We start from the raw sequence: 230,686 nt of genomic DNA, 5'->3' as shown, positions 1-230,686 counted from the left end.
GGCAATAATCCAAGCGCTAAGATAGGCCGAAGATAAGCAGCCTCCTGCAGTAGCCACATTCTCTTTTGCAAAAAACGGCTGATTAAGGACTTCAATACCAGCATCTTGCACCCAAGGCTTGGTAATGGAATCAGTACAAGCAGGAACATCTCCAAGTATTCCAAGCTTCGCAAGCATCAATGTCCCGGAACACTGGGCTCCAATGATTTGACGACTTGGATTAAGATTGATGCGATTCATAATAGACTCATTCTTAATGATATCTCTAGTCATAGCACCACTACCCACAATAACTGCATCAGCACTATTAGCCTCTTCAAGCATCCCTTGCGCCTGAATAGCTAAACCTCCCATTGATATTACTTCAACCTCCGGACAGCAGATTTTGATATTCCAATCATCTTTATTGAGCCATTTCAGCATTCGAAAAGCCACAAGGGAATCAATTTCATCAAATCCCTGAAAAGTAAGGATCATAATATTCATTCATTTATTCCCAAATCTTGCTTAATCTTTCCAAAGGCTTGCCCGTAGCAAATGCTCTGACCGGCCGCGAGGTTGTCGAGCCATTGAACTTTATCGCCCTCAGAGAATAATAAGATAACGGTTGACCCCAACTTAAAATAGCCCATTTCTTCGCCTTGCTTCATCTCACGTTTTAAGTGTGCAAGTTCAATATGACTAAAAATTTGTTTTTTACGTGAGCGCTTTAAATCGCCATGCCATTGGGTCCCTATTGCACCAACAATTGTTGCACCAACTAACACCATTGCCATAGGTCCAACCCTGGTATCAAAGAAACAAATTAATCGCTCATTACGAGCAAATAAATGTGGTATGACGCGCGCTGTAGTTGGTTGAACGGAAAATAATTTTCCTGGAACATAAATCATTTCTTTTAAGATTGCATCGATGGGCATATGAATACGATGATAATCTTTAGGTGACAAATAAAGCGTTGCGAAGCGACCATGAATAAATTGCTGCGTCGTGGCTTGTTCACAAGCTAATAATTGCTCCACCGTGTAATAACGTCCTTTAGCTTGTAAAATTTGTCCCTGCTCGATAGTTCCTATCTCACTTATAAAACCATCCACCGGGGAAACGATGTCGGCCGCGGCCAAGGGTCGGCATTCTGGTTTTAAAGGGCGAATGAAAAACTCATTAAATGAATTATATTTTTCAAAATTCTCTTCCTGAGCCTCTTGCATATTGACACGATATTGTTGAATAAAATTACGAATCAATAAATTTTTAACGGCCGGGGAGCGCACATTTGCTAATAAGCCAGCGAAGTGGGTTAGCAGATGTTTCGGTAAAATAAATTGTGGCAATGTTTTTATATAATCATTAAGCATAGGAATAAAACAAATTAAAGATAAACGTCTTTATGCGGCAGTGTATCATATTCAAATCATATTTCAGCTTATGGTAACTATGAGCTTAAGCGATTTATTTTGCAAGCATTGTAAGTCATTGTCGTTTTATGGCACATTAAAAATAGGATGGAAATTAAATTACTTTGTGCTTCTTATTCGCAAAAAATTCAGCTCAATTTTTATAACAACTGAGACTGTCTAAGTTTTGCAGAACCTTACATTTTGAAATGATAGCCAGGATGGTAATCAATACAAGAATACAAGGAGAGTGCACCATGCGTAGTCAATATCATCGCGTTCATTATCGAGCCATGCCGACACGATCACGTTATGGCTATCTAAGCATCTTTTCTAAAGAGTCTTGCTATACTGCCGAAGAATTACAATTCAGAACGAGTATTTTAGCAGCAAGAGAGAGTTCACACTTAGACCCTGAATTATTACAAACCAGCCATTCCTGGTTTGCCAAAGACCAAGGAACGGCTTTTATAAATGTTAATGAAAATTCCTGGTTTTTTAGCCCTGCCTATCTCCCAAGGCAAGAGCTCTCTACAGACGACTTTCATATTGGACTTATTGATAGCCAGCGCGTAAGTTGGCAAGAATTGGGGACAATGACGCGCACTATTGGTGATTATTTACTGTTGCGAAACGAAAATTTGATTGCAGATTATCTGAATCAACCAATGAATTATATCTTACTTGATATCGTACAAATACTTCGCCGCCTTGCCATGACCAATAATCCTGAATATGTAGCAAAACAATTGCCACTGTTACAAAACTATCTACGAACTATAGAAATCCATACCTCTCCCACAATGGGCAGTGATCGACTTTTTCTGGCAGATTGCAGACGTACAATTGAACTTCAACAGACAGAGATCGAAAACAAAATTAACTCGCAACAATTAAGAATTCGTATTCACCAAGTTCAACAACAATTAAATCATGTGGCGGAATTAAGACATACCGTGCTCCATTTTGCTCTTGCTGAAGACCCTGTGAATCCTCATCCTTATTGGGAGCATTTTAAAAAAAATTCATTATTAGAGTCGAAAAAAGAATTCCCTACTCTGGCGGCAAAAGCTTGTGCAACCTCTCATGCTGATGAACTGACCAAGGCAAACGACAAGACTTCAGGACAAACCAGCATCCTTACATTATCAGAGGAAGATCTGACGCATTGCCAAGATTTTAAATTTGTGAGCTCCCTACCGGATACTGCAAAAATTGCCTATAGCAATAGTGTCGTTGAACTTCAGGAAATCCTTCGCTTTCAAAGCATTTTAGATCAATTATTGCAACTTTTTGATCAAGCAGGCGAAGTATTTACGGTCATTCAATTTCGTGAGCAAATGTTGGGCCTTCTAAAAAACATTGAGCAATTTATGCAATATTCGCAACAAAATATCATGAAAGTTATCGAAACGAATACTGACCTCTACCATGAATACATTCAGGCCAAACAGGACCTGACTTGGTGGCAAAAATTAGTTACCAATAAACAAGTGCAAATTGATAATTTCATTTACAATCAGGACAATTTAGCACGTTTTGATACAACGCCCTCTGATTTAAACTTATCCAGCAAGGAATTAATTCTACATATTAATCAAATTATTACTCAGTTAACGGAACAAGCCAGTGAGATCAAACAACTCGAATTAGTTAATTCCACTCGAGAACTAGCACAACAACTAATGAACTCCATGCATGCGTGGGTGGGCCGACAGCATGAATTAAAAGGATTACCTATTCCAGAGAAACCAAAACTTGTCGATTCATCCAAACCTCTTGGCAAACCAGAAGGTGGTAGATGTGGACAAGCAATTCCTTGTATTGTATCCGAAGAATCTTATGAAAATGAACCAGTTATTTCTTCTGCTAACCAATTAGCACCCCTTTTCCAATTTTGGTCTTCCTCATCGACCATCAGACAGCCTGCACTAATCTGTGCTTCAAACTCCGATCATTGTGGCAGCAGTACGACTCCTGTCCTACCTGCCTCAGAAACAGGAGATCAAGACATCCCCTCTTCTCAATCCAGCTTGAATACCCATCTGGCACTTGGATTTTTAGTATTACTGCCGTTAGGTATTCTTGCATTGAAATTACTTTATGATGCTTGGCAAAAACCGGCCGTAGTTATCTCAGAAGTTTCTCAAACAGAATTTGAAGAAATAGCTATAAAAGTAGCTGACCTGCTTAGTATAAATAATGGATTAGTCGCCGAATATAAGGACATTTTTTATCAAACCAGTCTAACTCACCTTAATGACGATTATGATGAGTTACTAGGAGATGCAAGAGAGGGGAAGTATGATCTTAGCGGCATGAAAGCTCTTTATGAAGAACTCGAAGAACTTTATAAAGAGCTGGGGGGGACAAAGATGAAACTTAACTAAAAAAGGTTGATGTCTCAGAAGTTTCACTCTTTGGTGACAAAGAATAGGTCTTTGGTTTTACATATTGTTTAAGTTGCTCACCATAATAAGGTAGATGATCTTCGGTTACCTCAGTCACCATATCCCAATCAGGAATATCAAGCTTCTTTTTTGTAGAACAAAGATCTTGTTTCATGAGATTTAATATTCTTTTCAATAACGTCGTATTGTAGGAATTTTTTTCATTGCCACCGTCTGCCAGAATTAAAGCAAGTAATTGTTCATTGGAGCGAGGTTCTTTAAGAAACTCTCTTACTTGTGGACCTCTTGATGTGGCTCTAAAAAGATAACTTAAACCGGTAGGTTCGTAATCAATCAAGGCATTTTTTATAATAGCATGCATTCTTTTTTGCGTTTGCTTTGCTGCCCAAGTAAACATCACCTCATTAAATTGGGCAATCTTAAGCTTCGAAATCGGAATGGTGAATTGTTTATCCTGTTTAACAAACTCTTGCGCCTTTTTAGCATAAAAAGCTACTTGGAAATCATTATGCTCTATTGCGTTGCGAACGCTAAGCAAATTGATTTCGACCTGCGCTTGAGTCGCATCGAGCATGATGGGCACCAGGTTTTTCATGAGGTGCGTATTTAAAGATGTGCTTTCTGTTCCACCCTCACTCAAAATAGTTGCCAAGCGATTTGCGCAATCATCAGTCGTTGTTTTTAAATAGGTTTCTACGGTTGGAGCACGGTATCGTTGTGCAGTAATATTATAAAAGCTAGGCTGATAACAGGAAATCGTTTGTAAAATGATTTCGTTAAAGGTGTCTTTTTCAAGCGTGTTTACCCATTGAAATAAGGTATTTAAACAAGTTCTTACAACTTCTTCATCCGTGTGTTTGCCTGTTAACAAGGCTACATAATCATGGGTTGCATTTTCGTTAATCGCCACGTCCTTAGCAATAAGATGACGTTGAAAATGCAAGCCATTATAGAATTGTTGCAGATTCTTAATACAATCCCCCAAGGCACTTGCCCACTTACTACCTAATAAATGAGGCAGGACTTCCGTCTCTGATTTAATAATTAATTTTGAGACAGCCTTACAGAATGCTTGATTATGTTCGGCACTAAGTTTATCCCGCGGTACTGCATAATAGTCGCTGACACACTGATGAAGCTCATAAATAAATGTTTCAAGTGCTTGCAATCCTTTTTTTAAATCATTCGTCGTATCGCAATCGACGGTTTCAGATTCTTTCATTAATTTAGGTGTACCAATCAGTTGGAATGATTCGGTAAGATCCTTTAATTCCTGCTCCTCTTCTTTAGCTAACGGTAATGGTTTTATACGCAAATCATTTGCAAGTTGACCAATTAACGTATAACCATCGTTGAGAATCGCTTTAATTGTAAGGCTGTGAGCATCACGCCAAATTTGATGATAGCGCTGAGTCATCTTTTTTAAATCATAACGGCCCTCTGGTGGCGTGGTATAAGCGTCTAAGGCACCATACACCTCTTTTTCACTTTTTTGGGTGGTGTAGTGTTTCCATTGCGCTTCCATTTTTTCATTCTGGGAGGCGGCCCATTCCGTTGTTTTATGAAAAGCACTTGGCTTATTACGTAAAAAACGACTAAACCCAACAACAGGAACACCACTATTATTTTGCATGCAACCAGCATAAAGTACTACCGCTTCATAAAACTGGTTATATTCAATCTGCAATACTTTCATGAAATGTTCGATAACGGGTTCTTTATCGGTTTTTTCATTGAACAAATCAGGGTAAAGGCTTGTTAATGCCTCATGCTTTTCTTTGGGTAGCGAGAGAAAGTCCAGCGTTAACTCTTCACCAAAGTATTCTTTTAAACGAGCCCGCAACATATCGGGATCAAAGGTGAGAAGTTCCTTTAACAAAGCACTAAAAAACTGCTCTTGCCAAGAGATAATTTCCCCTGATAGCATTTTTATTGTTGGGTTAGCAGCTAATTTTTGGAATTCTGCATAGGAAGAAAAACGTTTCGCAGCATTCAAATTCCCAGGAAGTTGATTCGGCGGGAAATAGGTAGGCCCTTCAATATTAGGAAAATTATCTATCTCTTTCGAGCGAAATCTCATCCGTTTTTCAGGAAGATCTTTCATTAGACCATCTGACTTACGCTTTCCTTTCATGATGTAAGTGTAAGGGTAAAGCGCCATATCCCAATCAATCAAACCAAAGCGACTAAAATTTCCAGGATGAAAATCATCGTTTTTGCTTCTCCAAGCACTAACTAGAAGCTCGGCAATATTATATTTTAATAATGTTTCTACCGAGGGACAGACAATTTCTGCTTCCTGAGGATCTTTAGGCACTCCCTCTAGCAGCACGTTCTTGGACGTATACATTGGTCTAAAGTTAGGAAGATTGATAGAAACAGTTCCTTTGATTTGTCCATTTTCATCAAAGACTAACCGTTCTTCCGCGCCAAGTTCACCTATAGCAAGACGAACCAGTATACTTGCAGCGACTGAGTATTTCGCTAGTACAGCAGGGTAACTTCCATCTCCTGTCCCATCCGGGATTAACTCTTTATAAAATCCAGTTTTAGTTTGACCATCGGTATCTACAAACTCAACTTTGTAAACTTCATGTCCTGATGTTGGTACCGCAGAACCGGCGGTTTTTCTTCTTAACTGGCCATAACGTAACGCCTTCTCTGGCAGTGGCATGGCTCATTCCTTATTTTTCTTTCCCTCGTAGAATATTCATATTAAGCAGAAAAGCTTCTTCAGTTCAATAGTATTTTTAAAAGCAATAATGCATTCCCATCAAATACATTGTAGATTCAATGACCAATTCATTAGGGATTTTCGCAAAAACTGAACAAAAAAAGACAAGTGAAATTTTCAAATGCGTGATGAAAATGAAGCAAAAATATTATCGATTTTGAATTTCTTTTCTCTGGAGAAGTGCAGTAATACAAGACAAGCAATTGCCGTAGCACTTACAAACAAGCCAGGCCCCAAAAGAGCTCCTGCCATTTTAGCTTGCTCCGCTAAGGGCAAACTGAGTGCACCAATGCTCGCCGCCAGAGCCCACACGGTTGATACCCCGCGACAACGATACTGCGAAGGAAGTTGTAAATACAGAAAATAATAGAGTGCAGCACATAACAACCCATCTGCCAAGACATAACCCAGGAGTGAAAATAGAACGCCTGCTTTACTTTGTTGAGCAGTAAAATAAAATAACAGTGGTGCCGTTATCATCAATATCAACATACTGCTTTGCACCAAACGATAGCAATGTTTCGGCTGACTGTAATAGGCAATAGGTAAGGCTATAAAAGCAGCAGCAAATTGGGCAATCGAACCAGCCCATGCACATTGTACTTTCGACATTAATTGGCTATCAATAGCAAAAGAAACCCAAAAAACATTACATATGTAAACCATTACACTAACAAAAGTTCCCATAGCAGCAATATTTAAGAGCCCACGCCAATGGTTTCGCCATTGATACTGCGTATGAGGTTGTTTTTTTTGAAACTCAGGAGATTCCGCTAATTGCTTGCGTAAACGACAAACCCATAAGGATAATCCACCAACAATGGCAAAGACTAACCGCCAGGCATCATGAAAATTTGTTACTTGTAAAACACTGGCAATGGCACCTCCCATGAACATCCCCAATGCGCCACTTGCGGCCACCATTCCCCCTGCCAATAATGGCTTGGTTGGATGATGCTCTACTAAAAACATTGCCGATGTATTAATTTCGCCACCAATAGCCAAGGCTTGCGCGATACGTAAAAGCAGCAATCCCCAGGTTGCCCATAAACCCACCTGTGCATAACCAGGTAGAAGACAAATTCCCAAAGTCGCCATTCCCATCAATGCCGCAGACAAAACCATGGGAAGCCGGCGGCCATTTAAATCCGCCTCCCTGCCAAACAACCAGCCTCCCACAGGGCGAGCAAAGTAGGCACCAGCAAAAAGGGCAAAGGATAGCAAGAGACTATAATCGGAAGCAGGAAAAAACTCTTTGGCAAAAACAGACTTCGCTAAATAAAGATAAAGCGTAAAATCTAACCATTCTAAAAAAACCAGGGCTAACACAAGGAGTAAGGCGCTTCGTCTCATATTTATTACTGGGCTAAATTATGTTGCACGTATAGCGTGCACGATGAACAATTTCGTCTCAGCATAAAAGCTGATAAAATCAAATTATACCATTTTCAGCATTGCGTTGTAATTGCCAACTCTCTTTTATTATTTTTGTGGTAATTTATAGCAATTTATCGGAATAACCATGCACTTTAATCTGGTTGGAGCAGGCCGCTTAGGCAAAAATATTGCTTTCGCCTTAACGGCTAAGCAGCAAGGGCAATTAGGGGCCATCTGTAATCGTAGTCCACTTAGTGCAGCCTTGGCATCCCAACAGATTGGTTCCGGTACTGTGGTGAGTAACTTAAAAGAATTACCCCCCGTGGAATTAACGTTTATTACTACGCCAGATGATACTATTCGCCGGATTGCAGATGAGCTTGCCAAAGAAAAAATTATGCTACCTGGTAGCATTGTGGTGCATTGTAGTGGTGCGTTGAACTCCAATGAATTACTGGTACTCAAAAAACAAGGCTGTCACATTGCCAGTATTCATCCACTAAAAGCATTTAGAGATAACTATATTGATAGTAATGCCTTTCAAAACTGTCCTTGCGTCGTTGAAGGAGATGACAAGGCCGTCGCTTTACTTATTGCACTTTTCAACTCATTAGGAGCAACTCTCGTCCCCATTAAAGCAGAAAAGAAAGCCTGTTATCATGCGGCAGCTGTTTTTTCCTCAAACTACTTGGTTACTCTGATTGCGACTTCCATCGAATTGTTGACTGAAGCAGGCATTTCTCATGATTTGGCCAAAAATATAAGCATGAAGTTAATGCACAGCAGCTTCACGAATATTGAACAAACAACGGACCCCAAACAGGCGCTTACAGGGCCCTTGGCTCGAGGTGATGTCCAAACTATTGAAAAACATTTAGTTGCTTTACTAAATCCTACCCTAAAGGCTTTGTATCGCGCCGCAGCTCTTGCCACCTTGCCTTTAACAGAATTAGAAATAGAAAAAAAATTAGCGCTGCAACAGCTATTAACTGTCGATAAAATAAGCTAATGTTTCACGGGAAACGATACCATTAACTCTCGGGATTTCCGCGAATACGTTTGACGTACACCGTTTTTTTAACCTTAGCAATGACTTGTTTTGAACTATCATAAATTTCTGTATGAAACACAGGGAGATATTTTTTATTGTCTTTTGTTGACTCTTTGATAGCAAAAAGTTCGCTATCAGTAATTGAAAAATCTGCATACACACGACTTGTGCCCGGTTTAATATAATCAATTTCACCGTGTTTATCCCAAACCACATAATCAGATCCCAATCGCTGAATTAACATTAAGGCAAAAAAAGGATCCGTCATTGAATAAAGACTGCCACCATACTGCGTGCGCATGTAATTTTTGTTATACCAGCGAAATGCCATAGAAACTCGCGCAAAGGAAAAATCCTCGCTAATGGTATCGACCTTAATTCCTGCCCCCCAGAATGGAGGGTAACAATTTAAAATAAAGCGTAAGGCTTTTGCCGATAGTTTCATGCTATTTTTCAGTAGCCGACGCCGTTACCTGTAATGCAGTGACATTCTGCAATCCACGTGGCAAACGATTGCCACGGCGGCCGCGCTCACCCTGATAATGCTCAAGATCAACGGTCTTTAAAGTAAAGTGTCGCTTACCCGCATGAATCGTTAAGGCATCTTCGATAAACAATACTTGAATATCAACAATAAACTCTTCACGCTGCTCGGATTTTGCAGAAGGAATGCTAATTAATTTATTCCCTTTGCCACGACTAAGTTCGGGAAGTTCACTTACGGGGAAAATTAGCAAACGACCAATATTGGTAACACAAGCAATATATTGCGCATCTTTAGCGGTGATTAGACGAGGTGGCAGTACTCGACTATTGGCTGGTAATTTAATACAGGCTTTACCGTTACGATTTTTAACGTACAAATCTTTTAATTGACTAACAAAACCATAACCTGCATCACTTGCTAAAAGGACCCAATCCTCTGCATCACCACCAACAAGTGCTTCAAATAACATCCCATCGGAAGGATTTAATCTCCCAGTGAGCGGTTCCCCTTGTCCACGCGCTGAAGGTAAGGTATATCCCGGTAAGGTATATACCTTGCCCTCATTATCGAAAAATACCACTTGTTGATTACTCCTGGCATTGGTTTGGGCTTTGAAATCATCCCCAGCTTTATAACTTAATTCGCGGCCATCGATGTCATAGCCTTTTGCTGCACGAACCCATCCTTTTTGTGATAGCACGACCGTAATGGGCTCATTGGGAAGAATATCTTCTTCTTTTAGAGCTTGGGAATCTTGCCGTTCTACTAATGGGGAGCGACGAACATCGCCAAATTGTTTTTTATCAGCAGCAATTTCATTTTTTACTAGTGTTCTTAGTCGTTTTTCACTGGCTAAAATTGCTTGTAACGAGTCACGCTCGGCACTTAATTCATCCAACTCAGCACGCAATCTTATTTCTTCAAGTTTGGCCAGATGCCGCAACTTCATTTCTAAAATAGCTTCAGCTTGTCTTTCACTTAATTTAAAGCGGGCAATTAATCCTTCTTTAGGATTGTCATGTTCACGAATAATAGCAATGACTTCATCGATATTGAGAAAAGCAGTAATTAATCCTTCCAGAACATGAATACGATCAAGAACTTTTTCCAAACGATACTGCAAGCGTCTTTTTACTGTCAGTAACCGATAACTTAGCCATTCTTGCAGAATAGTGACCAAGCCTTTTACCCGGGGCTTGCCATCAAGACCTATCATATTGAAATTAACTCGATAACTGCGTTCCAAATCGGTTGTCGCAAACAGATGAGACATTAAGCCTTCAACATCCACTCGATTTGATTTAGGCACAATCACTAAGCGAGTTGGATGTTCATGGTCAGATTCATCACGCAGATCATCGATCATTGGCAACTTTTTTTGTTGCATTTGTAAAGCTATCTGCTCAATAATTTTGGCACCAGAAACCTGATAAGGAAGAGCCGTAATAACAATATCATGCTTTTCCTGGCTGTAAACAGCTCGCATTTTTACCGAACCATTACCTGTTTCATATAGACTGCGTATAACATTGCGGGGAGTAATAATTTCTGCGGCGGTGGGGAAATCGGGGCCTTTTACATAGGCTAAAATATCGTTCAAGTTAGCATTGGGATTATCTAATAGATGTATACAGGCATCAGCCACCTCCGTTAAATTATGAGGTAGAATGTCAGATGCCATCCCTACGGCAATTCCTGTTGCTCCATTTAGGAGTACATTGGGTAACCGGGCAGGTAATAAAGAAGGTTCTTGTAACGTGCCGTCAAAATTATCGACCCAATCCACCGTTCCTTGCTGTAGCTCTGATAAAAGCAATTCTGCATAAGCTGATAAGCGTGCTTCGGTATAGCGCATTGCAGCAAAGGATTTTGGATCATCGGGAGAACCCCAGTTTCCTTGGCCGTCCACAAAGGGGTAGCGATAAGAGAATGGTTGTGCCATAAGAACCATGGCCTCATAACAGGCTGAATCGCCGTGAGGATGAAATTTACCCAGCACATCCCCGACTGTTCGTGCTGATTTCTTATGTTTGGCCGTTACCTTGAGTCCCAACTCGGACATCGCATAAACGATACGCCGCTGCACAGGTTTTAAGCCATCAGCAATATGAGGCAACGCTCTATCAAGAATTACATACATGGAATAATCAAGATAGGCTTTTTCAGTAAACTCTGTTAGTGGTTTACGTTCGATGAGATCGTTCATAAGTCTTATGATTCATACTGGATTTGCAATACTATGGCCTCATGCAAATCTGGGTTAATAGGCAAATTTTTAAATGCCATTACGAATGCTTACCATAGAATGAATAATCGTTAATTTAGCATAAAGCATTTAAAGAAGCGAATCAGTCGGGTTAATCAAGTTTAACGTATTAAAGGCTTAGAAATCACTTAATTAGAAAAGAATTACCATTAAATTCACAAAGTTATCCACAGCCTTCTAAGAATCCAACGCTGCATTATTTTAAAAATACATTGTAAATCAATGGGTTAATTAACTAACTTTTCTTGCGATCAAAGTGACTCAAAGTTATTCACAGATTGCATAAATCAATCTTTTATTCTCGCCCACTCTTTATCAATAACATCATTGTTTTATCCAAATTGCCCGGTCCCAAATAATTATTTAATTACTTGATAATTTTCGGATTAACACCTTTCTAGAACATTCTCTAAGGCTTAATAACCACTTAATACTCGCGATGTATAATTAATATACGAAACTCAGGGCGCGCAACAACATGTTTAGAGTAATCAAGAAAGAAATTAAAACTAGAAACCTTGAAGGCTTTTATCTAAAAAAGAGTGAGAAAACCAAATTTGGTGGTGCTGGAGAAGGTGGTGTCTATCGAGATAAGCGCTCGGGAAAAGATTATCTTCTTAAGCGCGTGTCTCTACCTGGCGTTACCGATCCAGCTGAGAAAAAAACCATTAACTGGCGCTCTTGGGATGAAATTTTAGCAGCACGCTTTCTTAAAGCCGCCGGTGTTTTAGTTCCTAATATGTTTGCTGTTGTGGATAAGGACGGCGTCGTTTATGTTGCTTCAGCAATGTTGCCCGGTGTTAAAAATTGTACCCACGATAAATTGCAAACCCTTCCACAGGCAAGCAGAGACGCCATTCTTGCCAGCCAACTCTTACATTGTTGGCTTGGGAACAGAGATATCGTTAATGGAGCAGGAGAAAATTTTGTTGTAGATGCTGATGCTCGTATATTTAACGTTGATTTAGGTGCCGCCTTATTTTCTGGATTTCGCAGTATTGTACCGGGTAAAGATAATGTTAATTTTAATAAAGACAATATTCGACCCTTTCTTATAGATAGGCAAAATGATCAATTTGGAATATTAAAAACCAAGACTGGAAGTTCAGTAGAGACCAAGAATATCAAACAAACAAAAGCGTTTTTTTCAGAACTCACTTCGTCTCCAGAGAATGAGCGTAAATATCAATTACAGGGTGCGCTGATGCTAGCCCAATTCAGCGATAAGGATATCGAAGACTTGGTCAATAGTACTGGTCATAGTCCAGAGGACAAAGAACAACGTATAGAAATTTTAAAGGCACGTAAGACCGCAATTTTAGAACATATTCAAAAGAAATATGGTGAGCATGCACTTAAAGAAGAGCAAATCTCTCTTGAATTACAACATATTTTTCACAAGTATGGGCTTTACAATAAATACGTAGGGACTGGTGGTTCTGATGCGATTGTGAGTTATCGCGCTCAGTACACTAATGCCATCAAGCCTCATGTCAAAATTAATCCTGATGGTACGATTGCAATTCAAATACCCAATGGACATCATGACAAAGCATTACCCATTATTGCGCGTCTTGCTGGGACAAAGATAATAGATAACAAAGGGTCCATCACTGTTACCTTACCATGTGATGATTTCACTCATGAAATACACAAAGAGTTAATTCAAAATTCATTGCAGGTTTTTTTCTCATCGTTTGGTTATTTATCCAACATCCAAGATGAATTTCATCGTTACGTTTACAAGGGAGATGGCTGTTATGGATTTAGACCTGCGGTAACAGCCAATGGAGAAACCATCACCATAACACTTCCTGATGAGAACGCCGATAAACACCAGGCAATGCTAACGCTTTTTAGTGAGCAATTAAACCTTGATCCTCTTGCCATGCGAATCGAAAATGGCGCTTTGTCAATAACTGGCATCAATTTGGAACAGCTGGCTTCTTATTTCATGCAGAATAAAGGCGCGCGAAAAACAGCGGTTGTTTCAGAGAATCAAGAAGGAAAAATTTTGGCAGGAAAGCTTGATCCTAAAAAGAAAGCTGTTTCAGGATTTGCCACTGCTGGAGGAGGTTCTGATCACCCCTATAATCCTGTTCGAGCAGCACGCGAAGAAGGTACAGATGAATTCGGGCACTCCATAATGATGGAGGCTCCATTAATTCCCATTGGCTCAACGCTACCAAATAAAAAGAAAAATATTTTTTTAGTACAGCCAGGTGGTACTGCAGATAAGGCTGATACGCAGATTGACTATAAGGAATTTCAAGACAACAGTATCAAATATTATAGTTTCCGTGAATTTAGAGAAGCTTATGAAAAGGATCAGTCAAAATTTGATCGCTCCAGTGTTGATTTATATCTTCGTCATTATCAACGTGAAATTCAAAAAGCACTCACTGAGCTGGGATTGAATAATGTTCTAGTGCAAATTTCTAAAAAGCCAGCAACCCTTGGGAAGATTTCTCTAAAACCAAGTATTGAAAATTATAATTACGGCTCTAATACACCAAGGAAACTTAATGATGAATGTATTAAACTAATGAAGGAACTAGTAGGAGAAGGACAGTTCAAGTTAATTCGCAAAACAAGCGAACAAGGCAACTCTAAAAAAAGCATGAAGGTTGAAAGGATATATTTTGCACTCGCTGATGACATGAACCCTGCTACCTTCCACGCTTTGCTACTTAAAAAGATTCAAAGAGTAAATAGCGAAACCAGTACCCCCCTTGAGGATTCCCAGCAAATACATCCCATGGAATCACTGCGCAAAACGTTAATTGACAAGGTTGATAATTACCTAACATGGCGTAATGACAAAGATAGTGATGATGGCCGCGGTTACCAATTGGGTCTTTTCACTAGATTGCGGCATTATACTAAATTTGGCCAAGAGCGCGCAGAAAAATTAAGAGCACAACTTGTAAATGAAGAACCCGACAAACTTATTCCCATTTTACAAAAACATTTTGCTAACCATTCAACGCTTCACAATCATTCATTGGATACCTATTTGCTTGAGGGTGTGATGAAACATCATGAGTTGCTCCATCTATCTGATGACTTTGATTTGCAAAATAGCAGTGAACGAGTGGTGCTTCGTGAAGTAATTAAAAACTATGAGGTTATAGAAGATAGCCGCTTAACCGGCGGTTTGACTACAGGAAAATAAAAAGGGCGTCAACTTAAAGAACGCCCTTTTCAGAATGCATGTAACCATTATTTAATGTGTTTACGAATTTTTTGGATTGCACGGATTTGCGCAACAGCACGTGCTAACTCTGCTGCAGCTTTTGAGTAATCCATATCAGCATGTTTGCTTGAAATTGCTTCTTCTGCTCGAGCCTTTGCAGCAAGAGCAGCAGCTTCATCGATTTCTTCCGCGCGCTCAACAGCATCTGCTAAAACAGTCACATAATAAGGCTGAACTTCAAGCATCCCCCCAGAAACATAGTAAATCTCTTGGACACCACCTGGTAATGTAACGCGAATTTCACCAGGTTTTAAAAGTGTTAGCAAAGGAGCATGTCCTGGCACGATACCAATTTCACCAAGTTCCCCGGTGGCGACGACCATTTCGACGACACCGGAAAAAATTTCCTGTTCAGCACTAACGATATCTAAGTGCGTTGTTATTGCCATGTCTGTTTGCCTCATAGAGTTTTAGCTTTAGCAACAGCTTCCTCGATGCTACCTACCATGTAAAATGCTTGTTCAGGTAAATCATCATACTCACCAGCAAGAATTCCCTGGAACCCTTTAATGGTATCTTTTAATGAAACGTATTTACCAGGTGAACCCGTGAATACTTCAGCAACGAAGAATGGCTGAGAAAGAAAACGTTGGATCTTACGTGCACGAGAGACAACACGCTTATCTTCCTCAGACAACTCGTCCATACCAAGAATTGCAATAATATCTTTCAACTCTTTGTATCGTTGTAGCGTTTGCTGAACGCGACGAGCCGTATCATAATGTTCTTGACCAACGATAAGTGGGTCTAACTGACGAGATGTTGAATCCAGTGGATCCACCGCAGGATAAATACCTAACTCAGCAATTTGACGAGACAATACAACAGTCGCATCCAAGTGAGCAAAGGTAGTTGCAGGTGATGGGTCAGTCAAGTCGTCTGCAGGTACGTAGACTGCTTGAATAGAAGTAATAGAACCTGTCTTGGTTGAAGTAATACGCTCTTGTAACATCCCCATTTCTTCAGCTAATGTCGGTTGATAACCTACTGCAGAAGGCATACGGCCTAACAGTGCAGACACTTCTACCCCTGCCAGCGTATAACGGTATATATTATCGATAAATAGCAATACATCACGACCTTCATCACGGAATTTTTCTGCCATGGTAAGGCCAGTCAAGGCTACTCGTAAACGGTTTCCTGGTGGCTCATTCATTTGTCCGTAAACCAGAGATACTTTATCAAGTACGTTAGAGTCCTTCATTTCATGATAGAAGTCATTACCTTCACGAGTACGCTCACCCACACCGGCAAATACGGAGTAACCGCTATGTTCAATAGCAATGTTACGAATAAGTTCCATCATGTTAACGGTTTTACCTACACCAGCACCACCAAAGAGACCTACTTTACCGCCCTTCGCAAATGGACAAAGTAAATCAATAACCTTAATGCCAGTCTCCAACAGTTCTTGACTACCTGCTTGATCTTCGTAACTTGGTGCCTGGCGATGGATAGCCCAATATTCATCGGCATCAATAGGGCCTGCATCATCAACTGGACGTCCTAGAACATCCATGATACGTCCTAATGTTTTCTTACCGACTGGTACTTGAATAGCCTCACCAGTATTTTCAGCCTTGACGCCACGCTTCAAACCGTCGGTAGTACCCATTGCAATCGTACGAACAACGCCATCACCTAATTGTTGTTGCACTTCAAATACTAAATCCCCTTCAACGAGCTTTAAGGCATCGTTTACTTTGGGAACATTATCGCGGGGAAACTCCACGTCTACAACCGCACCAATAACTTCAACTACTGTTCCTAGACTCATCATATACCCTCTTATAAAGCGGCTGCACCACCGACAATTTCCGCCAACTCTTGCGTAATAGCGGCTTGTCGGGCTTTGTTATAAGCCAATTGAAATTCTTTAATTAACTCACCTGCATTATCAGTTGCGCTCTTCATTGCAATCATCTTCGCAGCTTGCTCACATGCAATGTTCTCTACAACGCCTTGATAGGTTTGCAGTTCAATGTATCGCTCCAATAAACCATCCAGCAATTCTTTAGCATCAGGTTCATAAATATAATCCCAGTGATGCCCTAATGATTTGCTATCATCTTCAGATACAGGCAATGGCAATAATTGTTTTACAGTTGGCTTTTGTGTCATTGTGTTAATGAATTCATTGTACACAATGTGTAAAGCGTCAATAGTGCCATTGTAAAACGCATCCAACATTACTTTGACAACACCAATCAGATCTTTGATACCAGGTTTGTCACCGAGTTGGTCGACAGAAGCAAGCACACGACCACCAACGCGTCTAAAGAAAGCTTGCCCTTTGCGACCAATTACACAAAGATCAATTTCCTTGCCTTCATGTTGCCATTGGCGCATGACACGAACGGTTTCTCGTAATAAGTTGGCATTCAAACCGCCGCATAATCCACGATCGGAAGTTACTACAATAACACCAACCCTTTTGATTTCGCGTTGTGTCATAAAGGGATGATGATATTCAGAGGTAGCTCGAGCAATATGTTTAACAACATTATAAATTTTGGTTGCATAAGGTTTGGATGCACGCATTCTGTCTTGCGTCTTACGCATTTTACTTGCGGCAACCATTTCCATTGCTCGAGTTATTTTTTGCGTGTTTTTAATACTCGCAATTTTTGAACGGATCTCTTTCGCTCCAGCCATATCTTGCTTCGCCTTTAATTTACCAGATTGCAACAGGCTGCAACCTGTCTATAAATCATTGCCGCCCTTAAATTTGGGGCGGCTATTAATTTACCAACTACCAGTACGTTTAAACTCTTCTACTGCGCTCTTTAATTGTGCTTCGATATCATTATCATAAGCACCTGTTTCATTGATTTTGTTCAGCAGAGCTGCATGAGTAGCTTTCATATAACCATGTAGCGCAGCTTCAAAGGAACCTACCTCAGCAACTGGAATATCATCGAGGTAACCCTTTTCAACAACAAACAGTGAGACAGCCATATCAGCCACAGACAGAGGCGAATATTGTTTCTGTTTCATTAATTCAGTAATACGTTGTCCACGCTCTAATTGCTTACGAGTTGCATCATCAAGATCAGAAGCAAATTGTGAAAACGCTTCAAGTTCACGATACTGAGCAAGAGCTAAACGAGTACCACCACCTAGTTTTTTCATAATCTTGGTTTGAGCTGCACCGCCCACACGAGATACCGATAAACCAGAGTTAATTGCAGGACGCACACCGGAGTTGAATAAATCAACATCTAGGAAAATCTGACCGTCGGTAATAGAAATAACGTTGGTAGGTACGAATGCAGAAACGTCCCCTGCTTGTGTTTCAATAATCGGCAACGCGGTTAGTGAGCCTGTCTTACCAGTAACTTCACCATTCGTTAACTTTTCAACTTCTTTTGCGTTAATTCTTGCAGCACGCTCAAGTAGACGTGAATGCAAATAGAAAATATCCCCTGGATAAGCTTCACGCCCTGGTGGACGGCGCAATAACAAGGAAATTTGACGATAAGCCCAGGCTTGTTTAGTTAAATCGTCATAAACAATCAATGCATCTTCACCTCGCTCCATGAAGTACTCGCCCATTGCACAGCCAGCATAGGGAGCGATGAATTGTAATGCTGCAGAGTCAGAAGCACCGGCCACAACAACAATGGTATGTTCCATTGCGCCATGTTCTTCCAGTTTACGTACGATCGCGGCAACAGAAGAGGCTTTTTGGCCAATTGCAACATAAATACATTTAACCCCTGTCCCTTTCTGATTGATGATCGCATCAATCGCAATCGCTGATTTTCCAGTTTGGCGGTCACCAATAATCAATTCCCGCTGACCACGTCCTACTGGAATCATTGCATCAACTGCTTTTAATCCTGTTTGTACAGGTTGATCCACCGATTGGCGAGCGATAACGCCTGGAGCCACTTTTTCGATAGGAGACATTCTTTCTGCATTGATAGGGCCTTTACCATCGATGGGGTTACCCAACGCATCAACAACGCGTCCCAAAAGATTTTTGCCAACTGGAACTTCAAGAATACGGCCGGTACATTTACCTTTTTGCCCCTCAGAAAGGCCAGCGTAGTCACCAAGAATTACTGCACCAACTGAATCGCGTTCGAGGTTCAATGCCAAACCGTAAATACCGCCTGGAAATTCGATCATTTCACCTTGCATGGCATCGGCCAAACCATGAAGACGAACGATACCATCTTTTAAACTAACAATAGTTCCTTCATTTCTTGCTTCAGAAACGACACCAAATTGTTCGATTTTTTTTCTGATTAATTCACTGATTTCAGATGGGTTTAATGCTATTTGTTCTGACATGAAATCTATCCTCTCTATTATGCGGCTAACTCGGTACTTAGTTTATTTAACTGTCCCCGCACCGAACCATCAATTACTAAATCACCAGCTTGAATAACCGCACCGCCCAGCAGTGATGGATCGATAACTACCTTAAGTGTTACCTCACGTTTTAGGCGCTGGCTTAGTGACGTTTTAAGTTGCTCTGTTTGCGCGGCGGAAAACTCTGAGAAACTGCGAACGTTTACAACGAGAGTTTTCTCTTGTTCAGCGCGTAAGGCCTCGAACAACACCTTAATATCAGGCAAAAGTATAAGGCGCTTATTTGCAGCCAACGTAGAAATTAGATTTTCAATAGCTTGTAATTCATTCTTGCCTGTTTTAGCAAAAGGAGCCATTAATAATTCACTTTGCTGCGCCTCTGTTGTTGCAGGATTCATAATGAATTCTGCAACTTCCTCAGTCAGTACTGACACAGCTAAAGTCTGTAATATCTCAGACCATTGGCTAAGCTTATTAACAGCCAGAGCATATTCAAATATTGCTTTTGCATAAGGTCTGGCAATGGTTGTTGTATCCGGCATATCAAATCTCTTTAATTAGATTATCCAGTATCGCACTGTTTGCCTTCTCATCGATTTCCCGCATAAGAATTTTTTGCGCGCCAGCAACAGCTAACTGTGCAGCTTCTTTACGCAAACTATCTCGCGCACGATTAAACTCTTGCTGTAATTGCTCATGAGCAATTTTAGCTTGTTTTTGTGCTTCTAATTTAGCATCTTCTTTTGCTTCTTCGATCATTTGTGCAGCGCGACGAGTGGCTTTCTCGATAATATCTGAAGCCTGCGCTTTGGCTTGCTTCAACTCATCTTTTACGCGATGTTGAGCTAACTCCAACTCTTTACGCCCGCGTTCAGCTGAAGCCAAACCATCAGCTATTTTATCTTGACGTTCTTCCATTGCTCTAGCCAAAGGAGGCCAAACAAACTTCATGGTAAACCAAACAAATGCAGCGAAAACGAGCATTTGTACTACCAGTGTTAAATTAATTTCCAAGGTAATTTCTCCTGTAACATTTGGGGGCGTGCATACGCCCCATTAGGTGTTATCAAGAACCCAAGTTGCTCAGGAAGGGGTTAGCGAAAGTAAAGAATAACGCAATACCCACACCAATCATTGTTACCGCATCAAGAAGACCAGCAACGATAAACATTTTAACTTGAAGCATAGGAACCATTTCTGGTTGACGTGCAGAACCTTCAAGGAATTTTCCACCTAATAAACCAAAGCCGATTGCAGTACCTAATGCGCCTAAGCCAATCAATAATGCGACTGCGATAACAGTCATACCTTGAACTTGTGCTATTAAATTTGCAGCTTGCATATAAATCCCCTTAATGGACAATGTTTAAATTAAAAAATATTAGTGGTCTTCATGAGCCAAACTGAGATAAACAATAGTCAGTACCATGAAAATAAATGCCTGTAGCGTGATCACCAGAATATGGAAAATTGACCATGCCAACGCCAATAAAAATTGAGCAATTCCTAAAGTTGCAGTGCCTGCTACAGAAGATGTCGTTGCATTTAAGGTTAGCAAGGCTATCAGAATAAAAATCAATTCGCCAGCATATAAATTTCCAAACAAACGAAGTGCGAGAGAGATTGGCTTGGCAATTAAACCGACTAACTCCAACAATAAGTTAAAAGGTATAAAAGCCCAATGATTAAATGGCTGCAAAGTCAATTCTTTAATAAAGCCTTTTGGACCCTTAATTTTAAGGCTGTAGAAAATAATCAGCATAAATACCGATAAAGACAGTGCAAAGGTTAGGTTTAAATCATTGGTTGGCACAACCTTCAAATAATGAACACCCAGCGCTCGAGCAGCCAAAGGCAGAACATCCACTGGCAGTATATCCATGAAGTTCATTAAAAAAACCCAAACAAAAATAGTTAGAGCCAAGGGGCCTATTAATTTATTTTTGCCGTGAAAACAGTCTTTTACCTGATTATCTGCAAACTCCAGCATAATTTCGGCAAAATTTTGTAATTTACCAGGTACACCCGTTGTGACTCGACGAGCGCCAAAATATAGAAGCGCGAGAATAACAATACCTGAAACTATCGAGAAAAAAAGTGTATCTAAATTTAATGTCCAAAACCCACCGGAACCAAAACTCATCGTTTTGATATCGTAGGTTAGGTAAGTTAGGTGATGCTTGATATAGTCTGTGCTTGATACCATTTCAGTCACTTTTTGGCCTATTCTGTTTGTTAGCAAAAAACAAGGGTGCGAACCAATGACTCATTAGCACCACAATGTAGGTTAAAAAAAACGCAAGAGGGGCTATTTTGAATGACATGAACACGAATGTAAATAAGGCAATGGTTGATACAATTTTTAAAGCCTCCCCCAAGTAGAAGCTTTTGACGATTTGCCTTGCCGCTCTAGCTCCTTGATGACGAAAAAGTTTTTTGGCAAAAAGAGCTGATGGTATAATTGCTACCAATCCACCCAACAATGCCGATATTGCTTCTTTTTCACCCCAAATTAGCAGTAATCCTAGCGTTATCAATAAACTAGCAGCTAATTGTGCTAGTAAAAAACGCTTGATGCCACCAATGCTACGCCTGTCTTTCACAAATTTCACCCATCTTTCAACGCGCGGATTATAAAGTAATCAATATGGATAAGCAACGTTAGTGCAGAGAAAATGACTTTTATTGGCAACAGAAAGGTAGAAAACACCTCTTTACAAAACGTTATCTCGCAGTTGTGTAGTAGATCCCCTTTGATTAATTTCATGCAGGTCGATAATTCTATCGGCAGTCTGGATGGTTTCTATTCTATGCGCAACTACAATTTGCGTAATTGCTAAAGAGCGCAACATTTTATTAATGTTTTTTTCATTATTCACATCTAGATGACTGGTTGCTTCATCCATAAATAATATTTTAGGCTTTTTATATAACGCCCTGGCCAATAAAATTCTCTGCTTTTGGCCACCGGATAAGGTTGATCCCATATCGCCAACCAACGTTTCATATCCCATGGGTAATCTGATTATTTCTTCATGGACACAAGCTAATTTTGCTGCATGATAAACATTAGCCATATCAATTTCTTCATTAAAAAAACAAATATTATCCATAATAGAACCTGTTAATAAGGAATCTTCCTGCATAACTGCTGCGGTTAATTCCCGATAGTTTTTTAGGCCGAAATCATTGATTGCAACGTCATCAATGTAAATATCACCACTGCTAATACTAAGTAATCCCATCATGACTTTAAGTAAGGTCGATTTTCCACAGCCGGAAGACCCAATAATCGCTACTTTTTCTCCCGCATTTATAGTTAAATTAATGCGATGCAAAATATCATGATCCTTGGCGTGATATCTAAAACAGACATCTTTTAAAACTAAGGCGCCCTTCATTCGTTTAGCGGTCCCACAACCCCTCCTAATTGTCTCAGGCTCTTGAAACAGAATATCACTTAAGCGATTAAGCTGGATTGAAATCAATTTATAATCCACTAAATTTTGCATTAATGTTGTGGCTTTATTAACTAATAAATGTCGGTATGAAAGAAATGCAATTAACATCCCCGCAGAAAACTTGTTATCTAACACTAATGAAGAACCAATACATAGCACCACAATAGGCTCTAAATGAAACAATAATTGATTTACACAGTGATAAATTGTATTAATTCTGGATATCTTAATATCTGCATTTAATGAATTGACATAGCTATTTCGCCAGGTATTAAATCTTATTTTTTCTTTAGCAAAAGTCTTTATTGGCATAATTCCTTGTAATGTTTCCAGAAAGACAGAGGCCGATTTTGCATGCTGCATAATGGATGATTCTGTCTCTTTCTTTAAAGAATAATAAAACAAATACCTCACCATTAAGCTAATGGTCAATGATAGAATAACTAAAGAAGTAAGTAGGCGACTATATAGGAACATGACAAAAAGATTGATAATTATCATTAAGCCATCCAGAACTGTATTTACGAAATCCGTACTTATTTTTTTCTGTATTTGATCGATAGAATGAAACTTCGATTGAATATCGCCCTTATGCCTTTTTTCAAAAAAGTCTAATGGTAATCTTAAAAGATGCTCAACGACATTCGCCGAAAATTTTTCGGTCATAGTATTTGTCAAATAAATTATAAAATTACTGCGAATATATTCGATAAAAACTTGAAATGTTATCAAAATAATGAAGGCTGCAGCCATAATATAAAGGTTATTCATATCGCTGGAGCCTATTACATCATCGGTAACGTATTGCATGAATAAAGGATTTAGCAAATTAAACATCTCAATACAAAAAGAAAGAAGCATCAATAAAACAATACTTTTATTAATCCCTTGCACGGCTTTCACTAAATCATACAAACTCAACTTATGTTGGTCTTTGATTTTTGTAAAATCAGCATTTCTTTCAACTTCCAGAACAATACCAGTAAAGGATTTTGAAACCTCTTCTATTTTGCAATGTTTAAGACCCACGGCAGGATCATGTATGGTAATACTATTTCTGCCGACTTTTTTTAACACAACAAAATGATTCATATTCCAATGAATAATTGCCGGCGTTTTAACCTGACTTAACTCCTCGAGAGAACTCCGTATCGCTCTGGTAGTAAATCCTAAATTCTCCAATATTTCCTTTAACGTTAATAATGTCGTCCCACGCTGCGAAGGTTTACTTATTTGTCTAATAGCACGTAAATCAAGCTGGTGACCCCAAAAATTACTTATCATGGCTACACAGGCATGACCACATTCTCCCATCTCGTCTTGAAGGATGATGGGTAATTTTGTGCTTTTTTTAAATTGAAGGCTTGCCTTATGACTCATGAAAATAACTTCCCGTAGTAGCTATACAACGGATCTAATATCCATTGCCATAGTTTTCTTCTAGAACCAACTATCACCGCTGAAAATGTCATACCGTGCTGTATTTTTTGTATTTCGCCATAGACCATGACTGTTTGCTTATCCAGTTTGGCAATAACCTTGTAATAGGGTTCACCGATGCGAAAGGGCTTTTCCTCCTCGTCATCAGCCATAATGTTCTGGCTAATTTCTTTAATACTTGCTTGATAAGTACCAAAGCGTTGATAAGGATAGGCATCGTAGCGAATCACAACCTTGCTATCTTTACGTAAAAAACCGGCTTTTCTTGCAGGAATGAATAACTCTGCTATTAACTCCGCTTTATCAGGAATAATAGTTATTAATGATTTCGTCGTATTGACATATTGGCCTTCTTTGTAAAGGATACTTGAAACAATGCCATCAATCGGAGAGCGGATGCGATATGATCTGCTCTGGTTATATCTGATCATATCCATCTCAATAAGACTTTGTTTATTTTTAAGCTCCAACAGCTCTTCTTTTTTCTGATTATATTCAGCCAATGACACATATTTTTTCTCTAATAATTGTGCAAGCGCATGCAAATTTCTGGATTTATAAACTACCTCTTTTTCAATGATTTTTTTCCTTTTTTGTAATTGCGCCACAATATCATTATCACTATTTTTAGAGGCTCCTACATAAGACGTATCCACAAGAAATAAATTCTTTCCTTTTTTTACCTTCATACCCTGATAAATATTACCTTCAGAAATAATGCCATTTGTTCTTGGATAAACACGGACAATTGCCCTGGTAGAATTTACATAACCAGAAACAATAAATTTTTCTGAAAATTCAGCAAAAGACAAAAATAAAATTATGGAAACGATAATGATTGAAAATCCTATTGCTGAAACCGTGTATTGAGGTGGCACATTAATACAGACAGAACCATAAATCCGTTCTTTCGTTTGCTGGAGCGCTTCCTTGCGGAATAAATCCGATTCTTTCATAAATTAAAAACTTGCTGATGTTTTAATTGGACTGCGGTAAATGTGATTATCCATATTCTCATCAATTTTTTTAATAGCTGATGGCTCATAGTTTTTTAAACTGATTAGCTCAGAATCACGCTTCCAATTAAAAGAGGTCGTTTTTTGAATGAGGAAATTGGTAAACATATCAAGCATTTTGATTTGCGGAATTAAATCTTCTATCCATAAAAACTGCCCCTGTTGATTAACTTCAAGGAAGTAGAGCTCATCATCTGGTGTTACAACAAAATCAAAACAGCCAAAAACAATACCCAGTCTTTTCATAAAACCACGAATTTTATTTCCAATGCTGGTAGATAGCTGGTACGGCTCAATTCCCAATTCTCCTGGAGGAATCACTCGCCAGTCATTTAAGCCTTTTGCATGCTCTTGTGAATTAATTTTTACAGCAACAAGATAATCGCCAAAACAAGTCACACGTAATTCATATTTCTTTTTTAATTTTTCTTGATATATACCAGGCGTCAACTGCAAGGTCGAATCAGAAGGCAGTTGTTCATGGGCAACCGTTTTTGTATAAGATAATTTTAAGCGATTATTTTCGCACCAATGGTGGCAAGAAAAACCCTTATAGATAACCTGGCTGTTTTTATTATTAGCAATAAATTCTTTAATTTTCTCAGGGGCATTGGATATTAACGTAGCAGGGATTTTAAAATCTAAGCTAGCGGCCAACTTTAACTGATAAACTTTAGAGCTTGCATATTTGATAGAATCAAAAGGATTAATCCACCAGGGTCCTTGCACAAGGGTTAACGGAATGGAATCACAAAATATAACGTTCTCTTTTCTTATGAAATCAAAATCATTTTCATGCCCGGTCTTAGGGATAAATGGATTTCTGGTCCGTCTCCACCACACAACATCAATTTCATTTTCTGTGATGGTTTTGGCACCAATGGCATTTTCCATCATCCAGGAATAATGCCCATTTTCACAATAAATACTATTTTTCTGTTTTGTCGGCATATCACCCATGTACCATAAAATACAACGATGGCCTTTATCTTCCAGTGCTAATTTTACGAGTTGTGCATGCAAATCGTCTGGTGCTGTCGCTATTAAAATATTCATGTTATTACTCAACTATTTATTCCATGTTTGGTCTTTTGATTCTGAGGAGGAATCAGAATCAAAAGATTTACCATCTATTTCTTAGATATCCCAATCATCATCATGTTCAACATCACCTCCAGGTTTTTTAGAGGTGTAATATTTCGTGCCATGATGAGTATATGTACTTCTGCCACCTGACACTTCTTGCAGATCTTGTTCGGCAATTTCTGTTGCCAACCCATAGGCGAGGACTCGCTCGTTTTTATTTTCCATGTTTATTTCCATTTTTGATCACTCTAAAATCCATTTTATCTGCGACCGATTATTGTTATTTCTTCATCCTGAATTCTAAGTGAATTAATCTAAGCAGCATTGGTGTCAACCCATTTTTTCCACGCAATTAGATTATCTTCACTATAATTTTTACCACTTACTCTCTTTAAAATTTGATATGCAATATCATGATTATTCAGTTGTTTTAGCTTTAAAATAGCTAAAAGATTTTTTCCACCTTGATTAATAATCTGTTGTTTCGCGCTTTTTGAATTCGTGGTATTGAGCAATACAAATAGAGCTTTATTCCTATCCGTTATTTGCGGAGAATCCAGTAATTCCAGGAAAGGGCGGAGATTTATCTGTGTTATCTTTGCATTCTCCATTGTTTCTGCAATAACGCGTATGACATTGTTGCGAACCCCAGTATCTTTATCCTGCACATGAGGTAATAATCGTTGGATGATTTCTCGCGGATTAGTAAAATGCCCCATCAAAAAAGCTGCCGCTGCACGACGCTCAGGATTGGGATCACTATTCATGGTATCTAGAATAAGTTTTTTTTGTTTAATCGCCCCCTCATTGAAAATTTTTAAATAGGGTTTTAACTGGGGATGTTCAAATTGGCGGATACAATGATAAACCGGACAAGGTATTTCAGTAGTCTTTAATTGACCATTCATCCATAAATTTGTTGCAGTATTTTGAAAAACGATCATGTCATTTATTAAATCGTTTTTTGCTGCAAAATTTCCTTTCATTCTCGCAGATGCAGCAAATCGCATTCTTTCAGGTTGAGATTTGGTAACCACGTCGATAGTGGTATATTTGTTTTTATTGTTAGAATAAAAAATCGTATTTAAATCCACATATAGATAATCACCTTCTTTTTTAATGTCATTGGTCAAATGATTTTTCAACAAAGAAATTTTGTCCCATTCTTTAGTACTGTTTTCTTTGAATTGTTTCTCTAGCCTATTTTCAAGATCACTAATTCTCTTGGAATATTTACTAACTATTTTTTGCGATTTGTTAGATTCATCACCATATAAATCAATAATATTTCCTGCCATTAGTTTGATTGGCAAGGTTAAACTTACTATTACGCATAAATTTTTAATCATGGTTGTTCCATTTCGTTATGTATTTTTGCACGGTTTAAATCAACATGACGCTGCATATTTTGTAAAATAATTCCCTCCATTTGTCGTCTATAGCGCTCAATTGTATGTACAGCCTTCCCAGAGTCCCACATGAAATCTCTTGCTCTACTTACAAGAAAATTGACGAAGATATCCAGCATTTTTAATTCTGAATTGTATTCTTCTATCCACAAAAATTGTCCTTGCTCGTTAACCTCAAGAAAGATGTACTCATTACCCGGTGTTACAATAAAATCAAAAGCGCCAAAAACAAGCCCCATTTTTTGCATGAACAAGCGTATTTTTCGTGCCAACTCTGACGGCAAATGATAAGGCTCTATTGCCATGATACCTCGTGGAATTGCTCGCCAATCGATATAGCCATCCTTGTGCTCTTGTGAATTTAATTTCACCGCGACAAGGTAATCACCAAAACAAGTAACTCTTAATTCATATTTTTTCTTAATTTCTTTTTGAAAAATTCCTGGAACCAGTTGCAATAGCTGATTGTTAGGTAAATCCATAAATTTAATTTTTGTGGTATAGGAGATTTTTGTCTGTTTTTCTTCAAACCAAAAATTAGCACAAAGCGGTTTATAGATAACACCAGCCGCTTCATTTTTTAAGAGAAAATGGCGAATATCTTTCGGATTATTGGAACAAAGTGTCGTGGGAACTTTCATGCCGCAAAGGCCTGCAATTCGCAATTGCAGTAATTTGGAATTTGTTCTGGTAGCGACTTCTTTGTCATTAATCCACCAAGCGTTGGGTGCCATATTATAGATGAGTGATTCATAAAATAAGCTATTTTCTCTTACTGCAAATCGATAATCTTTAGGATGAATCATCGCTTTTGGCACATAGGGTTTTCGCACTCGACGCCACCAAACAACATCATAATCATTATCTTTCGTGAGGTAGTATTTATCGGAACTTTGCCATTCAAAATCATTATCATTAATATAAACTGAATTTTTTTGCTTGGTTGGTTGATCAGCGATAAATAGAAGCTTTACATGATGATCTATTTTTTCTAAGGCTATTTTTACCAACACAGCATGCATATCATCAGGTTCAGTAACAATTAGTACTTTCATTTTCTCAAAATTAAATTATATAAATTATTTATTTTTGCAGGTTCTAGATTGACTAGAACCTCTCGTATAAGACTTACCAATCAAAAGTAACATCCACGCATCCATCAATGTCTTGTCCGCTTCCGCCAGTGGGCTGTACGGTTTGTTTCGTGGTCATTTGCGCAGAACCACCTGACACGTTATCCAAGTCACTATTGTCTATAACTTTAGCGAGGTTATAGGCAAAAACACGTTCGTTTTTATTTTCCATTTTCTTCTCCATTCGCTAGTTTTCAATTGCTATTAAATTTCAATTATTAGTTAAATTTACTAACTAATCTTGTCTTCTAATGGACGCGCCATTATTGTAATTTTTAAATTTGGAAACGCCTCCCAAACCAAGGGGTTGCATTTTTTTAATGCTCATGTTAGTGATGAAAAGCATGTGAAGCCAGCTAGATAATTAGCTTGTTTTTGATAGGATTTTTCCTAATATTCCTTCAATTTTAGCCGTTAATTTAAAGTGAATTCGATGTTGTTAATCAGCGAGATAACAGCCTGATGCATATATTTTTTCTAGTAAAGTCGATTAAGAACGGTAAGAAAAGAGAGGGATATCGTCGTAACACTTTTTTAATCTGCAGCAAATCTATCAATCACTGCTTGATTCCACTGCTGTGGCTGTTCCAAATTGGATAAATGCCCAGCCTTGACAAGAACGACTAATTGACTGTTTTGTGCCAAAGCATGCATATCTTCGCTTTGCTTAGGGGCAATTGCTCTATCTTGGTCACTGGTTATTACCAGTATCGGGCACGTTGTTTTCACCAATAACTGTGAATGATCATTCCGCTGCGCCATTCCTCGTAGAGCTGAGGCTATAGCTGTCGATTTTTGCATCGTTAAAATATGATGAAGAAACGCTTTATTTTGCTCAGCAGCCTCAAAAGATAGCGCTTTGGTCATAAAGTTTTGAATAAAATTGTCTGGCCCCTGCGCAAGAACTTCCATTGCAGTTTTTTCGCGCAATACTTTGGTTTCAGGGTTATCGGCAATGGCTTGAGTATTAGAGAGAACAAGACCATCTACCTGTTGCGAATATTTTTCAAGGAAAGCCAGAGCAATGTACCCTCCCATTGATTCACCCGCGATGATCACTTTTTGCAATTGTAGATGCTCTAATAATAATTTAATTTCATCTGCGTAATCATCCATAGTAACTGCATTACCATCGACAGACGAAGACTCGCCAAATCCCCACAAGTCTAAAGTGATTACTCGAAAATGCTTTTTTAGTTCCTCTTGCTGTGGAGCCCACAATCGCTTATCTGTAGGAAAAGCATGAACTAAAAGCAAGGGTTTCCCGTGACCAACATCGGTATAGGCAATAAATTTATCATGAGTATGAATGGTCGTTGCAGGAGAGTAGGTCATATGACAAAAAAAACAAAATCCTAAAACTAAAAATCTGACTAGAAGTTTTCTTCTATTCATTCAACCATCTCCCTATGAGTCGCTGCCTTATTTCAGTTCTAGATGAAAATCTTTTGCCATATCACCCGGCGCATAACCTTGGCGGTAAGCGAAGGTTTCACAGATATGCACAACGATAAGCAAAGCGCCGTCACTCTTTTTTTCTAATTCCCAAGTATGTGTTAAGTCAGCAATAAGTTGCTGACTATAGGCCGCAGGTGATTGCCAAGTTTTAGCATACCAGACACCCTTGGTCGCCACAGTAATTTTATTTGCTTTCTGTTGGCTACTTTGTAACTCACAATCAAAAGATTGATCGAAATAAATAAGCTTTCCAATTTGGTGATCGGCAAATCCGGCAATACCTTTGAAAAAAATATTACTGCCACGTAAACTAAGTTCAAAATTTTCCAGGTCAATAATGCCTACAAAATCGGATATAGGCGCACGAGATGCATTTAAACTATTAAATTTTTTTATAACTTGAAGTGCTTCATTCTCATGTATCACCATCTTGGTCATGATTACCTCATTCTGTTTATGAGAAATAAACCAATCACACGATAAGCCTTTTTTAAACAAGCTAATCTTCGCTTAAGACTGATTCGTTATAATACACTTAATTGTTAAAAGACCACAATTTCAAAATTTTGGATTATTATGCCCAAATACCCCGCAGCGAATGAAAAAATAAATCTAAAAGACTATAAGAAAATTAAAGATTTAACTGGAGGAAAAACCAACGAGGTGGCCCTTTGGCAACATCGTAACTATCCGGAATTAAAAATTGTGGTTAAAACCCCAATCACAGATAGTGATGAGATTGTTAATCACAATATTAAATCTATTAATGCTTTTTTAGGCGAGGGTAATGCTTGGTTAATTAAAGGGAAGCCGTCCTTTGCGATGAAATATTTTGAAGGGAAGCCTCTTACCGACGAGGACATCAAGACCTTACCCCATACTATGTTAAAAAGCGGTTCACTGTTTACAATTTTAGATCCTAATAAAGAGAATTATTTAAGACTGCCATCAGGACAAATTATTCCTGTTGATTATGATTACATGATTGTTCATGACGACACGGAACTTCTAAGTTATCAAATAACTTATTTAGAGCATAGGAAAGGCTTTGCAGAAAGGGTTGGAGATGCCTCTCCAGAGGAAGCAGTCCAATATGTATTAGATTCTTATCCTCATGCATACCACTATCTATTTCAACGATGGGGAAAACAATATCTAAAAGAGTCTCAGCCACCCAAGGAGCTTGAGAACCTCGTGGAAAGTCCATCAATCGACGCCAGCACTGCTATTAATGCAGAGGCAATCACAACGTTCACAAAACAATTAGCTGAGCTTGCAGAGAAGGCAGCGATACTAGCAGCTGATAATCATATAAATGCGGCAAAAAGAGCATTTGCACTTTACGAGTTACTTGATACCAGTTTTGAAAAATATCAAAAGGGCAACATGACAAAAGAGGTATTTCGTGAAACTTGCGCGACCGAAATGCGTATTGCTCATAAGGAGCTAGAAAATCATCGTGGATGGAAACAAGTCTTATTAAATCTTGGGCTTGCTCTTGCGAGCCTTGGTATCGGTTATATTGCAGCATGTACGGCCAATTTGGTAAGAACAAATGGCAAGCACTTCTTTTTTCGTTGCAATACGGATTCGATTAATAAACTTATTGAGCTTGATAAAACAATTAACCAAGTTGCCCCTGCAGCCTGATTTTTAGACAAATAGAGAGCTCTCTATTTATCTTCCTTTGATTGCAACTGATTGCTTTTTCTATTCTTATTTTTCCATTCTACATCAATGGTACCGACTTCCAGGCCATCTAAATTATTATCTACAGCAACTCGGTTATCGAATACAAAACAGGTGCCTTCCCAAAGGGAATCTTGTTCGGGCATTTTTTCTAAATAGTTAAGAATACCACCATTGAGCTGAAATACTTGCTTGAAACCCATTTTTTTTAAGTAGGCAGTAGATTTCTCGCAACGAATGCCGCCAGTACAAAACATTGCGACTTTCTTATCTTTATGTTCACTTAGATTTTTTTCTACATAGTCGGGAAAATCACGGAAATTTTCAGTTTCAGGATTAATTGCTCCCTTGAAGGTACCTAATTTCACCTCATAATCGTTTCTGGTATCAATAACTAGCACCTCGGGATCAGAAATAAGGGCATTCCATTCTTGTGGATCAACGTGAGTACCATGAATTGCATTAGGATCAATGCCTTCGACACCGAGCGTAACAATTTCCTTACGGATTTTGACCTTGGATTTTTCAAAAGGATTGTAATCGCTATAACTAATTTTAAAGGTTAAATCACTTAAACCTTCGTATTGTTGTAGATGATTTGTAAAAAACGATAAATTTGCCTGCTCACCACAAATTGTGCCATTGATACCTTCAGAAGCAAGAATAATTGTTCCCTTGATTTCTTTTTCCTTCATCAATGCCAATAACGGTTCTTTCATTAATTGATAATCAGGAAAAAGGGTAAATTTGTAAAAAGCGGCGACTACATATCTCATTTTTTTACCTAAACAAATTTATTGTATTGATAAGTAAGGATTTTTAATTATGGAAATTAAAATGTTGCTTGATATTCCAGACTAAAAATATACCTCTATTAAAACATTCAGATGAATTTTATCACATTTGCTCCACAGCTGCGAATAAATTGCTTGTCCCCATCTCTCCATTCATGCGCTTATCAGTATAGTTGAGCTAAGAAGTAATTAATTAACTTTTTTGCCTTTACTCAATTTGCATCATGCAACCTTAAAACAAATATTCTCTGTAATCTGCTTGTTTTAAAAATAATTTTTTTATGCCACCGTCTAAATTGTCACTACGATTATATTTCTTCCGTGTTATTTCCCTGGAATATTAATTGGCAATTGTATATATTTTGATCATGGGGGTTTATTTTTGTTTCCCTTGTCTTAAACCTTGCAATTAAGGAAGGTCATTATGTCTGAAAAGCAACAACGCACCGCTGCTAGCATGCGGGAAAAAATGCTTAATCGCTATGGCGATGGTCCTCACCACAAACATGATAAAAATCACCAGCTCTACCGAAAACACTACCGATCTCACCCCGCTAAAATTAATGGAAAGCTAGATGAAGAGAGCGAAAATACGTCCACAGGGCTTATTCGTGCTTTTAAATTAAGAAAAATGCGTAAACGACTGGATAAAGGTCGCATCCATTGATAAAGTAATGGGACCTCCAGGTTAGCCACTTCCTGGGTTGGAGCAGCACGCAGTGGTCTGAGTGCTTTTCTCAGACCACGACCTAACTGGTTGTATGCTATTTGTTTTTCAAATTAGATGCTAATTAACTTATTTTTACTTCTACCGAGTCAGTATCTTCAACTAAAAAATTAATGTTCAATGTGTGGTTGAGAACGAGTGGTTCTGCAATAATTTTTTCTTTCTCCTGCCGTGATAATTTTTTAATGTAACGTTCTAATCTCATCGCTTGTGCTTTATCTCCACTAATCTTCCAACATCGTGCAATGGCAATGGGTTTGAAGCTACGCGTATATTTGCATTTTCCTGTACCACTCACATGTGATTGATAGCGTTTAACCAGATTATTCGTATAACCGGTATAATAACTATTGTTTTGACAAAGTAATATGTAAACCCAATAACATTGTTCGTTCAAATCATTTTCTCCTTCCCTAGACTCCATAGGAGTGGTTAGTGTCTTTTATGTAAGTCGCATTCGGTATTGCCTTGCAACCTCTAGACACCTCCTCACCAACAAAATCAATAAAATGACGCACTGCTGGGATTAAACCACGCCGCGAAGGATAAAGTAGATATAAATTAGCCATTGACAAAGACCAATCCGACAATATGCGCACGAGCCTACCTTCATTGATTTCCTGCTGGCAAATCTCTTTAGGTAATAATGCAACCCCCAAATCACTCAGTGCCGCTTGTTTTAATATAGTCCAGTCATTACTTTCAATACGGGGAGATAATGGGATGTTAACTTGCTGGCCATTGCTATGACTAAGTAGTAGTTGATACGCACCCTCTAGCCGGACTTTTCCTAACCAGGAACGATTAGCTAATTCTGTAGGAGACTGAATTTGCCGATATTGTTGCAGATAATTAGGACTAGCCACCAAATAGTGAATACTTTCACCTAATTTTCTCACTACTAAATTAGAGTCACTCAAGTTTGCTATTTGAAATCGCAAAGCCACATCAAATCCTTCTTCTATTAAATCTACTTTGCGATCAGTGGCTTCGAGATAAACGCGAACCTCGGGGTACAGATGCATAAAATTAATAATTACTTTATTGAATTCTGATTGGGTAAATAAAGCAGGACAGGTTACGCGGATACGACCTTTGGGCTTTGCTTGCGCCTGTACAGCTACTTCCTGCGCAAAACTTGCTTCATTTACCATTGCCTTACTATGCTCGTAAACCAATTGTCCTATATCGGTAAGACTTAATTTACGTGTAGAACGGTTCAGTAGACAAACTCCCAAATGATTTTCCAACTCCCTAATCCGACGACTTAATTTTGATTTGGTTATTTCTAATCCTTGGCTGGCTCGGGTAAAACTGCCTTTTTCTACAACAAGACAAAAAAAGTATAAATCATTTAAATCAGGCAACGTATCAATAAAGCGCATAAAATATCCATCACTAATTTATTATATCCAATTATAGGACAATATTTCTCAAAAAACCTAATTTATCATAGATTGTTTTATTACTATTCTTAATAAAAGTATTTATTAAGGAGATTTCAATGAAATTGTTAGCGATTGACGCAAGTATTTTAGGCAATCACTCCATTTCACGTCATTTAATGAGTTATTTTTTGCAAAATTGGCAGAAGAGGCATCCTGAAGCGGAAATAGCTTATCGTGATTTTGCTGCTCAACCAATTAATCATTTGTCACAAGAAATAATAGCGGCGAAACAAAAACCAGATGCAGAACTATCTTCGACATTAAAACAGGAACTTGAACTATCCGAAACTTTAATTACCGAATTTTTAACTGCTGATGAAGTTATTATTGGCGCGCCAATGTATAATTTCAGCATTGCAACACAATTGAAAGCCTGGATTGATCGCATCCTTGTTGCTGGAAGAACCTTTAAATATGAGAAACATGGCGTCACTGGCCTTGCCACAGGCAAAAAAATAAGCATTATCTCTACTCGTGGCAATCACTATACAAATAATGCCTCCATGCAAGCCATGGATCATCAAGAAAATTATTTAAAAACCATTTTTTCTTTTATTGGGATAACCGATTTAACAATAATTCGCGCAGAAGGCTTGCATTTAGGAGAGTCTTTAAAAGAAAAAGCCATCGCGATGGCTGAGCAAAAAATTAGAGAATTATTTTTTAAAGCCGCTTAAACTTTCAGCTAAAAGATTAGCCAGAACTATTGTTCAAAAATTAAGTATATACTCTAAATACAGTCCCCAAAATAAGGATAGGCTATGTTGTATAAACTTATTGATATCGAAGGGATTGGCGAACGGTATGCGACGATGCTCCTTGAAAAAGCCGGGATTGAAAATCAGAAGCAATTGTTGGAAGCTTGTGGACACCGTCATGATCGTGAGTCCTTAGCAGCCGAAACAGGTATTAGTTACTATTTGCTTTTGAAATGGGCTAATCGCGCCGATCTGGGACGCATCAAAGGGATCGGTGAGGAATATGCTGACTTATTAGAACGTTGCGGAGTTAATTCCGTATCTGAGCTAGCACAGCGAAATGCAACTCATCTACATCAAGCTTTAAAAGACAATAATGAACAGCGCCATTTAGTCCACAAACAACCAAGTTTGTCTCAAGTCGAATCCTGGGTAAAAGAGGCAAAAAAATTACCAAGAGCGGTATTTCATTGATAGAGTGGAGTAACGCCAGGGACTTGTAATAACTTTTAATAAGAATGAGTCTCTCCGTTACTTTGGCATGTGCAAATCTGGCAATAAAAGCAATTAGTTAACAGAAAGAAGGAAACTTATTCTTAATTTTCTGACTAACTATTAAGTGTAGCCTTATCTGTTAAGTGATAATATTTAAGTAATTTCACCACGCGAATAACGCCATTTGTCTTTCGGGCAATATTAATCACTTTCTCTGCCTGTTCTGCAGGGACATCCCCCATTAAATAGACAATACGATCGGAGGTAACTACTTTAAACACATTCGGATCAATAGAGGAATCGGCAAAGATTTTGCCGCGTATTTTGGTAGTAATCCAACTATCTTGCACCGAGTTACCAGGATAGTTATTAATGTCCATTTGATTAAATAATCGACGGTAATCATCAGAAAGTTTAGAAACACGTGCTATCGCCGCGTCTCGTAGTTCTACCGTTGGCACATGACCTGCAAGCAAAACATCCCCATTAAACACAGCAACATCAATAACACAACCTTTTTGTTCAAGTAATCTATCTTCAAAGTAAAGTTCATGATGAACTTTAGCAGCCAATTCATAATCGCTTATTTTTTTATAAACATTATGCCTGTCATAAACGAGCATAGCGCCCGTCCATACATTACTGATGCATCCGGTAAGCAAGCAACTACTTAACAGTAGGATGAAGACAACATTCCCTTGCTTTTTCATGCTGATTTATGCCATTACACGATATATTGGAAGACCTTTACAACTTTTTGCACACCATTAATTTGTCTTGCTACGCTAACTGCCAAATTGGCTTGTTCATGGGTTGCAATACCTATTAAATAGACAACGCCATTTTCAGTAACCACACGAATTGAACCCGATTCTAACCCTTTTTTCGTTAACATAAGGCTTCTCACTTGGCTGGTTATCCACGAGTCTTTTGTGCGTTGAGAAAGTGGAATAGGGTAATTAACGGTTATCTCATCATACACACGACGAACATTTGGTGTGTTTTGAGCAATTTTTTGAGCCATGGCTCGTAAAGAGGCAGATGGAGTTTGTCCTACAAGTAAAACCACTTGATTAAAACTACTAACAAGAATACGCGAATCTTGAAAACGTGGGTCAGTCACAATTTCTTTATGTATGAGATGAAATATTCGTGTATCACTCTCAATCATAGAGAAACTTCGTCGATCATAAACAACGAGACCTGCGGCAGCACCTGCAACAACAGCAGCAACACAACCGGTTAATAAGGCACTGACAAGCAAAAAAATAATAGCACGAATTTTCATGATTACCCCAACATCTGGCCAAATAAAGATTGATCTATTAAATCGCAAAAGCAATGCAAAATGAATAAATGTGTTTCGCGGATACGTGCGGCACTATCGGCCTGCACTCTTAATTCAATATCCTCAGGTCCAAGATGATTAGCCAGCAAGCCGCCATCTCGACCACTAAGGGCAATCGTATCCATTCCTCTATCATTTGCTGCATTGACAGCATGTAAAATATTATCCGCATTACCTGAGGTTGACAAAATAATTAATACATCGCCCTCTTGTCCCAAAGCCTGAATCTGGCGAGCAAATACCTGGTCATAATGACTGTCATTAGCAACAGACGTTAAGCAAGAAACATCCGTAGTTAAAGCGATTACTGGTAATGAAGGACGCTCAACCTCATAATGATTAATCATTGCTGCAGAGAAATGCAAACAATTGGCAGCAGACCCTCCATTTCCACATAAAAGAATTTTGCCATCATTAAGCAAGCAGTTAACTAAACGAGCTCCTGCTTTAGCAATCAATCCAGACAATCCATCAGCAACTGCTATCTGTGCCTCAATGCTGATACCAAAAAGTTGTCTGACTCTATCTTCCATCTGTGTCATTTTTTTTCCAACCTAATTTAACATTTCCACTACGAGATAATGGCTTGTTATTTAAAAATCCAGCCCAAAAGCATTTTTAATCCAATTAATGTGTAATGCCTTACCCTCAAAACTTAATACATCAAAGCGAGTTGGCAGTTTATTGGTGAGTTTGTTGACTAACAAATAATGTGACGCCGCCTTGAGTATTTTCTGTCGTTTACCATAAGTTATACTGGCTGCAGCGCCACCATATGCGAAAGACGAACGCGCCCGCACCTCAACAAAGATAACGTAGTTATCTTCCTGCATAATCAAATCAATTTCACCAAAGCGACAGTGGTAATTACTTGTTATCCACCGTAATCCTTGAGCAACCAGATAGGCTTTAGCCTGCTGTTCAACAGCAAATCCTATGCGTTTGGACATCTTTTTTCCTTAAGTGCGAGTACTTGCCAACTGCTAATTTTTAATCATTCATTTTACGAATTCGCTGTCATGGTTATCGCCACCCCACCCTTAAATTGAGCCCAGGCAGGAATTCGCGCAACCTGCTGTGTTTGATTGAGATAAAGAACACCACTTTTATCATGGATTCCCATAGCAGGAAAAAGCAGCAATTGATTTAATTGCGTCGCTAAAGCATAACTATCCAAACCCAAAGCATAGAGGCGATTATAACTATTTAACTGTTCAGGCCAGTTCCTACTTCCCATTTGATGAGCGAAAACCCAAGGCATATCGCAGAAAATAATGCCATCCAAATCTTTATCTTTCATTGCATTAGTGCTGCCACTATACACTGTTGATGTGGCATAGACTGGCACATTACCGGCAAAATAATACTTAAGCAAGGGCATAATTTGCCGCGCTTTGGAAGGATAGGCCAACAAAAATATCATATCAAAATCTTGCCGACGACTAGGTGTTACCTGGATGTTTTGTCCTAATAGCTGCTTAATTTGCTTTTCTCGTCCCTGGCTTTCGGTAACACGTAGTAAAGCACGAATAGCTATATTGAGATCACTATTGTTGGCATAGCTAAGTTTATCTGCGATAGTACCGCCTGCTTTATGCCATTGCGCAGTAAATGCAGAAACAATTTCATCTCCCCAGGCACCCGCTGGTGCAATGATAAGAGCACGTTTGTGGCCATTTTTAGTTGCTTTTGCTGCAACTTGTCTAGCTTCATTGCTAGGAGATAAACCAAAGCGATAAGCATTAGTATTTAGTTCTGTTTCCATATCATTAAGAAGTAAAGTCGGCACAGGATGATCCAAGGCTGCGACACTGGCAACGTCTGCTTTACTTAGTGGACCAACAACATAGTCAGCACCGTCACTTAAAGCTTGTTGGTATAATTCGGTAACGTTGCCTTTTGCAGTATCATAAAGACGAATATTGGCGTTACCCCCCGCTGTATTGGCCGCTGCCATAAAACCATCACGAATCGCTCCACCAGGCCCCGCTAAAGGTCCACTTAATGGCAATAATAAAGCCATTTGTCGCGGTGTACGATTTAAATAAGGTTTCACAGAAGAGAGAGGTGAGGGTAGAATACCGTTGGCAGGATGAGCCGGATACTGGTCTTGCCAATCTTCAACCTGTGCTAAAGTTGCGGCGCTATTACCAGAGCTTTGTCTGGCAATCAGAGCTAGCTTCATCCATCCTTGCATATCAGAGCCTTCTTTAGCCTCTACCGCAAGCGTGTTAAGCTCTGCTAATGGCAACTTGGTCAATGTAAGCCACAAGATACGGCTATTATTAGCTCGAGCAGTCTCATCAGGGAGTAAATGCTCTAATTTGATACGTTCAGTAATGGAGTCTGTAGCATTTCCTACAGCCTCATAAGCAGTGGCTAAAACCTCATGATATTGAGCTTGATAAAATGCAGGTAAGCTGTTAATGTCACCCACCCCGGAAAGTTTAGCAATTGCCGCTTTCGGCTGCTCGCGAATGACATCGGTTTTTGCAAGCAAAATGTTTTTTTCCGAGGCTTGTACAGGTGACAAGCTGCTGCTAGTTTGAGATAAAGTAGAAATACCATCTCGCCATTGCCCATCATAAATTTGGCGTCCAGCAGCCATGATTAACAAATTTTGCTGCTCATCACCGCCTTGATTTTTTGCCAACGCAAGATAGGCAGATGCTGGCATACTGTAAGGCGTGGTGACTTGTTGATTCACCCGTGGAGTTTGTGCTTGATTTTCAGCAACTTTCGTACACTGTGAAAGCAATGTGACTGCAGCAAGCAATGAAATTATTTTTAGTGACTTTGCTAACATGAGGATAGGTCCTAAACGCAGGAACGCAATAGAATAAACCATGGTAAAAACTTCAGCAACCTTTCCAGGTACTCTTTATATTGTTGCGACCCCTATTGGTAATCGCGAAGATATTAGCCAACGAGCACTCAACGTATTAAATGACGTCGATACCATCCTAGCGGAAGATACCCGTCATTCCTTACAATTATTGACTGCTCTAGGAATTCAAAAACCCTTGGTTTCTTTGCATGCCCACAATGAAGCGGAAAAAAGTCAAACCATCATTACTAATTTACAAGAAGGTCGCTCCTTTGCTCTAATCAGCGATGCGGGCACACCATTAATTAGTGACCCAGGTTTCCCTTTAGTCAAACTGGCACGTGAACGAGGAATTCCCGTTATCCCCATTCCAGGTCCTTGTGCTCTTATCACAGCGCTTAGCGCAGCAGGAGTTCCCTGCGATAGTTTTACCTTTGTTGGATTTTTACCAGCCAAACAGGCAGCAAGGCAAAATAAGCTTGTCACCCTTTCTCAAAGTGAACATACGGTAGTTTTTTATGAATCTACTCACAGAATTCAAGAGTGCATTGCCGATATCATTGCGATTTATGGGGCAGATTATGAATTCGTCCTTGCTAAAGAATTAACAAAAGCTTTCGAGCGTTTTGTCAGTGGTTCAGGCTTAACGATAACAGCGTGGTTGCAAGAAGACAGTAACCATTGCAGAGGGGAGTTTGTACTTATTCTTCCTCCTCGACCGCTAGAGAGCACGCAACCACAAGACAAAGCGATTTTAACGCTTTTACTAGCAGAACTTCCTCTCAAACAAGCTGTAAAATTGGCAACCTTGTTGACCAAGGGTAATAAAAATGAGTTATATAAACTGGCTTTGGAATTACAAAAACAAAAAAACGATTGAGTCCTAAAACCATTCTATTTATAGGTATTCAAGCATCGCTTTTCTTTAGTTCCTGTAAGCGAATTTCTTTCTTCACTTCTCGATAAAAAAGCAGAGTATGGGTAAAACTACCCATACACTTATCAATCCTTTTGTATTAAAATTCAACAAATTTATCAAATAACAACCCACTAGGATTATAAAAATGCAGTATACTATCGAAGTATCACCAACTCAATTCTTATTTACTCAGATAGAAAAACTTCCAGAAGATGCAACCTCTGTGGTATTCAAAGCCACATGGACGAATGAGCGTAAATATTCCCTCCAAGATAAATCAGCTGCCGAAGTGCATGAAGCCTTTAAAAATTTGCCTAAAACGGTAAGAAAAATAGATTGTCGCAATAATGGTCTGGGACATTTTCATCCCTTTCATCTAAAATTATTTTTTCTGCACTGAGCGGACCAATTACCGAGCTTGATTTAAGCTTGAATGATCTTAATGTTATTTTTGCTAAAGATAAAACACTATTAGAAAATCTGCCTATATCAATTAATACGCTTAATTTAAACTGGAATAACCTTACGGCTGAATCTTTGCAGGGTGCTCTCATTTATCTTAACAGAAATGTGATTAACCTGAATTTATCTTATAATGAACTTGGGTATGTTGGAGTAATTCAAGCACTTGATTGGCTTAAACCAAAATCAGTAAAGCACCTTAATCTTACTTACAACCAACTGATAATTGATACTGACAGCGAGTGGATTAATTTATGGAACAAGCTGCCCCCAAGTATTGAAAGGCTGCTATTGGGTCACGAACCTCTAAAAAGTATCACTTCTACAGTTGGCGATAATAATAAACCTAACTTATCCACTCTTAAATATCTAGAGGTGATTAACGTTAATCCGTTTAACCAACTCAACCTTACAGTGTGGATTTCTTGTCTGCCACAAAATCTAATTGGTTTGAACTTAGACCGTAATCTGACTCATCTTGATGCAGTATCACTGCAAAAATTATTCGAAAGGCTACCACAAAGCTTGCGTCTATTAAGTTTGGAAAATAATATGATGCTAGGAGATTATTCCGCAAATGAATTAGAGATGGCCTTTTCCAAGCTTCCTCAAAATATTATTGAGCTCAATCTAAGAAACACGGGCATTTATAAAAAACCCGGTCAAGAACTCAAAAAAATATTTTCGCCCCTTAATCGATTACAAGTACTTCATTTAAATGATCTTGAAAGATTATCCGCGGAAGATATCAAGCAATTAAACGGCTCTTTTCCTAACCTGCAAACGCTTTATATTGATCACCCAACATTACAAAAGCTTAATAGCGAAAAACTTAAAGAATTGCAGCAAGTATTCTCCCATGTTCCTAATGTTATTATAAAAACTTTCCCAAACCTGGGTATCAATTCCAATGACAAACATGCCATGGTGAATTTGGCAATAACCTTTGGATTTAAAAAGCCAGTTCCAACGCTAGTTGATCTTACCTCTTTTTTTATTGCCTCTCGACCAAAAATAAAAACGATGGATTCACATGGCAAGAAACTCCTGCCATCACACATGGATGAATTAGTTGAAGGTATTAAAAATAGCTTGTAACTTTATTTAAAATGCAGGTTGGCGCAAATGCAACCTGCTACTTTAATTCAAAATACTTTCTTACCTCAAAACAGCATTTAACAAGGCGAGATAATTTTCATCACGGGAGGGCTTATTTTCCAGGTATTTCTGTATAAATAAGCTCAAAGAAGCTTTTTTTGCTTCAGGTGGATTAGCCATTTTAATTTCAAGAGCCAAGGTTAGTGCTGCATTTAAACAAGCCATATGCTCAATAACTTCTTGAATCTGCAAGCTTTGCTCATCCATCGTCAGCGTTTTCAAGGTTTTAATTTTTTCAGTCAAGATTTCAAGGCTATTTTTTAAAATAGTTTTATAATGACTGGTTTCGGGAATGCCTTTATATAATTGCCATAAATAACTAATAAAAATTTCATCCACCTTAAATTTGTGCATATCTCGTAAAGTCTGCATCCATAATGTGAAATGAGTACCCTCCCAGTTCTCGCAAACAATACAATCTCGCAGCAGACGTGGTAAGGAGGAAAAACTTTCTATCGTTCCATTTCCAGCAAGAATATCCAGACAGTGATGGATATTTTCCACACTGCGTTTGGCGGTGAAGTATTTATTTAAATTTGCCAAAGTGCGTAATAAAAGCTGTTCTTCCTTTGTTTGCTCTGCTGGTGGCTGCCTATCTAATTCATCCTGACGATAAACCATGTTAAAAATGCTGGCGAGCATTGCTGTATTTTCTGCTTTAATATGCGCTAACGTTTCTTTTACCAACGGGTAATCAAAAATAGCATGCTGGAATGCCTGGCGATGACGAGCATAATAATAGGCAATTTGCTGAGCCCGTCTTGCCATTCCAAGTACAGAAAAAGCATTAAATACTCGTGACAGATGCAACACATTTTCCATGACGAGATGAATTCCATCTCCAAGCTCACCCATTGGATAAGCAAGAGCACCGTCAAAATCAATTTCTCCAGTCGCCATGGAGCGTGTACCAATTTTTTGTTTTAGGCGTCGTAATCTATAACTATTTTGTTGACCATCGGCTAAATGGCTTGGCACTAAGAATAAACCCAAACCTTTTGTTCCGGGAATTTGCTTATCGTAACGAGCTGTTAATAAGATCAAATCGGCATTGGCATTTGAACAGAACCATTTTTCACCAACAATTCGCCACTGCTGATATTCATCTTGATAGGCAAAGGTAGCATTAGCTCCCACATCAGAGCCACCTTGTATTTCAGTTAAAAACTGCGCACCAGTGTAGTTGTTGCTAAAAGAAGGCTCCGTCAATTTTTTTAGATAAAACGTTGTTTCTTTGAGTTGTGAATAATGACTTAAAATACGAATAACTCCTGCCGAACAAGCAATTGGACAATTATGACCGGCTTCACCAGCATGAGAAGAAAGCAAAAACAAGCTTAATGTTTTACGCATTTGCCCTGGTTTAAGTAGATAATCCATCAAACCCGAACCGTAAATAATGTCACCTGCCTTAACATAGGAAGGATGGTGAGTAACAAGGTCATGGCGTTGCCCTATTGCGTCATATTGTTCTACTTTTGGTAGATTAGCATCGAGATTGTTTTCCATGACTACGGGCTCTAAATGCAAGGCTACCTGCTCCGAAAAATCACGTAAATGAAGTAGAAACTCTGGTTCTGCAGAAAAATAGCTTTGATAGGTATGCATTAAACAGGAATCTTGTAATAAAATGTTCTTTTTAAGTGCATTTTGCCATGCAGAAAATTGTTCTCTAGTTTGTTGGTAGGGATTTGACGCTTTCATCCGGGTCTCCTGACTTCGATGGAATTCACTATCCTTTTTAATTTTTATGATACAAAATACTTGTTTAAAAGTGTTAGTTTTATTTGCCCACCATCCACGACTAGTAAAAATAAATTTTCTGCCCCTTTTAAAAAAAAATTTTATTCAGATAGAATAGTTTTGAACCGTTTATCAAAAGGATAGACCATGTATAAAACCCTTTGTTTTTCTTTTTTGACCTTATTATTTGCAAATAGTATGGGAGCAACGCTGGGAAAAGTGATGATTAATGATCCTCGCTTAGGGCCCCGCCCTGTTGTTTATGAGGAAAACAATGGTTTTGCGGTTAGTGAAGGCGATATTATTTTAGCAAGAATGACAGATTTATCACGTAAAGGGGCGATTATTACTTTAATGATGGGTGGTAGCCGCTGGCCTAATGGCGTGATGCCTTTTGAAATATCAGAAAATCTTCCTTTCAAAAATAAACTTGCGATAATGCAAGCTATCGCACATTGGCAAGAAAAAACGCATATTAAATTTGTCGAGCTAACGAGTGAGAATCGTAATCAATATCGGGATTATGTGTATTTTATTCCAGCACCTGGAACCACTTGTTCTTCGTTCGTTGGGAAACAGGGTGGTCGTCAGGAAATTAATTTATCCCCTCGCTGTACTGCAATGAATACCGTTCATGAAATTGGGCATGCCTTAGGTTTATGGCATGAACAATCACGAGCTGATAGAGCAAATTTTATCCGTATTGATTGGGAAAATATTGAAGAAGAACACAAATATAATTTTAATCAACACCTAACTGATGGTAATGATTTCGGCGAGTACGATTATCAATCCATCATGCATTATGGACCCTATGCTTTTTCAAAAAATGGTAAAAAAACCATAATTCCTTTATCAGACGAAATAGAAATTGGTCAACGAGAGCATCTCAGCGATAAGGACATTGCCGCTATCGATGCGATGTATCCTGAAAATTAAATACTAAAGATAAAACAGGGAGGTTTTATGACTAAACAAGCATGTTATCGTTATTCATTCTTATCCATATTGACCGTTTTGCTATTAACTTTCGTTTGCATCACGACGGCAAATGCTGCGTCAAAAACAGTTATCATGAAAGATGACTATTTCTCACCAAAAGTACTTACCATCAACAGAGGTGATAAAGTTATCTGGGTCAATAAAGGGCGAGATGAGCACAATGTAAAAAGTAGAAACGCTGGATTTCTTTCTGGCGATATAGCACCAGGCTCAAGCTTTAGTTACACTTTTAGTAAGCCTGGCAGATACAAATACATTTGTACTCACCACACGTTATTTGGATTTGGGATGCGAGGAGAGATTATTGTTAGGTAATTTATCCTGGAATTAACATGACCAAACGCTCTCAAGCAAAAGAACTTATTGATCTTGGCCCTGATTTTTATGACATGGAAGAGTATAAAGATTGCCTAAAAAAGCTATTTCAAATTAACAAATGGCTAGGTATTTTCCGCAGTACAAAGAAGTTACTTAGCTATTATCCTCAAAATACAACTTTGCTCGATATTGGTTGTGGTAATGGTTTATTTTTATTAAATTTAAGCCATTATTTTCCTAATATGCAGATGCATGGGATTGATCTTAACAAGGAAGCAATTAGTGAGGCGCAAAAATCCTTAGAAGAATGGCAAAAAAAATCCCTGGCCCATCACCTGTCGTTTCAAATACAAAACCTGGATACATTGGAAAATGACTTTGATATTATTCTTGCCACTTTACTTTGTCATCATTTAAATGACCAAGAGTTAATTCTTTTTTTAAAGAGCGTCTATGATCATGCCCGCAAAAAGGTCATTATTCACGATCTACACCGTCATGGTTTAGCTTACTGGTTTTATGCATTTATAAGTCCGTGGTTATTTCGTAATCGTTTAATCACGCATGACGGATTGCTTTCTATAAAACGGGGTTTTACTCGTAAAGAATGGCGTCAGTTACTAACCAAAGCGCAAATTCCTAATTATCAAATCAAATGGTGTTGGCCTTTTCGTTGGCAAATCATTTTATGGAAAGAGTAGTTTTATAGTTTTACAAGAATTTATATGCCAAGTTTTTTTACCTTTCCGCTTAAACTGGCACCAAACGTCAGTAATTCAGGAAACTGTTGAACTACGGGTAATAAAAAGGCCATTCCTTTGGGGCGAGTGGTTATTTGCGCAAAGCATGCCGCCGCATAAATTCGACGGGCGAATTGTCTATGCCATCGCTTGCTATAATGATAGCCAAGCGCGGTTAAATCATCTCTATTCAATACGGGTGATGGTCCCAATGAAGTTGCCAATAACCAACCTGATTGCATTGCCATACTAATTCCTTCAGCGATAATAGGATGCGCTTCTCCTGCCATGTTACCCACATAAAACACGCCATTTTCATAACATTTTCTAATTCCAGGACGCAACGGACCTACTGAAAGCCAAACGTCCTCTCGTTTTGCTGAAGACAGTACTTTTCGAGCCCCGCCACAAGTCGACATAATATAATTTAAGACGATATCACCAGCTTGTTGGCCAGGATTTTGTAATCTTATTTTTTGCAAAACATCACGCCTGATGCAGCATGAGAGAGTTATTTGATTATTCTTGCTGTGAACAAGACCACCATAACCACCGGCAAATGAAATCAAAGACATCAAATCACTATCTAAACCACCTGCACTAAAATGTGCTTTAAAAGCTAATAAATCAGAATTTTTATGCGGAAAATCCTGAGTTCTTATAATAGGTTTTTCCCAGGATCCCTGCGCCACAATTACTGTACGGGCTGTGATATCAACTATATTTTCCTTGTTTTCTATAGAGCAGATGAAATAATTTTTTTTATCTATTAAATGACGCGCTGTCCAAGGTTGCCAAACGTTCACACCAGAAGCCTTGGCTTCATCTAACAATTTTGTATCAAGCTGGTCACGTCCAAGCGCTCTTCCCCATTTACTCAACGCGTTATCAGCCGCGGGCATGGTTGCCATCAACATTTTTTCTTGAGCAAACCACCCTACGCGCGAAACAGGAGGACCTGCATTTTTTTGGTAAAATTCCATAATGCCAAGCTCACTCATTAGCGGCAAGCTAGACGCAGAAATAAATTCACCACAAACTTTTACCCGGGGAAAATTCTTTTTTTCGATAAGGGCTACAGACCAACCCGCACGAGCTAACAGCAAAGCCGTCGTTGCGCCAGCAGGACCTGCGCCGATAACAATTGCATCAACATCATAGTTCATAGTGAGCTTGAAACAAGAATAGATTCTTCTAGCATACTCGCCGAAAAGAATGAATTAAAGCTGTTTAATTTTGTGGAGTGGAATCCTTTGCTACGTTCCGCGCTTTGTGCGCGGAATTCATAGAACCGCGCATAAAGCACGGCAAGGGGAGATGTAGCTATGTGAACTTACATAGACAGAACCAGATTTTCAGGCTCTTCAACAGGAACAGGAGCATTGGCTTCATTCTGTTTGCTATAGGTACGATAGAGCTCATAACCCGCATAAGCCAAAGCTAAGACTAAAGCGGCCTGCCAACAAATGGCAAACGTGGTGATAAGCAAAGTCGGCATAAGAGCATTTTTAGTCAATGTAAAAATAAAGTCATTTCGTGCAGTGCTGTATTGTTTTAACGCCGTTTTTTCACCTTGATTGATGAGTTGAGCGTGCTCCAGCAATAAACTTTTTGCTTTGTATTCTTTGTAAGCACCATCAGAAAAATACATAGCAACAGCAAAGGTACAAACCATGTAACAACCAAGCACCATTACTGGTGAGCCGACTAACATTGAAGCAGAAAAGCCTGCCATTAATAAGAAGGCAGCACTTGCGTTAAACAAATGCGTCGCATTGTTTGTTTTCCAGGTTAATTCAAGCTGCTCTAACTGCTCATTTACAGTAACATAATACTTATCAAGCTCTTCTCTTTTTTGTAGCGGCAACTGCAATGCTAATTTGCTTCTAATTTCTTGTAATTCTGTTCGGTACTGAGAGCGTTTTGTAAGGTATTCTTTTTCTTCTAAATGGCGACGCCATAAGATAAGACAAACATCAAAGAACATAAATCCAGCGACGACCCAACCTGCTACAGGAGCAGAAATACCAAATGCTTCATTATAATTGGTTAAACAGTTAACGGTTCCCCAAACCATATCATTCAAAAAAGTAGCATGCCGCTTGTAAATTTCATTGGTAAAACGCTTTTTCCAGTTCAATGTTTTCTCTTTTTCGGAGGGAAATAGCGTATGCTTTAAAAGCATTGCGGCATTCATAATAAAGCGAACCGCAAAAAAACCAACGCTTAGAAATCGCAAAATACCATTGGGGGTTTCCAAGATGTGAATGATATCGTCAACATTCACCTCTTTACCTAAAACATGCCCTAATTTTTCCAGCAACTTCAAGTCACGTGCGAGTAATAGAGAGTTTTTTATTGTAGTACGACAGAAGAACCAATAAATTCGATTTAGATTAGAGATTGCTACTCTATCCCTTAACTTTGATAATTTTCTTGGCGTTTCAATTAAATCCGTCATATCAGCAGCTATTTTCTTGCGTATGACAGTAAAAAAAGGTTCTTTTTTGATAACAGCTGGAGGAAGTTTTCCTTTAAGACATAAGGTATTTAATTTGTCTAAAAGCGCGTTATATTCTGCTACTTTAACTTCATGGTCATAGATTTCATAATAATGCTTTAACATCAAACAACAATAGTAGCAATAGAAAAGAAACTCATCACGATGACTGCCTTGCCGTTGAAGAGAAGTAAAGAGTTGATTAAATTCTTGTTCTATTTGTAGGCTATTTGTAGCCAAAAAGCCATAATCATGCTCTTTAGCCATTTCTTGAACCAAGGTAACTTTTTGAAGGTTTAATGTTTCAGGATCTAAGTGGGATTCCTCGCTCGCTAAACTCGTATTTTCTGTCTTTTCTTGCAGGGCAGCAAAGAAAGCATGCTTATCCTTTAAAAAGCCTTCATATCGTTTTCGGTATATCGATTCAACCATGTTTATTCCATCAAAAAAATGCGCAAAAAGACAAAAGGGTAAACTTACCACTCTCTTTTCAAGCAAACAAGAGCTTTTGTATTTATTTTTTTCATTTTGCAATTAGTAATAACAATTAATCTCTTGTTAATCTTGATAGATTACAATTAAGTTAGATAAATTATGTGGTAGAAGAACCTCTATGCCTGGATTTGAAGTTCTCGGCAATCATGAAACGGAATACTTGTTTGCCAAACATTTAACACCGTTAACTACCGTTACAACGAAGGATTTTTTTGCAGTAGTAAAAAAACATGTTCTTGGCAATCCTTTTCGCTATTATGTTGATGAGGAAAATAAATTAATCATTATTACTACTCCACTAGCTGCTAACAATTTCGCCGATCTTCTTCCTCATTTAGAGAATTTTTTTGCAGCAAAAGGATTGCCACCTTGCCAGTTATTACTTGGGCTTGATGGTCAAGGGGCAACGGAAAAGCATATTGTCACTACTTATGTCAGTGCAGATAAAAAAACCATAGAAATTTTTGATCCTAAGGCTAGTAATGCGGAGCGTTTTTTTTCAGGAGAAGGGGGTATAGGAACGATAATTTTAGGTTTATTGCGCTCTTTAAATCCTTTCCCTAAAACAAAACTTCCTCTTGCGGGCACCACTGCTAACTACCATTCATTGGGTACCCAATCTTTCTTTGACGGTATTTCCTGCGGTTATCACAATGTTGCCAATATTCTTGCTTGTAAAGATTTAATTGAAAGAGGTAAACCAATTAACCCTGAAAATTTATGGAAAAAAACAGTCAATCCAGTAACTGAAAGCGCAGCACCTCTTGCCAAGGAAAAAAAATACGCCCAAATAGTAGACAGTAGTTTTTCAAGTTTCATCAAAAAGGCATGGTTAGATACCGTTATGCCTCTGGAAAACGATAAACAACGAAATGAGCTGCAATTTCAGCATTATTTTCTCGGTTGGCCCAAAGAAGACAGTCTCGCTAAAAGAATCTTTTATTTTGCAAGTTTAAGTTTTATTACCGTCCCCATCATTAATTTAGTAAGACGACCCATTGAATTTCTTTTTAATGCCACTTCAGAAATTGCTAATTATGCTAAAAACCGCTTAATCAATTGGGCACCTACTAATGTACTAGCACAATATCTTCGTAGTGGTTTGATGTTATTAGCCTATGGAGTACAAGGTTTATCTAAAGGAGTTTATTTAGCTTTACGAACGCTAACCTCGCCTATTACCAGCTTCCAAGCAGCACAAACTATTAAAAACCCTGTTTTGAGAGTAGTCATGAGTACTCTATCAGTTTTAAGTAGCGTTGTGGGACTAGCTATACTGGCGTTTTTTGCTGCTCCTGCTGTCCTTGGGGCTATTCCGGGTGCTGTTCCTGCTCTACAACCGCTTTTAGCACCATTAGCTTATCCTTTTGTCAAATTATTGGGTTTGGTTGGATTTAACCTATCGCCAATTACTGCAGCTATGGCAACCATAATTACCAGTACCGCCTTTTACACAGCTCTAAAAGCGGGGGGAGAAAAGATCATTACGCCTTCCAACAATCCCTCGGCGATCATTACAAAGCCTAAACCTGGTGAGGAGTTAAGTGCAGAAAATTTTGAAGATATTTTTGAGCCCATTCCTCAGACCAGTAACGTCAGTGATTTGCTTCAACAAAAAGTAGCTAAACAGTCCCGGGCTATAGAAGTTGAGGGTGCAAATGAAGATCCAGATGGTTTTACTTTTATTGATAAGGAAACACCACCAGACACTGTTTCTTTAGGAGCCAACCATAATACAAAATTTGGTAAATCACCATCTAAAGAAAAACCCCCTACTGATTTAGAGAAGGATTTCAAGATAATTTAGTTGGTAACGGGTAAATCTTTGCGTTCTCACTTTCCAATACAAAAACTGGAAAAAATTCTTCCTAATAAATCATCTGAAGTAAATTCACCCGTAATTTCACACAAGGATTGATGCGCAAGGCGTAAATCTTCGGCTAAAAGTTCACCGGCTCGATGACTAGTCAATTGTCTTTGTCCTGTTAATAGTAATTCCTTTGCCTTATCTAAGGCTTGTAAATGACGTCTTCTTGCCAAAAACTGACCTTCTGTTGGCTGATAGCCGACTACTTCTTTAATTTTCCCTTTTAGCAAATCAAGCCCTTCTCCAGATTTTGCACAAAGATACACACTGTGTTCTTCTTTTTTGGGCGACAAATTTGCACAGTCAATTTTGTTGTAGACTTGAATAACTGGAACACCTTGAGGAAGTGCATTACGAATTGCATCACTTAAATCATTACTTTCTTCTTTTTGGTTAACATCAATAACCATCAAAACACAATCAGCACGACTTACCTCCTGCCATGCTCTCTTAATCCCCTCTTTTTCAACCAAATCGTCGCTCTCACGCAAACCAGCAGTATCTACTAAGTGCAAAGGAATATCATCAAGTAAGATGTTTTCGCGCATCACATCGCGGGTGGTACCAGCTACATCAGTCACAATGGCTACATCACGGCCCGCTAAACGATTGATAAGTGTTGATTTCCCTGCATTTGGTCTACCAGCAATAACAATAGCCAATCCTTCTCGTAAGATAGCTCCTTGACAAGCATTACTGCGGATAGCTGTGAGTTGTTTTAAAATTGCAGCCAACATAGCCGCAACTTTTCCATCACTTAGAAAATCAATTTCCTCTTCAGGAAAATCAATCGCTGCTTCAACAAATAAACGTAAATGAATAATTTGTTCGTTGAGTTCATGAATTTTTTGTGAAAAATCACCTTGTAATGAGCGTACAGCCAAACGAGCAGCTGTTTGTGAACTTGCATGAATTAAATCTGCAATAGCCTCAGCCTGTGTTAAGTCAATCTTATCGTTGAGAAAAGCACGCTCAGAAAACTCACCAGGACGAGCTAGTCTTGCTCCCGCAGCAACACATTCACTGAGAAGGCTATCCAAAACCAAAGGAGAGCCATGGACCTGAAATTCGATTATATCTTCACCGGTAAATGAATGTGGTGCTTTAAAAAAAATAGCTAAACCCGTATCAATTATTTCATTATTGCTATTTTTAAATGCGCAATAAGTGGCAAGACGTGGGGCCAAAACCCTATTGCCGTTTAACATTAAAGCAATAGCGTAAGAAAGAGGACCTGAAAGACGGACAATCCCTACTCCTCCTCTCCCTGGTGGAGTAGCGATGGCCACGATAGTATCACTGTGCATTACTTTGCAGGAATAAGCGTTGATTTAGAATTATCATCACTATACTTACGTGTGATATACCATTGTTGCAAAATAGATAAGGTATTGTTCACAATCCAATATAACACCAAGCCTGCCGGGAAATTCCAAAATAACGCTGTGAAAAGTATCGGCAAAAACATCATGAGCTTAGCCTGCATTGGATCTGGAGGCGCAGGATTTAATCGTTGCTGAACCAGCATCGTAGCACCCATGATTATAGGCAATACATGGTAGGGATCAGCTGCTGCCAAGTCTTTTATCCAGAAGATAAAAGGGGCTTGTCTTAACTCAACACTTTCCAACAATACCCAGTACAAGGCAATAAAGACTGGAATTTGAATAATAATCGGTAAGCAACCACCAAGAGGATTTACTTTTTCTTGGCGATACAACTCCATCGTTGCTTGACTTATTTTAGCCTTATCATCACCGTAGCGTTCACGCAAAGCTTGAAGCTTTGGCTGCAATTTACGCATTCCAGCCATCGATTTATAACTACTTGCTGACAAGCGATAAAAGGCCAATTTAATGAGAACAGTCACTAAAACAATAGACCAACCCCAATTTCCTACTACGGAATAAATAGCCTTCATAATGGTGAATAATAGCGATGAAAGGAACCATAACCAGCCATAATCCACTGTTAAATCAAGTGAGGGGGCAATATTTTTTAAGATACTTGTTATTTCCGGCCCTACATAAAGCCTAGAACCAATTTCTTTCTGCGTACCAGGGTCAACTATAATTGGTTGACTCACAGCGCCAATCGTATAGTCTGTGTTTGCTACTCGAGTATAAAACATATTCAAACTATCAGGGTTCGGCACCCAGGCACTCAGAAAATAGTGTTGCTGCATAGCAATCCAACCACCCTTAGCCTTTACCTCCAGGTTGGCCTTGGTCATATTAGGAAATGTCACTTTTTGATAACGATGTTGGCCGGGATTAGAATAAGAGGCACCAGTATAAGAACCGACATGAAATATACTGGACTTATCCTCTTGAGGGTCTCTTCGTAAAAGCTGGGTATTCATGTACCCTTTCCAGGCACTTGTGCCTTGGTTATTAATGAAATATTTAACGTCTATCAGATAACTACCGCGTGTAAACGTAAATTGTTTCTTAACTTCTAATCCATCTGGTGATTTCCCATCCAAAGTCACCGTAAGAGTTTTTGCATCTGGAGCCAACTCGTATTTTGGTTGCTCACTACGAAAGTTAAAATCAATATTTTTCACTTCCTGACCAGTGGTTACAAACAAGCTACTATTAGCAACATAGCGTTGTGTTGCATGATCTTGCAAAATAGTTATAGGTTTATTTCTTTCTTCAACGCTAACAGGATAATCAAGTAGTTGCGTGGTAATAATGTCCCCTTGCGCTAAATCTATGCGCAGATTTAAGACATCAGTTGTGACTTGAATTGCCTGTGCTGCTTTATCTGGTGCTTCAGTACTAGTGGTCAGTTCTTTTGGTTGAGCAGCAGCATCCCCTTGCATATTCGGGAGCAAACTATCGTTTTTACCAGGAAAAGGAGTAATTTTACTGGTCGTTTTTAATTGTGACGGTGGTGGATAGTCTCGTTGCCAATTAATCCACAGAGAGTAAGTAACCAGCGCTAAGGCTGCGTATAGAATTACACGTCGTATATCCATCAAGGCTTCTCTTCGTTAGGTAATACTGGGTCATAGCCACCAGCAGCCCAGGGATGGCAGCGTAGTAATCGACGACAAGCTAACCATCCTCCCTTTAACACACCAAACTGTTTAATGGCTAAAAGGGCGTACTGGGAACAACTAGGGTAATAGCGACAACAGGGGTTCATGATTGGGCGCAATAACAATTGATACAAAATAATAGGTAAGCAAATCAAGTTGCGTATGATGCGATTAATTTGTCCCATGTTTTACCTAATTTGGTATTAATTGTTTTATTTTCTACTGCTGCAACACCAGATCTTGCTAAAATTACCAGGTCGATAGCAGGCAATTGCTTCACACGGAACGTTTCGCGCAATAAACGTTTCAAGCGATTTCGATCGTGTGCTTTGGGTATCATTTTTTTTGATAATGCTAAACCCAGCCTGGCATACCCCAGAGAATTTGCGCGATATAAAATTATAAACTCCGAGGTAACCACTTTCTTTGCTTGAGCAAACACGTGATCATAATCAGTTTTTTTTAGTAATCGCCGTGTTTTATCAAAACAATACACTTAAGCAGATAAACGCTTGCGTCCTTTAGCACGACGACGTTTTAAAACCAAACGACCGCCCCTTGTTGACATGCGTTGACGAAAACCATGATCGCGTTTGCGCTTTAAATTACTGGGTTGGAATGTGCGTTTCATGATGTACCTGTTGTTAATTAAATTTTTAAGGTTGGCAATGATAGAAAACTTTACACCGACTGTCAAACATGTTGAGTTACGACAAGCTTGTTAAAGTTTTGTCGACAATAAAAATAAAATTGAAATTTATATTTTGTGTTTTGTTATTAGCTTATAAATTTCTGTGGATATTTTATATAAAACGATATTTATCAATAGGTTATATTGTTTTTATCTTGTTATAAACTTAGAAGGTTTCCTTGTATAGCTTAGTATGGATTTTTAAATTTAGTCCTTTTTATAAAGTAATCCTCTATTTATCTTCATTTGTATATACGGTTTTTCCACAAACCCAAAAGTGTTAAATCAGAAAACCCTTTTATCTACTTTTAATGGAACATTAATAAAAATAAAAATTTAATATATATTCTTATTCTTATTATATAGTAGGAAAAATCTGTGCTTTACTTTAAAAAAATTTTAATAAACAATTAGTTATGTTAAATATTTCTTGTTAATAAGCTTTGTTTTCATGTTCGATAAATAGCTGATATCTTTGGATGAATAGTTCTTTTTAATTGTTTTAGCGTTAATTATCCCCGGTATTTTTTAGTGATATCCCAAGTTTTTCATGAGAAAAATTGATTGTTTTTGCTCCTCTCTATTTATTCCTTGCTTAATATTTGTTTGCTTTTATGGTTTAATACCTTTCTTCAATTGTGGATAACTCTGTTTTTTTATTTAAGGCTGAGTATAATCACTATTATTTATCTGCATTGCTTTCTAAAGGCTATATCGCCCTATTCTGCTTTGCTGGTTTAGGCTGGCTTATCAGAACTTAATATTGATGAATTTTTCCAGAGCATATTCTCTTGCTCCCTTGGTCTATTCAATGGCAATATTTACTGTGGTGCTTGTTCTTTCTATTATGTTTTAGCCTTATAGAACATGAGGAGTGTTTGTGTCTGCGAATGTTTGGCAGAAATGTCTGGGTTTTTTAAAAGAGGAATATCCTCCCCAACAATTCAATACATGGTTGCGTCCTTTACAGGCTGAATTCCAGGATGCTAATTTAGTTTTACTCGCCCCGAACCGATTTGTCGTCGATTGGGTTAAAAAGAATTTTTATACGCGAATAAAAGAATTAGTAAATCAGTTTGGTGGTGAGGCCGTTGCTTCCGTAAGTATTGAAATTGGTTCTAAAACTGTTTCTCCTGTTGCGCCTATTGAGCAACCATCCCAGGTACAAACGCCAGTTAGTAAGGCAATACCTAAGAAGACTGCCGATTATAAAAATAGTTATCTTAATAAGAAATTTCTTTTTGATAGTTTCGTTGAAGGAAATTCTAACCAGCTCGCTCGTGCTGCTTCACTGCAAGTCGCCGAACGACCCGGCGAAGCGTATAATCCATTATTTATTTATGGTGGGGTTGGTTTAGGCAAAACGCATTTAATGCATGCTATAGGGAATACCATTCTAAGAAATAACCCTGAAGCTAAGGTTCTTTATCTTCATTCAGAGCGTTTTGTGGCTGATATGGTAAAGGCTCTTCAGACAAACTCAATTAATGAGTTTAAGCGCTTTTATCGTTCTTTAAATGCGCTCCTTATTGATGATATTCAATTCTTTGCTGGTAAAGATCGCTCTCAAGAAGAATTTTTCCATACGTTTAACGCCTTGCTCGAGGGACAGCAACAAATTATCTTGACAAGTGATCGTTATCCTAAAGAAATCGAAGGCATGGAAGAGCGTTTAAAATCTCGTTTTGGTTGGGGATTAACGGTTGCTGTTGAACCCCCTGAATTAGAAACTCGCGTTGCGATTTTAATGAGTAAAGCAGAGCAGTCCAATATTGAATTACCTTATGAAGTTGCCTTCTTCATAGCCAAGCGAATTCGATCGAATGTTCGTGAATTAGAAGGTGCTCTAAGACGTGTTATAGCAAATGCTCATTTTACTGGCAAACCTATTACTATTGATTTTGTTCATGAAGCGTTGCGTGATTTATTAGCTTTACAAGACAAGCTAGTGACAATAGAAAATATTCAAAAGACTGTTGCTGAGTATTATAAGGTCAAAGTGGCTGATTTGTTGTCAAAAAGACGTAGTCGCTCCATTGCCCGTCCTCGTCAAATGGCGATGGCTCTAGCAAAAGAGCTTACCAATCATAGCTTGCCTGAAATTGGTGATCATTTTGGTGGACGCGATCATACCACGGTGATTCATGCTTGCCGCAAAGTAAAGGAATTAATTCAGGATGAAAATGATTTTGCCGAAGATTATAAAAATTTAATGCGTACTTTAACATCTTAGCCTGGATGATTTTATGTTTGATTTAACGCTTGCTAAAGATCAATTACTAACCCCCTTATTAACGGTGGCTGGAGCTGTTGATAAAAAACAATCCCTGGCTATCTTAGCTAACATTTTGCTTTGTTTAGACAATAATAAATTATTGTTAACTGCAACTGATCTAGAGATGGAAATTACAGCTTGTGTTAATTGTAGCGAAAGTCATTCAGCAGGAAAAATAACTGTTCCAGCTAAAAAATTTATTGATATTATTCGTTCTCTTGATGATGACGCCGCACCTACGATTACTTTGAAGGCTGGAACGGTTGTAATTGGTGCTGGTCGAAGTCAGTTTAAATTAGCAACTTTGGCAGCTGATGATTTTCCTGCTAGCGAAGATGAATTAAGCGAAATAGAATTATCTGTAGCTAAATCTTCTTTGATTCACTTATTGCAATCCACTCACTTTGCAATGTCGCAGCATGATGTTCGGGTTTTTTTGAATGGCTTGTTGCTGGAATTTGATGCTCAGACCATTACTGCTGTCGCTACCGATGGCCATCGTATGGCTGTTTGTAAGTTAGCTTGTGAAGTAATTAACTCTCATCATCGTTTTTTGTTGCCAAAAAAAGGTGTGCAAGAAATGTTAAGATTGTTGCAAAATATTGATGATGAGCAAATTGTAATTTCCGCCGGTAAAGGCCATTTTAAGTTAACCACTCAGCAATATACTTTTCAATCAAAACTAATTGAAGCGCGTTTTCCTCCCTATGCTAAAGCTATTCCTAAACAACAAGATAAATTCGTTCTTCTTGATAGGGATTTACTTAAACGTGCGCTTGCCCGTATCGTTATACTTGCCCATGAGAAGTCTAGAGCGGTGGTTCTGCATATGCAACCGGGCGCCCTTACTTTAATAGCTAATAATCAGGAACAAGAGGAAGCTGTCGAGACGCTGGAAGCTCATACGGATGGTAATGAAATCAAAATAGGTATTAATGCCAGTTACCTTTTAGACGTATTAAATTTTTTTAGTGAAGGTTTAGTCCGTATATCCATGTCTGCTACGGATAGTAGTATTTTGGTTGAATCCCTCCAAGATGAACAGTATCAATATATAATAATGCCCATGAAATTATGAGCCTAGCGCAATTAAAGATTCATAATTTACGCAATATAAAGTCAGCCCATTTAGAGCTTCATCCACAAATTAATCTTATTTCTGGGAGTAATGGTAGTGGTAAAACGTCACTTTTAGAAGCTATTTACTTATTAGGTAGTGGGCATTCTTTTCGTACACGCGAAATTTTACCTCTTGTTAGCCAGGGAGAAGATGCATTAACAGTATTTGCTCGAACTAATGATGAACAAAGCATTAGCATTCAAAAATCCTTAAACCTTCCTACACAGGTTCGTTTGAATACTTTGGCGTGTCATAGTAGTAGCGAGTTGGCGCGTTTTCTTCCTTGTCAGGTATTTTATCAAGATATTTTTCAAATTATTGATGCCGGTCCTTCTGTTCGACGCAATGTCATGGATTGGGGATTGTTCCACGTGAAACAAGATTACCATGCGTTATGGAAGAATTTTAAACGCGCTCTAAAACAAAGAAATGCGTTACTGAAGCAGAAAGCATTGCCCAGGGATTTAAGTCCCTGGAATCACTTGCTTGCTGACTTGTCTATACAATTGCATGAGGCACGAGAAAGCTATTTTTTAAAACTTGGCCCCGAGTTTGAAAAAACATTGCAGGAGTTAACGAATTTTCATTGTTCATTAAGTTATTATAAAGGCTGGGACAAGCGCAATAGCGGGAAATCATTGATAACTATTTTGGAAGAAAGTTATCAGGCAGACGTTACACGTCAATTTACTCACTATGGTGCTCATCAAGCAGATTTATATGTAATAAGTAGCGATTTTAATGCTAAACAATATTTATCTAGAGGACAGCAGAAAATATTGTTGTTTGCCTTAAAAATTGCACAAGCTAAATTAGTAACTACTCCCTGCGTGTACTTATGTGATGATCTAACTTCTGAACTGGATAAAGAACACATCGGTCGCCTGCTAAATGTAATTTGCAGGCTGGAAGGACAGTTTTTTATTACCTCCACGTTATCTATGCAGGCAATACACAATTTTAACAATACAAGCCATTCATTTTCCCTAGAGGATGGGAATGTCAAGGTTTTGCCTGGAATTTAAAAAACAAAATTGTATAATGAACTCTTTCGTTTTAAGGATGTTCATTGTGAGTATAGATTTGGCAACCGTTAGGCGTTTATTTGAGTTTCTTCATAAACATATGAAAAAAGATGATCTTGCTGCCCGGGCCAAATGCTTTGCAAACTACAAATCTTTGGCTGCGATTATTCAGAAAAGGATTGTTGATAACCTTGCAAAAGTTCAGAGCGCGGAAGTAGAGCGCATTAGAGCTGTTATAAAAAAAGATAAAACGGGTAAGTTGGTAGAGGAAATGGAACAACTGACTCTAAATACAAGTAATGCAATAAATAGAATTGCCTCTTTTCAAGCACTTGTCATGTGTACGTTACAATCATTTAAGCAACAATTGAATGGTTGTCAAGAACACGCAACGCTCATCGTTTTAGCTTTCATGAAGCTTTATGGAATAAATCAAGGGCCGCTTGTTGAATGTATAAAACTGGATGTTATTGGCACAGGAGATAATCACGGGTTGGTTGTCATGGGACGTGATGAGCAAAGTACTTTAAGTGATGTATCAAGATGGGGGAATAATTGCTTAGCAATTGATTCATGGGGAAATTGGATTGCAACTCTTGATAAATTGCCTGAGGAAACAGCACTTAAAAATCTGTTGCAATTTCGTGAGTTTAGCGGGCTTGCAATAGAAGTGCCTTTTGATAATCGAATGGGTTTAAATCATCTTTCTAATTATAAAACTAATCCATCAAGCCTGTTTCATCAGTTTGAGCAATGTGCTTTACAGAATTTATCTGAGGAATTGATTAAATTTGTTGACACTTCTTTTGCTGCCTTTAACATGCCCCCACTTGGTTTATTACCCTCTACAAAGGATGCTGGTATATTTGCTGTGGTGAATTTAGCACCGTCATCTACTGATAGTCCTAATGTCTTAGCAGCAACTCCAATAGAAGATCTGCAACCACAGCATAGTGCCCGGGTCTAATGTAACATTGAACAGAAGTCTTTAGTAAATAAAGATGTTTCACGTGAAACATCTTTATCCCTCACAGAGCACCTTAAAACCGCTGCTAATCATGTAAAAGAGACTCGTTTAGTGATACAATATACTATTTGATACACTACATAGGCAAAGAGGACTCTTATGAGCGTTGACGCCAGTTACGATTCGTCGAACATCAAGGTTTTAAAAGGCTTGGATGCTGTTAGAAAGCGTCCGGGCATGTATATAGGTGATACTGACGATGGCACTGGATTGCATCATATGGTCTTTGAGGTTGTAGATAATTCGATTGACGAAGCTTTGGCCGGTTACTGTCACGAAATACATGTAACTATTCACGCTGATGAATCGATTAGTGTGAAGGATGATGGTCGTGGTATCCCTGTTGATATTCATAAGGAAGAAGGTCGTTCTGCCGCAGAAGTAATTATGACTGTTTTACATGCCGGTGGAAAATTTGATGATAATTCCTATAAAGTTTCTGGTGGTTTACACGGTGTAGGGGTTTCTGTTGTTAATGCACTTTCCGAAGAATTGCATCTATCAATTCGGCGTAATGGAAAAGTACATGAGCAGCATTACCGTAATGGTGTGCCAGATGCACCGCTCGCTGTAACGGGAGATGCAACAAGTACGGGCACACAAGTTTGGTTTAAACCCAGTGCAAGTACATTTACCAACATCGAGTTTCATTACGATATTTTGGCAAAGCGATTAAGAGAGCTTTCCTTCCTAAATTCAGGCGTCTGCATTCATTTATATGACGAAAGGACGCAAAAGCGGGATACATTCCGTTACGAAGGTGGAATCCAAGCTTTCGTAGAGCATTTAAATCGTAATAAAACACCCATTATGCCGATAGTTTTCACTTTATCTGGCGAAAGAGATAACATGAGTGTTGAACTCTCCATGCAGTGGAATGACTCTTTTCAGGAAACCATTTTCTGCTTTACTAACAATATTCCACAAAGAGATGGTGGTACGCATTTAGCTGGATTTCGTGCAGCTCTTACACGTACCTTAAATACTTATATTGAAAACGAAGGCTTTGCAAAAAAGGCCAAAATCGTCACCACAGGTGATGATGCGCGTGAAGGTTTAACTGCTGTATTATCAGTCAAAGTTCCTGATCCCAAGTTTTCATCACAGACGAAAGATAAGCTAGTTTCATCCGAAGTGAAGGCTGTTGTTGAATCATTAGTGGCAGAAAAATTAAATGATTTTCTTTTAGAGAATCCCGCTATAGCAAAATCGATTGTCGGCAAAATTATTGATGCTGCTAGAGCTCGAGAAGCCGCTCGACGAGCGCGTGAAATGACGCGACGAAAAGGGGCACTGGATATTGCTGGTTTACCTGGAAAATTAGCGGACTGTCAGGAAAAAGATCCGGCCCTTTCAGAATTATACATCGTCGAGGGAGACTCAGCAGGGGGCTCCGCAAAACAAGGTCGTGATAGAAAATTTCAAGCCATTCTACCGCTTAAGGGTAAAATTCTTAACGTTGAAAAAGCACGTTTTGACAAAATGCTTTCATCGCAAGAAGTCGCAACATTAATTACTGCTCTAGGTTGTGGCATAGGGCCAGATGAATATGATCCAGATAAAATTCGTTATCATCGCATTATTATTATGACGGATGCTGACGTTGACGGTTCGCACATACGTACTTTATTGTTAACCTTTTTCTACAGACAAGCACCGGAGCTTATCGAGCGTGGATATATTTATATTGCTCAACCACCTTTATATAAGGTTAAACGTGGTAAACAAGAGCAATATGTTAAAGACGATGAAGCACTCTATGATTACTTGACGCAAAGTGCTTTGGATGAGGCTCATTTCTTCCCCGGTAAGGATCTGCCTGCTATTTCTTCAGCGGCTTTAGAAGATTTGGTGCTGAAATACAGACGTGTTGAAAAAATAATTAAGCGACATACAAGACGTTACAATGCCGAAGTTTTAAGAAGAATGATTTATCTTCCTACGTTACATAATGATGATTTTACCCATCATGAAAAAATAAATGCTTGGGCAAATCAGCTTCATCTCAGTTTACAACAAGTGGGCAGCAAAACTCATCAATATAAAGTAACCGTTGTTCAGCAAAAGGACAGTGATTATTACCTACCTCAGGTAACAATTACTCAGCACGGCATGGACATGAATATTCTTCTCAATGCCGAGTTTTTCTTTGCAAAAGATTATAAAGAGCTGGCTACTTTGGGAGCAAAATTAGCGACACTTGTTGAAGAAGGTGCGGTGATAAAACGCGGTGATAAGACGCAAGAAGTTGAATCTTTCGAGCAAGCACTTGGCTGGCTAATGGATGAGGCTAAACGTGGACAAAGCATCCAACGTTATAAAGGTCTTGGGGAAATGAACCCAGAACAATTGTGGGAAACCACAATGGATCCTGAAGTCAGACGTATGCTTCAAGTTAGTATTGAAGATGCAGTGGCTGCTGATGAGATCTTTACAACGTTAATGGGTGACCAAGTTGAACCTAGAAGAGAGTTTATCGAAAGTAATGCACTTGAGGCGGAGAATATTGACGTTTAATGTTTATATATACTCTATAAGTCACTAAGAATTTGCATAAATCATTTTTACAACTGATGCTCATTAAATCCAAAGTGAGTTAAGTGATAAGTTACAGGTGCGTTCTCAATTACTTGTTGCTACAAGTAATCTAAATTTTTTGCTTCAGAAAAGTAATTGAGGATACATCCTGACGCACTTAAATAATGGAAATTATAAAGTGCAATGGGTATTCAATATGAACTTAGATAGTTAGAATAAATCCCTATAAGAAAAAAGGCCGCATCCTTGCGGCGAAGCACATCCATTGTGCTGGTCCCTTTGTTTGACGTCCTGTCAGACAATCCTTGTCATCCCTCATGTATTTGAGTATATATCTTCTTGGCAAACTGTCATGAAGGAATTCGCTGCGTGCCTTGTAAGAAATTTCTCAAATATATGAGAGCTTTATCTTCATAAAGCGATAAATATGATGCAAAGAACAATAAAATTAGCAATTTGCTTATATTAGGAAATATTATTTTATATTGAAAAAATATTAAGTTGCATCTTCAAATTCTATTGATATTGATGTTTCAATATTTTTTTCAATTAACTCTAACTCTTTAGCCGATCGCAATATCCATACCTTAAACCTTGACGATTAATGATATTCCCGCATAGTTAGCATAAGATTTTGTATTAAATTGCAATGAATATAAACGCCAGTAAGAACTCCAAGTGGGATGGTAAGTGTAAAAATAGTCTACACTCGCTGCGAAGTTGGGACTTAATGCATAAGAGAAACCTAATCCGAATCTGCCACCCACAGAATTTCCTGAATTAAAAAAACTAACAGATGTATTGGTTGGATTTTGATTGATGCTAAGATCACGAAATGAAAGTCCTGCTCGTCCATAGAATAAAAGAAGAGAATTGAGACGATAGCCTGATAATAAATCAAGTCCTAAGTAATCATCAAAAGCAATTTGATTCTCATAAAAGAGATTATCATCAGGAGGTAGAGCCGGTGAAATCACTGTAGTGGTGCGTCTTGGAAAGTAGGTATTTGCTTCAACACTTAAAAATAATGCATTAGCAAAGGTATGCCCGTAGCCAAGGGATATATTTCCATTTACATCGCTATGGTTTATGGATTTACTGATGCGAGAATTATCTGACAGTGTGTCCAAAGTATCTTTATTAAATGTGCCTCCCACACCTATACCAAAATAAAGATTTTCTTTAGGCATATTGAGTATGTTTTTATTCATGCTTCCGGAGATTGCTTGGCCATTAATTAATACTGCTATGATAAAAGTTATTCTTCTTATTATTTGCATAAATAATTCCTAAAAACACGCAAGTAAAATGTGTCATCCCTAATCTGCATAAAAATAAACAGAATAGAGTTTCTGCCGTGAGTGCTAACATTGTTGTGAAAAAAGTTTAGATTATTACTATTGAGATGGATAGAGCTGCTGAATTTTAAAAAATGTTATAAATTATAAAGGGATAGGAGTGTTATTTGATAAACGCCCCGGTAAAGTCAAAGACGTTTATCAGAGAAGTTAGATTAAATCAAAGATGATTCCACTCTGGTTTCTTTTTCACAGGAGGAACTCACCTGGTCTTTTTGACGCTCATCAGTAGCAAATACACTATCACGACTATTACCAAGAGAAACGTAAGTTTCCTTTGTTTGTGCTCTTCTTTCTTCAGCTATTTGAGTGAACTGAGTACATTTTTGCTCAAGTGTTTGTTTGCCACAAGTCATAGAGCGTAGCAAAGTCATTTGTCTTGAGATAGCAGAAAGTTTCTCTTGGGGTGCAGTTTGAGCTAATTTTTCGCTGATACTATCCATATCAGGAATAACTGCTGCAACTAAATAAGAAAATTTATGAAACAGCGATACATCAAAGTCGCGTTGAAAGGCTTGATGAGGTGTTTCTCCATTTAGGGTCTCCAGTAAGCGACTTAAAACACAGGCTTGACCGACAGTTTGTGAAAATTTAGTACCAACAAGTGTGCGACTAACTTTTTTATTTAATTCACTAAATTTTTCACTAGGGCATCCTAACATGATTTTGGAGACCAAATCGGCTAATTCTTTAGGAGAAAGTGCATCAATGGCTTCTTTACTCTCTCTTAATGAGTCACCTTCCTCTATGAGTTTCTCATAAGGGTTTTCCATAGATAGTAATTCACTTATTACATATTTAGTCATACTAATCTCCTTATTTTTGCCTGTTAAATGAATGAATAGCCAATAATTGGCTGGTCCTAATCCCAAAACGATGCATTCAGCTGTTTAAAACACTATTGCTTTATGAACAGCTAGAAAAAAGAATCTGGGATTTTATTCCAGTGCATTGACGATAGACCAGAGTGGTCGAATAGTTTTTTACAGGCACCCCTATAGTAACGAAATCAAAAGAGGATGCAATGGTAATTACATTTTAGACTCTGAGAAAAATTGTTCTGATTCTAATTTGGTGCATCAGTTCTAACTATAATTAAAAAATGAAAGAAATTGCTCAAGGCAATAAATTTTCTCGAAGTCTTAAAGTTTTATTTTGTGCGGACGACTATACTAGTGAAGTAGTAGTTGCCTGAATAAAATAATAATAAGGAGTAGGCAATGTCTAAAAATCATCTATTACAAGATCCTTTCTTGAATGAACTACGAAAGGAAAAGATTCCTGTTTCCGTTTTTTTAGTCAATGGGATTAAATTACACGGTATTGTTGACTCATTTGATCAATATGTCGTTATGTTGAAAAACTCAGTAACGCAGATGGTCTATAAACATGCCATTTCCACTGTAGTGCCCTCACGCATGGTAAAAGTACCTACTGGTGACGAAGAAGGAAATGTGGCAGACTAAGTGTTTTTATTTTAATCGGAAATACAGCCTTGTTTGAACGACCACAAGGAGGGGAGCGTGCGGTTCTAGTACAAATGGCATTGCCAGGAATCGATGCAGAAAAAGCATTAGCCGAATTTAAAGAATTGGCAGTATCTGCACAAGCGCAAGTGATGGATTGTGTATTAGGCGCACGCTCTACCCCTGAAGCTAAATATTATGTGGGCTTAGGAAAGGCCGAAGAAATTAAACAGCAAGTCATGAACCATAATGCCGAGCTGGTATTGGTTAATCATGAGCTTTCACCCTCCCAGGAACGCAATCTTGAGCGTCTGTTAGAATGTCGAGTTGTTGATCGCAGTGGTTTAATTCTCGATATTTTCGCGCAACGCGCGCGGACGTTTGAAGGGAAATTGCAGGTAGAATTAGCCCAATTACAGCATTTATCTACCCGTCTGGTTCGCGGATGGACTCACCTTGAGCGACAAAAAGGGGGAATTGGGCTTAGAGGCCCTGGAGAAACCCAGTTAGAAACCGACCGTCGTTTGCTTCGTGAGCGGATTAAATCCATTAATAAACGCTTGGAAAAAGTAAGACGTAGTCGTGATCAAAATCGCCGTGCACGAAAAAAAGCGGCTTTGCCAACAGTTTCTTTAGTTGGTTACACTAATGCAGGTAAATCGACATTATTTAATGCCTTAACTGGCGAACATATTTATGCTGCAAATCAATTGTTTGCCACACTTGACCCAACGATGCGCAAATTAGAGTTAGCAGGAGCTACAGCGGTAATTTTGACCGACACAGTGGGTTTTATTCGTGATCTTCCCCATCACTTAATAGAGGCTTTTCGCGCAACGCTTGAAGAAACAGAAGAAGCTGATTTATTACTGCACGTGATTGATATTTCTGATCCTCACTGGCGAGATAGGGTATTTGCTGTAGAACAAGTGTTAAATGAGCTCGGAGTAAAAGATATTCCGATGATCCAGGTTTTTAACAAAATTGATCAGCAGGAAGGATGGGAAGCGAAGGTGGAGCAGCAAGAAGAAGGTTGTAAAGTATGGGTTTCAGCCAAAACCGGAGCTGGTCTCAACTTACTCTGTGAAGCGATAGCCACGCAATTACAGGGTGTCAGTATTGAGGAAGAAATTTCATTAACACCAAAAGAAGCTAAACTGCGAGCCAAGCTTTATGAAATGGATGCTGTGCTTAGCGAGGAAATTGAAGAGGAAGGTGGCTGGCGCTTGAAAATTAAATTAACACAAGAACAGAAGCGCCGTCTATTTTACTAAAGTTAGCCCGAGTTATTCTTTCTAATCTGCATTAATTTTCCTGCTTAGATCCCAGAGAAAAGTAAGGAAGATTTTATTTTTTTCTCTATAAGAAATGAGCGCTCCACGACGAGCCTCAGCTCAAAATTCATTAACTATTTCAAAAACTTAATTTACATCAGAAATTTTCTCACAGGATTAGTTACCAAATTTTAAAAAATTTCTCAATAAATTTTCTTAATATTTACTTAATAAATAAACATTAAAATTGTTGAGTTTATATTTTTGGATTATTTAAAAATGAGTGCTGAACAGGGTGCCAAAAAATTCCTCGAACGAGTAGAGAAATATATCGTTAAATTTTCAGATCCAAAGCTAATTAAGCAAATTTTATCTGAGCTTAATCTTGATAAAATGATTACGGATAATAAAGAATTTAATGAGTTTATTCTTAAAATTTCAACTCAAAAAATAGATCTTAGCACCCTAATAAAGCATGTTGAGTTAGCTATTGTAAATAACAAACCACTTTGTTCTTTACTTGCATTTATCCAAGAAAATGAATTAATCAGTGATATTGAACTTGAAAGAGCGGCAAAAACATTACAACTGCAAATTAATCTGCTTTGTGTTTTTGAAGCAATAACAATTACCATGGTCAATGGCGACGGTTTTGCTGAGGAGGTTTATACCCATTTAACAAAACGCAGTGGCTCTCGTTTCCCTGGCAATCCTATTGCCGATTTTTTCCTTGGTACTCCTTATCATGCTTCGCTATTTGAAAGATTAAAATTCATTTCTATCAAACCTGGCATGCTTAATATTTTATTTCATAAAGCAATGGGTGTAGGAGCAGAAACAAAGGCAGATGTAGATGCTTTTGTGCAAACCAAAAATTTATCTGGTTGGAATGCCGATATTGAATTAGCAATCCCAGATACAGTATACACTACAACTGCTCCATCAATGGGCTTAAATATTTTTGAAGCCATGTGGGAAGACTCAACCGGTCACAATAAAAATAAAGGCGGTATGGAAAACGCTGCCGCCGGCGGTGGTCTTATCGGTGTCATGGAGGAATGCCAATATACGAATCAATTTAAAGTCGTTTCTCATATTCTTCCTGAAGCTGTGGTTTGGAATGAAACAGACGAGTATATGCTTTTGCCTGAGTTGAAATTAGAAAAAAGCGCAAAAAAAATATCGCAATTTAATATTCATTCACAATGGCGTGATTTGTATAGTAGCTGGAATTTATTTTTTGTTATTTCAAATATTGATACCGTGTTTCTTCCTATTAAACTTTTACTACCTACTGTATTTTCAGCTGAGCCACCGAATTATAAAGAAGTGAGAGTCATATCTTTATTTTTATTTGGTAGTATTTTGCTTGCAGAAGACACGAGGAGCAACCCATTTTTTTCAGGGGAATATAATTTTAAAAATGCAGCAATTATCTTAAAAAATTGGGGTAAAATTAATAAAGATTATGCCAACGAATTATTACTAAATTTTTGTCCCACCTCTGAAAAGGAAGCTGGGTCTGTTTATCAACATATGTTTGGCAATTATCCTCATTTAAATTTTATGTGGAATTTATTATCTTTTAGCTACAATTCACAGCAATATAGCTTTAGCAAAGCTTATTCTTCGCAAAAAAATGGTCAGTCCACTTCTCATTTCTTTGCTCCTGCAAATGATAAGAAAAAAGGAAAAGAAGAGGTGGTTGAGAGTGTCAGTATGGGGTCAAATTTAAACTAAGAGCTGCTTAAATGAGTCGCTCTGAACATTAAGAAAAAAACTCTGCCAAGCATTTGTAGTCCTGGCAGAGGAGATTTAATTTAGTTTGATGTCATGTGAGCTCATGAACGTTGGAGGAAGCTGTATCAAGCGTTGGCGTTTTTTCTGCTAAAGCAAGTAATTTTTTGACATTAACATTTTTACATTGAACTACCGATTGAACTTGACCATCTCCAGTTTTAATATCCAGGATCGTTACTGTTCCAAGATCCAATGATTCTAACGTTTTAAAGGTTTGCTCTGCCTGCTCAGCCGTTGCTTGTTTAATCCAGGCAGCTAGTCCAGTCCCATTACTAATTGCCCAGCCAGTCTGGCCCGTTAGTTTTTCCAAAGCCTGTAGTAAGTTTTGTTTTTCTTCTATGTTCATAACAGGTGGTAGAAGAGGTTTAATTTTTGTAGCATCTAGCCGTTTCTCTTCTTCATCAGCAATTGCTAAAAGGGATGTTAAAAGCAGAAGTGATGTGGCATTCATATCTTCGGAGAAGTTGGCTGCCAAAAGTATAGATGGACTAATTTTGTCGCGGAGTGATTCCAGATCAAAACTGGGATGCTTTTTATGAATACGCTGAAGCACCGTGCTTAAGGCTACGCGCAAGCTAATAATCTGTTTTAATTGCTCATCGGCAAAGGTTTCCTTTTGAGCCACCAAGATACGATGCAAAATTAATTCGTTAAGAGGTTGGAGAGAATGATCAAGCTCGGCAATGGCTTTTGCGTAATTACTGTTTGCATTTTCTTTTTCCCCTGGATGGCGTAATAAAATACTGGGTAGGTCAAAACTACGTAAGAAAATATTGATTAAACAAGTCCCTGTGCGACCATTGGCATTGCCAAATGGATGAATGTCTGTAAAGTTATAAAAGGCACGACCAAGAAAGGCGGCAACTTCCGCTAAATCTCTTTCCTGGCGATCGCCAAGCTCCCGAAGTCCTTGCAAGGTTTCTTTGGCGAAAGAGTCCATGGCTGCAGGCAGTTCAATAGGCATGCGGCAAATTTTAACAACACGATCGACGCATGCTTTTTCCTTCGCTTTTAATTGGTTCCCATGATAAGCCACCGCTAATTTCTGTAGAGTAAGAATACCAGAAATAAAAGGGCTTTGTGGATCGATAAAAGGGAGCTGTGAAGGATGTGGTTTGAGAGATTTATTGGTTTTTATCGCTAGCAGCAAATTAAGAAAGCTCGATGCATCGTCTTTATCAAGCCCTAACTCTACTAGATGAAGTATAAATTTATTTTTGTTTTTTATCGTATGACTATCCGATAAAAATAGAATAAATTCCGTAGAAAGTTGCGAACCTTTATGCCAGCGTAAAACAAGTTCTTCTGTGTATTGACCGGCTTTTCTGCCATGGGTTGATAATAGCGTATTACCTATGAAACCATGAAGCGTATTTATCCACTCGAGAAAAAGTTTTTCATCAACTTTTTTCCAACCATTTTCCCGAATAAAGGGTAAGATGGTATTTTGGGCGTAGAGATAAGCTGCAAGCATATCCTCATGCTGTCCTGCTTCAGGAAGAAGTGCATCGATAAACGTTTCAGAACCCATTAAACGTCGCGGAGAAGATTCTGGTTCAAAAGCATAGATTAAAGCGTGGTTAAATTCCGTCAAATCGGATAAAACATACATATTTTGTCTCTAAATAAGGCAAGGGGCTGTGTAATATACATGAAGCTCAAAAATAAAACAATTCTTGCCTTGTAGGATTTACTGTCAACTACTCTAGCTAAGACATGGGTTTTTGGAGGACGATTTTATTTAAGCCAAATACAGTTTGCGGGCCAAAAAGTGTCTGACTTAATTTGCCTTGCGGGTTAAATACAAAGGTAGCGGGAACACCGGGAATACTTCCTAATTGCAATAAAGCTGCTGGATCTTCTTGTAAACTAGGGTAGCTGATACGGTATTTTTTGATAAGTTGTAATTGCTCTTCAACAGGAAGCATATCGTAATTTATTGCAAATAAAGCAACGCGATCTTTTTGCTGATTATAAAATCGGTTTAATTCCTGAATTTCATCAAGACAAGGTTGACACCAGCTGGCCCAATAATTAATAAAGATCCATTTTCCTTTTAAACTGCTGAATGTGATTTGTTGCCCATCTAATGTTGTTAGAGTGGCATTAGAAGCGTGAGCAGTAGTGCAAAGAATTAAAAAAAGAATGGAAGTCAGCATTAATTTTAGACGAAGCATCCTCTTCCCTTGTTTTAAAGTAAACACTTATTATTCTATTCGCAAAGATTTAGATCAAGACCCAAATTAATTTGTTGGCATTAAACAACTCTCGACAAGCACATCGACTTGTCGAGATTAACAGTGTTAGATAGTCAGAGTCGTTTCTATTGTTTGTTCTTTAGGTTGTATCGTAACCGGCTTGGGGATTAAACCATATCTGTTTAAAGCAGCATGAATTTTCTCTTCTTGTACTGGTGAACGCCAGTTTGATGCTTCGATAGCTGGGGTTTCTTCCGGAGTACAAGGAGGAGTGGGAATGGGATCTCTTCCTGGATTTAACTCATGTTCTTCCTCTTCAATACGCAGTAAGTCGGCCGCTGATAACGGTTGCACCTCTCCTGAGTAAATAAAAGGCAATACCCGTAATTTAACTACAAGCCAGAATGCATCCCACTTCCCTTTTAACTCCTGATAGCCATGTTGCGCTGGAGAAAGAAGTAGTTTTGCATAATCTGAGGGTGAAAGCGTTTTAATTTGGCTTAAATTGGCGCGATAGTAAATTTTGGTATCTTCACCAATGAGCAGCAACGGTTGAAGTTGACGATAGCTATAATCCACATCAGGCAAATGCTCAAGACCGCCATATTGTTTTTGTTCTGGGGCAGTTTCTCCAATCAAGACACGGTTTAAGTCTGCTAATGAGCATTGCATGCCGGCGATGCAGGCGTCTTTATTAAAATGATTGATGCAACTATTAAAATCACCATCGCCGCGTGCTGAAGTTGGGGGTTCGAGCGGTGTGGGTGTGGGGTCATAGGGGCGTTTAGTGTAAACACCAACGCGATTTAATTCATTGTGAAGATTATTGGCAAGAATACTTCCCCACGTTCCGAAGCGTTCTGTTAGTAAAACGCGCAAGTCACCGACCATAGACATGTGTCCTGCGGCAAAATGATCGGAATAGTAATGAAATACAAATAATTCCACACAAAATGTCAGTGCTTGATAGCGATAGAAAAGCTCCTTAAGATTTTCCGTGGATAATCCATCTGGTTTCGTTTGTAATGTCGTTACTAAATTACGGAAATCCTCATTAGAGGACTGATAGTCAGAATCAGCAATTAACCGCTGTATCTCATGAGTAACTTGTGCATATTTAAGGGCGAGATGGTGGCCTAAGGTATATACACGCACAGACCAGGGTGTAAAATGAGTTTGGTTGCGATTTAACATTTCCCCATAATCCTTGACGCGAAAATAAAACATCACTTGTTTGATGTATTCATTTAAGGTGTTTGAAAAAGGGATATAGGTACTGCCATCAATTTTATAAATTAAGTCAATGTTGTCACGATTAACTTCTGGTGAGGCAAGATTATTATAGGCTTTAAGCAACGCATTTTCTTCATCGATAGTTACCGGTTGTTCGATAAGGTAATCACCGAGACTAGAACTTGCTACCTGGCTAAACCGCTCTGCGGTTTTAAAGCTATGGCAACTGGGGAGGTCTAATTTCATATTCCAATCGCGATCCGTAAAATAGTCAGCCGCCATCGCTATAATTTCACCGGCCGTCATTTCAAGGAGCATCGGCTCTGGAATACCATCGCCATGAAAATGTTGTAACCTTAAATGAAGCGTTCCTTCTTCATCGATGCGCAAATAAGGATTACCTTCAACACCTGTAAATCGTAATGCATTTCCTAATTCAGTGTGCTCTTTAGTATCCACAAGGAAGCTCCTTTTCCTAATATTAGATTTTTCAGCATAGTGCAAGAATTTTAATTTGTCAGGTTAGCAAAGATGTTTTTCCCAAGATTACATTGTTATGGTTTTTAAGGGATAACTTAAAAAAAGTTATTGATTTAACAAGTGCTTCATTTTGAAGTATGCTATTTTTTATTGTAATAAAAAAAATCCTCATGAAAACCATAGCGATTGAGAAACTACTTACTGGTACGATGATGCGAGAAGGCGCTGGAGTAAAACTGTATCGCTATATAGGTACCACTAGACAAAATGAGTTTGATCCCATCTTACTTGTTGATTTTTTTGATAGTGATGAAGCGATGGATTATTTGGGAGGATTTCCAGAGCATCCTCATCGCGGCTTTGAAACAGTCACCTATTTATTAAATGGCCAAATGGAACATCGAGATAACCATGATCATTGTGGGATTATTGGTCCTGGCGATGTGCAATGGATGACCGCTGGACGCGGCATCATTCATTCCGAAATGCCTAAACAGGCACAGGGTCGATTAACTGGACTACAGCTTTGGTTTAATTTGCCCGCTGCCAATAAGTGGGTTGAGCCTCGTTATCAAGAGTTTCCAGCGAGTCAACTGCCTGTTGAATCCTATGATTCAGGTTTAACAATTAAAGTTATTGCCGGTAAAACCGATCAGGGTACGCAATCACCGATTCATGGTATCGCAACACAACCGATTTTCTTTGACATCCATTTACCATGCCATGAGAAATGGCAACAGAGCATTCCATTAAATCATCAAGCGCTTCTTTTTGTTTTGGCGGGTGAAGTAAATATTCAAGGGAAAGTAGTTGGTGAGCGAAATTTGGCGGTTTTAAGTCAAGGAACATCTTTAATTGCTGAAGGTATAAAAGATGCTCATTGTTTATTAATTGCTGCAGAAAAAATAAAAGAACCCATTGCTTGGCTTGGACCTTTTGTAATGAATACCCAAGAAGAGGTAATGCAGGCTTTGGATGATTACCGAAATAACCGATTTTGACCCGGGAGGAGAGAATGGCAAAAGTACTCGTTCTATATTATTCCAGTTATGGTCATATTGAAACGATGGCCGAAGAAGTTGCTAAAGGGGTTCGCGAAGTGGATGGTGTTGAGGCCACAATTAAGCGTGTACCCGAAACGATGCCTGAAGATGTGGCTAAAAAAGCTGGGGTTAAGTTGGATCAAAAAGCGGAAATTGCAAAGCCGCATGAGCTTGAAGACTACGATGCCATTATTTTTGGCACGCCTACTCGTTTTGGAAATATGGCGGCACAAATGCGAAATTTTCTCGATCAAACCGGTGGTATGTGGCTTAAGGGTAGTTTGATAGGCAAAATAGGAAGCGTTTTCGTGTCTACTGGCACCGGTGGAGGTAATGAATCAACCATTTTATCTTTTTGGAATACATTAATGCATCACGGAATGATTTTAGTTGGTACGCCTTATTCAGAAAAAGGGTTAACCGATTTAAGCGCGATGCGTGGTGGTTCTCCTTATGGTGCGGGCACCATTGCAGGCGCCGATGGCAGTCGTTCCCCCAGTCCTGTTGAACTGCAAATTGCCCGCTTTCAAGGTAAACACGTAGCGGGCATTGCCAAGCGCCTATTTGGTTAATAAATATCTGATTTGCCAGGTTTTTTTTCTTCTTCTTTAGGTAACATTGAAAGTTCTTCTTTCTTGGAAGCCTTGAAGAAGAGTCCCCATTTTTTTGTTTTTTTCGGTGGATTGGGCGTAGGCTCGTTCTTAGCAATTTTGATGGTGTTGGTGTTAAAGGGCATGCTGTCTTCATCTGCTGATACGTTGATAATAGCGTTTGTTGTGGATTTCGGAAATTGTAAATTTTGCGCGGTATGAAATTTAGTCAATGCCCCTTTAAGATCTAATCTATTTTTAGGGTTAAAAGCAGTCATGCCTTCAATGATCTCTTGAATGATGAGTGCCACTTCAGGTTCAAGTGTACTTTTAATTCCTACAAATAAATTCGAATAATTATTCTTTTTTGCGTTAGTATAGAGTTGTGAGGCTGTTAAATTGGTATCATAACTCGTCAGATCAACACGCCATAATAATGCAAGAATACGCCCCAATCCATAAACATCACTTAATTGCGTGGTGCCACTTCCTTGAAAAACTTCTGGTGAAACGTAAAGAGGAGAACCCACAGCATCATTATTAACATAACCTTCACCTATTTTGGCTAAACCAAAGTCAATAGTACCGACAAGGCCTTCATCCATATCAACAATGATATTTTCAGGTTTTAAGTCACGATGTACCAACCCTGCGTCAAAAACTTGGGTTTGCAGAGCCTCAATTAACCGAATGCTTAATTCAAAACGTTGTTTAAGGGTAAGTTCTTGCTTGTGCAAAAAATCATCATTAATAATGTCAAATAATTCACGTCCCTCCATTCGTCTTGAAACACTATAGATATGGTGACCATAGACGACTGGATATTTGGGGTGAGAGTGAGGAGTCATATGGGTGATGATGTATTCATTAACTGCCTCATCCATGGTTTTAGTTGAATGCAGCCGTTGTTTGACTACCCTACGTTTACCATGAGCTTTATGCTTGACAACCAGGGTTTCCTCAGCGATTTTAATTGTCGCCTTAATGGGGTAAACGACACCATAAGAGCCCTTTCCCAGTGGTGTGGAATCAATAACCTCGTAACGATTACCTCCTTTTTTACTCTGGCGTTTAATAATGGTATGGGTTAAGGCGACTTTGATTTTTTTATTTTTATAGTTGACATAGTAAAATTTGGATTCTCCAAAGCCTTGTCGGGAATCATCTGCCTGCTGAAAAAGAGCTTGAAGAAGAGGAAGGTGTTTTTTCTTAGGATTTGTGGAATTAATGAGCTTCATGATGCGTCCTTGTATCTATGTATTCGCAATAATAAGTATAGGGCAATAAAAAATATAGTCACAAAGATCGATATTTGAGCATTTTGCCATTTGCTGGACAGAGTAAATAATGTATAATCGGGGGTCATTTTCTTGCTTTATTAGATGCAAAGAACATAAACGATTAGCCAATAAAGTGTTAATTGGTTTTTAGTTAACTTTATGAAACGAGAGCGTGATGGCATTTCCGTTGATAATTTTTACAATATTAGTTTTGACTGTAATTTGTGTAGTTGCTATGTTTTATGCATTGATGAAGCAACCTACTGTCAAACTGTCATCGCTTGACTATCTAAAATTAACTTTCAGTGGCATTACTGCTTTTATTGCTGATACTTTAGGTATCGGTAGTTTTGCAGTAAACGTAGCCTTGGCTAAATTGCTAGGCACTTTTCCTGATGATGAGTTACCCGCTGTTAATAATGGTGCCCAAGTTATTCCGGGAACTATCGAATCATTGTTTTTTATGCGCCTGGTAGACGTCGATCTTACAACCTTGTTAACGCTGGTGTTAGGGACTTGTGTTGGTGGTTTAATTGGCGGAAGTGTTGTTAGCCGTTTAAGTAAACAAGCCATTCGTTTGGCTATGATGTGTTGTTTTGTTGCTATTATTGGATTACTTGTAAGTCATCAATTTCGCTTGATGCCTAATGGTGGCGATATCGTTGAACTTCACTCATGGAAATTGGTGATTGGTTTTTTGGCGATGGTTATTTGTGGCGCATTAACTTCTGTGGGTATTGGTTTGTTTGTTATGGTTCAAGCTGTTTTATTTTTATTAAATGTTTCTCCTGTAGTTGCATTTCCCATTATGACAACGGCAGGTGCTATGCAGCAACCTTTAACTACCCTGGTTTTCGTGCAACAAAATAAAATTCCATTAAAGAAAACGTTAATTTTAAGTTTAGCCGGTTGCATTGGGGTTTTCATTACCTTACCCCTGTTTACCAAACTTACGGTAACCTGGTTACATTCGCTGTTATTGGTAATTTTAATTTATAATCTCTATGCCATAAGTCGCACTTATCTAAAAAATGCCAGATCACAAAAAATGTATCATACTACAGATGTTTCGTTTGCTTCCGTTGAGTAAATCCATTTTCAAGACCAGTGTTAACAATGATAAAATAAAAAACCGACTATTATTTGTAAAAATACAAATACCATTCCCCAAAAGGTCTATTGATGGAAGAGCAGAAAAGTAAATCCCAAAAAAAGCGTGATGCTGAAGCTTTGCAAAAGGTAGGGGTAAAATTAATTGCTTTAAACGCTACCAAGCTTGATGAATTACCATTGCCTGCCAATTTGCGCCAAGCCATCATAGAAGCGAAAAATATTAAAAGCCATGGCGCTATGAGACGACAAGCGCAATTGATAGGAAAACTGATGCGAGCATCAGACAGTGAAGCTATCTTGGCCGCTTATGAATCGATTGTTGCCGAAGATAGTGCGCAAACAGCCGCTTTTCATGAATTGGAACAGTGGCGTGAGCGGTTAATTGATGACGGGAAAGAGGCTTTAACAGCGTTTATTGATCAGTATAATCCCACGGATGTCCAACAATTACGGCAGTTGGTAAAAAAAGCTATCGATGAAAAAACTAATAACAAACAGGGTGGTGCTTCGAAGGCACTCTTTCGTTTTCTAAGGTCATGCTTATCATGAAATACTCATTATTTATAAGCTGCCCGAAAGGATTGGAATATCTTCTTGAAGAAGAACTCAAAGCACTAGGCCTGCATGTTACACGTGTTAGCCCTCAAGGCGTTTACGGCGAAGGGGATATTGCCATTATCTATCAGCTTTGTTTATGGTCTCGCCTGGCTAATCGCGTGCAGCTTATATTGTTTAGTGGGCAAGCGCATAATGAACAAAGTCTTTATCAGCTTTGTAATCAATTTCCCTGGCAAACCGTGTTTACTGCCGAAAAAACATTAGCAATTGAGTTTCATGGCTCTTCTACCCATATACGTAACTCCATGTTTGGTGCACAAGTTGTCAAAGATGGAATTGTTGATCATTTTCGCCAATTTAAAGGTCTGCGCCCTTCAATTGAGCGTGAGCGTCCACAAATACGTCTGCATGCCCATTTAAAAAATGATATTGTGACTGTGAGTTTTGATTTAACAGGTTATAGTCTTCATCAGCGAGGCTATCGTACTCAAGCTGGGGAAGCACCCATAAAGGAAAACATTGCAGCGGCAATGCTTATTCGAGCGAAATGGCCGCAATTAGCCGCAAAAGGTTATAGTTTACAAGACCCCTTCTGTGGGTCAGGAACAATCATCATTGAGGCGGCCATGATGGCAAGTCATATTGCTCCAGGCTTATTACGGCAAGATCAATCACTTGTTCATTGGGCGCAACATCAACCTTCTTTATGGGAAAAGGTACGAACCTTGGCTTTGCAACAGGTTAAACCGTTGTACGTAAAATTAAAAGGTACAGACAGTAACCCAAAACTTATTAAAATAGCTCAGGCAAATGCTGAGCGTGCAGGCGTGCTTCCTTTAGTTGAATTTGCGGTTGCATCGATTAATGATAGTCGTCCTAATTATGAGAAGGGGTTGATGGTTACTAATCCTCCTTACGGGCAGCGATTAAGTGAAGCAACCAAACTCATACCGTTATATCAACAATTGGGAACCACCCTCCATACTTATTATCAAGGATGGCACGCTGCTATCCTGACTTCAAATACCATGCTAGCAAAAGCGTTAGGATTGCGTGCAGGCAAACAATATACCTTGTTCAATGGGCCTTTAGAGTGCAAATTGTATTGCGTTGCCTTGGATAGTGAAAATCGCTTAAAAACAGGCAAAAGTGATGAGTTATCCTCAGGTGCTCAGATGTTGGCAAATCGCTTACGAAAAAATTACCAGCATCTACAAAAATGGGTTAAACGAAATCAAATAAGTTGTTACCGTGTTTACGATGCGGATTTACCTGAATATGCTTATGCGATTGATCTTTATAATGATTACGCCGTTTTACAAGAATATACCGCGCCTTCAGACATCCCGGCTCATAAAGTGGAAAAGCGCAGTCTTGAAGTAATTCAAGTTGTGCCACAAGTATTGAATATTTCTCCTGACAAACTTATTGTCAAACAGCGGAAACAGCAAAAGGGCAGTAATCAGTATCAAAAAATGAATCAGACAAAGCATGTCATGACTGTCATTGAGGGACAGGCGAAATTAAAAGTAAATTTGTATGATTATTTGGATACGGGATTATTTTTAGATCACCGTCCCTTGCGTATGCGTTTTGCCCAGTTAAAACCTGGCACACGCTTTTTAAATTGCTTTTGTTATACTGCTAGCGCCAGTGTGCATGCGGCATTAGCTGGCGCATTGACAACAAATGTTGACTTATCGAAGACTTATTTGCAGTGGGCTGAGGACAATTTTCGTCTCAATCATATTAGTTTATCAAAACATCAATTTATTCATTTTGATTGTTTGGAATGGTTAAAGCTAACTCGCGATCGCTTTGATGTTATCTTTTTAGATCCGCCTAGTTTTTCAAATTCAAAGCGAATGCAGCATACCCTTGATGTGCAACGCGATCAGGAAAGATTAATTGATACTGCCATGCGCTTGTTAAATCCTGAAGGAATTTTATATTTCTCAACCAATTTAAGACAATTTAAATTACTGCCAATCATTCAGGAAAAATACAACGTCCAGAATATTACTGCCGAGACGATAGATTTAGATTTCAAGCGCAGCAAACGCATCCATCATTGCTTTATGATTACGAAGTAAATTAATTTCAAAATTTGGCCCTAAAGCTCCCTTGATGAAATGCTGTTTCATCAAGGGAAGGGTTTTTGGCTTACGGGATGAAATTACATGATATCGTCGGCTGAAGGTTTCTCAGAGACGGGTGTTACTGTTTTAGCAGGGGGCACGACGTCCTCCCCATGAATTTGATTTTTTAATGTTTGCATGCGACCGCCCTTAAAAAAGAGCTCAGCAGTAATGTATAAAGGTGCAATCAAGGCTTGCCAAAAATTATCCATTAATGCGGGCCGCTTTCCTTCGATATAATGTCCTGCCAGTTGTAAGGCCCATCCTAGAATAAAGGTGATGATAAAGGTCCACAATGCTCCTCTGGTAGGTCCTGCCCAACTAATAGCCTCGGCTATCCATAACAAGCAAATGAGAATTGGTGTTAGTACTAAAGCCAGGCGCCAGTTTAAAAGAAAATAGTAAATAAGTAAGACGACAGTAGCGATGCTCGCAAAGGTTGTATCAAGAAGTCCAGGAACGATTAAATGAAAAAAACCTAAAAAAATCATTAAAGAAAAAATAATTAAAGGCACGCCTGCAAGATGAGTGTAGAGAGTTATCGGCTTTTGATGGTATTTAGCATAAAACTGAGCTTGCTCAACAAATGATTTCATTTGATCATCCTGAAAAGTTTACATGAAAAAATAGCACAGTCTTGCTGAAAGACCAAGTTGCTTCAATCATTTTAGTTTAGACATAGAACTGATCATTGGAAAGCTGGAAATGCGAAGAATAATTCATTCTTGATCCTTTTTGGTCAAATTGTTATCATGTTTGGCCTTAAACGAAGCAGAAGCCACCATGAAATATGCCAGAATTTTGTTTCCTTTGCTCTTGTTGTGCGCAGGGGTCGCCAATGCTGAAGAGCCAAGTTTGCGTGAAAAGATAGGCCAAATGCTTATTGTTGGCTTTGATGGCAAGGAAGTTAATGAGCAATCACCTATCGTCCAGGCAATAGAAAAGAGCAATATTGGGGGAGTGATTTTATTTGATTATAATTATCGCACACAAACCTTCGATAAAAATATTGCTAGTCCAGAACAAGTAAAAAAACTTAATGAGCAATTGCAGCAGGCTAACAAAATTGCTAACCAAACTCATCACCGTCCACAACTGCCATTACTGATTTCTGTCGATTATGAAGGAGGCGCTGTTGATAGACTTAGCGCTAAATATGGTTTTCCTCAAACCCTATCGGCTGCGGATATTGGACAAATGACTCCAGAGGCTGCTCATCAAGAAGCAGATAAAATGGGAAAAACTTTAGAAGATGAAGGATTTAATTTAGATTTTGCTCCAGATATTGACGTGAATGTGAACCAAAATAACCCAATCATTGGTTTGTTAGGGCGAAGCTTTTCTGATGATCCTGTCAACGTAGCGCTGTATGGTGGCATTTTTTCTCAAGACTTTTTACAACATAATGTGCAATGCGTTTATAAGCATTTTCCTGGACATGGGAGCTCAACCAGTGATTCTCATTTAGGATTTGTTGATGTTACTGATTCCTGGCAAGAATTTGAGTTAGACCCTTATCGATTATTGTTAAATAGCGAGAGTCCTTGTGGGATGATAATGACGGCGCATATTATTAATCGCAAGCTTGATGCGTCTGGAATGCCGGCTACTCTCTCTCATAAAGTTTTAACAGAACTTTTGCGTGAGCAATTGCAATTTAAAGGTGTCATTGTGACTGATGACATGCAAATGAAGGCTATCAGTGAGAATTTTGGCCTGGAACAAGCAGTAACGCTCGCTGTAAATGCTGGTGCAGACATGTTGCTATTTGGTAATCAGTTATCAGAAAACCCACAAGATCCTCAGGAAATTATTGACATAATTGAAGCAAAGGTAAGCTCAGGCGAAATAAGTGAAAATCGCATTAATGAAGCTTATCAGCATATCCTTGCCTTTAAGGGTTTGAAATCTTAAATGGACGGTCAAAAATTTTTGCTGCTGTACTTAAAAATTCTGAGGTAAATGGGAAAAGTGTGCCTAGCGTATATTTTAACTATTAGGTATAGTATTGCTCTATTTGTTCAGAGTCTGTAGTTGTCGAACAGAGATTTCAAGGATGAGGAAGGCAATGAAAAATCAAGCACAAACAAATGATAAGAAAGTTAATATTTCAAATAACTTAGTTGCTACAAGAAGAGAGGAATTAATTCGAGCTGGCTTTCACGGATTAGGGCCTAAGCTTATCAGTGAAAAGCAACTAACCAATAAAGAACAACTTGTTTCCGCTCCTCAAGTATTCCCAAAAACAGTTACTCCAGAAAAAGGTCTTAAAGAAAAAGAAGTTGCGTCAGAAGAAAGACTTGTGCATCTTACGCGGTCGCGTGCCTCAATGCCCAAGCGCAGGTTGCCTACTCGTAAAGCTCGTTCTTCTTTAAGCAGTAATTCATTTTTTAATACACCACAAGAGTTACAGAGCCCCCAGAGTATCGATAATTTATTAAAAAATGCCATTATTAGCGCCGAGGAAAAATATCGTGATCACTATTTGCATGGAACAAACGCGCGAGAAGAAAATGGCTGGTTTAGTTGGTTGCGGCATAGAATGACTGGGCAAACGCGGGCAGAAACATTGCGGTTGGAAATACAAGCAGATACAGCCAGTGTTATTTTAGCCAAATTTGATGATTTCTTTAGTCATCCCAATACCAGGTATAATAACCATTCTTTTGCAACCTATTTATTAGATGAACTCAATGCACTGCTTAAAAAATCTAATCTCAAAACCTATGCTCATAAGGCAGGGGAGCACTATGATCTTCGTTCATGGTATCAACTGAAAGAAGCGTTGGATTCATTAATTGTTGAGCAAACAGTAAAAACGGGATTAGGAGGCAATTAAAGAGTAATGGTATTAGCTATTCTTCAAATCCAAATACGCTTCGGCCACCGTAAAGGAATGAAATATCCTTTTCATGGGCAATAATTTCTTCGACGGAGGGACCACTGACAATGTGACGCTCAAGTTTGCGTGCTTGTTTATCGAGTTGCTTAATCGCGTCCAATTTTTCGCTTTGGCCAAGCTTGGCCTTTTGCACTGCGGTTTTCAAAACACGGATAGTTTCATCGTATACCCTTACAGGAACAGGGAAGGGATGACGATCTTTGCCTCCATGCGCCAATGAAAAACGAGCAGGATCGGAAAACCTATAGGGAGCTCCATGTATGACTTCAGCCACCATGGCCAGTGCAAGAATTGTTCTGGCACCTACACCCGGCGTTAGAAGAAGGTCGGAGAAATCTTCAGGCCCGCGATCGATGGCAGCAGCAATATTGCCATGTAAACGTCGTAAAGAAATATTTTCAGCCCTTACATGATGATGCGCTGGCATCTCCAGATGGGGTAAGGGAATCTGCCTGGTTTTTATTGCGGAATTTAAGATAATATCTTTATGTTTTGCTGCTTCTGCAAGAATGCGTTCAGGTGATAGGGTTTTCAAAAGTTCAATTTGCATGGAGCGCGATATTTGGGCACGCTGATCAGTAAGATTGATAATATTACCTTGGGAATGTCCTTCAATGGCGGCATGAGGTGCATCAATAAAACTATTTAACCCTTCGGATAGCCAATGGTATCGCCTTGCCTGTTTATTGCTGGTATTCATACCCTGTTGAATGACAGTCCATTTTCCCTCGTCGGTAACGATAAAACTGTGCAAGTAAAGGTCAAATCCATCTTGGACTGCCGCACTATCTACCTTGGCTACGAGACGGCTGGATTGCGCCAATTGCTGGCCGTCAAAACCCACTTTCGAACCAATCGTTATAAGTTCCTGTGGTGTTTGGCGAGAATATTTGCCTCTGCCGCCACATACATGAAGACCTAGCTCTTTTGATAGGGGGTTTAAACCACGCTTAAGCGCACCAATAACACTCGTGGTAATGCCTGAGGAATGCCAATCCATTCCCATGACTGCACCAAAGGATTGAAACCAGAAAGGATTAGCCAGGCGCCGCAGAAACTCATCTCGTCCATAATGATGTATAATCGCTTGGCTCATAACTGCCCCTAATTTTGTCATGCGATCGGCTAGCCATAAAGGCACATGACCATAGTGTAAAGGTAGATTGGCGCTACCTGTTTTTTGAACCATAGGCGTTTTTCAAAAGATTTTTGGAGTTAGAGAATTATAGCGGTCCATACTGACCAATTCCATCACAGGAAGCGTCAAAATCTTTCATTTGAGCAAAAATATCACTAGATGATGCCAATAATTGCAAAATTATCCGCTGAAAATATTCCGTGGCTCCTAGTCTGCCCAGGAAAAGTTCTCTGCTTTTAACGTTAAATTGGGGTTATAGCAGGGATCGTAAGCAAGTTCTTTCTTCCAAGTGTTCTTCATGTAATCGATTTCTTTTTGAAAGCGCGTGACTTTTTCTGGCGTATCATCAATGCCTCTGGAAAGCGATTCGTGATGATAAAGTCTGGCATAAGGTGTCCATAAATTTTTATATCCCAAGCGTCTTACTTTTAGACAGAAATCAACATCATTGAAAGCTACCTTTAAAGAATCTTCATTCAAGCCATTAACTTCCAGAAAAATAGATTTTTTTACCAATAAACAAGCAGCCGTGACAGCAGATAAATTCTGAGTAAGTACTAAGCGGCCAAAATAACCTGATGAGTGGTCGGAGAAATGCTTATGAGCATGTCCGGCAACGCCGCCAAGACCTAAAATAACACCACCATGCTGAATGGTATTATTGGGATAATAGAGTTTTGCGCCAACACAACCAATCTCTTCTCTAAGCGCCTGGGAAACCATTTCCGATAACCAGTCTGAATTAATTACTTCGATGTCATTGTTAATCAAACCAATAATATCGCCCTGACAATGATGATTTACGATGTAATTATTCATGGCAGAATAATTAAATGGATGATCGTAATCGACAATTTTGATGTTAGTTTTTAGTGTTTTAAGATGATCAAAAAGTTCGAAGGTTTCTTCGTTCACACTTTGATTATTTGTAATAATAATTTCGTAATGATTGTAGGTTGTTTTTTCAATAATAGATTGTACACACTTTTTGAGGACCTCTGCCTGATCTTTTGTAGGAATAATCAAACTGACTAAAGGAGGATTTTCAGGAAGCTGGTATTTAATACGATAAGTAGTATTTATAATTCCCTCATCCACAATGGCATTGATATGATTCTGCTTTAGGTATTCCTGCAGCGCCCTAAATCCAGACTGGGCAACATTCATCTTGGTTATGGAACTTTTGTCCATCCGTCTGTGATACAAAATTTGGGGGACATGGACGATTTCCTCTTCCTTAACAAGAGACAGGCAGCGCAGCAGTAAATCGTAATCCTGACTGCCTTCAAAGCCGACCCGAAATCCTCCAAGCTTATCTACTATTTCTTTTTTAATGACACAAAGATGACAGATATAATTTGTGCTAAGGAGTAAGTCATAGTTGAAATCTGGCTTGAAATGCGGTTCATGTCTAAAGCCAAAAGCGCTTATTTTGTCTTCATCACTATAGATTAATTTGGTAAGCGGTTTGTTATTAATGGCCTGTACTATTTCGGAAAGTGCATTAGGAGCCAGGAGAGCGGTATGCTCTAAGAAAGCAATAAATTCCCCGCTCGCTAACTGTATTGCCTCATTGGTTGTTTTTGATATGCCTTGGCTTGTTTTGCAAAAGTTAATTTTAATTTTAGGGTGATTGGTATAGCGTTTAAGAACTTTTATCGTTGCTGATGAAGTTGACGCGTCATCCGCAATGCATAATTCCCAATTAGTGTAATCTTGCTTTCGTACCGACTTAATCGTTTTTCTTAAAAAGGCAGGGGAAGTATTGTCAGTTGCTATGACTATCGACATTAATGGCTTAAAAGCAAAGTCGTATGGTATCTTTTTAGCCGTGTTTTTTTTAATCCATCGTTGATACTTTCTGTATTTCTTTAAAGTCTTTAGTCCTTTCACACGAACTTCCTACGGAGGTAAAAAATTATGCGTCAATTCTATAGCACAACGTTTTGATTTTGAATTCATTTGGTAGTTAGCAAATAAAAAGGAACACTAGCTAAAAAGAGAATCAAAAATCCAGCTCAAAGAATCCTGGATGATAAGCGTAACAATACCACCAAAATTTTTTCTCACCCAATTCGATGCGTATCTTCAGCAGATCAAGATCTGCAAGAAACGGTTGTGGGGCAAGATGACAGACACGATAAACCCCGCCAACAAATACAAAATGGTAACTTGCGCCACTTTCCTGGTAACTATCTGGAAAACTATAATAATCACCGTGAGGTTCCAGCATAATAGCTTTGTCATTAATAAGGATTCTGGCAAAACTTGTCGAAGCGATTAGAAGAAGCGAGAGCAATATCAGCAGTTTCTTCATTATGCCATCTCCATTTGGCGTTATTAACTCGCATGATGGTTTAATTATAGTTCTTTTATTAAATGAATAAACAGTAATAAAAGGGCAGTTAATTGATAAATCGTGCTTCTGGCATTATTTGCCTCATCCATGTCTTGACGTGGTTTATTCATGGAAACCATGAAAGGTCATTCAACTTGGCCTTACCGTTGTCATCGGAGTTCAAATTTTCATAAACAACTTCAATCCAGTGAATCGTATTTATTTAGTAAAACCTGAATAATGCTGATGTTCACTATGACTTTGATCATGGCCATGGTGACGGCTGTGAGGATCACCTGAACGGCTGTCATGGTGGTGCTCATGAGCTGGTCCAGCATGATGGTGAGTATTTGTATGGTCGTCATGCCCGTGCTGCGTTCCTGATGGCCTAAGGTTCACGCCAGACCCAAAAACAGTGCCGGGATAACCGTGATAAGTATTTGAGTGACCAGTTTTTTTACGATCCATATTTTCTATCCTCCATGTTAATTTAAAGTTTTAGTAATTCCTGCGAATACTCACCAATGAGCATTCGCGCATGATTGATGCTAGATGTTTCCAATCCATTTCAAACCCGCATAGGGTCCTTGAATAGCAAAATTGGATTCGGTGTTATTGCCACTGAGACTGATAAAATGATTCGCATTGAGATAGCTAATCCATGTCCAACCAGCATCAAGCACTAGATTCGCCTGTTGTCCTATAAGCCAGGTGTATTTAGCACCAAGTTTTGCTTCTAATTCAGGAGCAATCGCGGTTTTTGATCCTCTGGGGCCCAGCGCTAACAAATCAGGCACATTGACTGCGGTATTAAATTTGAAGTCGCCGACTAAAATGGCTGTAGCAGCAGAGCCGTAAATAGCCAGGCCATTGCCGAAATTATACGCCATATCGGTGCCAACCCGTGGACCAAAACCATTAAAATCACTCTCAGCAAAAAAATCAAAAGGCGTGTTGACGATCAGTGGTGTGTAGCCTGTCCCTCTAATTTTATGTTTGATACGCGCATACTGCACACCGGCATGGAAACGAATATCTTTGAATTCACCGAAATCAACATGCTGGCCGAATTCTAAGTTAACGGCATCCCATTGGGGTTCAAAACGAGTGCTACCAAATAAAGGGTTAGGAAATCCGGCAACAAAAGCACCTGCATAACTGTAGTGGGTGGTATGCTTCCAATGATACCAGTTCAGATTCAAATCATTGCCAGTATTAAAATGGTAAGAGCCTTCTATCATAAATCCCCATTCCCAGTCTGGATCGACATCAATAAAGTGCTGGCTCACACCACTGGGAATATAGGGACCGTAGCCGTAATCGACATCATAGGAAGGTTTAAAATAAAGTGCTTTAGCACCGATGTTCCAACCATTCCTCTGGCAGGGGACGGTTGCATTGCCCGGAGTGCATAGAGAGCCCATGGTGCCGGCAGATATTGTACAGCTGCTTAAAACCAGTATGGCTAGCGCTGCTCTTTTAAGTCTCGACATGAAGAAAGCTCCATCTCTATTAATCCCTATATGCGCGGTAATTGAAAGAAAATTTCCTATAAATAGCTAGTTAAGACTCTTTCATCTTACTTAAGTGGATTTAATATAGCTGAGAATACTTAAGAGATAAACTACCTAAAATAAAGCTTAAGAGGGTAATGAACAGCTAAGTTTGTAAAAAATACCAAGCCGCTTAAATCAGATAGTCAAGTTAAATAAACTATACTATAACTAGTCGCTGTCGATTCGCTGGTATGAGTCTCAATTTTTTTGAGGTAAGACCGATATAATAACCGTGCATTTAGAATTGGTGACATTATGACAGAAAAGCATTTTGCCTATAAAGTGACTAGTCAGGCCTCAGGGTTAGTTTGTACACAAGCTGAATTTGAAGAAACCAAGATGCTTGATTTACTCAAAGAGATAATTCAAAAAGATCACCCCGATGGGATTTATTGGATTTTAAAGCAGCGGGATGACGAGGCTCAAGAGCCGCTTTGCATTATCGACTGTTATCGAAACAGGATTTATTATCACTATTCAGGTGAAGTTGATGATATTGCTTCTACTATTCAGAAACTAAGTAAGTAAACTAAATGGTGAAGAAGGGAGATTTTGTGTCAGTATCATGTTTGGGATTGTACTTGCTGCCAGCGAAAACAACATTTAAGGTGGTCATTAACCATGCCGACTGATTGCATGAATGCATAGCAGGTTGTAGGCCCCATAAAAGAAAAACCATCTTTTTTTAATTGTTTGGCCATTGCTTTCGATTCGTTAGTTACGGCTGGAATATCGACCAACTTCTGCCATTCATTTTGAATGACTTTTCCCTGGGTAAACTGCCAAAAATAATCAATAATATTTTCCCTTTTAGCAATAGCTAAAAAGCATTTGGCGTTAGTACGCACGGAGGCTATTTTTAATTTATTACGGATGATTTGTTCATTTTGTAACAATTTGTCAATCTCGTTGTCTGTCAATAATGCCAACTGTTCTGGCGAGAAATTCAAAAAAGCCTGACGCATCGCTTCGCGTTTTTTTAAAATAGTAAACCAACTTAACCCTGCTTGCATGCTCTCAAGAATAAGCATTTCAAACAATTTATCGGGTGTTTTTACCGGAACTCCCCATTCTTCATCATGATAAGCTACATATAGTGGATCATTCGTTGACCAAGCACATCGTAATAAAGACATCAGTTTTCCTCGGCGATAGTAAATGGGCCCAATTACCTGGTAATTAAGCCCGTAACTCCAGGATAAATACATCTAATTTTTGTCACAAAATCTCCATTTTAGCCTACTTGCCCTGCTTTACGCATGGTCTCTAGATAAGAACCAGATTTCGCGCATACAGCGCGGAACGTAGACATTTTGGATATCTCATCATTAGATGCGTTTACTCTGGCCTAAGTAATTCGATTAGTGTTTCTTACTTAAGAAGCGACGAATTTTATAAGGAGAGGGGATAAGATCAGATTGTATTGCAATAGCAAAATGTTCTGCATCCATTTCATAAAGACAGAGCCAGCTATCATCGTCGGGTTCAGCAATGGGATTGCCTGATAAATAGCGTAACCCTTTGTTTGCCTCTTCTAATGCTTCTTCCTCATCAGCAGCTTCATAAGGACCAGTCGCGAAAACCCAGTTGTTATCTGTATCATATTTGCTTACTTCATAAGCAAAATAAAAGTTTGTCATTAATTCTTCAGCATTTGATAAGCCTGCAATTTTAATAGCACTTACACTTGGACAAGTTGGAGGAGCTTTGAAAGCTGCAAAGGAAGATCCAGCAATTGCTAAAGCGCCGGCAAAGGCAAGAAGCTTGGATTTAAACGTCATGTTTTACTCCCTGGTTAGGATAGTGATAATCCACGCCAGCCTAACAAGGGTATTCGTTTCTTGCAAGTAATTTTCATGGAAGGAATCAGAGTAAGTTAAAGGTCCATTTTCCTAAAATAAACAATACATTTCCTGCTCTGCTTGACCCTGGTATATAGGTGGCTGACAAAGTTAGGTTGCGATGATTTAATGAAACCCAGGGAAGAATTCCCGGAAAAGGAATATTGTTATAAATATCAGGTCTTGCGGTGACCAAAACAGTATAACCGGCACCAACACGCGTATTTATTCCTAAATTAGCAATCTTTTGAAAAGCGTAACCGAGTGCTGGTTCAACATTTTTATGAGAATCGAGAAAAGCGAGCGCATAAAGACCATGCCAGTCACCATCTTCATCATAGAGTCCCTTGCCTAATCCTCCTCCCCAAGCGAGCTCATTGTAGGTTTTAATTTTTTCTTTGGGATAGGTATAACGATTATGCCAGGCATAACCTGTTACATAGAGCTCATTACTGCCTTCATGCCAAATTTGATGCATACGACGACAAAGAGGTTGAAATAAGGACAACCAATTTGCACAATCCTCTGCATACTGGGCAGAAACTGCTGAATTTAAATAAAGCAATAAAAATAAACTAATAAGAGTTTTCTTCATTTTTCAATCTGGATTTAGGCTGCGCCTGGCATGCTTAATGCTAAAATGAAAATACATCCATTTAAGATGGGTTTAAGAATTTATCCATATAACCCATGTCTAAAGAGCATACTATCATGGACTTGTTTCGCAAAAAAGCGGTTAATGAAGTGAATAAAACTGAATTAAATCAATGTTTATCAGCAATTGATTTAATTTTTCTTGGGGTGGGTGCAATTATTGGGGCTGGTATTTTTGTCCTCACAGGTATTGTGGCTGCGACCCAAGCAGGGCCGGCTATTATCATTTCCTATGTTGTTGCGGGTTTTGCTTGTGCTTTTGCTGCCTTGTCTTATGCTGAGTTAGCAGCGGCTGTGGGAGGATGCGGCAGTGCCTATGGTTACGCTTATGCAGGATTTGGTGAATTTATAGCATGGATTGTTGGTTGGGATTTATTACTGGAATATGCCATTTCTGTTTCTGCAGTTTCTGTTGGTTGGAGTGGCTACTTTAATGATTTTTTGCGTTCAATAAAATTACAATTACCCGTCGATTTATTGCATGGTCCAGCAGCTGGTGGCTTATTTAATTTCTCTGCATTTGCAATTATAGTCATTTTGGGAGCGCTCTTATCTTGGGGAGTTAAATCAAGTGCACGCTTTAATAATACCATGGTACTAGTTAAATTATTGGTTATTTTCCTCTTCATTGTCGTCGCCACAACTGAAATTAAGACACAAAATTGGTCACCTTTTATGCCCTTTGGTTGGAAAGGAGTGATGGAAGGGGCTTCACTGATCTTCTTTGCTTATATTGGCTTTGATGCGGTATCGACTGCAGCCGAAGAAGCAATAAACCCCCAGCGTGATTTACCTATTGGCATTATTGGTTCCTTAACCATTTGTACCATTTTATACATCGTTGTTTCTGGACTGCTAACTGGTATGACTCACTATTCCACACTCAATGTCGCTTCTCCAATTAGTCATGCACTTTTATTGTTGGGACATCGGCTCGTGGCTGGCTTAGTGGGTGTGGGTGCAATAGCAGGTTTAACCACGGTTATGTTGGTACTCTATTATGGTTTGACTCGTGTATTTTTGGCGATGTCTCGCGATGGATTATTACCAGGATTTTTTGCAAAAACAAATTCTCATACAAAAACGCCAATAAGAATTATTGCTCTATGTGGAATTATTATGTCTCTCATTGCTGCTCTCGTTCCTATTGATGATTTGGCTGAGTTAGTGAATGTAGGAACCTTATTTGCATTTATTATTGTTTGCACAGGCGTGATTTTTTTACGTTACTCCCATCCTGATTTGCCTCGGTCTTTCAAAACGCCCTTTATGCCTGTTATCCCCATTTTAGGTATCATTAGTTGTACTTATCTGATTATTAATTTACCGTGGATAACATTGCTGCGATTTACAATCTGGATGATAGTGGGACTGGTGATTTATTGGTTATATAGTCGCTTCCATAGTGCACTTAATGTTGAGGATGTGAGGAAATAATTGAATAGAGCGAAAAGTAAAAAATCTACCAGTATATGTCACTTACTAACCAAAATGGTTGAAGAAAATAAATCTGCAACCTCTATTAGCTATGGGGAACTCGTGAAACTGTTTGGAGATCAAGCCTTTGGTTTAATCATTATTCTCTTTGCGTTGCCAAGTGCTTTACCTATTTCAATTATTCCGGGATTTTCTTTTATTTTTGGTTTGCCAATCGTTTTTATCGCTATTCATATTATTATTGCCAGGCGTGCTCTATGGTTACCTGAAAAGCTCGCTAATCGCCGTTTGGAATTTTCTAAGTTTGCGGAGGTAGTTCGTAAAACTATCCCCTATTTAAGATTCATTGAACAAATGCTAAAACCGCGGTTGCTTTTTTTTACTCGCCCTGTTATGGAGCGTCTACACGGGGTAGTGATGCTTATGCTAAGTTTCTTATTACTCCTTCCTATTCCTTTTAGTAATTTTATTTTTGCCTCGCTTATTATCTTATTTGGTTTAGGGTTAGCAGAAAAAGATGGAGTCGTGCTTGTGCTAGCTTATTTGGGTGTATTTTTTTATGGGCTTTTTTTAGCAACCATGACAGAGGGACTAATTCATTATCTAATGAAGCATTAACATAACGCCTGCTGCAACAAGAGCTGCAGCGGGTATGGTTAATAACCAAGATAAAAAGATACGTCTTAAAACCACCCAATGTGTGCCGGTAATGCCATTGAAAATACCAACGCCGGCAATTGCCCCAGTTACTGTATGTGTTGTGGAGACGGGAATTCCATATTGAGTTGCTGTAAAAATCATGATGGCAGCACCTGTTTCGGCGGCGCAACCTCGCATGGGATTAAGTTCAGTAATTTTTGTTCCCATAGTGTGCACAATACGCCAGCCGCCAACTAAAGTTCCTAAACTGATTACAAAATGACAGGAGATAACAACCCAAAAAGGGACGTAAAAAGTATTTCCTAGCCAGTTAGCTGAAAATAATAATACGGCAATAATCCCCATTGTCTTTTGTGCGTCATTTCCACCATGAGTTAAACTTAACAGTGCTGAAGAAGCGAGCTGGAACCCTTTAAATACTTTATTAAGCTTTTCAGGATTTACACGTTGTGAAAAATAACTAAAAACAAAAGTAAGAAAAAAACCAATGATTAAACCCACTGTAGGTGAAACAAAAATCCCGACTATTACCTTTGTAAAACCTGAAAATTTAAGTGAAGCAATCCCTGCTTTTGCTACAGCAGCTCCAGCAAGCCCACCAATTAATGCATGGGAAGAGCTTGAAGGAAGTCCGTAATACCAGGTGACCATATTCCAAAAAATTGCTCCTGCGAGAGCGGCAAGTATCAATTGGGTATCAACAATTGTAGCGTCAATTAGGCCGCTGCCGATAGTTTTGGCCACCATTAAGTTAAAAATTAGAAAAGCAATAAAATTAAAGAACGCTGCCCAAAGAACAGCTTGGCGAGGAGTTAAGACTCCAGTTGTAACGATAGTTGCTATTGAATTTGCTGCATCATGAAAGCCATTGATAAAATCAAATAAAAAGGCTACCAAAATAACAGATAAGATAAACAAAGTGCCTGACGTCATTATAATCCTTAATGTGTTAGCATTTGCTTGAGCTGAACTTCATCTTAGGGCTAGATCATACCAATTTGATCGATTGAATTGTAATATCTTGATAGATTCCCCGGCTGCGCGAGCATGACGCAAATTTTGCATTATGCAAATATGAATCGCCCTCTATTTCATTTCTGATAGTTTGAACCGAATCTTATAGAAATGATACTTTTTTATAAACTACATTTTATTTCTAGTCGCCGGTGTAATTCTTACTTGCCTTATCCGAGCACCTTGGACGCGTTCAATGGTTGCAAAGAAATCTTGAAAGGCAATTGTTTCTCCTTGCTGTGGTGCTCTTCCCAGTTTATGAATGATTAAACCAGCAATGGTAGCCATCTCTTCCTCTTCTTCAGCATCGAGATCTAGCTCACGTTGTAATGCTCTTTCAATCGTATAAAGAGGGCAATCGCCTTTGACAGTGATACTGCCGTCATCGTGAGTTATCCATTCATCTTGAGTCTTGTGAAACTCATCTTTGATAACACCAATGACTAAATGTAACAAGTTATCTAATGTTAGAAAACCAACAATCGCCCCGCGTCTGCCATAGACCAGGGCAAAATGTGGCATTCCTGCCTGAAATTGCCGCAATAGAGCTAAAGCTGGGAGTCGATATGAAATTTTAGGTACTGGTCTGGTAATTTCTTTAAGTGATAATTCAGAATCGGGTGTTGCTTCATGCAATAACGGCTGGAGATCCTTTACATGCAAAATGCCAATAATTTGCTTTTTAGCTTTTTCATAGACTGGATAACGGCTATAGCGATAATGATTTAACGTTTCAATGAGTTCTGCACTGCTAATGGGCGTTTCTAACATGACCATGTCATCGTATGAGCGCATGACATCGATAGCACGCAAATCACCTAACTCCAAAGTATGAGCCAATATGCTGCTTTCTTGCTGGGTTAATTCGCCATGAATTTCACTGGAGCGTAAAATTAACTTAATTTCCTCACTCGAATGGAATTGTTCGCCAGCATGCATCACATCTAAGCCCAACTGCTTTAAGAGGAAATTAGAGCAAGAATTAAGAAGCCAAATGATGGGATACATTAGCCAATAGAACAAATACAAAGGGGTCGCAGTCCATAGTGAAATTTGCTCACTTTGGCGAATAGCTAATGATTTAGGCATTAGCTCACCAACAACAATATGTAAAAAAGATAACAGTGAAAAAGCAACGATGAAACTAATAAATTCATTGAACGTTGGATTAGTCAAGCCTAAGGTATGAAAAGCCGGCGATAACAGACGCGTAAAGGCGGGTTCCCCTATCCAACCCAGGCCCAGAGAGGCTAAGGTAATACCTAATTGGCAGGCTGATAAATAGGCATCAAGCTTTTGATGTACTTTGGCTAAAATTCTTCCTCGCCAAGGATATTCTTCCTCGATAAGCGCAACACGAGTGTGCCTTAACTTGACCATGCCGAATTCGGCTGCAACAAAAAAAGCATTTAACAAGACTAGTGCAAATCCGGCGAGAATAAGTAACAAGTTAATCATGGCTAGATATAGTAACTAGAGCGAGTCATCAATTTAGAAGTTACTCGCATTATATTTCTTATAATAGGAGGCAACTCTGCTCCTCCTGCTTCCATAGCAACATCAGCATGATGAGTTTCATCTTCGTCCATTTGCTCCAAAATGAGTTTTGTCTTGTTATCTTGCAGGGGTAATCTTTGTAAATGTTTCTGTAGATGTTGTGACACCTGTCGTTCCGTTTCAGCGACAAACCCGAGGCTCCACCGGTCACCGGCTAATCCCGCAAGCATACCCAGTGTTAAAGACCCAAAATACCACAACGGATTGAGTAAACTCGTATGGCTATTTAATTCATGTAAACGCTGTTCGCACCAGGCTAAATGATCAATTTCTTCTTCTGCAGCAAGTTCCATTTGTGCCCTTACTGTTAAAAGTTGAGCGGTTAATGCTTGCCCTCGGTAAAGCGCTTGAGCACAGACTTCTCCCGAATGATTAACACGCATAAGACCAGCAATATTCTTTTTTTCTGCTGCATTTAAACGATTTTCAGGCGTATTAGCTGCTGGCGTTTCGCGTTTGCTAAGGCGTGATTTAGGCGGTGCCAGGGTACGCAAAGCGGCATCGATTTCGCTGAGTAGACTATCTAATAGGCTTAGTCTGCGCATCAAATTTCTCAAGGATTTAATTATTTAATGCCTAATGGTAGCCTGAATAGCGCTGGGATTAAAGCGCTGCAATCATTTAAAGTGCTATGCTTTTAGGATAAAGCTGAACAAGGAGAGATAGATGACTATTTTATCTAAAGAGGCCTTAGAAAAAGTAAGACAGGAAAAAGCTGAAAATCAGGAAGAAAATGCGGACGATATTGATGCGCTGTTTCGCGAACTTGATGAAAAGATCGAAGAAAATAAAGAAAAAAAAGAATACAACCCCTTTGCTGGCGGCGATTTTGGTAACTTCCCCCCTGAGAAAAAGAAATAAATTAATGTTCTTAGGGCATTGGTCCCAGCCACTATCAAAGAAAATTTGGTGATAAAGAGGATGCTCACTAGTCGCCATAAACCAGGCCTATGAGATCTAGTACCCCATATTAGCGCAAGCGTAATACGGAAGTTCGCCAGTTCCCCCAACTCGCATCAATTACCTCCTGTTTAATTAACCCGATGAATACTCGAGTGACACCAATCGGCCCATTTAGCACATAATCATCTTTGACAGGATTGCAATGAATATTTGAATCGTCAGCGGGTTATTTTCTATAAAAATGAAAAGGGCCTGATAAGACAACGATCGTCTTGGTCGTAAAATTTGATTTACCGATATAGTTGTTAAATAAGTTGCTTTGCTTATCTTTAATTGAGATTAGAAATGGAATGCTGATAAATCCCGCATTACACATAAAGCTTGACTATGACGTTGCGTCATAGCCTAACTTTGGAAACAAGGAGGAAAAAACGATGAAACAATGGTATGCAAAAGAGCTAAGCCAACTTACTCAAGTATCGGTGCGTACGTTGCATCATTACGACAAGATTGGCCTGCTGAAACCTAGTATGCGCTTAGCCAATGGTTATCGTTTGTACTCTGAAAAGGATTTATTAAAGCTACAACAAATTATCGCGCTTAAATTTTTTGGCTTTGAGCTATCTCAAATCAAATTATTACTTGCTAAACAGGATGATGCCATTGAGAGTTTCGCAATGCAGGCCAAATTTTTGCAAGAAAAAGCAGAAGCTCTTTGGGAGGCCAGTACGATATTGAAGCGTGTAACAGATAATTGTAGCAATAAAAAATCCATTCCTTGGGAGAAAATCATACAATTAATAGAGGTATATCATATGACGCAACAATTAGAACATGCTTGGGTTAAGGAAATATTCACGCCTGATGAATTGAAACAGTATGTAGAATTTGAAAAAGAAATGAAAACGACACATCAAAAAGCAATTTTTAAAAAAAATTGGCAGCAATTAGTGGCTGAATTAGAAAGTAATCTCAAAAACGATCCTTACTCCAAAGCTGGTATTGATTTAGGCAAGAAATATATGGATTGGGTGAATAGCATTTACGGTAAAAAATACGCGCATCTCAGGACTAAAAAATGGGAGCAGGGGTTTGGGGAAGGAAAAGGTCTTGACGAGATTGGTTTAACACCGGAACTTATGTCGTGGATAGAAAAAGCTACGGATGCTTATTGGAGAGACCGAATTTACGGATTTCTTAACACCGTTGAGACCTTATCTTCGTCTACTGCTATAAAGCTTTGGCATGAAATACTCGATGATATGTATGGTAATGAAGAAGCTCGAAAAATTGTTATCTACGACATGGTTTTGCAAGATGAGAAAGTAAGCGAAGTGGCGAAAGCCTGGCTAAGAGGTCTCTCTAAATTCTAAATTATTGAATCTATGGCTTATGCCATAGATTTTTAGTAGTTGCTATTAGTACTTACAAAACCTGCCAAACATTACCTAATGAAGATCAAGAATTAGCAGATGATTTGCTGATTACTAAATAGCTTCCTAAAATAGCTTGTGGGCTTATATAGGTGTGTCTAGGTTCTTGCTCAAGCCTTTCTAAGCTAAAACGTCCCAATCGTCCACGTGCGATTGACGACTATTGTTAAGAGAGAATAGTGAACATCTTATTAATTTTTATCAATGAGATAGACGTTACAAATGCAATATCAAACTATTCAGGAAATAAAAAGTAGAGTGCTGAGTTTGTTAATTCGAGGCCAAATTACCTTGGGAATTATATAACTTTTGTGCTAACCATTTTGACAAAGCCCTGTGACCTTCCTCATTATAATGTGATAAGTTAGAAAAGTATGACTCTGAAAATTGGATTCCCGGGCTTAAACAATTCACATCACTTATTTGCTGACATATCTGATTAAGATCTTGTAGTTCTTTTTCTATATCTTCTAACTTAAATTGTGTTTTTCTTATGCCATCACCATAAATGGGTGAAATAAAAAAATAAACATGATTAGAGATAGCTTTAGATGTGGCTAATACAGTGGTAATAAATTTTTTATATCTTGGAAGAGCCTGTCTGAATTCAGCATATTTTTGAGAATAATTATCAGGGAGTGGTGCAAACGAAAATTGAGACTCATATTTAGGACCAAGAATATATAAACGATTCAGATCCAAATTAGAGATGGAATTAAACCCATGGGAATGAAGAAAATAAAATAAAAAATAGGAGTTAGTTTGTGGATCTATAAAACTATTCACTTTTTTCTGAACTTTATTATAAATTGAATCTTGGTTATTCTTTGCTGTACTTGATGTTAGATTAAAAAGATTTATTTCAATAAACAGACTATCAACAGTAAGCTTTTTACTTTTTAAGTAAGTTAGCTTTTCTAGTATGCCTTTACCAGGATCACCAACAACAGAGGCATTCATAATAAAATAATTAGGAAATTTACGAGCTAATAAGTTGCTATAGGTATCTCTGGCATTTAAACCATATCCATAAGAAAAAGATGTACCAAGCAAAAGCAGTATTGGCTGTTTAGAAGATTTAATATTGGTTATTAAATAAGCCTGTGACATGCTTTTATCTTCATTATCACTTAGATTCCGGACATTGATCATAAAATCACGATAAAAATAAGAGGTCAAAAAACTCATCAAATAACTAAAAGAAAGGTGAGTTATAATAATCCCCATTAAAATTGAAAAAATATATTTATAATAAATGGCCTTAAACAAAAGCTTCAAAAATTAAAATACAAAAAACTGCTTGGGGTATTTGCAATTCCCGTTAGAGCAAAATATATTATCGCACCAATTAGCAGTCCATAGCCTAAGCGCGGTGCCCACGTTAGATGGTTGACAGACATCGTTCCAAAATAAGCAGGATTCAAAGATTTGGTATCAAGTGCTGCACCTGTTGATTTCATCAATTCAATATTATTAGGCAATCCAAAAGCAATAATTGCGCAACCAAAGAGAAATAGCCCAAAAAACACATAATTTAATAAGGTTAGCAACCCTAAGCTACCATAATAGTAGTGATGGTAATGAAACATCCCTGCATAGAAGCTTTTTGCTGTAGCAAGATCATTGGCTCTAAACATTACCCAGCCTATAACAACGCAAAAAAAAGTGGTGGTACGGGAGATAAAGTTCAACGTGAGCATCATCGGCTTTGACGGAGTGAATTTGTATTTTAAGGGTACAATTGATTTCAATGCATGCCATCCATGATTTAATATCAGCAACGAACCGTGATAAATACCCCACAAAATAAATGTCCATCCGGCTCCATGCCAAAATCCAACAATAACCATAACGATGAAAAGATTCACATATTTACGAACAGCGCCGCGCCGACTGCCACCTAAGGGAATATACAGGTAATCACGAAAAAACCGAGACAATGTCATATGCCAACGTCGCCAAAAATCAATGATGTTTATAGCTTTATAGGGAGAGAAAAAATTTATGGGTAACTTTATACCCAACATATAACTCAGACCAATAGCCATATCTGAGTAGCCTGAAAAATCAAAATATAACTGGAAAGTATAACCTAAGGCTCCTGTCCAGGCATCGAGCATTGAAATTTCATAGCCTTTTCCTGGTATTTGAAAAAGGATATCAACTTTAGGGGCAAGAATGTCTGCTATACAGACTTTTTTGAATAAACCAATAGCAAAGATTGATAGTCCGATAATAAAATATCGCAGCAAAGGTGAGTTTTTTGATTGCAGCATCTTTTTAAATTGAGGCATGACATCGCTGTGATGGATAATAGGGCCGGCAATCAAATGTGGGAAATAAGTTACAAATAGTGAATAATTAAACAAGTTAACTTTATCTACTTTTTTATGATAGGCATCGATTAAAAATGCTATTTGAGTAAATGTAAAAAATGATATTCCAAGCGGCAGAATAATATTGTAAAAATTAAAATTTGAATGGAATAAAGCATTGGCGTTCTGAAGGAAAAAGTTAGTGTATTTAAAATAAAACAGAGCAGATAAATTTCCAGTAATACCAACCATTAAGGCAATTTTTTTTCTTAAGATTAAGTGCGTATGAACGATATATTTGGCAATTAAGAAATTAAATAATATTGATAAAAGCAGAAGGCTAAGATAAGAAGGGTCCCACCATCCATAAAATACAAGTGAAGCAAGTAGTAGCCAGGGAACGACAGCTACAGAATAGAAGCGCATTAAAAAATAGGCAATCAGGATAGTTAGAGGCAAATAGGCGAACAAGAACACATAAGAGTTGAATAGCATCCCTGGAAATCCCTTCTGTTCATTTAGGCTCTTAATAAATTACACCCTAAACGTCTTGCTTTTTTAAGATATTCAAAAGTGTCGAAATTTTTTAAGATATGATTAGAATAAAGCACTAAATCCTTGCAGTTATTGGCTCCCCGGACAGGACTCGAACCTGTGACCTAATGATTAACAGTCATCCGCTCTACCGACTGAGCTACCGGGGAATGAGGTGGCATCTTAAAGCTATTTTGTGAAAGGATCAAGAGTATCGTTGATATTTTTTTATATTAACCGCACTTAACTTAGTCGTATATCCCATGCAATGCTTGATAGGTTGTTAAGCCATCAGGAATGAGTGACTTAACAACGATAAAATGCTGCCCCTAACTACAAAAACGCTGTAGTCTATCCATTGCATCTTGCAAAGTTTCCATGCTTGTAGCGAAGGAAAGGCGAATGCAACCTTCGCTGCCAAAGGCTGAGCCAGGAACGAGGGCTAATCCTTCTTGTTGTAATAATTTATCGGCAAATTCAATATCATTCGCAAAGCCACGATTCTCAATAATCTTTTGCACGCTAGGGAAACTATAAAAAGTCCCATCAGCAGGAATGACATCAATGCCTGGAATATCACCTAAGCGTTGTACAATATAGTCATGACGCTGTTGGAATGCTTTTACCATTTCTTTGACAGTTTCATCGCCACCATTTAATGCTGCAACGGACGCCTTTTGCGCAATAGAACAAGGGTTAGATGTTGATTGTGATTGAATCGTGGTCATTGCATTAATAAGTGGTGCAGGGCCGCCGGCATAACCGATACGCCAACCAGTCATGGCATAAGCTTTCGAAACACCATTTAATACGATAGTACGAGGATATAAGGCAGGACAAGCATTAAGAATATTGGCAAAAGGTTGTGTCCAGAGAATGTGCTCATACATATCATCCGTAGCAATAAATACCTGTGGGTGTTTTACTAAGACCTCTGCCAATGCTTTTAATTCTTCCAGAGTATAAGCGACACCTGAAGGATTGGATGGGCTATTTAAAAAAACCAATTTGGTTTTGGCGGTAATGGCTTTTTCCAACTGGGCTGCATTAATTTTAAAACGTTGAGCTGGTGTTGAGGGAATAATCACGGGTTTACCGCCAGCTAATAAAACGATATCCGGGTAGGATACCCAATAAGGTGCTGGAATAACGACTTCATCACCCTCATTGATTAACGCCTGGCATAAATTGTAAACGCTTTGTTTGCCACCCACAGAAACTAAAATTTGGTTAGGCTGGTAATCCAAACCATTATCACGTTTGAATTTGTTGATAATTGCCTGTTTTAATTCAGGAATTCCGTCTACGGCAGTATACTTGGTAAACCCTGCTTCGATGGCAGCAATTGCTGCATTTTTTATATGTTGGGGGGTATCAAAATCAGGTTCACCAGTGCCTAAGCTAATGATGTTCAGACCTTGTGCACGCATAACGGCTGCTTTAGCAGCAACCGAAAGCGTAGGTGACGGTTTTACTGATTGCACGCGTTCTGCCAATGCGATATCCATCTTTAAACTCCTGTGGTATATTTCTGACCAATGATTCACGAATGCTAACAAAATCGAATTGATCGGTTATAGTTTATATTATGAAGAATGTATTCAAAATTTACGCAGATTACCAGCCTGCCGGCGATCAACCTACAGCAATTGCCTCGTTAATCGACGGTGTAGAATCCGGATTAGCCCGTCAAATTCTTTTGGGGGTAACTGGCTCGGGTAAAACCTATACAATCGCTCATGTTATCCAGGCAATGAAAAGGCCTACACTTATCATGGCGCCGAATAAAACGTTGGCCGCGCAACTTTATGGTGAGTTCAAAACATTCTTTCCTGATAATGCCGTGGAATATTTTGTGTCTTACTATGACTATTATCAACCTGAGGCCTATGTCCCGGCTTCAGATACCTTCATAGAAAAAGACGCCTCCATTAACGAACACATTGAACAAATGCGCTTATCTGCTACCAAGGCTCTAATCGAACGCAAGGACGCCATTATTGTTGCAACAGTCTCTGCTATATATGGATTGGGAGATCCCGACTCATACCTGCGTATGTTATTACATCTTTCTAGAGGAGAACAATGCGATCAGCGTAAAATTTTAAAACGACTTGCAGAAATGCAGTACATTCGTAGTCAGCAATCGTTAGATAGAGGACAATTTCGTGTGCACGGTGATGTCATTGACATTTTCCCTGCTGATTCGGAAAAAGAAGCTATCCGTATCGAACTCTTTGATGATGAAGTTGAGAATATAGCGCGCTTTGATCCCTTAACCGGTGAAGTCTTGCAGCGTCTACCTCGCGTGACTATTTTTCCCAAAACACACTATGTCACTCCGCGCGAACGTATCTTGCAAACAATTGATTGGGTTAAAGAAGAATTACAAGAGCGTTTGGCTGAGTTTAACGCACAAAATAAATTATTGGAGGCTCAACGGTTGCAACAGCGAACTTGCTTCGATATCGAGATGATGTTGGAGTTAGGTTATTGTTCGGGCATTGAAAATTATTCCCGCTATTTATCAGGTCGTCAGGCAGGGGAACCACCACCTACGTTATTTGATTATTTGCCTCCCGATGCTTTATTAGTCATCGATGAGTCCCATGTGACAGTTCCGCAAATTGGTGGTATGTATCGTGGTGATAGAGCACGAAAAGAAACGCTCGTAGAATACGGTTTTCGTCTTCCCTCTGCACTTGATAATCGTCCCTTGCGTTTTGAAGAGTTTGAGGGGCGTGCGCCTCAAACCATTTATGTGTCAGCAACTCCTGGTCCCTATGAGCGCGAGCATACCGATAATATTGCTGAACAAGTGGTACGACCCACGGGATTAGTTGACCCGCAAGTTTTTGTGCGGCCCGTTAAAAACCAAATTGATGATTTGCTGTCAGAAATCCATGAGGTTATTGCACAAAAAGAGAGGGTGTTGGTTACAACGCTAACCAAACGTATGGCGGAAGATCTAACGGATTATCTGCACGAACATGGCATTCGGGTTCGTTATCTTCACGCCGACATTGATACGGTCGAACGGGTGGAAATCATTCGTGATTTACGGTTAGGTGAATTTGATGTGCTAGTGGGTATTAATCTTTTGCGTGAGGGATTGGACATGCCAGAAGTGGCTTTAGTTGCCATCCTTGATGCCGATAAAGAAGGTTTTTTACGTTCTGATCGCTCGTTAATTCAAACAATTGGTCGTGCTGCTCGTAATGTGAATGGTCGAGCCATTCTGTATGCTGACCGTGTAACGGGTTCTATGCAGCGTGCTCTTGATGAAACCGAGCGTCGTCGCAATAAACAAATTGAATTTAATCAACAACACGGCATTACTCCCCAAGGGATTCGCAAATCAATAGAAGATATTATGGAGGGGGCATATAGCACCAAACGGAAAACGCAAGTTCAAGAACGCAAAGCATTTTATATTCCTCTTTCTCCTGAAGAGTTGGCGAAAGAAATTAAAGCATTGGAAAAACAAATGCATGTGCATGCTAAAAATATGGAATTTGAACAGGCTGCGAAAGTTCGCGATCAATTATTGGCTTTAAAGGAACAATTAAAAACTATTTAACTAGAGGCGTGTTCTCAATTTTATTATTTTTCTGGCTGCAGAATTGCTTCATAAGAGCAATTGAAGACACGCCAGGGTCCCAACAGGTATTGTGCTCGCACTGAAATTACTGCTAAGTTAGAGTCTCTTGATTTATTCTAAAACTTTTATGACAAAGTTTGATCGATAAGTAGAGAAATTTTCAGGGAGTGAGCAATGAAAGTTAAAGAATTAACGAAAGCAATTGATGAACTAAGTAAAACCATCGAGATACAAGATAGTTTTCGCATTCAGCAGCTGCGTGACTTAGTCAAAGAACTTGATGCCGAAGCGACGGTTTACCTGCATACCTTACTAGGAGTCGCTCGTATTCTGGATGAATTTTGGCAGACTTTTTATTCGACAAACTCATCAACACCGGTAGAGTCATTGAACATAGCCATAACCCCTTGGATTGCATTTCAACAAAATTTAATGATTTTGGGATTTGAAAATGTAGATCATCCTCAACGATATCAGCAATTAGCAGCAGAATTTACCGCCAGCAATAGTGATATTGAGTTAACAAAGCTGATGCCATTACTAACCCGTATAGCACGTCTCTTAGGTTATGCAGAACAAAAAAGCCTTGGTGGATATCCTTTTGACAAGATAAGTAGAGAAATTCTCGATAGAGAATTTCTTGCTCACGAACAAAGTAAATATAGAACGATTATCACCATGTTAGGAGCCCTTTTTATCGTGCTGCATTCTCACTGCACAGCAGAGCAGCTTAAACTACTACCTCAATTATGTGAATTTCGTTTTATGACAACAGATGAGGAGCGATGTTCTGAAAAGGCTATTCTTGATTGCCTGACCGAACGCGTTTTGCAGTGTAGAATATTTTTTAATAAATATCAGGAATACATTGACGCACGAGCTTTAAAAATAACTGAAGAAATTAAGCCTTTCAAGCAATTATTACCTGACAAACTGAACCTTGTTATACAAAACTTAAACAAGCTTCCTTGGGAAAAGATTTTAGTTAAACAAATTAAAGACAATGACCACGAGACAATGGCAAAAAGACTTCTTGATGATTTCAGTGCCTTAGCTGATCATTCGCATGAGGCTGCAATGGCTTTATCTGGGGAAATTAAAAAACAGATAGCCTTTTTACCTAAAGAAAAAATAATTTTTATCCATACAATGTTATATTGTTTTTGCTTAAATGCTTATAGCCAAGATCGCGATGAAAAATTAATTGCTTCCAGTTTCTTTGCTTTTTCCAAAGATACAAAATGCAATGCAGCCACTAAGAAAGCGAAGTGTGTAAATGGCGAAGTGAGTAGCTTTAATTGGTTTGAATTTTTTGCATTAAAGCAAGGGCGTTTAGGAAAATTAATCGATAACTTTGAAGCAGAAAAAAGTTGCTTAACTAATTAGAAAAGAGAGCCCGACAGTCTAAGATTTTGAACCCTGAGGTTCAAGTGGGGGGCAGATGAGTCGGTTCAGGCTTCCCACTCGAGGTGGGCTTGCTCAACGCCGGCAACAGGACGCTCCCCTGGATGCGAGTATTGGTTCATAAATCACTCGCTGTCGGGTTAATTGCATTATAACATCATGTTCACAGAGATCACTAGTCTCAATGAGGATTTACAATTTTTTTTCATTTAACCTGAATTAGAAAGCAAGAGGATAAAAAACATGTTATTGACTGATAAAAATTATCAATCAATAACATTGTCGTAGAAGCTCATTTTTTAATTACTTTCTTTTCTCATTGAATTTTTTTTGCATGGTTTCCCAATTTTGTTTGTTCGCTTCCGTTTGTTCTTTAACGTCTCTTGAAATAGACATTAAGCTTTTTTCAAAAATAGCAAAGGTCTTTTGCATATAATCAAGAGCCTTATGACCATTTTCTACAAAAACATTAATTTGTCTTTCCATTAATTCTTCTGGTTTTCGTATTTTGGATAAATCTTCGGGTTTTAAGTAACTGATGTTTTGTAGAGTTCGTGTATTTAGTTCCATCATTTCTTGCAAGGGTTTTTGCATATTGCTCATGATGGCACTCCAATTAGACATATAATTCTGTTGCATGGCTATCTCCTTATATGGTGCAGTGCACAATAGAAACATTAGTTCTTTCTTTTCTACTTGTCAATGTTTGATGAATTAAAATGGTTTTTTGCTTATTAATATAATTATAGTAAATAAAGAAGCCCATCTCGGCGAAGATGTAGCCTGAATGTTAGTTGATTATGAAAGATATAGGCTATGACATCGCTCGTTTGGTGAAACGAAACGATGTCAGACTTGAAGAGAGAGTCTAATCGGTTTGCGGATCTTGCGTAAGATTACCGTGAACGACCTGATGGATTTTATTTTCCAAAGAACTAATGAACTGCGTCACTTGCAAACGTTGCTGTTCTTGTTGTCGTTGACATGCAATAAGTTCATGGCTGACGTTAAGCGCGGCAAGTAACAAGGTTTGAAATTCATCAAGTTGTTTGAATTTCTTTTTATTGTACAGTAATTGCTCATTTAATTTTTCTGCTGCCTGCTGGAGATTTTCCATCTCGCTGTCAGGGCATTTAATTTCATAAGTTTTATTCATTAACTTAATAGAGCACGATTTTGAAATAGTCATTTTTCCCAGCCTATACAGTATGACAGTGCTTCTCAAATGGTAACAATTTTGGCTTGCTCGGGCAAATCAGTTATCATTAATTATTTGCTACAAAGAGTTTATTATGTCTACCGAAAATAGTGCCCTACATCTTCCAGCGTATCAAACCTTTGTGGATACGATTTCAGTCTTGGCCTTACCCATTTCTGGAAGCGAGTTACATGGCATTATGTGTGGCTATCTTGCAGCCGGTGCTAATAATGAAGGTGAAGCCTATTTACGCGCATTGATGGTAAAAAATAAAAAAGATGACGCGGTGCGTGCCGCAGCATTAGCCATTTTTGACGTATTTTTAATAAGCCAACAACAGCTGGTGAACTTTGATTTTGAGTTTCAATTGTTGTTACCGGATGAACAAGAGTCCCTGATTGCGCGAGCCCAGGCTTTCGGTGAATGGTGTGAAGGCTTTACACAAGGTATCACTATGGCTGGTATCAGTTATGAGCAACTGCAGGAAGACGAGTCGCAAGAAGCATTACAACACATTCTGGAATTTGCGCAATTGGATTATGAATCTCTGGAAGTTGATGAAGAAGATGAAAAAGCCTTGGTAGAGGTTAGTGAGTACGCGCGCATGGCAGTTCTTAGAATTTACGGGGATTTACTGGAAGATAGTCATCATCGCGGTGGTTCTACCAGCACAGCGCATTAATGTGAATACCAGGAAGGATTTTAAATGATTACAAAGCAAGAGTATCAGTCACGACGTCAACAGTTAGCGGCAAAATTACCGCAGGGAGCTATCGCCGTTATTCCTGCTGCTGATGAAATCTTACGTAATGGGGATGCTCATTATCGCTTTCGTCAGGACAGTGATTTTTATTATTTAACTGGATTTAATGAGCCAGAGGCCTTGCTAATAATTTTGGCTGGTGAAACGGGCGATAGTTATTTATTCAATCGCCCACATAACCCTGCTCAAGAGCAGTGGACAGGCAAGCGCCTGGGACAAGAGAAAGCTCAGGATGTGCTTGGAGTGAGTGAGGCTTATGCTATTGAAGAGCTTGATGCTCGACTCCCTGAAATGTTAATAAATAAAACTATTGTCTATTATTCGTTAGGGCGTCACCCCGTTTATGAAAACAAAATTTTGCAAGCCCTACAGCATGTTAAAGGGCAGATAAGACGTGGGGTAAAAGCTCCTGAAGCTGTATTTGACTTAGAACCTCTTTTGAGTGAAATGCGTTTGTATAAAAGTGATGCTGAAATTACTTTGATGCGACAGGCGGCAGCGGTCTCTGTTGCTGCTCATAAACGGGCTATGAAATTTTGCCACCAGGCAAAAAATGAATATGAGCTTGAGGCGGAACTTCTTCATCAATTTGCACGTGGTGGCTGTCGCAGTGTGGCGTATGATCCCATTGTTGGCAGTGGCGCTAATACCTGCATCCTGCATTATACCGAAAATAATCAGCCCTTACGTGACGGCGACTTAATTTTAATTGATGCAGGCGGTGAATATCAAAATTATGCAGCGGATATTACGCGAACTTTTCCGGTAAATGGGACCTTTACTCAAGAGCAACGGGCTATTTATGAATTGGTCCTTAAAGCACAAAAAGCTGGAATAGCGGCGATTAAGCCAGGGTTAGCCTGGAATGAAGTTCAGACCCTAATGGTTCGTATTTTAACAGCTGGTTTATGTGAATTAGGCTTGTTAACAGGGGATGTTGATACACTTATCATGCAAGAGGCTTACAAGCCTTTTTATATGCATAATTCTGGACATTGGTTAGGTCTTGATGTTCATGATGCAGGTCGCTACAAGCTCAATGGTGAATGGCGCTTACTTGAGCCTGGGATGGTACTGACTGTGGAGCCTGGATTATATGTTACTCCCAATATAAAAGGCGTGGACAAACGGTGGTGGAATATTGGTGTTCGCATTGAAGACGATATTTTAGTAACTCAAGATGGACATGAAAATTTAACTGCTGCATTACCCGTAGAAATAACAGAGATTGAGGCATTAATGCGTGGCTGATAAACAAGTAGATATTCTCATTGTAGGCGGCGGCCTCACGGGTGCCTCATTATCGCTAGCCTTGGCAGGACAAGGCTATAGTACTTTATTAATAGATGCTCATCGTTTAAGCGATAAAATTACTGCAGATTTTGATGCTCGTACGCTTGCTTTATCTCCAGCCAGTGTGCGAATTTTGGAGATGCTTAAGATCTGGCCTTTACTGCAAGAGAATGCCACGGCTATTGAAACCATTCATGTTTCTGATCAACATCATTTTGGTGCTGCTCGCCTAAAGGGACAACCCGATAATCCATTGGGTTATGTTGTGGAAATGCAGTACATTAATCGCGCACTCCATCATCTCTTAGCGCACGAGCCAATATTAGCGCCAGCACAATTACTTTCCTTAGATAAACAAAGTAGTTTAGCAACGGTTGCAACCGCAAATGGCAATATGACTATACAGGCTCGACTTATTGTTGCAGCTGACGGTGCTGAGTCTGCTGTCCGTCGTTTATTAGGTTTATCTGCCAGGAACAAGGATTATCAGCAACACGCTATTGTTGCTAATATTGGTTTAGCAAGATCACATTATAATCGTGCCTACGAACGATTTACTGCAAGTGGACCATTAGCCCTTTTACCAATGACTGAAAATCGTGCTTCTCTAGTGTGGGCTTTGCAGCCAGACGAGGCAAAGCAGTTGCAAGCCGTCAGCGAAAAAGAGTTTTTAGTGATTTTACAAAAGGCTTTTGGTTATCGCTTGGGTCGCTTTGTTCGCGTTGGACAGCGAGTGGTTTTTCCTTTGCGGCAAGTGGTAATGACTCAACAAATAGACTGGCCATTTGTGTTTGTTGGTAATGCAATGCATACCCTGCATCCTGTGGCAGGCCAAGGTTTTAATCTGGGCTTGCGTGATGTTGCCACCCTTGCCCAATGCATTATTCAATTGGGATTAAATCCAGCTATGCTTAAGCAGTATGCGACAATGAGACAGCATGATCAGCGTAGCATTGCGGGTTTGACCGATGGTTTGATTAAGATTTTTACCAGTCATCTACCAGGACTGGCATTTGCACGCAATGTAGGGCTTATTGCGGTGGATAATTTAGCTTTCTTAAAAAAAACTTTGGCTTACTATACCAGAGGCTTTGCGGGTATTACTCCTGATTTAGTGTGTGGTATTGCACTTAATACTGAGGAATCAATATGAGTTCATCCTTTGATGTGCTGATTGTCGGTGGTGGTATCGTTGGTTTGACAGCCGCTTTAGCGATGGCTCAACGTGGATTTACTACAGCGGTAGTTGATGCAACCTCTATGACAGTTAGTACAACTGACTTTGATGCGCGTGTTTATGCCATCAATCTTGCTTCGCAAAAGCTGTTAGAACAATTGGGAATTTGGCAATTAATTGATGAAAGGCGTCTGTCTCCTTATCAGCACATGCATGTTTGGGATGCTGCTAATAATGCGGCCATTGATTTTGATTCGCGCATGGCTATTGCCAAAGAGCTAGGCCATATTCTGGAAGAATCCATATTAAAAGAAGCATTGCTAAAAAAAATAAATAAAGAAAAAGCAATCACCATTTTTCCCACCAGTAAAGTGACTTTTATTAAGCAAGGGGAAAGCGAAATTACCATTGGCAATGAAAAGATGCGATGGCAGGCTAAATTATTAATGGCCGCTGATGGTGCAATGTCACCTTGTCGACAATTACTAAAAGTACCCCTTTCTACGTGGTCCTATCATCAGCAAGCGATTGTTGCTTTGATTCATACTGAAAAATCTCATCAGCAAACAGCCTATCAAGTCTTTAATGCAGATGGTCCACTGGCATTCTTACCCCTCTGCAATAAGCAACTTTGCTCCATTGTCTGGTCAACCACACCAGCGCGTGCAAAGCGCTTAATGGAGCTTGAAGAGGGTGTTTTTAATGAGGAATTAGCGACAGCATTTTCTCATAAACTGGGCGAGGTAAAGTTACAGGGTAAACGCTACAGTTTTCCTCTGACCATGCGCCATGTGAAACAGTACAGTGGGTCGCAGTGGCTCTTGTTGGGTGATGCTGCCCATACTATTCATCCTTTAGCGGGTCTTGGTCTTAATGTTGGTTTAGCTGATGTTGCTGCCTGGTTACAATGCCTTGAAAAATCAAAGAATGCGATCACTAAACAAGCGTTAGCAGCCTATCAGCGTCAACGAAAATCTGCCGTTTGGCAAATGATTGCATTACTGGAAGGATTAAAAGCATTATTTGCTAATCCCCTGCCTCCGGTGGTGGCTGCTCGTAAGTTTGGCTTACAAATATGCAATCGTTTAACGCCTTTAAAAAAGTTATTTATTGCGCATGCGGCAGGTAAAACGATTGAACCCTGAGAGCAGAGCAGTCTGTACGCTATCAATGCTTGAGATCCCTCGCGATGCTCGGGGTGACTAGAAGGGTACTCGGTCGCTCCTGAATTTTTCATGGGACGTAGAAGGCACCATTTTCCTGCCTAGGTCTTGCAAAAAGGATGCTCTGCATAGATAGATAATTTTTTTTAAATAGGGTATAACCCCATGAAATTTATACGGTGTTTAACAAGCAGGATGTGAATGATGAGCAAAACGAAATTGCAAATAGTTGTATTGGGTTGCTTACTCTCCATGAAGGTATTCGCGGGTAACATGGGATGGGATGAGGGAGGCGGCTCTTTAGTTGTCACATTAAGTGCAGGTCCAGCATGGGTAACTGGCTTGGAAAATGAAACAGTATTTTTGCAACCTGGTTTTGCAAATACTTATACTATGGATGACGGTGACAGCACCTTGGGTATCGCTGAATTATTTGTGGGTTGGAATAGTGTTTCTAATTCGAGTTTCCAAGGACAATTAGGCGTCGCTGTTGCTGGGACTTCCCAACTTGAATTAGAAGGTAGTGTTTGGCAAAACGCAAACCCTAATCTCAATAATTTTAATTACAGTTTCAATGTTCGTCATCTGAGTCTTGCTGCAAAGGCAAAAATCTTAGGCGATTTTGGTTATAGTTTCTACCCGTATGTGAGTGGTAGTCTGGGTTATGGTTATAATCGTGCTACGGATTTCTCTTTATCGCCAGTAACCTCTACGACAGCACCTGCTTTCGTATTTTCAAATAACAGTACCGGTACCTTTACTTATACTGCAGGTGCTGGGATTGATATAAGTATTAATGAAGGGTGGCGTATAGGACTTGGTTACGAATTTGCTGATTGGGGTGCTGTTGAACTGGGTCTTGCACCGATACAAATTTCGCCTTTAGCTTCGGCATTAGAGATCAACCATATTTATACACAACAATTTCTAGTCAGTATAAGTTATTTGTCTTAAAGGATGAATTGTCGTTAAAAATCTGGAGAGTGAGCCAATATTGGATAAGGTTACAGTCAAAGTTGTCCTTATTCATATTGAGAAAATCACCAAAACCCTTCTGTCTTGGGCAAATATGTGGTTTAATTTTAAACACGAATATTTACAAGGTTTGGGTTTGGTGTCACCTCTGATAAAGTCTATTCTGCTACTCGCTGCTATATTCAGCACGCCAATAGTGTTTGCAGAGACAGCCAAGCCTGTTAAGCCGCAGCCGACGATTCCTCTTTTGGCTGGTGTGGGTGCTGCCCATGATGAGGCGATAAAAGTGATGGAGGCTGAAGAGCGTTTAGAGCAGGCAATTATCAATCCAGAATACCTCCTTGATCATTGGGTCTCTCTCCCTACTGCACCCGATTCACGTCATAAGAAGCCACAACAATTAACATTACGTGAAGCGATCCTTCTGGCCTTGCGTTATAACCCTAACATTCAAAATGCAGAATTAGACCGTATTATCCAACGTTATCAATTGCGGCTGGCTCATAATGAATTTGAACTGCAGTATGCCCTTGCGGGTTCTGCCGTTGCACAGAGAACGCGTTACAGTGGTGTAGGTAATACCAATAATAGCAGTGCTTTGGCAACACCTGAATTTAATCTAAAGACGAAATTAGGTGGACAATTGGGCTTAAATTTAGATAACAATGTTGCAAATTATAATAGTTACACGCCAGTATTAAATTTTTCCTTTACTCAACCACTTTTACGTGGTTTTGGGAGAGATGTTAATGAAGCTGGTCTTTTGGATGCGATTGATAATGAATGGCTAAATAAACTAAATTTACAACAATCAGTCAGTGACCAAATTACCCAGGTAATAATCGCTTATCGAGCCTTAATTTTAAGTGGCAATAATTTAGAAAATCAGCGTTTACAGCTTAAGGAAGCACGTAAAACTTTCGAGATTAATGAAAAAAAAATTGAAGCTGGCCAACTTGAGCCAACAGGAAATATTCAACAATCTTATCAAATTGAATCGTTAAGTTTGTTAGTAGAGCAAGCAGAGAATGATTTTAATACCGCGGCTCAGGATCTATTACAAGCCATTGGTCTTGATCCTAAAATGCGTCTATCGGTACCTAGTGATGTCGCTTTAGATAAAATCATTATTCCCAATTTAAAAGAATCCATTGAAATTGCTCTTAATCATAATGCGCAATTTTTAGCACAAAAGATGCTGATACGTGCTGACGAGCGAGCTTATAAAGTGGCGAAAAATCAACAGCTTTGGCAGCTTGATGTGGGTGCAAATGTTCAAAGTGGTCAGGTTAGCGATGTCGATGGCAATAATGGCATTCGCAATATTTATAATGGCCAGAATTTAACAGAATCAGCGCGTATAACCTTAACTGTTCCTATTAATGATATCAGTCGGCGTAACCAATTGATTAGTGCCAAAGTGCGATTAGAGAAAGATAGGCTCAATCTCATTGCGGCGAAGCGCGCCTTGGAAACGAACATTACCAATATCATCAATAATATTAAAAGTCTGGCTAAGCGTTATCAATTAGCCCAGAAACAAGTTAAGTTGGCGGCGCAATCCTATGCTTTGGAAAAAAAGAAATTGGCTGCAGGTATTTCTACAGCTCTAGACGTGAATAATACGCAAAATCAACTTATTCAAGCTCAAGCTGGGTTAATTAGCGCGAAAATAGCTTATCTTAATCAATTATCCGCGCTCCAGCGTCTTTTAGGAACGACACTTGATCATTGGCAAATTAAACTCAGGTATGGCAAATGAAATTGAAATTTTTAATTAATCTATTATTAGTAAGTCTTTTAGTTGCTTGTGGTCATGAGGAATCACAAAAAAAAGTATTACAAACCTATGTTGTGAAACCAGAACCTGTACATAAAACCCTTTTTTTTACAGGGACCATTTCACCTTTACATGAAAGTGCAGTTACCAGTCCCATGGATGCTGTCGTGGAAACAATGCATTATCACTACGGACAGCTGGTAAAAAAAGGGGACATTGTCATGACACTCAATTCCAACGAACTACAAAAACAATATAATGAAACGTTGACTGAATATTTAAAATCCAAAGATAACTACACCATTGCGAAGGCTAAATTTACCGGCACCCAAGAACTTTGGGATGCGGGACTACTATCGAAAAATAATTATCTGAGTGAAAAATCCAGTCTGGCAACTGCTCAAATGACATTGATGCAGGCTACTCGTAAATTAACAGAGATGTTAGAAAAGATGGATGATGGTTCCGCTCAAAAGCTGTCCTCGTTAAGCATTGCGGAGTTCGACAAAGTTAGACAAGCATTAACTACGAATCATCATTTAATTCATCTTAAAGCACCAACAGACGGCGTGTTGCTCTATCCGCCAAAATCCAATGATGATAAATCTGGAAAATTAAATGTGGGTGCTGCAGTTAAATCTAACCAAGTTATTGCGCTTGTGGGTGATTTGACAGGGGTTAGCGTAGAAATTGATATTCCTGAAGTGGATATTGACAAAGTGCACTCCGGGATGCCGGCGATTGTGACCGGGGTGGCTCTTGGTCGACAAGAACTTAAAGGAGAGGTTGTCGCTGTAAATGCACAGGCTACTAACGCTGGGGGTGGTGCTTTGCCTTCGTTTAGTGCAGTTGTTGAAGTCAAAAATTTAACGGCTGAACAGCGCGCCTGGATTAAAGTGGGGATGAGTGCTTCCATTGCTATCAATATTGATTCGCAAAATCAATTGCTTGTGCCTATTGCTGCTGTCAAACAGGACAAAGGCAACAGTGTGGTCAGACTACAAACTAAAGATGGTGCTATCAGTACGCGCGTTGTGTCTACCGGAGCAGCTCTTGCAGATAAAGTTATTATTGCGTCTGGTTTAAAGGCAGGCGATGTGGTGGCTTATGACTGACAAGTCATTAATTAACTTACGAAACATTGCCAAGACTTATCAAATTGGTGGTGTTCATTCCAAAGTTTTAAAAGAAGTGTCACTGTCGGTGAGTGAGGGTGAACTTCTTGCTATTGTAGGCGCTTCAGGTTCTGGTAAATCCACTTTGATGAACATTATTGGTTTATTGGATAAGGCCGATAGTGGTGACTACCTTTTAAAAGCGCGTAATATTGCTGGTTTGAACGATGATGAATTAGCGAAATTGCGCAACCAGAGCATTGGCTTTGTATTTCAGCAATTTAATTTGTTACCACGTTTTAATGCGGAGCAAAATGTAGCGTTACCTTTGACTTATCGTAATATCGCCGCGACAGAACTCAAAGAACGAGTGATGGATGCTTTAGGACGCGTCGGAATGGCGGCTTTTGCCAAGCACCGGCCAACACAATTATCAGGTGGACAACAACAACGTGTGGCTATCGCAAGAGCGTTGGTCGGTGAGCCAGGTGTAATTTTGGCTGATGAACCGACAGGTGCTCTCGATTCGCGTACCGGGACAGAAGTAATGAATTTGTTTCATACCCTACATAATGAGGGTCGCACCCTTATTATGGTAACGCATGATGAACAAATTGCTGCGCAATGTTCACGACGGATCATGCTGGCAGATGGTGAAATTATTGCGGAGCATCGTCAATGAATCTCTTAGGTCATCTGCAACAAGCTTTGGTTAATTTAACCGCCGCAAAATTGCGTTCTCTTTTGGCTGTATTGGGAATCCTTGTTGGCACTGCTGCAGTGGTGGCTTTAATCAGTTGTGGTCAGTTAGCAACAGAAAAGGCGTTAGAAGAATTTAAAGCTTTGGGCACCGATTTATTAGCCGTGTCTATTTTTCAGCAAGTTCCTGGCAAAACAAGTAGTGGCGAAGATAGATTGTCTCTTGATTTGTGGCGCAACATTCCTGAACGGATTCCAGCCGTAAAAGAAATAGCACCTTACGCGACGGCTTATCAGACAATGAGCTTTTCTGGTAAGACGCTGCAAGGCGCGGTAATTGGTGCTGATGAATCATTAGCAAATATTATCAATATCCAGCTTGCTCGCGGACATTTTGTTTCTTTTGTCGATTCCTTTGAGCATTTTTGTGTGATTGGTGATGGTTTGGCTCGACAGTTTAGAGAGATTAGTTTTGATGATCCTATTGGCAAGCAACTGCGAATCGGACAAACACTCTATACCATTATCGGCATTGCCAAGCCATGGAAGGAAAATGGTTTTTTCAATGAAGATATTAATCAGGCGGCGATTGTTCCGCTTGCAGGTATTAGCATGGTTAGTAAGGATAGCAAAATAAATAATGCTGTTTTGCAATTACAGGAAGACAGTCCAATTGATAGTGTTATTGCCCAAATTAAACAAATTATCCAGACACAGTGTCCGAAGTTAAGTGTGTTTTCACGTAGCGCCAAACAAATTATTGCCAGCATGGAAAGTCAGGGCCGAATCTTTACTCTGCTTCTTGCTGTAATTGGTGGCATCTCTTTATTGGTTGGCGGGATTGGTGTTATGAATGTAATGTTGGTTTCCGTCAGTGAGCGTAAGAAGGAGATTGGTATTCGTAAAGCGGTGGGGGCCAGAAATAATGAAATTCAAACCCTTTTTCTTGCCGAATCAGTATTACTTTCTTTTTTAGGTGGTTTACTGGGGGTTTTACTAGGACTAATTTTTACCTGGGTAGTTGCCTATTTTAGCCATTGGCCATTTACATTGTTATTGATGCCTCCTCTTGCAGGTTTTGCTGTTTCGGTCGCGACAGGAATCTTTTTTGGCTTTTATCCCGCGAGACGAGCGGCAAAATTAGAACCCATGGTTTCATTACGAAGCGAATAATGAGATAAAACTACCGCAGCGAGCCTTGGGTTGCAAAGTTACAGTAAGAAATAGAAGAAAATTCATTATATAATTTTCATAGGGTAATAGGACCTGGTCAGGAAGGACAAATAAAAATTTGGTTACTATGATAATTTTTTCAAAGAGCCGGGTCTTTGGGCGATAAATAGAAGTGCCGCGGCTAATATTGCAATTAATGCCAGGACAATTAGTGACAATTTAACCATAATTGCTGCTAATAGACCGCCTATAATCCCTGATAATGCTTCTGCCAATACTTGTAATGATTGATTATTCCCCATTACTTTCCCTTGATCAGTTGTTGATGTTGATACAGATAGCAACGTTGCACATGCAGGGAGACAAATAGCTAAAGCCAGAGAAGTTAAAAATAATGTAATCCACAAGGCGTTAACGTGATGAGGAATAATGATAATAAGCATAAAAATTCCGGTAAGGACGGCTGAAACAACCGTCATAATGTACGGCGAATACCTATTGGCCAAAAATCCTGTAAGCCATACATTTCCTACTATAATTGGCACAGCAACCCAAGCAATAAATTGCGAAAGTTGTCCTACTTGCATATGAAACTCATCTACCAAATACATTGGGTAACAACGGAAAAAGCCAAAGATTGCCAGATATAATAAAAAGTTAATAAAAAATAAAAATCGCAAATTTTTTGCCGTAAAAATAATTGAAAAATTAGTAATTAACTTTTTATAAGCAATTTTTTCTTGAAGAATGTTGCTCGATAACGTTTCCCTAAAATTAAAAAATATCCAAATTAAAACGGCGAATAAACATACACAGACTATTGCAAACGGTGTTACATCATTAAACCAGGAAATAATATTAGGATTTGCCAAGCTACCGCCTAATAAGGGGCCAATAATGTAGGCACTGCTGGCACTCAGATAAATATAACCGAACAATCTCCCACGATCAGACTCATCAGCAATATCTGCGATAGCTCCTTGAGCAACCACGATGTTACCTTCGCTTAAACCTGCTAGAAATAAACCAAGGATTAATAAGGTTAAACTCTCAAAATAAAGTGACACGGTAATTAATATATAAAAAATGGTAGTAAACAGGAGTGATAAAATTAAAATTTTTCGACGACCGTAATGATCGGAAAGAGCGCCCAGAATTGGAGAGCCTAGAAATTGTCCCAACGGATATAAGGCTAATAAAATTCCTAACAAAATAGTACGCCAAGTCATGGTGCTGGCTACGGATACCATGGATGTATGTCCATGCAATATCATTGGCGTAAACAGAGTAATCATAAGGCTATAACCAACAAAGCCAAAGAAGATAACTAAATATAAAGGAAGTACGGTATTAAAAGGCGGTTGCGTTTGGGATGGTGCTAGAGCAGGCTTCATGCAATCACTCTAAAAGGCGATTCTTCGATTAAGTATGATTCACTTTGCATGGTTTTGCATAATTTCTTATGGTCATAATGAAGAAAAATAGCGCTCATGTAGTCGCTATGATCTTTCTTTTCAAAGAGTTAGCTTTGACGATAGATAGGAGAGTAGCTATAGTTAAAACATTCTCTGCGGTCATTTTTTAGCAAGAACAGGTAAAAGGAGATTTACAATGGTTCTACAATATGACGCTATTATTCTCGGTGGCGGTAAGGGTGGAAAAACATTAGCGATGGACTTAGCCAAAAATGGCCAAAGAGTAGCAATGATTGAGGATAATCAAATTGGCGGCACCTGCATTAACGTTGCCTGCATCCCAACTAAAACTCTCGTGCAATCTGCAAAAGTGGCGCACTATTGTCGTGAAGCTGAAAAATATGGTTTAAAAGCCCAACTGGAGTCTATTGATTTTAAAGCAATACGTTCGCGTAAGGATGGTGTTGTGCAGGCTATGCGCGATGCAAATCTTAAACAATTTTTGGACTCAGGAATGGATTTAATGTTGGGGCGTGGACGCTTTATCCGCCATAAAACACTGGAAGTTAGTTTATCCACGCCGAGGGAAGGTCAATCCAAACTGGAAATTACCGCTGATAAAATCATCATTAATACTGGAGCCTTGCCATTTGTCCCTGCTATTCCAGGCATAGATAAGATTCGTTATTATACTAATGATAGTTTAATGACTATTGATGAAGTGCCACACCATTTATTAATTATTGGTTGCGGATATATTGGTCTTGAATTTGCCCAAATTTTTCGTCGGTTAGGTGCTAAAGTAACAATAATAGAAGCAAGCCCCGAATTTTTGAATCGAGAAGATAGAGACATTGCAGAACAAGTATTGCAAGTATTAACGCAAGAAGGTATTCGCTTCGCTCTCGATACAAAAATTAAGCAACTACAACAGGATAATGACGGTATTGTTATCGAAGTGAGCTGCCAAGGTAAACCAGAGATTATGAAAGGCAGCCATGTTTTAATGGCTGTTGGCCGAGTGGCTAATACTGAAGGTCTTGATTTAGCGAAAACCTTTGTAAATGTGGATGAAAGAGGTTTCATTAAAGTTAATGAATTTCTGGAAACTTCAGAGCCAGGTATTTGGGCTTTGGGTGATGTTAAAGGGGGAGCACAATTTACCCATTTATCTTTAGATGATTATCGATTGTTAAAGCATAATTTAATTAATCCTACCCATAAGCAATCTTCGCAGGGGCGTTTAATTCCCTACACTGTTTTCTTAGATCCTGAACTTGCACGTATCGGTTTGACTGAAACCCAAGCTTTGGCTCAAGGTTATACAATTAAAATTGCCAAGATTCCGGCTGCAGTTATTCCACGGGCAAAAACTCAGGGCGAAACAGCGGGAGTTTTGAAAGCAGTTATTGATGCAGAAAGCGATAGAATTTTGGGCGTTTCTATTTTTTGCGCGGAAGCAGGTGAGATTTTGGCAACCATCCAGCTTGCAATGGAGCTTAATGTGCCTTATCAAAAGTTGCGTGATTTAATGTTTGCCCATCCGACATTAGTTGAAGGTATTAATCTGTGGTTTGCCCAACTTTGATTTAGTTATTCCATTTTCGCAACTGTACCCTAAGCAAGGATGATGTGATGAAACAGATATTAATGTTACTGATTGTTCTACAGTTAGCTTGCGTTGGTATGGCTAACTCGCAAACTTTAACTTGCCCACCCGTTGATAAGCAGGGGAAATTAAGAATAGATTCACAAGCGGAGGCTATTCTTGAAAAATGCATTAAGCAAGCCCCGCTAACCAAAACAGCTTTTTTTAATAATAAAACTCAGCAGTATACTGCGGCGCGGCAACAGCTACATAACCAGATTATTACCGAAATTCTAAAAAATAAGCCCTGCCAAGTAAAACAGCCCATTGTCATTTTTACTGCTGGCTTGCCTGGGGCGGGTAAGTCGACTTATCTACAAAAAAAATTACCCTGGGTAAATTCAAAAACGTTTGCTGCTATCGATGCCGATGAAATTAGGGCAAAGCTGCCTGAATATAAAGGCTGGAACGTTGAAAGTACGATGCCTGAAGTTAAAGATATTGTAGACGATATCTTAAATCGGATAGGAAAACCTTGTGAGTATAACCTGGTATATGATTCACCAATGATACATGCGGATTTTTATGAGCAATTAATCGCAAAATTAAAGGCTATGCATTATCAAACCTACATTGTTTATGTTAAAACCCCCTTAAATGTAGCTATTGCACGTGCAAAAAATCGTTATCTGGAAACTGGACGGTATGTGTCAAAATCTTATCTGGCAGAGGCTGAGAAAAATGGCCAGCAAACTTTTAATACGATAAAAAAGAAAGTGGATGGCTACATTATTGTCGATGGTGAAAATTTTCAAACCATCGAACAAGGCGGAAAACCCTTCCCTAAACATGTCTCTAACAAATAAGGGTTAGGGTGATAATAATTGTTGCTGCCATCCTGCTGGGGCTTTTTTATATTCTATGACATCAGAAAGTTCATCAGTGCGATAAGTATAAAAGATCATGCGCTCAGGAATTAAACGAAACCCACAGTAAAACTCACTCATTGGCAAGGGAACATCAGTATAATGTTGAGCGATTTGCGTTTTTTTGTCTTCGAGGATTTGTTTTGTGGTAATGGGTAGTGAAGATGAAGAGGCATAGCTATGAAATCTAATTTGTGCCTCGCGCGGATAACTTTGCCAATAGCATTGGTTTTCGGAACCTTGTAATGCAACCACATTACCTTCAATAATCACTTCGCGCTGAAATAATTCAAACCAGAAAACAAGACTGGCTGTAGGATTTTTCAATAATTCGGTAACTTTTCGTGTCCCCTGTTGGCTAAAAAAGAGTAAACCTTCTTCGCTAATTTCACGAATTGCTACCACACGTCCATGCGGTAGGGCATTGAGATTTGCAGTACAAAGAATGGCTTGTTGAGGATTGGGAGCGCCAGCTGTAATCTCTTCTTCAAGCCAACGTGTTAAAAGCTGGAAAGGATTTTTTGTCATGATTTGATCTTGATTTTATTTGCTTCGAGAAGGGGGCAATATACCTTTTACAATACCTAAAAATTGCATAAGATAAATTATCAAGATGACGATTAGCAAGCAGTTTACCGCTAAATTAATAAAAGGATCAAAGCTCAATAGATTGATGGCCCATATCAGAAAACCGCAAATGACGGCCATGATTAAATCACTTAAACGAGCCATAATATTCTTTTGTTAGATTCCGTGAATAAAGTCTAGTAATCCTTGGAATTAATTTCAATTACTGGGTGTAATTGTAGGAGTGTCCTCCTTTTCGATACACCGTCTTTTTTTCTCACTAAACAAGCTTGAGTCGCTTATCACCAACTCACGCTTTTTGGATTTACTATGACAGTCCATAAAACTATCTAATTTATTTTTTATAATACTTCTTTTAAATGGAAGTGAGGCTTCATAAGACTGAAGAGCCATAGTTTTAAAATGAAAACTCTCATAAAAGCTTTGACCGTATGCTGAAGAGATGAGTGAGATATTGGTAACATCCAATGCTACACATAGATCATGTACCGCTATCATTAACAATGAACCAATTTTTTGATTACGATAATTTTTATCAATAGCCAAGGAATGGAGCTCGGCATCCTGGTCATCTATATTAACGGTTATTACTCCAATAACGACGCCTTTTTTTAAACAAGCTAATACAGCCACGTTTTTAAGCGAACTAAGTAAATAACTGGGTTTATATTGTTCCGCCTCTTTTTCGGGGAAAGTTTCTTCAATAAGTAAATCGGCATCCTCGATTTCAGGATCATCGTCAGAGAGAAGTTGAAGTTTAAAAGGGCATTCCTTTAATGCTCGTCTTAACCTTCTAGAAAAACACTCTTTAAGAGTATTTTCATCTTGTAAATCTTCTAAAGTAGGCATAAAAAATCTGTCGTAAGGAAAGAGCATCTATTCTAACACATAGACAAAGATATGTTCAATATTAATTCATATTGCTCTATAAGAAATCCAGTTTGCTTTGACATAATTGAGTTATTGCCTAGAATGGAATGGGTAATTTTACCCATGATGTGATTGATAGTTGCGTCAAGTGGCTATATAATGAGCACCTTCTTTGTTATCTACCTCCCAGCTATGTCACACATTCTTTTTGATCAAAATCGGATTGCTCCAGAAATAATTGAACAATATCTCCATATCATTACCAGGATTCTATCACGAGAGTTGCGTTACCCTCAGGTGAAAAAACTGGCGGGTATGACCTACCATAATCAAGAAGTTTTTCGAGCAAAAACCGATAAAAAAGAACGGATAATTTACACTTATACCCAACATCAAGGGGAGAAAACCCTGCTAATTCTGCGTGTCCTGGACGATCACAATTACAAAAAAGTAAAACAGCAATTGCGAGGTGAGGCAACAGTAGCCTCTCATGAGTTGGAAGAGAAGCCTCTAGGCTTTGTGAGTGATGACGAACCAGCAGAAGCCCACAAACTTATTCCTAGTGTGGGTTATAATCAGATGACATTGATACTGGATGATTCTCAACAGCAAGCGTTACAACAAAAGGCACCATTAATATTAGCAGGAGTCCCTGGAGCAGGCAAAACAGTACTACTCTATAATTTAATGTTGCGCACGCTTGCTCAGATTGTTTCTGAAAGGGAAGCAGCCAATTTATTTATTTCTCAATCAGAAAGCTTATTGAATAGTTTAAAAACGGAATATGAACAATCGGCCTTGGAGCAAAGAGAAACAGTACAATTTGCTACTTGGAATCAATTGCTTAAAGCACATTATCCTCATTTAAAGCAAGTAAGTGCTGAAGATTTTAAGCAATGGTTAAATACTACCAAATTGAAAGCCGAGCCAGCGCAAGAAGTACATTATGAATTCAGTTTAATCGCTGCATTAGGTATAGAAGAGTATGAAAAATTGGCCAATCGCCAATCCTATTATTCTGACAATACTGCTAAGAAAAAAGAATTAATCCGACTAGGCAAGGTATGGCAAAAGTATCTGGATGACAAAAAGTTATTTGATCCGATGGTAACTCGCTTAGATCCAGCCAAAAACCCATCCTTTGATAGTATTTTTTGCGATGAGGCACAAAATCTACCTCCTGTAGCGCTACTCGATTTTATTCTTTATGCCAAAGATAAACGATTAGTTGTTTGTCTGGACACAGAGCAATGTCTGTTAAGCTCTCCGTTTATTTATAACTGCCTAAAAACTCTTTTACGCATCCATTACGGAACTTACAACGAACATGCTTTATCACGTACCTGGCGTTGTCCTCCTAATATTATTGCGGTTGCTGAATATCTGATGGATAGGAAACATCAATTAGCCAGTGGTCAGCGCCGTCTTTATCATCATATTAAATCAGCACATTCAGATGGCGGGGTGATAACTTGGGTTAATCAATCAGGTTTTGCACAATTAAGTCAACACGGCAGCTCTGCGTCTACAGTGGTCCTGGCTGAGAATCTTGTTGAAGGTGATCGAAGCCAGATTAATAAGGAACTAGGAACAAACAACCTTCTAACCGCTTCTCAAGCTATTGGACTTGACTTTAATATTGTTATTTTATGGAAGCCCTTATCTACAAATCCACATTTGTGGTCTCTTTATCAAAAATGGCAAAAATATAAATCCAATTTCGAAGTATCTTTGGATGAAATCAATGCCATAAATTCTTTATATGTTGCTTTAACCCGTTCGCAACAAGCTGTTTTCATATATGAAAAGGATGAGCGTGCTCTTCGATTTGGTGAGTATTTACTTGGTACATTAGCTCTCAATCAATTCCTGCCTGCAAAAACCACTGGGATAGATGAAAGAAAGCAGTGGGAGCAAGTTATCGAACATCATTTAGTGGAAAAAAGATTTGATGTTGCCAAAGAATTAATGAAATTTCACTTGAATATGGATGAAAGCGCTATTACTCAACGAATTAAAGACGCGCAATCAACGACAGTGCCTCAAGCTTCCCAAGAAAAAGCCGAGGCTGCTTCTGCTGTTGCAACTCCATTATCTCGCAGACGCGAAAAGCATCAGGTAGTGGCTGCTGCAAGAAATAATAAAAAACCAGAGCAAGGCATAATGATTGCTGATACTCAAAAAGCAGTTTCGCCAGAAACAAGCAAGACGCAGCAATACATAGTCAATTTGTTGAAAAACCCAAGTGAAGCCAATCTAAATAAGCTCTTTACTCATTCAAAAATTTCCACTTTTTTATTCAATTGTCCGCTCGAATCTGACATGTGTTTGTTTCAAGCATTGATGGTAAAACCAACTTGTATCGATTTCGTCCTGCAAAGCGCGTTGACCCATTTCAATCAAATTTCTTTTGGGCTTGCAACTGAATTAATTAAGCAAAGCAAGTCTGAAGCTAAGCTCTTTTTTATGCTTGCCTCAACGCAAAAAGGCTGTGCAATTCTTCTAAAATTACTGACAGAGCAGCCATCCTTTATTAAGGAAATTCTACCTGATGTGTTGCATAAATTAACGACAACCGCTTTGCCCTTCATGATTAACTTTGTTGCTGGGCAGCGGTTCTTAAACGAACTAGCTGATCTTCATCCTGAGTTTCAGATCAAACTTAGTGCAGAACTGCAGCTTCAGTTTAAAGAAGGCAAAACATCAGTATTTACTAAGTTAATTAGGACCGATGATGGTTTGAAAGTGTTATTGTTTTTGTTAGCAGACGCCCCCTTCGGTAGATCAATTCCCTTAGACATATTGAAGGGAGAAGAAAGTGCTGTATCGAACTTTTGCATTCTTTGCTCAACTGAATTTGGAATATATATACTCGATCTGTTATTAGAGAAAAGGCCAGATTTACTTAAGACTGTAAATCCAGATATGTTTTTTAAACGATCACTGTCTGGGCACGATGATCATGCTGGACCTACTCCTTTTATGTATCTTTCCAACGCGTCTACGGTAGGTCTTCACTGTAGAGGTCGATCCGTTTTGCGTAAACTATTTACAGCTAATCACGCACTGGCTAAAGCAATTAACAAAGTAAATTTTTCATTGCCTCCGGGACACAAACTGACCTCTCCTTTATTCGGTTTAGCGGAATCAAAACTCAGTAATGGAAGAGGACTTCTAAATTATTTAATAAATGAATGTGGCTGCTCTGATGAAATTGCTCAGGCAGTTTCTGCCGAAGCACTATGTACTTTTTATACATGGCAAAATTCAAATGCATTGTCGGCATTATATTGGCTTTCAACGGACTCTGAAGGGGTTAAATTTTTAATGCGTGTCTTTGAAAAGAATCCTGAAGTTGCCAGAGGAATTAGCGCGAAAGCTCTCTGTGCTGCACAACCTGCTGCTTATGGCCGTGATGCTAATTTATCTCCTATATATCTTTTTTCAACCACGCCTCAAGGGTGTCAGCTTTTAAATAAATTAATTGAATTAAATCCTCACTTAGCCAGAGAAATTACAGCAGGGGCGTTATGTTTAACCTATTTGGAACGAACTGACTTTAATGCGTTGTCAAATGCCCTGTATTACCTTGCAAATTGTTCCGAAGGAAGACGTTTTCTAACTACTTTGTTAGCGCTGAATCCTGAAATATTTAAAAATATTCATCCAAAAGAATTATACATCGTGCACTTAGTGGAAACTTATAGAAATTACACAGTAATAAATAGCTTAGCCGCGCATCCAGAGGGTTGTGAATTTTTAAACAAATTATTTTTACTTAGACCTTCTTTTGCCAAAGAGATGTCGGGGGATACCCTTTTATCTTCAGTTTATTATGGGTGCCCACAACCATTATTTCGCCAATTTGCTAATAATGCAGAAGGTATAAAATGTCTGGCTACCTTATTAGAGGTGAATCCTGACCTTTTTAAAAATAAATTGCTCGACCTTTTTAGTGACACACAAACAATTTATAAATTGGCTTCTTCACTGGATGGATGTCGGATACTAAATCAGTTATTAATGCTTAATCCGACTTTAGTCCAATCCATCTCCCAGCGAATTTTCCCTTCCTCTCAAGATAATCAGGCGGAACAATTGTTGAAACAACTTGAAGTAAATCCTGAGGGACAACGGTTTCTGGCAAAGTTAACAGTAAGTGAAGAGAGCGAATTTGTAGTAGATAAAAAAGATACATTGTCTGCAGTTGATAAAAGAGAGATAGAATCCGTAACAAATAATAAAGGTATGGACTTAGTAGCTGATAATAAAGATACGCTGTTAATAGCACAAGAAACAGAGTTAACACCGGAAAATAGTGATAATAATACGAAACCTGCCGGGTCTGCGGTTAGTTATTCTGATAATAAATTCAGCTTATTTTTCCAAAGAGATAGTCTACCAATAAATACTGAACCAGCAGCTTCGCCACAAGTCAATTAAGAAGAAAAATCCTGGTAGATAATAAAAGGAATTTTGCAACGTCCAAAGCTATAGCTTGTAACAGGTGAGTATTAACAAAGTAAACGCTCAATATAGATTACAGTTAAAAATTTACAGCAATCATAATTTAAACTCTGGCTCGATAAAGTTCACTTTATCAACTTGAGCGGTTCTAAAAAGACTATGTGCTGAATAACGTTTGGGGTAATAGTTATTTATCAATACTATAATATCTTGACGTTGAGTAATTTTAGCAATGTCGATAGGTAAAATACTAATATTCGTTTCACTCCCCTGCCGCTCAATAAACTGATCCATATTAAAGAAGAGAGATTCTCTTGTAAGTGAGGGATTTTTTTCGACCAAAAAATTAAGAGATTTGAGTAGCTGTTTTTGGTTAGTAATAAAGGGAACATCGAATCTTACTTTATTTTCTAATAGCAGTTTAATGACATTCATATCGCCGCTTTTAACTGCCAGGTAAGCGAGTCTTGGATCACTGATTACCTGTTGATTAACCTTAAGTAATTTTTCAATCACAGCAATCTGTCCATACTTAATGGCAATAAGAAGAGGCGTCATACCCCCTTTCCTGGCTTTATAAAGGTTGGCCCCAAGTTGATGGAGTTTCTCAAGTACTTCAACATGACCCTTTTTAGCAGCAAAATACGCAGCCGTCGTCCCTTTAGGTCCGGTTTTATTTAGGTCATATCCAAACGCATGTAATTTTTCGATGACAGCCACAAGACCATTTTCAGCAGCAATGTGAAGAGGTGTATAGCCGTTAGCAAGAGGGGCATTACAATCTATTCCCCACTCATGAAATTTATCGATGATTGCTACATGGCCATTCTCAGCGGCGATGTAAGCAGGTGTATAACCATCAACTGTAGGGATATTTATGTTAAATTTCAATTCATGAAATTTCTCAACAACAGCTAAATGACCATTCTCAATGGCGATGTGGATAGGGGTAAAACCTGCCTCCGTAGCACTAGTGATATTGACACCCAATTCATGAAACTTGCTAACGGCATCGACATGACCATGTTGTGCGGCAATGTAGACAGCTGTACAACCTTCGTTTGTAGCGCTATCTAATTTCATACCTAATTCATAAAGTTTTTCAATGACAGTCACATGGCCCATTTGTGCAGCAATATGAAGGGCATTATGGTTGCCATTTATCAAGCTATCCCGATTGGCGCCAAATTCACAAAGTTTCCCAAGGACTAGGGCTTGGTTAGCGAAAGCGGCAATATGAATAGGAGCAAAGCCGTTATTAGCAAAGCTGTTGGGATCAGCCCCTAACTTCAGAAGTGTTTCAACGACGTTGATAAAACCATATTGTGCAGCAATGTAAAGGGGTGTGTAGCCGTGAAGAATGGGTGCATTACAATTGATGCCCAATTCATACAGCTTTTCGATAATAGCAACTTGATTATTTTGTGCCGCCATATAAGCAACCGTACGACCATCAGTTGTGGTTTTATGAAAGTCAGCCCCAAGCTTAAAAAACTTCTCGAGGATGAAAACATGACCATTTTTTGCGGCAATATGTGCTGCTGTGATGCCTCCGGGGCCACAGAGGTTAAGATCCACACCATACTCAATGAATTTATCGACAACGGGAATGTGTCCAGCTTGTGTTGCGATTAGAAGCGGTGTAAAGCCGCCTGGAATAGGCTGATTGCAATCGATGCCAAATTCATGAAGTTTCTCGATGATGGCAAGTTGGTTATACTGTGCAGCAGTATAAATCGGTGTGAAATCGTCAAAGAGTTGATTACAATCGTTACCCCATTCATGAAATTTCTCAATAACAGCAACATGACCTCTTTGCGCGGCAGCATAAATCGCATGATTGCAATCGCGTGTGGCAGCACCAAGTTTATAAAGTTCCTCAACGGCAGCGACATGACCATTGAGGGCGGCAATATGAATTGGTATATAACCAGAGGCAGTATGTTGATTGCAATCTAAGCCGAATTCATGAAGTTTTCCAAGAATACTGGCATGCCCGCTTTCAGCAGCCCTGTAGGCCAGAGTCATACTTTGGGGTTGCTCGATATACTTATTATCAGTTTTTATTAATACTAGCTGAGTGAGGGGTTGCTGAAAGTCAATGCCTAATTGATGCATCGTTTCCACGATATCGAGATGACCGCACTCCACGGCAATACATAAAGGGGTAGTACCCTTACTATCAGCTTTATTAATGTGGGCACCCAACCTATGGAGTTGTTTAAGCATGGCCACAGAACCATTTTGGGCAGCTAAATAGGCTGGAGTTATCCCTTTAGCCGTTGCCTTATTAAGGTTTGCACCTAGCTTATGAATTTTCTCAATTAGAATAACATCATCATTTTCAGTAATTACATGCACAGGGCTAGCGCCACCATGATCCGATTTATTAAGATCAGCGCCGAATTCATGAAGTTTTTCAATTAAAGAGAAATTACCTTTTTCAGCGGCAAGGTAAATCGGTGTTGTACCGTCACTGAGCGGTTTATTAACGTCAGCGCCAAGAAAACTTAGCTCAGTAAGCCAGTCAACTCTTTCTTTACTTACGGCAATATGAATTAAAGTGGGGGTACTGCCAAGGTTATAAAAACTAGGAGCCATGTTATAAATTAGGGTAGTAAATCTGGCAATAATTTTTTTAATTTCTGGGTCTTTGGTATATTTATTCTTTATAAGTGTTTCAATAATTTTTTTATTGTTAATAAATTCTCTGCTCAATGGATGATTATTAATAATGACTTGGATGAAAAGTTTTGTACGAGCAAGATCACTTAAGATAAATTCCAAAAGAGTCTGTGATTTCCCAGATGGTAGAGTTGCGCAAACTGTTTGAAGTAGTATGGTCTCCCAAGGAAAAACTGATAATACAACGGCTAGTCGTTTTTCTGAGAAATCCGCCATTAAGGAATGCAAAGCTTCTTGTTCGCGCGAGAGGCGCTGTTTTGCTGGGGTAGCGAATGGTAACGGTTTGTTAGCAGATGATTTGCTCTCTGATTTTTGTAATTCCTTTTTCTTGCCAGGAATGGGAGTTTGCACTCTGTCGGCAGGAGGTAACTCTTGAGATTTCAAGCTAAAGAATGGTGTGGCTTTTTCTTGTTGAAAGGCTCTGAATTCTTCTTCTGTGCGGTGCAAAATGTCTAAAAAAATACCACGTGCCTGTTTTTCATTGCCTTGGCGAAGCAAAGTACTTGCCTCATCTAGCCATTCTTGGGTGGTTGCCACCGAGGTGGATGAGGTGAGAACTTGTAGCGGCTGCTTTTCTTGTAAAACAACTGCTTGTAAGGGCTCGTAAAGGGACCTGATCCTATGATCGAAATCTTGAACAACAAATACTTCAAGGAGTCCCCGGGTTACTCCCGTAATTAACCCATTAAAATAAGGGAGATAGGACTCATCACTTTCTCCGGCCTTTGCCCTATTACTGGATGCACTAGTGTTTTGACGCTCTTTGAGTTTCACACAAGCTTTAATTGCGTCACTGCTATCTAAAGGTCGCCAGATAACAATGGTTTTCTTCTCCAAACCTTTAATATCTTCTGAGGTAAACACCAGTGGCGTTTCGAATATTTCCTTGGCTTCTTCAATATATTTGGGGGAGGTAATTACGACAAAATTAGTACTGTGTTTAGCTTTTTCCTTTAAAACTTTTAATTGATCGCTTTTAGTCCCAAACCAGTAAAGTTCTCCACGATTAGGATTATCTTCATTTGCTGGTTTGATTTGGCTTTCTGTTTTATCAGATGCTCCCCCCGTCACTTGATATTTTAAATTGATCAGGGTATTAGCGAGATCGATGATACGCGGTGCACAACGATAACTTCCTGGTAGTTGATGTTCGTTAACAGCTTGGTTCTTTATATAAAACATTTGGCGTAAGAAAGGCAAACGAGATTTGCCATCGAACAATATCTGATGATCGCCCAAGAAATAGGCGATGTTTCCATTCATTGCCAAATTATACAGCTCAATAAGTTGTCTATAAGAAAGATCTTGTGCTTCATCAACAAAAATAAGTGGGTGACGCTCGTTCTCATCAACGAACTTAATAGGATTAAGCTCTGATGAAACATAACTATTTCGAATTAAATGGCTTGTGTATTCATGATATAACTGGCAAATTACCTGTCGTTTTTCCTTTTGTTCCTTGGATATACTGCTTTGGCGATCACCTAAGTCGATATACTCGATATCCGTGTATCCAGAGCGAATTCTAAATTCATGCCACACTAGCTCTGTCGTGAGTGTTGTTTTAAAAGATTTGTATTTTTGCTGTTCGAGCGTTTCGTCAAGCCAGGTATTAAACAAGCCATGGTCGGCAAAACGGCATTTTTTTTCCTGTTTGGCAAATAACTCCTCATAGGTTGTGAATAAGGCTAAATTGTGCAGATGGGGTTCAACGGCATTCATGAACTGCAGCTTCATCTCTTCGACAAGAAAATGAGAGCGACTGACATAGACGACTGGACGAGAATTTTCTTGCAACGCGGTGCGGTTGACATAATCTAATAAGGCAAAAAAGGCGACACAGGTTTTGCCTGAACCAGCAGGACCGTAAACTATAGCCGGTAATTTGGTTTCCATGGCGTGATTTTGATTTTCACTCAAGCAAATAAAATCTTGTTTGTAAAAATCTAGAGGAATGAATTTATTTTTTTCTTTTGTCTCAGGAAGTTGCTGCTCTAATTCCTTGGTATCAAATTGAGATGCATGTAGCTTATCAATACTTAATTGAATATCAACGTCGCGATGGCCAAGTTTAGCCAGGAACATTTTTAATAATCTAGGGTCTCTTAAAAAGCGATTTTTATGATAATCATGATTGTCGACTTCTCCCAGGAGACCCAGTTTTCCTTGATAAGCTGTAAACAACAGACGGGTATCGGAATTTACTCTTATAGAAAAAATTAAAATTTTTCTTGAAATGCCATGGAGTTTTTCTAGCGAAAGACTTTTATATTCACCGGCTAATAGTTGTTCTATCGCTTTTTTGCGCGTCAATAAGATATCACGTTCACCAATTATTTCGCGCCAATAAAATACTTCACTCATAATAAACAAATTTAAATCAAATTGGATTATTGTAATTCAATTGGTGGCTGGATTTGGATGGGTAGTTTTACCCATGAAGGAGCGTTAGAGCAGCAATGGTGCACATTTCTGTGCCCCAGGAAGCGCTAAGAGGCGCGGAGGTCGCTGTCTATTGTTGTACTGCTAGCGGGCAATCTGTCAGCTTTCTTTATTGCGATTGACAGAGTAAATAATAACTTTTAATTTCATAATTAAGACAACAAGTTTAAAAAGCAAATATCCTTTTTCAGGTAGGTTTGTTAACTTGTGCAAATGGAAGTATTAAAAGTCCAACTGACAAAAAGAGAAGCAATAGATTTGAGAAAATTGAAATGGATTTAAGTGCAAATTTAGCGGACATAGGAGGTATGTCTGAGCCATGTAACCTAACAATTATAAGGATGCTTCTATGAAATTTTCAGTAACCTATTGTGTAGCTGATCAACAAGCGGGTAGTAATCCTCTTTGGCACAGTTGCTTGTTATTGTCTCAGTTGTCTGAACTGGGAGAAAAAATGGAAGTAGTGGATCAGTGGGGGTTTTATGGTGTTCCTACGACTGGGTCGAGAGATTCATTAATTGGCAAATTAAAAATTAAGTTGGGATTAGACCTTGATCTTCAGGGTAACCATGGCATGCTTCGTCATGAAGAGTTGCGTTTTCTGGATCTAGGTCGTGGGTTACATGGTGTCACGTTTGAGTTAACTGAAGATCAATTCAATTTGCTGCGTGAAAAATGTAGCAATATGGCTTTAGGACAAGAAAATGCAATCAAAGAAATCGTTGAACCCTTAGGTCTTAAAGGTAAGTCATCTGCTGAAACAAGAGTATATCCTCACGAACAATACTCTGCATTAATATTTGCTTTGGAAAAGGCAAGAGCAATACAGGAAGGGCGTGCTCCGCGATTAAAACCTTTTGAATTAAAGGCTTCGCTGACATTTTGGGGACCTGATCTCAATCAATCCAATACCTGTAAATCACAGGCAATTGCCTTATTAGCAGAGGTGTTATCACCACAACAAATTAATAGACTCACTGAGAATGGCAAGCATATAACAATTCCCCGATACAGTGGTGTTATGGAATCTATTTTCCTCCATAGTAGTGGGCCCTTACGTATTCATAAGAAGTCTTCAGGTAAGAATGTTTATTATCGTGATATGAGTGATCCTGGCGTTAAACTACACTGGACTCTTCCTCCTCAGGAAGTAGAGGTTTTATCAGCTGATACTAAGGATTTATTAACCATTCCCAAACAATATTGTGCGCAAGTAAAGTCACTGGTTAAGCAATTACAACTCTTGGAGTGGTTATTTATTAATGCAGAATTACCAGCTCGATATGACCATTATAAGCAAGGTTTAATCGAGCGCATTCATGAAACTTATGAGGCCTTTGCCAAAATTACTCCAAAAAAGGCTCAATCAACAATAGATGGTTGGTTAGGGAAAGCACTGCTATTGTTATCAGCACCAAGAAATATTGATGAAGCTTGTTTACAGAAAAAAATTGCCCAGGCTAATAATTTATTAAATGCCATTTACATGGCAATTGTTGATGATTGGGCGATTGATGATGGGCTACCCAGTGAGCTGCAAGAACCTGCAAATGAAGCTGAAGATTATAATTGGTTAGAGGCAATTGCCTCGTATTTAACGACAGAGGAAAAACAACAGGTATGCAATCTTATTGGACGGAATTATCTTAACCCAGAGCTTGACAATGAATCTGAAAATCCCAGTTATGCTGCTTTAATACAAGCTTAAAAGCAGTGGTCAATGGCGTTTAGCGAATATGCGGAGTGTAATTAACGACATGAAAGCGTTTATTTTCGACTACGGCGCCATATTCTTGCTGCGCAAGAATTAATGTATCAGTTACAACCCCTAAAATCATGTTTGCAATAGGTGTTTTTTTATATCGCTGTAGGGCATCAATGCGCGCCATCAGTCGATCATCTTCTTGCTCGCCGGCAATGGTTTTTAAATTAATGCGTTTTCTTGCTGCTTGATATTCCTGAACAGTATCAATAACTGTTTGCACATTATCGTTGTAGTGCTGCGTCATGACAGTTTCAATGGTATTGACAATCGTTTCTATTGGTTGGCTGTAATAACTGAGTAAATCGGCGCAAACGTGTGCCAATTTATCGATAATTGATAAATATATTTTTTCCTGGCGCAACATTAAAAACTTCATGGCTTCATTAGCATGGGTTTGTAATAGCTCCAGGCATTCTTCCTTAGAAGGTAGTAATTCTTCTATTCTTTTTTTCATGGCGAGGTTTCCTTTTTTATCCATGTGCAAAGTATAGCAGTAAAATATATGATCAATTTATTGATGGTAACACCTTGTTTAATAGATAGAATTTATCTCGGCTTCAAGCGCTAAGCAGCATTATTTTGCCGATTTCATGACTGTCGAATTAAACATCATTCCGAGGGTAGCGCGGAATCTCCTGCAAGAGGCACAATGTTAGTAGAATTGGACCATTAAAATCATTTTCCAGGGCGACATTATTAACTCCATGCAAAAAATGTATTAACAAAAAAGTACTGCCAATTGTGGGAGATTCCGCGCTGCGCTCGGAATGACGGGCGTTTTTTGCAATGACGGTTGTGTATTTTAATCGGCCACATTCAACGTCATTCCGAGCGCAGCGAGGAATCTCCATGCAACATGGCACCATGTCATTAAAATTTGACCATTAAAATCATTTCCAGGGTGACATTATTTAACTCCATGTAAAAAATGTATTAACAAAAAGCACTGCCAATTGTGGGAGATTCCTCGCTGCGCTCGAAATGACGAGCATTTTTCGCAATGACGGTTGTGTATTTTTCTTGGAACGAGGGTTTATTTTTTTGGAATGACAATTATTTTTTACTGGGAAAGCCGTGTGACCGTTTAAAATATTCTTACAAACTGGTTAAGACAGTGATAACATTTGCCGCGAATATTTGATTCAAGGATGACGTCTCAGATGGGCAAAGGAATGAACCGTTTTGTGCTACTCATTGCATTAATTGCGGGTTTTGCTGGGTTTTTATTTGGTTTTGATTCCAGCGTAATCGCCGACATTCAAGATCAAGTCACTCAACAACTCTCGCTTTCGAATTGGCAGTGGTCGCAAGTTGTGAGTTTCAGCCTTCTTGGTTCAATTTTCGGAATCCCGTTAAGTAGCTTTATCGCAGATAAATTAAGTCGCCGTACACTATTAAAGATAGTTGCCTTGGGTTTTATTGTCGGCACCTCATTTTGTGCTCAGGCACATAACCTGCAGTATTTGCTGCTCGGTCGATTTATTATTGGTATTTGCATTGGCATTGCCTCCTATGCCGCACCTTTGTTTATTTCTGAAATCGCTCCACCACAACAACGTGGTACCTTAATTTTAATTAATGGTCTTGCAATAACTTTTGGTCAAACAGCGGCTTATCTTGTAGGTTATGCAGTACATGATTTGTTCACAACAAGTTGGCGTCTTCTTTTATGGTTAGGGGTTTTGCCTGCTCTAATCCTATATTTCGGCCTGTATTTAGTCCCTCATTCACCGCGATGGCTGATAAAGAAATATGGCCCTGCTGAAGCACAAAAGGTGTTGGAAAAAACTCGTTCAAACAAGACCGATGTCCAAGAAGAGCTTCAGGAAATTAAAGCAGCAATGCAGCAGGTCAAACCGAATTTCAAATTGCTTTTAAAACCACCCATTTTCTTTGTATTGCTTTTGGGAATAGCACTTGGTGTTTTCCAGCAATTATCCGGCATTAACGCCATTATGTTTTATGGTCCAATGATTTTTATGTCCGCTGGTTTTTTCTCAATAAAAAATGCCATTCTGGCAACGTTTTGGATCAGTTTACTTAATTTTCTGCTGACTCTTTTTACCTCCTTATTTATCGACCGTTTTGGTCGAAGACCGATGTTGTTAACAGGAACACTGATGGCAGGCTTAAGTCTACTTGGCGTTAGCCTTGTTTTTTATTATAGCGTTAGTGATCACCAGGGATGGATGCTATTTTTTATGACCTTGTATGTCATTGGTTACTGTATCAGCCTTGGCTCAATATTTTGGGTGCTGATTGCAGAAATTTATCCTAACCAGGTTAGAGGCTTTGCAATGAGTATTGCCTCTCTCATGCACTGGATTGCCAATTTTCTTGTATCCATTTCCTTTTTAAAATTTTATGAGCAACTAGGTGAGGTGAGCGTCTTTGCAATCTTTAGCCTGGTTTGCTTTCTGTCGTTTGTTGTAACTTATTTTTTTGTGCCGGAGACAACCGGCATGTCTTTAGAAAAAATTGAACATAATCTTCAAACTGGAAAACGGTTACGTGAAATTGGTCAACCTGGGAATAATGGTCGCAAGAAGAGAAAATCGTTATTGGGACCAAAAAGTGTCATCAATTATTTTCGCGCAGCCAATGTCGATGAAATGTAATGCTGCTTACGCTGTGCAATGTATAGGAAGAGTTATAAACACGAATGTGAATTAACGGATGGGAAGATATTATGAATAATAAGAATCAAATTTGCCGGATAGGAATTTTAGGTGCCGGTCGTATCGGCAAATTACATGCAGAAAACATTCGCTATCATCTACCGCAATTTAAGTTAGCAGCAATAGCCGACCCGTTAATTAATCGAGAGTGGGCTGATTCGCTGCAAATACCGCTTATTAGTCAGCATTGTGACGAGGTTATTCAACACCCGCAGATTGATGCAATTCTTGTTGCCTCGCCTTCTCATTTGCATATTGCCCAGATTAAAGCGGCAAGTGAAGCAGGTAAAGCTATTTTTTGTGAAAAACCTGTCGGTCTTCCTGAAGACAATATTCAGGGTGTTTTAGAGGCGGTGGACAATAACAAAACTCTACTACAGCTTGGTTTTAACCGTCGTTTTGATGCCAGTTTTGCCAATATTAAAGAACGTATCATCACGGGTGAAATTGGGGTGCCGCAAATTATTCGCATTACTTCACGTGATCCAGCCTGTCCGCCTAAAGACTATTGTGCTGCATCGGGAGGAATTTTTATGGATATGACTATTCACGATTTTGATATGGCAAGATTTTTGTCCGGTTCAGAGGTTGTGGAAGTCTATGCGAGTGGTGCGGTGCTTATTAATCCAGATTTTGAAAGTTATAATGACGTTGACACGGCGGTTGTGCAAATGCGGTTTGCTAGTGGTGCCTTAGGCGTGATCGATAACAGTCGACAAGCTGTTTATGGCTATGATCAACGGCTCGAAGTTTTTGGCTCGCAAGGAATGTTGTTAGCTGACAATCAACTCAATCATGGGGTAAAAGGGTTTTCATCGCATAGGACGAATCAAGCCAATCCTAAGTATTTTTTTCTGGAGCGCTATCAACAAGCGTTTATTGCTGAACTGCAAGCCTTCTATCACGCGTGGCTTAACAATATGCCAAGCCCAGTGTCAGGATGGGATGCGTTTAAAGCTTTACAGATTGCTAAAGCCGCTAAGCAATCCTTAGCAATCCATTTACCTGTTAAGGTGGACTAAAATGACAATTTCACAACATATTCCAGTACAACAGGATAGACCTATCGATTTGATTGCTATGGGACGAGTTGCTGTTGATTTATATGCGGAGCAAATTGGCAATACGCTCGCCGAAGCGAAAAGTTTCCGTAAATATTTGGGGGGGTGCGCAGGCAATATTGCCGTGGGAAGTTCCCGATTAGGTTTAAATGTCATGATGTTTTCGTGCATTGGTCAAGATGAAATGGGGGAATTTGTTAAACAAACCCTGATTCATGAAGGTGTCAATGTTGATTTACTGCAGGAAACCAATAAACATCTAACTGCTTTGGTATTGCTTGGTATTAAACCCCCTCACGAATTTCCCTTAATGTTTTATCGAAATGACTGTGCTGACATGCAAATCCAGCCCGAACCACTAAGTGAAGCGCTTTTAAAAAAGTCAAAAGCATTGCTAATTACGGGTACAGGATTATCGACACCAGCTATGCTACAGACTACGCGCGTAGTGATTGAGCGAGCAAGGCAGCAAGGAACGTTGGTTATTTTGGACTTGGATTACCGTCCTGTGCTTTGGGGTTTAACCAAAGTAGGTAATGGTGAAACACGTTTTCTTGCAAATGAAACAGTTACGCAAATCTATCAAGGGATTCTAGCGAATTGTGATCTAATTGTTGGTACAGAGGAAGAAATTTGTATTGCAGGAGGAAAGAGTAATTTAGAGGAATCGTTAAAAATTATCCGCCTAAAAACCGTGGCTCCAGTAATTGTTAAATTGGGCGCCAACGGTTGCCAAGCCTATTTTAAAAACGCAGATCACCCATTAACTGCGAAATCATTTCCTGTGCCTGTACTGAATGTATTAGGGGCAGGTGATGGTTTTATGGCCGGTCTTTTACGCGGCGTGCTGCGAGGAGAATGTCTTAAAACGGCGATGGCTTATGGCAATGCTTGTGGGGCTTTAGTGGTAACCCGTCATGGCTGTGCACCTGCAATTCCCTATTGGCCCGAATTAAACTATTTTTTGCAAAACTATGAGAATGATCCGCATGTTTGGCAAAGTGAAACCTTAGAACGGCTGCATGAGCGACCTGACGTTTTTGAAGCGGCAAACACATTGATTAAACGCCGTAATGGTTTTGTTGATGGTGTAAATCGCATCGTTCATCTGCATGATTCAGCGGTCAATGTTGCTATGAATTTTAGTTCCTTAAAATTACGCGCAGGAGAAAAATTTTCTTTTAGCCAGAATTATGAATTTGCTGCTGTCTTGATGACTGGGCGGGTGATTTTTAGTTATCAGCAAAAGGCAGTTGAATGTGAACGGACTGATTATTTTTCCCAAAGTCCTATTGTTTTACATTGTCCCATGCAGGTAAAAGCACAGGTTGAAGCTTTAAGTGATTGTGAAATTTTATTGATTGAAACTGAAAATTCCCAAGCTTTTCAGCCCATGCTTTTTAATCACAGTAATCTTGTGGAATTTGATCATCGGGGTAAAGGTGTACTGGAAGATACGTCTTACCGCCTGGTAAAAACAGTTTTTGATAAGCGTAACAGACCGGAATCCAATTTGGTTCTCGGTGAAATTATTACTTTCCAGGGGCGCTGGTCCAGTTATCCTTCCCATTATCATGCACAACCGGAAGTTTATCATTATCGTTTTTCTGAGCCTCAAGGATTTGCTTTCGGTGAGAATGGCAAAGACGTGCTGCGTATTGAACATAATGATACGTTTAAGATTGCTCACGGGCAGGAGCATGCGCATTGTGTAGCCCCTGGCTATGTTTTGTATACGCTATGGTTTATTCGCCATCAAGTGAACAATCCCTACCTTACCCCAACCTTTCGTGAAGAACACGAGTGGACGCGCAAAGCGGCAGCAATGCGCGTATGGCAATAAGCAAAGCTAATTGAATTTAGGAGCATGCTATGAATAAGAATCGCTTAACCATGGCTCAGGCATTGTTACGATTTTTAGCCAATCAATATGTGGTTATTGATGATAAAGAATATCGTTTTGTTGAAGGCATCTTTGGTATCTTTGGACACGGAAATGTTACTGGTATTGGTGAAGCATTGGAATATGATTCCTATGGCTTAACCTATTATCAGGGACACAATGAACAGGGTATGGCTCACATCGCAACTGCTTTTGCCAAACAAATGAATCGCTTGAAAATTTTTGCTTGTACTTCATCGATAGGCCCCGGTGCAACGAATATGGTAACGGCAGCGGCGACAGCAACAACCAATCGCATTCCCTTATTGCTATTACCAGGAGATATTTTTAGTTGTCGCCAACCTGATCCAGTATTACAACAGCTTGAAGTGCCCTATGATTACACAATTTCCGTGAATGATTGCTTCAAACCCGTCAGTAGGTATTGGGATAGAATCTCTCGACCTGAGCAATTGATGACTGCTTGCATTAATGCCTTTCGGGTTTTGACTGATCCTGTTGAAACCGGTGCAGTCACCCTCTGTTTGCCACAGGATGTGCAATCCGAATGCTATGACTATCCGGAATTATTTTTCGCAAAAAGGACATGGGAGATAGAACGTAGGTTAGTAAGTCATGAGGCTATTGAGCGAGCGGCGGCATATTTAAAAAAAGCTAAAATGCCGTTGATAGTGGCTGGTGGTGGTGTTCATTACTCTTTCGCTACAGAAGCGCTAGCTGAATTTGCCTTGAAACACGGTATTCCTGTTGCTGAAACTCAAGCTGGTAAGAGTGCGCTGCCTGCTTTGCACGCAATGAATATTGGTGGTTTGGGTGTCACCGGTTCAGAAGCAGCAAACTGCATTGCTGCAGAAGCTGATGTGATTTTGGTTGTAGGCTCAAGATTGCAGGATTTTACTACCGCTTCAAAGTGGGCCTTTAAAAATGATCAATGTCAATTAATTCATTTGAATGTGAGCCGTTACGATGCGGTAAAAATGAACAGTTTAGCACTTACGGGTGATGCGAAATGGGGACTTGAACAATTATCAGCGGTCTTAGGTAGCTATAAAACAGAAGATGCTTATCAAAAATTAATACAACTTTATAAAGCAGAATGGAATAAAGAGGTTAATCGCGTCTGTAGTATTCCTGCTGCGACTGCGGGTGGTTTACATCAAACTGCTGTTATTGGCCTTTTGAACGAGTTTGTTGGTATTGATGATGTCATTGTTGGTGCTGCTGGAAGTTTACCAGGTGACTTGCATCGCCTGTGGCGTTCTAAACACCCTAAAGATTATCATCTTGAGTATGCCTATTCATGTATGGGTTATGAAATAGCTGCAGGACTTGGTGTTCGGTTCGCGAAAGCGAATGCCCCAGGTGAAGTTTATGTATTAGTTGGTGATGGCAGTTTTATTATGCTTCATTCGGAATTGCTGACTTGTATACAGGAAAAGAAAAAAATTACCGTCATTCTTTTTGATAACCACGGTTATCAATGCATCCGTAATTTGCAAGAAGCCCATGGTAGTCAAGGTTTTGGTAATGAATTTCGTTATCGACAACCCAATAGTAATCGTTTGGACGGTGACTATTTAACCATTGATTTTTGTCAATACGCGGCAGCCTTGGGTGCGAAAACAATGTATGCAGACAGTTATACAACCTTTACGTCAGCATTAAATGAAGCTCGAGAGCAAACCAGCTCCTGCGTTATTGTGCTCCCGGTCTTACCTAAAACCATGTCGGAAGGATATCAAACATGGTGGCGAGTGGGGGTGGCAGAGATGTCGCAATCAAAGGAGGTGATGCATGCTCATTTAAAGATGTGTAAACAATTACAAGATGTGAAAGTCTATTGAGAGGGAATGACACGATGACAATTAAATTAGGGATTGCGCCCATCAATTGGAGTAATGATGATGATCCATCTTTAGGAGGTGAAATCACATTTGAACAATGCATCAGCGAAATGTCTTCAGCAGGATATATCGGAACAGAGCTGGGTAATAAATACCCTCGTGATCCCATTCATTTGAAACAAACATTAGCTGATAAAGGTTTACAAATGAGTAGTGCCTGGTTTAGTACCTTTTTTACTGAATCAGAACAATACGATGCAACCTTGTCACGATTTCTTACTCACTTAAGTTTTATGCGTGCTGCCGGGGCTAAATTTATTAATGTGTGTGAGTGTGGACACGCTATTCAGCAGACTGGACATGCCATTCTGGGCATGAAAAAGCCACAATTTAATTCACAACAATGGCAGCAATTAATTCAAGGTTTGCACACACTTGGAAGAATCGCTCACGATTTTGGTGTGCATGTTGTTTACCATTATCATGCAGGAACAGGCGTATTTACCGAAGAAGAAATTGATTTTTTAATGCAAAATACCAGTCCACAATTACTTGGTTTATTGTTAGATACCGGGCATGCAGCGTTTGCTGGAATTAATGTCATGGATTTAATTAATAAATATAAGCGGCGAATTCGCTATGTGCATTTAAAGGATATCAGGTTGACGGTATTAGACTCGGTTCGTATGCAGAATTCTAATTTTATGGATGCTGTTCGCGAAGGTGTTTTTACTGTTCCGGGCGATGGTGATCTTAATTTTATACCGCTGATTCAAGCCTTAAAAGAAGTAAATTATCAGGGTTGGATGATTGTGGAGGCGGAACAAGATCCAGCAAAAGCGCCCCCCTTGGCTTACGCACAGAAAGCCTTTGCATACTTGGAAAAAATCTTATGATTTCTTAGGCTCTTGGTGCTAAGGTACATCAAGAGCTGCCTTCTATGCCTCAGCGTTTTTAATAAATGCAACAAGATGCTTCATAAGTTCATAACTATCTCTCGTTGCAGTAACATGATTGAGATTGGCAGTAATGACGATGTTTTCCTCTTTTAACCAAACCATCAACGCACTATAGCCAAGTGTACCCCCACTATGCCACCAAGCTTCCTCGCTAAAAGTATCAAAATCATGAACAACGCCCAAGCCATAATCAATTTTTTGGGCTGTATTAGGTAGTGTTGCGTCAACAACGGTCATTAGTTCATCCATTTGGGCTGACGCTAATACAGACCCATTCATTAAATGTCTAAACCAGATTGCCATGTCATGAGAATTCGCAATCATTGCGCCAGCCGTATTCGCCCAAGAGATATTGGTACCAGTAATATCTTTCGGCTCATCCGGGAAATAGCCGCGGTCCGAATAACCATGTGCCATTCGTTGCAGCATGTCATCGTTGTATAATGATGACAAATAATAGGTATTGGTTAATTGTAATGGTGTAATAATCTTATTAGTAATTGTTTCTTCAATCGGGCGACCAGTAATTTTTTCAATTACCATTCCAGCCAATACGTAATTAGTATTTGAATAATGCCAGCCTGTGCCTGGTGAAAAATAGAGAGGCTTTTCGAGGACAAGATTGATTAATTCACGACTAGACCAGGATTTTAAAAAGTCAAAATCAGGCTCATGCCCCATCACATCCAGCACATCCGTGTAGTTAACTATGCCGCTGCTGTGATTGAGTAATTGTTGGATGGTAACGTTTTGCCAGGTAATTGGCATGTCTTCTAAATAATTTCCAACAGGGTCATGAATGGATAATGCGCCTTCTTCTTCCAATTGCAAAATAATTGCGGCAATAAAGGATTTGGTTTCGCTGCCAATCTGAAACAGGTGATCAGGTCGTATAGAAATACTTCCGTCTATAGTGGTTGTGCCGCTGACAAAATCATGAGGAATATCTTCATCCGAACAGCTAATACTAACCTCAATTCCAGGAATTTTATACTGCAAACGATCACGTTCAATAATGGTTTGAATCCCTTCGTTAAGATTTTCAGAGCAAGTTGCAAAGACATTGCCAATAAGTAAAAAAGCGGCAACCACGCAGTAACCAAGCCAATCTAGTTTATTGAGTACCATTAATTTTCCCTAAATAATAAAACAGATATAAAAATACAAAGAAGCGTAAAGATAATCCCTATTCTCCAAGATGGTTTTCTCAGAAAATTCAGTTAATCTACTTATTAAGTATTGATATCTGGATAAAGCCCATGACTAAAAAGATAAAGTGTATCGTAAAAGAAAATTTACATGAAGGTTATTTGCGAGTTACCAGATATGATTTAGAAGTTCCCAGCCTCGATCCAAAAAAAGAATCCATTAAAATGACAAATCGGGAATTAGTTGAAGGAGCCGATTCAATTCTTGTACTGATTTATGTTCCTGCAGCAGATAGCTTTGTTTTCTGTCAGGAGTTTCGTATAGGAGTATGGAGTAATCAGAGCCAAGACGATCCGTTTATTCTGGAGTGTGTTTCAGGAACTATTGATGCCAATGATGGACCTGAGGAAACCGCTTGCAAAGAAGTCTATGAAGAGACAGGATTGACGATAAGTACAGTAATCCCCATCGCTATTGCTTATAAAAGTCCTGGTCTCATGACAGAGAAATGTTACCTTTATTATGCTGAGTTAGCTGAAATTCCCGATACCGGTTTTTATGGGACAGAGAGTGAGGAAATAAAAACACAACTTATTCCACGAGCAGAGATCTACCAATTCATGGATGACATGAAAATTATGGATGGGGCAACATTAATTGCTTTAAATTGGTTTCGGGCAAGAAATCGTACAGGCTAATTATGAACTCAGCAACAACACGGGGAGCCAGCTACTGTCAGCAAGAGAGCAATCCTTAAGTATTAATTGACTTAGCTATGTTCTTGTAAAATAATCCAATATCGTCGATTTATTCAACAATGTTCCTTGGCGCATCAATAAGTTAAGAAAAGTTATGATTGTCATTTTCGTTCATGGTTGGAGTGTCACACATACCAATACTTATGGAGAGCTTCCTCAATGGCTTGAAAGTCAGAGCAAAGATGGAAAGCTGGATATTCAAGTTGGTAATATTTATCTTGGGCACTATATCAGTTTTGACGATACCGTCACAATTGACGATATAGCACGTGCATTTGATTATGCGGTGCGTGATGAAATTTTTGATAAGCTGCGAGAAGGGCAGCGTTTTGCTTGTATCACTCACTCAGCCGGCGGTCCCGTAGTTCGTAAATGGATGGACTTATACTTTAAAAATAATCTTGCAAATTGCCCATTGAGTCATCTTATTATGCTGGCTCCCGCCAATCACGGTTCTGCGCTTGCGCAACTTGGTAAATCCCGGCTAGGCCGCATAAAAAGTTTTTTTGAAGGTATTGAGCCTGGACAGCATGTACTTGATTGGCTTGAGCTCGGAAGTGATATGAGCTGGGAACTTAATGAAAGTTGGCTTGATTATGATTGCACTGCTAATGGCATCTATCCCTTTGTACTTACAGGCCAGAAAATTGACCGCCAACTTTATGATGCTATTAATTCCTACACAGGAGAAGCCGGATCTGATGGGGTTATACGTGTAGCTGCTGCAAATATGAATTACAGTCTATTAAGGTTACATCAGGAGGGGAATAACGGTGAAAATCTTGTTGTTGCCAAAATGACACGAACACAGCCAATGGCATTTGGGGTTCTGCCTGGTTGTTCGCACTCCGGTAAAAAAATGGGAATTATTCGTAGTATCACTATGGCTAATGCAGCTACTCACCCTACGGCGATATGGGTTTTACGATGCCTCCAAGTAAAAAATCGTGACTCCTATAATAAAATGGCAAAAGAACTAGACAAGCTTACTAAAGAAACCCAGGAAAATGAGCATATCGAACTTGTGAACACCCTTATCTATAAACGCGAATATATCACCAATCGTTACTCTATGATTATATTTCGGCTTATTGATGACCGAGGCAATCATCTTAACGATTATGATCTTTATCTAACTGCGGGTCCCAAATATAGCGAGTATGCGCTTCCGACAGGATTCTTCGGTGATCGCCAGCGAAACCAGCATAATCCGGGAAAACTCACTTATTATCTTGATTACGATATCATGGAGGCCGGGATTAATACGCCAAAAATGCAAGGTAATCTGGGTTTTCGTATTAGGGCACGCCCTGAAGTGAGTGATAAAGCCCTTGCTTATTACCTGTTACTTGATTTTCATTCCTCCCTCGCTGACATTAACAAAATTCTTCATCCCAATGAAACAGTTATGGTTGAAATCATGCTACAGAGACGAGTAGATACAACTGTCTCTCGTATCACCAACAATCTTACGCCGGCAAAAATCAGCACGAAACCGAGTGGCAAAAGAGTAGATTGACATTTTTACTGAGGTGCCGCACTCATAAATTCTTTGGGGAATGTAATTATTTACTCATTACTCAAAACCCTCTTGGAAAAAGATAACCCCTCCTCTCTTTTATTTAAACTCCATCGCAAATAAATTCATTAAGGTTTTCGATTGCTCAGCATCGCCTTCTTTCTTTTAGGCAGGCAGCAGTCGATGGATTTTGGCATTATTCAAGCCTCCTTGATAAATGAAAAAGCTATTTTTCAAACTATCTTCCTTTGCATTCTTAAGAAAATATTAAGCTTGGCATGATAATATTTGGCCACTATTGGCAAAATTTGGAATGACAATGAAGCTTAGCAGAGATCAAAAAGAAAATTTATTAAATGCGGCCACTCAAGTTTATAAGGGGTATGTCGCCTTAGATTTTTTTAAAACTCGCGCATTCCAAGTCGAACATAACCAATTAACACTAGAACAAATTTGTACTAGTGCAATCCGTGATGGCCAACTTAAGCAAACGATTACTTTAAGCGGACAAGTATTCGAACTTGAATTAACAAAAGATTCTGCAAATTCCTATCAAGTCTCCTTTAAACGTCCTGTGTCAACTGCATCAAAAAAACCATCAAGAAAGCCGCTAAATGACTATGACGATAGTGATGCGCTTGCATTATTAGCACAGCAGAATTTCTCTCTTGAAGTTGATAAGGAAGCAAAACTTCAGGTAGCCAATAAGCTCAATGAAAAAACGACACTTGGTGGGATAGGAAAAATTGATCTATACCGTTCTCACTTAGTAACACTAAATAACATTATTGAAAAAATATCGGCGGAAGAAGACATCAGCAATTTATTAGTTGCTCTGGCTACTGGCTCTGGTAAAACCTATGTACAGGCATTATGGATACTGGTTTTATCTTTGTCGGGCAATAATGCGATATTTGCGGTCCCTGATAAATTAGTGACGCAACTGCGCAATGATTTAAGGCGCGTATTGCCCAATAGCTTGGTTGATGAATTACTGGTTTTAAGAGAAAACGAGGAAAATCCTGCCGCCGAAGAAGTTCTAAATGATTTAAAAACACCAACAAAATCGTCTCGCATTATTATTGGTTCGAGCGAACGCTTGTTGGATAAGCATTATCAACAATTGCTTGAAGCTGACCCTGCACGTACATTCTTAAGTTTTGATGAGCAACATTTGCTGATGAAGTCCGAACGTCGTCGCGTGCGCTTAATTGAATTATCAAAAAAAATGCTATCAATGTTTTTGACTGCAACTCCGAATCAGGAAACCTATCAATTGTCAGGAAATAAACCGGTGGCAATTATGTCTAGCGGACAGAAGCAGGCAGCGGGTCAAGGTCAATTCCCTGTGTTGTTTAGTGAAAATGCCAGAAACATTTCCGATAGAAATAAATTGCGAAATTACTATTTTTGGACTGGTGCATTTTGGAGAAATATGTTTTATGGCATTTTGTTACGTTTCTCGAATGCCATTCAAAAGGAACAAAGTTCTGCCGCTGTTTCAATTGTAGAGAGTTTACCTTTTTATCTTCATCGCAAGCCGGGCGAAACGGATGTTCGCTGGAGTATGCAAGTGCCTATGGCTCGAAAGATGTTATGCATTATTGATGACAATGAGACTTTGGTAAATTTTTGCCATGCTTTAGAACATAGCGATAGAAGGGATTGTAGTGTTTACCACAATGGTAATCTTATTGATCGCCGAGCTATCGCTAATTTTTTTCAGTTACCTGATGTTGATGACGACCTCGTGCGAGAAGATTTAAGATATAGGCAAGAAGAATATCGACAAAAACTTAATGCAGATGAATTCAACATTGGCTACAACGTGGTTGCTAAGTCTTTAAAGGAACAAATACAAGACAATATTTTTCATAATATGATGGAGTATGTATTAACAGATTTAACTGGTCTTGATGAAATTGAACACAATCGTCTGCGCAAGACAGATCCAGCGGGCTTCCAGGCTCTAATACGGGAGAAATTTAAGGTTAGAAGTGTTGCTCATTATCAAAGAAAGCTTGCAACGTTAATTGATGCGGCTGGCGCTCAGGAAATTGCTGTTATCTTAAATCAAATGTCCGTGCAATTAGGAAAAATGCATGGCGGTGAGTTTGTTAGCCATTGGGTTACTTATACCGAAGAAGATTTTAATCGCTTTGTGGATAATTGGGCCTTGAATGACGAAATCATTAAAAGGATGAAGGACGCTGACCGTGAACTGTGGAATAAATTTGACAGTTATGCAGGCAGGCACTTAATGATTTCCGTAATGACCGGCATGCAAGCAAGTGAGACGCCTATCGAAGAATCACGTCCCTTTTTGGGATTAAATGAAGATCGTTATTCCATGTATCATGATGGTGTTTTACGTGAGCAAGCCAAGCGCCGCCAACGCACCTCGTTAGAGACATTAAATGACACGTCCATGGAAAGTGCCTTTACCCCAGAGTACCAAAATTTTAATGAAGAAATCAGCGATAACTATTTTCGTCTAGGGTTTGTGGGTGTTTATGTCAGTAATAAGAAAACCGAAGGGTTTAGTGACAGAAATCTTCATACGGTTATTAATCTTGCGGAAGACAAACTGAGCACGACCAATAGTCCCGATACCCTTATTCAAGGAATTGGTCGTAATCGTGGCCTAGACGACACAATAGTTCCTGCCTACATTCATGCTCTTGGTCGTGAACAAGGAACTGTTTTTGATTTGGAGCATTTAAAGTCCAATGACTATTATCCTGAATTATTTAAATCGCAAAAATCCTACAATCAACAATTCATTGCCGTTCTAGGTAAAAATGTTGGTGAAGAAATCGTACAGTGGTTTAGAGCTAATGTTGATAAGGACGAAACCATTGATGACGATAAATTAAAAAAACAGGTATTAAAAATTATTGCGAAGTCGTTGCGCCAGTTAAATAATAATAACAGTCACAATATTCAATTAAGCCGTTCCCAGTTGACAAAGGTTATTGGTGCTGCAATGAATACTCTGGGGGAAGAAATTGCGCGCATTAAAAAACCTTACAAATTGACTTTATCGATTAGAATTCTCGGTTCGATACTGAATTTTATCTGCGAAATTTACTACAGTATTAAAAGAATATGGCCAGCCCTGCAGCGATTAAAACACTCGTGGTTTGGTGCAAGAAGCCCGCTTGATGAGGGAGCTGTTTCTACAAAACATCCTGATGATGTTTATATTAAAATTATCAACAAGACAGATTTTAAAACGCTGATGGCAGATATCAGTGTTGCCAGAGAATTTAAAGATTGGATAGCACGCAAAGGTGCGGGTTTAGAAACGGCTATTCGGAAAAATGCTGAATTCTATTTGAAGGAAGAGCTTAAAGAGAATTTGAATAAGCACAAAGAGGAATTTGTTGGTCCGTTATTAAGCAAATTTGTTGTGCCAGCCAAGCGTGAAACACTTCTGCAGGCAATTAAAACGATGCCTAATTTAATTGGCTTCATGGAAAAAAATAAGGATTCGTTGTTGGCGATATGGGAGAGCACTGATGAAGCAAATCTATCAGAAAAAATATTGCAAATCCTGCAACAAATCCCAAGCCTTGATGCGTTGACATTAGAGGATATTATTAACTATCCAGAACAAATAAAAGCTGACTTGGCTTCATTTGCAGAAGGACCGCTTGCTCTTCTTAGCCAAAATCCCACATTGCGAAAGGAAATAATAACCAATTTGGCTGGTTATTTGAAAGGTCCCTTTTTATCACTGGCTTCCGCTTTCTTTTTGGATGCCGATTTAAACGTATTAAAAGAGGTTTTGCAACAAGAAGGTAATGTGGAAAAATTCTTAGCTCATCTTCTCGATAAGGCAAAAGAAGAAACTTTCCAGATAACTGATCTTAGAGGTGTTATTGCCGAGTTTAAGACCTTTTTTAAACTTGATAATTTTAACTCTCTTGAAGTCAGGGCGGTTGAATGCATGGAGAGCTTAACCAAGGAGATGGAGGCGCTGGGCGGAAATCCTTTAGCAAATCTGAAGGATGAAGAAATTACAAAAATTGCAAAAATTATTAAAGAAGAACTTCTTCCTAGTTTAGTCAATGTGTATCCATTAGCCAATCGTCAGGCCATTTTAAACGAAGCAAGTATAGAGAAAGTTAAAGAGCTTGTTAAGACGGAGGGGGCCTCGTTAATGGAAGCTGCCACGGATAATACTACAGAGATTGCCGCTAGCATATGCTCTAAATTGGTTTCTACACCCTTGCCCATGCCCCTGGATATTGGAGAAGAAGCCTCTCGTATCCAAGAGAACCTAACAAAGAAATTCTCAGCTGTTCTTACTACATCCAAAGTAGATTTAGGAATTAAAAAGGTATTTACTCCCTCTTCTTGGTTTGGAACTCTTGATAACCCACAATATATCTATGATGTGCCCGTTATCGAGATAATTCAGGGCAAAGATTTTATTGATGGCCTTTCTTTAATGCTTTCTTTTAATGAGTGGCAAGATGTGGCAGGAAAAATCAAAAAGGATTCTGAGGGGACGTTAAAACTAGCCCGTACATTGATTGATAGTCAAATAAAAGGGGAGCGGGGGGCTCTTTCGCCGGAAAAATTAATTGAATTAATTAATCAAAGTTATGCCACCCAATATGTTGGGGCTGAAGCAAGAGCTGCAGCCGCTTTTGTAAAATTACAACAGCAGCAAAAACTTCTTGCCGGGGATCCTATTAATTCTTTAGCGCCAGAGTCATTAGCAGGTCTCGCTGCCATTGTGCGTGCAAAACTAATGCCTTTATTGGCAGCATTTATTCAGGATAGTGTGGTACGAGAAAACTTTCTTAAGCAACTCTCCGCAGACAATAGTAAAATTGGTCAATTTGTCTTTAATAATAGAGAAAAACTGACACAATTACAGACTGATAATGTTGAAGAAGGAAAAGCGGTTGCCTTAGACCTTATCAATCAACTCTTACCGCCTGAACAACAGCTGGGGATAGAGCAAATAATTCATCTCATTAATAATGCTGAAGCAAAGAGTGAACAGCTTGTTACGGATTTATCTGAAAACACCGTAACGAGTTATTTGACCAGTGCTTATTTCGCCGAATTTGCTGAAAAGATTTTTAATTCTCAGGATTACGGTAAATTATCGCTGTTTTTACAAAATAAAGAGAAGGTAGCGGGAATAGCCAAAAAAATTGCTGCTATGGGTATTCAGGCAATGACACAAGACCAGTTAATTGCTTTCTTTAAAGAAGATGAATCATTAAAGGATATCCAAACCTTAGATAAGCGTATGGAAGCATTTGGTGATTTCATTAGAGAAGTGCTTAATGGTGGTTTGGCAAGTGTCGATAAAACTAAATTGTCAGCACTGGCAGTAGAAAAGCTTGAGCCAGTATTTTTCCACCCTGAATTTTATGCATCGCTCAAAGGGCTAGTTGGTTTTCTTAATGAAGAAGATATAACAGTGATGCTTGAGGCAATGGGTAAGCCAGAGCCAAAAGCGCAAGCCGCTATGGTAGTGCAGTTTATGAAGATCATAAAAACGCAGGATAAAAAAGCTTTACAAGAAAAATTTATGACTTTTCCGGCAGAGGGAGAGACTTCTCTTGATGAGCTTCCTATCAGAAAAACCGTGGAGCTGTTGGGTAACCTCATTCAAGAGGTGCTTGATTGTCAATGCATGTATAACCAACACGATAATAAAGGTGATCAGCGTAGTTCAATCACGCCGAAGTTATACGATAAACTCTCGCCAGAACTGCGTAATATAAACGTTGATGCTTCTTATTCCTTTTTTAGTGGTTTTTCGCGTAAAATTTTCTTTATCCAGGCTATTCGTAATGGTCTGCCTCGATGTGCACAGGTTAGTGGTGATTCGAATCAAAGTCAGGTTAAAGTTCTTGAGCGTGTTAAAACTCATATTCTTCGACCCTTATGGTGGGGCACGAATATGTCCAATATAGGCTATGCAATAGTTAAAATGGGACGTAATGCTGCCTTTGCTCTGAGAGCGTGCGGATTTGCCCTCTTAAATGGCTTGAAAGCGGTTTTAAATTTGTTTACTGGAGGGTATTTTACGATTTCAAGTAGAAATCCCATGAGTGCAGATTATAATGATACCGCTTTTGATATGGCAGAAACTATCAATGGACTAACGCCTTTTGATGCACCCAAGGTTGCCACAACTGATTGCCCTACCGATGTGGTAATTGGATTTGAAACCTCTATTGCTACTCGCCGTAGTCCGCAGTTCTTTACTCCTGCATCGACACAAGAAATGGAAACAGGACCTAGTGATTCCCCGCAGTGTTGCATGTAGTATCAGCTAATGATTGAAAGATTAACTAAATTAATCTTTCAATCAGGTAGTAATTTTTTATCAAAATGGATGGCAATCATTTGCTCACCATACCAAAAAACAATAATCTTCGTAGCAAAAATGCGACTAGTTTTCGTGTGTAATTTTTTAGATACCAGGCTCCATGACAGTTTTATTTGCAATGCTCGCCTTACTAACAGAAGATAATGTTTTCTTTTTTGAGTGGTTTTTATGCCTGATATTAGTGCAATTAAAAATTTTCTCCTTCTTGCTGAAAAAGACCCGTTAATAGACCAATATGAAGCTATGCCTTTATATTGCAGCAATATAAAAGCCTATGTTACGGCAATGGAATTTTTTAAAGAAGTTCGGCTATTAAAAAAATTGCTTGATGAAAACGAGCAAGATTTTGCGGAACGTTTCAAGGCTCACTGTTTTGAGCGTGCGGGCAATAATGCTGATTCGTGTCTCAGTTTTACTACGAATCACTGGGGAGTTTGTAACAGCTTTTACCAACAATTAGTAGAATTAGTGTTTAAAGAGCAATCTAGTGGTGAAAAACTTTCTATCCTTATGCCACAAGTAACGACTGTTATTGAGTTAGATTCTTATTTTGAAGAAGGAGTAAAACCTCGTAGTGCCAATGTTAAAATGCGTTTTAACGAGCATGCCATCGCGGATTTAAACTCGACAGTAGAGTTGCAAGACGTTGTTATTTATAAATCCTACCTTTTTGATGTCAAACAAATAGCTAAACTTGATTTTAATTTACACCGCACTTTTTATCGCGCGCTCAAACAAAACTACCCTGATTTAGTACCTGGACTTTATCAACATAATGCCGACTTGAGACTTTTGCATAGACAATTAGAGTTGATTGATGACTTAGGACAAACCCCCGAGGAGGCAATTTCTTCTTTGATTGGTTCCCTTCTTAGGGGCGGGGAAAGTGTTACAAAGCAAGTTTATGCAACCAATGGAGCTCACCTGGCATTCGAACAATTTCAAAGTTATCTAGAAGCGTTGCCTTCTGAGTTTCGCAAAAATTTATTAGCATTATCCGATGTGGAGGGCTATGAAACACTAGCGAAGATCCTTATGGATTTACACGAGGGTCATTGTGTTGAAAATGCTTCATATGATTTAAACAATATTCTTGGTAATCCAGCTAACAAAACCCTTTTAAAAAGTTTTCCTTATCTCTCTAGTGAAGAAAAGCAGAATCTGGAAGCGCATTATAAGAAAAAACATTTAATTACTGCTCAAGATAATGCTGTGAATTCTGATTTTTTACCAGCTTATTATCTTAAACAAATATTACCCTTCATTGAGATAAATAGGACGCGTGATTTTATCGCGCTATTGTCAGTAACGCCGCCTTCTTTATATGCCTTTTTGCTACAACATACGACAATCAATCTCGAACCTCCTTTATCAATTAAGCTGGCATTAAGTATTCGCGGCGGATTACTTAATGGTCAGGAAAGTGCATTTTATCAGGCAATTCTTGCCAATCGTGAAAAATGTGGTGACTTATTCTATTTATTGCAATTTGCAATCTTTATTTCTGGTAGCGATTTATTTCGTGGACTATTTGAAAGTGTACCAGCAGAAGATCGCTTCATTCTTTTAAATGAAATTGAGAATGTTGATGGGCTAGTTGCTGTACCAGAGTTGGTAGAAATTGTTATGCAACAATTGCCACAAGACAACCATTTTAGGGCAATTACCACTAAAAGCATAGTTACCGGTAAGACATTGTTTCATAATGCGGTTTATAATCAAGAAAGCCTGAAAATTGTGTTAGCTAATCTGGCAGAGGAGGAGCTACTGGAGGCTGTGAATACGCGAGATAATTTTGGCAATACAGTCTTGCATCAAGCAATTCATAGTCCACCGGCACTCCAGGCAATTTTACTGGCTTTACCAGAAGAGGAGCGTTTTGCCGCAATAAAAGAAAAAAATCTGGATGGTTTTAATCTTCTGTCGCAGATTAGTCACAATCCTAATGCGGTGCAAAGTGTTCTCAACGTATTATCTAAAGATGAGTTTACTGAGAAAAAGTTAAAATTATTTATTATTCTTGAAAAAATTACAGCGAACATCGAACGTTATAATTTTGGGTGTTGGATGACGGGTTTGGGCTCTTATAAAGTCAAATTACTTCGTGAGCTACAAGACCAATTATTGGAAGATAATCAAGAATATAATGACATATCATTCTTTTTAGAAAGCGCTTTCAAAATCTGTCAGATAAAACGTAATCCTCTTCACTTTTGGGCCACCCCTAAAAGTGTTAATGAGTTCCTGGATTTAATTGCGGAAGAGAATTTATCACTGCCGGAGCGTAAACCGGATGTTAGTTGTTTCAACTTAGGTTAGGCGGTATTAAATCTTATTTTTCTTAGCCATTTTTGCACCAGTTAATAAACCTAATACAAAAAACAAAGCAAGTAAAACAATCAACGAAAAACTTGTACCTGGGCTGCGGAAGAGATCGATAAATTGTATTTGTGTCATCTTGGAAAGATCACTAACGCCATAAACACATAACTCCCCAGTGGGCAATGAGCAAAATCTATCTTGGGGACAGTTAATAAGTATTTTTTGCGATTTGCCAGCCCCGCACTGGCTATTGCTTCCTTGAAGTACTTGCAAAACTTTTTCTGGGTATTTAGTAAGAATTTCAGGCATAGGCTATTTTCCTTAACTGAATTAAAAGCGCTGCAAAAAATGGGCTGTTGCATGGCAAGTTGTTATGTCACAAACCACTTGATTTCTCTAGTCTAAGAATTAAACATCTCATGTTCAATGCTAATGAATAAAAATCAGCCGAAGATTTGTAAATAGGAAGCTGTAAGGGTATTTATATAATTGTAACAAAAGTGTTAAAAATTGTAATATTATGCAATGTTGTGTTATATTTGTGCGAAGTTAACAACTATTGTTTTCTATGCGCTTTTTTAAAACCACAGAGTTGCCCGATGAGAAGTTAAAAATAAACCTCTTTTTAACTCGAAAGAAGAGTTTGCAATTGTGGTGGCAAGAAGTGCGTGATTACTACACGCTAAGCTGCTTATCCAGCCACCAGACACGTCAACTCGATGCCCGTATTGCATCACTCTCAGCGCTAATCGACAATTATCAAGCTGAAAGAGCCGAAGACCGAAAGAAAGCTTTGCAAACCCTTTATACCCACGTACGTAACTGGTTGCATATGCATGCAGTAAAGAGAACTCATAGCGAGCGTCAAACTCAAGTTCAGGAACTAGCGTCCTGGCTGCAAGAGCAGTTAGGAGAACAAGATTTGCCCGAGAGAATTCTTCCTGATGCAGAAAATGAAAATCCCTACGACGGTGTGGAAATAGCCGATCAAGATTTATATCAGTGGTGGATGTCCATGAGTAAACTTGGCTGGTTTTCATGGCGTTCTGCGGCAACAAAAGAGTTGGATTTTGTAATACGCGTTTTTTCTCGTGATATTATTATTGATAAGGTTAAAGCCTTGCAACAACTAATGGATGCAGTTGAAGTATGGAAAGCCGAACGAAAAGATGTCAGTAGGCGCTTGCCTATGGTTGAGGCACTAGAGCAACATATTGCTCAGCGAATAACTGACTTGCAAAATGAAATACCAGACGAATACGATGAAAAGCATTCGCTATGGTTTTCAAAGTAACTTATTTCTTTTTGCTTGTTGCACTTTGTAAGAAACTTTGGAAAGCTTTGATAAGATAGTTGACCTCATCACTGCTCTTTAGCTAATGGTTATTTCATTAGTGAGCAATCTAATGAAATAACGGATGTATGATGTTAAATTCTAAACAAAACTTTTTATTAATATTTGCTCATGTCACCCTTATTGGTTTATCCAATACCTTAGTACAATATCCTTTTGCTCTTTGGGGTTTTCAGACGACATGGGGAGCGTTTAGTTACCCTCTTATTTTTATTCTAACTGATTTGACAACCAGATTTTTAGGACCTCATGCTGCAAGAAAGGCTGTTTATGCTGCCATGTTACCTGGTCTTTTTTGTTCATATGCTATTTCTAACCTCTACGCTAATCATGATGCCTTGGCTTATAATCCCATGGCTTTGCGTATCGCATTAGCTAGCTTTTTGGCTTATGTACTGGGTCAATTACTTGACATTACTATTTTTCAAAAATTTAGAGTGCAACAGAAATGGTGGGTAGCTCCAAGTGTTTCTACCATCTTTGGCAATTTATTTGATACCTATTGCTTCTTTTTTGTTGCCTTTTTCCATAGCGCCAATGCTTTTCTAAGTGGTAATTGGCTGGAGATTGCAACAGTGGATTTAGTATTTAAATTGCTAATTAGTTTGATTTCATTTATTCCTCTCTATGGTTTTCTTTTGAAGTTAATATTACAAATGAGCTCTGCTAAAATGGCTGGTGCGAATTAAGCCTGGAACATTAGTTATAAACAATGTCTCACCATACTTGCTAATTAAGGAGTTTGCATGAAGCTACGCTTTTTTGGCCAAAAAAACGCTGCTATACCTGAACGCCTTTTTATGCATATTTTGAGCTTTCTTCCACCTGAAGAGTTAAATAAATTATTGTTAGTAAACAAATCCTGGATGAAGCTTACTGAGAAAACAAAAAGTCGTTTGACTGTAATACCGATGATGCAACGGATTCCCCAATTTAAGCCTTATGATTTTGGGCAGTTGGGATTTTATCCAGCGACTGGAGGAATGACCAACTGTACGCATAAAGTAAGACAAAGAAAAATGCTAAAGTGGGTTTTACGTGTTCCTGGGAAAGGATCGTCTGCCTTTATTAATAGGGAAGATGAAGCCTACAATGCTAAACAAGCTTCTGAGTTAGGGCTTAATGTTACTATCGAATTTTTTGATCCTAAGGATGGTTTACAATTAACGCGTTATATTGATAATAACAGGTCACTCGCTAAGGAGTTAAAAACCAATCCTTTAATTCTTGAAACTGTTGCTGATGCTCAACGATGTTTGCATAGCTCGCCTCTTTTCCGCAATGAGGTCAACATGTTTTCTCGTAATACCAAATTACTGGATTTATTAAAAAGTAAAAATTCTGCGATTCTTCCCCAAGATATTAAAGAGATTGAATTAATGATGGAGCAAATAGAAAAGCTGGTTAGATGCTACGACATTCCATTGTCTCCTTGTCACAATGACGCCACAGTAGAGAATTTTTTAGTTTCTGGGACTGCAGAAGATAGCAGGATACGTTGGCTTGATTGGGAGTATTCAGCTAATAACGACAGGCTTATCGATCTTGTCTATTTTCTTAGGGACGCTAAGCTTTCATCAGAGCAAATGCAATTATTTATCACCAGATATTTTGGTTATTACGATAAAACAATTCAAGCCTGGTTAACCTTATATATGCCAGTAATTGACTGGTGGTACACCATTTGGTCATGGACGCAAATTAGTAATGAGGCAAATGGTTGTGAAATGGAGAAGTATAGAGATTTGGCAGAAAAAAGTTATAAACAAACCAAAGACTCTTTAGAGTCTCTGGAATATAAGCAGGCTTTTACATTGATTCAAGAAGAAACCCAAAGTCAAACATTTTCAAAGAAACGAACTTTTTAATTTTCTTAGAATTTTATGCCAAAGGTTCTTTGTCAATCGATTCTTTTTTATGGCAGCAACAGGCAAATAAATTATAAAGCCAGGCAATAAGAAATCCAAAAATAAAGAAATCAATAAATGCGATAAGACCACCAATTAGGCTTCCTAAAATTGTTGGCTGATAACCAATATATAAGCCTCCCATTGCCGCCACAAAGGGTTTTCCATAGGCATTATAAGTGGCAATTAATCCTATGATTAATACAAAAACACCCCATAGAATTCCCAAACTTAAGCCTAAGGAAACAGGGCATAATTTACATTTGTTCATAGTCATTATCCAATCAATCCTGGTATTTAAATTATAGTTCAAATTGGTTTAATTTTAATCTTAATGAATTGTAATTTATCGTTTTTTGTCAGACAGATAATTGGTTATTTATTGGATTGATATATAATTTAATAATCAATTTGATTTTTAGGTGTCCTCTATGAAAGTGCTGCCTTCTGTGATAGTCCTTGATGGGGCGGGCAATGGTCAAGTGACGGTTTGTGATATAGAGAATAAACCATTATCTGAAGTGCAAGCGATAAATGTGGTATTTGTTCCCGTTGTATTAGTGCATGAGGAACTAGTAACACCCGATTATGTTCTTTATATGTTCGATGATGATAAAAATCTTACGGCAAAGTTAGCTGAAATAGAGAAGTCTGAAAAGAATGCCATTATTGTGATTGGTACTGACAAAGAACGAAGGGCTTATTTTATCGAAAATGCCCGGCTTTCCTCTAACTCTGTCATGATCTCATGTGGGTATAGCCTCGATAAAATTAACCAATTAGTGCGTTCAGAAAATGGCAAAGTGGAGTTGGATAAGAATAATCCGACTATTTTGGCAACTCTTATAAGGCGTTTTCGTTTAGATGGTGGGCATGCCAATGAAGCGGAGATTACAGGAACAAGGACTGGAGTAAATGTGTTTTCAACCAGTTTTGGACCTTGTAATCCTATTATAGGTAAACGCAAAACAGATCAGCAATTTGTTCTTCATCATGCGGATGGTGCTTCGGTCGATAGAGAGGGTGGAATCGGTAAATTTATAACAGACCTGGAAAAGGGCGGAGGGGCTGAGTTTGTTGTGGTGATGCAAAATCCTAATATAGTAAGAAGTATTGCCAAGGCACCACTACTGGCTGGCGGTTTGGCTGTAGAGTTACGCGAAAAAAATTTAAATCGTGTGAATATTCCAGAAGGATATTCTGCCGTTGCTTGCATAAATGGGGCTACTGTGATTATGGCTAAAAGAATGGAGTTTTTTAAAAATCCAGAGGAAAGAAAAGCGCTAATAAGTAAGTTTCAAGATCAGGAAATAAGAGAGGAAAGTCGATTAATAGATATTAGAGATCCCTCGCAAATTATTCCTATGTCGCAGACAGCGAAAGACGTGCATGTAGCAAATCAGCAAATGAAAAAAGCAACAGCAAAAGAAGGTCCCTATAAAGAAATTTTAAATGGACTGAAGGAGATTGGTATTAGTCTACCTAAAGAGGGAGGGGTGTTTTCAAAAATCTCTTCAATTTTGAAGAGATAATCATTAGGCGAGAGCCCATTGAACAAATTTTATTAAAACTGGTGATGTAACTAGTTGTTTCATGAAGGTCATTTCCCTATAATCGGCTCTCCTCTGTTGACTTAAGGAAAGCTCCTAACATGAAAAAAGTAGTGTTGTCGTTATTGGCGGCTAGCTTGTTTGCCGTAAATGCTCAAGCAAGAGAATCTTTGTGTGGCTATCGAGATTATTTTCATCTTGATGATCTGGCGCATCCAGGTATTTTTATTGTTAGAGCGAATGCTACCCAAGATATCTATCTGAACGTGATTAGCCCAAGAAGTTTTGAGATACGCGACACGCAGCAATGTCATAATGGTTATGCGCATGTGACTGTTGCTTATGATGCTTATAACTGGTGTATTTTAGATATCAAAGATGGTCCTTATATGATGCATCCTTCGATAAAAGCGACTTGTAGCGGTATGAGTTATCAGGGTATTGATTATGATGGTTTTAATACCTATTCTTATACAATTAAACTGGATTAATTTATATTATTAAAATCAAAAAACGATCTGGTTTTAAGCTTTAGCATTATTTTTGCAAAACATAAGTTCCTGGTGCTGCCGGAAGCAAAGGATTAAGCTTTCTCGGTGGCACTTTCTTTTTTGAAGAGTGTTGCACTAACCACTCATGCCAGGCTACCCACCAAGAACCATTTCTTTTTTCAGCCAATATAAGCCAATGGTCTGCATCAATAAAGGTAGTATCCTTTTTACGCTCTCGAATATGATAATAGCGGTTTTTATGACCAGGCTCGCTAACAATGCCTGCATTGTGTCCCCCTGAAGTCAGGACAAAGGTAATATCGTTATTTATCATCAGATGAATTTTATAAACAGAGCGCCATGGGGCAACATGGTCTGTCTCTGTGCTGACAGCAAACGTGGGAATATGAATATTTTCGGCAACAATTGGTATGTTTTCAATGGCAAAGCGACCCGCAGCAAAGTCATTATTTAAAAACAATTTTTCAAGGTACTCACTATGCATTTTATAAGGCATACGTGTTGCATCAGCGTTCCAAGCTAATAAATCAATCATGCCTCGCTGTTGTCCACTCATGTAGTCGCGAACCATTTTTGACCAGATTAAATCATAAGAACGAAGCATTTGAAAAGAACCAGCCATTTGCTTCGTATCAAGGTAACCCTGCTCCCACATCATATTTTTAAGGAAAGCCACTTCACTTTCTGTGATAAACAACATTAATTCCCCTGCCTCACTAAAATCACCCTGCGCTGCTAAAAGAGAAAGGCTGTTGAGACGGTTATCACCTATTTTTGACATGAATGCGCTTGAAATCATCGCTAATGTGCCACCTAGACAATAACCCATTAAATTAATCTTAGTATCGGGGATGATGGTCGATACAGCATCTATTGCAGCCATAGTGCCGCGGCGATGGTAATCGTCCAGACCAAAATTTCTATCTTTACCACGTGGATTACGCCAGGAAACAATAAAAACAGTATGCCCTTGAGAGACTAGCCATTTAACTAATGAATTGTGGGGGGATAAGTCAAGAATATAATATTTCATTATCCAGGCAGGTACTATGAGTACGGGCTCTTTATAAACGGTTTTTGTTTTAGCTTCATATTGCAATAACTCAATTAAATGATTACGAAATACGACTTTACCTGGTGTAACTGCGACATGTTCACCAGGAATGAAATTCTCAACTCCTTCGGGAGGTATGCCAAACAATTTTTCAAGCCTGTCTTGAATGGCTAATTTCGTGCCATGAAATAAGTTAAGACCAGAGGTGTTAATGGTTTCTTGAAACAGTTCCGGATTAGTAGCAACAAAATTAGAGGGTGATAAAGCATCGATAATCTGCCGTGCGCAAAAAGACACGGTACGCTCAACGTGTGCGGGTACACCTGGAATATTTGTTGTTGCCCGTCGCCACCAATCTTCAAATTGTAGAAAATTCTCGGCATAAATTTCCCAAGGCCATCGTTGCCAATTTTCAGTGTGAAAACGAACATCTCTGCCATCTCCGGGACGTTTATGACAAAGAATTTTATTCGTGCAATCCTGAGTATGAAAGGCCGGATAAAGCGCTAGTTCCAGTAGTCTTCCTGGACACAGCGCTAATTGAGAAAGCCATGAAAAGCATGCTGTAGCTAATGCTGCTGGGCTTATACCGGTGCTGATTTTAGCAATAGCAGCTTGATACGATTTATCTAACAAATTGAAAAATTCATCTAATTCCTCGGAGGTGATAGGGGTATCATTAACTTCGCCGGACAGCTCGTTTAAAACGGGTCCTAGTTGGGACACCATGGCTACTTCCTCTTTGGGCGCCTTTTTTCTCATGACAATCTCTTCCCTAAACTAGGCAGCGATATTTTAAAAATAGTACAAAAATTGGTCTTTTCATTCATATTCGATAAATTTCTAAAATATTTTTGTTAAGTTTTGAATTGGCGTGATAAAAGAAATCGCTCTATGATTTGTCAGATTAAGGTAAAGTAGTTTTATTCGCTAAACCCTAGTTCAATTAAAATACAAGGACCACCAGCGATGACATTAATATGATTTTGCAGGCATTGATTAATTGCTTTGTCACTTTCTGCCCCAGGCTGCATCCAAATATTTTTTATTCCCTTTGCTATAGCCTGGTCGACAATTTTCTCTGTTATCGGTGGTGGTGTAATAATGGAAATACTACGTACTGATTCTGGTAATTCGCTAATTTCTTTAATTACCAAAAGACCTTCAATGTTCGTTTCGCTGGGGTTAACAGGATAAACGGTTTTATTATTTTGCAAATAACAACGTAAAACTTTATTACCAAATTTATGACGATTAGTTGATGCACCTAGCACGGCATAAGCATTTGAGGAAAAAAATTGCTTAATGCTTGCTGATAAATTTTTTTCCATGGCAGTCCATTCCTTTTAAATTTGATTTAATTACTGTAGCACAATTTCTATAAGGAAGTTTAAAGTAAAAAAGATTGAAAAATAATCAGAATAGCAGTAATGATAAAATAATTGTGAATGTACTAAGAAAGACTATCCGTGGCAGTTTTTCTTTTTTCTAAGGTGTGAAAATGAATTATTCCTTAAAGAAATTTGTCATTGCAGGGCTACTGTTATCAATTGCAAACATAAGCTTCGCTAATGATTCTTCTGCAGAATTAGCGGCTGGTGGTTTAGTTTTTGTAAAAAATCCGCAGATTGAAATGCGTTCGGAAGAGTTATATCTGTCGCTCAAAAAAGTGCGTGTGCGTTACGTATTTTTTAATAAATCCAGCAAAGATCTTAGCAGTGTCATTGCTTTTCCATTGCCAAATGTAGAGAGTTATTATCATTCTGAAAAAGCCTTATCAATATTTCCTGTTGATGACCCCCTTAATCCTGTTGGTTTTATTACGCGAGTTAATGGGCAAACAGTGAAGATGCATATTGAGCAAAAAGCAATCGTCAAGGGCAAGGATCAAACCGCACTACTTAAAAAATATAATATTCCATTGTTCCCTCAATACAGAAAAATATCGGAATCATTAAGTAAAATTCCTAAGAAAGATTGGCCTGAACTCCAAAAGCTAGGTGTGATTTGGATTGAGGAATTTGATGATGGCACCGGAATGAAAAAGGTCCCACAACCCGCATGGACACTCAAATCAGTTTATTATTGGCAGCAAAAATTTCCCGCCGGCAAGGAACTTATTATTGAACATCAGTACCAGCCAATTGTTGGCTATACACCTGAGACTCGAATTGCTGCTTCCTATGCTATTCATGAAGCGTGGTATCCTGCTTATTTACAGAAATTTTGTATCGATGAAAAATTGCAAAAGGACGTTGCCAATAAAATTAAAAATGGTATGTCACCTTATAATGAAAACCGGCTTAGTTATATCTTAAAAACGGGGGCAAACTGGTCTGGACCTATTGGTGATTTCAAATTGGTGATTGATAAAGGACAACCCAAAAATTTGGTGAGCTTTTGTGGAACGAATGTGAAGAAAATCAGTCCTACTGAATTTGCCATCCATAAGAAAAATTTTATTCCTAACAAAAACTTACATCTGTTATTTCTTGTGCCTAATAAATTAACTAGTAAGAAATAATGGAAATGGCCATCCCCAGTGATAGTTTTCTGAGATAGAACTGTCACTGGGTGGGCTGATTTTAGCTCAACACGAGGGATGGATTAATATCGTATCGTTCGATGTCTAAATACTCGACTGCACGAGCAAAAGAAATGAATGTCATTCTTTGTCTAGCACGGAAACTTGGTTTTTCCGGAGTCTTTTGACGGAGCATGGGAGAAACAGTGCTTTGCGCCGCTATAGGAGCTGAAGGAGCACTAGAGTTCTCTGCCACCATTGGTTCAGGGTCTGAATATCCACGAAGCATTTCCTTCCGCTCCTCTCTGTATTTGCTTTTATGATTAAGATACCTTGCAATACTGGCTTTTCTTACTTCTTTATTATCAAGTACGCTGTTTTCTTTGACATTGCTTCGGTGATTCTCCTCATCTAGACTAATTGAACATGAACTTAATGTTGTTGCAACAGCAGGCGTAGAGACGCCTGTTTTGTCAGATGAAAAAAAACTACCTGACATAGTAGGGACATGAATTGTACCGCCATAATACTTAACTGCACTGTATTCTGGTCTTAGCAAATTTTTTTGAAATTCCGCTGCTATAATCGCATTTTTACCACGTTCCCCACAGCAATAGAGATGAATATTTCCAATGTGATGCGCAATAATCAGCATGTCATGATCGAAACGGGATACTAATTCATCTGGGTTGATGATGGTGGCTTTAGTAGGATCAGTACAATTCGCTAAGATGTCTGGGTTGGTGTCTGCGCCATGAGCTAGTACAAACACGGTCGTTTTGTCAGTAATCATATCTTCATCAAACGAATCTTGATGATGAATAATTTGAATGTTTTCTGAGGAATGGAAAGCGTAATTTTTTTTCCATAATTCCGCATTATTAGTTAAATCTCCAGAGTTATTAGCTGGGAAAGGTATGTAAAGAATGATCATAGTTGTCAATATTAATAAAAAGTGATCTAATTATACCCATTTAGTATTAATGAAATATTAATAGTGTTACCTAAATACGCTATTTTCTTTCTATGCATATTTGAATTAAAAAAGAGTCAATTTGTTCCTGGTTTTTAATACGGTTAGTCTTTCAATAACTTTCAAGTTATTATGGAAGGCACGTTTTCTGCTTATATCTGTTAGGTCTATTTATGGTGAGCTTATGAGTAGAAGATGCTGAACTTGAGCATTGCAACGTTGAGAATAACCAAAAAGGGGTTGGTCATGAAAAAATGGGGTCTTAATCTAATTATTGGCGCTTTGCTAATCGCACCACAGCTTGTCATGGCGAATCAGCAAAGCTGGAACAGTTGGGTTGCAGAGGTAAGGCAGGAGGCACTCGAACAAGGAATTTCACCTAATGTTTTTGATGAAGCGTTTGCTGGCATTCGTGAACCTAGTCGTCAGGTTAAAGGACTTGCACGCTCTCAACCTGAGCATCGTTTAACATTTAACAAATACCTTCATTCTCGTGCCGATAATTATAGAATTATGATGGGACGTAAACATTACGCTAAAAACAAGGCATTGTTAGAGGATGTAGGGCAACATTTTGGTGTTGACCCCTGTTTTATTGTGTCATTCTGGGGAATGGAAAGTAGTTATGGTTCTTATATGGGTAATTTCCCAGTGATTAAATCGTTAGCAACCTTAGCTTATGATTCGAATCGCCAAGATTTTTTCCGTAAACAATTATTTTTAGCATTACGAATTTTGAATGATGGTCATGTCACCCTGGAGCATTTTAAAGGGGAGTGGGCTGGGGCTTCAGGGCAACCCCAATTTTTACCTTCAAGTTGGCTAGAGTTTGCAGTAGATTATGATGGTGATGGTCGCAAAGATATTTGGGAATCTAAGGCTGATGTTTTTGCCTCTATTGCGAATTATATGAAAAAGAATGGCTGGCAAACGAATCAACCCTGGGCAATTCAAGTCAAATTACCACCTAAGTTCGATATGAGTTTAGAAGGGAAAGCAATTACTAAGCCGGTCAGCGAATGGACGGCTTTAGGTGTGCGTACTGAAAAGGGAGAGCCACTGCCTTATCCAGAATTAAATGCCAGCATTGTACAACCCAATGGTGGACCAGTATTTCTCGCTTATCCAAACTATAAAATGATATTGCGCTACAATAATTCTATATATTATGCTGGCGCAATTGGTTATATGGCCGATAAAATTTGTAATCGTGTAAATTAATGTCATGCCGCTTAACCTTAATGACGTCACACCGCGTCATTAAGGTTTCTTAAACAGCTCATTAACTAATAAAGTCAGCCTAAACCAATTTATTAGGGAGAGGGTTTATGGACAATTATTTAGATAAAACAGCAAGTCTAACGCCTGCTGCCAAAAGGATTATCTGTGATAAAGCAACAGAATACCCTTTTACAGGAGAATACAACACGGTTGCTAAAACAGGCAGCTACCTTTGTCGGCGATGTGGTTTAGCGTTATTTAGAGCAAAAAACCAATTTCATTCAGGTTGCGGTTGGCCTAGTTTTGATGATGATATTGTTCAGGCTGTTGTACAAGAACTCGATAAAGATGGTCAACGGACTGAAATTCTATGTGGGCGTTGTCATGCTCATTTAGGTCATGTTTTTGTGGGGGAAAATTTCACCCATGCTAATCTTCGGCATTGTGTTAATTCTGCGGCAATTGATTTTGTTCCCAATAACGACGTTCTGGATACAGAAGAAGCTATTGTTGCGGGTGGCTGTTTTTGGGGAGTAGATCATTTTTTACGCCAAATACCAGGTGTACTTAAAGTGGAAGTAGGTTATTCAGGCGGCATGCTGCGTGAGCCTACTTATGAGCAAGTTTGTCGAGGAGATACAGGCCATTATGAAGTGGCAAGAGTTGTTTATGATGTCGCAAAAACCGATTATCGTACGGTTCTTAAGCGCTTTTTTGAAATTCATGATCCAACACAACGCTCTGGACAGGGACCAGATATAGGTCATCAATATAAAAGCGCCGTTTTTTATTACAATGAAGAACAATATGAAGAAGCGCAAACATTAATTCAAATGCTTCGGGCACGCGGTTACGATGTAACCACAAGGTTGTTAGAGGCACAGATTTTTTGGCCTGCCGAGGGCTATCATCAAAATTATTATGAAAAACACAGTAAAGCCCCCTATTGTCATCGCCCAGAGCCAAGATTTGGAGAGTAATTTTACTGCCTAATTAACGTCTCCGCCACGAGCATACATTCTCAGGCTAATGTTATTAGGCTCGTGAAATTATTTGCCATGGTTGTTACATGGCAAATAATTGCAAAATTTAATCTTCTTCCCTAATAAGTTACTGTTGCTTAGTTCATTTTATTAGATTGATTGCTTGAAAAGTGATCATTTGCAACATAAAATGAGGAAATTTTCTTAAATTTAAGTGGAAAAACAAGCGCTAAATCTCAATTATTTTTACTATTTATGAGGGCTATTTAATTGAAAATTAAAGATTTAAAGAAGTTAACTGACGCGCAACTTTCTCAGATTAAAACATTAGAAATTTTGGATGAAACAGTAAAGAAAAAAGATATTGAAGATTTAATTGCTTTGCTGCCAAAAATGCCCGCTCTCGAAATGTTTACTTGTAAAGGTAAACAGTTAAAAGGCAAACTTTTTACTCGCCTTGCAGATCAATTGTCACGATGTCCATCCCTGTCTTATTTATTTTTACCTAATAATCAAATTGATACCAAAGATCTTAACTATTTGGGCACGATCTTACCAAAATTTAAATGTCTCGTTGCTGTTGAGCTAGTGGGGAATAAATTAAAAGAGCCGCATCAGGACCAGCTCCAGGAATTAATAAAAAATATTAAGAAAACTGGTACTCTAGTAACATTTGATGTGAGCGGTAATTCCCTGAATAAAACATCGTTAGCCTCTATTAGCAATGCATTGAACGATAATAGAATGAGAGGTGAACAATTAATTGCAGCCGTTAAACAAGGAAATTTATCTAAAACCAGAAGTTTGCTTGCAAACGGAGCGCAAGTTAATACACGTCTTGTAATCTCTCAGGGAATAATTTCACGTCTTGAAAGTCCTCTTCATATTGCAGCAGAATATGGTGATGTACGCATGGTACGTTTCCTTTTACATCGCGGTGCGCAGCTGTTACCCGATGGTTTAGGGAAATCGCCTTTAGATCGAGCTCAAAAAAGGCTGGACAATTTATCTACAAAGGGAGATAACCCTACTTTGTGTATGAATTTAACCAACATAGTTAAATTACTCTCACCTGAAAATCTTAAAGAAGAACAAAAAAATGGTGAGAGCAAATTTTTGCGCAAGCAAGGAATGTTTGCTGAAAGACCTGCTATTGCTCTTAATAAGGACAATGATAAATTGCCAGTAGAAGCTACAGTACCAACCTATTAAAAATTTGTAGTTTTGATGCTAGTTTTTCTCTCCTGATAGAGATGGGGAACTAGCATGTTCCTCTTCTATATCCACACCAACATGATCATGTAATTTATTGTGCAATAGCTTTACATTGACGGAATAACTTTCGATGCGTACTGCATTACTTAAGACGGCAGTTGCACTGGCCTCCTGGCGAATAAAGCTCTCACCTTCAACTAACCAAACCCCAGAGCGTTTTTCTCGATCATGTCCATCTGCTTGAATGATTAAGCCTTGACTAATACGAGGTGTAACTACTTGCATAGGATCCAATTCACTACGTTTTCTATACCCAATAGGTAAGGTCATGGAACTTGAGGAAATGATTTGTATTGCAGGGCCAAATTCATCTTCGTTAAAATCTTCAAAATGCTTACGTAAATATTTTCCCAATACCCCTTCCGCAGCGTCAATACAGACACTACCCGCAAAAGTTACTCCCTTAAGCTGTTTGAGATAAGCAAGAGGCATGAGCTGCTTATCAACTGAACCATGCCAGTACGTATTTCTTTCTGCCTCACTGAAGACTAATTCCGATTCAGGGATATCTGCAGGTCCTTTATTAAGCTTGTAACTCGCATAAACGATGGCACCATTTTTTATGCCAAAGAGCATATTGGTTTTTTGTAACTTTGGTTTATGACCAATATTTTCTCCTACAGTATCAGTGACAGGATTAGGTGTTGTGGCAGTGAGGTTAACCATAATCAACAGTTCAGGGTAGCGAGTACTGGTATTGCAATATCCTGCCAGAAGTTCTTGTTGCAAACTGTGCGGCATGAACAAGCAGCTTTGTCCACTGCTGCTACAGTGACTATAAAACTCAGGCATAACACAAATAGCAATTTCATCAGGGAAAAATTTACCCTGTTTTGCCATTAATTCATAGGCAGAGCATACATGCTCCTCAAATAAATTAATCTGTGCCTCGATAGTTCTGGGGGCGATTTTTGCAAATGTTCCAGTCGGCATTGATACGGTTGCGATTCTTAATGCACGCTGCTCACTGAGGTCGTCTTTTTTCTTTTCAGGTTCTTTTTTTTGTTGAAATTTATCCAGATAAGTAAGCATTGGGTGCGAATTGATGCGCGGAACGGCCAGTCTAATGAAGGAGGAAGTAATATCCATTTTCATATTCTTACGAATATTTTCAGGAATTATTAACACAGAGGCAAGTTTTCCTATGTCAGAATAAGGGATATAAACCACAGCGTCGACATTATGATCATCATCCACCCAACCAAAAAAGTTGAGGCCAGTGACATCCCTTAAGAACATAATAGCGCTACTATAAGCTTTCTTTCCCATAGTCTTACCAGTAAATTTCTCACTATGAGTTAAATGATAGACAAAAAAGCTTACAAGAATATTAACTGTGCAAAGGACGCAAAGGCATTACTTAATTTGATTGCTATGTATATCAGATTGAGATGGTACATTTTGCACGTTGCTATCGAATAACAAATTAACTTAATGCTATGATAAAAAAGCAATTGAACAGTAAGCCGCAAGGGATGCATCTTGAAAACTAAAAAACGAATTTGGTACCAAAGTTTTGTCGACCCAACTGAACAGAAAAATTATCTAAAAGAATTGCAGCAGTGTCTTGATAATTATGCTGATGAAGATTTTAAATTTGAAGTACATGGGTTAACACCACCCGATAAGAATCTGCATCCTCTTACAGAATTTCGTTGTGCGGCTCAAACAATAAAAAATGCTATTCAAGCTGAAAAAGAAGGTTATGATGCTTTTGTGATTGGGCATTTTCAAGAACCAGGAATTAATGAAATCAAGGCATGTATCGATATTCCTGTAATTGGTTTAGGTGAGTCTACGATGCTTCATGCCTGTAGCCTTGGTCATAAGATAGGATTAATTACAATCAATCCCATTTTTATTCCCTGGCATGAGAATCAAATTAACTATTATGGGTTACAAGAGAGAGTGACAAGGGTGAGTGCGGTTGAAGCGCAAGTTCAAGATTTTGAACAAGCATTTACAAACCCTATTGTTTATCAAAGGTTGCTTAGTGCATTCACAGAACAAGTAAAACCTGTGGTTGCTCAGGGGATTGAAGTCATCATTTTGGCAGGTGGTTTACCCATGTTGTTACTGGCACGCGAAAAGAACTTTACTATTGATAATGCTGTTGTTCTAAATGGTATTGCCGTTTGCGCAAAAGTGACAGAGATGACTCTTAGACTCAAAGAGCTGACAGGCCAGTGTATTAGTCGTCGAGCAACTTATAAAAAAGCCGGAAATGACACAATAAAGGAGTTTCTTCATATCTTAAAGTGACGGCAATAACTAAGATTTTGGCGTTATTATATCGCCACCTAGAGCTCTATAAAGATTAACTTTGGCTATTTGTGCAATTGCAATACTATGCAAATGAGAAATTTCCAGGCGACTTAAATCTTCTTCTGCGCGAAGTAAGGTATCAAAATCAGAAGAACCTTTTTGATAGCGATTTCTTGCAAGCTTTAAAACAAGTTGTTTTTGTTTTACAGCATGTTCAAGATATTTGGCACTTGCTTGATAATGAACATGATAAGTGTACTGATTTTGAACTTCATGTAGGGCATTTAACACGGTCATTTCATATTGTATAACCACAAGAATTTTTTCCCGTTTTTGCACATCGATGTTACGGTACAAGCTTAGATTAAATAATGTGGTGTTCGTTGTCCCAAAAAGCGTTGATTCAGGGTGAGTAATATTTAATAGATTACTGGTGAGGGTTCGTGTTTGCCAGGCAAATAGCCATCCTAAAGAAAACTGTGGGAATAAGCTTGCCATGGCGACGCGAATATTAGCATGTGCTGCAGCGACACGCTTCTCGGCTGCAATAATGTCAGCTCTTCGACGTAAAAGTTCTGATGGCACGCCCAGATTAATTTTGTGTGTGCTTTGAGGGATTGCTTTGTAAGCTAATAACTGTTTTGCCAATCTACCAGGAGGATTACCGGTTAATATTTCGAGTTTATGCAAAAGAATTTGAATAAGAGCTTTGGTTAATTCAATCTCAGATAGCTGTGTTGCAATTAAAGCATCTTGCTGAGCCACATCAATGTAATTATTCAGTCCTGTCTTATAACGTGATTTTAAAAACAGCAAAAATTGTTGATTGCCAGCAAGATTATGCTGCAAAATTTGATTTCTTGCCTGGGCTTCTCGTAATTCAATATAGGAAGAAGCAATTTCTGCCTGTAAATTAAGTAAGGTAAAATCTGACATCGCAGATTCTGCTTGCCAGGAGGCTTCTGAGCTTTTGCGAGTTTGTCGTAACTTGCCAAAAAAATCTGGATCGAGTGCTGCGCTTAATCCTATTAGCTGATTGAGGTTTTCGCCGGTGCCTGTAGGCGGCAAGGCATTTATACTTGCTTTAGGAAATAATTGCGCTGTAGCAAGTGCATAATCTGCTTGTGCTTTTTTGACCCGCTCATGGGCAATTTTTAAATTTAAATTCTGCAAGGCTTCTTGTTCTATCAATTCATCCAATAGTGGATCATGAAAATTACGCCACCACGTTTCATTGTGAATCCCGGATTTTGCTGGCTTCGATTGTTGTGGCCAGTTTGCGGGAACAGATGCGATAGGTGGCTGATAGGTAGGACCTATTGCGCAATGGGTTAATCCCAGAAAAGCAATCGTTAAACAGCATGAACATGCTCTTTTTAGCACGGTCATTATCATGAAATTTTACTCAAGGGAATATGCACATCGAGCTGTTGGCCAGCTATAAAAGCAGGGTATTTTTTTCTACTAAAGTAATATAAAACGTCTTGAACACGAGAATTGAGACGGTCTTGAGTGACAATATATTGACTTACTTGCATAAAAGTTAAGGGAATCTTTTCCTGATTATTTAACAAATAAGCAGCAGCATGGGGATGAAAAAGCTGAATATCCCTTTCATCTATCGAAACACGGACCATTATTTTTTCGGCATCACCCAATAAAACAATGGGAGAGCCGGAGATGAATTCATTAATATGAGCATTGATTTGTAGCACAATCCCTTCTTTTGGAGCTACCGTTGTAAACTGGTGTAAGATAATCTCAGCAGCTGTTAAGTTTTCTTTGGCAAGTTGTAAGTTATGTTTTGCCTCGGCTAAATGTAATTTTATCATATTCATTTCATGAAGTTTTTCTCGTAATTCAACCTGACTGATAGCCCGCTTATCAATAATTTTTAAACGCTTTAACTGTTGTTTCGCATGCGCCAAAGCACGTTGCTGCATGTGAAATTCATTTTTTGCGCGAGCAAGAAGGGTTTTTTGAATCTCAAGGTTATTTTCAACCAATTCGCTATCAAGGGAGAATAAAGTCTGTCCTTTTTTTACTGTTTCTCCTAAGCCGACATCAATTGTTTTGACCAAGCCAGCTTGCAAAGTAGGAATGCGGATTACATCATTTGGCGAATCGATTATCCCTGGCACAATGAGAACTTCTGCTCTTTGCCCAATAGCAGATTCCGAATTTTTTTTGTTATTCAGGTTCAATAATGAGAAAAAAAACAGCCCCCCCACAATCAGGCTCGCTCCCAGACTTATCATTCGTAATTTTTTTTTCATACAACAGTTTCCTTGTGGCTAATGTGATAATCATTCAAGCCTTTGAATCGAACTATTTGATCAGCATAGGTAGTGATACGTTCATCGTGAGTGGAAATTAAAAAAGTACAACCTTCAATCTTTGCATATTCTTGGATAAGAGAGAAAATTAACAGTGCATTATCATGATCTAAATTACTTGTAGGTTCATCACATAAAATTAAGTTTGGCTTGCGGATTAACGCTCGCCCCAATGCTACCCGTTGCTTTTGTCCGCCTGATAGCTCATCTAATTTTGAATCGCCGTGTATTTCAAGTCCTAGGCGTACCATTAATGTTTTAGCTTTGCTAAGTGCTAATGCAAGGGTCATCCCGTCAATCAGTAAAGGCAAAGCCAGATTTTCCAAAGCAGATAAAGCAGGGAATAGGTGAAGTTGTTGAAAAAGAAAACTGATATGGGAAGCACGAAAGGCTATTTTTGTAGCAGGACTCATTTTGAATAAATCATTTCCACATACTTCACAGCTTCCTTTATCAGGAATTAGGATACCACCTGCTATCATTAATAACGTTGTTTTTCCACATCCTGAGGGTCCCATTAACATGCCTATTTCTCCCTTACTTAGTTTTAGCGAGAAACTCTCCAGGACCGTAGTAACAGAGGTCGGTGTTGAATAGGCTTTAGAGACAGCGATACATTCAAGAGTAGTTGGTTTTTTTGTATTTAAATTAAATTGCGACATAAATCTATTGTATCCAGGCGAATGACTCGTAGAAGACTCAGCAAAGATGAAAAAATAATAATAACTATTGCACCTATTGCTCCCAGTAAACTGATTTGCCAGGTTAAATGAAATGCAACGGTCGTATCATGAAAAACAAAACCAAAAAGCGCTGTCAACATAAGCCCCAGTAAATATCCCAGAATCCCAACAACCGCAGCTTGAAAAAGAACAATCTTTATTAACAAGAAATTACCAACACCTAGCATTTTTAACATGCCATATTGATGATTATGAGTGATGATGAAATCATTAAAGATTTGCCACATAATGATTAATCCAATAATAAAGCCTAAAACTGCCACCGAAATAAAGCTGATAACAATGGGTGTTTTTTCACGAAAGAATTTATTAGAACGTTCAATAAATTGTGCAGGAGTAAAGGCACTGTATCCAGTTATTTTTTGAATATTGTTAGCAACTTGTATTCTATCAAAAGAGGGCTTTATCTTGATTAAAAGGAAGGAAGGTGTGTGAATGATATTAGGAAGATGATTGCTACTAATGTAGGCAACCGGTGTATGAGAATAAGTCCGTATGGGTTTGGTAACACCAGAAATGATCCAGGCATTTTGTCCTTGAACCATTTTATCGCCAATGGCCAGTGTGTGTTTATTTTTTGTTTCAAATTGCTGCAAGCTATAACCATCCACGATCATTGCATTGGTGTGACGAATACTAAGACGCTCACCTTGGCTCATCGTTCTGGGCAAGCCGATTAAACTGTCTGGATCCACCCCGATTATTTGCCAAACTTTGGTGCTTTTAGTTGGCAAGTGTTGGATGTGTAGCCAATTTACATACAAAGGAGTAACCTCAAGTATTCCTGGAATACTGCGAATACGATAAATATCCATGGGGGTGAAGTTGGTAGGATGCTCAAAACTAAACGATGATTCACTCATCACCCATAAATCAATTTCATTACCTAATAAGCGAATTTTTTTTGTCAATCGCTCTGTCACGCCTTGATAAATACTTGGTTGTTGGGTGACGATGAAAGTAGCGAAGGTGGCGCCGATAAGCATACCAATAAATTTTTTCCTACTACTGATTAACATAATAAAAGCAATCCGAAGCAGATTGATATGCTGTTGTCGATTAGGTAAATAATTCATGGTACTTTCCATGATTTTACTCCATAAGTTCCATTTGATTATTCTTGGTTTTGAGCCAAGAATAATCTCTGGGGCGAGATGCCAAAGAGCAATCTGGTTTTTTAAAGCTTAAATTAGGATGATAGAAGGGATCTTTTTGCATTAAGTGTCCCCATTTTTTTCGGATGTGAATAGCTTCTTCTCTTTTTTGGATTCTTTCCCTTTTCGTAGTCGGTTTGCCTCTGGTTGCAGATTCATGATGATAGAGTGAGGCGTAAGGTGTCCATAGTATTCTATAGCCTGCTGCGTAGGCTTGGAAACAAAGGGCCACATCATTAAAACTAACAGCCAGAGCTTCATCAAAGCCACCTATTTCTTCAAATACCGCCCGACGCATCATGATACAAGCTCCAGTTACCGCCAAAAAATTTTGTGTTAAAAACGTTCTTCCTAAATAAGCACGAAGTTCTTTTTGTGATTTTTTCAAAATAGATTTTTTTCGTTGACGATGAATATGTTTAGCTCCGCCTCGATAATCACAAATGATTCCCGCGTGTTGAATACGATTATCAGCATAGTACAGCTTGGCTCCCACAATACCTATTTCAGGTCTAACCGTGTGACCTAACATTTCTTTTAACCATTCAGGAGATATAATTTCGGTGTCGTTATTAAGAAAAACAAGGATTTCTCCTTGCGTTTGTGTCACCGCAAAGTTATTTATTTTGGAATAATTGAATGCAATAGGGTAAGGAATAATTTTTATCCTGGAATCATTAAGTTCTCTGAAGTAATCATGTGTTTTTTTCTCACAACTGTTGTTATCAACAATGAGTATTTCCAAGTGAGGGTAGTCTGTTTTAGTAAGGATACTTTCTACGCAACACTGAAGTAATTCTACTTTATCTTTTGTTGGAATAATTATGCTTACTAAAGGCAGTGTCTCAGGTAAAGAATAGATAACCCGATGGCAGGAAGGTAAAAATGGATTTTTTACTACTTGAGCATCGCTAATCTTCTGACGCTCTAAATGAGATTGAATAGCTTTTCTCGCAGCAATATGTGCATAATCATGCTTTGAGGCTGAATTAGTAACTTTGCGCCAATGGTATAAAATTTGGGGGATGTGGCGAATTTGGCTCGGACTAATTTGTTCAATAACCCGCAAAGCCAAGTCATAATCTTGGCTGCCTTCGTAACCTTCACGAAAGCCACCTATTGTTCTAACAATATCCTGACGATAAATGCCAAGATGAGTAATATAATTTTGTGCAAGCAATAAGTCTGGATTCCAATCTGATTTGAAATAGGGATTAAAACGTACACCTTTTTCATCTATGCGATCCTCATCACTATAAATCAGGACCGCATCAGGATAAGCATTGATTTCTTCAGCAACTCGATATAAAGCATGTATGGCTAGTTCGTCGTTTTGGTTGAGCAAGGCGATAAATTTGCCAGTAACTCGTTGCAAGGCTCTATTGGAGACAGTATTACTACAACCAGTTTCCTGATGATAAATAACCTTAATACGAGAATCTTTTTTCTCATAAGCGCGTAAAATTTCTTTGATCTCTTCATGTGTAGAGGCATCCTCAGCAATACACAGCTCCCAATAGGGATAAAGTTGCTTTAGAACAGATTCGATTGCGAGAATTAGCCATTCTTTTGGCGGATTATGAAGAGGCATCAGGACAGAAATTAGAGGATGATGCTTTAGTAATTCTACTTTTATTTTGATTATTTTTTGGTCTATTGCGGTTAATGTATCGTGATGTTTAATCCAGCGCTGATAAGAATATTCTTTTTTTTCAGCCTGTGCTCTTGTTCTTTCGAAATGAACCAAGGGATTAATACCGCTTATTTTTACCTGGGGATTATTCTTAAGATAAGTAGAGGTTGAGAAAAATGGACCGGGATCGCGACCTTCCTCGGCACCAAATTTTAAATAATGGGTAATAGGATTTACCTTCGCAGCAAGCACATCTGGATAGATTTGCAAATACCAGTTTGCATCAAAGAAATAGCTTTTATTGCAAATTTTAAAAGCGTTACGATGGTACAATTTTTTTTTCCACCATTGGCGGGCGAATGAAAATAAATTTTTCTTAAAGTTAAGGCGGTAAGTAAAATTGTTAGCTAATTGTTCTATTTCATCTGTAATAGACTTAAACTTTTCTATTGTGGGTTCGTATTTTTTCTGCAAAGAGTTAAGCTCACTTTTTGTATGCTGATATTTTTCCTGAAGTGTTTCTAATTGATCTTCAAGCTTTGCCTGACGATAGACAAGATGAGTTGAGTTAATCATCGCAAAATACATTTCCAGGCGATTTTTTTCGATGTTTGCCAAAAGTCCCGAGGTCCAGGGGATTATCCAGTTAGCTATTTCATTGTAAGAAGTCAGGGATTTAGGAATAATAATGTTTAAACCAAAAATAAGGGGAACGTGCCAGGTTGTATAGTCTTCATAAGTTTGTATAAAAGCCTCAATAGCTGCCATAACCCCGTTTTCCTCACCACCCTCTCGAAGTGCCAGACTTGCATCGCAAATGGCAAAATTGCTTCCTTTATAGGGAATGGGATGCTCTAAACCAACACCAAGACCCACAGTGGCTTGTGCTTGCGTATAATTTAAAGGAGCGACCCCCTGTGTATAATTTAAGTCTCGATGTCCGAAGGGCCATCCTGTATCGTGCAGAAAAATAAGCGGCAAGGTTTTATTTTTAAGATAAAAATTGTTGATTGCCTCTAGTTCAAAGCTTACTGTCGCAAAATTATGATCGCCATCCACCAAAAAAGCGGTGGTCCCCCAAGACCTATTGCCTTGGTTAGTTGCAAAGAAAAATTTACTTGTGCCACGAAATGCTTCGAAATACTTGGTAAAATCAGTTGTAAATTGGCCAATAAATTCATCGCTTAAAGTAGGGTCAATAGCGATAACTTTCCCATTCACAGTAACAGCATAATGGCATAATTCCTTTAAAAAATGGCCGGCCTCTACGCCAATGACTACAATCGTTTTTACTTGAGCATGGTTAAGAATACGAAGAATTAGTTCTTTAAAATTCTTAAGACTGTGTAGTAAGTAGGGCTGCACATCATAGAGTGTGGAATTATTTCTTGGTAATTGTTTCTCCAAACTAGCCAGTTTAGTGTACAGATTAGACTCATAATTTAGATATACATTCTCCAGGGCCGGTGTGGCTATTTTTTCTAATTGTGCAAATTTAAATAGATCGCGTAAGCTTTCACCTCCTATATCGGTTAAGGCTGCAGCTAGCCAATAGACTTGATGCATGTTATGACCCTCTATTAGCAAGGGGAGCGGTTTATGCCCTACATTCTCAAGAAGCCATTGTTTGTTGGGAATGAGATGTCGCGTTTGATTAGTTCCTAGCCCATATTCGTGCTGCCATTCGCGAAATAAATTGAGTTCAAAAAGAGTAGGTGATATCACGGAACGAATCAAAAGTTGGAGATTGATGTCGCGATCACTGCGTAAAGTATTGTTCCGTTTAGACGACCAGAGAGCATGATTTTCCCTATCGCCAAAATATTGCGTGGCCAATTGGGTAAACGACAATATACCGTGCTGCATGGCAGCAGCTTGCTTTATTTGTGACACAGTCAGTAGTGAAGAAGAAAAAATGGGTTGCCGATTTTCTATGTTTTTTAAACTACCATGAGCAGGCATAGTGATGTTTTCAAGCAACTCGGGAGAACGAAAAAAAGATACTGCCAATCTCTCAGGGCTGCCAAATTGGATTAGATAACTGTAAACCGTATCAAATTCAGAAAGTAGTTGTAGTGCATTGGCTGTAGTTGCAAGATACAAACCTGTCATGTGGAGTGCAATCTGTTTGTGTCTTAAAAATTTTCTTAATGCTTTTTGGATTGTGCCGTTTCCACCCAGGTCGCAGATGGCTACCGATTCCTCTTGTATGAAACCAATGTTTGTTAAGTAGTTATAAAATTCTTCTTGTTGCTGCTCAATGAATGCAGTAATGGTTTTAACCGCATCCTCATTGTTAATAATTAGTTGTAATAAATTTTTAACTTTGTCTTGGCTAAGCCATTCTTCATTTTCTACAGGAAGGTTAACCTTTTCGTTATAAAGACCTAAGATATTAAAAAAATCGTCACCTCTAATGCTTGTCCCTGAGAATAATCCTAAAAGTGACGATACATTCACTTTATTGATGGCAATTAAATTGGCAAAATACCGTGAAATCGCCAGAGGATAGGCTTCGATTTGTGCATCGATTTGGGCTACTTCCTGGAGTAAAGGAACGAGTAAATGGGATTCTCGAGTAAAACAAAAGATTTTCTTTATGCCTAGTTGTTTTACTTTTTGTAAGCACCAAGAACTATAGCCATAAAAAAGAGGGCCATACACAAAGGCGCCATAGGCCCTGTAATCATTGATTGATTCCCCTTGACTATAAAAATTAGCGACTTTTCTACGTAAATGTTGCCAACCCTCGCCTAAAGAAAGAGACGTCGTTTCTGTCAGCTGTGATTGGAGTTCCCCTTCTAATTTTTCTATTTCTCTTTGCCATTCATAAGATGATGCGTAGTGAATAGTTTTCATGCCATATTTGGCGGCGTTACCATCTGCTTGCAAATTATCACCAATATGTAAAATTTCATTGGCTGCAAAAGTTACTTGTTCTAAAACTAAAGGAAAAAGTTGGCTGGCTTTCGACTCTTTAAATTCAGCAGACACAAAAACAGCTTGAGGCAGGGGAATGATAATATTATTTTTCCTAAGGGCTGTCTGGATTAATTGAGTCAGTTGTTCCTTATTTAAATAATTATCTGAGACACAAATATAAGGAATATTTTTACTTGCCGCATACCTAATTAATTGCAATAGATAAGGGTCGGTTGCAATTAAGGCTTCCTCGGCTTCAAGTTCGGTTCTTATGAGATCTTGCAGTGAAGTGTTTGCTATCATGGCTTTAGGTAGCTGGCTATAAATTTCTTCTAAAGTGACTTCACTGCAGGAATTGTCGACAGTTTTCCTTGCCTCTTTTTCAGCAGTTTCGCGCAATTGTCGCCATTCATTGGCTTCAATTGTTAAAGGAATCAATTGTTTTGCGCTTAATAAATTATATTGATAAAGAAAAATATCGGATGGCTTACTGCATTTCCTGAATAGGAGTGTGTCAAATACATCAAGGGATAGCAATTTAACTTTTCCCTGGGTAATTGCCTCATAAGCCTCGCGAAGAATTTGATGCATGGAGTGATTCAATTCCGATGGGTTAATTTGCATGACCTTCTGTCCTTTTTATTCTTCTAGCAAAGCGGTTTCCAGGGATTCAACATTAAAAGATACTATGGGGTTATTAAATATGCCGTGTACGGCATGAGGTGAAATGCATTCAAAAACAAAAGCACCTTGTGCCCAACATTGTATATCATGAGATAGCGCATGCTCACCCTCACCAATTCCTGCAATCAGTGTATAAACTCCTTGATGAATATCAGGCCATATAAAATGATAATCTATTACATAATATCCAGGGTTTTTTAATAAATGGACAGTTTGATTGTTGCAACTGTTTTGCCCAAATACAAAATTGCCGTATTTATCACATAATAAATAGCCAAAAATGGCATTTACTTCTGATTTGGTGGAATAAACTAATAACTTAATGATTACTCTGTCTTGATGGCGAATAGTTGCCTTTGCTGATGGTGCTGGATGATTATTGATTAGAATTTGTATGCCATTAATTTTAACCTCTAGTTTTCCACTAAGTTTGTCATCGGTAAGCTTAGTCCAATTAATTTCTGATGGATGAGCTGAGGTGGGTGATGCCTGTCTATTTTTAGAAAAAGAAGTGTGAAGGTAATGTTCTATCCCTTCAGCGACATCGCCATCAAAGGTTAAGCTGCCATTATGAAGACATAAAACTCGGCTGCAAAGCGAAGAAATGGTGCTGAGTTCATGCGCCACAAAAATCTTTGTTTTATCAGCAAAATTTTCTTTTAAAAAGCGTATACATTTTTGTTGAAAAAAAATATCACCGACAGCCAAGGCTTCATCAATGATTAAAATATCAGGAGAAACATGAATCATTACCGAAAAAGCTAGGCGCACCAACATACCACTGGAATAGGTTTTTACTGGTTGCTCGATAAACTCGCCGATCTCTGCAAACTTGACTATCTCATTATATTTGTTATCAATTTCTTTTTTTGATAGACCAAGGAGTGTGGCATTGAAATAAATATTTTCTCTACCAGTAAACTCAAGATTGAAACCTGAGCCCAATTCCAATAACGCCGATACACGTCCTTTTACGTCGATAGTACCTGTGCTGGGTTTAAGAATTGCAGCAATCAATTGAAGGAGAGTACTTTTGCCACTGCCGTTGCAGCCGAGAACTCCAACAGTTTCTCCTTTTTTAATGTCAAAAGAAAGATTATGTAGTGCCCAGAACTCTTTTGCGGAATTTTTTGTGGTTTTTTTAAGATAATGCTTTAAGCGATCTGTAGAATTAGCATATATTTTAAAAGCTTTACCCAAATTTTCTGCTTTAATCACGATATCCATTTATAGCTCACAACACATCTGCAAATCCATCTCTTGTTTTTTGAAACCAGACAAAGCCAAGCACCGCAAAGCCAAGACCGATACAACAATAAACTATAAAACTAGACCAGTTGAAGGCATTGCCAAAAATAATAATGCCTCTTGCTTGTTCAATAATATACGTCAATGGACTGATAAATAGAAATTTTTGCAGAGCGGGAGGTAAATTAAGTGTTGAATAAAAAATAGGAGAGAGATACATGATAATTTGTAAAATAAAACCCATCATATGAGAAATATCTCTGAAATAAACACCTGCTGAACATAAAAACCAACATAAGCCAAGAGTTAGAAAGATTAGCGGCAAATATAAGAGAGGGAGAAGAAGAATCCCAAAATGAATTGTTCCTAGTTTTAGGAAGCAAAAAAAACATAAAATTAAGCTATTGATTATTGCAAAAAAACCAGCAGAGCCAATAATTACCCAAGGATAAATTTCTAAAGGAAAAATTATTTTCTTTACAAGATTGGGGTTACTTACAATTAAATTGGGAGCTCTGTTGAGACATTCAGAAAAAAAGTTAAAAATGCTCAGACCAACATAAACGAGTAATGCATACATCAAACTGTCAGTAACGCCCGGCCAGCGTGCACGTAAAATAATCCCAAAAGTGAAGGTATAAAGTCCGAGCATCAAAAGTGGAGAGAGGATTACCCATAATAATCCCATAAATGAGCCGCGATATTTATTTAATATATCGCGCTTGATGAGTTGGTATGTCAAATCACGGTGCCGCCATAAGCTTGCGAATATTTCTTTCGGGTGAGTATTTGGCATCCCTGAAACTCCTAGAATCCAAGTTTAATTGAGGGTTCCATTTAAAACGTATGCCACCACTTATAGAAAACTGGTGTTTGGTAGCAATGATTACGCAGTTAATATTTGCTTACTTGTATTTGAGAACACAGAGCTTATAGTTTACTGTCGCTAAGTGTGGTGTAAAGATACTACACTAGAACTTATTTTATCAAATAAAATAAGGCCTTTTTCAATTTGGGATTTTTTAAGCGGAAAGTTTAAATTAGCAACTAAAATGGCTCTTATTAAGAATATTCATTGCATTGAAAAGCAGTAAATTTTATGGGATTATCCGACTCTTTAAGGGAATATAACAAGGTTATGTGTTGTTATGAGTTTTACTGTTGTTCAAGTTTCGACCTTAACTCAAAAACGCGATTTTATTCAATTACCATGGATGTTGCATGCTAAGGATTCCAACTGGGTACCCCCACTTCGGGGTGCGGTAAAAAAAATTCTTAATACTCGCAAACACCCTTTTTATAAACAAGCAGAATTAACGCTTTGGCTTGCTTACCGCAATAATCAACCCGTTGGGCGTATCGCCGGTATAATAAATCATGCCCATAATCAATTTCATAATGAACAGATAGCTTTCTGGGGTTTTTTTGAAACAGAAAGCAATATAGAGACTGCTCGTGCCCTATTTGCAGCTGTTGAAGAATGGGCCCATCAAAAAAAAGTTCACAGTTTGCGTGGCCCTGCAAACCCATCAATTAATTATGAATGTGGTATGCAAGTATCAGCTTTTGATACCAAGCCCTATATTATGATGACCCAAAATCCTTCCTATTATCCCCAGCTGGTAGAAGCACTGGGTTATGATAAAGTCACGGATATGTATGCCTGGTTAATTAATCCGCAGACATTTAATTTACATACCAAATTAAAGACTGTTTACAACAAACTGTCTAATTCTGCAGATATTCAAATCCGCAGTATTAATATGAAGAATTATCGTCGTGAAATAGAAATTTTTCTTGATATTTATAATGATGCATGGAGAGAGAATTGGGGGTTTGTTCCTATGACCAAAGCGGAAGTTGATTCTCTTGCGCAGGAAATGAAACCCCTTATTATTCCGGAGATGGCATTGATGATTACTGTCGCTGGCGAGCCTGCGGCTTTTGGAATATTCCTACCTGATATCAATGAAGCCTTGTTGCACGTTCGTAATGGCAAATTATTTCCCACAGGATTTATCAAATTATTACAGTATATTAAAAGACCGAAGCATTCTCGGGGTGGTCGTATTCCATTATTAGGAATCCGTAAGAAATTTCGTCATTTACAGTTAGGCATTTTGCTCTATGCAAAATTTGGCGAACTGGGTAGAAATTTAAATATTTCTGATACCGAATGTTCATGGATATTGGAAGATAACCGTTCTATGCATTTTGGCTTAAAGCATATTGGTGCTAGCCAATATAAGACATACCGTATGTATCAAAAAACGCTAGTTAACAGGGACATGGGTTAATGGCAATAGCTACCATCACGCAGATTCTAAAAGATTTATGTAAAACTCAGCCTGCTTTGGAGCTTTATCGTTTTATTGAAAACGATGAAACGGTAAAGATCATTACCCCGGTTGAACTTGATCATCAGGCCAAAAAAATTGCCGCAAAATTACAGAAGTATCAAATAAAACAAAAAACGGCCGTTTTGCTCTATGAGCCAAGCTGTGAGTATATTTTTGCACTATTCGGGTGTTTATATGCTGGGGTAATTGCTGTACCTGCCTACCCTCCAATAACGGATGAAATGGCAACTACATTAAAAAAAATCATTGATAATGCTGATGCAAAAATTGTTTTAACTAGCCAAAAAATTAGTGCAAGTTTACGTAAGCTAAAGGTATTAACGCCCTTATTATCTCTGATAAAACCGTTAATAAAAAATAAAACAAAAGAAAATATTCTGGAAGCTTCTACCCAATTAAACCAGTTAAAGATACTTACTTCTGCAAAAATAAGCGATCAACTCGTCGCCCAGTATAAGGAAGAACGGCTTTGTGACAAGGATATCGCTTATTTACAATATACCTCCGGATCAACCAGTAAACCTAAAGGCGTTGTAATAACGCATCAAAATTTAATGGCTAACTTGCAGCAATTAGTACAGGATTACAAATTTACACGCTCTGATGTTGTAGTGACCTGGCTGCCCCCTTATCATGATATGGGCTTGATTTCAGGTATTTTTATTCCCTTATTTGTCGGAATAAAATCGATACATTTATCGCCAATAAACTTCTTACAAAAGCCATTAATGTGGTTAAAAGCAATCTCTGATTATCAAGGAACTGTTGCTGGTGGTCCGGACTTTAGTTTTAGATTATGTAGCAACAAAATCAAATTAGAAGGGATCAAAGATTTAAATTTGGCAAGTTGGCGCATTGCATTTTGTGGCGCAGAAACTGTTCACTCCTCAACGTTTCCAATTTTTTATAATAAATTTGCACGTTATTCTTTAAAGGAAAATATTTTTATTCCTTGCTATGGGTTGGCTGAATCAGTTGTTTATGTGTGTGGAGTTCGACTAAATGCAACTGCTTATTATAAAAATTTCAATAAGAAAAAATTAATAGAAGAAGGGATAGCTGAAATCCATAAAAGTGAACATGAAGGGAAGCGCTTGGTAAGTGTCGGTTTTTGCTCGCCTAATGCCCATGTCCAAATTGTAAATCCTGATTCGCAGGAAATAATGCCTGATGGGCATGTTGGTGAGATTTGGTTTCATGGTCCGAATGCAGCAACTGCCTATTGGCGTAATTCAGAAGATTCCCAAAGCCAATTAAATGCAAGAATAAAAAACGCTCAGGAGCACCGTACCTATGTGCGTACCGGTGATTTAGGATTTAAATATCAGGATGAATTATTTATTACGGGAAGAATAAAAGATCTGATTATTATTAATGGATTAAATCATTATCCTCAAGATCTTGAATTATCTGTAAGAGAAGAGTTTTTTAGCACAGATATTGGTAGTATCGCCGCTTTTGCAGTGAATGAAGATGATTGTGAAAATGTAATTATGTTAGTCGAACATAAAAAATCTTCTCAACTAAACTCTTTAGAATTAAGCCAAAAAGTGCATGAAATTATTAGAGAAAAGCATTTAATTACTATTAAAAAAGTTTTACTCGTACCTGCAAAAACAATTCCGAAAACAACGAGTGGCAAAATAAAACGTGCTCAGTGTAGAGAATACTATGTTAATGGCCGAATTTCGTGTCTGTTTGAATTGTGAGCCTGAACTCATGAATAAAGCCAATATAGAAAACTGGATTATCAATAAAATTTCTCAGGAACTTAAAATAATTCCTGCGAAAATAAATACGCACACCAATGTTGCTCATTATGGTTTAGGCTCATTACAAGCTATTACAATTTGTGGGGAATTAGAAGATTGGCTTGGCATAAAAATAGACTATGCAACCTTTGTTAATTTAAAAAACGTTCATGAAATAACCAATTTTCTCTATAAGAAAACTAAAAAGAAAATTAGCAATATACAAAAACAAAATCCTGGGAAAGAGGGTGAAATGAATTTTTTAGCATCATTTCCTCAGATTAAAGAGTTAGTAAATTTGGAGCAAAAAGTTAAAGAAGCAGCGGGTATAGATCTTTATTTTTGTGAAAATGAGGGCCAATTTAATCAGCATACTTCTATAGAGGGACAAACTTACCTGAATTTTTCTTCTTATAATTACCTGGCTTTCGCCAATGACCAAGAGGTTATGAATGACGCGATAGAGGCAATAAAACAGTATGGCACCTCAGTTTCGGCCAGTCGTTTGGTAGGAGGACAGAAGCCTATTCATAGCCAGCTTGAAGAAGCAATTGCCAATTTTTTGAATACAGAAGATGCTTTGGTTTTTAATTCAGGGTATTTAACCAATGTAACAACAATTGGTCATCTTATGGATAGTAATGATTTAATTATCTTGGATGAATTAAGTCATAATAGTTTGGTACAAGGCGCACGATTATCAGGTGCTGCTATGAAGTTTTACAAACACAATGATACGCATAGCCTGGAAAAAATATTAAAAGCAACAAGCGGCAAATTCGTAAAAACGCTTGTAGTGACAGAAGGCATTTTCAGCATGGATGGTGATGTCCCACCTTTAAATGACTACATTAAGCTAAAGCAAAAATTTGATTTTCTAATCTATGTGGATGAAGCCCATTCTTTAGGCGTGCTTGGCGAATCAGGTGCAGGGATAGGAGAGTATTTTGCTATTAATCGTGCTGATGTCGATATCTGGATGGGTACCCTCAGTAAAGCAATTGCTTCCTGTGGAGGGTACATTGCCGGGAATGAAAGTTTAATTAATTACTTAAAATATACGACGCCAGGCTTTGTTTATAGTTGCGGTTTATCTCCTGCTGATACGGCTGCAGCATTAACTTCGTTAAAAAAACTTAAACACAGTTCGCATCGAGTTAAAAGATTACAAGAATTAGCAAGTTTCCTAGGTAATGAATTAAAAAAATCTGCTATTGATACAGGTTTAAGTTTTTATACTCCCATCATCCCCATTCTGATCGGAGATATGAATGAGACTATACGGTTATGTGTGGCTCTGCGTAAAAGACAAATTTATACTCAGGCAATCTTTCCTCCTGCTGTCGCAAATGAAGCTTCTCGATTAAGGATTTTTGTCAATTATTCGCATTCGCAGGATGATCTAAGATTATTGGCTAAGACGCTGCATAACTTAATGACTATGGATGCCACTATTACAAATTAAGAGGGTAGAAAAGAGTGCAAAATAGATCAGCGGAATTAGAGAAGGATTTTAAATGAAAGCAGTGATTCTAGCTGCAGGGCACGGTTCTCGATTATTTCCTTATACCAGCCATAAACCTAAAGCTTTATTGAATATAAATAATATGACCATACTGGAATGGCAATTATGGCAATTCATGCAAGCTGATATCATGGATTTTATTGTTGTCACAGGTTTTATGCATGAAGACATTGAGAGGACCTTGCGTCGTTACCAATTGGCGCACCCGCAAATTCGCTATGAAGTTCTTTTTAATCAAGATTATGCTTGCGCCGAAAATATTGTTAGTTGCTTAACCTTTCTTAAGCAGTACCAGAATGAATGCATTCTCGTAAATGGCGATGTTTTGTTTCATCCGCAATTAGTAGAGCAGCTTATCTCATCGGCCAAACAAGATATTAATCTTTTGTATGATGTAAAGGCAATTTACGATGAAGATGATATGAAAATTACAAAGAAAGGAAATTATCTTGCCAAGATAGGAAAAACGATTTCAGCAGAATTTATTGATGGTGAATCGGTAGGAATGATTTTCTTAAGTGCACAAGGGGCGAAGCTTTTTTATCAGGAAATATGTGAATTACTGACAACATCGGCAAATAGACAGAATTGGTATTTAAAAGCCATTGATAGTCTTGCGCGAAAAGAAAAGATATTATTGGTTCGTACGCCTGAGCGAGCCTGGTGCGAAATTGATTATCCTAAGGATTTAACAATCGCAATAGAGTTTACTAAAAACTGGCCTCAGCCAATAATCAAACAGTCTCGGTATAGTCTGGAAGTCAATTAAAATGTCCCCTATGCAATGTGTCTTAATCGGCGAATGTAGCCATCGTGTTTTTGGACTTAAAGCAAGAGAGCGAATTATAAAATTAGCAGCAGCGAATCATTTAACTATGGTTAATGCAGCAACGCTAACCGAAACAGACTCACCTACTATAATACTTGACATTAACGCAGTATTTGATGAGCATTTTTTGTCTTATTTACGTGGTCTGACTGATACTCAAATCATGGATGGCGATGTGGCTCTTGCTTGTATTACTTCTGATATCAAGATTGTAAAAGCTTCTATAAAAAAGCAAAAAATTACTGATGAAGATAATCATTTAATAAAAATCCCAGCTCACGATATTCCTCTGGTTTTCTTTGCAAAACAATTAAAAAAGGGAAATCCTCTTATTCAAAAGTTAGAATGTGAAAATATCCCTATAGTTGAGAAAAAATTATATCGTTCGACATACAAAGGTGTGACGGATCTATGTACCAAATATTTTTGGTATCACTTGGCATTCTATATAACCCGTGTTCTCGCTAAGTATCGCATCAAGCCAAATACGGTGACTTTTTTTAGTTTGATTTTTTGTACACTGTCACCTTTATTAATTATGAAAAACCATTTCGTTCTTGGTCTTGGTTGTGCCTGGCTAATGATGATATTAGATACCGTGGATGGAAAATTAGCGCGCTTGACCGTAACAAGTTCAAAGTTCGGGGACTATTTTGATCACGGAATGGATCTAATTCATCCGCCATTTTGGTATTTGGCTTGGGGGATAGCCCTTAGTAAATATTATCAGGTTCAGTTTTCTGAAATTTTAAATTTATTTTATGTCATTGTTATTTTTTATATCCTTGGGCGCCTAGCGGAATTATTTTTTAAAGCTGTTATGGGCATAAAAATGTTTTTATGGCAGAAATTTGATGCACGCTTTCGCTTGGTTATGGCAAGAAGAAATACAAATTTCTTATTGCTAACGTTAAGTTATATCGCTGGATACCCTGTTGCAGGTTTTTATGCAGTTTATTACTGGACAATTATTTCAGTGTTAATTCAATATCTACGTTTAGGGCAGGCTTTTCAATTAAAACAAATTAGCAAAAAGAAGTTAAAACTCGATTACAGCGAATGATTAGGTAAAAAAGAGCCAGGTTAAGTAAAATTATTTCTATCAGAAAATATAGCCAAATATGATTAATCAATAATGCTAACAAGAGATAACGATAATTTCCTGCGAGTAAATGCCAACTCGGTAGCATGGTTTCAAATTGTTGTGATTTAGTAAGTGATACTTTCTCGGAAAGCATTTTAAGTAACTTATCTTTATTAAAAAAGCGCAATTGATTATGGTTATATAAGCGTAATAGCCAGGATAAGCTTTTGTTTTCTCCAGCAATAATAAAGCCAAGCTTGGCACCAAATTTCCCATATTTAAGATGATTATATATATCAATGTACAATTGATACCCAGTGGCTTGCAAGGCGCTACTGTAACCTGCTACGGCAATGAGGAGAAAAATAAAAGAACCGTAAAGTGGATAATAGAGATAAGCAATCACACCATAAAGAAAAATAACGCTTAGGTAATCGCAAAGACCATCAATTAGGGTACCTTTTGTTGAGCTTTTATTTTTAGCTCTTGCAAGTTGACCATCTGCGGCATCAAAGATCATGCGACAAAGAAAACAAAACATAGCAAGTAAAAGATAAGTTAGAGAAGTTTGAGCTAATAACAATGAACAGCCACCGAGGAACGCGGAAAGTAATCCAAAAAAACTTAGAAAATTCGGGGTAACAATGGTTGATTCTAGAAGTCTAACTAATCGATAACTTAGAGGATGAATTATAAATCGGTTTAGCCATTCCGTTGTCTCTTTCGGTTTTCTTATTTGCATTTCCATATTGATTAACTAGTTTCTTCAGCGTGGTAAAAGGCATTAGCTGCCAGATTCATGCGTTTAATAGCCTTTGTTTTACCAATTAATTTAATTACGAGTTTATTGAAATAATTAAAAGGAAAAGGAAGTTTCCTATCAATGTCACAGAATAACACGACTCGCAACTGTTGTGTTGGATTAGCAGCAAAATGACGATAGGTATCATCAAACAAAATGGCTTCTCCTTCACGCCAAAAATAATTTTGACCATCCACATTGATAAAGGCGTTATGGGTTGCACAACAAAAAAGGCAAAGATGATAGCGGTAACACAATTTACTCGGCCCATAGTGTGGCTTGATTGTAGCTCCGGGCTCAAAAATAGATAACATGGCCAGATTAATTTCCGGGCATTGCTTTATCAAAGCTGCGGTTTTGGGCAACTGAATTTCTGCTGCAGGTAGAATATCCCGGTAACATTTTATAAAAAAGGATTTCCATCCCTCTTTAGCTAATTTTCTTGAATATTTTTCAATTTCTCCAAAATCCTTCAATTTGAATTTTTGCTTTAATAGAGCATGAACTTCCTGTTGAATTAGCGAAAAATTAGCTGCCAGCATATTATGCGAGGGGAAGACATTAAGAGGCAGGAAGGGTTTATTAGGGGAAATAAGACCATACAGCACATTAATCGGAGAAATTAGCGATTTGGGATTTTTTTTTAAATTATACCAAGATAAAAATCGTGCTTTTCGCCGGTAACGTTCAATCTCTGAACAGAAAAAGAGGAGGGCAATCAAGGTTAGCGGAATAAGAAAAGTCATTGTTTGCAAATAGACAGGTATTTCAAAAAGATACTAATCAAAGAGTTGGAGCATGTCTATAAGGTAAGGTTTATTTATAACGCTTGTAGCGAAATGGTAGTGACAAGGAGAGGATGCTAATACTTTTCGCCAAACAAAGAAGTGCCTTGTTGGGTTTTAACTGCAGCAAATTGTAACTTGCCTTTAGGCTTAAATAAATGGCCGATCTTAATGAGTAGAAGATGGCTTGATGTTTTTTCTTTGCCAAAAAATAATAAATGCGATGAGTCCTCATAGTATTGGAGCAAAGTCTCATTAAAGTCCAATAATTCGATGTTCTGGCAGCGACCACATTTTCAATAATATGAATTTTAGAAGTAAAAATAATTTTTCCCCCCAGATTTGAAAATTGTCTGAAAAATAGATGGTCCTCACCTCCAGTTAAAGAAAAAGCATTATCAAATTTTAATCGATTAGTGAAAACAAGTTTTGTGGAAAAAAAACATTTCCCTGTACCTGCTTTTTTTACCAGCTCGCCTTCTCTGTAGTTATTTTTGAAACTGTAATAGGAAAATCTGTCTTTAAGCATATTTTTTTCAATAAAATTGTAGTGTAGGGGGTAAGTTAATGCATCACAGTCATATTCATCATAAAGTTGATATAAAGTAATTAACCAATTTGCTGAAGGAATAGTAGTATCATCATCAAGAAATAAAATTTCAGTTGCTAGAATTTCTTCTGCTTTTTGTAATACGCGATTTCTTGCTTGTGAAATGCCCTGTTCTTTTTCAAGAATTAAGTCGTACGGAAAAGGTAAGATAATCTTTGTTACTAACGATGCAATTTCCTGATGGTTAGCTGGATAATTATTGACTAAAACGAGTTGTACCTTAATGTCAGGTGGGAGCTGTAAGTGTGTAAGACTCTCTAAGAGAGTCATTAAAAGATGGGATCTATTGTAAGTACAAATACCTATCAACAATTGGCGCATGATGTTTGGCTCTCATTGGCATAATATCTTTAGCCGTACCACGAAAATCATGGTATGGATTATAAGTTGTTTTAAAATAATTAGAATTATTCTATCTTTCTTTTACCTCTAATTTTAAAAAAAGAAAATGCAATTAAAAAATACCGACAAAACTGTTCTTATTAGTGGTGCAAGTCGCGGCATTGGGGAGCAGTTGGCTTTAGCTTATGCGAAGAAAGGCGTTAATTTAATCTTGCTCGCAAGAGATGAAAATAACTTGGCAACTGTAGCTCAATCCTGCCGTGAGATGAATGCTCAAGTAATTACTCATTCTATTGATATTAGTGAGGCCGATACTTTAAAAGAATTTATTGTTGCAATAGATAAGCAAATGCCTATTGATTTAGCGATTGCAAATGCAGGGGTCTCCTCTACCTTAAATAAAAATTGGCAACCTGAAAATAAAAGTCAAAGTGATGAAGTTTTTCGGATTAACCTGCAAGGGACGCTCAATACGATTACACCTGTTATCGATTGCATGATAGATAGAAAACAGGGGCAGATTGCCATTATGAGTTCCTTGGCTGGGTTAAGAGGCTTGCCGCAATCACCAAGTTATTGTGCATCAAAAGCGGCTCTTTATGTCTATGCCCAATCACTGCATGCTTGGCTTTGGCGTTACGATATTAGGGTCTCTGTTATTTGCCCAGGTTATGTAAAAACTGCAATGTCAGAGAAGTTAATCGGTCCAAAACCTTTGTTATTATCAAGTAAGAAGGCTGCTCTCCTGATTAAACAGGGTTTAGATAAAAATAAGTTTTGTATTGCCTTTCCTCGTAGCTTGTATCTAATTACAAAATTTGCAAATTATTTGCCTGCAACGCTAATTGATTCTTTTTTAAGTCGTTATGAATCTTATATTGAAAACTAGGTAGGGTCTAATGCGCGAAGCATATGCAGGAATGGTTCGACCTTTATGAAATGCGTCTGCCAGTTTGGTATAGAAAATTGGCTTATACGTTGAAGTTGTATTGCACGTAGGGTACTGTTCGCCAGCATATAATTTTCGATACAAGCTAACCATTGTTGAGCATTTTGAACAGGAATGAAATCTGGGATGTCGCCAGCAATTTCATGAAAAACAGACAGGTTATTGGCAATAACGGGAGTTCCTGCGCTTAGTGCTTCAATAAGCGGGAGGCCATAGCCTTCGGCTAAACTAGGCAAGAGAAGGGCTTGAGCATGATGTAAATAAGTGAGCAGGTCTTCATCATTTGCAGGATGCTCAATGATAAATTTTTTGATTAGGTCGCAATTATCCAATAAGGCGAGTGTCTGCTTGCAAAGATAGCCCCGCTCACCAATCAGCACTAATTTGGGTGTATCAATCCCGTGTCGCTCAATTAATTTCAGCCATAGCTTTAAGAGGAATAAGTGATTTTTTCGTCTTTGAATAGTTCCTACGATGAGGAAATAATTCTCTTTAATTGGTCGCTCCTGGCGAGGAGGAGTGCTTGAAGTTATGCCGGGAGCTAATGAGGCCGAAATAAGATAGGGGAGTAATTTAAGATTGGGGATGTGATTAATAAGTGAATTTGTAGTTGTTTGCGAGTTGGTCACAATTCCTGTGGCGTTGTTCATTATAAACGACAAAATACGTTGGTATTTTTGCGCTTTAGTTGTTGGAAAAAACTCTGGATTTTCAAAAGGGATAAGATCATGAACCATAAAAATAAGTTTCATGCCATGGCGTTTTAAAGTATGGTAAAGGCCTTCATAATGCAAGCCAGAGTAATCTATCTTAAGAAGAATAATATTTTTTAGTGATTGTTTAGCCTCAGATCGAAAACTATCTTTAATTAATAAACCAATAAAAGGCCAAAATATCTTCGGATGCCAGGATAAAAGTAACGAACTTGCCTGTCGGGAAGCTTGCTCAGATAAGATAAAAGCAAATTGTCCAAAACGAAGGAGAAGTTGTGCGCGTTGTTTATAATGTTGCAGATAAGCCAATAAAACGCGATCTATACCTGTAGGTGATTGTTGGCGGCATGCTCGACGAAATAGCCGACTGACATCAATGAGCAATCCTTGCATGTTTAATCAGGATACTTAAAAAGATAAATTATGCACAAAAAATAATCGCATGAATAGCATTATTTAGGCAATTTGCGACGAAGAACTAGCAAGGCTGCAGTTACTTTGGTTTGTAGGAGCCTGTGACTATCCAATAAAACAATATGCTATTATTTTTATTAAGGTCTTCAGGGATATTAGACTTCATGCCAAAGAAAGTACCCAACAAAGCCAAGAACCAAGAAAAACCGGTGCTTATTGATTTGGCTTTACAGGGAGGTGGCGCTCACGGCGCTTACACTTGGGGAGTGCTCGATCGCTTACTTCAAGAACCAACATTGCAGATTGAGGGGATCTCAGGAACTTCGGCAGGTTCAATGAATGCTGCGGTATTAGCCAGTGGTTATCTTGCAGGAGGTGCTGAGGGAGCAAGAGTTGCCTTAGAAACATTTTGGCGACGAGTTTCTCAAGCAGCCACCTATAGTCCATTTCAACGAGGGCCTCTCGATATGCTTATGGGGAAGTGGACCTTGGATTATTCTCCACTATTTGTTGCTTTTGATTTGCTTTCAAGACTCTTTTCTCCCTATGATTTAAATCCCATTGCCCTCAATCCCTTGCAATCCATTCTAATGGAAAGTGTACAGTTTGATAGGCTTACAAAAGCCCCGATAAAATTATTTATCACAGCTACAAATGTCAGGACTGGACGTGGAAGAGTTTTCAGAAATGCAGAAATAACACCCGATGTATTGCTTGCCTCTGCCTGCCTGCCAACTCTATTTCAAGCAATTGAAATAGAGGGTGAAGCTTATTGGGATGGAGGCTACAGTGGTAACCCAACTATTACGCCGCTAGTCAAGGAGTGTGAGTCAAGTGATACTTTATTAGTGCAGATAAATCCGATTGAACGTCCCGGGACTCCTAAGAGTGCACGTGATATTCTAAATCGTCTTAATGAAGTTGCATTTAATGCAACCTTGATGAAAGAGTTACGAATGATTGCCGTACTGAGACAAGTCGCCAGTTCAGTTAAGGGCGAAGGTGAGCGCTGGGCAAAGATGCGTATTCATCGAATAGCAAGTGACAAAATGCAAACATTAGGTTTTTCTTCCAAGCTTAACGGCGAATGGTCATTCCTATGCATGTTGCGTGATGAGGGTCGCAGTACAGCAGAAAATTTTTTAAAGAAACACGGTGATGATTTAGGTCAACGTTCCAGTTTTGATTTAAATTCGCTTTTATAAAAAACTGGCTCTGCTCAGAAACAATTAATCTTTCTAATAAGGATATAACATGACTAAAAAAATTGGGGTCTTGGTAGGTAGTTTGCGTAAAGAATCCTGGAACCGCAAGCTTGCGCTGGTACTAATCAACCTTGCTCCGTCTACTCTTGATTTACAAATAGTGGAGATAGGTCAATTGCCACTCTATAACCAGGATCCTGATGATCAAAATAGGCCACTGAAGGAATGGGTAGCTTTTCGGGAAAAAATGAAGACGTTTGATGGTTTTTTATTTGTTAGTCCTGAATATAACCGTTCTATTCCAGCACCTCTAAAAAATGCAATTGATGTCGGGTCAAGGCCTTATGGACAAAGTATTTGGGGTGGGAAACCTGGGGCTGTTATCAGTGCCTCTCCAGGCGCGGTTGGTGGATTTGGAGCAAATCAGCATTTACGTCAAACCTTTGTATTTTTGAATGTGTTTTGTATGCAACAACCCGAGGCGTATATTGGGGGTATTAATAAAATTTTTGGGGAAGATGGTAACATTACTAATGAAAGTACGCATGAGTTTTTACGTCGTTATATGGAAGAGTTTGCTAATTGGGTTAAGCAATTTTAGACGATAAGGCATTATTTTTTAGGGCGGTTCTCCTGCTCAGCAGAGAGAGAATCCGGTGGATTGAAATTAGCGGTATTTTCAATCTCATTGGCATGATAAAGCGCGTCTGCCTTTTCTGCTTTGCGCGTATTTTCTTTTAATTGTTGCTCATTTAGCTGAGCTTGCCAAAATGCTATCGCTTGTTGTTTAAAATAATTTACATGCCGAAATAATTTACCCAAGTGTTCTGCTAGCATGGGTAATTTATTTGGGCCAAAAACAATGAGAGCAACAAGCAACGTTAATAAAAGTTCGCCGCTACTCATAACTTTTTATCATCATCCTCATTCATTGCTTTGCGAAAATTTTTAATTGCGTTACCTAAATCGGAACCAATATTCTTTAATTTATTAGTTCCAAACAAGGCAATAATAATTAAAAATATTAATAATAATGACAATGGACTGATTCCACTTAATCCCATGTTAACTCCTGTTCAAACGGTTAAGTAACGTTACAACACTGCCAACGATTGCTGCCGAAAGAGCCATGGCTGCTATTTTATCTTGATTTAAAAGATCTAACATACTTACTGTCACTATGGTAGCAAAAATACCTATTCCCAGCCCTTTATACCAATTTGATTTTGTTGTATCGGTTACCTGTTCATCGCGCATTAAAGAACGAATTTTTTGTTCTTTACTTAGTTGTAATACCTCATTTAAAAGTCTGGGCATATGAGGTAACTGTTCAGACATGAAAGGTAAATTTTCGCGCAATTGTTTAAGAAAGGCTCGGGGACCGATTTGTTCTTTAAGCCATTTTTCGAGGAAAGGTTTGGCTGTCGCCCATAAATCAAGTTCGGGATAAAGTTGACGACCAAGTCCTTCAATTGCCAGAAGTGTTTTTTGTAATAAAACCAATTGTGGTTGAACTTCCATTTGAAAACGTCGGGCAACTTGGAATAGTCGCAATACAACCTGAGCGAAAGAAATATCTTTTAATGGTTTTTCAAAGATGGGTTCGCATACGGTGCGGATAGCACTTTCAAATTCTTCAATACGGGTATCGCGAGCAACCCAGCCTGATTCTACATGAAGCGCTGCAACACGGCGGTAATCTCGATTAAAAAAGGCGTATAAATTCTCCGCCAAATAGCGTTTGTCGCTATCACTTAGAGTACCGATAATACCAAAATCAATGCAGATATATTGAGGTTCCTGAGGGCGAAGTGGCGAAACAAAGATATTACCCGGGTGCATATCGGCGTGAAAAAAACAATCTCGAAAAACTTGAGTGAAAAAAATTTCTACACCACGTTCGGCAAGCATTTTAATATTGACACCATGCTCTTTTAAAGAGGCCACATCAGACACTGGAATACCATGGATGCGCTCCATAACCATGATATTTTCTCTTGTATAATCCCAAAATACTTCGGGAATATAGAGTAGAGGTGATTTGTGGAAGTTTCTACGTAATTGAGATGCATTGGCTGCTTCGCGCTGTAGATCCAGTTCATCAAGCAAATTATGTTCAAATTCCAGGACAATTTCTTTAGGTCTTAGCCGCTTGCTTTCGGCCCAGTACTTATCTGCCAGATTAGCGATGGTATGCATGATGCTTAAGTCTTTTTCGATAATCTTTCGCATGTTAGGACGCAAAATTTTAACGACAACCTCTTCACCGCTTTTTAGGGTAGCAGCATGAACTTGTGCCATGGAGGCCGATGCAAGTGGAACCGGATCAAATTCAGCAAAGACTTCAAACGCAGATTGACCAAACGCTAACTCAAAAATAGCCAATGCTTTTTCACTTGCAAAAGGGGGAACATCATCTTGTAGCTTACATAATTCCAGTGCTATATCCGGCGGTAAGATATCCGGACGGGTTGAAAGCGCTTGGCCAAATTTTATAAAGATAGGTCCCAATTGCTCGAGTGTTTTTCGCAGCGCTTCCCCGCGAGTTAACTTTTCTTTACGAAACCAGTTCCAAGGATTTAAATAGACAATAAAACGAAAAGGCGAAAACAGTCTTATTGATACAATGACTTGATCAAGCCCATTTCTAGCTAAAATGGTATTAATATGAAGTAGTCGAATGAGTTGTTTAATTGGTTTCATGTTTGGCCATCAGTTGGTTGACATGAGCTTGTAAGCGCTCAACGTCGAGCGCTAATTTATCAATATCACTAAAAAAATCATCCATTTCTTCACGAGTAGGGAAAACCCGCAGTTCTTCTTGAAGGTAATCAGTAAAATTATTACGCATGGACTCACTCAATTGCCGTTTAAAGCTTAAGCCCTGGCGAAATAAGGAACCTAACTGATGCGCTACCACATCGCCGGTAAAATGGGAAAGATGTCCTTCCCAATCGATGTCTAATTCGTCAAATAATTTTTTGACCTCTTGGCCCAATTCCACATCACCTGAAAGTCGAATTTTATCATTGAATAATGAACGAGCTTTGGAAGCAGGCAGGAAACTTAAACGAATTAACCCAAGTGGACTGCTATGAATAATAGTATCTGGATGACCTTCATAATCAGCAAGCAGTTTCAGTTGTCCTTCCTCAAAGAGAATAAAAAAATTTGCTCCCAAGGGCGCAACAATAATTTCAATAACCTTGCCATCTAATGCAGCAATTTTAGTGGGCATCGATTCATCGAGGCTAAGTGCATGATTAATGGCTGTCTGCAATGCTTTTAATGAATATTTCTTTATCATGGTATTCTCAATATTTGTAAGCAACATGCAAGGCAACAATCCCACCACTTAAATTATGATAATGGCAATCTTCAAATCCTGCCTTTTCAATCATTGCTTTTAGTGCTTCCTGAGGTGGGTGCATGCGAATTGACTCAGCAAGGTATTGGTAACTGGCAGCATCTTGCGCAAGCAATTGACCTAATTTAGGCAGTATATTAAAAGAATACCAATCATAAATTGGTTTTAATCCAGGGAGGGTAGGACTGGAAAATTCCAAAACCATAATCTTACCGCCCGGTTTACAAACACGATACATAGAACGTAACGCTTCATCTTTATCGGTTACATTACGCAAGCCAAAACCAATAGTGATGCAATGAAAGCTATTATTGGCAAACGGTAAGGTTTGGGCATTGGCTTGTACAAAATTAATATTTTCATATAAGCCCTCATCAAGAAGGCGATCTCGGCCTACAGCAAGCATGGCGGCATTAATATCAGCAAGAATTACTTTTCCCTGAGCGCCTACTTTTTTGCTCAGCAAGCGGGTGAGGTCGCCACTTCCTCCCGCTAAATCAAGTACAAATTGTCCAGCGCGAACTTGACTGATTTCAACTGTAAAACGTTTCCATAGGTGATGAATGCCAAGCGACATGACGTTATTCATCAAATCATAATTTCTGGCAACCGATTTGAAAACATCGCCAACTTTTTTTTCTTTTTCATCCCAGGCAACTGATTCAAAACCAAAATGGGTCGTTTTCTTGTGATTGGTCATTACGCAATGGTGTAAGGTTCAGAAGTTACTTATCTTACCCTATCTAGCGCGGATACCCAATGAAAATGACAAATAGATATGGAAGATAATTTTCTCCACATGTTTAATTTTTGCTTTTTTCTGGCGCGCTTGTAATTATCTTCTATAGCCTGATTAAAAGTGAGGATTTGTCATGATTGCGGTAATGTTCGAAACATTTGTTCCTTTACTAAGTTTATTTATCTTTTTATTGGGGACAGGTTTCTTTTCTACATTATTAGGCCTTAGCATGACGCTTAATCATGCTTCTCCAGTAGCAATTGGTGCAATGACGGGCATTTATTATGCAGGATTGGTGTTGGGTTCTTTTCGTGTGGAACGGTTTATCACACGAGTTGGGCACGTAGCTGCGTATTCTGTTTTTTCTTCATTACTAGCGGTAATTTATTTGTTACATGGTATTTTTTATCATGTAGGGTTATGGCTTTTTTTGCGCCTTATTGCCGGATTTGCAGCGGCAGGATTATTTGTTGTTATAGAAAGTTGGTTATTATGTAAAAGCACTAAGACAAATCGCGGCCAAATACTTTCACTCTATATGATAGCTTTTTATGCTGCTTCAAGCCTGGGACAATTCTTTTTAAATCTTGGTGATTCGCATTCGTTACTGCTTTTTGTGGTTGCATCAATGATGAGTTCTTTATCACTTATCCCTTTATCCATGTCTTATGTGAGTCCGCCTAAATTTGATGAACCTTCAACACTGAGTCTAAACACTTTAATTCATATCTCACCCTCTGGTTTAGCGGGATGTTTAAGTTCGGGATTAATCATGGGCGGACTCTATGCCTTTATGCCTACCTATTTAACGGATTTATTTCATGAGAAGGCAGCAGTAGCCAAGTACATGTTTGCAATTATTTTTGGTGGCATGTTACTGCAATATCCTATAGGTAGGCTCTCTGATCAGGTAGAGCGAGGGACCGTGTTAATTATTCTTGTTACTAGTACCATTGTCGTGTCCATTGCACTAATGATAGGCAAGAGCTCATCCTTATTTTTAAGTTTAATGACCTTATTTGGTGGTTTAACGTTTACTTTATATCCAATTAGTATTAGTCATGCTTGTGATGTACTCAATGAGCAAGATATTGTTGCTGGTACCCAAAGTTTATTACTTGCCTATAGTATTGGGGCTATGGGTGGTCCGTTTATCGCTTCACTTTATTTGCGTAGTCTTGGTTCACCTGGGTTATTTATCTATTTCAGTAGCATTTGTGGTGCAGTTATGCCACTGCTTATTTTATGGAAAGGCCAAAAGGCTAGCTTGATAAAAAAAACATCTTTCTAGGACATGCCTGAATTATAATAATTGTTTTAAACCTTGAAGATAATTTTGTTCATTCGGCACATTATTATCGCGTTGTGCTTGCCATAAACATTCTGCCAAGCGCTCCATCATCAGATGTTCTACAAGTATTTGCTCGCCATATTTTTTTAATAACGCCTGGTAGATTTTGCTAATACCAGCAGGTCTGTTTGTGCTGACTTGATCACGAATAGCTAAATGTAAACCCATATGTAAAAAAGGATTGGTTTGTCCCATTTCTGGAAAATAACTTTGTTCTATTTGTTTGGGTGTCTCCAATAAAGCATGGTATTCAGGATGAGCGATAATCACATCAACAATTTGCTGCTCAAGAGGTAATAGTGGTTGCTTTTGACGATATTTTTGCCAACTGGAGAAGAAAAGTTGGCGTGTATCCTGAATATTGTCACCGTAAAACATAATAAACCTAGGTTATAAGTTAATGCTGGAGTCTAGCGCAAGAATAGAGCAACAACAATCTCAAAGTTAATTGGATGGTCCTGATACCATCGCATCCTTTCTTGTGGAGCACGCCCAACTCGATACTGGGTATAAATTTTGCTTGCGTTAAAACACTAAAAATAATGAATACTATAAGAGGGATAGACATGCGCGTACTGATTGTCGGTGCTGGAATTGCCGGGCTTACTTTGGCAGCGCTACTTAAACAGCGAGCAATCCCTTGTGAAGTTATTGAACGACAGGCAGATCTATCTCATGCTGGTTATATGTTAGGTATTTATCCTTTAGGGAGCAAAGTTCTCTACGGATTAGGTCTTATGGAGAGCTTTATAGAGTCTACAGCCTCTAGCGACAATTATGTAATGGCAAATCCTGAAAATGAAATCATTCAAAAATTACCCTTTCATGAATTATTTCTGACCTATGGTCCTTATCGTTGTTGCTCTCGGGGGGTATTGCTCCAGGTGCTACTTAAAGGTTGCCAAGGAATTCCCATCCGTTTTAATACAACGCTTGAGTCAATTTCTCTTGATAAGGATATGGTAAAAGTTAAATTTAATGACGGGAGTAAAGGAGAATATGATTTGCTTGTCGGTGCTGACGGCATGCATTCCAGCGTACGTAAACTTGCGTTTAATAAAGACGAGTATAGTTATCATGAAACAGGTTGGGGCGGTTGGGTTTGGTGGAGTGATGACCCAAAGCTTGAGGAAAATATAATTAAAGAATTTTGGGGCGAAGGTGTTTTTTTTGGTATTTATCCAACGGAGAAGAAATTTGGCGTTATTGCAGCAGGACCCATGGATAAGAAAAAAATCAATGTTTATCCTGGTCGTGCAGATGATATTAAAAAACAGTTTCCAGAGCTTGTTAAAGTTTATCCCACGTTATTTTCGCAAATCCCTCATGACGATGATGAAAGTTTTTTCTATTGGCCTTTATCCGATGTAACCTCAAAGCATTGGTATAAAGATCGAGTCGTGTTGGTAGGAGATGCGGCAGTGGGATTTCTTCCTACAGCAGGTATAGGCGCATCGATGGCTATGGAATCAGCAGCGGTACTTGCCGACGAATTATCTCGAACAGACAAACATTATCTTGATTGGGCTTTATCCTTATACCAAAAAAGCCGGCAGCAACGGGTTGAAAAAATGCAAAAAGATTCTCGCCAATTAGCAAAATTTATGTTCGTTAAATCGCCTTTCTGGGCAAAACTTAGAAATAAATTATTGCATTTTTATTCTATAAAAAGTCTTGCTAAGAGCATTGATAAAAGTTTTCAGGAGCCCATATAAGTAGCACTCTCTGCAGGTAAATAATCGCATTATGCGTTTAAATATTGACAATCTTCTATGGTATATGAGATATTCCCGCTGCGAGGTTGGACTTGCTATGTGTCATTCCACTGGGTCAATTGGCGACACACTGATTGGCCCTTTCTATTCTTCCTGCGTTAAATAATTTTAAATCTTGCTTTTTTTCTGCCATACGTTAAAGATATTATGCAAATTTCAATGGAGTTGAAAAAATGTATAGATTATTTTTCGGCAGCAATGAAGCCACCCCTGCTCTTGAATTAGATACTTCTGCAGCGTTCGATTACCAAAACTCTAAACATGTGGATGTCATTAAAAATCGCATAGCGCGCTTTAAACAAGCACAAGCGGCCTTGTACAATTTTGATAACAAAATTCTTACTGGATTAACTGTCGGTACAGTTTGCTGGTTGGGAGCGGCTGTTCCTATCCCTTTTTTGCCGACCATTACCATTTCCCTCGGAGGATTTTCTTACGCCTCTTATCAGTTAGGTCGACGTCCGCAATCCGGTCTTGTTGAACCTTATCGTAATGCGCTGACTGAGTTGATTGAAGTTTATAAATGGTCTATGAGTAACAAAAAGAATACCTGGTATAAGCTGGGGGTGCCTGCAATACAAGATTTGATTCTGACATTAGGTCCATGGGTCAACCAAGATACTATTACAGTCTGGAGTGACGAGGATTTGGCACCTGGAAAATTTACTTCACGAGGATTAGAACCTTCAGATGAATTCAAAGCGAAATTAAAGGAATTCGAAACAGGCGTGCAAACTAAAAATATTTGGTATTCTGTGTATGGTCAAAATGGTCAAGATGATTTAGTCGTTGCAGCCAGTGCCTACCTCAAAGAAATCACCATAGAAGTTGCTAAAAAATGCGCACCTGAAGCAATGACAACAATGTTAAAGAGAAATAGCTAAGATTCTTAGTAGTTATACGCTAGCTTAAGACTTAAAAACAACATCAAAATGCCGCTGGCAAACTCTATGCGTCGCCAAACGGTGGCGCGTGAGAGAATCTCTGAAAAATAATGCGTCGTAAAGGTTAGGGAGGAAAACCAAAACAGGCTAGAGGTGATTACGCCGAATAAAAAGGCTTGTTGATGCTCTGGAAATTGGCTACTACCGCCACCAATAATGACCAAACTATCAATAATTGCATGAGGATTAAGAAGACTAAATCCCAGCGCTAACATAATAATTTGCCACCGATTGGCAGGCTCCTGAGACGGCTCAGCAGATTTCCTTTCTGGTTTGCTTAAAGCACGTTTTAAAGCCTGTGAACCATAATAAAAAAGGAAGGCAACGCCAAACCAGGTAATCCATATTTGCAAGGTTGGGTGGAGTTCAAGCACATGATGAAGTCCTGCAACACTTGCGCAAACCAAAACAATATCACAACAAAAGCAAATTGCGGCTGAAAGTATGGCATGTCGGCGTAGCGCACCTTGACGGATTAAAAATACATTTTGAGGACCCAAGGCGGTGATTAAAGAGAGTCCTAACATTAAGCCGTTCAGATATACCAGCATAATAATTCTTTTTTGTGTGCAAAAGTGTGGCAATTATCAACGATTTTTCACTATAATTAAAATTAATAATTTTTATGATTGATAAATTTTACTTATGAGAATAGAGCAGCGTGGTTTGCAGGCATTGGATGCAGTTATTCAAACACAGAGTTTTGCAGAAGCAGCCAAACTGTTATTTATTACACAACCTGCTGTAACGCAGAGGATTAAACAATTGGAGACGCAATTTGGTCAACCTTTGCTCATTCGTAGTTTGCCTTATCATGCAACACCGCTGGGTGAAAAATTATTAAGTTTATTAAGACGTACGCGCATATTAGAAGAGCATCTATTGCAAGAGATTCATAAAGAATTGCCGGCACGTCTTTCTGTGGCACTAAATCGTGATAGTCTGGAAACTTGGTTCACACGTTTACTGAGTGAATTAGAACTACTTGAAAAAATTAATATTGATATTATTACCGACGATCAAGAGGTTACTATTGATTATTTCCGTAAGGGCTCTGTTTCTGCTTGTGTAACTACTTATGATCGAGCTTTGCCCGGATGCGAGTGTACATTATTGGGGCACATGAATTATCTACTGGTCGCTGCTCCTCATTTTATCGAACGCCATTTTAAAAATAAAAAAACATTAGCAGAAAATTTAGCCAACGCTCCTGTTATTGTTTTTGACAATCGTGACAAATTACCTGAACAATTTTTTAATTATTTTTTTAATAAACCTTTAGTGCTTCGCCGTTATCACAGTGTGCCGTCGGTCAAAGCTTATAAACAATTTGCTTTACATGGTTATGGTTATGGATGGGTGCCCAGTTTAGACATTGTTAATGAACTGGCAAATGGAGAATTACAGGAAATTGCGCCTGATAAACGCTGGTTAATGCCCCTATACTGGCATTATTGGCAGTTGCCTGCAAAGCAATACCGACAGTTTATTAAAAAGATAGAGCAAGGGGCTAAGCGTTTTTTAACCTAATCTATAGTTATTGTAAGCAAGAAAATAGCCTAAGCTAATTGCACTTCAATAGTCCCTGCGGTAATTCGCGTCGGATAAATTTTTAGTTCTTTAGATTTGACTACCTTACCTAATAAACTACCTACAGCTTTAGGCCAAGGTGACCAGCACTTAACTTCTCCTGTTTTTAAATCAAATTCACTTTTATGAAAAGGACAAATAATGGCACAATCATCATTGATTTTGCCTTTACTAAGCGGTAATTTAAAATGAGGGCATTGTGCCTGCACAGCGTGGACTTGTTCCTTGTGCCATATAAATAAAATCTTATGGTTATCGATGACCACGGTTTCGCGTTCTGCTTGTTTAAGTTGCTCAAGTGCGATTGCTGTTTTCCACTCCATAAGATTCCCTTGATTTGTATTTGAAATGCGCATAATAACAGCGCTAATTTAGGTTGTCAGCCAACTACATGGCATTTTTAGTAAAACTCTTAGTGATCAACGTTGCAAGTTGCGTAAGGAGGGGTATAAAATGCCGAAATTATTTTTCCTGCCAGTCATTACCTTAATGGTAATAAGTTTAAAGGAGGGAGCGTGGGCTCTTTGTTGAAAAAAAACGCAATTATTGCCTCTTTTTTGGTGACCTGCAGTATATTGTCAGGTTCTTTATATGCAGCAAGTAAGACAGATACTGCGCAAAAACCTAAGGCTACCGAGCAATCAAAGGCCGTTTCGACTTCAAAGACTAGTCCTGATGCCAATGCGACTTCGAATACCCAGGTATCACCTGAAGCAGCACCTGCTAATACAAAACCTGATGCGCAGGCTTCTCAGCCATCTGCGACAGCCACGCCTGCAACGAACAATGCAACAACGCAGCCTGTTGTTACGGCAAATCCTAAGCCTACTTCGCAGACTCTAGGTGCTGTAGATGAGCGAAACAGACCGGTAGAGCCGCTCATTGATGGGTACTATCCACCTTATCCTGCAACGACACCAGCGACCGGTGCGCAGGCAGAATTAATTGCTCGTGGTGAATATTTAGCAAAAATGGGTGACTGTATTGCTTGTCACACTGATGTGAAAGGTGGAACACCTGCCTATGCTGGTGGTTTACCTATTAATACCCCTTTTGGTACTTTTTATAGTCCTAACATTACGCCCGATAAAGAAACTGGCATTGGGAAATGGACAGAGGAAGATTTTATTCGTGCTTTAAAAGAGGGACGTGATCCACAGGGTCGAAATTATTTTCCCGTGTTCCCTTATATTTATTTTTCTAAAATTACTGATGATGATGCACGTGCTCTGTATGCTTACTTCATGAGCATTCCACCTGTTAAGCAAAAAAATAAATCATTACCATTTCCATTTAATGTTCCAGGTTCGCGCCTTGCTCTGTGGGGATGGAATATATTGTTCTTCTTCCCTGAAGATAATGCAATCGAATATAACGCTGAGCGCTCTCCCTCATGGAATCGTGGTAAATATATTGTCGATAGTTTAGGCCACTGCAGTATGTGTCATACACCACTCAATATATTTGGTGCACCTAAAGATCGCTTTTACTTGACTGGTACCTTCATAGATGGTTATTGGGCACCGAATATTACAAAATACGGATTACGTTCTGTAAGCCGCTATGAAGTTGCGGATGTTTTTGCCCAAGGACAACTTATTAATAGAGCCGGTCCCGTTGCCGGGCCAATGGCTGAAGTAAATCATAATAGCCTAAGCTACCTCACAGAAGAAGATAGACTTGCTATTGCCACTTATTTAAAGACGGTAACTTCCGATGAGCCTTTAGGTGTACCGGCATCGGAAAGTCAGCCTACCATTAAGCGCGGAAAACAGGTCTATGTTAATTCATGCATCATCTGTCATCAACGAGGTGAAATGTCTGCCCCCGTTATTGGTAATAGTGCCAATTGGTATATGCGCTTAAAGAGTAGAGGTTTAACAGGACTTTATCGTCATGCGATTAATGGTTATAACAGCATGCCGGTTAAAGGTGCTTGTGTAACTTGTTCCGATAACGATGTGATGGCTGCTGTTGACTACATTTTAAATGCCTCTTTATCTCGTTCCCAATGGCAAGATGTAGCAACTGGTGGTGCTGCAAAATACCCGGCAAACGGACAAGAAATTTATAATGAAAACTGCAGCATGTGCCATAACGAAGGTAAACAGGGTGCACCTAAAATTGGAGATAAAGCAGTTTGGGAACCCATAATTGAAAAAAATATTGATGTTTTAGTCGAAAACACAATAAGAGGTGGATATCATCCAAAAAATGGAGGTTGTAAAGAATGCACCACAGGTGAGATTCTTGAGGCAATTAAGTACATGGTGAGCCAATCAAAAACAGAAGGTAATTATTCACTGTGGTAATAAATTCTAAACCTAAATTCATTGGAAATTAATTGATGATCCGTCAAGGTTATTAAATAAAAAATTAGTTTTGTATTCGCAAAACTGATTTTTAAAAAACCTGACTATTTAAAGAGGTGATATGGGGATGCTAAAAGGGCTTAAGCTGAATAAGGTGCTTGCCGCCGCAATTGGCCTGGGATTAAACCAGGTTGCCATGGCTGCAGCAGATAAGTGGCAAATGAATATGTATAAAGGGGTAACTCCCTTGAGTAAAGACATGTATGACTTACATATGATTGCAATGGTTATCTGCGCTATTATTGGTATTGTCGTTTTTGGTGTGATGATTTATTCGTTAATACATCACCGCAAGTCAAAAGGATACAAGCCAGCCAGTTTCCACGACAATACACGTGTAGAAATTCTGTGGTCTATCATTCCATTTTTAATCCTCGTTGGTCTGGCCATTCCAGCAACTAAGGTTCTTATGAATCTGGAAGATAGCAGTGATTCTGATGTCACCATTAAAGTTGTTGGCTATCAGTGGAAATGGCAATATCAATACCTTGATCAGGGCATTAGCTTTTTTAGTAACTTATCAACGCCCTACGAGCAGATTCAAAATCAAAAACCAAAAGGGCAATGGTATTTGCTGGAAGTTGATAAGCCTGTCGTTGTTCCCATAAATAAAAAAATCCGCTTCCTGGTGACATCTAATGATGTTATTCATTCCTGGTGGGTCCCTGAGATTGGCGTAAAGCGTGATGCTATGCCAGGATTCATGCATGAAGCTTGGGCGAGAATAGAAAAACCTGGTGTTTATCGTGGGCAATGTGCTGAACTGTGCGGATTGAATCACGGTTTTATGCCAATCGTTGTTAAAGCTGTGAGCGATGAAGAATTTGAGCAATGGGTCTCTCAGCAAGCGAAAGCTAGAGATCAGTATGCTGAAACGTCTGCTCAACCAGAAGCGCAAGCCAAAATGACCCGTGAAGAGCTCATTAATTTAGGTAAGCAAAAGTATGATCAAATTTGTGCGGCTTGTCATCGAGCTGACGGTAAAGGTTTACCTCCGATGTATCCTCCGCTAAAAGGCAGTTCCGTTGCGGTAGGAAAACCTATTTCACGGCATATCAATATTATTCTGAATGGCGTACCTGGTTCTGCTATGCAGGCATTCAAAGATCAACTTACGGATACTGAAATCGCGGCTATTGCGACCTATGAGCGTAATGCCTGGGAAAATAATACAAATGATGAAATACAGCCGGCTGACGTTGCAAAAGTACGTCAAGGCGACAATCAAGCACCGACAATGGTGAACAAAGCTAAAGCTGGAGGTTTACGATGAGCCAAGTGTTAACTCACGATCTTGATCATGAGGATCATGGTCCCGAACAAGGCAAAGGAATTATTGGTTTTATAAAGCGCTGGTTATTCACTACCAACCATAAAGATATTGGTACTTTATATTTGTGGTTAGCACTAATAAGCTTTTTTGTTGCTGGTTCCATGGCATTGGTTATCCGGGCAGAACTTTTTCAGCCTGGGCATCGCTTCGTTGACCCCAATTTTTTCAATCAAATGACAACGTTGCATGGTTTAATCATGCTTTTCGGGGTAGTTATGCCCGCTTTTACAGGAATGGCTAACTGGCAAATCCCCATGATGATTGGGGCTCCAGATATGGCTTTGCCACGTTTAAATAACTGGAGTTTTTGGATACTACCTTTTGCCTTTGCCCTATTAGGATCCACTATGTTTCATAGTGGTGGTGGCCCTAACTTTGGTTGGACCATGTATGCACCATTATCAACTAAATTTGCACCGCCTAGTACTGATTTTATGATATTTGCCATTCACATGATGGGTATTTCATCCATTATGGGTTCTATCAATATTATCGCCACTATTCTTAACATGCGGGCTCCTGGCATGACATTAATGAAAATGCCTATGTTCGTTTGGACATGGTTAATCACTGCATTTTTGTTGATTGCTATCATGCCTGTGCTTGCAGGTGCCGTAACCATGATGCTTGCTGATAGACATTTTGGCACAAGCTTTTTTACGGCTGCAGGAGGGGGTGATCCAGTATTGTTCCAGCATGTATTCTGGTTCTTCGGTCATCCTGAAGTGTATGTTTTGGTTCTACCTGCATTTGGAGTTATTTCTGAAATTATTCCAACCTTCAGCCGCAAACCACTTTTTGGTTATCACTTCATGGTATACGCAACCGCAAGTATTGCTTTCCTGTCATTTATTGTTTGGGCTCATCACATGTTTACTACAGGAATACCTTTAGGTGGTGAACTATTTTTTATGTATACTACCATGCTTATTGCGGTACCGACGGGAGTAAAAGTATTCAACTGGGTTAGTACGATGTTTAAAGGTGCTATGACTTTTGAAACCCCAATGCTTTTTGCAGTTGCTTTCGTATTTTTATTTACGATTGGAGGTTTTACAGGATTAATGCTTGCATTGGTGCCTGCTGACTACCAATACCAGGATACCTATTTTGTTGTGGGCCATTTCCATTATGTACTAGTGCCCGGCGTGATTTTTGCTCTACAAGCTGCAACCTACTATTGGTTACCTAAGTGGACAGGGCATATGTATAACGAGCGCCTAGGAAAATGGCATTTCTGGTTATCCGTTATTTCAGTGAATGTGACCTTCTTCCCAATGCATTTTCTTGGTCTAGCTGGTATGCCACGACGTATCCCCGATTACGCTTTACAATTTACTAATTTCAACGTGATTGTTTCTATTGGGGCCTTTATATTTGGGTTATCACAGTTGTTATTCCTCTATAATGTGATTGCTACCGTACGTGGAGGCAAAAAAGTTAATGCGCAAGTTTGGGAAGGAGCGCATGGTTTGGAGTGGACTCTACCTTCACCACCGCCCTATCACAGCTTTACAACACCACCTGAAATTCATTAATAAATAGAGAAGCATCAGACCTGGGTTTGATGCTTCATGGTATGTTTGCTAGAGCATTTTTTAAAATGACAGTTTTTGAGATTGCGAGGTAAGATGGCTCAGAAAAGTCATGCAAAATTGATTATAACATTGGCAGTGCTTGTTATTGGGATGTTTGCCTTTGGTTTTGCTTTGGTACCTATTTATAATAGTCTTTGTAAAGCATTGGGAATTAATGGCAAGGTAACTTTGGAGGCAACGTCTTATGATGCCAGCAAGGCCAAAATCGCACTTGACAGAGAAATTACCGTTGAGTTTGTGGCCACAAATAATGGCAGTGTACCTTGGGCTTTTTACCCAAAGATAACAAAAATAAAGGTTCATCCAGGTGAAATTGCTAAACTGGCGTTTTATGCAGAAAATAAAACAAATCATCGTATGACAGTTCAAGCTATACCTAGTGTAACACCAGGCATTGCTGCCAAATATTTGAAAAAAACGGAGTGTTTCTGTTTTACACAGCAAACGCTAAATGGACATGAAGCGATGGATATGCCGTTGTTATTCCATCTGGATACGGATTTACCGGCCAATGTTAGAACCATTACCTTGGCTTACACGCTTTTTGATGTAACGGATAAAATAATTAATTAAACCGACTACAATTTCAACCGTTGTCGGATCAAAAGATAAAATAGGAGAATTGTATACAATGGGAGCACATGGCACTTATTATGTACCCAAACCCAGCCATTGGCCTTTGGTTGGTTCAATTGGTCTAACCACAACTCTGGTTGGTGCTGCATCCTGGTTACACCATGATTGGTATGGGCCATACATCTTTACCATTGGCCTTGGCATTTTAGTATTTATGATGTTTGGTTGGTTTGGCCAGGTAATTTATGAAAATCAAAAAGGCCTCTACGATCTGCAGGTAGATCGTTCATTTAGATGGGGAATGTGCTGGTTTATATTTTCTGAAGTGTGTTTTTTCGCTGCTTTCTTTGGTGCTCTTTTCTTTACTCGGTTTTGGTCCTTACCCATGCTTGGAGGAGAGATACACCCAATTACTCATATTACTTTATGGAATGATTTTCAAAGCCGATGGCCTTTACTAATTAACCCCGACAATCAGGTTTTTGTTGGCGCATTGGAAGGTATGAAAGCTTGGGGCTTGGCTGCTGTTAACACGCTTATTTTATTAACTTCGGGTGTTACTATTACCTGGGCACACTGGGCTTTAAAGCTTAACAAACGCAGACAGCTTATTGTCGGAATGATTCTTACTATAGCCTTGGGTATACTCTTCCTGGCTTTACAATCCTATGAATACCACGAAGCTTACACTGAGATGAATCTGACCCTGGATGCTGGTATTTATGGTACAACTTTTTTCATGCTAACAGGATTCCATGGATTGCATGTGACTATTGGTACCATCATGCTAATTGTTATTCTGATTCGCTGTATACGCGGCCATTTTACGCCAGAACGACACTTTGGTTTCGAAGCTGTTGCGTGGTATTGGCACTTTGTGGATGTGGTATGGCTATTCTTATTTATCTTCGTATATTGGCTTTAAAATAAGATCGCTAATATCTAGTCATTTTGGTATCAGGGCTAGAAGAGTCTTGATACCCTTCACACTTTCAAAAGCATTTAATTTTTCTAGTGCCAACTGGCTTTACAGCTGTTTATTAACTAACAAGCCGGGCTGATATTTGATTGCATTAATAGTTAACCTATAGGTAAAGCGGTAGTTAAGGAAATTAACGTGAGTGATAATTGCTTCACCATGAAAAAACTGCGCGCTAAAAATAACGGGGCTGTCTTTATCAAGGTATTCGGTACTACTTAGCTGCATCTCTGTATCTGTAAGTTCCACCAATAAACAGGATGCATGGGTATGTCCACATTTTAATTTGACGACCACGGGTTGCACAGGTTGAATTTGCATAGGTCATCTCCGCCATATTTTCTTATATCGGCAAAAATGATCAAAACTTGAGCTTCAAAATTGTTAATTAATAATAGAGCCTAACTCTTCCCGTTCATCCAGAATCTTTTAATTATTTAAATCAAGCGTCAGTGGCGCTTAGACTGACTAATTCTTCAATGACTGCCTGTAGAGTTTGCTGGTTATCGTAATGGATCACCAAAGTACCTTTGCCTGCCTTTCCTTGCTTAATTTTTACTGTCGTTTTTAACTGTTTTGCAAGGCAATGAAGTTGTCTTTGTAAGAGAAGGTTAACTTCAGCTTTAGGTAATTGTTCCGTTTTGTCGGCTTTGACTCGAGCCACTAGTTTTTCGGTTTCACGAACTGATAAATTTTTCGCAATAATAAGTCGGGCAACCTGTGCTTGTTGAGCTTCATCGAGCATAAGAAGTGCACGAGCATGTCCCATATCCAGATCGCCGTGCTCCAATAAGCGTCTAACTTCAGTTGTTAAGCTGAGTAAGCGTAAATAATTACTAACAGCTGCGCGTGATTTGCACAGCAAATCGGCAACTTGTTGGTGCGTGAGACCAAATTCGCTAGTAAGTCGGTGCATGGCGCGCGCTTGATCCATGGCATTTAAATCTTCGCGTTGCAAATTTTCTACTAATGCGATGGCCATCGCCGTTTCATCGTCAACCTGGCGAAGAATAACAGGAACCTCTGTTAGACCGGCTAATTGGCAGGCGCGCCAACGGCGTTCGCCGGCAATAATTTCGTAGCGACCCGTAGCAATTTCTCGCACAACTAAAGGTTGTAATAAGCCTTGTTGTTTTATAGAGGCGGCAAGTTCAGCAAGTGGCGCCTCTTCAATTTCCCCTCGCGGTTGGTATTTTCCTGGCTGTAGACAATCAATTCCCAGCTTAAGAGTTTCTGTCGTTGGTTTTTCAATAAGCACGGCACTACCGCTATTGCCTAATAAGGCAGATAAATTACGGCCAAGACCACGAGTTTTAACTGTCATAAATTACCTCAATTTTAAACGGTGATGGCTTGCTTACTGATAACTTCAGCGGCTAAAACCATATAAGCTGCCGCACCTGGCGAAGTTTTATCATATTGCAATGCTGGCATGCCGTGGCTGGGGGCTTCGGCCAAACGTATATTTCGCGGTATCACCGTGCGATAAACTTTATTACTAAAATGTTCAAGCAACTGCTTTGACACTTCTGAACATAAGCGATTGCGAGCATCGTACATAGTGCGTAGTAAACCTTCAATGTGTAAGCGAGGATTTACGCTGGCTCTTACTTGTTCAATCGTGCTGGTAAGGGCAGCCAAACCTTCAAGCGCATAATATTCACATTGCATGGGGATTAAAACAGAATCGGCAGCAACGAGTGCATTAATAGTCAGGGTATTTAATGCTGGAGGACAATCAATAAGAATAAAATCATAAGCACTTTGGATTGACTGCAGTGCTTTAAAAAGAAAAGTTTCTCGATGATTTCTTTCCATCAGACTAACTTCAGCAACTGTTAAGTCACCATTGGCTGGAATAAGATCAAAGCCACAGGTTGTTGTTAAGCAGGCTTGCTCAGCTAAACAATCACGCAATAATACATCATTCGTTGTATGAACCAAGGCATTCTTATCAATGCCTGACCCCATTGTTGCATTCCCCTGTGGATCGAGATCGATAAGTAAAACAGGATGGCGATTAGCCGCGATAGATGCTGCTAGATTAATTGCTGTTGTTGTTTTACCCACGCCTCCTTTTTGGTTGGCAATGGCGATAACTTTTGCCATGGTTATTCCTTGGTTGCATTTTTGATAATGACGCAGCAACGCTGACCGTCCAGACCGGGTACATCATAAGAGTTGACCTGATAGGGTAGGTTGATGCTCGCCAATTCGGTTTCAGGATAGCGTCCTTTCATAGCTAACCAAATACCGTGAGGGGCAGCTAAGTGGTAAGTCCATTTCAACATTTGTGCTAAATCACTGAAAGCCCGACTTGTTACTGTATCAAAACCTTGCTGCGGGTGGTAGTTTTCCACACGTGATTGTACAATTTCAATATTATCGATTGCGAGTACTCGTTTGACCTCCTGCAAGAAGCGAATTTTTTTACCATTACTATCAAGTAAAACTATTTCAAGCTGGGGGTTATAAAGGGCTAAAGGAATTCCTGGCAAACCAGGTCCTGTACCTACATCAATTATTCGCTTGCCATGTAGCCATGGAAGGATGGCTAAACTATCCAAAATATGACGAGTAACCATTGTATCCAAATCGCGAATGGCGGTTAAATTATAACTTTTGTTCCACTTATTTAATAAAAATAGATATTGCAGAAGTGGATTAGTATCTGCTTTTATACCAAGTTGGATTAGCCCTGTGTTGAGAAGTTGGGCGATTTCAGGGGCATCCATCATACAGTTTCTCGGTGCTTCTTTAAATGAACTAAAAGCAGAGACAACGCTGCAGGAGTTACACCGGAAATTCGACCTGCTTGTGCCAACGTGGCTGGACGAATACGCGTTAATTTTTGTACTACTTCTGTGGATAAACCTGAAACTTTACTGTAATCAAAGGTATCGGGGAGTTGCGTATTTTCATGTTTACGTAAGCGTTCAATATCAAGCATTTGTCGCTCGATATAACCTGCGTATTTGCTTTGAATTTCTATTTGCTCCGCAACATCATCGGCCAAAACAGGTAAGTTTAATGACTCTATCGCTTGCAGGTCTGTATAACTTATTTCTGGTCGTTTTAATAATTCAGCGGCTTTACAATCTTGCTGTAGAGGATTCTCAATAATATCATTTAGCACCTCATTATGAGAAACGCGAACTAAAGTTTCCTTTAAAAGTGATTGAGCTTTTTCTATCGATTCTCTTTTTTCGCAGAAAGCCCGCCAACGTACTTCGCCCACCAATCCCAACTGATGACCTTTTTCCGTTAATCGCAAATCAGCATTGTCTTCACGTAGTAATAAGCGGTATTCTGCCCTCGAGGTGAACATGCGATACGGTTCTTGGGTACCACAGGTTATCAAGTCATCAATCAGTACACCTACATAAGCTTCATCACGACGAGGACACCAAAGTTCCTTGTCTTGCGATTGCAGTGCGGCATTCATGCCGGCAATCAAACCTTGGGCTGCAGCTTCCTCATAGCCTGTTGTACCATTGATTTGGCCTGCAAAGAACAGATTGCCAAGCGGTTTGGTTTGCAGAAAAGGCGTTAAGCCACGCGGATCGAAATAATCATATTCAATAGCATAGCCAGGGCGCGTGATATGGGCATTTTCAAAACCTTTAAGGGTGCGTACAAATTGTACCTGCACTTCGAAGGGCAGGCTGGTAGAAATACCATTGGGATAAATTTCATCTGTCGTTAAACCTTCAGGCTCAACAAAGATTTGATGCGATGATTTATCGGCAAAACGAACAATTTTATCTTCAATAGAAGGGCAATAACGCGGACCAATGCCTTCAATAACGCCTGCATACATTGGCGACTGATGTAAATTAGCCTGAATAATTTCATGTGTAGTTGTTGTTGTTTGCGTAATATAACAAGGTACTTGCTGCGGGTGCAGAGCAGGATTTCCCAGATAGGAAAAAACTGGAACGGGTTCATCACCATGTTGTACAGTCATTTGACTATAATCAAGTGAACGCCCATCAATACGGGGTGGTGTTCCGGTTTTTAAGCGACCCACAGGTAAATTCAAATCTCTTAAGCGTTTTGCCAAGGCAATAGCTGGGGGATCACCTGCGCGTCCTCCTGCATATTGACTCATTCCCACATGAATCTTGCCGCCTAAGAAAGTACCTACAGTAAGAACGATGGCATGTGCTCGTAAAGTGAGACCCATCTGAGTGACAACACCTGTAACGCGATCGCCTTCGACTAATAAATCATCTACAGCTTGTTGGAACAAGGTTAAGTTAACCTGGCTTTGTAATTGTTGTCTAATTGCCTGGCGATAGAGAACGCGATCGGCTTGGGCTCTTGTTGCTCTGACAGCGGGGCCTTTAGAAGCATTCAGAATACGAAATTGAATACCAGCTTTGTCAGCTGCAAGCGCCATGGCGCCATCCAAGGCATCAATTTCTCTTACCAAATGACCTTTGCCGATACCACCAATGGCAGGATTGCAGGACATTTGTCCTAGCATATCCATATTGTGGGTGAGTAGCAGCGTTTGAGCACCTAAGCGCGCTGCTGCAAGTGCTGCTTCAGTCCCGGCATGTCCGCCGCCGATAACAATAACGTCATAATGTTTTTCAAGGTTCATAAGAGAAATACTTGCGCAACAAATCTCGCAATTATACACTTTTTTAGCAGCATACCCAACCTATTTGATTGGGTAGTTGCTAGCATGAAGAGAAGTAAGCTAATTATTTTGTTGTGTTAGTGATATTAAGTGCCTCATTAGTTAAGTCAGTTTCTACTGCAGTAACTGATGACTCAGGCACTTGAACATAACCTTTGTTCGAGCTAAAGAAAGTTTTCTTGGGAGCCTCAACTTTGGGTTCAGCAAAAAACTCAAGAAATCTACTATCTGAAATTACAAAATCCTTATTTGTTTTGGCTTCAGGGAAGTCATCATCAAATTTTAGGGCAAATTTCTCAAATTCCTCATTAAATTTTTGCTCATCAAACTCACTTAAATTCTTTACTCCTACTCGCTGTGGTTCATAACGACTGAGAATGGCGTGCGAAATAGCCGCAATGGCCAACCCTGCTGCAATGACACCGGCAATGGCAAAACCCGCTGCAAGAGCAGTCATTCCCATAGGCATAAAAACTAAAGAAACGAATACTAAAGCCGGGAAAAATGCATCAACAAAAATTGAACGAGTTAATTTAACAGCCTGGAACTTCCACATTTCTTCATGATATTGCGAGTCAGCCATTAAGCTTTTCATTTCCAAATAGAGTTGCTTCCTCATATTCTCATCTTCAGTTTGGGCAAAAAGAATCATCAGATCTTTACAATCCGCACGAGTCTCCCTGATAGATTCTTTTGTTTTTGCAATTTCAAGACCACCATTAACAGCAGCATAAAGAATCGTTAAAGTGAAGCATAAAGCAGCCCCGGCAACCACAAGTGAAAGCGCGACTATTGGTGCCGCAGGTGTAAAGAAAAAGCAGCAGAATAAGCAAAATGCAAATAATAAACCTGCTGAATACGCCATGGAATTGATCAGCCCATATTTCTTATATTTCCATTCCATTTCGCTTTGCTTGATTGTTTTATTGAGGTGTTTCAGTTCCGCCTCTAATTCTAGCTTTCGCTTTTTAAAGTTGAGCAATTCTTGTTGCATACTTATGACAGCTTCGTCTTTGTCATCAATTTTTGCTTTCAATTTCTCAAGGGTGCTTTCACGGCCTTCAATTAAACCTGTGAGCTTATCGAATTCTTCTTTTAAGGCTTCCTTTTTCTTGTTAAATGCTTTCATTTCTTTATTATGCCGTGTGCTCTCTTCGACGAAAGCCCAGATGCTGACGCCCAAATCCATTAATAACAGAACTGCTGTCACCACATTACCAGCATAACCTAGCGAGCCACCACCATTTAGCCAGAAAAAGCAAACCATATTGGCGGTTGCCCAAATAGCGTCATTAAGCAGAGCAAATTTTCGTTGACTTAACTGCGTCTTAAAACGCTCCCAAGCAGGGATTTGCGCTTCCTCTTCACTCATCCACCAGGAACAGTTAATGGTATGTTTTAACAGTAAAATCAGATTAATACCAAAGCGAGTGTAGTAGAGTATCCAACTCATGTAACCAGTGACGGGAGAAGGTGCGCCCAGGCCTTTTTGCGCCCGCTCAATCTGTTCAGGTGATAAAGAACCCTCAAAGGCCAACAGCTCAAGGGCGGAAGCAAGCATACCACCACCCCAAACCCAGTAGAGACGACGTCCATTGACGGCAGACATCCATTCAATCATCAATGTAGATTTCCTGCCTTGTGTACTGCCTCCTTGTTCCGATTCTTTAATTGCCACTTCACCGGTTTCGACAAGGTCTGACTCATTTTCAGTATCAACAAGAGCATTACCATTGCTGATAAATTCCATCATTCGTGAAGTAAGCCAAGGGGCTAAAATAGTTAAGCCTAGAAGCTTCAAGTATTTTTCCGAATCAAAAATCTTTTCTGCAAGTTGCGCTTCTTTTTCATCCTGTTGTTTTTGTATCTTAAGGCGTTTTAATTCAGCCAGTCGTTTTAAACAGAGATTAATGCCCTGTAGAGAAGCCGCTAAATTTTTTGTTCTGGCTTCAGCTTCATCAAGTCTGGCTTGAGCAGCATATAAATAGAGAGTAAAGATTAACTGTTTTTCTATCTGGACTTTTTGGCCTTCAGTCAGAAAAAGAAAAATTGCAGGGTTTAAGCTGTTTAATTGTGCGCTGTAGTAGCCAGATAAACTTGCAATTTGCAAGCGTTGCAGGTCTAATGTGGCATAGCTATCAAAAGTGGTTTTAGTGCCTTTACGCGCAGCTTGATAGAGTGTATCTGCTAAGTCAAGTAATGTAGATGTATGATTCACTGATTTTTTGCCTGCGGCCATAATATCACCTCATTAATAGAGTCCTGGTGACTTAAAGTAAAAGCGCACTTTAATGTTCAAACTGTTCTTTTTTATAACATAGCACGGAATCGTAGGACAAGCCTGGCTATCGCAAATTTACACAATTGAAAACTAATTTACTGAAAAATAAGTTTTTGAATTCACAAACAATGCGTTTTTAAGTTGTTTGTTAATAAACATGCCGATTTGCGCTTTGACGGAGAAACGATAAACTAGCATTCCCTGTTATTGTTCTGCTCTTATTATTCCTTGTTATTAAAATGGCAATGAGCCCATAAAGCAGAAATTCACGTGTTGAGATTAATTATGAAAAAGGCTGTTATTTTATTGTCAGGTGGATTAGATTCTGCAACGTGTCTGGCCATTGCCAAAGCAGCCGGTTTTTCTTGCTATGCTTTAAGTTTTATGTACGGACAACGTCACACAGCAGAATTAACTGCAGCAAAGCGTGTGGCTGAACATTTACAGGCAGTTGAACATCGTATAGTCAATCTTGATATCGGCCAATTTGGTGGTTCGGCATTAACCGACACCTCCATGCCTGTTCCTGAGTACTCAGGAACGAGCACTATTCCAATAACCTATGTCCCAGCGCGAAATACCATATTTCTTTCTATGGCATTGGCATTTGCCGAGAGCATTGGTGCTCATGATATTTTTATTGGCGCAAGCTCAATTGATTATTCAGGTTATCCAGATTGCCGGCCTGAATTTATGGCCGCCTTCGAGAAACTCGCTAACTTGGCAACAAAAGAAGGCGTTGAGGGGCATGCTTTTAAAATTCATGCGCCACTGCAATTTTTAACTAAAGCAGAGACTATCTTAAAAGGAACGCAGCTAGGCGTAGATTACTCGTTAACAATATCCTGTTATCAAGCAACTGAAGATGGGACAGCCTGTGGGACGTGTGATAGTTGTACATTTCGCAAGCAAGGATTTAAATCGGCTGATTTGCCCGATCCCACTAGGTATCAATGAGTATTCAAAAAACCCTCAACTTTACAAAAATGTTACAACATATTGAGCATTTTCAATTCACATTCAAGAAATTGCTTGATATGATTCGCAGCGATTTTTAACCAATTGGAGTAAGTAAACTATGGGATTTATTCATTTTCTGCGTAAACACTGGGCTGCATCATTAGCTATATTACTAGCAGTGATTACTACCGCCGCTGTTGTGACTGCTGTTGCTCTTTTCCCACCTTCAATTCTTGCAATTGCTGGTTTTTCTGTTTTTGGTGCAACACCTTTTGCTGCCTTGGCAACCTTATCAATACCTGCTGCTACAGCAGTAATTGGTGCGATGACTTTTGTCACAAGCTTGGCTGTTAGTGCACTCTTTAATGCAGTTGTTAGCGCTTACAACTTTATGAATAAGGTGTTTACACCTAAAGAAGATTTCTCTTTCAAAGCTGTTGAAGAAGACAGTGAAGAATCTCTTGAGGACGAAGGGCCAGAAAGTACTCCTCTAATGCAAAAACTTTTTGGTTGCTGCTTCAAAAAAGAAAAAGAAAAAGAAGAGGAAGTACTTGTAGATACTGCTCATCACAAAGGTCCATTAACAAGTGAAGTAAAAGAGACCGTTGTTATTGCTCCTGAAAGCACATTAAACTTAGGCTCCACTCTCTAAAAATTGAGTTATTCTAAATAAAGAACGCGGCATATGCCGCGTTCTTTGTTTAATACATTTTATATAGTCAGCATTTTCACAAAAATATACCTAATTTTTGATTCACTCTTGCAATCGGATAAATGCAGCATTCTGGCTGCAGATGCGTTATAATTCGCCATTTATTTCTATAGGCACCTCTATGACAACTGTTCGTAAAATGCTGGTAACCAGTGCACTACCTTATGCTAATGGTCATTTGCATTTAGGGCATTTAGTGGAACATATCCAAACTGATGTTTGGGTGCGTACCCATAAAATGCTTGGCCATCAATGTATTAGTGTTTGTGGTGACGATGCGCATGGAACTCCTATCATGCTTAAAGCTGAGCAATTAGGAATAACCCCGGAAAAACTTACTGCGGAAATGCAACAAAGTCATGAGCGGGATTTTAAAGCGTTTGCCATTGCTTATGATTGTTATCACACCACGCACTCACCAGAAAATAAAGCATTAGCCACAATGATTTATGAGCGCTTGCAAGCCTCAGGGGATATCATTAAAAAGACAATCCGTCAGGCTTATGATCCAGTTAAACAAATGTTTTTGCCTGATCGCTATGTTAGAGGAACTTGTCCTAAATGTGGTGCTGCTGATCAATATGGCGATAATTGTGAATCTTGTGGTGCAACCTATTCGCCTACGGATTTGCTTGATGCCGTCTCAGCGATTTCTGGGGCAAAACCCATCGACAAGGATTCTGAACATTATTTCTTTGATTTGCCACGCTATGAACAATTACTAAAAGAATGGACACGAAATGGCCATTTGCAAACTGAAGTTGCCAATAAATTGGATGAATGGTTTGCTTCAGGTCTTAAACAGTGGGATATCTCTCGTGATGCGCCCTATTTTGGTTTTAAAATTCCTGGCACTGAAGACAAATATTTTTATGTTTGGCTAGATGCTCCGATTGGTTATATGGCCAGCTTTAAGAAGTATTGTGATGAACAGGGAATTTCTTTTGCTGAGTTTTGGGATAAGGATTCAACAGCCGAACTGTATCATTTTGTTGGTAAGGATATTGTTTATTTTCATGCACTGTTTTGGCCTGCAATTTTGGCAGGCAGCGGGCACCGTTTGCCAACAGCTATTTATACCCACGGCTTCTTAACAGTCGATGGGCAGAAAATGTCTAAATCACGTGGGACATTTATCGAAGCACGAACCTATCTTGAGCATTTAAATCCAGAATATTTACGTTATTATTTTGCTGCTAAATTAAATGGCCGTGTTGATGATTTAGATCTCAATTTTGATGATTTTATTAATCGTGTTAATGCCGATTTGATAGGTAAAATAGTTAATATTGCCAGTCGTTGTGCTGGTTTTATTAATAAACGTTTTGATAATCAATTAAGTCAGGTCTTGAGTGAGCCTGCACTCTATGAATCACTACTTGTTGTTCGTCAGGAAATCATTGAAGCTTTTGTGCAACGTGATTATGCGCGCGCTATTCGGCAAATTATGGAGTGTGCTGATCGTGTGAATCAATATATTGATGCGAATAAGCCTTGGGTACTCGTTAAAGAAAGCGACCGTTTGTCCGAGGTACAAGCTATTTGCACAATGGGATTAAATCTATTCCGCATACTCATGACTTATTTGAAGCCTGTATTGCCAATCATGGCTTCTGCTGCGGAATCATTTTTAAGTTGTGAACCCCTTAATTGGGACAACGTCACAAAGCCTTTACTTAATCATCGTATCAACGTATTTAGTCCGCTCATGGTCCGAATAGAAAGAGAAAAAATTGATGCAATGCTAGCACAAACAAAAGGGGCCACCATGGTTGAAGATAAAAAAACACCTGCTGCAGCCTTAGAAAATACCATTAGTATTGAAGAGTTCAGCAAAATTGATTTACGTGTTGCTCGTATCGTTGCTGCAGAAGAAGTTGAGGGTGCAGATAAGCTTTTACGTTTGCAATTGGATATTGGTCAAGGACAGAAGCAGGTGTTTGCTGGTATTAAATCTGCTTATGCGCCTGCCGATTTGATAGGAAGATTAACAGTGATGGTAGCCAACTTAGCTCCTAGAACAATGCGTTTTGGCGTGTCAGAGGGAATGGTACTGGCTGCAGGTGATGGTAAAAATATATTTTTATTACAGCCTGACTCTGGGGCAGAACCAGGAATGAAGGTTAAGTGATGGTTTCTGTCAAAGCCATTGATGAATTGTTACCACAAACCCAATGCAAAGAATGTGGTTATGCAGGTTGCTTACCTTATGCCGAGGCTTTGGCTCAAGGATTAGCTCCAATTGATCGCTGTCCTCCAGGTGGAGCGGCAACGGTTAAGGCATTGGGTGAGTTACTTGGTGTGGACGCAAGTCCTTATCTTGCGAATGCTGGAGAGAAGACGCGGCAGCCAGCGATAGCTATCATTCGCGAGGCCGAGTGCATTGGCTGCACGAAATGCATCCAAGCCTGTCCAGTGGATGCAATTATCGGCAGTGGAAAATTAATGCACGATGTGATTGCCCATGAATGCACTGGTTGCGGTCTTTGTGTTGAACCTTGTCCTGTTGATTGCATTGACTTAATCTCAATGCCTGAACCAGCTTACGATAAGACACTTGCCCGCAAACGTTTTAACGCCAGACAGGCTCGCCTACTACGCGAAGAACAAGACAAGCAACAATCCTATCGAGAAAAGCGAAAGTTAGCAGCAAAAACGGATGATGCCTTGCAAGATTTAAAAGCAAAGCAAGATTATATTCTACAAGCTCTTGCCAGGGTTCAAGCGAAAAAGAATGAATAATTTGATACGACGAGCTATTTTCAAGCGTTTTCGGGAGCAAAATCCCCATCCTACAACAGAGCTTCACTACAGTTCCAACTTTGAATTACTCATTGCAGTGATGTTGTCCGCACATACGACTGATGTAAGTGTTAACAAGGCCACTGCCAAGTTATTTCCTGTCGCCAATACGCCTCAAGCAATGCTGGATTTGGGTGAGGAGAAGTTAAAGGAATATATCAAGTCGATAGGGCTTTTTAATAGCAAAGCAAAAAATGTCATTTTAACTTGTAAAATTTTAGTTGAAAAACATCAAGGAAACGTACCAGATAATCGTGAAGACTTGGAAGAATTACCTGGTGTTGGCCGTAAAACAGCGAATGTGGTACTTAATACAGCGTTTGGTCAGCCTACCATGGCGGTAGATACTCATATCTTTCGTGTTGCTAACCGTACAGGCCTTGCAAAAGGAAAAACGCCATTAGCGGTAGAGTCTGGGCTCCTTAAAAGTATTGATGAAGAATTTTTACATGACGCACATCATTGGCTTATTTTACATGGTCGTTATACCTGCATAGCCCGCAAGCCCAAATGCTATCGCTGCATCATACGTGATTTATGTGAATTTCCTGACAAAAATCTAACTCCACCGCAAACGTCTTGATTTCCGAGCGCTATTATAAAAAATCGACTACTCTGGTAATTTTTTAGCATTACCCCTAGAATGGAATTTCCGACTATTGCAGGAGAGCATTTATGGGTTGGTGGGATACATGGACCACAGTCAGGGATACTGCTACGGGATGGGGAAAAAGCGTTTGGGAGAACGCATCTTTAAGCGGAGCTGCATCTGGCATATTTAATTTTTCATATAACACGATAGGCAGATTGCTAGAGCAGATACCTGCCGTGCCTAGAGTGCTTCGTTCAACGATAATAACACCCAGCGTAACAAAAATGGTAAAGGGTATGGGGCGCATTGCAGTTGAAGATGTAATGCCCTTAGTGGTTATTTCCTATACCATGGGAATGCTTCAGCAGCAGATGCAAGATTATTCAGAGGAATATTCCGAAAATGACGTTAGCGTTGCGACCCAAACTGCCTTACAAATGGGGGTATGGTTATTGTGGGCAGCTAATTACGCTTATTCATTCCGTAAAAAAACGCAAATTGTTGCGCGTACTACAGTTTTAGTAATGGAGGCAGGAAGTGCTTTTAATAGTATTCGAGAAACGCCGCCCATGGATTTATGTGTTACTAAAAAACATGACACATTGCGATTTTTAAAAGGTTCTTTTCGTGACATTATTGAATACTGGGCAACCAAAGGCGCCATTTTTTTAATTAGTTATGTGCCTGTTGTCGGAGGGGGAGTTTCTGTCGCCTTGGAAATTTCTCTTAACGGTCGTTACGTCACTACCCTTATAATTCCAGAATTATGTCAACCCGATCAGGAACGATTTCTGCGCCAATACCCAGAGTTTGCCCTGGCACATGGTATTAGTCATTTTTTGGTAAGCAAGGGAATTTGTTATTTAATTGAAAAATACACAGGGATCCCAGCAGTTTTTTATGAAACCACCGTCCAGCAGTTTGCGTTAATAGGTCAAATTGGTATTGCCTCTCAGATGACTCTCCCTCCTGCTGTTGCTGAATCAAATAGAAATATGATTGATCCGGTTGCAGCCTATCAAGGTGCCATTGGTTTCACTGTTGATACGTTTGGTCTTGGTTTGAAGCAGAAAGTTCCGGAGATGCTTAAAAAACAGACAGAACCACTGTTTACCTGGAAAAATATAACTGATTACTCAGAGATTCTTTGGTGTAATCCTTTATCAGAGTATGTCATCAAACCGGTTTTTGTGCCGCGTATGTTGCGCAGCGGACAGGCTTTTGCCGATGATCCTGTCATTCCTTGGCCTTCTGTTCGAAAACGAATTATCTCTGCTAGTAAAAATATTAAAGACGTTAAAGCACATCCTTTGACTACGGTAGCACTTATATCTCCTGGAACGACAGCTGAAATAGCGAGGCCAATTTTTGGTACGCCAAAATTTATAGTGGAGTTACTATTGAATCTAATGAAAAATGAGGAATTCATGCGGCAAGTAGGTAAATTACGCAATTACGCTGGGGGTTTGCATCGAGGAAAGCCGCCTAGCCTACCGTCTACTGAAGGAACATTTCCTCTACGTGGGCAAGAAAAAGATATAACGCCTGAGCTCACATCAATGCATGCGAATGTAGCGGTTACGCTTGATCCTCGTAGTATAATTCTGCCGCACTCCCCTACACTTAGAGTTATGGAGTTACCGGAAGATAGTGAGAAGAAGGAAAATAAGGAGCCATCTGACAAAAAAATGCCTCCTAAGGTCATCAAACTAAAACCAAGCGATCTCATTAAAAGAGAAGTTGAGGAAGATATGGCAGAGAATGGAACTGGTTATCAACCAGGAATGTTTAAAAAGCTTGATCCTAAAATGATTATTCTTCGTCAACGTCACACAAGCGAGCCCGAAGTAACAACCGCAACGATAACTAATTGATATAGCGTATTTGCCAACAATGATTTCCACTATTGCTTATAGCGTAGTGGAAAAAATTAAAATTTATTCCGGTTCTAATTAATTTATTCAATCTGTTAGGTTAGACATACACTTGGCAAAATTTGCAAAAAGAAAGCCAATAATGATATATTACTGCACACTCTAGAGACAAAACCATCATTTGCTTGTCTTTTGTTGTAATGTGAGTACCGTCCTCTATGACTACTTTTTCAGCTACGTCTCCGACACGAAGCTATTTACCGCTGACCGTGAGCATGATGACTTGCCTTATCTTGTTAATTAATGTCTCATTTAAAATTATTCTTGTTCAGGGGATGATGTTTACAGCGAGTAGTGTAGTTTGTCCATTGGTTGCTATTCTCTACTTAATTGTTTTAAAAAATTGTAGTATTACCCAGCAGCGTCATGTTTTACATCAATCTTTATTAGCATTGTATGTATTTTCCATTGGTATTTATTTACTCGTTAACTTACCCGCAGCGGAATATATGCATGATAATCCTGCTTACCAGATTGTTTTTGAGGATATTCCTAAGAAGTTTTTCGCAGCAACTTTAGCGTTTGGCTTGGGCTTTTATTTGCCTCATTTATTATGCAGCGCCAAGCATAAAGACATGCTTATTTCTCCTAAGAAAAGATTATTGCTAGCGCTTTTTGGCGGATTTTTCTTTTTTACTCTGGATTTCTTTTTGTTGTTTTCTGAACCTCACGTACATGATTTTAATTACATTTATCTAGATTCTATACTTGTTGCTGCAGGTATCTTGTTTACTTTCGGTATTATTTATCTTAGCTGTTTATTATTTATCAGACGTATTCATTGGTCCTTTAATAAACCATTACCGGATTATTTGTCGCATACGTTGTATCATTATCTTGTGGGTTTTGCGGTAATCATTATGCTGATTTGCCTGGCTTGTGAATACCGCCTCGTTTCTTTTTCTAATGGGTGGACTTTAGCTGCAAGCGGGCTTTTATTTCCATTGGCAATGATGGTTAGTAGTTTAATTGGTGAACTATATGGCTATAAAGCAAACCTTTGCTTAATGGTGGTATTAATTTTAGCAGAGTTGATTTTTGATTTGCTATTAATGGGAGCGGTAGCATTACCCTCACCAGAATTTTTTAACCTCAATCCATTTTATTCCTTCATTGTACCGCGACGAATACCGGCTGCAACGTTAGCATTATTCGTAACATTTTTTAGCAATGCGATGTTGCTCGAGTACTTAAAGAAAACTAATCTTGGCAGTAGTCGTAGCTGGCGTATTCTAATTGCTAATGTTGTAGGAACTTCCTTACTTTGTTTGGTAAATTATAGTTTGCTGTTTGGTGGTATCTATCCCTATGAACAAATTTTAAGTTTGTCAATAAGTGTCTGGGTTTTTAAACTAGGTGTGACCTTGGTTAGTTTGCCCATTATTTTATGGCTATATAATCTACTTCATCATAAGACACAATGCCCAACCTCAATCATGAAGATTGAGCGTTGAGCCAAGTGACACTTCTGCAAGTGATTATTGTGAATCTTTTTTAATGGGTCTTTTCCAGCCAACAATAGTTTTTTGTTTACTCTCCGTTAATGTTAATTCTCCTGGAGGAACATTTTTACGAATGGTGCTGCCAGCTCCTACAGTAGCATAAGCGCCAACGATAACCGGAGCTACTAACTGCGTGTCTGAACCAATAAAGGCTCCTTCTTCAATGACTGTTTGATGCTTATTGGCTCCATCATAATTGCAGGTAATGGTACCTGCGCCTATGTTGACTTCTTTACCGATATCAACATCGCCAAGATAACTAAGATGGCTTGCTTTACTTCCTTGAGCAAACAAGGCATTTTTAGTTTCAACAAAATTACCGATTTTGCAATCATCGCCTAGTTTTGTTCCAGGTCTTAAACGAGCAAAGGGCCCCACATGACAATGATTGCCAATTTCACAATTTTCCAGTACGGAGTTTGCTAAAATTTCGCAGTGTTCACCTATTTGCACATTATGTAATACGCAGTTAGGTCCTATACGCGATCCAGAGCCTATGACAACCTCACCGCCAAATACCGTATTCACATCAATAAAAACATCTTGACCGCATTGAAGATTGCCACGGACATCCAGACGATTGCCATCGGCGATGGTTACGCCAGAAAGCAAGAGTTTTCTGGCATAATTTTGCTGCCAAATACGTTCTAATTGATGTAATTGCACGCGATCATTAACACCTTGAATTTCACTGCTATCTGTTGCTTGTAACGAAACAATCGGTAAATTTTCAGCAACGGCAAGAGAAATGATTTCAGTTAAATAATATTCCCCTTGGGCATTGTGATTGTTTAACACGGGTAACCAGCGCGCCAAATCCGCGGCCTGTGCACAACAAATGCCGCTATAAATTTCTTTAATTTCCTTTTGGGCATCAGTGGCGTCTCTTTCCTCCATGATGGCACGAACTTCTCCCTGGTTGTTGCGGATAATTCTGCCAAGGCCGGTTGGATTTTCAACTATTGCCAGCAGTAGATTTAACGTATGCCTTTGTTCGTTGCAATCAATAAGTGCTCTTAATGTTTGTGCTTGAATAAGCGGGACGTCGGCAGATAAAATTAAGACTTGAGAGCTTGTCGGAATATAAGGTAACGCTTGCAAGACAGCATGCCCCGTACCGAGTTGTTTCTCTTGCAAAACCCAATTGACTGCTAAATCAGGCAAAGCCTGTCTAATTTTATCGCCACCATTCCCATAAATCACGTGAATAGCATCTGGATTTAATTGTTGTGCCGTCTCCACAACACGAGTCAGCATAGGCTTTCCTGCCACTCGATGAAGCACTTTGGGAGTCTGAGAAAGCATGCGCTTTCCTTGGCCTGCAGCCAAAATAACGATTTGTAATGACATAAGTTTTTCTTATTCCTTGTTAGCCAATATATTGCAATAAGTCGCCTTATTAAACAATCTGCATTTATGTTGCGAAGATTAAAATTAGTGGATATGATAAAAAAATTATGAGCAAAGGAGTAGTGCCATGACCGTTTTTCTTGATATTGTGAAACCTTATATCGTGGAAATGATAAAAGATATTAGGGATAAATCAGTTAGTGCTGATAATAGTACCAGCAATACCATCCTGGGTTGGATGAGTCTTGGGCGTGATGACGAGCTATCTAAGGCAAAGCGGGATTTGGCTGATAAGTTGTTAATTGCCCTGGATAAATTTGCTAATGAAGACAGTGATAAACTCACCTATGAAAATTTAAGAGCATTACTTATCAAGTGCAAGAGTGATGCTGCCCAAAAAGCCAAAGAAAAGAACTATGATGAGGGCAAATTTGGTCCGAGAATGAAAAGAACGATTGATCTCCTGGACAATCTTTTTGCTAAATTTACAGAAGTGAAGTTGCTTGATATTCCTCATGATGATGAACCATTAAACGTTTTTCGTTATTATGCAGCAAGTTACTACGCCCAAAAAATTCATGATGGTCACCGCATTAGCGGGGTTTCAAAATTAGCACAAAATCCAAAGTTAACGACGTTCTCAGCGCTATCTGATAGTAAAGAAAAATTAATTATTAAGACTTTAAATGAATGTGAATCTGATTTAACAACTTTAGATGAAAAACATGTGGATATTAAAGAAAATAAAAAGAAGCGTGTGTTGGAATGGTTAGATAAATTAGAGCGGGCTAATTACGAGCTTTGTACCATGCATGGTTCAACAATTTCTATTCCAATAACCTTTGCTTTCTTTTCTACTATTAATATTGCCTTGCCTACCTTGCATCCAGACAGTGGTTTCCTGGAAGAATGTATTAAAAAAGCAAAAAATGAAATTGATCCAGAGTATACATCCAGCTTGGTTTTGGTTTAATTAAGTAATTCGCCACATAAATTAGTCTCTAGCAACTGCTTGACTTGTTGGAGACTTAAATCCTTACTAAATAAATAAAGTAACTTGCAATGAGCCGCTTCCGGTGTCATATCATGTCCACTGATTAAGCCGGCCTGCTTTAAAGTATAGCCAGTGGCGTATTGATTCATTTCCACATGCCCTTGCTGACACTGGCTACAGTTGACAATAACGACACCTCGATCACAAGCGTCTTTTAAACTTTGTAGAAAATGTGGGTCATTGTTTTGAGCATTGCCAGCTCCATAGGTTTCCAATACCAAGCCTTTAATCGGTTGCTGCAAAACATAATCAAGTACTTTTGTGGCAAAGCCTGGAAACAGGCGAAAGTTAGCAATAAATTGCGGGCTTAATTGCTGAAGACGAAAAGGTCTGGTGGGGGAAGGCAGCAGAAGTTCGTGTTTAAGTTCAATGCTAATGCCAATGGTTGCCAAATGCGGATAGTTGGGGGAGTCAAAAGCATTAAAGCGTTGAGCGCTCACCTTCTGCGTTCTGTTGCCGCGAAGAAGCTGTTGATTAAAATACACACAAACTTCGTTAATCGGTTGATGAGCACAAAGCCAAAGTGAGGTAATGACATTATCTAAAGCGTCATTACGCACTTCCGACAATGGAATTTGTGAGCCTGTAACAATGACAGGTTTGCCCAGATTCTCAAGCATAAAAGAAAGTGCTGAGGCCGTATAAGCCATGGTATCGGTGCCATGAAAAATCACAAAACCATCAAAATGCCGATATTCATTCGCAATGTCAGTAGCAATACGATTCCAGTCGGTCAACGTCATATTGGATGAGTCCAGTAATGGATCGTATTCCTTTATAGTGTAGTCAGGCATCTTAGGATGTTTTAAAGCAGGAATTTGCGCCAGGGCAGTTTGAACATAACCTAGAGAAGGTTCATAGCCATGGGAGGTTTTAACACTACTAATTGTTCCACCAGTATTAAGAATAAGAATATGTTTTTTCATAAGTGGTGATCTAATTATAAAAAATAATCGATTATAGCGTTCAGGCTTAAAGTGTGGAATCAAAGTTGTGATTTTGAGCAAAAAATAATAAGCGTCTTGACAAGGATAATATCGCATTGTAGAAATTAAGTTCAGGAAGATTTTAAGGAGTTGAGATGGGAAAAAAGGAATTGAAACTTTTACAGGAAGAAACAGACACCACCTTACAACTAATATACAAACGCGGGCAATATTATGCAGATGCCACCGTTAAAATCAGAGAAGTTTTCAGCGCTTATTTTTTTAATCCCAAGATTACCGATAAACTCACCGAAAGCCCGGCAATAGGGCAAGATATGTTTAACTTCAATGAGGTTGTCGATGCAATGAAAATTTGTTTGCTAAGCGAAGAAGAATTAGCAAAAAAAGCTGAAGCAATGGACACCGATTCAACACCTAGCCTGGTCATGGCCTTTGATATGCAAATTGCCGCGAGCGGATTACCTTTGCAATGGAATAATGGCTATGTTTTCTCGCGCGAAAAACCATATACCTCTAAAGCACAACTATTTATGCAGCAATTTGCCTATGCATTAAGTCTTTATCGGGTTTGCTTGAGTGTTTGTGATGCTTATCTCCTCTTAATTAATCATAATTGTTTAAATTTGCAAGAGCATAATGAGGAATTAAATCGCGCTGAATTTTTAGCAGAACAATTAACAAAACCAGAGAATTCAACATCGGTTATTCCTTTCTGGCAACAAGCAAAGAATATTAAACATAAGTTGGAGGAATTAACCGCAAAAATAGATAGCTTTAGCAAAGATTTCAAACAACAAGTTGACACACAAACACAAAATCTTACGTATGCATTTGCGCAAGGAGCAATGTTGCTGGAGGAAAGCTGTAAACAATTTCCAAATACGACCTGGTTTTTCTGCGATGAATGGCAAGCAATGATGTCAAAAACCGTAGCGAAACTTCTTTTTTCTAATAAGTGTAGTCTCTCCTTTGCAGGCAACTTAACAGTTAGTGGTGAATGCAATGATTTAAAAAAAGAAATCGCAGAATTTCGCGAGGTTATCGTGGAGAAAATGCCTATTCTTAAATCGGAATTATTATTAAAGGCTTACAAGGTTATCAATGAGTGTCTAAGTTGTTTAAAGATTGAAGCAAGTCGCAAAAATGTTGTGCTCCCTAAACCTTCTGCAGATGGTTTTTTTTCCAAAAAAAATTACAGTTATTGGGGGACTTTGCTAACCTCAGGAATGAAAGCGAATGCGAGTGAGGATAGTCAAGAATTTAGTAGCGCTACAATTTACACTTAAAAGATGAGATTTATTTGCCAACCTCTTATACTTTATGGAAAAATCAAAGGTATTAAAAGTTTAGCTTAAGTAGTCATGACTATGGTTATTGATCGCGCCGGATACCGGTTAAATGTCGGCATTATTCTGGTGAACGGATCGGGTCGAGTTTTTTGGGGCAGGCGTCAGGGACATGATGCCTGGCAATTTCCTCAAGGTGGACTTGCTACCGGTGAAACGGCATTAGAAGCAATGTTTCGTGAGTTACGAGAAGAAGTTGGTTTGGATCGAGAGGATATTGAGGTTCTTGGTGCAACCAAAAGATGGTTAAAGTATCGTTTACCTAAGCAATATTTGCGACACGGTAGTGAGCCTTTAGTAATTGGCCAGAAGCAAAAATGGTATTTGTTAAAATTAGTCGCGTCTGAACAAAAGATTCGTTTGGATTTAAGTGATTCACCTGAATTTGATAGTTGGCGTTGGATAGATTACCACGAACCGCAAGAGCAGGTTATTTTTTTTAAAAGACAGGTTTATTCTCAAGCCATGAAAGAATTAGAGCATTTATTAAAAAGGCGACGAACTCCTTTTGGTGCT

The 230,686-nt window shown here is 38.8% G+C and carries 198 protein-coding genes, 1 tRNA gene and 1 other RNA gene (2 of these 200 only partly in view); 95 read left to right on the top strand and 105 right to left on the bottom strand.

What is annotated here, in order from left to right; genetic code table 11:
- Both PXX05_RS13885 and asd read right to left on the bottom strand, forming a co-directional pair.
- Positions 1-486, bottom strand: partial view of a DJ-1/PfpI family protein gene (locus tag PXX05_RS13885; RefSeq protein ID WP_275088787.1) — the 5' portion only. It extends 111 nt beyond the left edge of the window; only the first 486 of its 597 coding nucleotides appear in the window; the start codon lies at positions 484-486; the stop codon falls past the left edge of the window.
- Positions 483-1,358: an archaetidylserine decarboxylase gene (asd, locus tag PXX05_RS13880; RefSeq protein WP_275088786.1), complete on the bottom strand. Its 876-nt coding sequence runs from the start codon at positions 1,356-1,358 to the stop codon at positions 483-485. Before asd ends, PXX05_RS13885 begins: the two co-directional genes overlap by 4 nt.
- A 296-nt stretch (positions 1,359-1,654) precedes the next feature.
- On the opposite strand from asd, the gene PXX05_RS13875 reads away from it, so the two are divergent.
- On the top strand, positions 1,655-3,787 hold the full coding sequence (locus PXX05_RS13875; protein ID WP_275088785.1) for a hypothetical protein: 2,133 nt from the start codon (positions 1,655-1,657) through the stop codon (positions 3,785-3,787).
- Here the strand turns inward: PXX05_RS13875 and PXX05_RS13870 are convergent.
- Together PXX05_RS13870 and PXX05_RS13865 are read right to left on the bottom strand one after the other, a co-directional pair.
- Positions 3,780-6,482: a hypothetical protein gene (locus PXX05_RS13870; protein ID WP_275088784.1), complete on the bottom strand. Its 2,703-nt coding sequence runs from the start codon at positions 6,480-6,482 to the stop codon at positions 3,780-3,782. The two genes, PXX05_RS13875 and PXX05_RS13870, sit on opposite strands and share 8 nt — an antisense overlap.
- Positions 6,483-6,659: 177 nt before the next feature.
- Entirely contained in the window at positions 6,660-7,895 is a 1,236-nt protein-coding gene (locus tag PXX05_RS13865) for an MFS transporter (protein WP_275088783.1), read from the bottom strand.
- A gap of 169 nt (positions 7,896-8,064) precedes the next feature.
- Here PXX05_RS13865 and PXX05_RS13860 point away from each other — a divergent pair, with 169 nt between their 5' ends.
- The gene (locus tag PXX05_RS13860; RefSeq protein WP_275088782.1) at positions 8,065-8,928 is read left to right on the top strand and encodes a Rossmann-like and DUF2520 domain-containing protein; all 864 of its coding nucleotides are present in this window, start codon (positions 8,065-8,067) and stop codon (positions 8,926-8,928) included.
- Between the two features lie 22 nt (positions 8,929-8,950).
- Here the strand turns inward: PXX05_RS13860 and PXX05_RS13855 are convergent, their stop codons facing one another.
- Together PXX05_RS13855 and parC are read right to left on the bottom strand one after the other, a co-directional pair.
- The gene (locus PXX05_RS13855; protein WP_275088781.1) at positions 8,951-9,415 is read right to left on the bottom strand and encodes a DUF4442 domain-containing protein; all 465 of its coding nucleotides are present in this window, start codon (positions 9,413-9,415) and stop codon (positions 8,951-8,953) included.
- A gap of 1 nt (position 9,416) precedes the next feature.
- On the bottom strand, positions 9,417-11,663 hold the full coding sequence (parC, locus tag PXX05_RS13850) for a DNA topoisomerase IV subunit A (RefSeq protein WP_275088780.1): 2,247 nt from the start codon (positions 11,661-11,663) through the stop codon (positions 9,417-9,419).
- A 538-nt stretch (positions 11,664-12,201) separates the two neighbouring features.
- On the opposite strand from parC, the gene PXX05_RS13845 reads away from it, so the two are divergent.
- Positions 12,202-14,898 carry a hypothetical protein gene (locus tag PXX05_RS13845; RefSeq protein ID WP_275088779.1) on the top strand — a complete coding sequence of 899 codons (2,697 nt, stop codon included), beginning with the start codon at positions 12,202-12,204 and terminating at the stop codon, positions 14,896-14,898.
- Between the two features lie 47 nt (positions 14,899-14,945).
- Here the strand turns inward: PXX05_RS13845 and PXX05_RS13840 are convergent, their stop codons facing one another.
- The 18 genes from PXX05_RS13840 to PXX05_RS13755 all read right to left on the bottom strand — a co-directional run bounded on the left by PXX05_RS13840 (position 14,946) and on the right by PXX05_RS13755 (position 30,740).
- Positions 14,946-15,368 carry a F0F1 ATP synthase subunit epsilon gene (locus tag PXX05_RS13840; RefSeq protein WP_275090526.1) on the bottom strand — a complete coding sequence of 141 codons (423 nt, stop codon included), beginning with the start codon at positions 15,366-15,368 and terminating at the stop codon, positions 14,946-14,948.
- A gap of 11 nt (positions 15,369-15,379) precedes the next feature.
- Positions 15,380-16,756 carry a F0F1 ATP synthase subunit beta gene (gene atpD / locus PXX05_RS13835; protein ID WP_275090525.1) on the bottom strand — a complete coding sequence of 459 codons (1,377 nt, stop codon included), beginning with the start codon at positions 16,754-16,756 and terminating at the stop codon, positions 15,380-15,382.
- Between the two features lie 11 nt (positions 16,757-16,767).
- A complete protein-coding gene (gene atpG / locus PXX05_RS13830; RefSeq protein ID WP_275088778.1) occupies positions 16,768-17,634 on the bottom strand; it encodes a F0F1 ATP synthase subunit gamma in 867 nt (288 codons plus the stop codon).
- Between the two features lie 90 nt (positions 17,635-17,724).
- Complete coding sequence (gene atpA / locus PXX05_RS13825; RefSeq protein ID WP_275088777.1) at positions 17,725-19,278, bottom strand: F0F1 ATP synthase subunit alpha; 1,554 nt, start codon at positions 19,276-19,278, stop codon at positions 17,725-17,727.
- 17 nt (positions 19,279-19,295) lie between these two features.
- Positions 19,296-19,841: a F0F1 ATP synthase subunit delta gene (locus PXX05_RS13820; RefSeq protein ID WP_275088776.1), complete on the bottom strand. Its 546-nt coding sequence runs from the start codon at positions 19,839-19,841 to the stop codon at positions 19,296-19,298.
- A 1-nt stretch (position 19,842) separates the two neighbouring features.
- Complete coding sequence (locus PXX05_RS13815) at positions 19,843-20,313, bottom strand: F0F1 ATP synthase subunit B (protein ID WP_275088775.1); 471 nt, start codon at positions 20,311-20,313, stop codon at positions 19,843-19,845.
- A gap of 52 nt (positions 20,314-20,365) precedes the next feature.
- On the bottom strand, positions 20,366-20,641 hold the full coding sequence (gene atpE, locus PXX05_RS13810; protein WP_028385819.1) for a F0F1 ATP synthase subunit C: 276 nt from the start codon (positions 20,639-20,641) through the stop codon (positions 20,366-20,368).
- 39 nt (positions 20,642-20,680) lie between these two features.
- Positions 20,681-21,505, bottom strand: coding sequence for a F0F1 ATP synthase subunit A (atpB, locus tag PXX05_RS13805; protein ID WP_275088774.1), 825 nt, complete (start codon positions 21,503-21,505; stop codon positions 20,681-20,683).
- Position 21,506: 1 nt separating this feature from the next.
- Positions 21,507-21,902: an ATP synthase subunit I gene (locus PXX05_RS13800; RefSeq protein WP_275088773.1), complete on the bottom strand. Its 396-nt coding sequence runs from the start codon at positions 21,900-21,902 to the stop codon at positions 21,507-21,509.
- 111 nt (positions 21,903-22,013) lie between these two features.
- Positions 22,014-24,140, bottom strand: a complete 2,127-nt coding sequence (locus PXX05_RS13795; protein ID WP_275088772.1) for a peptidase domain-containing ABC transporter — start codon at positions 24,138-24,140, stop codon at positions 22,014-22,016.
- Positions 24,137-25,156, bottom strand: a complete 1,020-nt coding sequence (locus PXX05_RS13790; RefSeq protein WP_275088771.1) for an HlyD family secretion protein — start codon at positions 25,154-25,156, stop codon at positions 24,137-24,139. The genes PXX05_RS13795 and PXX05_RS13790 overlap by 4 nt, the downstream gene beginning before the upstream one ends.
- Before the next feature lie 3 nt (positions 25,157-25,159).
- A complete protein-coding gene (locus PXX05_RS13785; RefSeq protein WP_275088770.1) occupies positions 25,160-26,272 on the bottom strand; it encodes an MvdC/MvdD family ATP grasp protein in 1,113 nt (370 codons plus the stop codon).
- A gap of 81 nt (positions 26,273-26,353) precedes the next feature.
- The gene (locus PXX05_RS13780) at positions 26,354-26,539 is read right to left on the bottom strand and encodes a hypothetical protein (protein WP_275088769.1); all 186 of its coding nucleotides are present in this window, start codon (positions 26,537-26,539) and stop codon (positions 26,354-26,356) included.
- 77 nt (positions 26,540-26,616) lie between these two features.
- Positions 26,617-27,651, bottom strand: a complete 1,035-nt coding sequence (locus PXX05_RS13775; protein ID WP_275088768.1) for a HEAT repeat domain-containing protein — start codon at positions 27,649-27,651, stop codon at positions 26,617-26,619.
- Positions 27,648-28,766, bottom strand: a complete 1,119-nt coding sequence (locus tag PXX05_RS13770) for an MvdC/MvdD family ATP grasp protein (protein WP_275088767.1) — start codon at positions 28,764-28,766, stop codon at positions 27,648-27,650. Before PXX05_RS13770 ends, PXX05_RS13775 begins: the two co-directional genes overlap by 4 nt.
- A 73-nt stretch (positions 28,767-28,839) precedes the next feature.
- Positions 28,840-29,028: a hypothetical protein gene (locus PXX05_RS13765; RefSeq protein WP_275088766.1), complete on the bottom strand. Its 189-nt coding sequence runs from the start codon at positions 29,026-29,028 to the stop codon at positions 28,840-28,842.
- A gap of 350 nt (positions 29,029-29,378) precedes the next feature.
- Positions 29,379-30,239 (bottom strand): alpha/beta fold hydrolase, encoded by an 861-nt coding sequence (locus PXX05_RS13760; protein WP_275088765.1) that lies wholly within the window; start codon positions 30,237-30,239, stop codon positions 29,379-29,381.
- 27 nt (positions 30,240-30,266) lie between these two features.
- Entirely contained in the window at positions 30,267-30,740 is a 474-nt protein-coding gene (locus PXX05_RS13755; RefSeq protein ID WP_275088764.1) for a hypothetical protein, read from the bottom strand.
- Between the two features lie 138 nt (positions 30,741-30,878).
- Between PXX05_RS13755 and PXX05_RS13750 the strand changes: the two genes are divergently transcribed.
- The gene (locus tag PXX05_RS13750; RefSeq protein WP_275088763.1) at positions 30,879-31,952 is read left to right on the top strand and encodes a hypothetical protein; all 1,074 of its coding nucleotides are present in this window, start codon (positions 30,879-30,881) and stop codon (positions 31,950-31,952) included.
- A gap of 23 nt (positions 31,953-31,975) precedes the next feature.
- Here PXX05_RS13750 and trhO read toward each other — a convergent pair whose 3' ends face one another.
- Positions 31,976-32,767, bottom strand: coding sequence for an oxygen-dependent tRNA uridine(34) hydroxylase TrhO (gene trhO, locus PXX05_RS13745; protein WP_275088762.1), 792 nt, complete (start codon positions 32,765-32,767; stop codon positions 31,976-31,978).
- A 442-nt stretch (positions 32,768-33,209) separates the two neighbouring features.
- Between trhO and PXX05_RS13740 the strand changes: the two genes are divergently transcribed.
- Positions 33,210-33,452, top strand: a complete 243-nt coding sequence (locus PXX05_RS13740; protein ID WP_275088761.1) for a hypothetical protein — start codon at positions 33,210-33,212, stop codon at positions 33,450-33,452.
- 124 nt (positions 33,453-33,576) lie between these two features.
- On the opposite strand, the gene PXX05_RS13735 is transcribed toward PXX05_RS13740, so the two are convergent.
- Both PXX05_RS13735 and PXX05_RS13730 read right to left on the bottom strand, forming a co-directional pair.
- Positions 33,577-33,909, bottom strand: coding sequence for a GIY-YIG nuclease family protein (locus PXX05_RS13735; RefSeq protein WP_275088760.1), 333 nt, complete (start codon positions 33,907-33,909; stop codon positions 33,577-33,579).
- 16 nt (positions 33,910-33,925) lie between these two features.
- Complete coding sequence (locus tag PXX05_RS13730) at positions 33,926-34,897, bottom strand: LysR substrate-binding domain-containing protein (protein ID WP_275088759.1); 972 nt, start codon at positions 34,895-34,897, stop codon at positions 33,926-33,928.
- Positions 34,898-35,016: 119 nt separating this feature from the next.
- On the opposite strand from PXX05_RS13730, the gene PXX05_RS13725 reads away from it, so the two are divergent.
- Together PXX05_RS13725 and PXX05_RS13720 are read left to right on the top strand one after the other, a co-directional pair.
- The gene (locus PXX05_RS13725; RefSeq protein ID WP_275088758.1) at positions 35,017-35,637 is read left to right on the top strand and encodes an FMN-dependent NADH-azoreductase; all 621 of its coding nucleotides are present in this window, start codon (positions 35,017-35,019) and stop codon (positions 35,635-35,637) included.
- Positions 35,638-35,721: 84 nt separating this feature from the next.
- Entirely contained in the window at positions 35,722-36,132 is a 411-nt protein-coding gene (locus PXX05_RS13720) for a DUF4332 domain-containing protein (protein WP_275088757.1), read from the top strand.
- A gap of 134 nt (positions 36,133-36,266) precedes the next feature.
- On the opposite strand, the gene PXX05_RS13715 is transcribed toward PXX05_RS13720, so the two are convergent.
- The 5 genes from PXX05_RS13715 to PXX05_RS13695 are packed head-to-tail and all read right to left on the bottom strand — an operon-like array spanning position 36,267 to position 40,307.
- Positions 36,267-36,863: a BON domain-containing protein gene (locus PXX05_RS13715; RefSeq protein WP_275088756.1), complete on the bottom strand. Its 597-nt coding sequence runs from the start codon at positions 36,861-36,863 to the stop codon at positions 36,267-36,269.
- 14 nt (positions 36,864-36,877) lie between these two features.
- A complete protein-coding gene (locus PXX05_RS13710; protein ID WP_275088755.1) occupies positions 36,878-37,441 on the bottom strand; it encodes a BON domain-containing protein in 564 nt (187 codons plus the stop codon).
- A 2-nt stretch (positions 37,442-37,443) separates the two neighbouring features.
- Entirely contained in the window at positions 37,444-38,043 is a 600-nt protein-coding gene (locus PXX05_RS13705; protein ID WP_275088754.1) for a D-sedoheptulose-7-phosphate isomerase, read from the bottom strand.
- A gap of 51 nt (positions 38,044-38,094) precedes the next feature.
- On the bottom strand, positions 38,095-38,451 hold the full coding sequence (locus tag PXX05_RS13700) for a YraN family protein (RefSeq protein WP_275088753.1): 357 nt from the start codon (positions 38,449-38,451) through the stop codon (positions 38,095-38,097).
- A 53-nt stretch (positions 38,452-38,504) separates the two neighbouring features.
- On the bottom strand, positions 38,505-40,307 hold the full coding sequence (locus tag PXX05_RS13695) for a penicillin-binding protein activator (RefSeq protein WP_275088752.1): 1,803 nt from the start codon (positions 40,305-40,307) through the stop codon (positions 38,505-38,507).
- 40 nt (positions 40,308-40,347) lie between these two features.
- On the opposite strand from PXX05_RS13695, the gene rsmI reads away from it, so the two are divergent.
- From rsmI to PXX05_RS13680, 3 genes are all read left to right on the top strand, one after another.
- On the top strand, positions 40,348-41,208 hold the full coding sequence (gene rsmI / locus PXX05_RS13690) for a 16S rRNA (cytidine(1402)-2'-O)-methyltransferase (RefSeq protein WP_275088751.1): 861 nt from the start codon (positions 40,348-40,350) through the stop codon (positions 41,206-41,208).
- A gap of 184 nt (positions 41,209-41,392) precedes the next feature.
- Entirely contained in the window at positions 41,393-41,647 is a 255-nt protein-coding gene (locus tag PXX05_RS13685; protein ID WP_275088750.1) for a hypothetical protein, read from the top strand.
- Positions 41,648-41,676: 29 nt separating this feature from the next.
- The gene (locus PXX05_RS13680) at positions 41,677-42,807 is read left to right on the top strand and encodes a hypothetical protein (RefSeq protein ID WP_275088749.1); all 1,131 of its coding nucleotides are present in this window, start codon (positions 41,677-41,679) and stop codon (positions 42,805-42,807) included.
- Positions 42,808-42,867: 60 nt separating this feature from the next.
- Here the strand turns inward: PXX05_RS13680 and PXX05_RS13675 are convergent, their stop codons facing one another.
- Positions 42,868-44,571 carry an acyl-CoA dehydrogenase family protein gene (locus tag PXX05_RS13675; RefSeq protein ID WP_275088748.1) on the bottom strand — a complete coding sequence of 568 codons (1,704 nt, stop codon included), beginning with the start codon at positions 44,569-44,571 and terminating at the stop codon, positions 42,868-42,870.
- A 186-nt stretch (positions 44,572-44,757) separates the two neighbouring features.
- On the opposite strand from PXX05_RS13675, the gene legP reads away from it, so the two are divergent.
- The 3 genes from legP to PXX05_RS13660 are packed head-to-tail and all read left to right on the top strand — an operon-like array spanning position 44,758 to position 46,631.
- Positions 44,758-45,549, top strand: a complete 792-nt coding sequence (gene legP / locus PXX05_RS13670) for a Dot/Icm T4SS effector Zinc-dependent metalloprotease LegP (RefSeq protein WP_275088747.1) — start codon at positions 44,758-44,760, stop codon at positions 45,547-45,549.
- Positions 45,550-45,576: 27 nt separating this feature from the next.
- The gene (locus PXX05_RS13665; protein WP_275088746.1) at positions 45,577-45,927 is read left to right on the top strand and encodes a cupredoxin domain-containing protein; all 351 of its coding nucleotides are present in this window, start codon (positions 45,577-45,579) and stop codon (positions 45,925-45,927) included.
- A gap of 17 nt (positions 45,928-45,944) precedes the next feature.
- Positions 45,945-46,631 carry a methyltransferase domain-containing protein gene (locus tag PXX05_RS13660; protein WP_275088745.1) on the top strand — a complete coding sequence of 229 codons (687 nt, stop codon included), beginning with the start codon at positions 45,945-45,947 and terminating at the stop codon, positions 46,629-46,631.
- A 20-nt stretch (positions 46,632-46,651) separates the two neighbouring features.
- Here PXX05_RS13660 and PXX05_RS13655 read toward each other — a convergent pair whose 3' ends face one another.
- Positions 46,652-47,836 (bottom strand): NAD(P)/FAD-dependent oxidoreductase, encoded by a 1,185-nt coding sequence (locus tag PXX05_RS13655; RefSeq protein ID WP_275088744.1) that lies wholly within the window; start codon positions 47,834-47,836, stop codon positions 46,652-46,654.
- A 167-nt stretch (positions 47,837-48,003) separates the two neighbouring features.
- Complete coding sequence (locus PXX05_RS13650; protein ID WP_275088743.1) at positions 48,004-49,602, bottom strand: hypothetical protein; 1,599 nt, start codon at positions 49,600-49,602, stop codon at positions 48,004-48,006.
- Between the two features lie 181 nt (positions 49,603-49,783).
- On the opposite strand from PXX05_RS13650, the gene PXX05_RS13645 reads away from it, so the two are divergent.
- Positions 49,784-51,472 carry a hypothetical protein gene (locus tag PXX05_RS13645; RefSeq protein ID WP_275088742.1) on the top strand — a complete coding sequence of 563 codons (1,689 nt, stop codon included), beginning with the start codon at positions 49,784-49,786 and terminating at the stop codon, positions 51,470-51,472.
- A 26-nt stretch (positions 51,473-51,498) separates the two neighbouring features.
- On the opposite strand, the gene mnmE is transcribed toward PXX05_RS13645, so the two are convergent.
- Genes mnmE through rpmH form a run of 5 tightly spaced genes read right to left on the bottom strand, consistent with a single transcriptional unit; the run spans position 51,499 to position 55,209 of the window.
- Positions 51,499-52,839, bottom strand: coding sequence for a tRNA uridine-5-carboxymethylaminomethyl(34) synthesis GTPase MnmE (gene mnmE / locus PXX05_RS13640; RefSeq protein ID WP_275088741.1), 1,341 nt, complete (start codon positions 52,837-52,839; stop codon positions 51,499-51,501).
- Complete coding sequence (gene yidC / locus PXX05_RS13635) at positions 52,839-54,515, bottom strand: membrane protein insertase YidC (protein WP_275088740.1); 1,677 nt, start codon at positions 54,513-54,515, stop codon at positions 52,839-52,841. Before yidC ends, mnmE begins: the two co-directional genes overlap by 1 nt.
- The gene (yidD, locus tag PXX05_RS13630) at positions 54,515-54,685 is read right to left on the bottom strand and encodes a membrane protein insertion efficiency factor YidD (RefSeq protein ID WP_476737577.1); all 171 of its coding nucleotides are present in this window, start codon (positions 54,683-54,685) and stop codon (positions 54,515-54,517) included. Before yidD ends, yidC begins: the two co-directional genes overlap by 1 nt.
- Before the next feature lie 44 nt (positions 54,686-54,729).
- On the bottom strand, positions 54,730-55,020 hold the full coding sequence (rnpA, locus tag PXX05_RS13625; RefSeq protein ID WP_275088738.1) for a ribonuclease P protein component: 291 nt from the start codon (positions 55,018-55,020) through the stop codon (positions 54,730-54,732).
- 54 nt (positions 55,021-55,074) lie between these two features.
- On the bottom strand, positions 55,075-55,209 hold the full coding sequence (gene rpmH / locus PXX05_RS13620; protein ID WP_028372496.1) for a 50S ribosomal protein L34: 135 nt from the start codon (positions 55,207-55,209) through the stop codon (positions 55,075-55,077).
- A gap of 940 nt (positions 55,210-56,149) precedes the next feature.
- Here rpmH and dnaA point away from each other — a divergent pair.
- The 5 genes from dnaA to gyrB all read left to right on the top strand — a co-directional run bounded on the left by dnaA (position 56,150) and on the right by gyrB (position 63,233).
- Positions 56,150-57,502: a chromosomal replication initiator protein DnaA gene (gene dnaA / locus PXX05_RS13615; protein ID WP_420844592.1), complete on the top strand. Its 1,353-nt coding sequence runs from the start codon at positions 56,150-56,152 to the stop codon at positions 57,500-57,502.
- Between the two features lie 13 nt (positions 57,503-57,515).
- A complete protein-coding gene (gene dnaN / locus PXX05_RS13610; protein ID WP_275088736.1) occupies positions 57,516-58,622 on the top strand; it encodes a DNA polymerase III subunit beta in 1,107 nt (368 codons plus the stop codon).
- Positions 58,619-59,689, top strand: a complete 1,071-nt coding sequence (gene recF / locus PXX05_RS13605; RefSeq protein ID WP_275088735.1) for a DNA replication/repair protein RecF — start codon at positions 58,619-58,621, stop codon at positions 59,687-59,689. Before dnaN ends, recF begins: the two co-directional genes overlap by 4 nt.
- Before the next feature lie 46 nt (positions 59,690-59,735).
- Positions 59,736-60,656: a hypothetical protein gene (locus PXX05_RS13600; protein ID WP_275088734.1), complete on the top strand. Its 921-nt coding sequence runs from the start codon at positions 59,736-59,738 to the stop codon at positions 60,654-60,656.
- A 159-nt stretch (positions 60,657-60,815) separates the two neighbouring features.
- Positions 60,816-63,233, top strand: a complete 2,418-nt coding sequence (gene gyrB, locus PXX05_RS13595) for a DNA topoisomerase (ATP-hydrolyzing) subunit B (RefSeq protein ID WP_275088733.1) — start codon at positions 60,816-60,818, stop codon at positions 63,231-63,233.
- 608 nt (positions 63,234-63,841) lie between these two features.
- Here the strand turns inward: gyrB and PXX05_RS13590 are convergent.
- Together PXX05_RS13590 and PXX05_RS13585 are read right to left on the bottom strand one after the other, a co-directional pair.
- On the bottom strand, positions 63,842-64,534 hold the full coding sequence (locus PXX05_RS13590; RefSeq protein ID WP_275088732.1) for an outer membrane protein: 693 nt from the start codon (positions 64,532-64,534) through the stop codon (positions 63,842-63,844).
- 233 nt (positions 64,535-64,767) lie between these two features.
- Positions 64,768-65,418: a hypothetical protein gene (locus PXX05_RS13585; RefSeq protein WP_275088731.1), complete on the bottom strand. Its 651-nt coding sequence runs from the start codon at positions 65,416-65,418 to the stop codon at positions 64,768-64,770.
- Positions 65,419-65,832: 414 nt separating this feature from the next.
- Here PXX05_RS13585 and hfq point away from each other — a divergent pair, with 414 nt between their 5' ends.
- The 3 genes from hfq (at position 65,833) to PXX05_RS13570 (ending at position 69,092) form a co-directional block, all read left to right on the top strand.
- A complete protein-coding gene (hfq, locus tag PXX05_RS13580; RefSeq protein ID WP_275088730.1) occupies positions 65,833-66,078 on the top strand; it encodes an RNA chaperone Hfq in 246 nt (81 codons plus the stop codon).
- Positions 66,079-66,107: 29 nt separating this feature from the next.
- Positions 66,108-67,352 carry a ribosome rescue GTPase HflX gene (gene hflX / locus PXX05_RS13575; protein ID WP_275088729.1) on the top strand — a complete coding sequence of 415 codons (1,245 nt, stop codon included), beginning with the start codon at positions 66,108-66,110 and terminating at the stop codon, positions 67,350-67,352.
- A 279-nt stretch (positions 67,353-67,631) separates the two neighbouring features.
- Positions 67,632-69,092, top strand: a complete 1,461-nt coding sequence (locus PXX05_RS13570; RefSeq protein WP_275088728.1) for a symporter — start codon at positions 67,632-67,634, stop codon at positions 69,090-69,092.
- 91 nt (positions 69,093-69,183) lie between these two features.
- On the opposite strand, the gene PXX05_RS13565 is transcribed toward PXX05_RS13570, so the two are convergent.
- From PXX05_RS13565 to PXX05_RS13555, 3 genes are all read right to left on the bottom strand, one after another.
- The gene (locus PXX05_RS13565; RefSeq protein ID WP_275088727.1) at positions 69,184-70,764 is read right to left on the bottom strand and encodes a Fic family protein; all 1,581 of its coding nucleotides are present in this window, start codon (positions 70,762-70,764) and stop codon (positions 69,184-69,186) included.
- Positions 70,765-70,861: 97 nt separating this feature from the next.
- Positions 70,862-71,329 (bottom strand): TlpA disulfide reductase family protein, encoded by a 468-nt coding sequence (locus PXX05_RS13560; protein ID WP_275088726.1) that lies wholly within the window; start codon positions 71,327-71,329, stop codon positions 70,862-70,864.
- A 126-nt stretch (positions 71,330-71,455) separates the two neighbouring features.
- On the bottom strand, positions 71,456-73,042 hold the full coding sequence (locus PXX05_RS13555; protein WP_275088725.1) for a type IV secretion protein Dot: 1,587 nt from the start codon (positions 73,040-73,042) through the stop codon (positions 71,456-71,458).
- Between the two features lie 191 nt (positions 73,043-73,233).
- On the opposite strand from PXX05_RS13555, the gene PXX05_RS13550 reads away from it, so the two are divergent.
- The gene (locus tag PXX05_RS13550; protein WP_275088724.1) at positions 73,234-74,064 is read left to right on the top strand and encodes a pirin family protein; all 831 of its coding nucleotides are present in this window, start codon (positions 73,234-73,236) and stop codon (positions 74,062-74,064) included.
- Between the two features lie 14 nt (positions 74,065-74,078).
- On the top strand, positions 74,079-74,678 hold the full coding sequence (gene wrbA, locus PXX05_RS13545) for an NAD(P)H:quinone oxidoreductase (protein ID WP_275088723.1): 600 nt from the start codon (positions 74,079-74,081) through the stop codon (positions 74,676-74,678).
- Here wrbA and PXX05_RS13540 read toward each other — a convergent pair.
- Positions 74,675-75,934 (bottom strand): protein kinase domain-containing protein, encoded by a 1,260-nt coding sequence (locus PXX05_RS13540; RefSeq protein WP_275088722.1) that lies wholly within the window; start codon positions 75,932-75,934, stop codon positions 74,675-74,677. The two genes, wrbA and PXX05_RS13540, sit on opposite strands and share 4 nt — an antisense overlap.
- A 217-nt stretch (positions 75,935-76,151) precedes the next feature.
- Between PXX05_RS13540 and PXX05_RS13535 the strand changes: the two genes are divergently transcribed.
- From PXX05_RS13535 to rlmKL, 3 genes are all read left to right on the top strand, one after another.
- Positions 76,152-77,066, top strand: coding sequence for a sulfite exporter TauE/SafE family protein (locus PXX05_RS13535; protein WP_275088721.1), 915 nt, complete (start codon positions 76,152-76,154; stop codon positions 77,064-77,066).
- A gap of 92 nt (positions 77,067-77,158) precedes the next feature.
- Positions 77,159-77,638, top strand: coding sequence for a ribosome biogenesis factor YjgA (gene yjgA, locus PXX05_RS13530; protein ID WP_275088720.1), 480 nt, complete (start codon positions 77,159-77,161; stop codon positions 77,636-77,638).
- Positions 77,635-79,740: a bifunctional 23S rRNA (guanine(2069)-N(7))-methyltransferase RlmK/23S rRNA (guanine(2445)-N(2))-methyltransferase RlmL gene (rlmKL, locus tag PXX05_RS13525; protein WP_275088719.1), complete on the top strand. Its 2,106-nt coding sequence runs from the start codon at positions 77,635-77,637 to the stop codon at positions 79,738-79,740. The genes yjgA and rlmKL overlap by 4 nt, the downstream gene beginning before the upstream one ends.
- A gap of 83 nt (positions 79,741-79,823) precedes the next feature.
- Here the strand turns inward: rlmKL and PXX05_RS13520 are convergent, their stop codons facing one another.
- On the bottom strand, positions 79,824-80,381 hold the full coding sequence (locus PXX05_RS13520) for an Mpo1 family 2-hydroxy fatty acid dioxygenase (protein ID WP_275088718.1): 558 nt from the start codon (positions 80,379-80,381) through the stop codon (positions 79,824-79,826).
- 187 nt (positions 80,382-80,568) lie between these two features.
- Between PXX05_RS13520 and PXX05_RS13515 the strand changes: the two genes are divergently transcribed.
- Complete coding sequence (locus PXX05_RS13515; protein ID WP_275090523.1) at positions 80,569-81,699, top strand: glycoside hydrolase family 3 protein; 1,131 nt, start codon at positions 80,569-80,571, stop codon at positions 81,697-81,699.
- A gap of 154 nt (positions 81,700-81,853) precedes the next feature.
- The gene (locus PXX05_RS13510) at positions 81,854-82,624 is read left to right on the top strand and encodes a hypothetical protein (protein WP_275088717.1); all 771 of its coding nucleotides are present in this window, start codon (positions 81,854-81,856) and stop codon (positions 82,622-82,624) included.
- Between the two features lie 16 nt (positions 82,625-82,640).
- Here PXX05_RS13510 and PXX05_RS13505 read toward each other — a convergent pair whose 3' ends face one another.
- The 5 genes from PXX05_RS13505 to PXX05_RS13485 all read right to left on the bottom strand — a co-directional run bounded on the left by PXX05_RS13505 (position 82,641) and on the right by PXX05_RS13485 (position 87,656).
- On the bottom strand, positions 82,641-83,876 hold the full coding sequence (locus PXX05_RS13505) for a DUF763 domain-containing protein (protein ID WP_275088716.1): 1,236 nt from the start codon (positions 83,874-83,876) through the stop codon (positions 82,641-82,643).
- Between the two features lie 156 nt (positions 83,877-84,032).
- Positions 84,033-85,718 carry a glycosyltransferase family 2 protein gene (locus PXX05_RS13500; protein WP_275088715.1) on the bottom strand — a complete coding sequence of 562 codons (1,686 nt, stop codon included), beginning with the start codon at positions 85,716-85,718 and terminating at the stop codon, positions 84,033-84,035.
- 112 nt (positions 85,719-85,830) lie between these two features.
- Positions 85,831-86,142, bottom strand: coding sequence for a hypothetical protein (locus PXX05_RS13495; protein ID WP_275088714.1), 312 nt, complete (start codon positions 86,140-86,142; stop codon positions 85,831-85,833).
- A 240-nt stretch (positions 86,143-86,382) separates the two neighbouring features.
- Positions 86,383-86,562: a hypothetical protein gene (locus PXX05_RS13490; protein ID WP_275088713.1), complete on the bottom strand. Its 180-nt coding sequence runs from the start codon at positions 86,560-86,562 to the stop codon at positions 86,383-86,385.
- A gap of 149 nt (positions 86,563-86,711) precedes the next feature.
- Positions 86,712-87,656, bottom strand: coding sequence for an Lpg1974 family pore-forming outer membrane protein (locus tag PXX05_RS13485; protein ID WP_275088712.1), 945 nt, complete (start codon positions 87,654-87,656; stop codon positions 86,712-86,714).
- A 318-nt stretch (positions 87,657-87,974) separates the two neighbouring features.
- On the opposite strand from PXX05_RS13485, the gene PXX05_RS13480 reads away from it, so the two are divergent.
- Positions 87,975-88,247 (top strand): hypothetical protein, encoded by a 273-nt coding sequence (locus PXX05_RS13480; protein WP_275088711.1) that lies wholly within the window; start codon positions 87,975-87,977, stop codon positions 88,245-88,247.
- Positions 88,248-88,282: 35 nt separating this feature from the next.
- Here the strand turns inward: PXX05_RS13480 and PXX05_RS13475 are convergent, their stop codons facing one another.
- From PXX05_RS13475 to pagP, 3 genes are all read right to left on the bottom strand, one after another.
- Positions 88,283-88,855 carry a DNA-3-methyladenine glycosylase I gene (locus PXX05_RS13475; RefSeq protein ID WP_275088710.1) on the bottom strand — a complete coding sequence of 191 codons (573 nt, stop codon included), beginning with the start codon at positions 88,853-88,855 and terminating at the stop codon, positions 88,283-88,285.
- Between the two features lie 225 nt (positions 88,856-89,080).
- The gene (locus tag PXX05_RS13470) at positions 89,081-89,500 is read right to left on the bottom strand and encodes a DUF4949 domain-containing protein (protein WP_275088709.1); all 420 of its coding nucleotides are present in this window, start codon (positions 89,498-89,500) and stop codon (positions 89,081-89,083) included.
- An 85-nt stretch (positions 89,501-89,585) separates the two neighbouring features.
- Positions 89,586-90,155: a lipid IV(A) palmitoyltransferase PagP gene (pagP, locus tag PXX05_RS13465; RefSeq protein WP_275088708.1), complete on the bottom strand. Its 570-nt coding sequence runs from the start codon at positions 90,153-90,155 to the stop codon at positions 89,586-89,588.
- 116 nt (positions 90,156-90,271) lie between these two features.
- Here pagP and PXX05_RS13460 point away from each other — a divergent pair, with 116 nt between their 5' ends.
- Positions 90,272-91,651: an amino acid permease gene (locus PXX05_RS13460; RefSeq protein WP_275088707.1), complete on the top strand. Its 1,380-nt coding sequence runs from the start codon at positions 90,272-90,274 to the stop codon at positions 91,649-91,651.
- Entirely contained in the window at positions 91,652-92,269 is a 618-nt protein-coding gene (locus PXX05_RS13455; RefSeq protein ID WP_275088706.1) for an exopolysaccharide biosynthesis protein, read from the top strand.
- On the opposite strand, the gene PXX05_RS13450 is transcribed toward PXX05_RS13455, so the two are convergent.
- The 3 genes from PXX05_RS13450 to coq7 form a co-directional block, all read right to left on the bottom strand.
- A complete protein-coding gene (locus PXX05_RS13450) occupies positions 92,255-93,244 on the bottom strand; it encodes an inorganic phosphate transporter (RefSeq protein ID WP_275088705.1) in 990 nt (329 codons plus the stop codon). The two genes, PXX05_RS13455 and PXX05_RS13450, sit on opposite strands and share 15 nt — an antisense overlap.
- Before the next feature lie 210 nt (positions 93,245-93,454).
- On the bottom strand, positions 93,455-94,783 hold the full coding sequence (locus tag PXX05_RS13445) for a hemolysin family protein (protein ID WP_275088704.1): 1,329 nt from the start codon (positions 94,781-94,783) through the stop codon (positions 93,455-93,457).
- A 2-nt stretch (positions 94,784-94,785) separates the two neighbouring features.
- Positions 94,786-95,427, bottom strand: a complete 642-nt coding sequence (gene coq7 / locus PXX05_RS13440; RefSeq protein WP_275088703.1) for a 2-polyprenyl-3-methyl-6-methoxy-1,4-benzoquinone monooxygenase — start codon at positions 95,425-95,427, stop codon at positions 94,786-94,788.
- A 121-nt stretch (positions 95,428-95,548) separates the two neighbouring features.
- Here coq7 and PXX05_RS13435 point away from each other — a divergent pair, with 121 nt between their 5' ends.
- Together PXX05_RS13435 and PXX05_RS13430 are read left to right on the top strand one after the other, a co-directional pair.
- The gene (locus tag PXX05_RS13435; RefSeq protein ID WP_275088702.1) at positions 95,549-95,743 is read left to right on the top strand and encodes a hypothetical protein; all 195 of its coding nucleotides are present in this window, start codon (positions 95,549-95,551) and stop codon (positions 95,741-95,743) included.
- Between the two features lie 476 nt (positions 95,744-96,219).
- Positions 96,220-97,158: a MerR family transcriptional regulator gene (locus PXX05_RS13430; protein WP_275088701.1), complete on the top strand. Its 939-nt coding sequence runs from the start codon at positions 96,220-96,222 to the stop codon at positions 97,156-97,158.
- Between the two features lie 330 nt (positions 97,159-97,488).
- Here PXX05_RS13430 and PXX05_RS13425 read toward each other — a convergent pair whose 3' ends face one another.
- The 4 genes from PXX05_RS13425 to PXX05_RS13410 all read right to left on the bottom strand — a co-directional run bounded on the left by PXX05_RS13425 (position 97,489) and on the right by PXX05_RS13410 (position 101,575).
- Positions 97,489-98,487, bottom strand: coding sequence for an SGNH/GDSL hydrolase family protein (locus PXX05_RS13425; RefSeq protein ID WP_275088700.1), 999 nt, complete (start codon positions 98,485-98,487; stop codon positions 97,489-97,491).
- Between the two features lie 5 nt (positions 98,488-98,492).
- Entirely contained in the window at positions 98,493-100,028 is a 1,536-nt protein-coding gene (locus tag PXX05_RS13420; protein ID WP_275088699.1) for an MBOAT family O-acyltransferase, read from the bottom strand.
- 133 nt (positions 100,029-100,161) lie between these two features.
- Positions 100,162-100,237: transfer RNA gene (locus PXX05_RS13415), tRNA-Asn, on the bottom strand.
- 159 nt (positions 100,238-100,396) lie between these two features.
- The gene (locus tag PXX05_RS13410; protein ID WP_275088698.1) at positions 100,397-101,575 is read right to left on the bottom strand and encodes a pyridoxal phosphate-dependent aminotransferase; all 1,179 of its coding nucleotides are present in this window, start codon (positions 101,573-101,575) and stop codon (positions 100,397-100,399) included.
- 80 nt (positions 101,576-101,655) lie between these two features.
- Here PXX05_RS13410 and uvrB point away from each other — a divergent pair, with 80 nt between their 5' ends.
- Positions 101,656-103,647, top strand: a complete 1,992-nt coding sequence (uvrB, locus tag PXX05_RS13405) for an excinuclease ABC subunit UvrB (protein WP_275088697.1) — start codon at positions 101,656-101,658, stop codon at positions 103,645-103,647.
- Positions 103,648-103,842: 195 nt separating this feature from the next.
- Complete coding sequence (locus PXX05_RS13400; protein ID WP_275088696.1) at positions 103,843-105,054, top strand: hypothetical protein; 1,212 nt, start codon at positions 103,843-103,845, stop codon at positions 105,052-105,054.
- Between the two features lie 3 nt (positions 105,055-105,057).
- On the opposite strand, the gene ssrS is transcribed toward PXX05_RS13400, so the two are convergent.
- From ssrS to PXX05_RS13385, 3 genes are all read right to left on the bottom strand, one after another.
- Positions 105,058-105,217: non-coding RNA, 6S RNA (gene ssrS, locus PXX05_RS13395), on the bottom strand.
- A 158-nt stretch (positions 105,218-105,375) separates the two neighbouring features.
- The gene (locus tag PXX05_RS13390) at positions 105,376-105,711 is read right to left on the bottom strand and encodes a phasin family protein (protein WP_275088695.1); all 336 of its coding nucleotides are present in this window, start codon (positions 105,709-105,711) and stop codon (positions 105,376-105,378) included.
- Positions 105,712-105,940: 229 nt separating this feature from the next.
- Positions 105,941-106,261 (bottom strand): cell division protein ZapA, encoded by a 321-nt coding sequence (locus tag PXX05_RS13385; protein ID WP_275088694.1) that lies wholly within the window; start codon positions 106,259-106,261, stop codon positions 105,941-105,943.
- A 103-nt stretch (positions 106,262-106,364) separates the two neighbouring features.
- Here PXX05_RS13385 and PXX05_RS13380 point away from each other — a divergent pair, with 103 nt between their 5' ends.
- The 9 genes from PXX05_RS13380 to PXX05_RS13340 all read left to right on the top strand — a co-directional run bounded on the left by PXX05_RS13380 (position 106,365) and on the right by PXX05_RS13340 (position 116,408).
- Positions 106,365-106,952: a YecA family protein gene (locus PXX05_RS13380; protein WP_275088693.1), complete on the top strand. Its 588-nt coding sequence runs from the start codon at positions 106,365-106,367 to the stop codon at positions 106,950-106,952.
- A gap of 24 nt (positions 106,953-106,976) precedes the next feature.
- Positions 106,977-108,284: a Xaa-Pro aminopeptidase gene (pepP, locus tag PXX05_RS13375; protein WP_275088692.1), complete on the top strand. Its 1,308-nt coding sequence runs from the start codon at positions 106,977-106,979 to the stop codon at positions 108,282-108,284.
- A complete protein-coding gene (ubiH, locus tag PXX05_RS13370; RefSeq protein ID WP_275088691.1) occupies positions 108,277-109,479 on the top strand; it encodes a 2-octaprenyl-6-methoxyphenyl hydroxylase in 1,203 nt (400 codons plus the stop codon). The genes pepP and ubiH overlap by 8 nt, the downstream gene beginning before the upstream one ends.
- On the top strand, positions 109,476-110,648 hold the full coding sequence (locus PXX05_RS13365; RefSeq protein WP_275088690.1) for an FAD-dependent oxidoreductase: 1,173 nt from the start codon (positions 109,476-109,478) through the stop codon (positions 110,646-110,648). Before ubiH ends, PXX05_RS13365 begins: the two co-directional genes overlap by 4 nt.
- A gap of 219 nt (positions 110,649-110,867) precedes the next feature.
- The gene (locus PXX05_RS13360; RefSeq protein WP_275088689.1) at positions 110,868-111,620 is read left to right on the top strand and encodes an outer membrane protein; all 753 of its coding nucleotides are present in this window, start codon (positions 110,868-110,870) and stop codon (positions 111,618-111,620) included.
- Between the two features lie 115 nt (positions 111,621-111,735).
- Entirely contained in the window at positions 111,736-113,403 is a 1,668-nt protein-coding gene (locus tag PXX05_RS13355; protein ID WP_275088688.1) for a TolC family protein, read from the top strand.
- The gene (locus PXX05_RS13350) at positions 113,400-114,536 is read left to right on the top strand and encodes an efflux RND transporter periplasmic adaptor subunit (protein ID WP_275088687.1); all 1,137 of its coding nucleotides are present in this window, start codon (positions 113,400-113,402) and stop codon (positions 114,534-114,536) included. Before PXX05_RS13355 ends, PXX05_RS13350 begins: the two co-directional genes overlap by 4 nt.
- On the top strand, positions 114,529-115,218 hold the full coding sequence (locus PXX05_RS13345) for an ABC transporter ATP-binding protein (RefSeq protein ID WP_275088686.1): 690 nt from the start codon (positions 114,529-114,531) through the stop codon (positions 115,216-115,218). Before PXX05_RS13350 ends, PXX05_RS13345 begins: the two co-directional genes overlap by 8 nt.
- Complete coding sequence (locus tag PXX05_RS13340) at positions 115,215-116,408, top strand: ABC transporter permease (RefSeq protein WP_275088685.1); 1,194 nt, start codon at positions 115,215-115,217, stop codon at positions 116,406-116,408. Before PXX05_RS13345 ends, PXX05_RS13340 begins: the two co-directional genes overlap by 4 nt.
- A gap of 125 nt (positions 116,409-116,533) precedes the next feature.
- Here PXX05_RS13340 and PXX05_RS13335 read toward each other — a convergent pair whose 3' ends face one another.
- On the bottom strand, positions 116,534-117,802 hold the full coding sequence (locus tag PXX05_RS13335; RefSeq protein ID WP_275088684.1) for an MFS transporter: 1,269 nt from the start codon (positions 117,800-117,802) through the stop codon (positions 116,534-116,536).
- Between the two features lie 217 nt (positions 117,803-118,019).
- On the opposite strand from PXX05_RS13335, the gene PXX05_RS13330 reads away from it, so the two are divergent.
- Both PXX05_RS13330 and PXX05_RS13325 read left to right on the top strand, forming a co-directional pair.
- Complete coding sequence (locus PXX05_RS13330) at positions 118,020-119,411, top strand: mercuric reductase (protein ID WP_275088683.1); 1,392 nt, start codon at positions 118,020-118,022, stop codon at positions 119,409-119,411.
- Positions 119,412-119,458: 47 nt separating this feature from the next.
- A complete protein-coding gene (locus tag PXX05_RS13325; protein ID WP_275088682.1) occupies positions 119,459-120,277 on the top strand; it encodes a zeta toxin family protein in 819 nt (272 codons plus the stop codon).
- A 3-nt stretch (positions 120,278-120,280) separates the two neighbouring features.
- Here the strand turns inward: PXX05_RS13325 and PXX05_RS13320 are convergent, their stop codons facing one another.
- The 3 genes from PXX05_RS13320 to PXX05_RS13315 form a co-directional block, all read right to left on the bottom strand.
- Complete coding sequence (locus PXX05_RS13320; RefSeq protein ID WP_275088681.1) at positions 120,281-120,865, bottom strand: pyridoxine/pyridoxamine 5'-phosphate oxidase; 585 nt, start codon at positions 120,863-120,865, stop codon at positions 120,281-120,283.
- 15 nt (positions 120,866-120,880) lie between these two features.
- Complete coding sequence (locus PXX05_RS15170; RefSeq protein ID WP_420844653.1) at positions 120,881-121,045, bottom strand: hypothetical protein; 165 nt, start codon at positions 121,043-121,045, stop codon at positions 120,881-120,883.
- Between the two features lie 78 nt (positions 121,046-121,123).
- The gene (locus tag PXX05_RS13315; protein WP_275088680.1) at positions 121,124-121,774 is read right to left on the bottom strand and encodes a GNAT family N-acetyltransferase; all 651 of its coding nucleotides are present in this window, start codon (positions 121,772-121,774) and stop codon (positions 121,124-121,126) included.
- A 213-nt stretch (positions 121,775-121,987) separates the two neighbouring features.
- Here PXX05_RS13315 and PXX05_RS13310 point away from each other — a divergent pair, with 213 nt between their 5' ends.
- Entirely contained in the window at positions 121,988-126,238 is a 4,251-nt protein-coding gene (locus PXX05_RS13310) for a DNA/RNA helicase domain-containing protein (protein ID WP_275088679.1), read from the top strand.
- A gap of 120 nt (positions 126,239-126,358) precedes the next feature.
- Here PXX05_RS13310 and PXX05_RS13305 read toward each other — a convergent pair whose 3' ends face one another.
- The gene (locus tag PXX05_RS13305) at positions 126,359-131,311 is read right to left on the bottom strand and encodes an ankyrin repeat domain-containing protein (RefSeq protein WP_275088678.1); all 4,953 of its coding nucleotides are present in this window, start codon (positions 131,309-131,311) and stop codon (positions 126,359-126,361) included.
- Positions 131,312-131,738: 427 nt separating this feature from the next.
- On the opposite strand from PXX05_RS13305, the gene PXX05_RS13300 reads away from it, so the two are divergent.
- Complete coding sequence (locus PXX05_RS13300; protein WP_275088677.1) at positions 131,739-133,097, top strand: hypothetical protein; 1,359 nt, start codon at positions 131,739-131,741, stop codon at positions 133,095-133,097.
- A gap of 19 nt (positions 133,098-133,116) precedes the next feature.
- Here PXX05_RS13300 and PXX05_RS13295 read toward each other — a convergent pair whose 3' ends face one another.
- Entirely contained in the window at positions 133,117-133,608 is a 492-nt protein-coding gene (locus PXX05_RS13295; RefSeq protein ID WP_275088676.1) for a hypothetical protein, read from the bottom strand.
- 706 nt (positions 133,609-134,314) lie between these two features.
- Here PXX05_RS13295 and PXX05_RS13290 point away from each other — a divergent pair.
- The 5 genes from PXX05_RS13290 to iolE all read left to right on the top strand — a co-directional run bounded on the left by PXX05_RS13290 (position 134,315) and on the right by iolE (position 141,536).
- Positions 134,315-135,772: a sugar porter family MFS transporter gene (locus tag PXX05_RS13290; protein ID WP_275088675.1), complete on the top strand. Its 1,458-nt coding sequence runs from the start codon at positions 134,315-134,317 to the stop codon at positions 135,770-135,772.
- Between the two features lie 71 nt (positions 135,773-135,843).
- Complete coding sequence (gene iolG / locus PXX05_RS13285) at positions 135,844-136,854, top strand: inositol 2-dehydrogenase (RefSeq protein WP_275088674.1); 1,011 nt, start codon at positions 135,844-135,846, stop codon at positions 136,852-136,854.
- 1 nt (position 136,855) lies between these two features.
- Positions 136,856-138,736, top strand: coding sequence for a 5-dehydro-2-deoxygluconokinase (gene iolC / locus PXX05_RS13280; protein WP_275088673.1), 1,881 nt, complete (start codon positions 136,856-136,858; stop codon positions 138,734-138,736).
- Between the two features lie 29 nt (positions 138,737-138,765).
- Positions 138,766-140,640 (top strand): 3D-(3,5/4)-trihydroxycyclohexane-1,2-dione acylhydrolase (decyclizing), encoded by a 1,875-nt coding sequence (iolD, locus tag PXX05_RS13275; RefSeq protein WP_275088672.1) that lies wholly within the window; start codon positions 138,766-138,768, stop codon positions 140,638-140,640.
- Between the two features lie 14 nt (positions 140,641-140,654).
- Positions 140,655-141,536 (top strand): myo-inosose-2 dehydratase, encoded by an 882-nt coding sequence (iolE, locus tag PXX05_RS13270; protein ID WP_275088671.1) that lies wholly within the window; start codon positions 140,655-140,657, stop codon positions 141,534-141,536.
- Between the two features lie 42 nt (positions 141,537-141,578).
- Here iolE and PXX05_RS13265 read toward each other — a convergent pair whose 3' ends face one another.
- Positions 141,579-142,727 carry a serine hydrolase domain-containing protein gene (locus PXX05_RS13265; RefSeq protein WP_275088670.1) on the bottom strand — a complete coding sequence of 383 codons (1,149 nt, stop codon included), beginning with the start codon at positions 142,725-142,727 and terminating at the stop codon, positions 141,579-141,581.
- A 131-nt stretch (positions 142,728-142,858) separates the two neighbouring features.
- Between PXX05_RS13265 and PXX05_RS13260 the strand changes: the two genes are divergently transcribed.
- The 4 genes from PXX05_RS13260 to PXX05_RS13245 all read left to right on the top strand — a co-directional run bounded on the left by PXX05_RS13260 (position 142,859) and on the right by PXX05_RS13245 (position 153,708).
- Positions 142,859-143,446 (top strand): NUDIX hydrolase, encoded by a 588-nt coding sequence (locus PXX05_RS13260; RefSeq protein ID WP_275088669.1) that lies wholly within the window; start codon positions 142,859-142,861, stop codon positions 143,444-143,446.
- Positions 143,447-143,600: 154 nt separating this feature from the next.
- The gene (gene plaB / locus PXX05_RS13255; RefSeq protein WP_275088668.1) at positions 143,601-145,025 is read left to right on the top strand and encodes a phospholipase PlaB; all 1,425 of its coding nucleotides are present in this window, start codon (positions 143,601-143,603) and stop codon (positions 145,023-145,025) included.
- A 319-nt stretch (positions 145,026-145,344) separates the two neighbouring features.
- Positions 145,345-151,326: a DEAD/DEAH box helicase family protein gene (locus PXX05_RS13250; protein ID WP_275088667.1), complete on the top strand. Its 5,982-nt coding sequence runs from the start codon at positions 145,345-145,347 to the stop codon at positions 151,324-151,326.
- A gap of 231 nt (positions 151,327-151,557) precedes the next feature.
- Positions 151,558-153,708 carry a hypothetical protein gene (locus tag PXX05_RS13245; protein WP_275088666.1) on the top strand — a complete coding sequence of 717 codons (2,151 nt, stop codon included), beginning with the start codon at positions 151,558-151,560 and terminating at the stop codon, positions 153,706-153,708.
- A gap of 6 nt (positions 153,709-153,714) precedes the next feature.
- On the opposite strand, the gene PXX05_RS13240 is transcribed toward PXX05_RS13245, so the two are convergent.
- The gene (locus tag PXX05_RS13240) at positions 153,715-154,020 is read right to left on the bottom strand and encodes a hypothetical protein (RefSeq protein WP_275088665.1); all 306 of its coding nucleotides are present in this window, start codon (positions 154,018-154,020) and stop codon (positions 153,715-153,717) included.
- Between the two features lie 259 nt (positions 154,021-154,279).
- On the opposite strand from PXX05_RS13240, the gene PXX05_RS13235 reads away from it, so the two are divergent.
- The 3 genes from PXX05_RS13235 (at position 154,280) to PXX05_RS13225 (ending at position 156,933) form a co-directional block, all read left to right on the top strand.
- The gene (locus PXX05_RS13235) at positions 154,280-155,005 is read left to right on the top strand and encodes a hypothetical protein (RefSeq protein ID WP_275088664.1); all 726 of its coding nucleotides are present in this window, start codon (positions 154,280-154,282) and stop codon (positions 155,003-155,005) included.
- Positions 155,006-155,133: 128 nt separating this feature from the next.
- Positions 155,134-155,754, top strand: coding sequence for a queuosine precursor transporter (locus PXX05_RS13230; RefSeq protein WP_275088663.1), 621 nt, complete (start codon positions 155,134-155,136; stop codon positions 155,752-155,754).
- Positions 155,755-155,811: 57 nt separating this feature from the next.
- Positions 155,812-156,933: a phosphotransferase gene (locus tag PXX05_RS13225; RefSeq protein ID WP_275088662.1), complete on the top strand. Its 1,122-nt coding sequence runs from the start codon at positions 155,812-155,814 to the stop codon at positions 156,931-156,933.
- Positions 156,934-156,946: 13 nt separating this feature from the next.
- Here the strand turns inward: PXX05_RS13225 and PXX05_RS13220 are convergent, their stop codons facing one another.
- Positions 156,947-157,243, bottom strand: coding sequence for a bacteriophage holin (locus PXX05_RS13220; RefSeq protein WP_275088661.1), 297 nt, complete (start codon positions 157,241-157,243; stop codon positions 156,947-156,949).
- 160 nt (positions 157,244-157,403) lie between these two features.
- Between PXX05_RS13220 and PXX05_RS13215 the strand changes: the two genes are divergently transcribed.
- The gene (locus PXX05_RS13215) at positions 157,404-158,504 is read left to right on the top strand and encodes a hypothetical protein (RefSeq protein WP_275088660.1); all 1,101 of its coding nucleotides are present in this window, start codon (positions 157,404-157,406) and stop codon (positions 158,502-158,504) included.
- Between the two features lie 119 nt (positions 158,505-158,623).
- Entirely contained in the window at positions 158,624-159,013 is a 390-nt protein-coding gene (locus PXX05_RS13210) for a hypothetical protein (protein WP_275088659.1), read from the top strand.
- A 46-nt stretch (positions 159,014-159,059) separates the two neighbouring features.
- Here PXX05_RS13210 and PXX05_RS13205 read toward each other — a convergent pair whose 3' ends face one another.
- Both PXX05_RS13205 and PXX05_RS13200 read right to left on the bottom strand, forming a co-directional pair.
- Positions 159,060-160,817 carry a PHA/PHB synthase family protein gene (locus PXX05_RS13205; protein ID WP_420844652.1) on the bottom strand — a complete coding sequence of 586 codons (1,758 nt, stop codon included), beginning with the start codon at positions 160,815-160,817 and terminating at the stop codon, positions 159,060-159,062.
- A 194-nt stretch (positions 160,818-161,011) separates the two neighbouring features.
- Positions 161,012-161,419: a CoA-binding protein gene (locus PXX05_RS13200; protein WP_275088657.1), complete on the bottom strand. Its 408-nt coding sequence runs from the start codon at positions 161,417-161,419 to the stop codon at positions 161,012-161,014.
- Between the two features lie 170 nt (positions 161,420-161,589).
- Between PXX05_RS13200 and PXX05_RS13195 the strand changes: the two genes are divergently transcribed.
- Positions 161,590-162,612 (top strand): DUF4424 family protein, encoded by a 1,023-nt coding sequence (locus PXX05_RS13195; RefSeq protein WP_275088656.1) that lies wholly within the window; start codon positions 161,590-161,592, stop codon positions 162,610-162,612.
- Positions 162,613-162,673: 61 nt separating this feature from the next.
- On the opposite strand, the gene PXX05_RS13190 is transcribed toward PXX05_RS13195, so the two are convergent.
- Positions 162,674-163,546, bottom strand: a complete 873-nt coding sequence (locus PXX05_RS13190) for a hypothetical protein (protein ID WP_275088655.1) — start codon at positions 163,544-163,546, stop codon at positions 162,674-162,676.
- A gap of 285 nt (positions 163,547-163,831) precedes the next feature.
- Between PXX05_RS13190 and PXX05_RS13185 the strand changes: the two genes are divergently transcribed.
- The 3 genes from PXX05_RS13185 (at position 163,832) to PXX05_RS13175 (ending at position 167,001) form a co-directional block, all read left to right on the top strand.
- Positions 163,832-164,806, top strand: coding sequence for a lytic murein transglycosylase (locus PXX05_RS13185; RefSeq protein WP_275088654.1), 975 nt, complete (start codon positions 163,832-163,834; stop codon positions 164,804-164,806).
- 107 nt (positions 164,807-164,913) lie between these two features.
- The gene (locus PXX05_RS13180; RefSeq protein ID WP_275088653.1) at positions 164,914-165,786 is read left to right on the top strand and encodes a bifunctional methionine sulfoxide reductase B/A protein; all 873 of its coding nucleotides are present in this window, start codon (positions 164,914-164,916) and stop codon (positions 165,784-165,786) included.
- 273 nt (positions 165,787-166,059) lie between these two features.
- Entirely contained in the window at positions 166,060-167,001 is a 942-nt protein-coding gene (locus PXX05_RS13175; RefSeq protein WP_275088652.1) for an ankyrin repeat domain-containing protein, read from the top strand.
- Positions 167,002-167,019: 18 nt separating this feature from the next.
- On the opposite strand, the gene PXX05_RS13170 is transcribed toward PXX05_RS13175, so the two are convergent.
- Positions 167,020-168,333 (bottom strand): hypothetical protein, encoded by a 1,314-nt coding sequence (locus PXX05_RS13170; protein WP_275088651.1) that lies wholly within the window; start codon positions 168,331-168,333, stop codon positions 167,020-167,022.
- 213 nt (positions 168,334-168,546) lie between these two features.
- On the opposite strand from PXX05_RS13170, the gene PXX05_RS13165 reads away from it, so the two are divergent.
- Positions 168,547-169,326 carry an aspartate/glutamate racemase family protein gene (locus PXX05_RS13165; protein ID WP_275088650.1) on the top strand — a complete coding sequence of 260 codons (780 nt, stop codon included), beginning with the start codon at positions 168,547-168,549 and terminating at the stop codon, positions 169,324-169,326.
- A 9-nt stretch (positions 169,327-169,335) separates the two neighbouring features.
- Here PXX05_RS13165 and PXX05_RS13160 read toward each other — a convergent pair whose 3' ends face one another.
- The 7 genes from PXX05_RS13160 to PXX05_RS13130 are packed head-to-tail and all read right to left on the bottom strand — an operon-like array spanning position 169,336 to position 180,845.
- Entirely contained in the window at positions 169,336-170,718 is a 1,383-nt protein-coding gene (locus tag PXX05_RS13160) for an efflux transporter outer membrane subunit (protein WP_275088649.1), read from the bottom strand.
- A gap of 2 nt (positions 170,719-170,720) precedes the next feature.
- Positions 170,721-171,605, bottom strand: a complete 885-nt coding sequence (locus PXX05_RS13155; protein WP_275088648.1) for an efflux RND transporter periplasmic adaptor subunit — start codon at positions 171,603-171,605, stop codon at positions 170,721-170,723.
- On the bottom strand, positions 171,602-172,327 hold the full coding sequence (locus tag PXX05_RS13150; RefSeq protein ID WP_275088647.1) for an ABC transporter ATP-binding protein: 726 nt from the start codon (positions 172,325-172,327) through the stop codon (positions 171,602-171,604). The genes PXX05_RS13155 and PXX05_RS13150 overlap by 4 nt, the downstream gene beginning before the upstream one ends.
- On the bottom strand, positions 172,309-173,496 hold the full coding sequence (locus PXX05_RS13145; protein WP_275088646.1) for an ABC transporter permease: 1,188 nt from the start codon (positions 173,494-173,496) through the stop codon (positions 172,309-172,311). Before PXX05_RS13145 ends, PXX05_RS13150 begins: the two co-directional genes overlap by 19 nt.
- Before the next feature lie 4 nt (positions 173,497-173,500).
- Entirely contained in the window at positions 173,501-178,741 is a 5,241-nt protein-coding gene (locus PXX05_RS13140; RefSeq protein WP_275088645.1) for a glycosyltransferase, read from the bottom strand.
- Positions 178,742-178,756: 15 nt separating this feature from the next.
- Positions 178,757-180,028 (bottom strand): ABC transporter ATP-binding protein, encoded by a 1,272-nt coding sequence (locus PXX05_RS13135; RefSeq protein WP_275088644.1) that lies wholly within the window; start codon positions 180,026-180,028, stop codon positions 178,757-178,759.
- Between the two features lie 7 nt (positions 180,029-180,035).
- Entirely contained in the window at positions 180,036-180,845 is an 810-nt protein-coding gene (locus PXX05_RS13130) for an ABC transporter permease (RefSeq protein ID WP_275088643.1), read from the bottom strand.
- A 352-nt stretch (positions 180,846-181,197) separates the two neighbouring features.
- On the opposite strand from PXX05_RS13130, the gene PXX05_RS13125 reads away from it, so the two are divergent.
- The 5 genes from PXX05_RS13125 to PXX05_RS13105 are packed head-to-tail and all read left to right on the top strand — an operon-like array spanning position 181,198 to position 187,577.
- Positions 181,198-182,346 (top strand): hypothetical protein, encoded by a 1,149-nt coding sequence (locus PXX05_RS13125; protein ID WP_275088642.1) that lies wholly within the window; start codon positions 181,198-181,200, stop codon positions 182,344-182,346.
- Positions 182,346-184,118: a fatty acyl-AMP ligase gene (locus PXX05_RS13120; RefSeq protein ID WP_275088641.1), complete on the top strand. Its 1,773-nt coding sequence runs from the start codon at positions 182,346-182,348 to the stop codon at positions 184,116-184,118. Before PXX05_RS13125 ends, PXX05_RS13120 begins: the two co-directional genes overlap by 1 nt.
- Positions 184,081-185,625 (top strand): aminotransferase class I/II-fold pyridoxal phosphate-dependent enzyme, encoded by a 1,545-nt coding sequence (locus tag PXX05_RS13115; protein ID WP_275088640.1) that lies wholly within the window; start codon positions 184,081-184,083, stop codon positions 185,623-185,625. Before PXX05_RS13120 ends, PXX05_RS13115 begins: the two co-directional genes overlap by 38 nt.
- Positions 185,626-185,677: 52 nt before the next feature.
- Positions 185,678-186,454, top strand: coding sequence for a phosphocholine cytidylyltransferase family protein (locus tag PXX05_RS13110; RefSeq protein WP_275088639.1), 777 nt, complete (start codon positions 185,678-185,680; stop codon positions 186,452-186,454).
- Position 186,455: 1 nt separating this feature from the next.
- Complete coding sequence (locus PXX05_RS13105; RefSeq protein WP_275088638.1) at positions 186,456-187,577, top strand: CDP-alcohol phosphatidyltransferase family protein; 1,122 nt, start codon at positions 186,456-186,458, stop codon at positions 187,575-187,577.
- Here PXX05_RS13105 and PXX05_RS13100 read toward each other — a convergent pair.
- The 3 genes from PXX05_RS13100 to PXX05_RS13090 form a co-directional block, all read right to left on the bottom strand.
- Entirely contained in the window at positions 187,540-188,346 is an 807-nt protein-coding gene (locus PXX05_RS13100) for a CDP-alcohol phosphatidyltransferase family protein (protein WP_275088637.1), read from the bottom strand. The genes PXX05_RS13105 and PXX05_RS13100 overlap by 38 nt on opposite strands.
- A gap of 5 nt (positions 188,347-188,351) precedes the next feature.
- Positions 188,352-189,146, bottom strand: a complete 795-nt coding sequence (locus PXX05_RS13095; protein WP_275088636.1) for an aspartyl/asparaginyl beta-hydroxylase domain-containing protein — start codon at positions 189,144-189,146, stop codon at positions 188,352-188,354.
- Positions 189,147-189,216: 70 nt separating this feature from the next.
- Entirely contained in the window at positions 189,217-190,116 is a 900-nt protein-coding gene (locus tag PXX05_RS13090) for a glycosyltransferase family 2 protein (RefSeq protein WP_275088635.1), read from the bottom strand.
- A gap of 127 nt (positions 190,117-190,243) precedes the next feature.
- Between PXX05_RS13090 and PXX05_RS13085 the strand changes: the two genes are divergently transcribed.
- The gene (locus tag PXX05_RS13085) at positions 190,244-191,026 is read left to right on the top strand and encodes an SDR family NAD(P)-dependent oxidoreductase (RefSeq protein WP_275088634.1); all 783 of its coding nucleotides are present in this window, start codon (positions 190,244-190,246) and stop codon (positions 191,024-191,026) included.
- Here the strand turns inward: PXX05_RS13085 and PXX05_RS13080 are convergent.
- Positions 191,023-192,192, bottom strand: coding sequence for a glycosyltransferase family 4 protein (locus tag PXX05_RS13080; protein WP_275088633.1), 1,170 nt, complete (start codon positions 192,190-192,192; stop codon positions 191,023-191,025). The two genes, PXX05_RS13085 and PXX05_RS13080, sit on opposite strands and share 4 nt — an antisense overlap.
- A 185-nt stretch (positions 192,193-192,377) precedes the next feature.
- Between PXX05_RS13080 and PXX05_RS13075 the strand changes: the two genes are divergently transcribed.
- Together PXX05_RS13075 and PXX05_RS13070 are read left to right on the top strand one after the other, a co-directional pair.
- Positions 192,378-193,418, top strand: a complete 1,041-nt coding sequence (locus tag PXX05_RS13075; RefSeq protein ID WP_275088632.1) for a patatin-like phospholipase family protein — start codon at positions 192,378-192,380, stop codon at positions 193,416-193,418.
- A 49-nt stretch (positions 193,419-193,467) separates the two neighbouring features.
- Positions 193,468-194,019 carry an NADPH-dependent FMN reductase gene (locus tag PXX05_RS13070; protein WP_275088631.1) on the top strand — a complete coding sequence of 184 codons (552 nt, stop codon included), beginning with the start codon at positions 193,468-193,470 and terminating at the stop codon, positions 194,017-194,019.
- 11 nt (positions 194,020-194,030) lie between these two features.
- On the opposite strand, the gene PXX05_RS13065 is transcribed toward PXX05_RS13070, so the two are convergent.
- From PXX05_RS13065 to ubiE, 5 genes are read right to left on the bottom strand one after another with little or no spacing between them, the layout of a single operon-like run.
- Positions 194,031-194,324 carry a Sec-independent protein translocase subunit TatA/TatB gene (locus PXX05_RS13065; RefSeq protein WP_275088630.1) on the bottom strand — a complete coding sequence of 98 codons (294 nt, stop codon included), beginning with the start codon at positions 194,322-194,324 and terminating at the stop codon, positions 194,031-194,033.
- Positions 194,321-194,482 (bottom strand): twin-arginine translocase TatA/TatE family subunit, encoded by a 162-nt coding sequence (gene tatA, locus PXX05_RS13060; protein WP_275088629.1) that lies wholly within the window; start codon positions 194,480-194,482, stop codon positions 194,321-194,323. Before tatA ends, PXX05_RS13065 begins: the two co-directional genes overlap by 4 nt.
- A gap of 1 nt (position 194,483) precedes the next feature.
- Positions 194,484-196,121 (bottom strand): ubiquinone biosynthesis regulatory protein kinase UbiB, encoded by a 1,638-nt coding sequence (gene ubiB, locus PXX05_RS13055; RefSeq protein ID WP_275088628.1) that lies wholly within the window; start codon positions 196,119-196,121, stop codon positions 194,484-194,486.
- Complete coding sequence (locus PXX05_RS13050) at positions 196,108-196,725, bottom strand: ubiquinone biosynthesis accessory factor UbiJ (protein WP_275088627.1); 618 nt, start codon at positions 196,723-196,725, stop codon at positions 196,108-196,110. Before PXX05_RS13050 ends, ubiB begins: the two co-directional genes overlap by 14 nt.
- Positions 196,726-196,732: 7 nt before the next feature.
- Positions 196,733-197,485: a bifunctional demethylmenaquinone methyltransferase/2-methoxy-6-polyprenyl-1,4-benzoquinol methylase UbiE gene (ubiE, locus tag PXX05_RS13045; protein ID WP_275088626.1), complete on the bottom strand. Its 753-nt coding sequence runs from the start codon at positions 197,483-197,485 to the stop codon at positions 196,733-196,735.
- A gap of 172 nt (positions 197,486-197,657) precedes the next feature.
- Here ubiE and PXX05_RS13040 point away from each other — a divergent pair, with 172 nt between their 5' ends.
- Positions 197,658-198,815: an MFS transporter gene (locus PXX05_RS13040; RefSeq protein ID WP_275088625.1), complete on the top strand. Its 1,158-nt coding sequence runs from the start codon at positions 197,658-197,660 to the stop codon at positions 198,813-198,815.
- Positions 198,816-198,827: 12 nt separating this feature from the next.
- Here the strand turns inward: PXX05_RS13040 and PXX05_RS13035 are convergent, their stop codons facing one another.
- Positions 198,828-199,253, bottom strand: a complete 426-nt coding sequence (locus PXX05_RS13035; protein ID WP_275088624.1) for a DUF1841 family protein — start codon at positions 199,251-199,253, stop codon at positions 198,828-198,830.
- A 188-nt stretch (positions 199,254-199,441) separates the two neighbouring features.
- On the opposite strand from PXX05_RS13035, the gene PXX05_RS13030 reads away from it, so the two are divergent.
- Together PXX05_RS13030 and PXX05_RS13025 are read left to right on the top strand one after the other, a co-directional pair.
- The gene (locus PXX05_RS13030; RefSeq protein WP_275088623.1) at positions 199,442-200,590 is read left to right on the top strand and encodes an FAD-dependent oxidoreductase; all 1,149 of its coding nucleotides are present in this window, start codon (positions 199,442-199,444) and stop codon (positions 200,588-200,590) included.
- Positions 200,591-200,823: 233 nt separating this feature from the next.
- Positions 200,824-201,534 carry a hypothetical protein gene (locus PXX05_RS13025; RefSeq protein ID WP_275088622.1) on the top strand — a complete coding sequence of 237 codons (711 nt, stop codon included), beginning with the start codon at positions 200,824-200,826 and terminating at the stop codon, positions 201,532-201,534.
- Between the two features lie 5 nt (positions 201,535-201,539).
- On the opposite strand, the gene PXX05_RS13020 is transcribed toward PXX05_RS13025, so the two are convergent.
- On the bottom strand, positions 201,540-202,145 hold the full coding sequence (locus tag PXX05_RS13020; RefSeq protein WP_275088621.1) for a LysE/ArgO family amino acid transporter: 606 nt from the start codon (positions 202,143-202,145) through the stop codon (positions 201,540-201,542).
- Positions 202,146-202,239: 94 nt separating this feature from the next.
- Between PXX05_RS13020 and PXX05_RS13015 the strand changes: the two genes are divergently transcribed.
- Positions 202,240-203,124, top strand: coding sequence for an ArgP/LysG family DNA-binding transcriptional regulator (locus PXX05_RS13015; protein WP_275088620.1), 885 nt, complete (start codon positions 202,240-202,242; stop codon positions 203,122-203,124).
- Positions 203,125-203,153: 29 nt separating this feature from the next.
- Here the strand turns inward: PXX05_RS13015 and PXX05_RS13010 are convergent, their stop codons facing one another.
- Positions 203,154-203,507 (bottom strand): Rieske (2Fe-2S) protein, encoded by a 354-nt coding sequence (locus tag PXX05_RS13010; RefSeq protein ID WP_275090522.1) that lies wholly within the window; start codon positions 203,505-203,507, stop codon positions 203,154-203,156.
- A 558-nt stretch (positions 203,508-204,065) separates the two neighbouring features.
- Here PXX05_RS13010 and PXX05_RS13005 point away from each other — a divergent pair.
- The 5 genes from PXX05_RS13005 to PXX05_RS12985 all read left to right on the top strand — a co-directional run bounded on the left by PXX05_RS13005 (position 204,066) and on the right by PXX05_RS12985 (position 209,988).
- On the top strand, positions 204,066-205,496 hold the full coding sequence (locus PXX05_RS13005) for a c-type cytochrome (RefSeq protein ID WP_275090521.1): 1,431 nt from the start codon (positions 204,066-204,068) through the stop codon (positions 205,494-205,496).
- Between the two features lie 127 nt (positions 205,497-205,623).
- Positions 205,624-206,829 carry a cytochrome c oxidase subunit II gene (gene coxB, locus PXX05_RS13000; RefSeq protein ID WP_275088619.1) on the top strand — a complete coding sequence of 402 codons (1,206 nt, stop codon included), beginning with the start codon at positions 205,624-205,626 and terminating at the stop codon, positions 206,827-206,829.
- Positions 206,826-208,427, top strand: coding sequence for a cytochrome c oxidase subunit I (gene ctaD / locus PXX05_RS12995; RefSeq protein WP_275088618.1), 1,602 nt, complete (start codon positions 206,826-206,828; stop codon positions 208,425-208,427). Before coxB ends, ctaD begins: the two co-directional genes overlap by 4 nt.
- Positions 208,428-208,520: 93 nt before the next feature.
- Positions 208,521-209,060, top strand: coding sequence for a cytochrome c oxidase assembly protein (locus tag PXX05_RS12990; protein ID WP_275088617.1), 540 nt, complete (start codon positions 208,521-208,523; stop codon positions 209,058-209,060).
- Between the two features lie 58 nt (positions 209,061-209,118).
- Positions 209,119-209,988, top strand: coding sequence for a cytochrome c oxidase subunit 3 (locus PXX05_RS12985; RefSeq protein ID WP_275088616.1), 870 nt, complete (start codon positions 209,119-209,121; stop codon positions 209,986-209,988).
- Positions 209,989-210,090: 102 nt separating this feature from the next.
- Here the strand turns inward: PXX05_RS12985 and PXX05_RS12980 are convergent, their stop codons facing one another.
- From PXX05_RS12980 to PXX05_RS12955, 6 genes are all read right to left on the bottom strand, one after another.
- Positions 210,091-210,363 carry a hypothetical protein gene (locus PXX05_RS12980; protein ID WP_275088615.1) on the bottom strand — a complete coding sequence of 91 codons (273 nt, stop codon included), beginning with the start codon at positions 210,361-210,363 and terminating at the stop codon, positions 210,091-210,093.
- 121 nt (positions 210,364-210,484) lie between these two features.
- On the bottom strand, positions 210,485-211,366 hold the full coding sequence (locus PXX05_RS12975; protein WP_275088614.1) for a ParB/RepB/Spo0J family partition protein: 882 nt from the start codon (positions 211,364-211,366) through the stop codon (positions 210,485-210,487).
- Between the two features lie 14 nt (positions 211,367-211,380).
- The gene (locus tag PXX05_RS12970) at positions 211,381-212,151 is read right to left on the bottom strand and encodes a ParA family protein (RefSeq protein ID WP_275088613.1); all 771 of its coding nucleotides are present in this window, start codon (positions 212,149-212,151) and stop codon (positions 211,381-211,383) included.
- Between the two features lie 2 nt (positions 212,152-212,153).
- On the bottom strand, positions 212,154-212,780 hold the full coding sequence (gene rsmG / locus PXX05_RS12965; protein ID WP_275088612.1) for a 16S rRNA (guanine(527)-N(7))-methyltransferase RsmG: 627 nt from the start codon (positions 212,778-212,780) through the stop codon (positions 212,154-212,156).
- Positions 212,777-214,651, bottom strand: coding sequence for a tRNA uridine-5-carboxymethylaminomethyl(34) synthesis enzyme MnmG (mnmG, locus tag PXX05_RS12960; RefSeq protein ID WP_275088611.1), 1,875 nt, complete (start codon positions 214,649-214,651; stop codon positions 212,777-212,779). Before mnmG ends, rsmG begins: the two co-directional genes overlap by 4 nt.
- Before the next feature lie 103 nt (positions 214,652-214,754).
- Positions 214,755-216,929, bottom strand: coding sequence for an HlyD family secretion protein (locus PXX05_RS12955; RefSeq protein ID WP_275088610.1), 2,175 nt, complete (start codon positions 216,927-216,929; stop codon positions 214,755-214,757).
- A 327-nt stretch (positions 216,930-217,256) separates the two neighbouring features.
- Between PXX05_RS12955 and queC the strand changes: the two genes are divergently transcribed.
- The 7 genes from queC to PXX05_RS12920 all read left to right on the top strand — a co-directional run bounded on the left by queC (position 217,257) and on the right by PXX05_RS12920 (position 225,425).
- Complete coding sequence (gene queC / locus PXX05_RS12950) at positions 217,257-217,928, top strand: 7-cyano-7-deazaguanine synthase QueC (RefSeq protein WP_275088609.1); 672 nt, start codon at positions 217,257-217,259, stop codon at positions 217,926-217,928.
- 121 nt (positions 217,929-218,049) lie between these two features.
- Positions 218,050-218,583: a hypothetical protein gene (locus PXX05_RS12945; protein ID WP_275088608.1), complete on the top strand. Its 534-nt coding sequence runs from the start codon at positions 218,050-218,052 to the stop codon at positions 218,581-218,583.
- A 181-nt stretch (positions 218,584-218,764) separates the two neighbouring features.
- On the top strand, positions 218,765-220,774 hold the full coding sequence (gene metG, locus PXX05_RS12940; protein ID WP_275088607.1) for a methionine--tRNA ligase: 2,010 nt from the start codon (positions 218,765-218,767) through the stop codon (positions 220,772-220,774).
- A complete protein-coding gene (locus tag PXX05_RS12935) occupies positions 220,774-221,385 on the top strand; it encodes an RnfABCDGE type electron transport complex subunit B (RefSeq protein WP_275088606.1) in 612 nt (203 codons plus the stop codon). The genes metG and PXX05_RS12935 overlap by 1 nt, the downstream gene beginning before the upstream one ends.
- The gene (gene nth, locus PXX05_RS12930) at positions 221,378-222,028 is read left to right on the top strand and encodes an endonuclease III (RefSeq protein WP_275088605.1); all 651 of its coding nucleotides are present in this window, start codon (positions 221,378-221,380) and stop codon (positions 222,026-222,028) included. Before PXX05_RS12935 ends, nth begins: the two co-directional genes overlap by 8 nt.
- Positions 222,029-222,120: 92 nt before the next feature.
- Positions 222,121-223,911 carry a hypothetical protein gene (locus tag PXX05_RS12925; RefSeq protein WP_275088604.1) on the top strand — a complete coding sequence of 597 codons (1,791 nt, stop codon included), beginning with the start codon at positions 222,121-222,123 and terminating at the stop codon, positions 223,909-223,911.
- A 218-nt stretch (positions 223,912-224,129) separates the two neighbouring features.
- The gene (locus PXX05_RS12920; protein ID WP_275088603.1) at positions 224,130-225,425 is read left to right on the top strand and encodes a VUT family protein; all 1,296 of its coding nucleotides are present in this window, start codon (positions 224,130-224,132) and stop codon (positions 225,423-225,425) included.
- A 24-nt stretch (positions 225,426-225,449) separates the two neighbouring features.
- Here PXX05_RS12920 and glmU read toward each other — a convergent pair whose 3' ends face one another.
- The gene (gene glmU, locus PXX05_RS12915) at positions 225,450-226,823 is read right to left on the bottom strand and encodes a bifunctional UDP-N-acetylglucosamine diphosphorylase/glucosamine-1-phosphate N-acetyltransferase GlmU (RefSeq protein WP_275088602.1); all 1,374 of its coding nucleotides are present in this window, start codon (positions 226,821-226,823) and stop codon (positions 225,450-225,452) included.
- A 127-nt stretch (positions 226,824-226,950) separates the two neighbouring features.
- Between glmU and PXX05_RS12910 the strand changes: the two genes are divergently transcribed.
- Positions 226,951-227,796, top strand: coding sequence for a hypothetical protein (locus PXX05_RS12910; RefSeq protein WP_275088601.1), 846 nt, complete (start codon positions 226,951-226,953; stop codon positions 227,794-227,796).
- Here the strand turns inward: PXX05_RS12910 and ansA are convergent.
- A complete protein-coding gene (gene ansA / locus PXX05_RS12905) occupies positions 227,793-228,803 on the bottom strand; it encodes an asparaginase (protein WP_275088600.1) in 1,011 nt (336 codons plus the stop codon). The genes PXX05_RS12910 and ansA overlap by 4 nt on opposite strands.
- A 155-nt stretch (positions 228,804-228,958) precedes the next feature.
- On the opposite strand from ansA, the gene PXX05_RS12900 reads away from it, so the two are divergent.
- Together PXX05_RS12900 and PXX05_RS12895 are read left to right on the top strand one after the other, a co-directional pair.
- On the top strand, positions 228,959-230,110 hold the full coding sequence (locus tag PXX05_RS12900) for a hypothetical protein (RefSeq protein ID WP_275088599.1): 1,152 nt from the start codon (positions 228,959-228,961) through the stop codon (positions 230,108-230,110).
- Positions 230,111-230,191: 81 nt separating this feature from the next.
- Positions 230,192-230,686, top strand: partial view of an RNA pyrophosphohydrolase gene (locus PXX05_RS12895; RefSeq protein ID WP_275090520.1) — the 5' portion only. Its footprint extends 30 nt past the window's final position; only the first 495 of its 525 coding nucleotides appear in the window; it begins with the start codon at positions 230,192-230,194; the stop codon falls past the right edge of the window.

The organism is Legionella cardiaca, assembly GCF_029026145.1.
Taxonomy (GTDB): domain Bacteria; phylum Pseudomonadota; class Gammaproteobacteria; order Legionellales; family Legionellaceae; genus Tatlockia; species Tatlockia cardiaca.
Note: the sequence above shows the minus strand (reverse complement) of the source record. Positions and strands in the feature narration are given on the sequence as shown.

What these genes read in the sequence shown, in the direction of transcription:
- asd (WP_275088786.1), bottom strand. Translation starts at nt 1,358, where the DNA reads ATGCTTAATGATTATATAAAAACATTGCCACAATTTATTTTACCGAAA.
- PXX05_RS13875 (WP_275088785.1), top strand. Translation starts at nt 1,655, where the DNA reads ATGCGTAGTCAATATCATCGCGTTCATTATCGAGCCATGCCGACACGA.
- PXX05_RS13870 (WP_275088784.1), bottom strand. Translation starts at nt 6,482, where the DNA reads ATGCCACTGCCAGAGAAGGCGTTACGTTATGGCCAGTTAAGAAGAAAA.
- PXX05_RS13865 (WP_275088783.1), bottom strand. Translation starts at nt 7,895, where the DNA reads ATGAGACGAAGCGCCTTACTCCTTGTGTTAGCCCTGGTTTTTTTAGAA.
- PXX05_RS13860 (WP_275088782.1), top strand. Translation starts at nt 8,065, where the DNA reads ATGCACTTTAATCTGGTTGGAGCAGGCCGCTTAGGCAAAAATATTGCT.
- PXX05_RS13855 (WP_275088781.1), bottom strand. Translation starts at nt 9,415, where the DNA reads ATGAAACTATCGGCAAAAGCCTTACGCTTTATTTTAAATTGTTACCCT.
- parC (WP_275088780.1), bottom strand. Translation starts at nt 11,663, where the DNA reads ATGAACGATCTCATCGAACGTAAACCACTAACAGAGTTTACTGAAAAA.
- PXX05_RS13845 (WP_275088779.1), top strand. Translation starts at nt 12,202, where the DNA reads ATGTTTAGAGTAATCAAGAAAGAAATTAAAACTAGAAACCTTGAAGGC.
- PXX05_RS13840 (WP_275090526.1), bottom strand. Translation starts at nt 15,368, where the DNA reads ATGGCAATAACAACGCACTTAGATATCGTTAGTGCTGAACAGGAAATT.
- atpD (WP_275090525.1), bottom strand. Translation starts at nt 16,756, where the DNA reads ATGAGTCTAGGAACAGTAGTTGAAGTTATTGGTGCGGTTGTAGACGTG.
- atpG (WP_275088778.1), bottom strand. Translation starts at nt 17,634, where the DNA reads ATGGCTGGAGCGAAAGAGATCCGTTCAAAAATTGCGAGTATTAAAAAC.
- atpA (WP_275088777.1), bottom strand. Translation starts at nt 19,278, where the DNA reads ATGTCAGAACAAATAGCATTAAACCCATCTGAAATCAGTGAATTAATC.
- PXX05_RS13820 (WP_275088776.1), bottom strand. Translation starts at nt 19,841, where the DNA reads ATGCCGGATACAACAACCATTGCCAGACCTTATGCAAAAGCAATATTT.
- atpE (WP_028385819.1), bottom strand. Translation starts at nt 20,641, where the DNA reads ATGCAAGCTGCAAATTTAATAGCACAAGTTCAAGGTATGACTGTTATC.
- atpB (WP_275088774.1), bottom strand. Translation starts at nt 21,505, where the DNA reads ATGGTATCAAGCACAGACTATATCAAGCATCACCTAACTTACCTAACC.
- PXX05_RS13795 (WP_275088772.1), bottom strand. Translation starts at nt 24,140, where the DNA reads ATGAGTCATAAGGCAAGCCTTCAATTTAAAAAAAGCACAAAATTACCC.
- PXX05_RS13790 (WP_275088771.1), bottom strand. Translation starts at nt 25,156, where the DNA reads ATGAAAGAATCGGATTTATTCCGCAAGGAAGCGCTCCAGCAAACGAAA.
- PXX05_RS13785 (WP_275088770.1), bottom strand. Translation starts at nt 26,272, where the DNA reads ATGAATATTTTAATAGCGACAGCACCAGACGATTTGCATGCACAACTC.
- PXX05_RS13780 (WP_275088769.1), bottom strand. Translation starts at nt 26,539, where the DNA reads ATGGAAATAAACATGGAAAATAAAAACGAGCGAGTCCTCGCCTATGGG.
- PXX05_RS13775 (WP_275088768.1), bottom strand. Translation starts at nt 27,651, where the DNA reads ATGATTAAAAATTTATGCGTAATAGTAAGTTTAACCTTGCCAATCAAA.
- PXX05_RS13770 (WP_275088767.1), bottom strand. Translation starts at nt 28,766, where the DNA reads ATGAAAGTACTAATTGTTACTGAACCTGATGATATGCATGCTGTGTTG.
- PXX05_RS13765 (WP_275088766.1), bottom strand. Translation starts at nt 29,028, where the DNA reads ATGGAGAAGAAAATGGAAAATAAAAACGAACGTGTTTTTGCCTATAAC.
- PXX05_RS13760 (WP_275088765.1), bottom strand. Translation starts at nt 30,239, where the DNA reads ATGAATAGAAGAAAACTTCTAGTCAGATTTTTAGTTTTAGGATTTTGT.
- PXX05_RS13755 (WP_275088764.1), bottom strand. Translation starts at nt 30,740, where the DNA reads ATGACCAAGATGGTGATACATGAGAATGAAGCACTTCAAGTTATAAAA.
- PXX05_RS13750 (WP_275088763.1), top strand. Translation starts at nt 30,879, where the DNA reads ATGCCCAAATACCCCGCAGCGAATGAAAAAATAAATCTAAAAGACTAT.
- trhO (WP_275088762.1), bottom strand. Translation starts at nt 32,767, where the DNA reads ATGAGATATGTAGTCGCCGCTTTTTACAAATTTACCCTTTTTCCTGAT.
- PXX05_RS13740 (WP_275088761.1), top strand. Translation starts at nt 33,210, where the DNA reads ATGTCTGAAAAGCAACAACGCACCGCTGCTAGCATGCGGGAAAAAATG.
- PXX05_RS13730 (WP_275088759.1), bottom strand. Translation starts at nt 34,897, where the DNA reads ATGCGCTTTATTGATACGTTGCCTGATTTAAATGATTTATACTTTTTT.
- PXX05_RS13725 (WP_275088758.1), top strand. Translation starts at nt 35,017, where the DNA reads ATGAAATTGTTAGCGATTGACGCAAGTATTTTAGGCAATCACTCCATT.
- PXX05_RS13720 (WP_275088757.1), top strand. Translation starts at nt 35,722, where the DNA reads ATGTTGTATAAACTTATTGATATCGAAGGGATTGGCGAACGGTATGCG.
- PXX05_RS13715 (WP_275088756.1), bottom strand. Translation starts at nt 36,863, where the DNA reads ATGAAAAAGCAAGGGAATGTTGTCTTCATCCTACTGTTAAGTAGTTGC.
- PXX05_RS13710 (WP_275088755.1), bottom strand. Translation starts at nt 37,441, where the DNA reads ATGAAAATTCGTGCTATTATTTTTTTGCTTGTCAGTGCCTTATTAACC.
- PXX05_RS13705 (WP_275088754.1), bottom strand. Translation starts at nt 38,043, where the DNA reads ATGACACAGATGGAAGATAGAGTCAGACAACTTTTTGGTATCAGCATT.
- PXX05_RS13700 (WP_275088753.1), bottom strand. Translation starts at nt 38,451, where the DNA reads ATGTCCAAACGCATAGGATTTGCTGTTGAACAGCAGGCTAAAGCCTAT.
- PXX05_RS13695 (WP_275088752.1), bottom strand. Translation starts at nt 40,307, where the DNA reads ATGTTAGCAAAGTCACTAAAAATAATTTCATTGCTTGCTGCAGTCACA.
- rsmI (WP_275088751.1), top strand. Translation starts at nt 40,348, where the DNA reads ATGGTAAAAACTTCAGCAACCTTTCCAGGTACTCTTTATATTGTTGCG.
- PXX05_RS13685 (WP_275088750.1), top strand. Translation starts at nt 41,393, where the DNA reads ATGCAGTATACTATCGAAGTATCACCAACTCAATTCTTATTTACTCAG.
- PXX05_RS13675 (WP_275088748.1), bottom strand. Translation starts at nt 44,571, where the DNA reads ATGAAAGCGTCAAATCCCTACCAACAAACTAGAGAACAATTTTCTGCA.
- legP (WP_275088747.1), top strand. Translation starts at nt 44,758, where the DNA reads ATGTATAAAACCCTTTGTTTTTCTTTTTTGACCTTATTATTTGCAAAT.
- PXX05_RS13665 (WP_275088746.1), top strand. Translation starts at nt 45,577, where the DNA reads ATGACTAAACAAGCATGTTATCGTTATTCATTCTTATCCATATTGACC.
- PXX05_RS13660 (WP_275088745.1), top strand. Translation starts at nt 45,945, where the DNA reads ATGACCAAACGCTCTCAAGCAAAAGAACTTATTGATCTTGGCCCTGAT.
- PXX05_RS13655 (WP_275088744.1), bottom strand. Translation starts at nt 47,836, where the DNA reads ATGAACTATGATGTTGATGCAATTGTTATCGGCGCAGGTCCTGCTGGC.
- PXX05_RS13650 (WP_275088743.1), bottom strand. Translation starts at nt 49,602, where the DNA reads ATGGTTGAATCGATATACCGAAAACGATATGAAGGCTTTTTAAAGGAT.
- PXX05_RS13645 (WP_275088742.1), top strand. Translation starts at nt 49,784, where the DNA reads ATGCCTGGATTTGAAGTTCTCGGCAATCATGAAACGGAATACTTGTTT.
- mnmE (WP_275088741.1), bottom strand. Translation starts at nt 52,839, where the DNA reads ATGCACAGTGATACTATCGTGGCCATCGCTACTCCACCAGGGAGAGGA.
- yidC (WP_275088740.1), bottom strand. Translation starts at nt 54,515, where the DNA reads ATGGATATACGACGTGTAATTCTATACGCAGCCTTAGCGCTGGTTACT.
- yidD (WP_476737577.1), bottom strand. Translation starts at nt 54,685, where the DNA reads ATGAACCCCTGTTGTCGCTATTACCCTAGTTGTTCCCAGTACGCCCTT.
- rpmH (WP_028372496.1), bottom strand. Translation starts at nt 55,209, where the DNA reads ATGAAACGCACATTCCAACCCAGTAATTTAAAGCGCAAACGCGATCAT.
- dnaN (WP_275088736.1), top strand. Translation starts at nt 57,516, where the DNA reads ATGTTTGATTTAACGCTTGCTAAAGATCAATTACTAACCCCCTTATTA.
- recF (WP_275088735.1), top strand. Translation starts at nt 58,619, where the DNA reads ATGAGCCTAGCGCAATTAAAGATTCATAATTTACGCAATATAAAGTCA.
- gyrB (WP_275088733.1), top strand. Translation starts at nt 60,816, where the DNA reads ATGAGCGTTGACGCCAGTTACGATTCGTCGAACATCAAGGTTTTAAAA.
- PXX05_RS13590 (WP_275088732.1), bottom strand. Translation starts at nt 64,534, where the DNA reads ATGCAAATAATAAGAAGAATAACTTTTATCATAGCAGTATTAATTAAT.
- PXX05_RS13585 (WP_275088731.1), bottom strand. Translation starts at nt 65,418, where the DNA reads ATGACTAAATATGTAATAAGTGAATTACTATCTATGGAAAACCCTTAT.
- hfq (WP_275088730.1), top strand. Translation starts at nt 65,833, where the DNA reads ATGTCTAAAAATCATCTATTACAAGATCCTTTCTTGAATGAACTACGA.
- PXX05_RS13570 (WP_275088728.1), top strand. Translation starts at nt 67,632, where the DNA reads ATGAGTGCTGAACAGGGTGCCAAAAAATTCCTCGAACGAGTAGAGAAA.
- PXX05_RS13565 (WP_275088727.1), bottom strand. Translation starts at nt 70,764, where the DNA reads ATGTATGTTTTATCCGATTTGACGGAATTTAACCACGCTTTAATCTAT.
- PXX05_RS13560 (WP_275088726.1), bottom strand. Translation starts at nt 71,329, where the DNA reads ATGCTTCGTCTAAAATTAATGCTGACTTCCATTCTTTTTTTAATTCTT.
- PXX05_RS13550 (WP_275088724.1), top strand. Translation starts at nt 73,234, where the DNA reads ATGAAAACCATAGCGATTGAGAAACTACTTACTGGTACGATGATGCGA.
- wrbA (WP_275088723.1), top strand. Translation starts at nt 74,079, where the DNA reads ATGGCAAAAGTACTCGTTCTATATTATTCCAGTTATGGTCATATTGAA.
- PXX05_RS13540 (WP_275088722.1), bottom strand. Translation starts at nt 75,934, where the DNA reads ATGAAGCTCATTAATTCCACAAATCCTAAGAAAAAACACCTTCCTCTT.
- PXX05_RS13535 (WP_275088721.1), top strand. Translation starts at nt 76,152, where the DNA reads ATGGCATTTCCGTTGATAATTTTTACAATATTAGTTTTGACTGTAATT.
- yjgA (WP_275088720.1), top strand. Translation starts at nt 77,159, where the DNA reads ATGGAAGAGCAGAAAAGTAAATCCCAAAAAAAGCGTGATGCTGAAGCT.
- rlmKL (WP_275088719.1), top strand. Translation starts at nt 77,635, where the DNA reads ATGAAATACTCATTATTTATAAGCTGCCCGAAAGGATTGGAATATCTT.
- PXX05_RS13520 (WP_275088718.1), bottom strand. Translation starts at nt 80,381, where the DNA reads ATGAAATCATTTGTTGAGCAAGCTCAGTTTTATGCTAAATACCATCAA.
- PXX05_RS13515 (WP_275090523.1), top strand. Translation starts at nt 80,569, where the DNA reads ATGAAATATGCCAGAATTTTGTTTCCTTTGCTCTTGTTGTGCGCAGGG.
- PXX05_RS13510 (WP_275088717.1), top strand. Translation starts at nt 81,854, where the DNA reads ATGAAAAATCAAGCACAAACAAATGATAAGAAAGTTAATATTTCAAAT.
- PXX05_RS13505 (WP_275088716.1), bottom strand. Translation starts at nt 83,876, where the DNA reads ATGGTTCAAAAAACAGGTAGCGCCAATCTACCTTTACACTATGGTCAT.
- PXX05_RS13495 (WP_275088714.1), bottom strand. Translation starts at nt 86,142, where the DNA reads ATGAAGAAACTGCTGATATTGCTCTCGCTTCTTCTAATCGCTTCGACA.
- PXX05_RS13485 (WP_275088712.1), bottom strand. Translation starts at nt 87,656, where the DNA reads ATGTCGAGACTTAAAAGAGCAGCGCTAGCCATACTGGTTTTAAGCAGC.
- PXX05_RS13480 (WP_275088711.1), top strand. Translation starts at nt 87,975, where the DNA reads ATGACAGAAAAGCATTTTGCCTATAAAGTGACTAGTCAGGCCTCAGGG.
- PXX05_RS13475 (WP_275088710.1), bottom strand. Translation starts at nt 88,855, where the DNA reads ATGTCTTTATTACGATGTGCTTGGTCAACGAATGATCCACTATATGTA.
- PXX05_RS13470 (WP_275088709.1), bottom strand. Translation starts at nt 89,500, where the DNA reads ATGACGTTTAAATCCAAGCTTCTTGCCTTTGCCGGCGCTTTAGCAATT.
- pagP (WP_275088708.1), bottom strand. Translation starts at nt 90,155, where the DNA reads ATGAAGAAAACTCTTATTAGTTTATTTTTATTGCTTTATTTAAATTCA.
- PXX05_RS13460 (WP_275088707.1), top strand. Translation starts at nt 90,272, where the DNA reads ATGGACTTGTTTCGCAAAAAAGCGGTTAATGAAGTGAATAAAACTGAA.
- PXX05_RS13450 (WP_275088705.1), bottom strand. Translation starts at nt 93,244, where the DNA reads ATGACGTCAGGCACTTTGTTTATCTTATCTGTTATTTTGGTAGCCTTT.
- PXX05_RS13445 (WP_275088704.1), bottom strand. Translation starts at nt 94,783, where the DNA reads ATGATTAACTTGTTACTTATTCTCGCCGGATTTGCACTAGTCTTGTTA.
- coq7 (WP_275088703.1), bottom strand. Translation starts at nt 95,427, where the DNA reads ATGCGCAGACTAAGCCTATTAGATAGTCTACTCAGCGAAATCGATGCC.
- PXX05_RS13435 (WP_275088702.1), top strand. Translation starts at nt 95,549, where the DNA reads ATGACTATTTTATCTAAAGAGGCCTTAGAAAAAGTAAGACAGGAAAAA.
- PXX05_RS13430 (WP_275088701.1), top strand. Translation starts at nt 96,220, where the DNA reads ATGAAACAATGGTATGCAAAAGAGCTAAGCCAACTTACTCAAGTATCG.
- PXX05_RS13420 (WP_275088699.1), bottom strand. Translation starts at nt 100,028, where the DNA reads ATGCTATTCAACTCTTATGTGTTCTTGTTCGCCTATTTGCCTCTAACT.
- PXX05_RS13410 (WP_275088698.1), bottom strand. Translation starts at nt 101,575, where the DNA reads ATGGATATCGCATTGGCAGAACGCGTGCAATCAGTAAAACCGTCACCT.
- uvrB (WP_275088697.1), top strand. Translation starts at nt 101,656, where the DNA reads ATGAAGAATGTATTCAAAATTTACGCAGATTACCAGCCTGCCGGCGAT.
- PXX05_RS13400 (WP_275088696.1), top strand. Translation starts at nt 103,843, where the DNA reads ATGAAAGTTAAAGAATTAACGAAAGCAATTGATGAACTAAGTAAAACC.
- PXX05_RS13390 (WP_275088695.1), bottom strand. Translation starts at nt 105,711, where the DNA reads ATGCAACAGAATTATATGTCTAATTGGAGTGCCATCATGAGCAATATG.
- PXX05_RS13385 (WP_275088694.1), bottom strand. Translation starts at nt 106,261, where the DNA reads ATGACTATTTCAAAATCGTGCTCTATTAAGTTAATGAATAAAACTTAT.
- PXX05_RS13380 (WP_275088693.1), top strand. Translation starts at nt 106,365, where the DNA reads ATGTCTACCGAAAATAGTGCCCTACATCTTCCAGCGTATCAAACCTTT.
- pepP (WP_275088692.1), top strand. Translation starts at nt 106,977, where the DNA reads ATGATTACAAAGCAAGAGTATCAGTCACGACGTCAACAGTTAGCGGCA.
- PXX05_RS13365 (WP_275088690.1), top strand. Translation starts at nt 109,476, where the DNA reads ATGAGTTCATCCTTTGATGTGCTGATTGTCGGTGGTGGTATCGTTGGT.
- PXX05_RS13360 (WP_275088689.1), top strand. Translation starts at nt 110,868, where the DNA reads ATGATGAGCAAAACGAAATTGCAAATAGTTGTATTGGGTTGCTTACTC.
- PXX05_RS13355 (WP_275088688.1), top strand. Translation starts at nt 111,736, where the DNA reads ATGTGGTTTAATTTTAAACACGAATATTTACAAGGTTTGGGTTTGGTG.
- PXX05_RS13350 (WP_275088687.1), top strand. Translation starts at nt 113,400, where the DNA reads ATGAAATTGAAATTTTTAATTAATCTATTATTAGTAAGTCTTTTAGTT.
- PXX05_RS13345 (WP_275088686.1), top strand. Translation starts at nt 114,529, where the DNA reads ATGACTGACAAGTCATTAATTAACTTACGAAACATTGCCAAGACTTAT.
- PXX05_RS13340 (WP_275088685.1), top strand. Translation starts at nt 115,215, where the DNA reads ATGAATCTCTTAGGTCATCTGCAACAAGCTTTGGTTAATTTAACCGCC.
- PXX05_RS13335 (WP_275088684.1), bottom strand. Translation starts at nt 117,802, where the DNA reads ATGAAGCCTGCTCTAGCACCATCCCAAACGCAACCGCCTTTTAATACC.
- PXX05_RS13330 (WP_275088683.1), top strand. Translation starts at nt 118,020, where the DNA reads ATGGTTCTACAATATGACGCTATTATTCTCGGTGGCGGTAAGGGTGGA.
- PXX05_RS13325 (WP_275088682.1), top strand. Translation starts at nt 119,459, where the DNA reads ATGAAACAGATATTAATGTTACTGATTGTTCTACAGTTAGCTTGCGTT.
- PXX05_RS13320 (WP_275088681.1), bottom strand. Translation starts at nt 120,865, where the DNA reads ATGACAAAAAATCCTTTCCAGCTTTTAACACGTTGGCTTGAAGAAGAG.
- PXX05_RS15170 (WP_420844653.1), bottom strand. Translation starts at nt 121,045, where the DNA reads ATGGCCGTCATTTGCGGTTTTCTGATATGGGCCATCAATCTATTGAGC.
- PXX05_RS13315 (WP_275088680.1), bottom strand. Translation starts at nt 121,774, where the DNA reads ATGCCTACTTTAGAAGATTTACAAGATGAAAATACTCTTAAAGAGTGT.
- PXX05_RS13310 (WP_275088679.1), top strand. Translation starts at nt 121,988, where the DNA reads ATGTCACACATTCTTTTTGATCAAAATCGGATTGCTCCAGAAATAATT.
- PXX05_RS13305 (WP_275088678.1), bottom strand. Translation starts at nt 131,311, where the DNA reads ATGAGTGAAGTATTTTATTGGCGCGAAATAATTGGTGAACGTGATATC.
- PXX05_RS13300 (WP_275088677.1), top strand. Translation starts at nt 131,739, where the DNA reads ATGAAATTTTCAGTAACCTATTGTGTAGCTGATCAACAAGCGGGTAGT.
- PXX05_RS13295 (WP_275088676.1), bottom strand. Translation starts at nt 133,608, where the DNA reads ATGAAAAAAAGAATAGAAGAATTACTACCTTCTAAGGAAGAATGCCTG.
- PXX05_RS13290 (WP_275088675.1), top strand. Translation starts at nt 134,315, where the DNA reads ATGGGCAAAGGAATGAACCGTTTTGTGCTACTCATTGCATTAATTGCG.
- iolG (WP_275088674.1), top strand. Translation starts at nt 135,844, where the DNA reads ATGAATAATAAGAATCAAATTTGCCGGATAGGAATTTTAGGTGCCGGT.
- iolC (WP_275088673.1), top strand. Translation starts at nt 136,856, where the DNA reads ATGACAATTTCACAACATATTCCAGTACAACAGGATAGACCTATCGAT.
- iolD (WP_275088672.1), top strand. Translation starts at nt 138,766, where the DNA reads ATGAATAAGAATCGCTTAACCATGGCTCAGGCATTGTTACGATTTTTA.
- iolE (WP_275088671.1), top strand. Translation starts at nt 140,655, where the DNA reads ATGACAATTAAATTAGGGATTGCGCCCATCAATTGGAGTAATGATGAT.
- PXX05_RS13265 (WP_275088670.1), bottom strand. Translation starts at nt 142,727, where the DNA reads ATGGTACTCAATAAACTAGATTGGCTTGGTTACTGCGTGGTTGCCGCT.
- PXX05_RS13260 (WP_275088669.1), top strand. Translation starts at nt 142,859, where the DNA reads ATGACTAAAAAGATAAAGTGTATCGTAAAAGAAAATTTACATGAAGGT.
- plaB (WP_275088668.1), top strand. Translation starts at nt 143,601, where the DNA reads ATGATTGTCATTTTCGTTCATGGTTGGAGTGTCACACATACCAATACT.
- PXX05_RS13250 (WP_275088667.1), top strand. Translation starts at nt 145,345, where the DNA reads ATGAAGCTTAGCAGAGATCAAAAAGAAAATTTATTAAATGCGGCCACT.
- PXX05_RS13245 (WP_275088666.1), top strand. Translation starts at nt 151,558, where the DNA reads ATGCCTGATATTAGTGCAATTAAAAATTTTCTCCTTCTTGCTGAAAAA.
- PXX05_RS13240 (WP_275088665.1), bottom strand. Translation starts at nt 154,020, where the DNA reads ATGCCTGAAATTCTTACTAAATACCCAGAAAAAGTTTTGCAAGTACTT.
- PXX05_RS13235 (WP_275088664.1), top strand. Translation starts at nt 154,280, where the DNA reads ATGCGCTTTTTTAAAACCACAGAGTTGCCCGATGAGAAGTTAAAAATA.
- PXX05_RS13230 (WP_275088663.1), top strand. Translation starts at nt 155,134, where the DNA reads ATGATGTTAAATTCTAAACAAAACTTTTTATTAATATTTGCTCATGTC.
- PXX05_RS13225 (WP_275088662.1), top strand. Translation starts at nt 155,812, where the DNA reads ATGAAGCTACGCTTTTTTGGCCAAAAAAACGCTGCTATACCTGAACGC.
- PXX05_RS13220 (WP_275088661.1), bottom strand. Translation starts at nt 157,243, where the DNA reads ATGAACAAATGTAAATTATGCCCTGTTTCCTTAGGCTTAAGTTTGGGA.
- PXX05_RS13215 (WP_275088660.1), top strand. Translation starts at nt 157,404, where the DNA reads ATGAAAGTGCTGCCTTCTGTGATAGTCCTTGATGGGGCGGGCAATGGT.
- PXX05_RS13210 (WP_275088659.1), top strand. Translation starts at nt 158,624, where the DNA reads ATGAAAAAAGTAGTGTTGTCGTTATTGGCGGCTAGCTTGTTTGCCGTA.
- PXX05_RS13205 (WP_420844652.1), bottom strand. Translation starts at nt 160,817, where the DNA reads ATGGTGTCCCAACTAGGACCCGTTTTAAACGAGCTGTCCGGCGAAGTT.
- PXX05_RS13200 (WP_275088657.1), bottom strand. Translation starts at nt 161,419, where the DNA reads ATGGAAAAAAATTTATCAGCAAGCATTAAGCAATTTTTTTCCTCAAAT.
- PXX05_RS13195 (WP_275088656.1), top strand. Translation starts at nt 161,590, where the DNA reads ATGAATTATTCCTTAAAGAAATTTGTCATTGCAGGGCTACTGTTATCA.
- PXX05_RS13190 (WP_275088655.1), bottom strand. Translation starts at nt 163,546, where the DNA reads ATGATCATTCTTTACATACCTTTCCCAGCTAATAACTCTGGAGATTTA.
- PXX05_RS13185 (WP_275088654.1), top strand. Translation starts at nt 163,832, where the DNA reads ATGAAAAAATGGGGTCTTAATCTAATTATTGGCGCTTTGCTAATCGCA.
- PXX05_RS13180 (WP_275088653.1), top strand. Translation starts at nt 164,914, where the DNA reads ATGGACAATTATTTAGATAAAACAGCAAGTCTAACGCCTGCTGCCAAA.
- PXX05_RS13170 (WP_275088651.1), bottom strand. Translation starts at nt 168,333, where the DNA reads ATGGGAAAGAAAGCTTATAGTAGCGCTATTATGTTCTTAAGGGATGTC.
- PXX05_RS13160 (WP_275088649.1), bottom strand. Translation starts at nt 170,718, where the DNA reads ATGACCGTGCTAAAAAGAGCATGTTCATGCTGTTTAACGATTGCTTTT.
- PXX05_RS13155 (WP_275088648.1), bottom strand. Translation starts at nt 171,605, where the DNA reads ATGAAAAAAAAATTACGAATGATAAGTCTGGGAGCGAGCCTGATTGTG.
- PXX05_RS13150 (WP_275088647.1), bottom strand. Translation starts at nt 172,327, where the DNA reads ATGTCGCAATTTAATTTAAATACAAAAAAACCAACTACTCTTGAATGT.
- PXX05_RS13145 (WP_275088646.1), bottom strand. Translation starts at nt 173,496, where the DNA reads ATGGAAAGTACCATGAATTATTTACCTAATCGACAACAGCATATCAAT.
- PXX05_RS13140 (WP_275088645.1), bottom strand. Translation starts at nt 178,741, where the DNA reads ATGCAAATTAACCCATCGGAATTGAATCACTCCATGCATCAAATTCTT.
- PXX05_RS13135 (WP_275088644.1), bottom strand. Translation starts at nt 180,028, where the DNA reads ATGGATATCGTGATTAAAGCAGAAAATTTGGGTAAAGCTTTTAAAATA.
- PXX05_RS13130 (WP_275088643.1), bottom strand. Translation starts at nt 180,845, where the DNA reads ATGCCAAATACTCACCCGAAAGAAATATTCGCAAGCTTATGGCGGCAC.
- PXX05_RS13125 (WP_275088642.1), top strand. Translation starts at nt 181,198, where the DNA reads ATGAGTTTTACTGTTGTTCAAGTTTCGACCTTAACTCAAAAACGCGAT.
- PXX05_RS13120 (WP_275088641.1), top strand. Translation starts at nt 182,346, where the DNA reads ATGGCAATAGCTACCATCACGCAGATTCTAAAAGATTTATGTAAAACT.
- PXX05_RS13115 (WP_275088640.1), top strand. Translation starts at nt 184,081, where the DNA reads ATGTTAATGGCCGAATTTCGTGTCTGTTTGAATTGTGAGCCTGAACTC.
- PXX05_RS13110 (WP_275088639.1), top strand. Translation starts at nt 185,678, where the DNA reads ATGAAAGCAGTGATTCTAGCTGCAGGGCACGGTTCTCGATTATTTCCT.
- PXX05_RS13105 (WP_275088638.1), top strand. Translation starts at nt 186,456, where the DNA reads ATGTCCCCTATGCAATGTGTCTTAATCGGCGAATGTAGCCATCGTGTT.
- PXX05_RS13100 (WP_275088637.1), bottom strand. Translation starts at nt 188,346, where the DNA reads ATGGAAATGCAAATAAGAAAACCGAAAGAGACAACGGAATGGCTAAAC.
- PXX05_RS13095 (WP_275088636.1), bottom strand. Translation starts at nt 189,146, where the DNA reads ATGACTTTTCTTATTCCGCTAACCTTGATTGCCCTCCTCTTTTTCTGT.
- PXX05_RS13090 (WP_275088635.1), bottom strand. Translation starts at nt 190,116, where the DNA reads ATGCGCCAATTGTTGATAGGTATTTGTACTTACAATAGATCCCATCTT.
- PXX05_RS13085 (WP_275088634.1), top strand. Translation starts at nt 190,244, where the DNA reads ATGCAATTAAAAAATACCGACAAAACTGTTCTTATTAGTGGTGCAAGT.
- PXX05_RS13080 (WP_275088633.1), bottom strand. Translation starts at nt 192,192, where the DNA reads ATGCAAGGATTGCTCATTGATGTCAGTCGGCTATTTCGTCGAGCATGC.
- PXX05_RS13075 (WP_275088632.1), top strand. Translation starts at nt 192,378, where the DNA reads ATGCCAAAGAAAGTACCCAACAAAGCCAAGAACCAAGAAAAACCGGTG.
- PXX05_RS13070 (WP_275088631.1), top strand. Translation starts at nt 193,468, where the DNA reads ATGACTAAAAAAATTGGGGTCTTGGTAGGTAGTTTGCGTAAAGAATCC.
- PXX05_RS13065 (WP_275088630.1), bottom strand. Translation starts at nt 194,324, where the DNA reads ATGAGTAGCGGCGAACTTTTATTAACGTTGCTTGTTGCTCTCATTGTT.
- tatA (WP_275088629.1), bottom strand. Translation starts at nt 194,482, where the DNA reads ATGGGATTAAGTGGAATCAGTCCATTGTCATTATTATTAATATTTTTA.
- ubiB (WP_275088628.1), bottom strand. Translation starts at nt 196,121, where the DNA reads ATGAAACCAATTAAACAACTCATTCGACTACTTCATATTAATACCATT.
- PXX05_RS13050 (WP_275088627.1), bottom strand. Translation starts at nt 196,725, where the DNA reads ATGATAAAGAAATATTCATTAAAAGCATTGCAGACAGCCATTAATCAT.
- ubiE (WP_275088626.1), bottom strand. Translation starts at nt 197,485, where the DNA reads ATGACCAATCACAAGAAAACGACCCATTTTGGTTTTGAATCAGTTGCC.
- PXX05_RS13040 (WP_275088625.1), top strand. Translation starts at nt 197,658, where the DNA reads ATGATTGCGGTAATGTTCGAAACATTTGTTCCTTTACTAAGTTTATTT.
- PXX05_RS13035 (WP_275088624.1), bottom strand. Translation starts at nt 199,253, where the DNA reads ATGTTTTACGGTGACAATATTCAGGATACACGCCAACTTTTCTTCTCC.
- PXX05_RS13030 (WP_275088623.1), top strand. Translation starts at nt 199,442, where the DNA reads ATGCGCGTACTGATTGTCGGTGCTGGAATTGCCGGGCTTACTTTGGCA.
- PXX05_RS13025 (WP_275088622.1), top strand. Translation starts at nt 200,824, where the DNA reads ATGTATAGATTATTTTTCGGCAGCAATGAAGCCACCCCTGCTCTTGAA.
- PXX05_RS13020 (WP_275088621.1), bottom strand. Translation starts at nt 202,145, where the DNA reads ATGCTGGTATATCTGAACGGCTTAATGTTAGGACTCTCTTTAATCACC.
- PXX05_RS13015 (WP_275088620.1), top strand. Translation starts at nt 202,240, where the DNA reads ATGAGAATAGAGCAGCGTGGTTTGCAGGCATTGGATGCAGTTATTCAA.
- PXX05_RS13010 (WP_275090522.1), bottom strand. Translation starts at nt 203,507, where the DNA reads ATGGAGTGGAAAACAGCAATCGCACTTGAGCAACTTAAACAAGCAGAA.
- coxB (WP_275088619.1), top strand. Translation starts at nt 205,624, where the DNA reads ATGCTAAAAGGGCTTAAGCTGAATAAGGTGCTTGCCGCCGCAATTGGC.
- ctaD (WP_275088618.1), top strand. Translation starts at nt 206,826, where the DNA reads ATGAGCCAAGTGTTAACTCACGATCTTGATCATGAGGATCATGGTCCC.
- PXX05_RS12990 (WP_275088617.1), top strand. Translation starts at nt 208,521, where the DNA reads ATGGCTCAGAAAAGTCATGCAAAATTGATTATAACATTGGCAGTGCTT.
- PXX05_RS12985 (WP_275088616.1), top strand. Translation starts at nt 209,119, where the DNA reads ATGGGAGCACATGGCACTTATTATGTACCCAAACCCAGCCATTGGCCT.
- PXX05_RS12980 (WP_275088615.1), bottom strand. Translation starts at nt 210,363, where the DNA reads ATGCAAATTCAACCTGTGCAACCCGTGGTCGTCAAATTAAAATGTGGA.
- PXX05_RS12975 (WP_275088614.1), bottom strand. Translation starts at nt 211,366, where the DNA reads ATGACAGTTAAAACTCGTGGTCTTGGCCGTAATTTATCTGCCTTATTA.
- PXX05_RS12970 (WP_275088613.1), bottom strand. Translation starts at nt 212,151, where the DNA reads ATGGCAAAAGTTATCGCCATTGCCAACCAAAAAGGAGGCGTGGGTAAA.
- rsmG (WP_275088612.1), bottom strand. Translation starts at nt 212,780, where the DNA reads ATGATGGATGCCCCTGAAATCGCCCAACTTCTCAACACAGGGCTAATC.
- mnmG (WP_275088611.1), bottom strand. Translation starts at nt 214,651, where the DNA reads ATGAACCTTGAAAAACATTATGACGTTATTGTTATCGGCGGCGGACAT.
- PXX05_RS12955 (WP_275088610.1), bottom strand. Translation starts at nt 216,929, where the DNA reads ATGGCCGCAGGCAAAAAATCAGTGAATCATACATCTACATTACTTGAC.
- queC (WP_275088609.1), top strand. Translation starts at nt 217,257, where the DNA reads ATGAAAAAGGCTGTTATTTTATTGTCAGGTGGATTAGATTCTGCAACG.
- PXX05_RS12945 (WP_275088608.1), top strand. Translation starts at nt 218,050, where the DNA reads ATGGGATTTATTCATTTTCTGCGTAAACACTGGGCTGCATCATTAGCT.
- metG (WP_275088607.1), top strand. Translation starts at nt 218,765, where the DNA reads ATGACAACTGTTCGTAAAATGCTGGTAACCAGTGCACTACCTTATGCT.
- PXX05_RS12935 (WP_275088606.1), top strand. Translation starts at nt 220,774, where the DNA reads ATGGTTTCTGTCAAAGCCATTGATGAATTGTTACCACAAACCCAATGC.
- nth (WP_275088605.1), top strand. Translation starts at nt 221,378, where the DNA reads ATGAATAATTTGATACGACGAGCTATTTTCAAGCGTTTTCGGGAGCAA.
- PXX05_RS12925 (WP_275088604.1), top strand. Translation starts at nt 222,121, where the DNA reads ATGGGTTGGTGGGATACATGGACCACAGTCAGGGATACTGCTACGGGA.
- PXX05_RS12920 (WP_275088603.1), top strand. Translation starts at nt 224,130, where the DNA reads ATGACTACTTTTTCAGCTACGTCTCCGACACGAAGCTATTTACCGCTG.
- glmU (WP_275088602.1), bottom strand. Translation starts at nt 226,823, where the DNA reads ATGTCATTACAAATCGTTATTTTGGCTGCAGGCCAAGGAAAGCGCATG.
- PXX05_RS12910 (WP_275088601.1), top strand. Translation starts at nt 226,951, where the DNA reads ATGACCGTTTTTCTTGATATTGTGAAACCTTATATCGTGGAAATGATA.
- ansA (WP_275088600.1), bottom strand. Translation starts at nt 228,803, where the DNA reads ATGAAAAAACATATTCTTATTCTTAATACTGGTGGAACAATTAGTAGT.
- PXX05_RS12900 (WP_275088599.1), top strand. Translation starts at nt 228,959, where the DNA reads ATGGGAAAAAAGGAATTGAAACTTTTACAGGAAGAAACAGACACCACC.